This is a genomic window from Phenylobacterium sp. (assembly GCF_037189685.1).
GTDB lineage: Bacteria > Pseudomonadota > Alphaproteobacteria > Caulobacterales > Caulobacteraceae > Phenylobacterium.
On record NZ_JBBCIT010000013.1, the window covers coordinates 56179 to 227099 of the forward strand.

Annotated in this window: 180 protein-coding genes and 1 other RNA gene (1 of these 181 running past the window's edge); 88 read left to right on the forward strand and 93 right to left on the reverse strand. The window is 70.7% G+C overall.

Annotated features, from left to right (window positions below):
* The 6 genes in view from WG212_RS09165 to WG212_RS09190 are tightly spaced (at most 4 nt apart) and all read left to right on the forward strand, a layout consistent with a single transcriptional unit that may run on beyond the window.
* Positions 1–85, forward strand: the 3' portion of a protein-coding gene (locus WG212_RS09165) for a DUF4129 domain-containing protein (RefSeq protein ID WP_337186789.1). 548 nt of this gene lie to the left of the window's left edge; 85 of the gene's 633 nt are visible here — the last part of the coding sequence; its start codon lies off the left edge, out of view; its stop codon occupies positions 83–85.
* Positions 82–1302 carry a hypothetical protein gene (locus WG212_RS09170; protein ID WP_337186790.1) on the forward strand — a complete coding sequence of 407 codons (1221 nt, stop codon included), beginning with the start codon at positions 82–84 and terminating at the stop codon, positions 1300–1302. The genes WG212_RS09165 and WG212_RS09170 overlap by 4 nt, the downstream gene beginning before the upstream one ends.
* Positions 1289–2245, forward strand: a complete 957-nt coding sequence (locus WG212_RS09175) for a MoxR family ATPase (protein ID WP_337186791.1) — start codon at positions 1289–1291, stop codon at positions 2243–2245. The genes WG212_RS09170 and WG212_RS09175 overlap by 14 nt, the downstream gene beginning before the upstream one ends.
* Positions 2246–2249: 4 nt before the next feature.
* Entirely contained in the window at positions 2250–3563 is a 1314-nt protein-coding gene (locus WG212_RS09180) for a DUF58 domain-containing protein (protein ID WP_337186792.1), read from the forward strand.
* Positions 3563–4561 (forward strand): stage II sporulation protein M, encoded by a 999-nt coding sequence (locus WG212_RS09185; RefSeq protein WP_337186793.1) that lies wholly within the window; start codon positions 3563–3565, stop codon positions 4559–4561. Before WG212_RS09180 ends, WG212_RS09185 begins: the two co-directional genes overlap by 1 nt.
* Complete coding sequence (locus WG212_RS09190; RefSeq protein ID WP_337186794.1) at positions 4558–5475, forward strand: RDD family protein; 918 nt, start codon at positions 4558–4560, stop codon at positions 5473–5475. Before WG212_RS09185 ends, WG212_RS09190 begins: the two co-directional genes overlap by 4 nt.
* Here the strand turns inward: WG212_RS09190 and WG212_RS09195 are convergent.
* Positions 5468–6289: a YciC family protein gene (locus WG212_RS09195; RefSeq protein WP_337186795.1), complete on the reverse strand. Its 822-nt coding sequence runs from the start codon at positions 6287–6289 to the stop codon at positions 5468–5470. The genes WG212_RS09190 and WG212_RS09195 overlap by 8 nt on opposite strands.
* Positions 6290–6392: 103 nt before the next feature.
* Here WG212_RS09195 and dgcA point away from each other — a divergent pair, with 103 nt between their 5' ends.
* The gene (gene dgcA / locus WG212_RS09200; RefSeq protein ID WP_337186796.1) at positions 6393–7394 is read left to right on the forward strand and encodes an N-acetyl-D-Glu racemase DgcA; all 1002 of its coding nucleotides are present in this window, start codon (positions 6393–6395) and stop codon (positions 7392–7394) included.
* A gap of 8 nt (positions 7395–7402) precedes the next feature.
* Here the strand turns inward: dgcA and WG212_RS09205 are convergent, their stop codons facing one another.
* Positions 7403–8260, reverse strand: coding sequence for an enoyl-CoA hydratase-related protein (locus WG212_RS09205; RefSeq protein WP_337186797.1), 858 nt, complete (start codon positions 8258–8260; stop codon positions 7403–7405).
* A 91-nt stretch (positions 8261–8351) separates the two neighbouring features.
* Here WG212_RS09205 and WG212_RS09210 point away from each other — a divergent pair, with 91 nt between their 5' ends.
* Positions 8352–9743 (forward strand): anthranilate synthase component I family protein, encoded by a 1392-nt coding sequence (locus tag WG212_RS09210; RefSeq protein WP_337186798.1) that lies wholly within the window; start codon positions 8352–8354, stop codon positions 9741–9743.
* The gene (locus WG212_RS09215) at positions 9740–10519 is read left to right on the forward strand and encodes an aminotransferase class IV (RefSeq protein ID WP_337186799.1); all 780 of its coding nucleotides are present in this window, start codon (positions 9740–9742) and stop codon (positions 10517–10519) included. The genes WG212_RS09210 and WG212_RS09215 overlap by 4 nt, the downstream gene beginning before the upstream one ends.
* Here WG212_RS09215 and WG212_RS09220 read toward each other — a convergent pair.
* Positions 10500–11816 carry an aspartate aminotransferase family protein gene (locus WG212_RS09220; protein WP_337186800.1) on the reverse strand — a complete coding sequence of 439 codons (1317 nt, stop codon included), beginning with the start codon at positions 11814–11816 and terminating at the stop codon, positions 10500–10502. The two genes, WG212_RS09215 and WG212_RS09220, sit on opposite strands and share 20 nt — an antisense overlap.
* A 157-nt stretch (positions 11817–11973) precedes the next feature.
* On the opposite strand from WG212_RS09220, the gene WG212_RS09225 reads away from it, so the two are divergent.
* Positions 11974–13215 (forward strand): LLM class flavin-dependent oxidoreductase, encoded by a 1242-nt coding sequence (locus WG212_RS09225; protein ID WP_337186801.1) that lies wholly within the window; start codon positions 11974–11976, stop codon positions 13213–13215.
* Positions 13216–13241: 26 nt separating this feature from the next.
* On the opposite strand, the gene WG212_RS09230 is transcribed toward WG212_RS09225, so the two are convergent.
* Together WG212_RS09230 and WG212_RS09235 are read right to left on the reverse strand one after the other, a co-directional pair.
* The gene (locus WG212_RS09230; RefSeq protein ID WP_337186802.1) at positions 13242–13925 is read right to left on the reverse strand and encodes a Fe2+-dependent dioxygenase; all 684 of its coding nucleotides are present in this window, start codon (positions 13923–13925) and stop codon (positions 13242–13244) included.
* Positions 13926–14006: 81 nt separating this feature from the next.
* On the reverse strand, positions 14007–16394 hold the full coding sequence (locus tag WG212_RS09235) for a TonB-dependent siderophore receptor (protein ID WP_337186803.1): 2388 nt from the start codon (positions 16392–16394) through the stop codon (positions 14007–14009).
* Positions 16395–16605: 211 nt separating this feature from the next.
* On the opposite strand from WG212_RS09235, the gene WG212_RS09240 reads away from it, so the two are divergent.
* Positions 16606–16908, forward strand: a complete 303-nt coding sequence (locus tag WG212_RS09240; RefSeq protein WP_337186804.1) for a hypothetical protein — start codon at positions 16606–16608, stop codon at positions 16906–16908.
* A 157-nt stretch (positions 16909–17065) separates the two neighbouring features.
* Here the strand turns inward: WG212_RS09240 and cysQ are convergent, their stop codons facing one another.
* A complete protein-coding gene (gene cysQ, locus WG212_RS09245; RefSeq protein WP_337186805.1) occupies positions 17066–17833 on the reverse strand; it encodes a 3'(2'),5'-bisphosphate nucleotidase CysQ in 768 nt (255 codons plus the stop codon).
* A gap of 84 nt (positions 17834–17917) precedes the next feature.
* Here cysQ and WG212_RS09250 point away from each other — a divergent pair, with 84 nt between their 5' ends.
* The 3 genes from WG212_RS09250 to WG212_RS09260 all read left to right on the forward strand — a co-directional run bounded on the left by WG212_RS09250 (position 17918) and on the right by WG212_RS09260 (position 19846).
* Positions 17918–18571 (forward strand): histidine phosphotransferase family protein, encoded by a 654-nt coding sequence (locus WG212_RS09250; protein WP_337186806.1) that lies wholly within the window; start codon positions 17918–17920, stop codon positions 18569–18571.
* A 118-nt stretch (positions 18572–18689) separates the two neighbouring features.
* Entirely contained in the window at positions 18690–19058 is a 369-nt protein-coding gene (locus tag WG212_RS09255) for a response regulator (protein ID WP_337186807.1), read from the forward strand.
* Positions 19055–19846, forward strand: a complete 792-nt coding sequence (locus WG212_RS09260) for a protein-glutamate O-methyltransferase CheR (RefSeq protein ID WP_337186808.1) — start codon at positions 19055–19057, stop codon at positions 19844–19846. Before WG212_RS09255 ends, WG212_RS09260 begins: the two co-directional genes overlap by 4 nt.
* A gap of 79 nt (positions 19847–19925) precedes the next feature.
* Here WG212_RS09260 and WG212_RS09265 read toward each other — a convergent pair whose 3' ends face one another.
* Genes WG212_RS09265 through WG212_RS09280 form a run of 4 tightly spaced genes read right to left on the reverse strand, consistent with a single transcriptional unit; the run spans position 19926 to position 22628 of the window.
* The gene (locus WG212_RS09265) at positions 19926–20063 is read right to left on the reverse strand and encodes an entericidin A/B family lipoprotein (protein WP_293380611.1); all 138 of its coding nucleotides are present in this window, start codon (positions 20061–20063) and stop codon (positions 19926–19928) included.
* A 43-nt stretch (positions 20064–20106) separates the two neighbouring features.
* Entirely contained in the window at positions 20107–21822 is a 1716-nt protein-coding gene (locus tag WG212_RS09270; RefSeq protein WP_337186809.1) for a sensor histidine kinase, read from the reverse strand.
* A gap of 12 nt (positions 21823–21834) precedes the next feature.
* Positions 21835–22440 carry a sigma-70 family RNA polymerase sigma factor gene (locus WG212_RS09275; protein WP_337186810.1) on the reverse strand — a complete coding sequence of 202 codons (606 nt, stop codon included), beginning with the start codon at positions 22438–22440 and terminating at the stop codon, positions 21835–21837.
* On the reverse strand, positions 22440–22628 hold the full coding sequence (locus WG212_RS09280; protein WP_293380602.1) for a NepR family anti-sigma factor: 189 nt from the start codon (positions 22626–22628) through the stop codon (positions 22440–22442). Before WG212_RS09280 ends, WG212_RS09275 begins: the two co-directional genes overlap by 1 nt.
* Before the next feature lie 234 nt (positions 22629–22862).
* On the opposite strand from WG212_RS09280, the gene WG212_RS09285 reads away from it, so the two are divergent.
* Complete coding sequence (locus WG212_RS09285; protein WP_337186811.1) at positions 22863–23660, forward strand: response regulator; 798 nt, start codon at positions 22863–22865, stop codon at positions 23658–23660.
* Positions 23661–23805: 145 nt separating this feature from the next.
* On the opposite strand, the gene WG212_RS09290 is transcribed toward WG212_RS09285, so the two are convergent.
* The 3 genes from WG212_RS09290 to WG212_RS09300 all read right to left on the reverse strand — a co-directional run bounded on the left by WG212_RS09290 (position 23806) and on the right by WG212_RS09300 (position 25338).
* Positions 23806–24051, reverse strand: a complete 246-nt coding sequence (locus WG212_RS09290; protein ID WP_337186812.1) for a hypothetical protein — start codon at positions 24049–24051, stop codon at positions 23806–23808.
* Positions 24052–24465: 414 nt separating this feature from the next.
* On the reverse strand, positions 24466–24915 hold the full coding sequence (locus WG212_RS09295) for an OmpA family protein (RefSeq protein WP_337186813.1): 450 nt from the start codon (positions 24913–24915) through the stop codon (positions 24466–24468).
* A gap of 81 nt (positions 24916–24996) precedes the next feature.
* On the reverse strand, positions 24997–25338 hold the full coding sequence (locus WG212_RS09300; RefSeq protein ID WP_293380589.1) for a YMGG-like glycine zipper-containing protein: 342 nt from the start codon (positions 25336–25338) through the stop codon (positions 24997–24999).
* A gap of 147 nt (positions 25339–25485) precedes the next feature.
* On the opposite strand from WG212_RS09300, the gene WG212_RS09305 reads away from it, so the two are divergent.
* The 3 genes from WG212_RS09305 to WG212_RS09315 are packed head-to-tail and all read left to right on the forward strand — an operon-like array spanning position 25486 to position 27513.
* Positions 25486–25809: a hypothetical protein gene (locus WG212_RS09305; RefSeq protein ID WP_337186814.1), complete on the forward strand. Its 324-nt coding sequence runs from the start codon at positions 25486–25488 to the stop codon at positions 25807–25809.
* Positions 25810–25852: 43 nt separating this feature from the next.
* Entirely contained in the window at positions 25853–26698 is an 846-nt protein-coding gene (locus tag WG212_RS09310) for a diacylglycerol kinase family protein (protein WP_337186815.1), read from the forward strand.
* Positions 26695–27513: a metallophosphoesterase gene (locus tag WG212_RS09315; RefSeq protein WP_337186816.1), complete on the forward strand. Its 819-nt coding sequence runs from the start codon at positions 26695–26697 to the stop codon at positions 27511–27513. The genes WG212_RS09310 and WG212_RS09315 overlap by 4 nt, the downstream gene beginning before the upstream one ends.
* Here WG212_RS09315 and WG212_RS09320 read toward each other — a convergent pair.
* The 3 genes from WG212_RS09320 to WG212_RS09330 all read right to left on the reverse strand — a co-directional run bounded on the left by WG212_RS09320 (position 27499) and on the right by WG212_RS09330 (position 28478).
* Positions 27499–27684, reverse strand: a complete 186-nt coding sequence (locus tag WG212_RS09320; protein WP_293380577.1) for a DUF1328 domain-containing protein — start codon at positions 27682–27684, stop codon at positions 27499–27501. The two genes, WG212_RS09315 and WG212_RS09320, sit on opposite strands and share 15 nt — an antisense overlap.
* An 81-nt stretch (positions 27685–27765) precedes the next feature.
* On the reverse strand, positions 27766–28173 hold the full coding sequence (locus WG212_RS09325; RefSeq protein ID WP_337186817.1) for a hypothetical protein: 408 nt from the start codon (positions 28171–28173) through the stop codon (positions 27766–27768).
* On the reverse strand, positions 28170–28478 hold the full coding sequence (locus WG212_RS09330; protein WP_293380571.1) for a hypothetical protein: 309 nt from the start codon (positions 28476–28478) through the stop codon (positions 28170–28172). Before WG212_RS09330 ends, WG212_RS09325 begins: the two co-directional genes overlap by 4 nt.
* A gap of 154 nt (positions 28479–28632) precedes the next feature.
* Between WG212_RS09330 and WG212_RS09335 the strand changes: the two genes are divergently transcribed.
* A complete protein-coding gene (locus tag WG212_RS09335; protein WP_337186818.1) occupies positions 28633–30051 on the forward strand; it encodes an HWE histidine kinase domain-containing protein in 1419 nt (472 codons plus the stop codon).
* Between the two features lie 473 nt (positions 30052–30524).
* Here the strand turns inward: WG212_RS09335 and WG212_RS09340 are convergent, their stop codons facing one another.
* The 7 genes from WG212_RS09340 to moaA form a co-directional block, all read right to left on the reverse strand.
* Positions 30525–31760 (reverse strand): CoA transferase, encoded by a 1236-nt coding sequence (locus tag WG212_RS09340; protein WP_337186819.1) that lies wholly within the window; start codon positions 31758–31760, stop codon positions 30525–30527.
* A gap of 58 nt (positions 31761–31818) precedes the next feature.
* Positions 31819–32286: a cyclic pyranopterin monophosphate synthase MoaC gene (moaC, locus tag WG212_RS09345; protein WP_337186820.1), complete on the reverse strand. Its 468-nt coding sequence runs from the start codon at positions 32284–32286 to the stop codon at positions 31819–31821.
* Positions 32283–32846, reverse strand: coding sequence for a molybdenum cofactor biosynthesis protein B (moaB, locus tag WG212_RS09350; protein WP_337186821.1), 564 nt, complete (start codon positions 32844–32846; stop codon positions 32283–32285). The genes moaC and moaB overlap by 4 nt, the downstream gene beginning before the upstream one ends.
* Positions 32847–32953: 107 nt before the next feature.
* Positions 32954–33382 carry a hypothetical protein gene (locus WG212_RS09355; RefSeq protein WP_337186822.1) on the reverse strand — a complete coding sequence of 143 codons (429 nt, stop codon included), beginning with the start codon at positions 33380–33382 and terminating at the stop codon, positions 32954–32956.
* 1 nt (position 33383) lies between these two features.
* On the reverse strand, positions 33384–33830 hold the full coding sequence (locus tag WG212_RS09360; RefSeq protein WP_337186823.1) for a molybdenum cofactor biosynthesis protein MoaE: 447 nt from the start codon (positions 33828–33830) through the stop codon (positions 33384–33386).
* 7 nt (positions 33831–33837) lie between these two features.
* A complete protein-coding gene (locus WG212_RS09365) occupies positions 33838–34077 on the reverse strand; it encodes a MoaD/ThiS family protein (protein ID WP_337186824.1) in 240 nt (79 codons plus the stop codon).
* A gap of 3 nt (positions 34078–34080) precedes the next feature.
* Positions 34081–35160: a GTP 3',8-cyclase MoaA gene (gene moaA / locus WG212_RS09370; RefSeq protein WP_337186825.1), complete on the reverse strand. Its 1080-nt coding sequence runs from the start codon at positions 35158–35160 to the stop codon at positions 34081–34083.
* A 32-nt stretch (positions 35161–35192) separates the two neighbouring features.
* Here moaA and WG212_RS09375 point away from each other — a divergent pair, with 32 nt between their 5' ends.
* A complete protein-coding gene (locus WG212_RS09375; protein ID WP_337186826.1) occupies positions 35193–35822 on the forward strand; it encodes an NTP transferase domain-containing protein in 630 nt (209 codons plus the stop codon).
* On the opposite strand, the gene WG212_RS09380 is transcribed toward WG212_RS09375, so the two are convergent.
* Positions 35812–35985 carry a hypothetical protein gene (locus tag WG212_RS09380; RefSeq protein WP_337186827.1) on the reverse strand — a complete coding sequence of 58 codons (174 nt, stop codon included), beginning with the start codon at positions 35983–35985 and terminating at the stop codon, positions 35812–35814. The two genes, WG212_RS09375 and WG212_RS09380, sit on opposite strands and share 11 nt — an antisense overlap.
* A 134-nt stretch (positions 35986–36119) precedes the next feature.
* Between WG212_RS09380 and WG212_RS09385 the strand changes: the two genes are divergently transcribed.
* Positions 36120–36620 (forward strand): hypothetical protein, encoded by a 501-nt coding sequence (locus tag WG212_RS09385; RefSeq protein ID WP_337186828.1) that lies wholly within the window; start codon positions 36120–36122, stop codon positions 36618–36620.
* 80 nt (positions 36621–36700) lie between these two features.
* Here the strand turns inward: WG212_RS09385 and WG212_RS09390 are convergent, their stop codons facing one another.
* The 4 genes from WG212_RS09390 to WG212_RS09405 form a co-directional block, all read right to left on the reverse strand.
* Positions 36701–37051: a hypothetical protein gene (locus tag WG212_RS09390; protein WP_337186829.1), complete on the reverse strand. Its 351-nt coding sequence runs from the start codon at positions 37049–37051 to the stop codon at positions 36701–36703.
* 158 nt (positions 37052–37209) lie between these two features.
* Positions 37210–37860 (reverse strand): hypothetical protein, encoded by a 651-nt coding sequence (locus WG212_RS09395; RefSeq protein WP_337186830.1) that lies wholly within the window; start codon positions 37858–37860, stop codon positions 37210–37212.
* Positions 37857–38690 (reverse strand): enoyl-CoA hydratase-related protein, encoded by an 834-nt coding sequence (locus tag WG212_RS09400; protein ID WP_337186831.1) that lies wholly within the window; start codon positions 38688–38690, stop codon positions 37857–37859. Before WG212_RS09400 ends, WG212_RS09395 begins: the two co-directional genes overlap by 4 nt.
* 90 nt (positions 38691–38780) lie before the next feature.
* Complete coding sequence (locus WG212_RS09405) at positions 38781–39095, reverse strand: hypothetical protein (protein ID WP_337186832.1); 315 nt, start codon at positions 39093–39095, stop codon at positions 38781–38783.
* Positions 39096–39366: 271 nt separating this feature from the next.
* On the opposite strand from WG212_RS09405, the gene WG212_RS09410 reads away from it, so the two are divergent.
* The 3 genes from WG212_RS09410 to WG212_RS09420 all read left to right on the forward strand — a co-directional run bounded on the left by WG212_RS09410 (position 39367) and on the right by WG212_RS09420 (position 41459).
* Positions 39367–40689 (forward strand): MFS transporter, encoded by a 1323-nt coding sequence (locus WG212_RS09410; protein WP_337186833.1) that lies wholly within the window; start codon positions 39367–39369, stop codon positions 40687–40689.
* A 76-nt stretch (positions 40690–40765) separates the two neighbouring features.
* Complete coding sequence (locus WG212_RS09415; protein ID WP_337186834.1) at positions 40766–41107, forward strand: glycine zipper 2TM domain-containing protein; 342 nt, start codon at positions 40766–40768, stop codon at positions 41105–41107.
* Between the two features lie 91 nt (positions 41108–41198).
* The gene (locus WG212_RS09420; RefSeq protein ID WP_337186835.1) at positions 41199–41459 is read left to right on the forward strand and encodes a hypothetical protein; all 261 of its coding nucleotides are present in this window, start codon (positions 41199–41201) and stop codon (positions 41457–41459) included.
* A 31-nt stretch (positions 41460–41490) separates the two neighbouring features.
* Here the strand turns inward: WG212_RS09420 and WG212_RS09425 are convergent, their stop codons facing one another.
* Both WG212_RS09425 and hisI read right to left on the reverse strand, forming a co-directional pair.
* Entirely contained in the window at positions 41491–42129 is a 639-nt protein-coding gene (locus WG212_RS09425) for a LysE family translocator (RefSeq protein ID WP_337186836.1), read from the reverse strand.
* Complete coding sequence (gene hisI, locus WG212_RS09430; protein WP_337186837.1) at positions 42126–42512, reverse strand: phosphoribosyl-AMP cyclohydrolase; 387 nt, start codon at positions 42510–42512, stop codon at positions 42126–42128. The genes WG212_RS09425 and hisI overlap by 4 nt, the downstream gene beginning before the upstream one ends.
* A gap of 152 nt (positions 42513–42664) precedes the next feature.
* Here hisI and WG212_RS09435 point away from each other — a divergent pair, with 152 nt between their 5' ends.
* Positions 42665–43216, forward strand: a complete 552-nt coding sequence (locus tag WG212_RS09435) for a PadR family transcriptional regulator (protein WP_337186838.1) — start codon at positions 42665–42667, stop codon at positions 43214–43216.
* Between the two features lie 68 nt (positions 43217–43284).
* On the opposite strand, the gene WG212_RS09440 is transcribed toward WG212_RS09435, so the two are convergent.
* The gene (locus tag WG212_RS09440) at positions 43285–44412 is read right to left on the reverse strand and encodes a ferritin-like domain-containing protein (RefSeq protein WP_337186839.1); all 1128 of its coding nucleotides are present in this window, start codon (positions 44410–44412) and stop codon (positions 43285–43287) included.
* Positions 44413–44572: 160 nt separating this feature from the next.
* Between WG212_RS09440 and WG212_RS09445 the strand changes: the two genes are divergently transcribed.
* On the forward strand, positions 44573–45256 hold the full coding sequence (locus tag WG212_RS09445) for a sulfur transferase domain-containing protein (RefSeq protein WP_337186840.1): 684 nt from the start codon (positions 44573–44575) through the stop codon (positions 45254–45256).
* An 11-nt stretch (positions 45257–45267) separates the two neighbouring features.
* Here WG212_RS09445 and WG212_RS09450 read toward each other — a convergent pair whose 3' ends face one another.
* The 3 genes from WG212_RS09450 to WG212_RS09460 all read right to left on the reverse strand — a co-directional run bounded on the left by WG212_RS09450 (position 45268) and on the right by WG212_RS09460 (position 47708).
* On the reverse strand, positions 45268–45468 hold the full coding sequence (locus WG212_RS09450; protein ID WP_337186841.1) for a hypothetical protein: 201 nt from the start codon (positions 45466–45468) through the stop codon (positions 45268–45270).
* A gap of 108 nt (positions 45469–45576) precedes the next feature.
* Positions 45577–47133: a leucyl aminopeptidase gene (locus WG212_RS09455; RefSeq protein ID WP_337186842.1), complete on the reverse strand. Its 1557-nt coding sequence runs from the start codon at positions 47131–47133 to the stop codon at positions 45577–45579.
* Positions 47134–47255: 122 nt separating this feature from the next.
* Entirely contained in the window at positions 47256–47708 is a 453-nt protein-coding gene (locus WG212_RS09460) for an SRPBCC domain-containing protein (protein ID WP_337186843.1), read from the reverse strand.
* Positions 47709–47979: 271 nt separating this feature from the next.
* On the opposite strand from WG212_RS09460, the gene WG212_RS09465 reads away from it, so the two are divergent.
* Complete coding sequence (locus tag WG212_RS09465; protein WP_337186844.1) at positions 47980–50166, forward strand: TonB-dependent hemoglobin/transferrin/lactoferrin family receptor; 2187 nt, start codon at positions 47980–47982, stop codon at positions 50164–50166.
* A 14-nt stretch (positions 50167–50180) separates the two neighbouring features.
* Positions 50181–51173, forward strand: a complete 993-nt coding sequence (locus WG212_RS09470) for a DUF6607 family protein (protein WP_337186845.1) — start codon at positions 50181–50183, stop codon at positions 51171–51173.
* Positions 51174–51176: 3 nt separating this feature from the next.
* Here WG212_RS09470 and htpX read toward each other — a convergent pair whose 3' ends face one another.
* Complete coding sequence (gene htpX, locus WG212_RS09475; protein ID WP_337186846.1) at positions 51177–52154, reverse strand: zinc metalloprotease HtpX; 978 nt, start codon at positions 52152–52154, stop codon at positions 51177–51179.
* Between the two features lie 198 nt (positions 52155–52352).
* Between htpX and WG212_RS09480 the strand changes: the two genes are divergently transcribed.
* Both WG212_RS09480 and WG212_RS09485 read left to right on the forward strand, forming a co-directional pair.
* Positions 52353–53225: a diacylglycerol kinase family protein gene (locus WG212_RS09480; protein WP_337186847.1), complete on the forward strand. Its 873-nt coding sequence runs from the start codon at positions 52353–52355 to the stop codon at positions 53223–53225.
* Positions 53222–54103: an inositol monophosphatase gene (locus tag WG212_RS09485; RefSeq protein ID WP_337186848.1), complete on the forward strand. Its 882-nt coding sequence runs from the start codon at positions 53222–53224 to the stop codon at positions 54101–54103. Before WG212_RS09480 ends, WG212_RS09485 begins: the two co-directional genes overlap by 4 nt.
* Positions 54104–54112: 9 nt before the next feature.
* Here WG212_RS09485 and WG212_RS09490 read toward each other — a convergent pair whose 3' ends face one another.
* Positions 54113–54340: a ribbon-helix-helix domain-containing protein gene (locus WG212_RS09490; RefSeq protein WP_337186849.1), complete on the reverse strand. Its 228-nt coding sequence runs from the start codon at positions 54338–54340 to the stop codon at positions 54113–54115.
* Between the two features lie 107 nt (positions 54341–54447).
* Between WG212_RS09490 and WG212_RS09495 the strand changes: the two genes are divergently transcribed.
* Positions 54448–55215: a Coq4 family protein gene (locus WG212_RS09495; protein WP_337186850.1), complete on the forward strand. Its 768-nt coding sequence runs from the start codon at positions 54448–54450 to the stop codon at positions 55213–55215.
* A 22-nt stretch (positions 55216–55237) separates the two neighbouring features.
* On the opposite strand, the gene WG212_RS09500 is transcribed toward WG212_RS09495, so the two are convergent.
* Positions 55238–55414: a DUF4169 family protein gene (locus WG212_RS09500; protein WP_337186851.1), complete on the reverse strand. Its 177-nt coding sequence runs from the start codon at positions 55412–55414 to the stop codon at positions 55238–55240.
* A gap of 61 nt (positions 55415–55475) precedes the next feature.
* On the opposite strand from WG212_RS09500, the gene WG212_RS09505 reads away from it, so the two are divergent.
* Positions 55476–55712, forward strand: coding sequence for a DUF2171 domain-containing protein (locus WG212_RS09505; RefSeq protein WP_337186852.1), 237 nt, complete (start codon positions 55476–55478; stop codon positions 55710–55712).
* A gap of 87 nt (positions 55713–55799) precedes the next feature.
* Here the strand turns inward: WG212_RS09505 and WG212_RS09510 are convergent, their stop codons facing one another.
* Together WG212_RS09510 and WG212_RS09515 are read right to left on the reverse strand one after the other, a co-directional pair.
* Positions 55800–57002, reverse strand: coding sequence for a pyridoxal phosphate-dependent aminotransferase (locus WG212_RS09510; RefSeq protein WP_337186853.1), 1203 nt, complete (start codon positions 57000–57002; stop codon positions 55800–55802).
* A gap of 183 nt (positions 57003–57185) precedes the next feature.
* Positions 57186–58118 (reverse strand): hypothetical protein, encoded by a 933-nt coding sequence (locus tag WG212_RS09515; protein ID WP_337186854.1) that lies wholly within the window; start codon positions 58116–58118, stop codon positions 57186–57188.
* A 136-nt stretch (positions 58119–58254) separates the two neighbouring features.
* Between WG212_RS09515 and WG212_RS09520 the strand changes: the two genes are divergently transcribed.
* The 4 genes from WG212_RS09520 (at position 58255) to WG212_RS09535 (ending at position 62909) form a co-directional block, all read left to right on the forward strand.
* Positions 58255–58956 carry a TVP38/TMEM64 family protein gene (locus WG212_RS09520; protein WP_337186855.1) on the forward strand — a complete coding sequence of 234 codons (702 nt, stop codon included), beginning with the start codon at positions 58255–58257 and terminating at the stop codon, positions 58954–58956.
* Between the two features lie 248 nt (positions 58957–59204).
* A complete protein-coding gene (locus WG212_RS09525) occupies positions 59205–60809 on the forward strand; it encodes a 2-isopropylmalate synthase (RefSeq protein WP_337186856.1) in 1605 nt (534 codons plus the stop codon).
* Between the two features lie 155 nt (positions 60810–60964).
* Positions 60965–61846, forward strand: coding sequence for a DMT family transporter (locus tag WG212_RS09530; protein ID WP_337186857.1), 882 nt, complete (start codon positions 60965–60967; stop codon positions 61844–61846).
* Positions 61847–61898: 52 nt separating this feature from the next.
* Entirely contained in the window at positions 61899–62909 is a 1011-nt protein-coding gene (locus WG212_RS09535) for a kelch repeat-containing protein (RefSeq protein ID WP_337186858.1), read from the forward strand.
* A gap of 9 nt (positions 62910–62918) precedes the next feature.
* Here the strand turns inward: WG212_RS09535 and WG212_RS09540 are convergent, their stop codons facing one another.
* From WG212_RS09540 to WG212_RS09560, 5 genes are all read right to left on the reverse strand, one after another.
* Positions 62919–63125: an alkylphosphonate utilization protein gene (locus tag WG212_RS09540; protein ID WP_337186960.1), complete on the reverse strand. Its 207-nt coding sequence runs from the start codon at positions 63123–63125 to the stop codon at positions 62919–62921.
* Positions 63126–63328: 203 nt separating this feature from the next.
* Positions 63329–64360, reverse strand: a complete 1032-nt coding sequence (locus tag WG212_RS09545; RefSeq protein WP_337186859.1) for a cytochrome c peroxidase — start codon at positions 64358–64360, stop codon at positions 63329–63331.
* 13 nt (positions 64361–64373) lie between these two features.
* Complete coding sequence (locus WG212_RS09550; RefSeq protein WP_337186860.1) at positions 64374–64922, reverse strand: homogentisate 1,2-dioxygenase; 549 nt, start codon at positions 64920–64922, stop codon at positions 64374–64376.
* A 51-nt stretch (positions 64923–64973) separates the two neighbouring features.
* Positions 64974–65765: a TOBE domain-containing protein gene (locus tag WG212_RS09555; RefSeq protein ID WP_337186861.1), complete on the reverse strand. Its 792-nt coding sequence runs from the start codon at positions 65763–65765 to the stop codon at positions 64974–64976.
* Between the two features lie 11 nt (positions 65766–65776).
* Complete coding sequence (locus WG212_RS09560; protein WP_337186862.1) at positions 65777–67888, reverse strand: TonB-dependent receptor; 2112 nt, start codon at positions 67886–67888, stop codon at positions 65777–65779.
* Positions 67889–67946: 58 nt separating this feature from the next.
* Here WG212_RS09560 and modA point away from each other — a divergent pair, with 58 nt between their 5' ends.
* The 9 genes from modA to WG212_RS09605 all read left to right on the forward strand — a co-directional run bounded on the left by modA (position 67947) and on the right by WG212_RS09605 (position 76282).
* Positions 67947–68738: a molybdate ABC transporter substrate-binding protein gene (modA, locus tag WG212_RS09565; RefSeq protein ID WP_337186863.1), complete on the forward strand. Its 792-nt coding sequence runs from the start codon at positions 67947–67949 to the stop codon at positions 68736–68738.
* On the forward strand, positions 68735–69418 hold the full coding sequence (modB, locus tag WG212_RS09570; protein WP_337186864.1) for a molybdate ABC transporter permease subunit: 684 nt from the start codon (positions 68735–68737) through the stop codon (positions 69416–69418). Before modA ends, modB begins: the two co-directional genes overlap by 4 nt.
* A 250-nt stretch (positions 69419–69668) precedes the next feature.
* A complete protein-coding gene (locus WG212_RS09575; protein WP_012522835.1) occupies positions 69669–70712 on the forward strand; it encodes a rod shape-determining protein in 1044 nt (347 codons plus the stop codon).
* Positions 70713–70747: 35 nt separating this feature from the next.
* Positions 70748–71803 carry a rod shape-determining protein MreC gene (gene mreC / locus WG212_RS09580; RefSeq protein WP_337186865.1) on the forward strand — a complete coding sequence of 352 codons (1056 nt, stop codon included), beginning with the start codon at positions 70748–70750 and terminating at the stop codon, positions 71801–71803.
* A 13-nt stretch (positions 71804–71816) separates the two neighbouring features.
* Positions 71817–72332, forward strand: coding sequence for a hypothetical protein (locus WG212_RS09585; RefSeq protein ID WP_337186866.1), 516 nt, complete (start codon positions 71817–71819; stop codon positions 72330–72332).
* Positions 72333–72418: 86 nt separating this feature from the next.
* Positions 72419–74431, forward strand: a complete 2013-nt coding sequence (gene mrdA, locus WG212_RS09590) for a penicillin-binding protein 2 (protein WP_337186867.1) — start codon at positions 72419–72421, stop codon at positions 74429–74431.
* Positions 74428–75582 (forward strand): rod shape-determining protein RodA, encoded by a 1155-nt coding sequence (gene rodA, locus WG212_RS09595; RefSeq protein ID WP_337186868.1) that lies wholly within the window; start codon positions 74428–74430, stop codon positions 75580–75582. The genes mrdA and rodA overlap by 4 nt, the downstream gene beginning before the upstream one ends.
* Positions 75583–75630: 48 nt before the next feature.
* The gene (locus tag WG212_RS09600) at positions 75631–75861 is read left to right on the forward strand and encodes a CopG family transcriptional regulator (RefSeq protein ID WP_337186869.1); all 231 of its coding nucleotides are present in this window, start codon (positions 75631–75633) and stop codon (positions 75859–75861) included.
* 124 nt (positions 75862–75985) lie between these two features.
* Positions 75986–76282 (forward strand): hypothetical protein, encoded by a 297-nt coding sequence (locus WG212_RS09605; protein WP_337186870.1) that lies wholly within the window; start codon positions 75986–75988, stop codon positions 76280–76282.
* Between the two features lie 153 nt (positions 76283–76435).
* Here WG212_RS09605 and pip read toward each other — a convergent pair whose 3' ends face one another.
* Both pip and WG212_RS09615 read right to left on the reverse strand, forming a co-directional pair.
* Entirely contained in the window at positions 76436–77428 is a 993-nt protein-coding gene (pip, locus tag WG212_RS09610; RefSeq protein ID WP_337186871.1) for a prolyl aminopeptidase, read from the reverse strand.
* 9 nt (positions 77429–77437) lie between these two features.
* The gene (locus WG212_RS09615) at positions 77438–78430 is read right to left on the reverse strand and encodes an alpha/beta hydrolase (RefSeq protein WP_337186872.1); all 993 of its coding nucleotides are present in this window, start codon (positions 78428–78430) and stop codon (positions 77438–77440) included.
* A 115-nt stretch (positions 78431–78545) separates the two neighbouring features.
* Here WG212_RS09615 and WG212_RS09620 point away from each other — a divergent pair, with 115 nt between their 5' ends.
* Positions 78546–79706, forward strand: a complete 1161-nt coding sequence (locus WG212_RS09620; protein WP_337186873.1) for a multidrug effflux MFS transporter — start codon at positions 78546–78548, stop codon at positions 79704–79706.
* On the opposite strand, the gene WG212_RS09625 is transcribed toward WG212_RS09620, so the two are convergent.
* The 3 genes from WG212_RS09625 to WG212_RS09635 are packed head-to-tail and all read right to left on the reverse strand — an operon-like array spanning position 79697 to position 82799.
* The gene (locus WG212_RS09625) at positions 79697–80077 is read right to left on the reverse strand and encodes a DUF423 domain-containing protein (protein ID WP_337186874.1); all 381 of its coding nucleotides are present in this window, start codon (positions 80075–80077) and stop codon (positions 79697–79699) included. The genes WG212_RS09620 and WG212_RS09625 overlap by 10 nt on opposite strands.
* Positions 80078–80097: 20 nt before the next feature.
* Positions 80098–81522: an amidase family protein gene (locus WG212_RS09630; RefSeq protein ID WP_337186875.1), complete on the reverse strand. Its 1425-nt coding sequence runs from the start codon at positions 81520–81522 to the stop codon at positions 80098–80100.
* Positions 81522–82799, reverse strand: coding sequence for an aminotransferase class III-fold pyridoxal phosphate-dependent enzyme (locus tag WG212_RS09635; RefSeq protein WP_337186876.1), 1278 nt, complete (start codon positions 82797–82799; stop codon positions 81522–81524). Before WG212_RS09635 ends, WG212_RS09630 begins: the two co-directional genes overlap by 1 nt.
* A 117-nt stretch (positions 82800–82916) precedes the next feature.
* On the opposite strand from WG212_RS09635, the gene WG212_RS09640 reads away from it, so the two are divergent.
* From WG212_RS09640 to WG212_RS09650, 3 genes are all read left to right on the forward strand, one after another.
* On the forward strand, positions 82917–84080 hold the full coding sequence (locus WG212_RS09640; RefSeq protein ID WP_337186877.1) for an MFS transporter: 1164 nt from the start codon (positions 82917–82919) through the stop codon (positions 84078–84080).
* Between the two features lie 9 nt (positions 84081–84089).
* Positions 84090–84848, forward strand: coding sequence for an N-acyl homoserine lactonase family protein (locus WG212_RS09645; RefSeq protein ID WP_337186878.1), 759 nt, complete (start codon positions 84090–84092; stop codon positions 84846–84848).
* Positions 84849–84972: 124 nt separating this feature from the next.
* On the forward strand, positions 84973–85992 hold the full coding sequence (locus WG212_RS09650; protein WP_337186879.1) for an NAD(P)-dependent alcohol dehydrogenase: 1020 nt from the start codon (positions 84973–84975) through the stop codon (positions 85990–85992).
* A gap of 45 nt (positions 85993–86037) precedes the next feature.
* Here WG212_RS09650 and WG212_RS09655 read toward each other — a convergent pair whose 3' ends face one another.
* The 11 genes from WG212_RS09655 to WG212_RS09705 form a co-directional block, all read right to left on the reverse strand.
* Positions 86038–86391, reverse strand: a complete 354-nt coding sequence (locus WG212_RS09655; protein ID WP_337186880.1) for a DUF4282 domain-containing protein — start codon at positions 86389–86391, stop codon at positions 86038–86040.
* A gap of 77 nt (positions 86392–86468) precedes the next feature.
* Complete coding sequence (locus WG212_RS09660) at positions 86469–86825, reverse strand: hypothetical protein (RefSeq protein WP_337186881.1); 357 nt, start codon at positions 86823–86825, stop codon at positions 86469–86471.
* A 1-nt stretch (position 86826) separates the two neighbouring features.
* The gene (locus WG212_RS09665) at positions 86827–87492 is read right to left on the reverse strand and encodes an SRPBCC domain-containing protein (RefSeq protein WP_337186882.1); all 666 of its coding nucleotides are present in this window, start codon (positions 87490–87492) and stop codon (positions 86827–86829) included.
* Positions 87489–88121, reverse strand: coding sequence for a TetR/AcrR family transcriptional regulator (locus tag WG212_RS09670; protein WP_337186883.1), 633 nt, complete (start codon positions 88119–88121; stop codon positions 87489–87491). The genes WG212_RS09665 and WG212_RS09670 overlap by 4 nt, the downstream gene beginning before the upstream one ends.
* Before the next feature lie 91 nt (positions 88122–88212).
* Complete coding sequence (gene flhA / locus WG212_RS09675) at positions 88213–90306, reverse strand: flagellar biosynthesis protein FlhA (RefSeq protein ID WP_337186884.1); 2094 nt, start codon at positions 90304–90306, stop codon at positions 88213–88215.
* A gap of 333 nt (positions 90307–90639) precedes the next feature.
* Positions 90640–92010, reverse strand: a complete 1371-nt coding sequence (locus WG212_RS09680) for a sigma-54 dependent transcriptional regulator (RefSeq protein WP_337186885.1) — start codon at positions 92008–92010, stop codon at positions 90640–90642.
* A 28-nt stretch (positions 92011–92038) separates the two neighbouring features.
* On the reverse strand, positions 92039–92371 hold the full coding sequence (fliN, locus tag WG212_RS09685) for a flagellar motor switch protein FliN (protein ID WP_337186886.1): 333 nt from the start codon (positions 92369–92371) through the stop codon (positions 92039–92041).
* 4 nt (positions 92372–92375) lie between these two features.
* Complete coding sequence (locus tag WG212_RS09690) at positions 92376–93023, reverse strand: flagellar assembly protein FliH (RefSeq protein ID WP_337186887.1); 648 nt, start codon at positions 93021–93023, stop codon at positions 92376–92378.
* Entirely contained in the window at positions 93023–94060 is a 1038-nt protein-coding gene (gene fliG / locus WG212_RS09695; RefSeq protein ID WP_337186888.1) for a flagellar motor switch protein FliG, read from the reverse strand. Before fliG ends, WG212_RS09690 begins: the two co-directional genes overlap by 1 nt.
* On the reverse strand, positions 94060–95682 hold the full coding sequence (gene fliF, locus WG212_RS09700) for a flagellar basal-body MS-ring/collar protein FliF (protein WP_337186961.1): 1623 nt from the start codon (positions 95680–95682) through the stop codon (positions 94060–94062). Before fliF ends, fliG begins: the two co-directional genes overlap by 1 nt.
* 198 nt (positions 95683–95880) lie before the next feature.
* Positions 95881–98004: a serine hydrolase domain-containing protein gene (locus WG212_RS09705; RefSeq protein ID WP_337186889.1), complete on the reverse strand. Its 2124-nt coding sequence runs from the start codon at positions 98002–98004 to the stop codon at positions 95881–95883.
* 151 nt (positions 98005–98155) lie between these two features.
* Here WG212_RS09705 and WG212_RS09710 point away from each other — a divergent pair, with 151 nt between their 5' ends.
* Complete coding sequence (locus tag WG212_RS09710; protein ID WP_337186890.1) at positions 98156–98818, forward strand: PEPxxWA-CTERM sorting domain-containing protein; 663 nt, start codon at positions 98156–98158, stop codon at positions 98816–98818.
* On the opposite strand, the gene WG212_RS09715 is transcribed toward WG212_RS09710, so the two are convergent.
* The 8 genes from WG212_RS09715 to WG212_RS09750 form a co-directional block, all read right to left on the reverse strand.
* Positions 98805–99590, reverse strand: a complete 786-nt coding sequence (locus WG212_RS09715) for a C13 family peptidase (RefSeq protein WP_337186891.1) — start codon at positions 99588–99590, stop codon at positions 98805–98807. The two genes, WG212_RS09710 and WG212_RS09715, sit on opposite strands and share 14 nt — an antisense overlap.
* 11 nt (positions 99591–99601) lie before the next feature.
* The gene (locus WG212_RS09720; protein WP_337186892.1) at positions 99602–100072 is read right to left on the reverse strand and encodes a PaaI family thioesterase; all 471 of its coding nucleotides are present in this window, start codon (positions 100070–100072) and stop codon (positions 99602–99604) included.
* A gap of 4 nt (positions 100073–100076) precedes the next feature.
* The gene (locus tag WG212_RS09725) at positions 100077–100571 is read right to left on the reverse strand and encodes a ClpXP protease specificity-enhancing factor SspB (RefSeq protein ID WP_337186893.1); all 495 of its coding nucleotides are present in this window, start codon (positions 100569–100571) and stop codon (positions 100077–100079) included.
* A gap of 110 nt (positions 100572–100681) precedes the next feature.
* Positions 100682–101701 (reverse strand): NAD(P)-dependent alcohol dehydrogenase, encoded by a 1020-nt coding sequence (locus tag WG212_RS09730; protein ID WP_337186894.1) that lies wholly within the window; start codon positions 101699–101701, stop codon positions 100682–100684.
* A 168-nt stretch (positions 101702–101869) separates the two neighbouring features.
* Positions 101870–102228: a transfer-messenger RNA gene (gene ssrA, locus WG212_RS09735) on the reverse strand.
* Entirely contained in the window at positions 102206–103171 is a 966-nt protein-coding gene (locus WG212_RS09740; RefSeq protein ID WP_337186895.1) for a hypothetical protein, read from the reverse strand. Before WG212_RS09740 ends, ssrA begins: the two co-directional genes overlap by 23 nt.
* Positions 103172–103376: 205 nt before the next feature.
* Entirely contained in the window at positions 103377–103937 is a 561-nt protein-coding gene (ilvN, locus tag WG212_RS09745) for an acetolactate synthase small subunit (RefSeq protein ID WP_337186896.1), read from the reverse strand.
* 32 nt (positions 103938–103969) lie between these two features.
* Positions 103970–104977 (reverse strand): DUF4262 domain-containing protein, encoded by a 1008-nt coding sequence (locus tag WG212_RS09750; RefSeq protein WP_337186897.1) that lies wholly within the window; start codon positions 104975–104977, stop codon positions 103970–103972.
* Between the two features lie 105 nt (positions 104978–105082).
* On the opposite strand from WG212_RS09750, the gene WG212_RS09755 reads away from it, so the two are divergent.
* Positions 105083–105862 (forward strand): SDR family oxidoreductase, encoded by a 780-nt coding sequence (locus tag WG212_RS09755; protein WP_337186898.1) that lies wholly within the window; start codon positions 105083–105085, stop codon positions 105860–105862.
* 76 nt (positions 105863–105938) lie between these two features.
* On the opposite strand, the gene WG212_RS09760 is transcribed toward WG212_RS09755, so the two are convergent.
* Together WG212_RS09760 and WG212_RS09765 are read right to left on the reverse strand one after the other, a co-directional pair.
* Positions 105939–106763, reverse strand: coding sequence for a hypothetical protein (locus WG212_RS09760; RefSeq protein ID WP_337186899.1), 825 nt, complete (start codon positions 106761–106763; stop codon positions 105939–105941).
* A gap of 440 nt (positions 106764–107203) precedes the next feature.
* Positions 107204–107602, reverse strand: coding sequence for a hypothetical protein (locus WG212_RS09765; RefSeq protein WP_337186900.1), 399 nt, complete (start codon positions 107600–107602; stop codon positions 107204–107206).
* Between the two features lie 149 nt (positions 107603–107751).
* Here WG212_RS09765 and WG212_RS09770 point away from each other — a divergent pair, with 149 nt between their 5' ends.
* The 8 genes from WG212_RS09770 to WG212_RS09805 all read left to right on the forward strand — a co-directional run bounded on the left by WG212_RS09770 (position 107752) and on the right by WG212_RS09805 (position 114233).
* Complete coding sequence (locus WG212_RS09770) at positions 107752–108360, forward strand: hypothetical protein (protein WP_337186901.1); 609 nt, start codon at positions 107752–107754, stop codon at positions 108358–108360.
* 330 nt (positions 108361–108690) lie between these two features.
* Positions 108691–109908 (forward strand): RtcB family protein, encoded by a 1218-nt coding sequence (locus WG212_RS09775; protein WP_337186902.1) that lies wholly within the window; start codon positions 108691–108693, stop codon positions 109906–109908.
* A gap of 785 nt (positions 109909–110693) precedes the next feature.
* Positions 110694–112004, forward strand: coding sequence for a TROVE domain-containing protein (locus WG212_RS09780; RefSeq protein WP_337186903.1), 1311 nt, complete (start codon positions 110694–110696; stop codon positions 112002–112004).
* Complete coding sequence (locus tag WG212_RS09785; protein WP_337186904.1) at positions 112001–112237, forward strand: helix-turn-helix domain-containing protein; 237 nt, start codon at positions 112001–112003, stop codon at positions 112235–112237. The genes WG212_RS09780 and WG212_RS09785 overlap by 4 nt, the downstream gene beginning before the upstream one ends.
* A 79-nt stretch (positions 112238–112316) precedes the next feature.
* Positions 112317–112673 (forward strand): nuclear transport factor 2 family protein, encoded by a 357-nt coding sequence (locus tag WG212_RS09790; protein WP_337186905.1) that lies wholly within the window; start codon positions 112317–112319, stop codon positions 112671–112673.
* A gap of 76 nt (positions 112674–112749) precedes the next feature.
* On the forward strand, positions 112750–113100 hold the full coding sequence (locus WG212_RS09795) for a DUF6665 family protein (protein WP_337186906.1): 351 nt from the start codon (positions 112750–112752) through the stop codon (positions 113098–113100).
* 148 nt (positions 113101–113248) lie between these two features.
* Positions 113249–113770 (forward strand): DUF1993 domain-containing protein, encoded by a 522-nt coding sequence (locus WG212_RS09800; RefSeq protein WP_293378581.1) that lies wholly within the window; start codon positions 113249–113251, stop codon positions 113768–113770.
* A 109-nt stretch (positions 113771–113879) separates the two neighbouring features.
* Positions 113880–114233, forward strand: a complete 354-nt coding sequence (locus WG212_RS09805) for a hypothetical protein (protein ID WP_337186907.1) — start codon at positions 113880–113882, stop codon at positions 114231–114233.
* On the opposite strand, the gene ybaK is transcribed toward WG212_RS09805, so the two are convergent.
* Positions 114226–114696: a Cys-tRNA(Pro) deacylase gene (gene ybaK / locus WG212_RS09810; protein WP_337186908.1), complete on the reverse strand. Its 471-nt coding sequence runs from the start codon at positions 114694–114696 to the stop codon at positions 114226–114228. The two genes, WG212_RS09805 and ybaK, sit on opposite strands and share 8 nt — an antisense overlap.
* 196 nt (positions 114697–114892) lie before the next feature.
* Here ybaK and WG212_RS09815 point away from each other — a divergent pair, with 196 nt between their 5' ends.
* The 3 genes from WG212_RS09815 to WG212_RS09825 all read left to right on the forward strand — a co-directional run bounded on the left by WG212_RS09815 (position 114893) and on the right by WG212_RS09825 (position 118415).
* The gene (locus tag WG212_RS09815) at positions 114893–115456 is read left to right on the forward strand and encodes a biliverdin-producing heme oxygenase (RefSeq protein ID WP_337186909.1); all 564 of its coding nucleotides are present in this window, start codon (positions 114893–114895) and stop codon (positions 115454–115456) included.
* The gene (locus WG212_RS09820) at positions 115449–117629 is read left to right on the forward strand and encodes a histidine kinase dimerization/phosphoacceptor domain -containing protein (RefSeq protein ID WP_337186910.1); all 2181 of its coding nucleotides are present in this window, start codon (positions 115449–115451) and stop codon (positions 117627–117629) included. Before WG212_RS09815 ends, WG212_RS09820 begins: the two co-directional genes overlap by 8 nt.
* A gap of 75 nt (positions 117630–117704) precedes the next feature.
* Positions 117705–118415, forward strand: a complete 711-nt coding sequence (locus tag WG212_RS09825) for a VOC family protein (RefSeq protein WP_337186911.1) — start codon at positions 117705–117707, stop codon at positions 118413–118415.
* Between the two features lie 53 nt (positions 118416–118468).
* Here WG212_RS09825 and WG212_RS09830 read toward each other — a convergent pair whose 3' ends face one another.
* The 3 genes from WG212_RS09830 to miaA all read right to left on the reverse strand — a co-directional run bounded on the left by WG212_RS09830 (position 118469) and on the right by miaA (position 121776).
* Positions 118469–118879 (reverse strand): GFA family protein, encoded by a 411-nt coding sequence (locus WG212_RS09830; protein WP_337186912.1) that lies wholly within the window; start codon positions 118877–118879, stop codon positions 118469–118471.
* Entirely contained in the window at positions 118879–120669 is a 1791-nt protein-coding gene (locus WG212_RS09835) for an acetolactate synthase 3 large subunit (RefSeq protein ID WP_337186913.1), read from the reverse strand. The genes WG212_RS09830 and WG212_RS09835 overlap by 1 nt, the downstream gene beginning before the upstream one ends.
* Positions 120670–120846: 177 nt before the next feature.
* Positions 120847–121776, reverse strand: coding sequence for a tRNA (adenosine(37)-N6)-dimethylallyltransferase MiaA (gene miaA, locus WG212_RS09840; RefSeq protein WP_337186914.1), 930 nt, complete (start codon positions 121774–121776; stop codon positions 120847–120849).
* Between miaA and serB the strand changes: the two genes are divergently transcribed.
* Positions 121775–122665, forward strand: coding sequence for a phosphoserine phosphatase SerB (gene serB, locus WG212_RS09845; protein ID WP_337186915.1), 891 nt, complete (start codon positions 121775–121777; stop codon positions 122663–122665). The genes miaA and serB overlap by 2 nt on opposite strands.
* A gap of 14 nt (positions 122666–122679) precedes the next feature.
* Here serB and mmcB read toward each other — a convergent pair whose 3' ends face one another.
* Complete coding sequence (gene mmcB / locus WG212_RS09850) at positions 122680–123129, reverse strand: DNA repair putative endonuclease MmcB (RefSeq protein WP_337186916.1); 450 nt, start codon at positions 123127–123129, stop codon at positions 122680–122682.
* A gap of 59 nt (positions 123130–123188) precedes the next feature.
* Positions 123189–123746 carry a lipocalin family protein gene (locus WG212_RS09855; RefSeq protein WP_337186917.1) on the reverse strand — a complete coding sequence of 186 codons (558 nt, stop codon included), beginning with the start codon at positions 123744–123746 and terminating at the stop codon, positions 123189–123191.
* Between the two features lie 197 nt (positions 123747–123943).
* Here WG212_RS09855 and WG212_RS09860 point away from each other — a divergent pair, with 197 nt between their 5' ends.
* Together WG212_RS09860 and WG212_RS09865 are read left to right on the forward strand one after the other, a co-directional pair.
* A complete protein-coding gene (locus WG212_RS09860; RefSeq protein ID WP_337186918.1) occupies positions 123944–124825 on the forward strand; it encodes a DUF817 domain-containing protein in 882 nt (293 codons plus the stop codon).
* 36 nt (positions 124826–124861) lie between these two features.
* The gene (locus WG212_RS09865; protein ID WP_337186919.1) at positions 124862–125236 is read left to right on the forward strand and encodes a hypothetical protein; all 375 of its coding nucleotides are present in this window, start codon (positions 124862–124864) and stop codon (positions 125234–125236) included.
* A 3-nt stretch (positions 125237–125239) separates the two neighbouring features.
* On the opposite strand, the gene folE is transcribed toward WG212_RS09865, so the two are convergent.
* Entirely contained in the window at positions 125240–125869 is a 630-nt protein-coding gene (gene folE, locus WG212_RS09870; RefSeq protein ID WP_337186920.1) for a GTP cyclohydrolase I FolE, read from the reverse strand.
* Between the two features lie 169 nt (positions 125870–126038).
* Between folE and cysS the strand changes: the two genes are divergently transcribed.
* From cysS to WG212_RS09915, 9 genes are all read left to right on the forward strand, one after another.
* Entirely contained in the window at positions 126039–127466 is a 1428-nt protein-coding gene (gene cysS, locus WG212_RS09875) for a cysteine--tRNA ligase (RefSeq protein WP_337186921.1), read from the forward strand.
* Positions 127466–128032, forward strand: coding sequence for an SRPBCC domain-containing protein (locus tag WG212_RS09880; protein ID WP_337186922.1), 567 nt, complete (start codon positions 127466–127468; stop codon positions 128030–128032). The genes cysS and WG212_RS09880 overlap by 1 nt, the downstream gene beginning before the upstream one ends.
* 134 nt (positions 128033–128166) lie before the next feature.
* Positions 128167–130413: an arylsulfatase gene (locus WG212_RS09885; RefSeq protein ID WP_337186923.1), complete on the forward strand. Its 2247-nt coding sequence runs from the start codon at positions 128167–128169 to the stop codon at positions 130411–130413.
* Between the two features lie 279 nt (positions 130414–130692).
* The gene (locus tag WG212_RS09890) at positions 130693–131925 is read left to right on the forward strand and encodes a cytochrome P450 (RefSeq protein ID WP_337186924.1); all 1233 of its coding nucleotides are present in this window, start codon (positions 130693–130695) and stop codon (positions 131923–131925) included.
* A gap of 238 nt (positions 131926–132163) precedes the next feature.
* Positions 132164–132610: an iron-sulfur cluster assembly scaffold protein gene (locus WG212_RS09895; RefSeq protein ID WP_337186925.1), complete on the forward strand. Its 447-nt coding sequence runs from the start codon at positions 132164–132166 to the stop codon at positions 132608–132610.
* 11 nt (positions 132611–132621) lie between these two features.
* Positions 132622–132912, forward strand: a complete 291-nt coding sequence (locus WG212_RS09900; RefSeq protein ID WP_337186926.1) for a hypothetical protein — start codon at positions 132622–132624, stop codon at positions 132910–132912.
* 208 nt (positions 132913–133120) lie between these two features.
* Entirely contained in the window at positions 133121–133405 is a 285-nt protein-coding gene (yidD, locus tag WG212_RS09905) for a membrane protein insertion efficiency factor YidD (protein ID WP_337186927.1), read from the forward strand.
* A complete protein-coding gene (gene thrS / locus WG212_RS09910) occupies positions 133402–135342 on the forward strand; it encodes a threonine--tRNA ligase (protein ID WP_337186928.1) in 1941 nt (646 codons plus the stop codon). The genes yidD and thrS overlap by 4 nt, the downstream gene beginning before the upstream one ends.
* Positions 135342–136280 carry a glycosyltransferase family 2 protein gene (locus WG212_RS09915; RefSeq protein ID WP_337186929.1) on the forward strand — a complete coding sequence of 313 codons (939 nt, stop codon included), beginning with the start codon at positions 135342–135344 and terminating at the stop codon, positions 136278–136280. The genes thrS and WG212_RS09915 overlap by 1 nt, the downstream gene beginning before the upstream one ends.
* A 260-nt stretch (positions 136281–136540) precedes the next feature.
* Here the strand turns inward: WG212_RS09915 and WG212_RS09920 are convergent, their stop codons facing one another.
* On the reverse strand, positions 136541–137449 hold the full coding sequence (locus tag WG212_RS09920) for a hydroxymethylglutaryl-CoA lyase (protein WP_337186930.1): 909 nt from the start codon (positions 137447–137449) through the stop codon (positions 136541–136543).
* Positions 137446–139218: a glycosyltransferase family 39 protein gene (locus tag WG212_RS09925; RefSeq protein ID WP_337186931.1), complete on the reverse strand. Its 1773-nt coding sequence runs from the start codon at positions 139216–139218 to the stop codon at positions 137446–137448. Before WG212_RS09925 ends, WG212_RS09920 begins: the two co-directional genes overlap by 4 nt.
* Before the next feature lie 241 nt (positions 139219–139459).
* Here WG212_RS09925 and WG212_RS09930 point away from each other — a divergent pair, with 241 nt between their 5' ends.
* From WG212_RS09930 to WG212_RS09945, 4 genes are all read left to right on the forward strand, one after another.
* A complete protein-coding gene (locus tag WG212_RS09930; protein WP_337186932.1) occupies positions 139460–140197 on the forward strand; it encodes a glycosyltransferase family 2 protein in 738 nt (245 codons plus the stop codon).
* 52 nt (positions 140198–140249) lie between these two features.
* The gene (locus WG212_RS09935; RefSeq protein ID WP_337186933.1) at positions 140250–140669 is read left to right on the forward strand and encodes a nuclear transport factor 2 family protein; all 420 of its coding nucleotides are present in this window, start codon (positions 140250–140252) and stop codon (positions 140667–140669) included.
* Positions 140670–140826: 157 nt separating this feature from the next.
* Positions 140827–141192, forward strand: a complete 366-nt coding sequence (locus tag WG212_RS09940) for a DNA-binding protein (protein ID WP_337186934.1) — start codon at positions 140827–140829, stop codon at positions 141190–141192.
* Between the two features lie 211 nt (positions 141193–141403).
* The gene (locus WG212_RS09945) at positions 141404–142114 is read left to right on the forward strand and encodes a response regulator (RefSeq protein WP_337186935.1); all 711 of its coding nucleotides are present in this window, start codon (positions 141404–141406) and stop codon (positions 142112–142114) included.
* A gap of 57 nt (positions 142115–142171) precedes the next feature.
* Here WG212_RS09945 and WG212_RS09950 read toward each other — a convergent pair whose 3' ends face one another.
* Together WG212_RS09950 and phaR are read right to left on the reverse strand one after the other, a co-directional pair.
* Positions 142172–142498: a hypothetical protein gene (locus WG212_RS09950; RefSeq protein ID WP_337186936.1), complete on the reverse strand. Its 327-nt coding sequence runs from the start codon at positions 142496–142498 to the stop codon at positions 142172–142174.
* Between the two features lie 37 nt (positions 142499–142535).
* Positions 142536–143237 carry a polyhydroxyalkanoate synthesis repressor PhaR gene (gene phaR / locus WG212_RS09955; protein WP_337186937.1) on the reverse strand — a complete coding sequence of 234 codons (702 nt, stop codon included), beginning with the start codon at positions 143235–143237 and terminating at the stop codon, positions 142536–142538.
* Between the two features lie 229 nt (positions 143238–143466).
* Between phaR and WG212_RS09960 the strand changes: the two genes are divergently transcribed.
* From WG212_RS09960 to WG212_RS09970, 3 genes are all read left to right on the forward strand, one after another.
* Complete coding sequence (locus tag WG212_RS09960) at positions 143467–144642, forward strand: acetyl-CoA C-acetyltransferase (protein ID WP_337186938.1); 1176 nt, start codon at positions 143467–143469, stop codon at positions 144640–144642.
* A gap of 58 nt (positions 144643–144700) precedes the next feature.
* Positions 144701–145426 (forward strand): beta-ketoacyl-ACP reductase, encoded by a 726-nt coding sequence (locus tag WG212_RS09965; protein WP_337186939.1) that lies wholly within the window; start codon positions 144701–144703, stop codon positions 145424–145426.
* Between the two features lie 82 nt (positions 145427–145508).
* Positions 145509–146279 (forward strand): DUF4908 domain-containing protein, encoded by a 771-nt coding sequence (locus WG212_RS09970; RefSeq protein ID WP_337186940.1) that lies wholly within the window; start codon positions 145509–145511, stop codon positions 146277–146279.
* 32 nt (positions 146280–146311) lie between these two features.
* Here WG212_RS09970 and gloB read toward each other — a convergent pair whose 3' ends face one another.
* Entirely contained in the window at positions 146312–147073 is a 762-nt protein-coding gene (gloB, locus tag WG212_RS09975) for a hydroxyacylglutathione hydrolase (protein WP_337186941.1), read from the reverse strand.
* 124 nt (positions 147074–147197) lie between these two features.
* On the opposite strand from gloB, the gene WG212_RS09980 reads away from it, so the two are divergent.
* Genes WG212_RS09980 through WG212_RS09990 form a run of 3 tightly spaced genes read left to right on the forward strand, consistent with a single transcriptional unit; the run spans position 147198 to position 149137 of the window.
* Positions 147198–147989 (forward strand): class I SAM-dependent methyltransferase, encoded by a 792-nt coding sequence (locus WG212_RS09980; RefSeq protein ID WP_337186942.1) that lies wholly within the window; start codon positions 147198–147200, stop codon positions 147987–147989.
* Positions 147990–148029: 40 nt separating this feature from the next.
* Positions 148030–148374, forward strand: a complete 345-nt coding sequence (locus tag WG212_RS09985; RefSeq protein ID WP_293378471.1) for a P-II family nitrogen regulator — start codon at positions 148030–148032, stop codon at positions 148372–148374.
* Positions 148375–148384: 10 nt separating this feature from the next.
* Positions 148385–149137, forward strand: a complete 753-nt coding sequence (locus tag WG212_RS09990) for a hypothetical protein (protein ID WP_337186943.1) — start codon at positions 148385–148387, stop codon at positions 149135–149137.
* A 16-nt stretch (positions 149138–149153) separates the two neighbouring features.
* Here the strand turns inward: WG212_RS09990 and WG212_RS09995 are convergent, their stop codons facing one another.
* Entirely contained in the window at positions 149154–149531 is a 378-nt protein-coding gene (locus WG212_RS09995) for a hypothetical protein (RefSeq protein ID WP_337186944.1), read from the reverse strand.
* 189 nt (positions 149532–149720) lie between these two features.
* Here WG212_RS09995 and WG212_RS10000 point away from each other — a divergent pair, with 189 nt between their 5' ends.
* Entirely contained in the window at positions 149721–152441 is a 2721-nt protein-coding gene (locus WG212_RS10000) for an adenylate/guanylate cyclase domain-containing protein (RefSeq protein WP_337186945.1), read from the forward strand.
* A gap of 4 nt (positions 152442–152445) precedes the next feature.
* On the opposite strand, the gene WG212_RS10005 is transcribed toward WG212_RS10000, so the two are convergent.
* On the reverse strand, positions 152446–152838 hold the full coding sequence (locus WG212_RS10005; RefSeq protein WP_337186946.1) for a type II toxin-antitoxin system VapC family toxin: 393 nt from the start codon (positions 152836–152838) through the stop codon (positions 152446–152448).
* On the reverse strand, positions 152835–153056 hold the full coding sequence (locus WG212_RS10010) for a hypothetical protein (RefSeq protein ID WP_293378455.1): 222 nt from the start codon (positions 153054–153056) through the stop codon (positions 152835–152837). The genes WG212_RS10005 and WG212_RS10010 overlap by 4 nt, the downstream gene beginning before the upstream one ends.
* Positions 153057–153187: 131 nt before the next feature.
* Between WG212_RS10010 and WG212_RS10015 the strand changes: the two genes are divergently transcribed.
* Complete coding sequence (locus tag WG212_RS10015; protein WP_337186947.1) at positions 153188–156022, forward strand: ATP-dependent DNA helicase; 2835 nt, start codon at positions 153188–153190, stop codon at positions 156020–156022.
* A 126-nt stretch (positions 156023–156148) separates the two neighbouring features.
* Complete coding sequence (locus WG212_RS10020) at positions 156149–157777, forward strand: serine protease (protein ID WP_337186948.1); 1629 nt, start codon at positions 156149–156151, stop codon at positions 157775–157777.
* Positions 157778–157780: 3 nt separating this feature from the next.
* Here WG212_RS10020 and WG212_RS10025 read toward each other — a convergent pair whose 3' ends face one another.
* The 7 genes from WG212_RS10025 to WG212_RS10055 form a co-directional block, all read right to left on the reverse strand.
* A complete protein-coding gene (locus WG212_RS10025; RefSeq protein WP_337186949.1) occupies positions 157781–158038 on the reverse strand; it encodes an EF-hand domain-containing protein in 258 nt (85 codons plus the stop codon).
* 71 nt (positions 158039–158109) lie between these two features.
* Positions 158110–159045 (reverse strand): prephenate/arogenate dehydrogenase family protein, encoded by a 936-nt coding sequence (locus WG212_RS10030; protein WP_337186950.1) that lies wholly within the window; start codon positions 159043–159045, stop codon positions 158110–158112.
* A 4-nt stretch (positions 159046–159049) separates the two neighbouring features.
* The gene (locus WG212_RS10035; RefSeq protein WP_337186962.1) at positions 159050–160171 is read right to left on the reverse strand and encodes a histidinol-phosphate transaminase; all 1122 of its coding nucleotides are present in this window, start codon (positions 160169–160171) and stop codon (positions 159050–159052) included.
* Positions 160172–160215: 44 nt separating this feature from the next.
* The gene (locus tag WG212_RS10040; protein ID WP_337186951.1) at positions 160216–161019 is read right to left on the reverse strand and encodes a chorismate mutase; all 804 of its coding nucleotides are present in this window, start codon (positions 161017–161019) and stop codon (positions 160216–160218) included.
* 97 nt (positions 161020–161116) lie between these two features.
* The gene (locus tag WG212_RS10045; RefSeq protein WP_337186952.1) at positions 161117–162232 is read right to left on the reverse strand and encodes a response regulator; all 1116 of its coding nucleotides are present in this window, start codon (positions 162230–162232) and stop codon (positions 161117–161119) included.
* 218 nt (positions 162233–162450) lie between these two features.
* On the reverse strand, positions 162451–164916 hold the full coding sequence (locus WG212_RS10050; RefSeq protein WP_337186953.1) for a TonB-dependent receptor: 2466 nt from the start codon (positions 164914–164916) through the stop codon (positions 162451–162453).
* A 352-nt stretch (positions 164917–165268) separates the two neighbouring features.
* Positions 165269–166033: a response regulator transcription factor gene (locus WG212_RS10055; RefSeq protein ID WP_337186954.1), complete on the reverse strand. Its 765-nt coding sequence runs from the start codon at positions 166031–166033 to the stop codon at positions 165269–165271.
* Positions 166034–166175: 142 nt separating this feature from the next.
* Between WG212_RS10055 and WG212_RS10060 the strand changes: the two genes are divergently transcribed.
* Entirely contained in the window at positions 166176–168347 is a 2172-nt protein-coding gene (locus WG212_RS10060) for an ATP-binding protein (protein WP_337186955.1), read from the forward strand.
* Between the two features lie 117 nt (positions 168348–168464).
* Here the strand turns inward: WG212_RS10060 and WG212_RS10065 are convergent.
* Positions 168465–170921: TonB-dependent receptor (locus WG212_RS10065; protein WP_337186956.1), on the reverse strand; the 2457-nt coding region annotated here is incomplete at its 5' end.

Here is a 170921-nt window from a genome sequence, read left to right on the forward strand (position 1 = left end):
CGGTGGCCGGCCCGCGGGGGCCGACGCGTTCCGCGAGGCGCGCGCGGACTACGAGGCGTTCGCCTTCGCGGAGGGGTGGCGATGAGCGAGGCGACCCCGTCCGTCGCGCCCGCGTTCCGGCCGCGGACGATCCTGACGCTGATCGGCGTCGGCGTCGTGGCGTTTGCGGCGATGGCCGTCCTGGCGGCCTATGCGCCCGATCTGCGCGGCGGGAACGACGGGCGGGCGCACGCGATGTCGCGATCCGCGGTCGGCTTCGCCGCGGCCCCGATCCTCGCCCGGAAACTGGGCGAGGCGGCCAGCGTGAGCCGTAGTCCGCCGCGCGACCTGGCCGAGGCCGCGGTCGTCGTCACGCCGGAAGGCCATGAGCGGGGCCAGGCGTTCGACCCCTTCGCCGACGCCGCGGTCACCCTCATCGTGATGCCGAAATGGCTGGTTTCGCCCGACCCGTTGCGCCGGGGCGCGGTGCGCAAGGTCGACGTCCGGCCGGCCCGCGACGTCGACCGGATGCTGTCGCGATACGCCAAGGCCACGCGGCTGTCCCCCGGTTCGGCTGTGACCCGCCCGACGCTGCGCGGCGCCGGGGGGCCGTTCGATCCCGGCACGGTGCTGCCGCTGGGGCCGGTCGACCGGCTCCAGACCGTGACCGGCGACGGCTGGGCGCCCGCCCTGGTGACCGGGGACGGCGAGATCGTGCTGGCCTACGCCATCAAGAATCCCAAGGTCCTGCTGCTGGCCGACCCGGACCTCCTGAACAACCAGGGCCTGGCCGAGCTGGCCAACGCGCGGGCCGGCGCGGCGATCCTTTCGGCCGCCAGCGCCGGCGGCGAGCGGCCCATCCTGTTCGACGTGACGCTGAACGGCCTGGCCCGCGGCCGGGGCCTGGGCCGGCTGATGCTGGAGCCCCCGTGGCTGGCGGCCACCCTGATCGGCCTGGCGGCGACGGTGCTGATGGCGCTGCACGCCCTGGCGCGGTTCGGCCAGCCGCGCCGCGCCGGCCGCGCCTTCGCGCTGGGCGCCGGCGCCCTGGTGGACAATTCGGCCGACCTGATCCGGGTGGCGCGCAAGGAAGCGGAGTTTGCCCCCGCCTACGCCGCCGTGGTCCGCCGGCTGGTGACGCGCGCCGGCGGCGGGCACGCCGCCCAGGAGCATTGGCTGGACGATCTGGCCCGGCGGCGGGGCCTGGCCTCGCCCGACGAGATGGCCGCCGAGGCGCAGGGCGCGAAAAGCCGCGACGACCTGCTGGCGGTCGCCCGCAAGCTCTACGACTGGAAGGGAGAACTCACGCGTGACCGTCGATGAGGTGAAGGCCCTGGCCGCGGGCGTCCGCGCCGAGGTCGCCAAGGCCGTGGTGGGGCAGGAGGACACCGTCGACCTCCTGCTGACCGCGCTGTTCGCGCGCGGCCACGTGCTGCTGGAGGGGCCGCCGGGCGTGGCCAAGACGTTCCTGGCCCAGTGCTTCGCGCGCACCCTGGGCCTGGACTTCGGGCGCATCCAGTTCACGCCCGACCTGATGCCGGCCGACATCATCGGTTCCAACGTGTTCAACTTCCAGACCTCGACCTTCTCGCTGACCGAGGGGCCGCTGTTCTGCGAACTGCTGCTGGCCGACGAGGTGAACCGCACGCCGCCCAAGACCCAGGCGGCGTTGCTGGAGGCGATGCAGGAACGGCGCGTGACCATCGACGGCAAGACCCGGCCGCTCTCGCCACGCTTCATGGTGGTGGCCACCCAGAACCCCCTGGAACAACAGGGCACCTATCCGCTGCCCGAGGCCCAGCTCGACCGCTTCCTGTTCAAGCAGACGCTGGGCTATCCCAGCCGCGAGGAGGAGCGGCGGATCGTGGCCGAGTACGGGGTCCAGGCGGGCCACGTCGATCCCGCCGCCCGCGGCGTCTCCCGCGCGGTCACGGCCAAGCAGCTCGACGAGGCGCACAAGGCGGTGGCCGCCGTCCGCCTGACCGACGAGATCGTCGGCTACGTGCTGGACCTCGTGCGGTCCACGCGCGAGACGCCCGATCTGGCCAGCGGGGCGTCGCCCCGCGCGGCCGCCCAGCTTGCCCTGGCCGCCCGGTCGCGCGCGGCGCTGGACGGGCGCGACTACGCCATTCCCGACGACGTGAAGGCGCTGGCCCTGCCGGTGCTGCGCCACCGGGTGATCCTGTCGCCCGCCGCCGAGATCGACGGCCGCCGCCCCGACCAGATCCTGCAGGGTCTGGTCGACCTGGCCGCCGCGCCGCGCTGACCCTGTGGGCCTCTATCCCACCGCCCGCGCGATCGGCCTGATGGCCGCCGGCGCCGCGCCCGCGCTGGCGGTGGCCGTGGCCGCGCCCCAGCTCTGGACGCTGGCGGCGGCGTGGATCGTGCTCGCCGTGGGCCTGATGCTGGCGGACGTGATGCTGGCGGCCTCGCCGCGCGCGCTGACGCTGTCGGCCGCCGCGCCGGCGCTGATCGGGGTGGGGCGGCCCGAAACCCTGCGGGTCACCGCCGCCTTCGAACGCGCCGCGCCGTCGCAGGTGGAGGTGGCGGCGGGCGTGGGGCCGCGGCTGACGGTGACGCCGGACCGGCGGCTGCTGGCCACGCGCGAGGGCCGGGCCGAGGCCGAGCTGACCCTGGAGGCCCTGCGCCGGGGCGAGGGGCGGATCGAGGGGCTGTGGGCCCGCTGGCGAGGGCCGCTGGGACTGGTGTGGCTGCAACGCGAGGTGTCGCCCGGACGCACCGTTCCGATCCTCCCCGACATCGCGGGCGTGAAGGAGCAGGCGCTGCGCCTGTTCGCGCGCGACGCGCCGCTGGGCGCCAAGCCGCTGATCGACACGGGCGAGGGCGCCGAGTTCCACGCGCTGAAGGAATTCCAGACCGGCATGGACCTGGGCGACATCGACTGGAAGCAGAGCGCCCGCCACGTCCGCCTGATCGGCCGGGAATACCGCACCGAGCGGAACCACCAGGTGATGCTGGCGCTGGACTGCGGCCGGCTGATGAGCGCGCCGGTGGCGGGCCTCCCGCGCCTGGACCGGGCGATCAACGCCGCGCTGCTGCTGGCCTTCGTTTCGCTCCGGATGGGCGACCGCGTCGGGGTTTTCGCCTTCGATTCCCGGCCGCGCGTGGCCAGCGGCGCCGCCTCGGGTCCATCGGCCTTTCCCCTCGTCCAGCGGGTCTGCGCGGGGATCGACTATTCCTCGGAAGAGACCAACTTCACCCTGGGCCTCACCGCGCTGTCGGGGCGGCTGGACCGCCGGGCGACGGTGGTGGTCTTCACCGACTTCGCCGACGCCACCTCGGCTGAGCTGATGGTGGAGAACGTCGCGCGGCTGCTGCGCACGCACGTGGTCCTGTTCGTGGTGTTCCGCGACGAGGAGATGGAGCGGCTGGTCGCCGCCGAGCCGGTCACGCCCGAGGACGTCACCCGCGCGGTCATCGCCGAGCGCCTCCTGCGGCAGCGCGAGGCCGTGACCGCCCGCCTGCGGCGGCTGGGCGCCCAGATCGTGGACGCGCCCGTGGACGCCCTGGCCTCGGCGTTGCTCAACGAATACCTCGACGTGAAGCGGCGGGGGCTGGTCTGATGTCCGAGCTGCACCTCAAGAGCTGGCGGTTCCGGGCCGAGCGCGAGGCCGACTGGCGGCGCCTCGAGCGGTTGCTGGACAAGGCGGAGGCGGGCGGCGCGTCCCGCCTTTCGCCCGACGAACTGCTGGAGATGCCGGTGCTCTACCGCCAGGCGCTGTCGTCGCTGTCGGTGGCGCGCTCGATCTCGCTGGACCAGAGCCTGACCGGCTACCTGGAGAGCCTCTGCACGCGGGCCTATTTCTTCGTCTACGGCGCGCGCACCCGCCTGCCCGAGCGGCTGGCCCGCTTTTTCCGCCATGACTGGCCGAACGCGGTGCGGGCCCTGTGGCGCGAGACCCTGGCGTCGTTCGCGATCTCGGGGATCGCCGCGCTCGTGGCCTTCCTGCTGGTGAACGGCGATCCCGACTGGTTCCACAGCTTCGTCAACCCGGGGCTGGCGGGCGGTCGGGATCCGTCGGCCTCAACGGAGTTCCTGCGGGAGACGCTCTACGACCACGACGCCAGCATGGGCGACGGCCTGGCGGTGTTCGCGGCCTTCCTCTTCACCCACAACGCCCAGGTGGCCCTGTTCGCCTTCGCCCTGGGCTTCCTGCTGTGCGCGCCCACGGCGGCTCTGATGGTGCTGAACGGGGGCATGGTCGGCGCCTTCCTGGCCCTGTTCGCCTCGCGCAACCTGGGCTTCGAGGCCGGCGGCTGGCTGATGATCCACGGCGCCACCGAGCTGTTCGCGGTGATCCTGGCCGGCGCGGCGGGCTTCTCCATCGGTTGGTCGGTGATCTTCCCGGGCGTGCAGACGCGACTGGACGCCGCCGCCGCCGCGGGCCGACGCGCCGCCACGGCCATGGCGGGCGTGGTCTGCATGCTGATGGTCGCCGGTCTGCTGGAGGGACTGGGCCGCCAGCTCATCACCCACGACCTCGTCCGGTATGCGATCGCGGCCACGACGCTGGCGGGCTGGCTGGCCTATTTCTACTGGCCCCGGAAGGCGGCGCCATGACCGCGTCCGCGCCTGGGGACGGAACGCGGCGCTCGGTGTGGGGCCGCGGGGTCGGGGCGCGGCGGCGCTTCGACGGCTATCGCGAACTGGTGACTCCCGAGGGCGTGGACCTTCGGCTCCGGATCGGCAGCTACGGCGAGCGGCTGGGCGCCATGATCCTCGACCTGATGATACTGGGCGCCGGTCTCCTGGTGTTCGGCCTGCTGGTGGCGCTGGCCGTCTGGTCGACGGGCGCGACGTGGCTGAGCCAGGGCGCGATGATCGTCGCCCTCCTGGCCCTGTTCCTGGGCCGGAATTTCTACTTCTTCTGGTTCGAGGCGCGGTCGCGGGCCGCGACGCCGGGCAAGCGGATGATGGGCCTCAGGGTCGCGTCGGCCGACGGCGGGCGCCTGACCGCAGACGCCGTCTTCGCGCGCAACGCCATGCGCGAGGTCGAGGTGTTCCTGCCCGCCACCTTCTTCCTGATGCGCGGCGAGGGGGTGGACGCGGCGCTCATCGGCCTGGGCGCGATCTGGAGCCTGGTGCTGGTCCTGTTCCCATTGTTCAACGCCGATCGCCGGCGGCTGGGCGATCTGGTGGCCGGGACCATCGTGGTGAAGGCGCCCAAGCGCGTCCTGCAGATCGACCTCGCAGACGCCGATCGCCGGATATCCAGCGGCCTGGCGTTCTCGCCTGGCCAGCTCGACGCGTACGGCATCCGCGAACTGCACGTGCTGGAGGACGTGATCAGGGCCGGAGACCGCAAGGCGATGGCGGCGGTGGCCGGACGCATCCGGGACAAGATCGGCTGGGACGGGCCGGCCGACACGGCCGACGCCACCTTCCTCAACGCCTACTATGCCGCGCTCCGGGGGCGGCTGGAGAGCCGCCTGCTGTTCGGCCGTCGCCGCCGGGACAAGTTCGACGTCAGCTGAAGATGTCGGCCAGGTCCTTCGCGCCCAGCCCCTCCTTGGCCTGGCGCAGCTCGACGTAGAGCACCGAGATCAGCGCCGCGCCGATGACGGCGGACAGGGTCTGCTGGACGACGTTGAGGGCGATCATCAGCGGGTTCATCGCCAGGGCCGCCGGGTCTTGCAGGGCGCCGGGATTCGTCAGGGCCAGGGCGCCGGCGACGACGGCGACCACCGCCCCCACGACCATCAGGAGGACGACGAGCACGATGAACAGCGCGAAGATGCGCCAGCGGTTGCCGCGGGTGAGGGCGCGCGAGCGGGTGAACGCTCCGAAGACCCCCGACCGGTCCGCCACCACGGCGGGCGCGCAGACGCAGAGGGCGATGGCGATCATGATCCCCGGCACGATGAGCAGGATGAAGCCCAAGGCCATGGCCAGGGTGTAGAGGAGGCTCACGGCGATCAGCGGGAGGAAGGCGCGCAGCCCGGTGGCCAGGGCCTCGCCGATGGAGGCGCGGGCGCCGCTGAAGTCCTGGACGACGGCGTGGATGAGCGCGCCCTGAAGGATGGCGGTGGTGATCATGAGGACCACCGTGCTCAGGCCGACATTGGTGAAGTAGGCGCCGGTCGCGGCGATGTCGCCTGTCTGCATCGCGGCGAGCTGTTCGGTCATCGCCTGGGTCTGGAGAACGTACATCAGCCCGGTCGGCAGGCCGGCCAGGATCAGGCCCAGGACCGCGAAGGTCACGAAGTTCCGGCCGATGACCGAGAACGTCCCGCCGATCACGCGGCCGATGTCGAGCTTGCGCGTTTCCGCGCCGGTGGTGTCCGTCATGTCGCTCCCCCCGATCGCCCCCGGGGAGCGATGTCCGGCCCGAGAGTAATCACGGGTTGCGCGGCCTGTCGACGCCGCCGCGAGGATGGGCGAGAACGCCGTCGTGGCCGAGCTTCTGACCGCACGCGCCGAGCGCCTGCCGCTGAAGGCGCCCTTCCGCATTTCGCGCGGGGTGAAGACCCATGCCGAGGTGGTGGTGGCGGAGATTCGCGACGGCGATCTCTTCGGCCTGGGCGAGTGCGCGCCTTACGCCCGCTATGGCGAGACGCCGGACTCGGTGCTCTCCGTCCTGGCCGGGGCGGCGCAGGGGATCGCGCGCGGCGAATCCGCCCGCGCCGTGGCCCAGGCCCTGCCCGCGGGTGCGGCGCGCAACGCGCTCGACTGCGCGCTCTGGGACCTGGAGGCGCGGCGCTCGGGCCAGGCCGTCGCGGCGCGGCTCGGCCATCCGGCGCCCGGCCCGATGGCGACCGCGGTGACGATCAGCCTGGATGCGCCGGACGCGATGGCGGCGGCCGCCGCCGCTTCGGCCGACGCGCCGCGGCTGAAGGTGAAGCTGGGCGCCGACGACCCTGGGGCGCGCCTGTCCGCGGTGGCGCGGGCCGCGCCCGGCGCCCGCCTGATCGTGGATCCGAACGAAGGTTGGACCGTGGATGTGCTGACGGGCCTGGCGGACCTGATTGCCCGGCTGCCGGTGGTGATGGTGGAACAGCCGCTGCCGGCCGACGCCGACGCCGCCCTGGCCGGCCTGGGCTATCCCGCGCCGCTCTGCGCGGACGAGTCGGCCCACACGGCCGCAGACGTGGGCCGGATCGCCGATCGCTACCAGGTGGTCAACGTCAAGCTGGACAAGGCCGGAGGGCTCACCGAGGCGCTGGCGATGGCGGCCGAGGCGCGCCGCCTGGGCCTGGGCCTCATGGCCGGCTGCATGGTCTCGAGCTCGCTGGCCATCGCGCCGGCGCTCTGGATCGGGGCCGGCGCCGACGCCGTCGACCTGGACGGCCCCTGGTGGCTGACCCGGGACCGGCCGGGCGGCTGCCGCGTCGTGCGCGGGGTGTTGCATCCGCCGCAGCCGGGTTTCTGGGGCGATCCCGGCTCGAGGCCCTGAGCCGGGTCTCAGGCCTTTCCCCACCACGGATAGGCGGAGGGCATGTCGGTGGAGACCTTGCCGGGGAAGCGGGGCCGGCGCTTCTCCAGGAACGCGCCGACGCCTTCGCGGACGTCCGGACCGGCGCCCAGTTCGACGCTGAGCGGGCCGTCGATCTTCAGGAGGTCCCACGGATCGTCCGCGCCCGAGAACCGCCACAGCATCTGGCGGGCGAGCGCGATCGACACCGGGGCGGTGTTCTCGGCGATCTCCAGCGCCAGCGTACGGGCGCGGGCCATCAGCTCGTCCAGCGGCGTCACCTCGGCCACGAGACCGGCGGCGTGGGCCTCTGCGGGACCGACCATCGCGCCGGTCAGGCACCAGCGCAGCGCCTGGGGCAGGCCCACCAGCCGTGGCAGGAACCAGGCGCTGCCGGCCTCGGGAACAAGGCCGCGGCGGGCGAAGACGAAGCCGATCTTCGCGGTCTCGGCCGCCAGCCGGATGTCCATGGGCAGGGTCAGGGTCGCGCCCACGCCCACCGCCGCGCCGTTGATGGCCGCGATGGACGGCTTGCGGCAGTTGAAGATGGCTTCCACGAAGCCGCCGCCCGCCTGCCGCGCGCGGCCCGGCGCGGCGAAGGCCACCGAGCCCTCGGCCCCCGAGTCGAAGGCGCCCGCGCCGCCCGAGATGTCGGCGCCGGCGCAGAAGCCGCGGCCCGCGCCGGTGACGATCACCACGCGCACGTCGTCGTCCGCGTCGGCGCGCTGGAAGGCGTCGGCCAGCTCGGCGCCCATGACGGCGGTGTAGGCGTTCAGCTTCTCGGGCCGGTTCAGCGTGACCGTCAGCACCGGGCCGTCGATCTCGTAGAGGATGGTTTCGTAGGCCAACGTCGTCCTCCCGTGTCTCGTCGCTTCCGGCATGAGGCGCGGTTGACGACGCGGCAGGTCAACCGGCCCGCGATGCGCTATAGGCGGCGGCGTGCCGAGCCCCGTCCCAAGCCCGCCGCCGACCGCCGCGCTGAACCCGCTGGCGTGCGTGACCGTGCGCGCGACCGCCTGGGCCGACCCTGTGGCCGTCGGTGCGGCCTTCGCGGACGAGGCCTACGGCTGTGTGCTTCTGTCGGCCGAGGGCTGGTCGTACGTCCTGCGCCGCCCTGACGCGAGGACGGAGGACAGCCTGGACCTGGGTCGGTTGCTGGGGCCGTCGGCGCCGCGTCCCCCGGGGTCCGTGGCCGACGGCCCTCCGTTCCAGGGCGGGGTGGTGGGGCTGGCCGGCTACGAGTTGGGCGCGCGGCTCGAACCCACGGCGCCCCAGGCGCGCGGGGGCGGATGGCCCGACCTGACGCTCCTGCGCTACCCGGCGCTGCTGGCCTTCCACGCCGACCGCCGCCGGGCGATGGCCATCGGTCGCGGGCCCGATCCGCGCGCGGCGGCGGCCGCCGCCCCCTTCGCGCGGAGTTGGCGGGACGCACCGCGGCCGCCGCCGCGCCGGAACGTGCTGGCGACCGCGATCGAGCTCTCGGTGACGGACGACGCCCATGCCGCCGCCGTCGCGCAGACGGTGGAGCGGATCGCCGCCGGCGAAATCTTTCAGGCCAACCTCGCGCGCGGCTGGTGCGGGCGGCTCGAGGCGGGCGTCGGACCCTACGACCTCTTCCGCCGGCTCGCGGCGACCAGTGTGGCGGGCTATGCCGCCTGGCTGCGGTTGCCGGGGCGGGCGCTGGTGTCGAACTCGCCCGAGCGCTTCCTGTCGGTGCGGTGCGGCGAGGGCGGGCTGTGGGCCGAGACCTGGCCCATCAAGGGCACCCGGCCGCGCGGCGCCGATCCGGCCTCGGACGCCGCGCTGGCGGCGGAACTGGCGGCCAGCGAAAAGGATCGGGCCGAGAACCTGATGATCGTGGACCTGATGCGAAACGACCTTGCGCGGGTGGCTGCGACGGGCACGGTGACGGTTCCCGAGTTCGCAGCGCTCCGCACCTACGCCAACGTCCACCACCTCGTTTCCACGGTCCGCGCGCGGCTGGCGGCGGGGCGGGACGCCTGGGACGCCTTCCTGGCGGCCTTCCCGCCGGGCTCGGTGACGGGCGCGCCAAAACTGCAGGCCATGCGGGTGATCGCCCATCATGAGCCGCCGCGCGGCCCCTACTGCGGCAGCCTGTTCTGGGCGGGGACGGACGGGGCGCTCGAGGCCTCGGTGCTGATCCGGACTGTGACTTTGACCGAAAATCCGGCGGGCTGGGCGTTCGAAGCACGCGCGGGGGGCGGCGTCGTCGCCGACAGCGATCCCATCGCCGAGACGGAAGAGACCACGGCCAAGATCGGCGCCATCCTGAAGGCGCTGACCGAACCCGCTGCGGACGCCTGCCGATGAGCGACATCTCCCTCGACGACCGCGGATTCACCCTGGGCCAAGGCCTGTTCGAGACGGTGCTGTGGGCGGGCGGGGTCCTCGAATACTGGGACGACCACGTCGAGCGGATGGAACGCGGATGCCGCGCGCTGGGCCTGCCCCTGCCGCCCCGCGCCGACGTGGCGGCCGCCGGCGAGGCCGCCCTGGCCGCCGCCGGACGGCCCGCGCGGGCGGCCGTGCGGCTGAACTGGAGCGCCGGGTCGGGCGACCGGGGGCTGGACCCGCCAGAGGCCTACGCGCCGCGCCTGACCGCCGTCGCCTCGGCGATCGCGGCGCCGGCCGGCCCCGTCCGTTTGGCCACGGCGCGCACCCGCCGCAACGACCGTTCGCCCGCCAGCCGGCTGAAGACGCTCTCCTACCTCGACAACGTCCTGGCGCGGGCCGAGGCGCGGGCGGCGGGCGCCGACGAAGCCCTGATGCTCAACACCGCCGGCGAGATCGCCTGCGCGGCGGCCGCCAACGTCTTCTGGGCCCGCCACGACGAGGTGTTCACGCCCTCGCTGGACTGCGGCGTCCTGGACGGAGTCCTCCGCCGGCAGGTGATCGCCGCCTGTCACGCCCTGGGTGTGCCCGTGCAGGAAGTCTACGCCAATCCAGGCCGTGTCGCAGGCGCGCCGATGTTCGTCACCAACAGCCTGATGGGCGTGCGGCCCGTGGCCAGCCTGGACGGCCGCGACCTGCCGGCGTCGACGCTGGTGGCGGCCATCGCGAAGGCGGTCAGTCGAGCGCCGAAATGACCCCGCGCACGATCTCGACCAGGCGCTCGATCTCGGCGGGCTGCACGACCAGCGGCGGCGCCAGCGCGAGGGTGTCGCCCGTGGCGCGGATCATCGCCCCCGCCTCGAAGGCGGCGACCATGGCTGCGTAGCCCCGCGCGCCGGGCGCGCCCTCGCGCGGCGCCAGGTCGATCCCGGCCATGAGGCCGATGTTGCGGATGTCGGTGACGAAGGGGCCGCCCCGCAGGCCGTGGACGGCGTCGGCCCAGAGGTCGGCAAGATCGGCGACGCGGGTCAGAAGGCCCTCGCGCCGGTAGATGTCGAGCACGGCCAGGCCCGCCGCGCAGGCCCCGCGATGGCCCGCGTAGGGGTAGCCGGGGAAGAACTCCATCGGGGCTTCGGCCGCGCCCAGGATCGTGTCGTGCAGGTCGCGCCGCACGAAGACCGCGCCCATCGGCAGGACGCCGTTGGTGATGCCCTTGGCGGTGGTCATCAGGTCGGGCGTGACGCCGAAGTAATGGCCGGCGAACGGCGCGCCCAGCCGGCCGAAGCCGGTGATGACCTCGTCGAAGATCAGCAGGATGCCGTGACGGTCGCAGATCTCGCGCAGGCGCTGCAGGTAGCCCACGGGCGGCGGCAGGACGCCGGCCGAGCCGGCCACCGGCTCCACGATCACCGCGGCCAGCGTGTCGCCGTGCAGGGCCACGAGCTGCTCCAGGTCGTCGGCGCGTTCGACGCCGTGGGGCGGCAGTCCGCGGGCGAAGGCGTTGCGGGCGGGATCGTGGGTATGGCGGATATGGTCGGCGGCCAGCAGCGGGAAGACCTTGCGGTTGGCGACCAGGCCGCCGGCCGAGATGCCGCCGAAGCCCACGCCGTGATAGCCGCGCTCGCGCCCCACGATGCGGGTCCGGTGACCTTGGCCGCGGGCGCGATGATACGCGAAGGCGATCTTCAGCGCGGTGTCGACAGATTCCGAGCCCGAGTTGGTGAAGAAGATGCGGTCCAGGCCCTCGGGTGCGATCCCGGCCAGCGCCTGGGCGAAGTCGAAGGCGATGGGGTGGCCCATCTGGAACGACGGCGCGTAGTCCAGGCTCAGGAGCTGGTTGTTCACCGCCGCGGCGATCTCGGGGCGCCCGTGGCCCGCGTTGACGCACCAGAGGCCGGACTGGCCATCCAGGATCTCGCGCCCGTCCTCGGTGCGGTAGTGGACGCCCTGCGCCGCCACCACGAGGCGCGGGTCGGCCTTGAACTGGCGGTTGGCCGTGAACGGCATCCAGTAGTTCGAGAGATCCGGGCGGTTGTCGCGATCGTAGGCCATGACGGCGCTCTCCAGGCTGCGGCCGTCACGAAATCAGGTTCCGCAGAGCGCCGCCAGCCTCTTGCCGTGCGGGCGATGGCTCTTGCCATTTCCAGTCTCCAGGCGGGATGCTGTCGAACCAGACGGGCCTCGGAGAAGGCTGGCGGGAGGACACGGCATGCGCTTCGGCATCTTCTACGAGCATCAGCTTCCGCGGCCCTGGAACGAGGGCGACGAGGCGCGGCTGTTCCAGGACGCCCTGGAGCAGGTGAAGCTGGCCGACCGGCTGGGCTACGACTACGCCTGGGAGGTTGAGCACCACTTCCTGGAGGAATATTCGCACTCCTCGGCGCCAGAGGTGTTCCTGGCCGCCTGCGCGGCGCTGACCACCAACATCCGGCTGGGCCACGGCATCCGCCAGGTGATCCCGCAGTACAACCACCCCGCCCGCGTGGCCGAGGCGCTGGCGACGCTGGACATCGTCTCGCGCGGCCGGCTGGACTTCGGCATCGGCGAGGGGGCGACGCGGCTGGAGCTGGGCGGCTTCGGCATCCCGGCGCGGGAGAAGCGGGCGCTGGCGCTGGAGGCGGCCGAGCAGATCGCCAACATGATGACGATGGATCCCTACCCCGGCTACGAGGGCCGCGCCTTCTCCATGCCCTGCCGCAACGTGGTGCCCAAGCCGGTGCAGAAGCCGCACCCGCCGATGTGGATGGCCTGCACGAACCGCGACACCATCAAGGTGGCGGCGCAGAGCGGCGTGGGCGCCCTGGCCTTCTCGTTCCTCGACCCGGAGGAGGCGAAGACCTGGGCCGACATCTACTACGGCATCATCCGCTCGGACGACTGCCGACCCATCGGCCACGGCGTGAACGCGCAGCTCGCCATGGTGTCGAACTTTTCGGTGCACCCCGACCGGGACGAGGCGATCCGGCGCGGGCAGGAGGGGTTCGAGTTCTTTTCCTACGCCATCAACGCGCTGGTGGCGCACGACGCGGTCCCCGGGCGCTCGACCCTGTTCGCCGACTTCCAGAAGAGCCGCGCGGCCAGCGACGAGGAGATCATCCGCGCCCGCAAGGCCGCCAAGGTGAACGCCAACGGCATCGGCACGCCCGACGACATCCGCGAGCATATCCGGGGCTTCCAGGCGGCCGGCGTGGACCAGGTGATCTTCCTCCAGCAGGCCGGCCGCAACCGGCACGATCACATCTGCGAGTCGCTGGAGCTGTTCGCCGCCGAGGTGATGCCCGCGTTCAAGGCCGAGGCGACAGAGCGCGAGGCCAGGAAGGCTGCCGAGCTCGCGCCGTTCATCGAAGCGGCGCTGGCGCGGAAGGAGCGGATGCCCGCCCTGGCCGACCATGAGATTCCAGTGGTCCCGGCCTCGCGGCCCAAGGCTCAGGTGAACGAGACGACGCGGTAGGCCGAGGGCGGACGTCGCGGTGCGGCCTACAGCTCGGCCCACATGCGCAGGAGGTTCTGGTAGGCCCCGGTCAGGGCGACGATGGGCGGAGCGTCCTGGCCCGTGGCCCGCGCGAGTTGCTGGATCGAGATGTCCATGTCGAACAGGAGCGCGCGCCGGGCGTCGTCGCGCACCAGGCTCTGGACCCAGAAGAAGCTGGCCACCCGCTCGCCGCGGGTGACGGGCTCCACCCGGTGCAGGCTGGAGGCGGGATAGAGGATCAGGTCGCCGGCCGGCAGTTTCACGGCGTGGACGCCGTAGGTATCCTCGACCACCAGCTCGCCGCCGTCGTAGTCGTCGGGATCGCACAGGAAGAGGGTGGCCGAGAGGTCGGTGCGCAGGCGCACGCCCTGGTCGCGCTGGAAGCGCATGGCGTTGTCCACGTGATCGCCGAAGGTCTGACCCGGGCCATAGCGGTTGAAGAGAGGCGGATAGACCGTGTGGGGCAAGGCGGCCGACATGAAGAGGGGGTTTCGCGTCAGGGCCTCGCGCACCTGGCCGCCCGCCGCGCGCGCCGCTTCGGACGCCTCCGGGAGCTGGAGGTTGTGCTTGGTGAGCGCCGACTGCGGGCCGGCGGTGGCGTTCCCGTCCTCCCACGCGGCGGCGTCGATCCGCGCGCGGAGGTCGGCGACCTGGTCGGGCGACAGCACGCCCGGAACATGCAGCATCATGGGAAGAGCCTAGAAGAACAGCGCCCCGCCGACGAGAGATGTCGGCGGGGCGCGAGGCCGGTTCCGAAGAAGGGGAGGGATTCAGAACCGGTAGTTGAGGGTGAGCGTCGCGTTCCGACGGTCGCCGGGCGTCGCCCAACCGGCGAGGGCTGTCCGGACCCGGGTGTAGTATTCCTTGTCGAACAGGTTGCTGACGTTCAGCCGCACCTCCAGGCCGTCGCTCGGGAACCAGGCCACGGTCGCGCGATGGACCCAGTAGTCCTCGGCCTTCACGCGCGGGATGGTGGTGCGGGCCGGCGGGTTGGAGTTGGTGATCTGGCCGTGCTGGCTCAGGTAGTACTCGCCCTGGTAGGTGACCCCGTAACCCACCTGCACGTTCCACTGGCGAAGGTCGTAGGTGGTGAAGAGGCTGAAGGCATGGTCGGGCACGCCGATCAGGTCGTCGCCCTTCGTGAAGTCGCGGCCCAGCGCCGCGGCGACGTCGTCCACGCCCTGAAGCACCTTCGACTTGAGGTAGGTGTAGTTGGCGAACAGGGCCCAGTCCGGCGTGATCTGGCCGGAGACGCCCAGCGAGACACCGTCGACGCGGGCGCTGCCGTCGAGCTGCTGGACCGGGATGGTCGGGTCGTTCGAGGCCACGCGGTAGTTGGTGCGGTCGTTGCGGAACAGGGCTGCGGTCAGCGACAGTCCGGTCGGCAGATCCCACTTGCCGCCGATCTCGAAGTTCTCGGCCTTCTCGGGATCGACGGTGCAGTTGACGGCGCTGCATGCGCCGCTGCCGTTCACCGTGGCCTGCGACGGCGTCTGCGAGTTGCCGTAGGCGAGATAGAGGCTCGCGTTCGGGATCGGCTTGTAGACCACGCCGAGCCGCCAGGTGAGCAGGTTCTCGTCCGACTCGAACGTCGGGCCGGGCGTAATGGCGCCCAGGGTCGCGCCCACGGTGGTGTTGTAGGTGTCGGTGCGGTTCGAGCCTTCGTTATGCTCCCAGCGGACGCCGCCGTTGATCGACCACTGGTCGTTGAGGACGATGTTGTCGAACAGGTAGACCGACTGGTTGCGCCGCTCGCCGTCCTGGGCTCCCGCCTGGATGAAGTTGATGGACCCGACGTAGGTGTTGTTGGGGTTGGCGATGCTCATCGGGGGGAGCGTCACGGTGGCGCCGTTGGCCTCGCGCTGGACGTTGCCGTTGTCGAGCCGGTAGTCCTCGGCCAGGAACGCGGCGCCGACCACCAGCGTATGGCGCACGCCGCCCAGCTCGCCTTCCCAGGTGAGGTCGGTCTGGTTGTAGAGCAGGGTGTTCTCGGAGAATCGCGCCGTGCCGCGGGGGCCGCTGGGCTGGTAGAAGCCGGGCGCCGGATCGGTTCCCGCACAGGCCTGGTAGCCCGTGGTGTTCGTGACGGTGGTGGACTGGCTCCAGGCGACGGGGCGCTGGCCGTTGGCGAGGCACAGAGTCCCCTGCGGCGGGTTCACCACCAGGTCCTGCTTCACCTTCTGATAGCGGGACAGGTTGCGGATCCGCAGACCTTCGCCGAAGTCGTGCTCGACGATGCCGGTCAGGACATCGACGTTGGTGTCCTGGCGATCGACGTTGGCGTAGCCGTAGTAGTTCCCGGGATCGATCCCCGGAACCGCGCGCCCGTTGTAGAAGGGGACCCCGTAGGATGGCGTATTGCGGTCTTCCTGGTGGAAGTAGAGCGCGGTGAACTGGGTCGGCCCGTTCAGGCCCACGGTGATCGCCGGCGCGATCCCCCACCGCTTCAGCTCCTCCACATCGCGTCCGGGAACGTCGTTGCGGTGCGCCATGGCGTTGAGGCGCACCGCCACATTGTCGCCGATGACGTGGTTGGCGTCGATCGTGCCGCGCCAGTAGTTCTCGGTCCCGACACCGCCGGTGACGACGGTCGAGTTGCGGCCGCTCGGACGCTTGGAGACGATGTTGATGGTGCCGCCCACCGAGCCGGCGCCCGAATAGACGGAGTTGGCGCCGTTGGTGACCTCGATCTGCTCGAGGTTGAAGGGGTCGGAGCGGCTGTACTGGGCGCTGTCGCGCACCCCGTCGACGGTGATGTCGTTGTTGGCGGAATAGCCGCGCAGGTTGATCGAGTCGCCGAAGCCGCCGCCGCCCTCGCCGGCGCCGAAGGTGATGCCGGGCACGGTCGACAGGACGTCGCGCAGGCTCAGCAGGTTCTGCGCCGCGATGGTCCCCTTCGAGATGATGGTGACCGTCTGCGGATTGTTCAGCGGGTCGGCCGTGACCTTGGGGTTGTTCTGCTTCATCAGCCGGCCTTCGACCTCGACGCCGCTGACGGCCGTGCCGCGGTCCTGATCGGCGGTGGCGACCGCGACGTCTTCGGCGACAGCCCCGGCCTCGGCGGCCTGCGCGCCCGCGCCGATTGAAAGGCCGGCCAGCCCGGCCACTGCACAGGTGAGCGCGTGCTTCTTCCGCGCCGAAACGCCCGTCCTCGACATTTGAACCCCCGATTCGCTTTGTTGCGAACTGTTGCTAGTGAGAATGCGAGGCGCTCTTAGATCGCGCAGAAACAATTCGCAATGATAATCATTCGCAATATTAGGCGCAGACGCGGATCGCGCCCTGCCGCTGCAACCGGCGCGTCCTGCGGCCCGTAACTTGCAGCGAGAGGGCGCCGCCGCCGTGGCGGCGCCGAAGAGGACAAGGCCGTTGGCCGCGCTCGCTTCCTTATCGCCGCCGATCGTCCGGCGACTGAACCTGCAACCGAACCGGACGGCGTCCGTTGACGTTTCGGCAACCGACGCACCGAAAGCTCAGGTCCGCACGATGGACATCCTCAAGCCCTACCTGCTGCTCGCCAGCGTGGCCTTCACCTTGGGCTTCACGGGCTATTGGGCGTTCGGGCAGGTCGCCGGCGCGCTGACACCAGCGCCCGAGACGGTCGTCCGGCAGGCTCCGGCGTCCGTCGAGACGCCGCTGGAGCTTCCTCTGGATTCGATTCGGCGCACCTGATCCGTCCGGCAGGCGCCGAGGGCGCGGAAGGGCTCCGCCAAACGCGGTCGGCCGGGCCTTCCTCGAATTTTCCGCGCCCTCAGCCCCTGTCGGGCGTCCGGTCATCGCTGCCGGGAAAAGCCAGGCCGCCCTGGCCCCGGGGCGGGACCGCGAAAGATCAGGCGCCTCGGGCCACGAACCAGCCGTTGCGGAAGCCGTCGTCGGCCTTGCCGTAGGAGAAGGTCTGCCCGTCCGGCGTCAGGACGCTGCCGCCTGCCGCCTCGAGCACCGCATGCGCCGCGGCGATGTCCCATTCCATGGTCGGGCCGTGGCGGGGATAGACGTCGGCTGATCCCTCGGCGATGCGGCAGAGCTTTATCGAGGAGTCCATCGGCTCGCGCAGGTCGAAGCCGTATTCCTGCGCCAGCTTCACCGCGGTCTCTTCCTTCATGGTGTGGGAAACCAGCGCCACGGCCGCGCCCTTCGGCCACGGGCGCACACGTACGGGGACAGCCGGCCCTCCGTTCACGCGCTTCATCGCGCCCTCGGCGCCGGTGAACCAGGTCTCGCCGGTCGGGGGTGCGCACACCGCGCCGGCCACGGGGCGGCCGTTGTCGATCAGGCCGATATTGACGGTGAAGTTCGGGTCGCCCCGGACGAACGCCTTGGTGCCGTCCAGCGGATCGACCAGGAAGAAGCGCGGGCCGATGCGATCCGGCGTCCCGAACTCGCTGGAATGCTCCTCCGAGACCACCGGAATGTCGGGGAAGCGCTGCGCCAGGCGTTCCAGGATCAGGGCCTCGCCCCGCCGATCGGCCTCGGTGACCGGGCTTTCGTCCGCTTTTGTGAGGACCTCGACGCCCGATTTCCAGAGCGGCAGGATCAGGGCGGCGGCGGCTTCACAGATGTCGGCCAGCGTCGGGCCCACGGCGGCATTGTCGGTCAAGGCGTCCTCGGCGTCTTCGATCGGCGCCTGTCTTAGAGAGGCGTGGCCGTTTCCCCAAGGCGCAAATCGCGCCTATTTTCCCGCATGACCGAAACCGCCGCCGCCACCGCCCTCCGCCCCGCGGAGATCGCCGCTTACCTGGCGGCCCGGATGTGCCACGACTTCATCAGTCCGGCTTCGGCGATCACGTCCGGCCTCGATCTGCTCGAGGACCCGTCCGCCCAGGACATGCGCGAGGAGGCGATGGGCCTCATCGTCACCTCCGCGCGCAAGCTTACCGACCTGCTGTCGTTCTGCCGCGTGGCGTTCGGCGCTTCGGCCTCGGCCGAGACCTTCGACGTCAGAGACCTGGAGAAGCTGGCGGCCGGCGTCTTCGCGCACATGCGCGCCGAGCTGGCGTGGAGCGTCGATACGCCCGCGGTTGACAAGCCGGTGGCCCGGACGCTGCTCAACCTGACCCAGATGGCGGGGGCGGCCCTGCCGACCGGCGGCGTGGCGAAGGTGCGCGCGGTGCAGGAGGGCGCCTCGGTGGCCATCGCGATCGAAGCGACGGGCCCGCGGGCGCGCCTGCGGCCCGAGGTGCTGGCGGGCCTCCAGGGCCAGCCGCTGGGCGAAGGTCTGCACGGCCACTGGGTCCAGGCCTACTATGTCCACCTGTTCGTCACCGATGCTGGCGGGCGGGTGTTCACCGACGTCTCGGAAGAGAAGGTCGTGTTCGCCGCGACCCTGCCGGCATAGACTTGGGCGTTCCGCTCGCCGCCGGCATGGCGGGGGCAGCCTGATTCGCGCAGCGTCAGCCCGCCGTTAACCAGCGGTGCGCGACAACGGGCCCTCTCGCTGGGAGCGCGCCCTCGCCTTGAAGACCTGCCTCGTCGTCGACGACAGCCGCGTGATCCGCAAGGTCTCGCGTCGCATCCTCGAAGACCTCGGTTTCGAGGTGGCGGAGGCGGCCGACGGCGTGGAGGCCATGGCCTGGTGCAGCGCCGTGACGCCCGACCTGATCCTGCTGGACTGGGAAATGCCGGCCATGGACGGCCTCACGTTCCTGCGCCGCCTGCGCGCAGAGCCGCGCGGCGACCAGCCGAAGGTGGTGTTCTGCACGGCCGTGAACGAGATCGGGCGCATCCGGGAGGCTCTGGATGCGGGCGCCGACGAATACATCATGAAGCCGTTCGACGGCTCCATCGTGGCCGGCAAGCTGGACTACCTGGGGCTGGTCGCATGATACCGCCCGAGGACTGCGCCTACCTCGCTGCGCTCTGCCAGGCGCGGGCGGGCCTGAAGATCGACACCGGCAAGACGTACCTGATCGAGAGCCGGCTGGGCCCCGTCGCACGGCGCGAAGGCTACGCCACGCCCGAGGTGTTCATCGAAGCGCTGCGGGAAGGGGCGGGCGATCGGGCCGCCTGGGCGGCGGTCGAGGCCATGATCGTGCCCGAAGGCGAATTCTTCCGCGACCGCGCCGTGTTCCAGCGCCTCGTCGACGAGGTGATCCCCGACCTGGCGCGCCGCCGCGCGGGCCAGCCGGTGCGGATCTGGAGCGCCGCCTGTGGGACAGGTCAGGAGGTGTATTCGCTGGCCATGATGCTGGCCGACCGCCCGGATCTGGCGAAGGTGTGCGAACTCTACGCCTCGGACCTGTCGGAGCGCAGCCTGGAGAAGGCGCAATCAGGCCTCTACTCGCAGTTCGAGGTGCAGCGCGGCCTGCCTGCGCGGATGCTGGTGCGGTTCTTCGAGCGCCGAGGCGAGTTCTTCGGGCTCTCGCCCCGCATCCGCCAGATGGTGCGTTGGCGGCGGGTGAACCTCATGGACGACCTGAGCCGGGTGGGGCCCTTTGACCTCGTGCTCTGCCGCAACATGTTCCCCCAGTTCGCGCCCGAAGCCCTGGGGCGGGTGCGCGATCACCTGCGGGTGGTCCTGGCGCCCGGGGGCCGGCTTCTGCTCGGCTTGGGGGAGGCGCAAGCCGGGGACCTCGCGCCCGTGGTCCCGGACATCGGCCTCTACGCCGCCTGACGCGCGGGCTGATACAGGCGGGCCGATACAGAAAAGGCCCGGCTTGCGCCGGGCCCTTCCGATCATCGTGACGCCGACGTCAGTTCTTGGCGTCTTCGGCCGTGGTGGTCACGGCCTCACCGGCGGACTTGATGTCCTGGCCGGCGCCGGACACGGTGTTGCAGGCCGAAACCGCCAGGCCGGCGGCGAGGACGGCCATCAGAAAGACCTTACGCATCGGGTTCATCTCCGGGGTTGGAATATCGCCCCGCCGCAACGCGTCATGCCGCGGCCTGGTTCCCCCGCGCGGCGGCCGGGCGATCGGCCGTGGGGGTGGGAAAGATCAGCCGTGCGGTGACCCCGCCCTCGCTGTTGCGCACAAGCTCGGCGCGGCCGCGGAGCTGGCGGGCGAAGGCGGTCATCAGGGTGCGGCCCACGCCTGACGCCACGAGGGCGTCGTCGGGCGCCTCGCCGTCGTCACAGATCTCGAGGATCGCCTCGTCCCCGCGGACGAAGAACTCCAGCTTCAGGGTGCCGCCCCGCTGGGCGAAGGCGTGCTTCTGGGCGTTGGTGATGGCCTCGACGGCGAACAGGGCCAGAGGCGCCAGGCGGTCGGGGTCGATGACCAACGGCTCGACGCGGAGTTCGGTGCGCACCGCCAGCCCGTGGGCCAGTTCGCCATTGACGAGCTGGGCCGTCAGCTCCTCCAGGAAGGGCCGCAGGTCCACACGCTTCAGGTCGGGGCCCTGATAGAGGGCGCGGTAGATGAGGGCGAGCGCGGTGATGCGTTGGCGGGTGTCGCTCATGGCCGAGCGGGCCGCGGGATCGGTCAGCGCCCGCTGCTGCATGCTGAGCAGGCTGGATATGACCTGGAGGTTGTTCTTCACCCGGTGGTGGATCTCGCGCATCAGCGCGTCCTTCTGGGCCAGGCTGTCGCGCAACGAGGCGTCGCGCGCCACGATGGCGTCGGCCATGTCCTCGAGGGTCTCGGCCAGTTCGCGGATCTCGGGCGGCATCTGCTCGGCCTGAACGGGGCGGACGCTGAGCCGCCCCCGCGCATAGAGCGCCGCGATGCGCTGGAGGTAGGCGATCCACCGCACGACCACCCGATCGGTCACCAGCGATACGGCGACCAGGGCGAGGACGAAGGTCAGCAACGGGAAGAAGATGCTGGTGAGGGGGTTGATCCGCGCCCATGACAGGAGGCCAGGCGACTGGGCCGACAGCACCACATAGACCTCGTCACCGATGACCGGCGCCGCGGAGTAGACCCGCCGGCGATCGCGGCCGTCGCGGCCGTACCACACCAGGGCGCCGGCGGCGTCGACCTTGGCCCGCCAGTCGGCCGGCAACCGCGGGAAGGCGTGGACGTCGGTGGTGGAGATGTAGCGACCGGTCTTCTCCACCAGCCCGACCTCGGCGCCCCGGGGCAGCGACGGATCGGTGACCTGCGGTTGGAGGCTGGAAAGCGCGACCACGGCGGCGAAGGCGCCGTCGAACGCCCCATCATACCGGGTGGCGCGCGCGGCCGTGAGCACCGCCGGCTCGTCGGCATAGCTGGAGCCCGGATCGCGCGTGATCACGAACTCGCGTCCGCTGACCAGTTCCCGGAACCACGACCGGGCTTCGCGCTGGGGATCGGCGGGCACCCCGCCCGCGGCGCAGACCACCCGGCCCAGGCGATCGAAGCGCACGAGGTTCAGATAGCCCGGAATCCGTTCCTTCACGTCGGCGAGCCGCTGGGCGCACTGGAACCCCACCGCCCCGGGCGCGAGCGTCTGGAGGAGAACGTCAGCGGATTCCATGCGCGCCCGCGCCGTGGCGGCGCTGCGCTCGGCCGCGAAGCCCAGATTCTGGCGGAGGGCCTGTCCCTCGCGCTGGAATCCGATCGCCGATTGCAAGGCGCCCAGGATGAGCACGGGCAGCAGGGCGGCCGCGAGCGCCGCGATCAGGCGGACCCGGATCGTGCTCAGCGACAGGCGGTCCAAACCGTACACCCACGCGCCTCCCTATCGCGAGGCGCTGAGGCGCTCCGCGTGGGCCAGGATCGAGCTCATCGCCTCGCCGGCGGCGGCGCCATCGCGATCATAGGCGCCCGCCTCCAGGATGGCCTGAAGGGCGCGGCGCGCCCGGCTGACCCGGCTCTTCACCGTGCCGACCGCGCATCCGCAGATCTCGGCGGCCTCCTCATAGGCGAAGCCGCCCGCGCCGACCAGGATGAGCGCTTCGCGCTGTTCGGCCGGCAGCATGGCGAGGCCCAGGCGAAGCTCGTCGAGGGCGACCGGAGCTTCCGGGTCGTCGACCGCCACCAGCGTGCGTTCGGCGGCCTCCTGGTCGAGCTGGCTCTGACGCCAGGAGCGGCGCTTCTCGGAGTAGAACTGATTGCGCAGGATCATGAAGGTCCACGCCTTCATGTTCGTGCCCATCTGGAAGCTGGCGCGCGCATCCCACGCCTTCATCATCGCATCCTGGGCAAGGTCGTCGGCGGCCGTGGCGTCGCCGCACAGTGTGCGGGCGAAGGCCCGGAGATGCGGGATCAGCTGGACCAGCTCGCCCTTGAACGCGGCGTCCTCCGCGGCGGTGCGTTGAGGGCGGACTTTCTCGGAGGCGCCCATCAGGCCTTCTCCGAGCCGCGGCTGTCTGCGCGCCGCAGGATCTCGAGGAACTCGTCAGGGACCTGTTCGTTCACGACCTCGTCGAACAGCTCGCGCAGGCGCACGCCGATGGCCTGCTGCCGCAGGCGGGCTTCATCGACAGCGGCGGACGCCCTGCGACGCTCAGGGGAAGGTCGTTGCTCGATCATGTCTTCGGCTGTCCGCTGTCGCGGAGATCGCCCCCTCTCGTGGTCTTCTTCGCCGCTCAACGCATGTCCCCCCGGTCGGGTTCCCCATCATCGCGCCGGAGGATGATGAAAACTTGGCCATAAGGGAACCGGTTCCCTGAGGCCGCGTTTTCGGAGCATCATAGTCCCGCTCGGCGGGACGCATCGTCCTGCGCCGGCGCAGGCCGGACCGAAGCAATCATGGAGGGGGAACCCTTGAGCCTTCTAGCCCGACTGGCGCCTCACCTGCCCTACGTGCGCCGCTATGCGCGCGCGCTGACCGGGGACCAGTCCACAGGCGATCACTATGTCCGCGTGGCCCTCGAGGCGCTGGCGGCGGGCGAACAGACGCTCTCCGATGCGATGACGCCGCGTGTCGCCCTCTATCACGTGTTCCACGCCATCTGGGGGACTTCGGGGGCCCAGCTCGAAGGGCCGACCGACGATGGCGGGGCCGACGACGCCACCCGGCGCCTGATGCGGATCGCGCCGCGGTCGCGGCAGGCGTTCCTCCTGACCGCGCTCGAGGGCTTCACGCCCAGCGAAACGGCGCAGATTCTGGGCGCGGACTTCCCGGAGGTCGAGCGGCTGATCGCCGAGGCCCAGGCCGAAATCGACGCCGAACTGGCCACGGACGTCCTGATCATCGAGGACGAGCCGGTGATTGCGGCCGATATCGAAGCGCTGGTGACCGAACTGGGCCATACCGTCGTCGACATCGCCGCGACCCGGACCGAGGCGGTCGATGCGGTCGCGCGGAAGTCCCCCGGCCTGGTGCTGGCCGACATCCAGCTCGCGGACGGCTCCTCGGGGATCGACGCGGTGAAGGACATCCTCCAACGTTTCGACGTGCCGGTGATCTTCATCACCGCCTTCCCCGAACGCCTGCTGACCGGGGAGCGGCCCGAGCCGACGTTCCTGATCACCAAGCCGTTCCAGCCCGAGACGGTGAAGGCCGCCATCGGCCAGGCGCTGTTCTTCCACCCGCGCAACACCAAGCAGAAGGCCGCCTGACGGCGGTCGGACGCCCGCTCGAGCAATCAGACAGGGTCCGGGCACGAAAGGGGCGCCTTCCGATGGGAGGCGCCCATTCTTCATGGCCTCGTCTCAGGTCCCACGACCTTTTCTCGGGGCGGCCTTGTATCCCGGCCAGGCCGGGTCAGTTGGGGTCCGGCGGCGGAGGCTGGGGCGCCTGGAAGGTGCTCGCGGCGGCCTTGCGCTCGGCCGCCGTCGGCTCGGTGGCCGCGAGATCGGGCGCCTTCCACGTCCAGGCGGCGAACAGCCCCAGGGCGGCCAGCAGGGTGCCGAACACCAGCACCCAGAAGACAGGTCGGCCCCAACGACCCTGGCGGGCGCGGGTGGCGTTGAGGATCGTGTGCTCCGGCTCTCGGGACGAGTAGGTCATCGGGCTCTCCTGCGACTGCGCGGTCTCGGCGAGGGAGAACGCGCCGCCGCCGCCGCCGTTCCTGTGGCGGGGCCGCCCAGTCCGTTTGCAGGAGGCGTCGCGAAAAAAGTCCGAAGGGAGCGGAACACGGAGGCGTTCCCCACGTTTCATTCCGTGCGGAGGCGGCGACGCCCCCCCCGACTTGAGGCCGGCGAGCACGCCGGTCTGCCGTCTCCGCACCCCCTTTTCTCGATGATGCACACCTGGGCGGGTCGAAAGACCCGCCCAATCTTTCTTCTTCCCCCGGCGGGCGGGTCGAAAGACCCGCCCAATCTTTCTGTCCTCACCGGGGGGCGGGTCGCAGGACCCCGCCCGATCCTTTGTCTTCACCCGAGGGCTGCAAGATTCATCCGGAACGCTCCGGACATCTCGCGCTCAGGGCGGGCTGACGCGCAGCGTGACGTCGGCGCGGCGGCGCAGGGGGCGCAACTGGCCGTCGGACGAGATCGAATCCGCCTGCCCGGCGGCGGCCATCTCGAATTCGGCGTCCGGCAGGCCGGCGGCCTTGATCGCCTCGGCCACCGAGGCTGCGCGGCGCTTGGAAAGCTCGAGGTTCGCGGCGGGATCCCCCACCGCATCGGCCAGCCCGACGACGCGGACCCCCTCGATCCGGCATCCCCGGACGGCCCGGGTCTCCGCCGCCAGCACGCCGCGCCCCTCGGGCGTCACCTCGGCCTCGTTGGGCTCGAAATAGATCGGGATGGTCACTTCCCGACAGGTCGCCGTCGGTGTCTCAATCGCCGCCCGCCCCGAAGGCCCGGTCGCGCAGGCCGCCAAGCCTGCGGTGGTCAGCACCGCCCCCATCAGCCCCACGATCCGCGCCATCGCCTGTCTCCTCGGTCAACGCATATGAAAAGGGCGGTCGGGACACGACCGCCCTCTTCCTAACCCGGCTTCGCCGCCGCGTCAGCGGGGCGCGCCGTTCTCCCAATAGTAACGGCCCGAGCCCGGATCGTAGTAGTAATACCGGCCGGCGCGCTCGTCGTAGTACTGGCGGCGGTTGGGCGAGGACGCGCCGCAGCCGCCGTCGTCGCGGCAACCTTTCACCGCGCCGGCGACCGCGCCCACGCCGGCGCCCACGGCGGCTCCGGTCCCGACGCCCACGTCGCCCGAAACCGCTCCGATCGCAGCCCCGGTCAGAGCGCCCAGGGCGGCGCCGCCCATGGCGCTCCGCTCGGTGTTCCCGGTGGTGGTGCAGGCGGCGGCGAGGACGCCGGCGCCCGCCATGGCGATAAGTGGCTTCAACATGCCAATGGCTCTCCTGTGGGTGTCCCCTGCGGCGAAGAACGCGTCGCGCAAAGCCCAGTTCCCCGCCAACGTCCCATCCGCAGCGGGCGGGCGGAACCAAGCCCCGCGGCCGCCGTTCCCTCGGTGACCGAACCCGAGGAGGTTGCCGTGACCGCCCTGACCGATCGCGACCCGGCGCGCAGCGAGTTGCGCGAAGCGTATGAAATGGGCCGCCGCGACGCCCACCGTGGCCGTCGCAGGCATCCGATCCTGATGACGCTGACGATCCTGGCCGCCGGGATCGGGCTCGCCGTCCTGGCCCTGGCCGCGGTGAACGGCTCCTTCGGCGGCGCCGGCGCCGTGGTGGATCAAAACCTTGCGGTCGCGGCCGACCGGGCCGAACCTGTGGTCCGCGGCGTCGCCGCCGACGCGGAAGACGCCTTCCGCGACGCCACCGCCAGGGACGGGACCCAAGCGCCTGCCACCAACTGACTCCGAGCAATCCGCCCCCCGCCGTTTCCGCAAGGTGGAGGTGGTGGCCAATGTCGCATCCGGAAGCGTCGGACCCGACGCCCCGGAACAGATTGCGCGCATGCTCGACGAGCATGGCGTCGACGCCAAGGTGCATGCGCCCGCGCCCGACGCGCTCATGGACCAGCTCAAGGCCAGCATAGACGCGGCGCCAGACCTCCTGATCACGCTCGCCGGGGACGGCACCGTGCGGGCGGCGGCAGAGCTGTGCGGCCCCGCCGGGCCGATCATCGCACCGCTTCCCGGCGGGACGATGAACATGTTGCCTCACGCGGTCTATGGCGCCGTCCCTTGGCCCGAGGCGCTCAGGGCGGCCTTGGAATCAGGGGAGGAACGTGACCTCGGCGGCGGCTGCATCGAGGGTCATCGCTTCCTTTGCGCGGCCATCCTCGGCTCCCCGGCCCGCTTCGCCGCCGCGCGGGAGGCGGTGCGTGAGCGCAAGCTGCTGCTCGCCTGGGCGCGGGCCAAGCGGGCCCTGCGCCGGGCCTTCACCGGACGCCTCCGCTACCGGTTCGACGATCGCCCTCCGGCCAAGGCCGAGGCGGTGCTGTTGATCTGCCCCATCGCGTCCAAGGTGATGCGCGCCGACGATCCGGCCCTGGAAGCGGCGGCGCTGGACGTCCGCGGCGCAGGCGAGGTCCTGCGGCTGGGATTCAACGCCCTCATCAGCGACTGGCGGGCCGATCCGGCGGTCGAGGGCCGGAGCTGCAAGGTGGCGCTGATCCGGTCCGCCCACCCCATCCCGGCCATCCTGGACGGCGAGACCGTGACCCTTCCCGCCGTGACCAAGGTCAGCTTCGACCCGCGTGTCTGCCGCGTGCTGGCGCCGCCTCCCAGGGATGAGCGGTGATCGTCCGGATCGCGCATCTGTCCGACATCCACTTCGGGGGTGAGAACGCGGCGGCGGTGGCGGCGGCGGGAGATCTCGTCCGGGCGGGGGGCTTCGATCTGACCGTGGTGTCCGGCGACCTGACCCGTTTCGCCGAGGTGTCCGAGTTCGAACTGGCCGACGCGTGGCTGGCGGCCCTGCCGGGACCGCGGATGGTGACGCCGGGCAATCATGACGCCCCCTATCTCGCCTGGGCCGAGCGGATTTTCGCGCCGTTCCGGCGGTTCGAGCGCTTTGTCGGCCCGGCGCGGCTCCAGACCTGGCGGGCCCGTGGCGTCGGCGTGGTGGGGGTCAATACCGCCCGGGGCGCCCAGCCGCGGCTGAACTGGTCCAAGGGCCAGATATCGGCCCGGCAGGCCGACGAAGCCGCGGGGTGGTTCCAGCCTGACGACCGCCTACGGATCGTGGTCGTCCATCACCCTCTGATCGAGATGATCGGCGGACCGATGACGGCGCGGGTCTGGGGCGGGGAGCAGGCGGCCGCCCGACTTGCGGAGGCAAGGGTCGACCTGGTGTTGTCGGGGCATATTCACGCGCCCTTCGTCTGGCCCTATCCGCATGGCGACGGCCGGACCTGGGCGGTCGGGGCGGGGACGCTTTCGGTGCGCGAGCGCGGTGTCCCGCCTGGCTTCAACACCATAGAGGTCGAGGACGGGACCGTGCGGGTCACCGCCCTCGCCTGGACGGGCTCGTCGTACGAGCCCTTTCGGACCTGGGCGCTGGAACGGCGCCCAGGTCGGTCTTCGCCTGAACGGGCGATGTCAGAGCGGGCCTGAGCCCAGCCCGCGGCCGCGCACGAGGTGCAGGACCAGCGAGACCACGAACAACACCAGGAAGACGAAGAACAGGATCTTCGCGATCCCCATCGCGGCCCCGGCCACCGAGGTGAAGCCGAGGAGGCCCGCGATCAGGGCGACCACGAGGAAGGTCAGGGCCCAGCCGAGCATGGCGTATCTCCGATCGCAGAGCGGACATGTCTGCGCGAAAGCAAACGCCGCCAGAGGCCACGGCGTTCCACGGCCGAGCCTTCAGCGCCGCTTCGGCGGGGAGGGTGGTTTCGCTCCGCCGCCGGCCAGGAAGGCGCTGACGAGGGCGGTGGTTATCGCGGGATTTCGCATCAGGACGATCCCGGCGAGCACCGCGGCTCCGGTGGCCAGGATCGGACGCTCGCGCGCGAGGCCCATGATCTTCTCGACAGGCGAGGGCGGCGGAGGCGGAACGCCCCGGCGAGGACGTATCTTGCCCACGGCCACGGCCGCCGAAAACAGCGCGATCAGGGCGAACACGCCGGCGACGAGAGCCGCCGCACCGACGGGACCGAGCCACTGCACGACCAGCGCGTAGAGCGCGAAGGCGGCCGCCACCAGGGACACGGACACCGCCGCAGCCACCGCGACGGCGGCCACGACGATGCTGAGGATGCGGTTGAGGCTCAACGCCGGGAGGCGAGCAGCATGCCGATCAGCACGCCCACGCCGAGGGCGGCGCCGGTGGCCGCCAGAGGACGGGCGCGGATCTGCTCGCTGGCCGCACGGGCCGCTTCATCGAACTGTTCCCCGGCCACGTCGGCGTACACCCGGCTCTGCGCGCGGATCTGCTCGAGGCTCTGCTGGACGGTGGCTTCGATCCGCTTGGCGGCTTCGGTGATCGCCTTCTGGGCGTCGGCGGCGATCTTCGCGGCGGTGTCGTTCGCGGCGGTCGCCACGTCTTCGGTCGTAACCGGGCCGGCCTTGGGGGGCATGTATCGTCTCCGAACATTCACGCTCCCGATGGGAGCTCTAGGATAGCGCAGTGCAACATAGGAGGTCTGCCGGCGTGGCGCAAAGGCCTCATGGACTAAGTCGGGAAGGCGACGATTAAGATGGACGAAGCGCAGGGAGCGCCTATCTATTGAAATGATGACGCGCGAGCTGGATCACAGCTCCGACCGCGACCGCCTGGAGCTCGCCCTCCAGATCGCCGGCCTGGGTGAATTCGACTGGGACATCGAGAACGATGTCGTCCGGGTCACCGAGCGGCTGTCCGCCATCATCGGCCTGCCGCCCGGCGAATATCCCGGCGAAGGGGGGGAGGGCCTGCGCCGCATCGTCCATCCCGACGACATGGCGGCGCTGCGCACGGACATCGCGCGCCTGCTCCGCGCGGCCGACGTGTACGAGCATCGCTACCGCATGATCCATCCCGAGACCGGCGCCCTGCACTGGATGCGCGCCGCCGGCCGGGTGATCCGCGACGGCGAGGGGCGCGCGCTGCGCATCTTGGGCATCATCGAGGACGTCACCGCCCAGCACCTGGAGGAGGACCAGCGCCAGCAGCTCATGGCCGAGCTGGACCATCGGGTGAAGAACGTCCTGGCCGCCGTGCAGGCGCTGGCCCAGCAGACGGCCAAGCGGACGACCTCGCTGGACGCGTTCCTGACGAACTTCAACGGGCGGCTGAAGGCGATGGCCTCGGCCAACGAACTGCTTACCGCGGCTCGTTGGCGGGGCGCCGCCATCGACCACCTGGCCTCGGCCGAGCTGGGCGCGCTGGCGCCGGGCCAGACGAGCTGGGAAGGTCCCGAGCTGTTCCTTACTCCACGCGCCGCCAACGCGCTGTCTCTCGCACTTCACGAACTGGCCACGAACGCGGTGAAGTTCGGGGCGCTTTCGGTGGAGACCGGCCACGTCGACCTGCGCTGGCGCACGCTGCGGGATGGAGGCTTCGAGCTGACCTGGACCGAGACGGGCGGGCCGCCGGTCGGCGCGCCGCCGCGCCGCGGCTTCGGTTCCACCCTGCTGGAGCAGGTGACCCCGCGCGAACTCAACGGCGCCGCTGAGGTGGAATACCGCCCCGCGGGCGTTCGCGTGCGGCTGCACGCCGGACCGCAGGCGATGGCCGACCGGCCCGAGGTGGTGCCCGATGTCCCGGCCGCGAACCGGGTGACCGAGACGGTGGCCACCGCCGCCGGCCCCGCCAGCCTGAAGGGCGCTCGGGTGCTGATCGTGGAGGACGCCGTCCTGCTGGCGCTGGAGCTGGAGACGGGACTGTCCGAGGCCGGGGCCGAAGTGGTCGGCCCGGCCTATGAGCTGGAGGAGGCGATGGCGCTGCTGGACCAGCCGATCGACGCCGCGGTCCTGGACGCCAACCTGAACGGCCGCTCGGTGACCCCGGTCGCCGAGGTGCTGCGCCAGCGCAAGATCCCCTTCGTGTTCGCCACGGGATACGGTGAGACGGGCGGCGCGCCGGGCGGGTTCGACGCTCCGATCATCCGCAAGCCCTATGACGTCACCCAGGTGGCCTCGGCGGTGGCCGAGATCCTGGCGTCCCGTTGATGGGGTTCACCATGTTCCGCGTCGCATCGCCGCGCGGCGAGATCGCGCTGGGACAAGGCGCCGCCTTCTGAAACGGCCGGGCGAGGCGTATCGCTGCTCCACGAAGGCCCGCGGGCGTAACTCGCGGGGGCCGGACCGGCGGCCAAGGGAGATCGCCCGGAATCAGGCGACCCGGACTTCCACGTTCGGCCCGCGGCAAAGGTCGCGGACCGGACGTATCCTATTTCAAGAAGACCACGAAAAACACGAAAGGACACGAAAGGGGCGGTGTCCTGTGAGGCCGCGAAGCGGCGACTTCCAAACTCAAGGAACCACGGAAAACACAGAAGAAAACGGAAAGGCGAAGCTGCGATTCCGTATCCTTCTGTGTTTTCCGTGGTTTGCAATGACGGCGCCTCCGCTTGTGCGGAGGCTGAGGGATGATCCACCCTTTCGTGTTTTTCGTGGTTCGGAGAAGAGCCACCGTGCGCCGGTCAGGCTGAGATGACGCCCGCCGCCCGCAGGCTGGCCAGGGCCTGGGCGTCGCAGCCGGCGCGGGCGACCAGGACCTCTTCGGTGTGCGCCCCCAGAGGTGGTCCCGGCCAGCGCACCCGGCCCGGCGTGCCCGAAAGCTTCGGGAAGGCGTTCTGCATGCGGATCGGGCCGAAGACATCGTGCTCCACGGTCACGATGGTGTCGCGGGCGGCGAACTGGGGGTCCTCCAGCATGTCGGGCGCGCGGTAGACGCGACTGGCCGGGATGCCCTTGTCCTCCAGCAGCTTCAACAGCTCGGGAAGGCTCCAGCCCGAGGTCCAGTCCGAGATGATCCCGTCCAGCTCGGCCTGGTTGGCGCCGCGGCTGGCGTGGTCGACGAACTTGGGATCGGTCTTCAGGTCGGGCCGTCCCATCGCCTCGGTCAGCCGGGCGTAGACGTTGTCGCCGTTCCCCCCGATCAGGATCATCTCGCCGTTCCTGCAGGGATAGGCGTTGGACGGCGCGATGCCGGGCAGGACCGAGCCCGATCGCTCGCGGGTGTAGCCCGTGAGGTCGTACTCGGTGATCAGGTTCTCCATCACCGCCAGGACGCTCTCGTAGAGGGCTGCGTCGATCACCTGGCCCTTGCCCGTGCGTTCGCGGGCGTGCAGCGCCATGGTGATCCCCATGACCGCGTGCATGGCCGCCAGGCTGTCGCCGATCGAGATGCCGGCCCGCGCCGGCGGCCGGTCGGGCTCGCCTGTCACATGGCGCAGGCCGCCCATGGCCTCGCCGATCAGGCCATAGCCGGCGCGCTGGGAGGAGGGGCCGGTCTGGCCGAACCCAGACACGCGCGCCATGATCAGGCGCGGATTCTCGGCGGCCAGGCTCTCGTAGGACAGGCCCCACTTCTCCATCGCGCCCGGCCGGAAGTTCTCGATCAGCACGTCGGCCTGCGTGATCAGCTTGCGGGCCAGAGCCTGCCCCTCGGGCTTGCGCAGGTCGATCCCCACAGACTTCTTGTTGCGACCGATCACGGGCCACCACGGCGACAGGCCCTTGGGCAGGCTGCGGCCCCACTGGCGCATCGGATCGCCGACGCGGGGGTCTTCGACCTTGATCACCTCGGCCCCGAAGTCGCCCAGGATCTGACCGCAGAACGGGCCCGCGATAAGGGTCCCGAGTTCGACGACGACGAGATCGGCCAGAGGCCCTTCGGGAGCGCCTTCGGGCGCGGCGTTGGCTTGAGCGGTCATGAGGAACGCCTTACCGATGGTAACGCTACGGCCGGAAGCCCCAACGTCGAGGTCGCCGTCAACGCGCCCAGTCGCCCGACTTGCCGCCGGTCTTCGAGACCAGCCGCACGGCCTCGATGACCATGCCCTTTTCCGCCGCCTTCAGCATGTCGTAGAGCGTCAGGCACGCGACCGAACAGGCCGTGAGCGCCTCCATCTCGACGCCGGTCCGCCCGGTGGTCTTCACGCGCGCCGTCACCGACAATCCGCCCTCGGCCGCCTCGACCCGCACCTCGGCCTTCGCGATGGGCAGGGGATGGCACATGGGGATCAGGTCGGCCGTCCGCTTGGCCGCCATGACGCCGGCGATCTCGGCCACGGCGCGGACATCGCCCTTCTTCCCCTCGCCCGAAAGCGCCAGCGCCAGGGTCCCGGGCGACATGCGCAGGAAACCCTCGGCCACGGCCTCGCGCGTGGTGACCGCCTTGTCCGAGACATCGACCATGCGTGCGCGGCCGGTCTCGTCGATGTGGGTGAGCCGGCTCACGACTCCATCAGCCGGGGCATCAGCTCGACCATGTTGCAGGGGCCGTGGCGGCTGTCGAGCTGGGCCGAGATCACCTTGTCCCACCCGTCCTTCACCGCGCCGTTCGAGCCGGGGAGGCAGAAGACGAAGCAACCCTTCACGATCCCCGCCAGCGCCCGCGACTGGAGCGTCGAGAGGCCCACCGACTGGTAGCTGACCAGATGGAAGATCACCGAAAAGCCGTCGATCTCCTTGTCGAACAGCGGCCGCACGGCCTCGGGGGTCACGTCACGGCCGGTGATGCCCGTGCCGCCGGTGGTGACGATGGCCTCCACGCCTTCGTCCACCCACGTCAGGACCCGGGCGCGGATCTCCGCGACGTCGTCCTTCACGATGCCGCGTGCAACCAGCTCGTGGCCGGCGCCCGCGACCCGGCTGGCCAGCAGGTCGCCGGAAGTGTCGCTCTCCTCGTCACGGGTGTCCGAGATGGTCAGGACGGCGACCCGGACGGGCTTCAGCGTCCTGGCGGTGTCGATCTTCCCGCCGGGGGCGAAGGCCGAGGGGGTGCTGGGGGCGTTCATGGCTTTGGTGCTCCTCCGATCCCTCATAACCCAGCGGCGCGGGGTGTCGCCACAGGGTGTCGTGGCGGGCGCGGTGATGGTGACGAGACCTTTTGCAGGATCGGAAGCTATTCGACCCGGGAAATTCGTCGGCTGAAGGGCGGCAGCCGGAGTCTTTGCGCCTCGGCTTCGAATTCGGATCGGGTCAGCGGGCCGACGACGTCACCCACGCCTACCGGCGGGTCTCCACGATGTCGCGTGACGTAGAAGTACTCGGTGACCGACCGATCGATCCCGCCGTATCCCGCAGGATATCCTGCGGGATGCCGGGCCATGACGAGGTAGCGATCGTCCGCGCCGGCGGCGAAGACGGTGGGACCGGGCAACCCGTCCCCGGAGCAATTCCCTCCGGTCAGGCTGCGACAGACCATGGCCTGCTCAAGCACATCCACCGCTACCAGCCTGTAGGCTTCATCGATCTTCTGGTCGTAGACGAAGCCGCATCCCCCGAGACAGGCCGACGCGACCAGGACCATCAGGAGCGTGCGCCGCCGCATCTCAGCCGCCCCACCGCTCGCGATCGGCGTGGTCCTGGGCCGTCGGTTCGATCCAGCGCTCGCCGGAGGGGCCGTGCTCCTTCTTCCAGAACGGCGCGCGGGACTTCAGGTAGTCCATCAGGAAGTCGCAGGCCTCGAAGGCGGCGCGGCGATGGCCCGCGGCGGTGGCCACGAAGACGATGGGTTCGCCCGGCGCGATCCGGCCCACCCGGTGGAGGATGGCAAGGTCGTGAAGGCCGAAGCGTTCGCAGGCCTGGTCGGCGATCCGGCCGATCTGCGCTTCGGTGAAGCCGGGGTAGGCTTCCAGTTCCAGAACCGTCGTGGCGCCGGCCTCCGCGCGGGCGAGGCCGGTGAAGGTGGCGACCGCGCCGGTCTCGATGCGGCCGCGGACGAAGTCCGAAAGCAGGACGCCGGGGTCGAAGGGCGCGTCGGTGAGGCGGATGCTCATCGGCGGCTCACCCCCCGCTCATCGGCGGCAGGAAGGCCACCTCGCTGGCGTCGGCCAGGGCGGCGTCGCCGCGCACGATCGCCTGGTCCACCGCCACCTGGACGCCCTTGCCGGCCAGCGCCTCGCCCAGCGCAGCGTCCTCCTGGCCGATGACGGCGCACAACGCGGACACGGACGCCGCTTCGATTCGCCGCTCGCGCCAGCCGGCGAGGTCTCTGAGGGGGCCGAACAGCAGGACGCGGGCCATGCCTCAGCCGCCCGTGGTGGACATGTGCCGGGCGACGGCGGGCGCGCGCCGGGCGATCTCGAAGTCGTGGCCCTTCGGCTTGGCGTCGATCCCCCCGCGGATGGCCGCGATCAGCTCGGCGTCGCCGCCGCCGGCCCTGAGCACCGCGCGCAGGTCGGTGGCGTCCTCCTGCCCCAGGCAGGTGTGCAGCGTCCCGGTGCACGTCAGGCGCACGCGGTTGCAGGTCTCGCAGAAATTGTGGCTGAGCGGCGTGATGAGGCCGAGGCGCCCGCCGGTTTCGGCGATGCGCACGTACCGCGCCGGCCCGCCGGTGGAGAGCGGGATGTCCTCCAGGGTCCAGAAGCTCTCCAGCCCGGCGCGGACGGTTGTCAGCGAAAGGTACTGGTCTGTGCGGTCGGCCTCGACCTCGCCCATCGGCATGGTCTCGATCAGGGTCATGTCGCAGCCGCGGCCGTGGGCCCAGGCGATCAGGTCGGGAAGCTCGGCCGCGTTGTCGTCCTTCAGCGCCACGGTGTTGATCTTGACCGCCAGGCCGGCCGCCTGAGCCGCCTCGATCCCGGCCAGCACCTTGGGAAGCTGGCCGCCGCGCGTCAGTGTCCGGAACAGGTCCGGCTTCAGGGTGTCGAGCGAGACGTTGATCCGCCGCACGCCGGCCGCCGCCAGTTCGCCCGCGAACTCGGCCAGCCGCGTGCCGTTGGTGGTGAGGGTGAGTTCGTCCAGCGCGCCGGTGCGCAGGTGTCGCGCGAGGTTGCGGACCAGGTCCATCATGCCCTTGCGGACCAGGGGCTCGCCGCCCGTCAGCCGCAGCTTGCGCGTTCCCAGGGACACGAACGCCGAGGCGATCCGGTCCAGTTCCTCCAGGGTCAGCACCTCGGCCTTCGGCAGGAAGGTCATGTGCTCGGCCATGCAGTAGACGCAACGCAGGTCGCAACGGTCGGTGACCGACAGCCGCAGATAGGTCACCGTGCGGCCGAAGCCGTCGGCCAGAGGCCCGTGGTTGCGTCGCGGCTGCGTGGCGCCGGCAGGAGATCCGGCGTCCGGCCGCACGCTGGCGGGCGCGGTGATGTCGTCGTAGGGCGTCATCCGGCTCGGAACATAGGAGGGAACGGCGCGCCGTGACAGAGGCGGTGAGCATCACGGGGACGGGCGGGCAGGCGCGGTTCGCGGCCGTCGTGCTGGCGGCGGGCGCGGGACGGCGGTTCGGCGGGGGCAAGCTGCTGGCCGCCTTCGAGGGCCGCCCCCTTCTGCATGGCGCGCTCGCCGCGGCGCGGGCGGCGCCCGTCAGCGAGGTCGTGGTGGTGACGGGCGCCGGCCGCGCGGCCGTCGAGGCCTGCGTCCGGGCGTTCGATCCGGCGATGCGCCTCGTCCACGCCGCCGACCACGCCGAGGGTATGGCGGCGTCGCTGCGCGCCGGCGTGGCGGCGCTGGGCTCCGAGGTGGAGGGGGTCTTCGTCTTCTTGGGCGACATGCCCCGCGCGCCGGTCGCGGTGCTGGAGGCGCTCGCGCGCGCCGTGGCCGCTGGCGCGCCCGCCGCGGCGCCCGAATTCGGCGGCCGGCGGGGCAACCCCGTCGTGCTCGGCCGCGGGTTGTTCGGAGCGGTCGCTGGCCTGACCGGCGACGCCGGGGCCCGTGCGATCCTGGGGGGGCTGGGAGACCGGCTGGCGCGAATACCTGCGCCCGACGACGGGGTGCTGTTCGATGTGGATCGGCCTGAGGATCTGGCTGAAGGCCTGACTAGACCCTGATGTCCAGCCGTGCGGCGCCCGCGGACGGCGAGATCCGCACCTGGTCCGCCAGGTTCAGGGTCTTCGCGGCGGCGGCGAGCGTCTGCGCCGCCTGAACCGTCACGGGCAGGGCGAGGGCCGTCCAGAGCCCCTGACCGGAATTTCTCAGCTGTACGCTGACCATAGCGCTGCCTCGATATTCTAAGTGCGACAATAGGGCGCAAGGGCTTAACCGGCGGTTAACTGTTGTCTCCCCAAGGTTGTGTCTTGTCTCGCTTTTTGCGTGTGTCGGGGTTGCGGGCGAGAGCTCGCCGGGCGATGCTCAGCGCGATGCTGGGGCCGCGCCGACACCTGACCTGCCTGGCCATCGGGCTTGCGCTCGCCGCCGTCGGCGCCCCTGCGGCGGCGCGGGACTATGTGGTGGTCGCTTCGTCGTCATCCGCGATCTCCCGCGGCCAGGGCTTCGAGGCCGGGGCCCGGGTGGCGCTCGCGCCGGGCGACACCCTGACCCTGATGCACGCGTCGGGTGATCTGGTCCGCTTCAAGGGCGCGCCCGGCGGTGTGGTGCTGCCCCGCCGCGCCGCCAGCCAGGGCGAGGCGGACCGACTGGCGATCCTCAAGGTGATCGTCGCCCCCGCGGCGAAGGAGACCGTGGGCGGCATGCGCGTCGCGCGTACGCGCTCGGGCGTCTGTCCCGAGCCGGCGGTGATCCGGACACTGGACGCGATCGTCCAGGCCCACCAGGGCGGCTGCCGCAGCCAGGCGGCCCAGGCGCTGGACGCCTGGATCGAGGCCCGCTCCCCGGCCGGAGACCTTTGACGGACCAGGCCCCGCTCCAGCTAAGCTGCTGGAAAAATTATCTTATAGCTCAGTCGAACCCTTCCTTCGCCCAAGCCTTCTTAGTGGCGCGGATCGTTGAACGCTTCGCGCCAAAGCCAAGGAAGGATCGTGTGATGGGCAACCAGAACAACATCGACCAGAACGACCAGACCCGCCGCCCGCAGCAGCAGGACAATCCGGGCCAGCAGCAGCAGCCCAACCAGCAGCAGCAGCAGACGGATCGTGAGCGCCAGAACCGCGATCAGGACAATCGGAATCCGGGCTCCCAGCAGGGCCAACAAGGCCAGCAAGACCAGGAAGGTCGCAACCCGCAGGCCGGGCGCTGAATTCGCCGTCGGCCTTGCCGGGCTCCCGTCCGGCGAGGCCGACGCTCGAATAGGATCAGAAACGAAAGCGGCCCCGGCGGCCATCTAAGGCGCCAGGGCCGCAACCCGTCGGCCGGCAGGGCAGGGGGAGATGCCCGCGGCCAGCGATCAGCCCCCATGTGGGGGCGCATTCACGACAATCAAGCCCGCCCAATCAAGCCAGCCCGCCGGTCAAGCCAGCCCTCCGGTGAAGCTGGAGCCCGTCAGCGGAGCCCCGCCAGCGCAACCGCTGCAGCGGCCTCCTCGAGGCGGGGGCGTTCCTGGCTCCAGACCGCGTCGGCGGCGGCGTGGCGCGCCTCCAGCGCTGCGATATTCCGGGTGAGCGTGAGCTGTTCCGCGGTCAGGGCCGCGCAGCCTTCATAGGCGGCCAGTCCGGAGGCGGCGGCGCATTGCGACGACGCGGCCTCGAGAGCGGCGGTCCGGGCCGAGGCGGCGGCGGCCAGGGCGGCATGCGCCGTGGCGAGAGCGGAGCGGGCCGCCTCGGCGTTGCGGCGGGCCGCGGCGATCCGTGGCTCGGCGTTCCCACCCTCCCGGGCCGCGCCCTGGGCGGCGGCGCTTGCCTGCCTGATCCTCTGTTCCTCGCGCGCGATGGCGGCCAGATCCGCCACCGTGCTGGCGTTGAAGGCCTGGGCCTCAGCCAGGGCGGCGTCGATGGCTTCTGCGCCTGCCGGCTTCGCGGGGGGTGTCGCCGCGAGGTCGGGCGTGGTCGGCGCCGCCACCGCGGCGGCGGGCGGCGGGGTGGATTCGGGCGCGGCCTTTTCGCCGGAGCAGGCCGTCAGCGCCCAGAGTGCGCCCAGGCAGACCGCCAGCAGACGGGCGGTGGAATCCGGTGCGCGACGCGACGGGCGCCTCATCGGCCGGAGAACTTCGGCGGCCGCTTCTCCATGAAGGCCTTCATCCCTTCCAGCGCGTCCTCGGTGCGCAGCAGGGGCAGAAGCTGGAGGAAGACGTGATGCACGTGCTCGTCGAAGCCTTCCGACAGACCCATCCGCATCAACCGCTTCGAGGCCTGGACGGCCAGGGGCGCGTTGGCCGCGATCTCGAGCGCCACGGCGCGCGCGGCGGCCCCCACCTCGGCGTCCGGGACGGCCCGGGAGGCCAGACCCATCTCCACGCACTCGGCCGCGGTCAGGGTCCGCCCCGTGAAGATGATCTCCGCCGCCCTGGACCAGCCGATCAGCCGGGGGAGCAACCAGGTGCCGCCGCTCTCGGGCACGATCCCCCGCTTGGTGAAGGCCGCCGCCAGCTTGGCGCCCTGGGCCATGATGCGGATGTCGCAGCCCAGGGCCGTGTCCATCCCATATCCCGCGGCCGACCCGTTGAGGGCGCAGATCGTGGGCGTGCCCAGGTTGAACAGCACCGTCGGCGGCGTGGACCGCAGGTCGATGTCGGTCGAGGTCGAGGCGCCCTCCAGCCCCGTGCTTCCCTGGGTGGCGCGGCTGAGATCGAGGCCGGCGCAGAACGCGCGGCCTGTGCCGGTCAGGATGATGCAGCGGACGTCGGGATCGCGATCGGCCTTCAGCAGGAGTTGCGCGAGCTGGCGCAGCATCGGCCCGGAGATGGTGTTCATCCGCTCGGGCCGGTTCAGGGTGATCGTCGCGACGTGCTCGCTGACATCGTAGAGCACCTCGTCGTCGGCCGACGAGTCGGCCTGTGGAGCGAGGACGGCGGCGCTGTCGGCCATGGCGGAGTCTCCCTGAGGGCGCGCATTCTGGAGCTTTTGCCCCAAGCTAAGACCCTGCCGCGGCGCAAGGGAACCGGATTCTGCGGGACGTCAGCCCAGCGCCACCTTCATGCGGCGCACCTTCACCGAGGCGGCGATGGCGTCGGCGCGGGCCTGATCGCCGGGGACGACCTCGCTCCAGACCTGGACGTTCCTGGGCCACTTGTCGTCGGTCTCGATGAGCCGGCTTCGGGGTATGGTCGGATCGGGCGCGTCGCCGGCGTAGATGCCGGCATAGACCCGTCCGTCGCATGCGACATAGAACGTCGCGTAGGTCGTTTGCTGCGCGCCGTCCTGCAGGACGCATCCCTCCGGCAGGTCGATGCGGAACGCGGCCCGCGCGCTCGAGACTTCCAGAAGGGGCATCGCTTGGCCCGCCGAGCCCCAGAGACACGCCATGGCCGCTGTGACGGCCCACGCCTTCATCCTTTTCACGTCGCCTCCCAAGGCCCTGTGACGCTTTCACCTTTGACGGTGTTCCGTCTTGCGGTCGGCGCGCGGTTGGCCCGCGTCGCAGCCGTTGGGTCATTCCAGACTCATCGCGCCCGGCTTCGCAACCCCTCTCACCCGTTCTGATCGCCGCACCCCCTCGACGCCGCCATTTCAGGCAGGCAGGCTGGGGCGAAGGGGGACGCCGGTGGTCACGAGCAGGGACGAGGCGGCGCAGGCCGTCCGGGCGGATGCGCCCATCATCGGGGAGGCCGCCATCGGGGCGCCTGGCGCGGACACCCGGTTTCCAGCGTACCTGTTCGCCCACGGCGCGTGGTTCCTGGCCTTCGGCCTGCAGATGGTGCTGTTTCCCTACCTGGTGCGGGTGGTGCTCCAGGAGAACGAGATCCGCTTCGGCCTGGCGCAGATGTCGCTCCAGGCGCCGACGACACTCCTCATCCTCCTCGGGGGTTTCCTCGCCGACCGCGCGGACACGCGGCGCATCGTCGTCGTCTGCGCCCTGGCGGCCGTGGTCACCTTCGCCGCCCTGGGCGGCCTGGTGGCCGGCGGGCGGCTCACCTATGGCCTGGTGATCGCCTACGCGCTGGTCGTCGGCGCGATCAGCGCCTTCTCCAATCCTGCGCGGGACTCCCTGCTCAGCCAGGTCGCGCCCGACCCCGGCAACGTGCAGAAGGCCGTGGCGGCCGCGTCGCTGGCGCAGTTCGCGGCCCAGATTCTCGGCATGGTGGCGGCGATGGTGGCGCCCCTGGTGGGCGTCGCCGCCTTGCTCTTCGGGCAGGCGGGCATGATGGCCGCGGCCTCCCTGGCGGCGCTGAAGATCCGGCCCCGGCCGATGGCGGCGCGACCAGCCGGCGTCGGACATCCGCTGGCGGTCGTCGGCGGGGATATCCGCGAAGGCTTCGCCGCCGTGGTCGCCTCGCCCGTCATCGGGCCCGTGATGCTGTGCAGCGTGGGCATGGGCGTCTGCTTCATGGGGGCCTTCGCCGTGCTGCTGCCGCTGATTGTCCAGAGCTATTTCCCCGTCGAGGCCGGTGGGCGCGCCAATGCCGCCATCGCCACCGCGCTCGGAGCCTTCAGCCTCTGTTTCTGGCTGGGCAGCATGGTCTCGGCCATGGTGATCATGCGCCGGCCTCCCCGGCGAAAGGGCCGGGCCTACCTCCTGGCCCTGGCGAGCGGGGGGCTGGTGCTGCTGGTCTGCGTGATCCCCATGCCGCTGTGGCTGCTCTGCGCGGCCAACCTCGTCTGGGGCCTGGGCGGGGGCGTGGCCATGACGCTGAGCCGCGGTCTCATCCAGGAACACGCGCCGGCCGACCGCCGCGCCCGGGTGCTGTCGATCTTCACTCTGGGGGTCATGGGCGGCGGACCGCTGGGCGCGGTGGCCTATGGCGTCCTGGCCCACCAGATCGGGCCCCGCCTGTCGCTGCTGGTCCCGTCGCTGCTGATGCTGGTGATCGTCGGAACCGTGGCGAGGCGTTCGCGGCTGCGCGTCCTCGGCCAGTCGGCGGCCTGATCGGGCGGCGGGCGGCCGGAACGCCCGCGGCGGCTGCGGCGTTCCCCAGGCTGCACTACGGGAAGCGGAGGACGTCATGCGCTACATCCCCCTCTGGGCCGGAGCCCTCGCCATCGGCGCGGCGCTCGGCGGCTGCGCCAGCACAGGCGGCGGATCCCGCTGGGCCGACGCCTGCCAGCGCGACTACGAACGCAACCGCGCGGCGGCCACGGCGGCCGGCGCCGTCATCGGGGGCGCCGCAGGCGCGGCCGTGGCCCGGGACGACGCCGTGGGCGCGGCTGTGGGCGCCGTCGCCGGCGGGGTGATCGCCAACCAGATGGCGCGCCGGGACGATCCGTGCGGCTATGGCTTCAGCGGCTATCCCCATAACGGCCGGTACGGCCGGTGGGACGAGCGTCAGGGGTACTGGCGTCGCTGACCGGTTCGCCGGCATGGGCTTGGAGAGGCCCGCATCCCCGGTCTAGGCTGTGGCCAAAGGCGGAACGGCCGAAGACTGGGGAGGACTATCCATGCTGGCAGGTCTGTTGCTGGCGGCGGCTCTGATGGCCGAGCCGGCGGTGAGCGCCGAGGCGAAGGCCGGCGGGACCGCTGCGGCGGCCAAGCCGGAAGAGCCGAAGAAGGTCTGCGTGCTCCAGGCCCAGACCGGCTCGCATTTCAAGAAGCGCATCTGCGCCACGGCCGAGGAGTGGGAGGAGCGCCGGCGTCGCGACGCCGAGGAAATCGCGAAGATGGGCGATCGCCAGGGCTTCTGCCGCAGCGACAACTGCTGATGCGGCTCGGGGGGCGCGCTCAGGGGTGCGTTCAGGGGCGGCCCAGGGCGAGCCGCAGGCCGAAGGCCAGGAACACCCCGCCGGTCAGCCGGTCCAGCCAGCTCACCACGGCCGGGCGGCGCAGCATGCGCGACAGCGGTCGGGTGGCGGCGATCAGGAGGGCGAACCAGGCCAGCCCCATGAGGCCGTGAAGGCCGGCGAGCAGGAAGACGAACGGGCCGGCTGGCGCGCCTTGCGGCAGGAATTGGGGGAGGAACGAGACGTAGAAGACGCCGACCTTCGGGTTCAGAAGATTGGTAAGGAGACCGCGCCGAAAGCAGGTGAGGAGGCCGCTCCCGGGAGTCGTCGCCGCGGCCGCGGCCGCCTCCGTCTCGAACGCGCGCCTCGGACGGAGGAGCAGGCCCAGCCCCAGCCAGACCAGATAGGCCGCGCCGGCCCATTTCAGCGCCGTGAAGGCCAATGCCGAGGCCGCAAGCAGCACGCCCAGCCCCAGGGCCGCGGCGGCGCCCCAGGCGAGGCAGCCCACGACCACGCCCAGTCCGGCCAGCGCCGCGCGCCTGGCGCCCTCGACGGTCGCCGTCCGCAGGACCAGGGCCGTGTCCAGCCCCGGCGTCAGGGTGAGCAGGGCGGCAGCGGCGGCGAACGCCAGCAGCGCCTGGGCGACGGTCATTCCCGCACCAGCCGGCCGCCCTCCACGACACGGTAGAAGCAGGATCGCGCGCCGGTGTGGCAGGCGCCGCCGTCGCCCTGGGGCCGCACCTTGATCCACACGGCGTCCTGGTCGCAGTCGATACGGACCTCGTCCACCACCTGAACCTGGCCGCTGGTGGCGCCCTTGCGCCAGAGTTCCCCGCGCGAGCGGCTGTAGTAGTGGGCCTCGCCCGTCCGGATCGTCGCCTCCAGCGCCTCGGCGTTCATCCAGGCCAGCATCAGGACCTCGCCCGTGTCGGCATGGGTGGCCACGGCCGCGATCAGGCCGGCGGCGTCGAAACGCGGGGCCAGCACCTCGCCGCGCTCCAGGGCGTCCTTGGACGGGACGGTCGGGAAACTCATGGGATGCGTCCTCGTAGGGCAGACGCGCCCCTCTAGCACCTATTCCGCGGCGCGGCCCGTCAAACGCGCCCAATTTCGACTGTATCGAATTTGCTTGCGCGCCGATACGATTCCGATATATCTGAAAATAAGACATATCGAAAGGATATCGAATGCACAGACACAAGCTCTTTCACGACCATCTCATCCGCCACGGCCGTCACGGCTGGGGCGGGCGCGGCGAGCGGCATGGCGAGCGGCGCGGACGCTTCGGGCGCTTCTTCGGCCACGGCGACCTGCGCACCGTCATCCTGGCGCTGCTGGAGGCCCAGCCGCGGCACGGATACGAGCTGATCAAGGAACTGGAGGACCGCACCGGCGGCGCCTATCGTCCTTCGCCGGGGGTGATCTATCCGACACTGGCGCTGCTGGAGGACGAGGGCCGCGTCCGCCAGGCTGGCGGCGAGACCGGCCGCAAGCTGTACGAGATCAGCGACGAAGGCCGCGCCGAGCTGGACCGGGACCGGACCGTCGTGGAGGCCCTCTTCGCGCGCATGGAGGACGCCGGCCGCCACGCCGGGCCGGGCCGCCCGCGGGTCGAACGCGCCCTGGCCAATCTCCAGATGGCGCTGAAGACCCGCATGGCTCGCCCGGTGTCGGCCGAGGAGCTGGACCGCATCGTCGGCATGATCGACGACACCGCCTCGTCGATCGAGCGGACCTGACCCGGCAGGCGCATACGAAAAGAGCCTCCGCGTGCGCGGAGGCCCCCACGTTCCGCCCGCCCGGCGGCCTATTCGGCGGCGATCAGGATCTGCTTGGCCTTGTCGGCGAAGTTGATCTCCTGGAGGTAGCGGATGCCCTCCTCGGCGATGTCGTCGCCCACCATCTTGTCGCCTTCGGACCGCAGTTCGTCGAGGTCGACGTACATGGCGTAGAAGGCCTTCGTGCGGTCGGTGATGATCCCGGCGTTCAGCAGCGTCTTCACCAGCACGCGGAAGATGTTGGTCTGCTCCTTCATCCCCTCGCGGCGATCGTCGTCGGTGATGATCTCGGCCAGTTCGGCGATCACGATGTCGGGGTCGAGGCCGAACTCCTCGTAGAGGCTCCGCTGCTGCGAGGGGCCCACCAGGTTGAACAGCAGGGTCTGGAAGCACTGGGCGGCCCAGAGCTCGATGATCTCGTGCTCCTTCTCCGACAGGTGCGGGATGGTGCGGTCGGCCCAGATCTTCCCGAACTTGTGGTGGAAGGCCTCGTCGGTCATCACGAGCTGCATCAGCTTGCGCGCCAGCGGATCGTTGCTGACCTTGAAGAAGGTGGCGAAGGCGCCCATCGCCAGCCCTTCGACCAGCATCTGCATGCCGACGATCTTCTTGTAGACCTCGGGGCTGCCGATGATCTCGACCAGCAGCGTCTTCAGCGTCGGGCCGCATTCCACCGGCCGGCCCCAGCGGGCCTTGATGTACTTGGCGAAAGCCGTGACGTGGCGAGCTTCCTCGCGGGTCTGGTTGGCGGCGTACTCCTGGGCGCCCTGGTCCTTCAGGACGTGGCACAGGCTGGCCGACAGGTTCAGCGCGCCCTGCTCGCCGTGCAGGATCGAGGAGAAGCTGCGCAGGGCGAACCCGTTGATGAACCGGATGCGGTCCTTCGGATCGGACAGGCGGTCGGAGACGTACTTGGTCTGCAGCGAGACGACCATGTCCTCGGGGAGGATCGACTCGTTCTCCATGTCGAACGGCTCGTCGAAGTCGATGTACTTCTTGTCCAGCGGGTCCCAGAAGTGGTCGTGGGTCGCCGAGATGATCTTGTCGAAGGCGGTCGAGCGGTTGTTGTAGCGGTCGAGCTCCAGCATCGACTCGAAGTCGTCGGGCGCGACGGCGTCGTAGATGATGTCCTTGGTGATGTTGCCGTCGGCGGCCATGGCTTGCTCCTCACCCTTGATCGTTGTGTCCGGCACCATGCGATCTGAACGGTGATCAGTCAAGGAAGATGACGGGGGCGTCACGATTGAGGGGCGTCACGATTGCCGGCCGGCGCTGAGCCGCCTTTCCCGCGGCGGCGGGCGCGCCTACTTAGGCGGCATGGACAGCGCCTCCCCGCCGGATCGCTTCGATCTCTCGAGCCCGCTCGGGCGCGCGGCGACCTATGCCGACTATCTGTGGAACGATCACGCCTATCTGCGGCTGGGGTTTTCCAACGCGCACTGGATCTCGGAGGAACTGGTCCGGGCCAACCAGCCGTGGCCGCATCAGATCGCGGCCTGGAAGGACCGGGGAATCCGCACCGTCGTGAACCTGCGCGGCGGCTTCGACGCCAGCTTCCACGCGCTGGAGAAGGACGCCTGCGAGCGGCTGGGGCTGAACTTCGTGAACTTCACCATCACCTCCCGCGAGGTCCCCTCGCGTGAGCGCGTGCTGGGGGCGAAGTCGTTGTTCGAGACCCTGGAGTATCCGGCGCTGATGCACTGCAAGTCGGGCGCGGACCGGGCCGGGATCATGAGCGCCTTCTACATGCACTTCCGCAAGGGCCAGCCGATCCGGCAGGCGATGGAGCAGCTCTCGTTCCGCTATCTCCATATCCGGCACGGGAAGACCGGGGTGCTGGACTATGTGTTCGCCCGCTACCTCACCGAAGGCGAGCCGCAAGGCATGAGCTTCATCGAATGGGTCGGGAGCCCGCTCTACGATCCCGCGGCCATGAAGGCGGAGTTCCGCACCAACATGTGGGGTAATGTGCTCACCGAAGGTGTGCTGCGGCGCGAATAGCCGCCGCCGGCTCAGCTTCGCCGCATCGAGGAGTCGCCCCGGCGCGACTGGGTGTTGAGCAGTCCCGCCAGGTGTCGGGCGTCGTCCTCGGAGAGGCCGGTCTGCGCGACCCCGCCCACGATCGCGGGTTCGGACGTCCAGATGGCATAGACGGTCCAGCCGGCGGGATCGCGCCGGAGGCCGTAGCGGTCGTTCTTGCGTTCGTCGGGCATCGAGTCGCCAGCTTGCCCGATCCCGGGCCCGTGGCCAACGGATCGGGGCCAACGGATCAGGGCCAACGGATCGGAGGCCGCGGCCTGGCGGCGGCCTCCGTGCGCCCGTCAGTCGGCGGCGCGGCCGGCGTCGAAGCTGCGGGCCAGCTCGTCCACCAGCATCACGCCGAAGCCCTGGCCGCCCCTCGGGGCCAGCGGCTTGTCGCCGTCGGCCCAGTCGACCGAGGCGATGTCGAGGTGCGCCCACGGCGTCGCCGGATCGGCGAAGAACCCGATCACATGCGCGCCGACGCCCGCGCCCGCGCTGGGCGACAGCGAGATGTCGCGGATGTCGGCGATCGGGGATTCGACGTCCTTCGCGTAGCTGGGATGCAGCGGCAGGCGCCACACGCTCTCGCCCGTCGTCTTCGCGGCCGCCTCGATCTGGGCGGCCAGGCCGTCGTGGCGGCTGAAGAGGCCCGCATACTCGTCGCCCAGCGCGGTGGCGACGGCGCCGGTCAGGGTGGCCAGGTTGACGATCGCCGCCGGCTTGAAGCGGCTCTGGGCGTAGGCGGTGGCGTCGGCCAGCACGATCCGGCCCTCGGCGTCGGTGTTCAGCCGTTCCAGGGTCTTGCCGTTGTGGGCGCGCACCACATCGCCCGGCCGGGCGGCCGAGCCCCCCGGCATGTTCTCGGCCATGGCGGCGACCGCCACCACGTGGACCGGCGCGTTCGACCTGGCCAGCGACAGCACCGCGCCCACGGCCGCGGCGGCGCCCGCCATGTCGCCCTTCATCTTCCACATGCCCGAGTTGGGCTTGATCGAGATGCCGCCGGAATCGAAGGTGATGCCCTTGCCGGTCACCACCAGCGGCTGCGCCGGGGCGCCGGGGCCCCTGTATTGCACGACCACCATGCGCGGCGGGCGGACCGAGCCCTGGCCGACGCTGAGGATCGCGCCCATGCCCAGCTTCTCCATCGCCGGGACGTCCAGCACCTCGACGGTCACGCCCGGGACGCCCCTGAAGGCCGCGCGCGTGCGCTCGGCGAAGGCTTCGGGATAAAGGACGTTCGGCGGCTCGGTGATCAGGTCGCGGGCGAAGCCCACGCCCTCGGCCAGGGCGCGGCCGCGCCGGGTCCAGGCGGCCTGGGCGGCGGCCGCCTCCGGCCCGGCGATGACGAAGGGCTGCGGCTGGGCCTTGGGCTTGTCGGCGGCGGGCGACTTGTAGAGGTCGAAGGCGTAGGCGCCCAGCGCGACGCCCACGGCGGCTTCGTGGGGGGCGGGGAGACCGGCCGAGGCCAGAGCGGCGGGCGACGACGCCTTGGCCGTCGTCCGGGCCGCAGCGACCCCGAGCTTGCGCAGTTCCAGAGCCGTGAGCTGGCCGGCCGCGGGCGCGGCGCCCAGGACCACGATCTCGTCGTAGCCCCCGAGGCTGCGGAAGCTGAGGCTGGAGCCGGCCTTGTAGTCGAACCTGGCCGCGGCCAGGCCGCGGGACACGGCCGCGCGGGTCGCCGCGTCCAGATCGGGCGCGCGCAGGGCCAGGTCCGCCTCGCCGGCGGCGGGGACCACGAGCACGCCGGACGTCGGGATATCGGCGGAGAAACGGATGGGCCGCGCCTGGGCCGTCGGGGGAAGGGCGGCGGTCGCGAAGAGGGCCGCGACCGCCGCGGCGGTCAGGAAACGCATGGAAGACTCCGTATGGCTGCGCCTTCGATTTGGCAGGCCACGGGGTCTCTGGCTAGGGCGGGGTCGGGAGGGCCGTCCGGCGAGGCGGATGCTGCGACGAACGGTCGCCGACCGGATGTGGGTCAGCGCAGACGGCGAATCTGGGCCGATTCCTCGGCCAGGCTCTTGATCTCGCGGATCGCCGCCTCGGCCGGCCGTTTCAGCGCGGCGGCCCCGATGTCGTCCAGCGGCCCGGTGATGAAGTCCAGGCGGGTTCGGTGGTCGACTTCCGAGATCTCGAAGGTCTCGCAGAACGAGCGGCCCTCGGGCGCGACCCGCCCCGCGTCGTATTCAAAGCTGAGGCGGCGGCCCGGCTCGAAGGCCGCCACGCGACCGGCGGCCCGGGTGGCCCCGTTCGGCTCCTTCCACGCGACCGCATCGCCTTCCCGCCAGGAGGTTCGGATCGACAGGCCGTCCGCGTAGGCCGAGGCCCATTCGCGGACCAGTTCGGGATTGGTCAGGACGCGCCACACCTCGGTGGCCGGAGCATCGATGTCGAGCGTGTGGTGGAAAGTCTGCATGGCGCGCGGGCTCACCGGTGACAGATCTCCATCGGAACAGGCCGATCCCGCGACCGCACGCACCCGTACTAATCGCGGAGGTTGTGTCGACTCGCGGCCAGGTAAGGAAATTCCGCGTACCGACGATCTCAGCTCTACTTGCAATAGTATTGATGCCACAAGCCGGCGAAATTGCGTCAAGGCCAAAGTGTCGCACGGGCGAAATATCCACAGGTCATGTTGAGATTGATTCTGCGAATAACTCGCAATAAGAGCGCGGGAGATTCAATCTCCGGAGAACCCCTCGATGCGTCTGGCCCTGTTCGGCATGGCTTCCGCCCTGGTCATGGCGACCGCCTCCCCCGTCGGCGCGGCGGAAGCGGCGGACGACGCGGGCGGCGTCACCGTCGATCCGGTCTCCGTCATCGGCTCGCGAACCGAAAAGCCCCAGAGCGAGTTGCCGGTCACCGTCAGCGTCATCACCGACGCCGAGATCGAGGACCGCCTGTCGTTCGACGTCAAGGACCTGGTGAAGTTCGAGCCTGGCGTATCCGTCCGCTCCAGCCCCACGCGCTTTGGCGCCGCGCTGGGGACCACGGGCCGCGATGGCAACGCCGCCTTCAATATCCGGGGCCTTGAGGGCAACCGGGTGCTGATCCAACTCGACGGCGTGCGGGTGCCCGACGGCTTCACCTTCGGCGCCCAGTCCGTCGGCCGCGGCGACTATCAGGACCTGGACCTGATGAAGTCGGTGGAGATCCTGCGCGGCCCGGCCTCGGCCCTCTACGGCTCCGACGGCGTCGCCGGCGCGGTCAGCTTCACCACCAAGGACCCCGAAGACTTCCTGAAGGGCCGCGATTTCGGCGGGCGGGTGCGCGGGGCCTACGGCTCGTCGGACGACAGCGTGGGCGGCACGCTTGTGGGCGCGGGCCGCCAGGGCCGGCTCTCGGGCATGATCGCCTACACCTACCGCGCCGGTCACGAACAGGAGACGCGCGGCTCGAACGACGCGGCCAACACCGACCGCACCACCGCCAACCCGCAGGACATCCTGACCCGGTCGGTCCTGGGCAAGCTGGTGTTCGACGCCTCGGACAACAACCGTATCCGCCTGACCGCCGAGCACTATCACCGCGACATCAAGACCACCGTCCTGTCCGGCATCGCCAAGCCCCCGCTCGCGGCGGCATCGGTGATCGGCCTGGGCGCCGCCGACGACATCGAGCGCGACCGCGTCATGCTGGACCAGCGGATCACCTTCGAGGGCGGTCCGGTCGAGCGGCTGGTCTGGGGCGCCTACTGGCAGGACAGCACCACCGTGGAGTTCACGGCCGAGGACCGTTTCACCTCTGCCGACCGGACCCGCCTCAACACCTTCGACAACCGCGTCTACGGCGCCTCGGCCCAGGCGGACAGCCGGTTCGGGATCCACCACCTCATCTTCGGCGCCGACGTCTCGCGCACGCGCCAGACGGGCCTGCGCGACGGGACCGTGCCGCCGGTCGGCGAGCCCTTCCCCCAGCGCGCCTTCCCCAACACCGACTACACCCTGGTCGGCGCCTTCGTGCAGGACGAGATCGCCTTCCTGGACGGCCGCCTGACGCTGTATCCCGCGCTCCGCTACGACTGGTACAAGCTGGACCCGAAGGCCGACGCCCTGCTCGTGGGCTTCACGCCCAGCAAGTCCGACGACGGCCGCCTCTCGCCCAAGCTGGGGGTGGTGTTCGAGCCGGCCGAGCCGGTGCGGCTGTTCTTCAACTACGCCCAGGGCTTCAAGGCGCCGTCGCCCAGCCAGGTGAACAACGCCTTCTCCAACCCGATCCAGAACTACCGCTCCGAGCCGAACCCGGACCTGAAGCCCGAGACCAGCGAGGCCTTCGAGGGCGGCGCGCGCTGGGTCACGCCCCTGTGGATCGCCGAGGTGACGGCCTTCTCCGCCGAATACCGCAACTTCATCGAGCAGGTGCAGGTGTCCGGCAGCTTCACCCCCACCGACCCCGGCGTCTTCCAGTTCGTGAACCGGGCCAAGGTGAAGATCCGCGGGATCGAGGGCCGCGCCAGGTTCCAGCTCGACCACGGCGTCGGCGTCTTCCTCGGCGCGGCCTACGCCAAGGGCGACAGCTACACGCCGGCCAAGGCGCCGCTGGACAGCATCGATCCGATCAAGGTGACCGCCGGGGTGAGCTGGCGCGATCCGGCCCGGCGGTTCGGCGGCGAGATCACCGTGGTCCGCTCCGAGCGCAAGTCGGCCAGCCGCGTGGCCCAGGCCTGCACGCCGACATGCTGGCGGCCGAACGCCTTCACCGTCGTCGACGTCACCGCCTTCTGGCGCGTGGCCGACGGCCTGACGCTGCGCGGCGGGGTCTTCAACGTCTCGGACGAGAAGTACGCCTGGTGGAACGACGTCCGCGGCCTCAGCTCCACGTCGGTGGCGCGCGACGCCTATACGCAGCCCGGCCGCAACGTCTCGCTTTCCCTCACCTACGACTTCTGACGATGATGGACGACATGACCGCCACCCGCCGCATCTGCCTCGCCCTAGCCTCCTTCTCGCTGGCCTTCGCGGCCAGCTTCGTCCTTCCCCCCGCCACGGCCCACGCCGCGGGCAAGCCGCCGGAACAGGACCGCCAGTCGATCCTGGGCATGGCCGGCGACTACCGCGTGCGCTTCGACATGCGCGAGACCACGCCCTTCGTGGACGACTACACGCCGCTCGATCCCAAGCGCAGCGGCGGCCACGAGTCGGTGCGCGTGATCGAGGACCGCGGCGACTTCATCAGCCTCCAGCACCTGCTGGTGGTCGAGGACGAGGACGAGAAGCCGGTGATCGTGAAGCACTGGCGCCAGGACTGGACGTGGCAGCCGGCCAAGGTGGTGGTCTATGAAAGCTCGGGCCGCTGGACGCTGAAGCCGGTGCCGGCGGCCGAGCGCAAGGGCGCGTGGTCGCAGACCGTGTGGCAGACCGACGACTCGCCCCGCTACGGCGGCGTGGGCCGCTGGACCTACGACCACGGCGTGGCCAAGTGGCAGAGCGGCCAGACCCTGCGGCCGCTGGCGCGTCGCGACGCCGTGCGCCATCCCGCCTACACCTGGTACGTCGGCGTGAACCGCCACGCGCTGACGCCCAAGGGCTGGGTGCACGAGCAGGACAACGCCAAGGTCGGCGTGCGCGAAGGCAAGCCGGTCACATACGTCCACGAGGTGGTGACCAACACCTACAACCGGTTCAGCGAATATCCCGTGGCTGCGGCCGACACCTACTGGGCCAGGACGAAGGACTATTGGGCCGAGGTGCGCCGCGCCTGGGACCAGGCGATCGCCAAGGACGGCGGCGTGCGTGTGACCGAGGAGGCGAACGCCGGCTCGGTGACGGGCCCCAAGCTGATGGGGCTCGCCGACGAGATCGCCGAGGGCAAGACCGAGACGGCCAAGGCGGTGGCCGAGGCGCGCGCCCTCATCGGCGGGTCCGAAAAGGCGCGGCCGCTCGCGACGCTGAAGTAGGCCTCACGACCAGGGGCCGGGGCGTCGCGCGCCGGTGACCGGCACAGCCGTGCCGCGGCCCGAATCGCGGCCCGTGCGGACCTGCGGAGCGCCGCCCCCCGGCCGCCGCGGGTCCGTCACGGGCCGTCCGGCCATCTCCATCAGGGCGCGCACGCGGTTCTGGGTGGCCGGGTGCGTCGAGAACAGGTTGTCGGCGCCGCCGCCTGCCAGCGGGTTGATGATGAACATGTGCGCCGTGGCCGGATTCCGCTCGGCGTCGGGGTTGTGGTAGCCGCCCTTGGCGTAGGCCTCGATCTTCTGGAGGGCCGAGGCCAGGGCCTGGGGATCGCCGCTGATCTCGGCGCCCTCGCGGTCGGCCTCGTACTCGCGCGAGCGGCTGATCGCCATCTGCACCAGTCCTGCGGCCATCGGGGCGATGATCATCATGGCCAGGCCGGCGATCATGTTGGCGGGACGTCCCTCGGCGTCGCGCCCGCCGAAGAAGAACGCGAAGTTGGCGAGCGCGCCCACGGCGCCGGCGATGGTGGCGGTGATCGTCATGGTCAGGGTGTCGCGGTTCTTCACGTGCGCCAGCTCGTGGGCCATCACGCCGCGGATCTCGCGCCGGTCCAGCAGGCCCAGCAGGCCGCGCGTGGCGGCGACGGCGGCGTGCTGCGGGTCGCGGCCGGTGGCGAAGGCGTTGGGCTGGTCCTGGTCGATCACATAGATCTTCGGCGCCGGCATGTTCGCGCGGGCGGCCAGCTCCAGCACGTCGTTCACATAGTTGCGGATCAGCGGCTCGGGATGCGCGGCGTCGACCTCGGTGGCGCGGTACATCCTGAGGACGATCTTGTCGGCGTTCCAGTAGCTGATCAGGTTCATCCCGCCGGCGAAGACCAGCGCGATCAGCATGCCGGTGGGCCCGCCCACGGCATAGCCCACGCCCACGAACAGGGCGGTCATGACGGCCAGCAGGGTGAAGGTGCGGAGGTGGTTGCGCATGGGCCTCTGTCTAGGTTGGAAACCGTGGCGGATATATGGGCGAAGTCATACGCGTATGAAAGATGCGCACGCGTATGAATTGCCGGGACCTGGAGGCGGGCGGGGCGCGCCTCTCCGGCTCGGGTGGGGTCGGTGCGGGAACGGGGCGGGCCTTCCGCGCTTTAGGATCGACGTCGTCTGTTTTCCCCTGAGAGGCCGATGCGCGCGCTCCTCGTACACAACGCCCGTTCGGGAACGCGGCCCGTTCCGCGCGAGGCTCTGGAAGCGGCGCTCGAAAGCGCGGGGTTCGATGTCGCCTACTGCTCGCATCGCGACGAGGATCTGGGCGCGGCCCTGGCCCGGGGTTTCGACCTCGTGGTGGCGGCTGGCGGCGACGGCACGGTGGCCGACGTGGTCTCGGGGCTGGAGGACGTGGAGATTCCCGTGGGCATCCTGCCGCTGGGCGGTTCGAACAACATCGCCCATGCCCTGGGCGTGGACGCCGACTGGCGCGGCCTTCCGGCGCGGTGGTCTCTGGACGCCTGGACCCGTCTGGACCGCGGTGAGGCGGTCGGCCCGTGGGGGCGGCGGCCGTTCGTGGAGGCGGTGGGATCGGGTGTCCTGACGGAGGCGGCGGAGAACGCCGAGGAAGAGCCCAGGACCGCCGTCGAGAAGCAGGCCAACGGGCGCGCCGCCTTCTGCGCCGCCCTGCGCCGGGCGGAGCCCTTTCCCTGCGCGATCGAGGCGGAGGGATGGTCGTGGGCGGGGCCGTGCCTGATGGTCGAGGTGATGAACATCCCGGTCGTCGGCTCGCGGCTCGGGCTGGCCGGCAACGGGTCGCCCGGGGACGGCCTGCTGGACGTGGTGATCGTGACCCCGGACGATCGCGATGCGCTGCTGTCCTGGGCCGAGCAGCCTGACAACGCGCACCCGCCCCTGGGCGCGCGGACGACGCGGGCGGCGCGGCTGACGATCCATGACCGGCCCTTCCGCCTGGACGATCGCTCGCCCGACGACAGCCTCGCGGGCGAGGTGGAGATCCGGCTCCGCTCCTCGTGGGTGAAGGTCCTGAAGCCGGGGCGGCGGCCATGACGGCCAGGCCACCCTTCCCGGACGAGCCCCTGCTGCGCGAGATCGAGGGCGTGGCGGTGGAACTGGCCCAACTGGGCGGCGCCGAGATCCGGGCGGCGCTGGGTGGTCTTCTGCGCGTCAAGTACAAGGGGGTGGAGGACGACCCGACGCATTTCCGCGATCCCGTCTCGGAAGTGGACGCGCGCGTGGAGGCCCTGATCCGCGACCGCCTGGCCGAACGGTTTCCACAGCACGACATCGTCGGCGAGGAGATCGACCATCGGCCGGGCCTGGGCCACGACTTCCTCTGGGCGGTCGACCCGATCGACGGGACGGCGAACTTCATCAACGGCTTCCCGCTGTTCGCCTCGTCGGTGGGCGTGCTGTACCGCGGCTGGCCGGTGGCGGGCGCGGTGTGGTGCAGCGCGAGCCATGCGCTGGAACCCGGCGTCTATCACGGGGCGACGGCGGGCGAGGGCGGGGTGCGGTTCAACGGCGCGCCGCTCGATGTCCGGCCCAATCCCGCGATCCGGCGGCGATTGGGCGGCGAGCCGCGGGCCTCCCCAGGGGCCTCCCCAGGGGGCTCCGTGGGAACCTCGGCGCAGGCGGCCCCGAGCTGGGACGGCCGCAAGACCGGCTCGGCGGCGATCGAGTGCGCCTTCGTGGCCGCGGGCCTGCTTCAGATGGCCTGGTTCGAGCGGCCCAACATCTGGGATGTGGCGGGCGGGACGGCCCTGGTGCTGGCCGGCGGCCTGCATGCGCTGGAGCGTCGCGGAGACGCCTGGACCGCCTTCGACGGCTTCTCGGCGGGAGAGATGGAGCCGGGCGCCTGGATCGCGCCCCTGGCGATCGGCGACGCCGCTGCGTTGGAGCGGTTTGCGGAGAGCGGAATGGGGTGACGCAAGCCGTCAGGGCTTGTCGGCGCCGTTCTCCTGCACGAACGCCAGGGCCGCCACGCGGCAGGCCGAGGCGAGGGGACGCTCGCCCCGGGCCCGGTCGATGGCGACGACCAGGGCGGCCAGACTCGAGCCGCGGGCTTCGGCCATGCGGTCCAGCACCGCCCAGAACTCGGGTTCCAGCGCGATGGAGGTCGCATGGCCCGAGAGCAGGAGCGAGCGTTTGCGAAGGGTCGCCATGCGCGGGATGTCTACGGCTTCCGTGACAGGATGGAAAACCCCTTGCAAAAAGATGACGCACGCGTCATCTTTTTGGGAACGCCGCTTAGTCCAGAGGTCCTCCCCCTATGGCCATGACCGCCGACGTCGCTGAGTTCCGCGCGCCTGCGCCGCGCCCCGTTTCCACGAAGATGGACTGGGGCCACGCGCTCCGGGCCCTGCAGAAGCTGCTCTCCGACAAGGAGGACACGCGGCAGGTGTTCGAGATCATGCGGGCGCTGAACGGACAGTCGACCGCCCGGGGCTATCTGCGCCTCCTGTCGACCGCGGAGGGCGGCCGGATCGCCTACGCGCGCGAGGAGTTCGCGCGCCGGCTGATGGACGACGCCTGGCTCGACAGCCTGCCAGAGGGCAGCGTCGGCGCCGCCTATCGGGAGTTCATCCGGTCCGAACAACTCTCGGCCGACGGCCTGGCCGATGTGAGCCGCGAGGGGATCGAGGACGTGGACAACGCCCATCCCTACGCCTGGTTCGGCCGCCGCACCCGAGATGTCCACGACATCTGGCACATCCTGTCGGGCTACGGCCGCGACGCGCTGGGCGAGGCCTCGCTGGTGGCCTTCTCCTACGCCCAGACCAAAGGCCTGGGGTGGGCGCTGATCGCGGTGGGCGCGGCGTCGCGGGCCCGCAAGGACCGTTCGCAGCCCTATGTGAAGGCGATCTGGCAGGGCTACCGGCGCGGCAAGGCGGCGAAGTGGCTGCTGGGCGAAGACTACGAGCGCCTGATGGCGGAGCCGCTGGAGTCGGCCCGCCGGCGCCTGGGGATCACCCCGCCCACCATCTACGACTCGATCCCCGAGGAGCTTCGCAACGGCGCCCTGCCGAAGGCGGCGTAGCCGCCCCGTCGCGGGAGAGCGCTCACTCCTCGCGTTTCTTGCCGTCGAGGTCGCGGCGTGCGCGCTCGGTTTCGAGCTTCGTCGCCGTCGTTTCACTTCTGGCGCGGCCGAACTTCACGCGGTTCTCGGCCGCCTGCGCCCGCGCGGCGGATTTCCCGCGGGCCTTGCGCGCCTTGTTGAGATTGATCAGCTCGGCCATTGAAACCCCGGCGCTGGCGATCCGTTACCTCGTCCCCTTAACCGAAGACGAGGAGACGATCATGATCGAAGCGTCCCAGATCCGCGAGCATATGGAAGTGATCGGTTCGGACGGCGGCCACGTCGGCCGGGTGGACCATGTGCAGGGCGGCGACATCGAACTGGCCAAGCTGGACCTCGGCGCGGGCCTCAAGCACCATCTGATCCCGCTGACCTGGGTCGAGACGGTGCGCGAAGACAAGGTCTGCCTCAACCTGACCAAGGACGCGGCCAAGGCCGCCTGGCGCGAGAAGCACTGACGCTCGAGAAGTCCTGGGGCGCGAGAAGTCCTGGGGCTTGGGCGGCGCGGCCGGGCCGCGCCGCCGCACGTTCTACTTCACGTTGGCCTATTTCACGTTGGCGCAGAAACGCTGGATGCGTTGGCACGCTTCTTCCAGCGCCGCGTTGGATGTCGCGTAGCTGATGCGGAAGTGGGGCGAGAGGCCGAAGGCCGCGCCGAACACCACCGCCACGCCTTCGGCCTCCAGCAGTTCCACGGCGAAGTCCGCGTCCGAGCCGATGACCTTGCCGGACGGCGCGGTCCGGCCGATCAGATCCTGGCACGACGGATAGACGTAGAACGCCCCTTCGGGCGTCGGGCAATGGATGCCGTTCGCCTGGTTGAGCATCGAGACCACCAGGTCGCGGCGCTGCTCGAACAGCCTGGCGTTCGGCTTGATGAAGTCCTGCGGGCCGTTCAGCGCCTCGACCGCGGCCCACTGCGAGATGGACGAGGGGTTGGAGGTGGTCTGGCTCATCACCTTGGCCATCGCCTTGATGAGCGGCTCGGGGCCGGCCGCATAGCCGATCCGCCAGCCGGTCATGGCGTAGGCCTTGGAGACGCCGTTCATCGTCAGGGTGCGGTCGTAGAGCGCCGGCTCCACCTGGGCGATGGTGGTGAACTCGAAGTCGCCGAACACCAGGTGCTCGTACATGTCGTCGGTCAGGATCCAGACGTGCGGATGCTTCAGCAGCACGTCGGCCAGCGCCCGCAGTTCCGCGCGCGTATAGGCCGCGCCCGACGGGTTGGACGGCGAGTTCAGGATGATCCACTTCGTCTTGGGCGTGATCGCCCGTTCCAGGTCGGCGGGGCGGACCTTGAAGCCAGTGTCGGCCGAGGTGGCGACCGCGACCGGCGCGCCGCCCGCCAGCAGGACGATGTCCCAGTAGCTGACCCAGTAGGGCGTGGGCACGATCACCTCGTCGCCGGGGTTCAGCGTGGCGAGCAGGGCGTTCCAGATCACCGGCTTGCCGCCGGGCGACACGTTCACCTGGCTGGGCTTGTAGGCGAGGCCGTTCTCACGCGCGAACTTGGCGCAGATCGCTTCCTTCAGCTCGGGAATGCCGTCCACGTTGGTGTACTTCGTCTTGCCGTCGCGGATGGCCTTGATGGCCGCTTCCTTGATGTTGTCGGGCGTGTCGAAGTCGGGCTCGCCGGCGGCCAGGCCGATCACGTCTTTCCCCTGGGCCCGGAGCTCGCGGGCTTTCGCGTCCGCCGCCAGGGTGGCGGACGGCTTCACGCGGGCCAGTGCGGCGGATTCCAGGGACATGGCGGATTTGGCTCCCGATCAGGGTTGGAAAGGACGGCGCCCGTGTAGCTCAAGCCGCGCCGCATTCCTACCCGCCGGGAGCCGCTCTTCAGGACCGGTTCGCAGGCCGTGGTCCGGAGGCCCGCGCCCGCCGCGATGGTGGCGGCGCGATCATCCGGCGCCGCCACCCGCGCGATCGCTTCGTCAGCCGAACGGATCGGGCGTGAAGAATGCGTAGCCGACGACGACGCCGTCCTCGACGATCTCGTTCGGCGCCGCGGGCCGCAGGTCGAACCCGCCGTCCGACTTCGGCTCGTAGATCAACGGGCGGGCCATGCCGGCCCACAGGTCGAAGCCGCCCGTCGCCTGTCCTCCGCTGTCGTCGCCCGGCCGCCGGCCCACCACGATGCCCCCCTCGATGATGTCGTCCGGCCGGGCGGGACGCATGACGATCCCCGCTTCGGTGAACTCGAAGACGAGAGGCTCCTCGCTCGGCAGGGGATCTTCCGGCTCGCCCTCGGCGTCCGGCGGGGCGCCGCCGCCGCCGTCCTGGCCGCCCTGGCCGGGGGTCCAGCCGCTTGAGCGGCCGTGGGTCTCCCACCAGTAGTTGGCGTAGTCCTCGACCGTCGTCCCGCCCACCCGGTCGACCCAGGCGGAGGAGTTGCGGTCGTTGTTCGGGCCGTGGAACTCGGTGAAGAACGCGCGGAAGACATCCGGCCTTTCGGTGAGGATCTGGCTGAGCAGATAGCCTTCGACGGTGGTGCGGCCTGTCTCCAGGATGCCCGGCGGCAGGACGAACCCGCCGTCCTCCAGCGGGGCGGCGGCCCCGCCGCTTCCGCCCTGGCCATAGCCTTCCCAGCGTCCGTACTGCTCGTACCAGTAGTTGGCGTAGTCCTCGACCGTCGTCCCGCCCACGCGCTGGATCCAGGCGCTGGAGTGGAGGTCGTTTCCGCCGCCGTGGAAGGTGTCGAAGGCGCGGAAGACGTCCGGGCGATCCCGCAGGATCTGCTCGATCGGGATTCCGTCGCGCGTTGTCCGGACCCCCGGCGCCGTTGCGGCGAGGGCCTCGGCGGGAGCGAGCAGACCGGACGCCGTGCCCTCGGCGTCCAGCAGCGCCCCGAAGAGCGTGTTCTTCAAGGTTCAGTCCCCAGTCCATGTCACGCCGGCAAGGATGCGGCGCGGGGCGGTGAGGACAACTGTAAGAACCTTATAAGGGAGAGCCCGGGGTCGGCGCGGGTTGACCCGGAGCGGCGAACACGCGACCCCATCGGCGATGCGCCGACTGCTGGCCTTCCTCTCGGACATGGACGCCAGGGCGTGGCGGACCCTTCTCGTGTCCTTCGTCCTGTTCGGTGGCGTGGGCGTCGTCTTCCTGTTCGGCGCGCCGCTGGTCGGCCTCGACGGCGAGCGGACGCTGGAGCACTGGCTGACCGCGGCGCGGGGGCCCTGGGCGCTCCCGGCGGCGGTGGGCGCTTTCGCCGCTCTCGCCTTCATCGGCACGCCCCAGATCGTGCTGATCGCCGCCGCCGTGGTGGCGTTCGGGCCGGTGGCGGGCGCGGCCTACAGCTGGATCGGCACGATGGTGTCGGCCCTGGTGGGCTTCTGGCTGGGCCGGGCGGCGGGGGCGAAGACGCTGGAGCGGTTCTCGGGCGACGGCGTGCGGCGCTTCATGCGGCTGGTAGGAGAGAACGGCTTCCTGGCCAGCCTGATCGTGCGCCTCGTGCCCTCGGCGCCCTTCATCGTGGTCAACATGGCGGCCGGCGTGACGCCGATGCGCACCCTGCACTTCGTGGCCGGGACCGGGCTGGGGATCGTGCCGAAGATCGTGCTCACCGCCTTCGCCGGCGCCTCCATCGTCCAGCTCATGCGCGGCGATGTCGGCCGCAACGCGCTGGTCATCGCCGCCGTGGTGGCGCTCTGGCTGGCCCTGGGTTGGTTCGCGCGGTCGTGGCTGCGGCGGCGAGGAGACGGTTGATCGCGTGATCGCGCAATGTTCTGCCCAAACCGCGCCCCTTCGTCACGTGCCGCGCAAGATGCTTGCCCTCCGGCGGGGCTTTCGGTAGATGCAGCGCCATGCGCACGCGGCTCGACAGCCTGCTTCTTCTCTCGCTGGGGCTTAGCCGCCCCTGGGCGCCTCTCTAGGCACGCGCACGTTCGCGGCCGGGCGTTCAGGGGATCTGCCTCCGCCCGCAGACTGAAATCCCGCGAAGAGACCTAGAGACAATGACCCAGACCGCAAACGACGCCGTTCCGGCCGAGTCCGCCGCCAATCCGCAGGCCGGACGCGACCGCGTCATCATCTTCGACACCACCATGCGCGACGGCGAGCAGTCGCCCGGCGCCTCCATGAGCCACGAGGAAAAGCTGGAGCTGGCGAAGATCCTCGAGGACATGAAGGTCGACGTGATCGAGGCCGGCTTCCCGATCGCCTCGAACGGAGACTTCGAGGCCGTCCGCGCCATCTCCCAGATCGTGACCGAGAGCGTGGTCTGCGGCCTGGCCCGCGCCGGCGCCGCTGACATCGAGCGCTGCGCCGAGGCGATCCGGCCCGCGAAACGCGGCCGCATCCACACCTTCCTGTCCACCAGCCCGGTCCACATGAAGTGGAAGCTGCAGATGGAGCCCGAGCAGGTCCTGGAGCTGGTGACCAAGTCGGTCGGCCACGCCCGGAACCTGACCGACGACGTGGAATGGTCGGCCGAGGACGCCACCCGCACCGAGCGCGATTTCCTGCTGCGCTGCGTGGAAGCGGCCATCAGGGCCGGCGCCACCACGATCAACCTGCCCGACACGGTAGGCTACACCTACCCCAGCGAGTACGCCGACCTGTTCCGCGACGTGATCGAGAACGTGCCGGGCGCGGACCGGGTGATCTTCTCCACCCACTGCCACAACGACCTGGGCCTCGCGGTCGCCAACTCCATCGCCGGCGTCCAGGGCGGCGCGCGCCAGATCGAGTGCGCCGTCAACGGCATCGGCGAGCGCGCGGGCAATGCGGCGCTGGAGGAGATCGTCATGGCGCTGAAGGTGCGCGGCGACCGGCTGCCCTACGCCACGGGGATCGAGAGCCAGCACATCACCCGCGCCAGCCGCTACGTTTCGGCCATCACCGGCTTCCCGGTGCAGTTCAACAAGGCGATCGTGGGCAAGAACGCCTTCGCCCACGAGAGCGGCATCCACCAGGACGGGATGCTGAAGAACGCCGAGACCTACGAGATCATGAGGCCCGAGGACGTCGGCCAGATCGAGTCGAACCTGGTCATGGGCAAGCACTCGGGCCGCCACGCCTTCCGCGAGAAGCTGAAGGACCTGGGCTACGAGCTGGGCCAGAACGCGCTGAACGAGGCGTTCCAGCGCTTCAAGGACCTGGCCGACAAGAAGAAGCACGTCTTCGACGACGACATCGTCGCCCTGGTGGACGACGCCCTGGCGTCCAGCGCCGACAAGGTCCAGGTCAAGCATCTGCGCGTCATCGCCGGGACCGAGGGGCCGCAGGAGGCCTTCCTGACCGTCACCATCGACGGCGACGAGAAGAGCGCCAACGCGACGGGCGACGGCCCCGTGGACGCGGTGTTCAACGCCATCCACGCCGTGGTGCCGCACGAGGCGATCCTGCGCCTCTTCCAGGTGCACGCGGTGACCGAGGGCACGGACGCCCAGGCCCAGGTCTCGGTCCGCCTCGAAGAGGACGGCCGGATCGCCACGGGCTCGGCGGCCGACACCGACACCCTGACCGCCTCGGCCAAGGCCTATGTGAACGCGCTCAACAACCTCTTCGCCCGCAAGGAGAAGAGCGCGCCGGCCGCCCGGGTGGCCAGCGGCTTCTGATCTCCCTCCCTTGACGGGGAGGGACAGCTCGCCGGAGGCGAGCCGGGCGGGGAGGAATCGATCCTCCACGACCTCGGCGCTCCGGCCCACACCTCCCCACCCTGGCCGCTTCGCGGCCTGTCCCTCCCCATTGAGGGGAGGGCGTGGAGCCCCTCATGCTCTGGATACTTCTCACCGCGGCCGCGGCGCCGTTGCAGGTGACGCGCAATGCGTTGCAGCGTGGGTTGGTGGGCGACGCCGGGCCATGGGGCGCGACCCTGGTCCGCTTCCTGTTCGGCCTGCCGTTCGCGATCGTGATGTTCGCCGTCGCCGTGGCGCTGACGCCGGAGGCCTCGCCCGAGGTCTCGTGGCGGTTCACCGTCGCGGTGGTGATCGGCGCCCTGGCCCAGATGGCCGCTACCGGCCTGCTGCTTCTGGCCATGCGCCGGTCGGGTTTCGCGGTGGCGACGGTGATGCAGCAGTCGTCGCTGCCGCTGGGCGCGCTCATGGGGCTGGCGGTCCTGGGCGACCGGCTGAGCGGCGCGGCCTGGATCGGCGTAGGGGTGGCGACGGCCGGTCTCTTCGTCCTGTCGTGGCCCCGCCGCGAGGATGTCCGCGGCGGGCTGGCGGGGGCGCTCCTGGGGCTGGCGTCCGGCGCGGCCTTCGGCGTGGCGCTGAACGGCTATCGTCAGGCCGGCCTGGCCCTGGACGCAGAGCATCCGATCTATTCGGCGATGGCGGCCCTGGTCTGCGCCCAGGCGTTCCAGTCGGCGCTCCTGACCACGATCCTGGCGCTGTACGACCGCCGGGCGCTGAGGGCGGTCGCGACGTCGTGGCGGCCGTCGCTGGGCGCGGGCTTCTTCGGCTCGGCGGCCTCGGCCTGCTGGTTCGGGGCGCTGGCGCTGGCGCCGGCAGGGCCCGTGCGGGCCGTGGGGGTGATCGAGGCGCCCATCGCCGCCGCCGTGGGGCGGCGGCTGTTCCGCGAGACGCCCAGTGCGCGGCAGTGGATCGGCGGGGTGCTGACCAGCGTCGGCGTGGTGCTGACAGCCCTCGGCTGACGTTGCAGACGCCCGCCTTGACCGGATCGCTCGCACGGGTTGGCATGTCGGAATGATCGACCGCCGCACCATGCTCGCCGCGATGGCCGCCGGCCTCGCTCCGGCCACCGCCAGCGCCGCTCCGGACGCTACCGCGCGCTGGCGGTCGTGCGCGCCTGTCCCCTGGACCGTTCAGGAGGTCTACGGGACGGTCTGGCGGGGCCAGGTGGTGATCGCCGGCGGCATGTCGCCGGGAATCCAGAAGAGCGCCGAGGGCGTGCGCGCGGGAATCAATCCCGAGGATCGCGTCGGGATCTACAGCCCGACGACGGACACCTGGCGCGAAGGGCCGAAGCTGCCGTTCCCGCGCCACCATCCGGTTCTGGCGACCGCGCGCGACCGCGTCCACGTCTTCGGCGGCTATGGAGTGGCGGAGGGGGGCTGGATGGCCGTTCCCGAGGCGCTGGTCCTGGAAGGGAAGGCCTGGCGGCCGCTGCCGCCGATGCCGAGGCTTCAGTGCGAGACCGTCGCGGTCGCCCTGGGCGAGCGCATCCACATCGCCAGCGGCCGCGCGCCGAAGGGCGAGCGGAACCTGGAATGGAACGACCAGGGCGACATCGACGCCCATCAGGTGTTCGACGCCCGCGCCGGCCGGTGGGAGACGGCGCGACCATGCCCCCTGGCCCGCAACAGCGCGGCCGGCGCCGGGATCGGCGGCCTGTTCTATCTCGTCGGCGGCCGGCGCGTGGGCGAGGGCAATTCTGCGCAGCTCGACGCCTACGACCCGAAGACCGACCGCTGGACCACCCTGCGCCCCATGCCGCGCGCGGCAGGCGGCCTGGCCGCGGCGGCGGCGGACGGGAAGCTCTACGTCTTCGGCGGCGAGGGCGGGCCGGGCGTGATCGCGAACACCTGGTCCTACGATCCCGAGACAGACCGATGGACGGCCGGCCCCGACATGGCCACGCCCCGCCACGGCCTGGCGGGCGTGGGGATCGGCGGTCGCGTCTACGCTGTCGGCGGTGGGGCCAAGGAGAGCGGCGGCCAGGTCACGGCGACGGTCGAGGCGTTGATGCTGCGCTGACGGGCGGCCTCAGACCTTCTTCACGAATTCCGCGCGCAGGACGAGGCCCTTGATGGTCTCGTGGCGGCCGTCGATCTCCTGGGGGTCGCCGGTCAGGCGGATCGAGCGGATCATCGTCCCGCGCTTCAGGGTCTGGCCGGCGCCCTTGACCTTGAGATCCTTGATCAGGGTGACGGCGTCGCCGTCGGCCAGCAGGTTGCCTACGGAATCCCGCACCTCGACGGCGGCCGGCCCCGTCCGGGTGGCGGCCTCGGCGGCGCTGACCCACTCGCCGCTGGCCTCGTCGTAGACGAATTCCTCGCTGTCGCTCATCTCGCTCCCTCGCCGTATGGGCGAGCGCATAGCGCCTCGGGGTGTCCCCGAGCAAGGCCGAGGGGGAGGCCGAGCGGCAAGACCGGACTTTCAGGCCAGGCGGGCGTTCAGAGCGGGCGGCCGCAGGCGGTGCGGGGCAGGGCGTGGCGCGGGTCGCGCAGGAAGCCCTCGTCGGTCAGGGCTTCCAGGAAGGCGCCGAGGCGCGCGGTGTCAGCAGGCGAGGGGGCGGCCCGGTCGCCGGGCGCGTAGTGGCGGGCGATGGCGTCCGGCAGCGTCGCGGCCGAGCCGTCGTGCAGGTAGGGAGCCGAGGCGGCGACGTTGCGCAGGCCGGGTGTGCGGAAGCGCCCCGTATCCGCGTCGCGGCCCGTGCTCTCCGCCAGCCCCCGGTCGGCCGACGCCGCGCCCGGCAGGCGATGGTAGGCGTCGTCCGATGTCGCGGCGTCGGTGAAATGCGGGCCGGCATGGCAGCCGGCGCAGCCCAGCCGGCGACTGCGGAACAGGCGCTCGCCGGCCCGGGCCTGGGCGCTCATCACGCCCCGGTCGTAGGGCGTGTCGAAGGCCAGCAGCGTGCGCTGGAAGGCGGCCAGCGCCTTGCTGACGGTCTCGACGTCGATACGGCCGTCTGCCTCCGGGAAAGCGTCGCGGAACATCTGGCGATAGCAGGCGTCCTGGCTCAGGCGACGGGCCAGTTCGGCCTCCTGGCCGGCCATGCCCATCTCGACGGGGGTCTGGCCGAAGAGCGGGACGCGGACCTGCCGCTCCAGTCCGGTCTCCCGCCGGTCGGCCCAGGTCAGGGTGCGGAAGTAGCCGACGCCGGCCAGGGTCATGATGTTGCGGCGACCAGGGTCGCCGTGGACGCCAGGCCGTGTGCGGTTGGAGTCGGTGAAGCCGCGCTTCTGCTCGTGGCAGGTGGCGCACGACATGGTCCCGTCGATCGACAGGTCGGCCTCGTAGAACAGCCGGCGGCCCAGCTCGACCTTGGCCGCGCTCATCGGGTTGTCGGCCGGGACGGGGGGCGGCGCGACGCCGGCCGGCAGGCGCCAGTCGAAGGCGCCGGACTCAAGGCCCTTCGGCGTCGTCGCGGCCACCGTGAACAGGGCGGCCGCGGCGAGGGCCAGGAACAGGACCGCGCGCTTCATGGTGGTCCGGTCGTCAGGGCCGCTCGGCCACCAGGATCGAGAGGTCGGGCGCGCCGTTCGCCGCGATCTGGATCACGTGGCGGCCCGGTTCCAGCGGGAAGGTCACCATCTTGCGGATTCCGGTGCAGGCGGGACCGCGGCCGTGCGCGGTCGATTCCACCGCCTTTCCGTCGCGTACGACGTCGATCCAGGCGCCGGTGGACAACGCCACGATGTAGGTTCCGGCCTTCGGGACGTCGAAGGCGAAGAGGCCGCCGTAGCTGACCGAGCCGCCGGGCTTCTCGGGGCGGAGGGCGTAGGTCACCTCGGGCGTGCGGGGCAGGGTGGCCGCCGCGGCATGGCCCAGGGTGAGCCGGGCGGCGTCGAGGTTCTCGGCCGCGCCGGCGGCCGCGAGCGGCATGGCGTGACCCCAGCCCGACAGCTCGGCCGGCGGGGCGGCGACGGCTGAGCAGGCCGTCTCCTCCCCAGGCGTCGTCGGTGTCTGGGCCAGCGCGCTCGGAGCGATCGGGAGGGACGCGGCGAACAGTGCTGTGAGCGCGGCAAGGGCTTGGGTCTGGCGCAAAGGTCCCTCCGGAGCGTTGTGTGGTAAAACTACATAACGCGAGGGGCGACGCTACTCCACCGCCAGGATCACGTGCGGCGCCTTGACGAGCGCGGTCACCGCGTCGCCGGACTTGAGGTCCAGGGCCTGGGCGCTCTCCAGGGTGACGGTCGCCACCAGGGTCTTGCCGCCGCCGATGTCGAGGCCGACCTCGGTATTGACGGCGCCGTCCTCGCGCCAGGCCACGGCGCCGGGGATCTGATTGCGGGCCGAGGTGCGAAGGCTCCCGCCGGTGGCGAGCACGATGAAGCTGGCCTTGATGAGGGCGATGGCCGGCTTTCCGACCGCCAGCTCCAGTTCCTCGATGCTGCGCCGGGTGAGGACCGCTGTGATGGCCACGCCATCGGCCAGGGTCAGGGTCACCTCGCCGCTGACGGCGCCGGGGGTGATCTCGCTGACGACGCCGCGGAGCGCGTTGCGGGCGCTGGTCTTCATGCCGAGGCTCCAGAACAGGTCGTGGGCGGGTTCGCCGCCCAGGGCAGAGTCCAGCTTGGCGAGCGCGGCGTCCAGTTCCGTCTGCACCCGCCGGAAGGCCGTGACGACCGCGCGGCCGCGGGGCGTGACCGTCGCCGCCCCGCCGCTGCGGCCCCCGGGCGCGGCCTCGATCAGGGGCGTGTCGAACAGGTTGTTCAGGGCCTGGACGACGTCCCACGCGCCCTTGTAGCTCAGGCCGAGCCGCTTCGCCGCGGCGCTAATCGAGCCCAGTTCGGCGACGGCCTCGACGAGGGCGACCCGCTCCAGGCCCACGCGCGCCAGCGCCCCCCGCCGAAGGGTCAGGGTCGCGCTCAGGCCGTCGTCCGGCATTGGGGCCTCCGTCAGAACCTCGCCCGGATGGTGGCATAGAACGAGCGGCCCGCCTCGGGGAACCCGTCCGTGAGCTGGTAGTCCTGGTCGCCCAGGTTCTGCACGGCCAGGGTCGCGGTCACATTGTCGGCGACCTCGACGTCGGCGGAGAGGTTCACCAGGAAATAGCTGCCGGTCTTGTACCACGCGACGGGGGCCTGGGTGGTCACCGTCCACCGCTGGCTGGCGTACTCGACGTTCGGCCGCAGGGTCAGCCGCGGGATCGGCCGCCAGTTCGCATAGAGGAACGCCTTCCAGTCGGGGACGCCCTGGGGCCGGAAGGCGGGGTTCGTGGGGTCGGTCAGCTTGCGGTGCAACCAGGTGACGTTGCCGCCGGCGTCGAGGGTGTCGGAGAGCTGCGCCGCCACGCTGGCCTCGGCGCCGTAGTATTCGCCGTCGGCGGCGTTCTTGGTCTGGTTGATGTTGCCGAAGCCCGGGACGTTGACCGGGATCTGGATCAGGGCGTCCTTGAGGTCGGAATAGAACACCGCCCCGGTCAGCCGCACGTCCGGCGCGGGCTCGAACTCGGCGCCCAGCTCGAAGCTGGTGGCGTGCTCCTCCTTCACGTCGGGGTTCGGGACGGCCGTGCCGAAGCGCGAGCTGAAGCGTTCGAACACCGTGGGAAAGCGGGCGCGGCTGGAGACGCTGGCGTGCAGGCGGGTGGTGTCGTCCAGCTTCCAGAGCAGGGCCGCCTGGGCGTTCAGCGCCTCGTTGTTCCGCTTGGGATAGGTCACGGGCAGGAAGCTGATGACGCTGTTCTGGATCGTCGTGCCCGTGACCTGGACGTTGACGTCGTTGGCGACCCGCAGGTCGGTCCAGTCGTACGAGGCGCCGACCACCAGCTCCAGGCCCTCGCTCAGGGCTGTCGTGTACTCGCCGGCCACAGAGTAGGTGTACTCGTCGTTGGTCTGGCGCGGCTCGACGTAGGGGGCGTTGGCGGACGGGCTTCCCGAGGGCGGGACGCGGGTGAAGCCCTCCTGCCGCTCGTGGTGGACGTCGCGGCGGGCGTAGAAGACGCCTTTGAGCTGGCTGGTGTCGCTGATCGCCCAGTCGAGCGCGATGTTCCCGCCGACCGCATTGTCCTTGTAGTAGGAATTGAAGGCGCGCGGCAGGCTCTGGGTGGCCTGGGTGGCGCTGTCGAAGGCCGACAGCAGGTTGTCGAAGGTGTTGCGGTAGAGCCGCGTACGCAGCGTGAGGTCGTCGGTCAGCCGGGTGCGGGTGAGCAGTGCGAGGCTGTCGGTGTTCCAGTAGGGCCAGCTCCAGAAGCGCGTGTTGGCGGCGTCGCTGACGCTGTAGGGGGCGTTCTTCTCGCCCTCGCTGCGCGTGTAGTTGATCGAATATTCGTCGGTCTCGTTGGGCCGCCAGCCCGCCTTCAGGTTGATCCGCCAGTCTTCCGAGCCTGAGTTGGCCCGCACGCCGCCGTCCTCGAGCGGGGTGGCGTCGAATTTCTTCGAGAGGGTGAAGTGATCGCGGTCGGACCAGGCGCCCGAGGCCTGCCAGTAGAAGTCTCCGCTGACGCCGCCGATGCGGCCGGAGAGCACCCCGGCCTCGCCGCTCAGCCGGCGGTTGGCGAAGACCGAGCCCTGGAGGTCGGCCTCGAAGGCGCGCGTCGGCTTCACCGTGACCAGGTTGATGGCTCCGCCCAGGCCGCCCGGCCCGTCGAGCACCGAGACATAGCCCTTGGAGATCTGCACCTGCGCCAGGTCAGCGGTGAGGAAGCGGGCGAAGTCGATCCGGTTGTCCGCCGGCAGGAAGACGCGGACGCCGTCGATCGAGAGCGTGGTCTGGAACCGGTCGAAGCCGCGGACGAAGATCACCCGCTCGTTGCGCGAGCCGCCGGTGTTGGAGGCGTTCGTTCCCGGCACGAGGGAGAGGGCTTGGTCGACCGAGAACTTGGCGTAGTTGCGCAAGGTCTCGCCCGAGATCACAGCGCCGCCGATGGCCTCGCCCGAACGACTCTGGGCGGTGACGACCAGCTCGCCCAGGTCGTAGACCTCGGTATCGGCCGCCCGGACTACGTCAGCCTGGGCCACGCCCGCGGCCAGGGCTAGGGTGGAGCCCAGCAGAAGGATTCTCAAAGTCATCGCCGCCCTCGTCGTCGTTATGTAGATTCGCTACATAACGAATGGAGACCCCGCCGTCATGCGACGCCGCGCATTGCTGCTTGCAATCATCACGGGCGTGATCCCGGCGGCGTCGGCGCACGCGGGCCAAGCTGTCGCGGCCCAGGCTGTCCCAGGCCAGGCTGCCGCAGGCCGGGCGATGGTGGCGGTGGCCGCCAACTTCACGGAGCCGGCGCGCGAGATCGCCACGCGGTTCAAGGCTCGAACCGGGCACGACGCGGTGCTGAGCTTCGGCTCGTCGGGTCAGTTCTACGCCCAGATCGCCAACGGGGCGCCGTTCGAGGTCTTCCTCTCGGCCGACCGCGAGCGGCCCGAGAAGGCCGAGGCCGAGGGGCTGGCCCAGCCGGGGAGCCGCTTCACCTACGCCGTCGGCCGGCTGGTGCTCTATTCGAAGACGTCGGGCCTGGTGGACGGGCGCGGCGCGGTGCTGCGGACGGGCCGCTTCCGCAAGCTGGCGATGGCCGACCCCAAGACCGCGCCCTATGGCCTGGCCGCCGTCGAGACCCTGGACCGGCTGGGGCTGCGCGCGCAGCTCGCGCCGAAACTGGTGCAGGGGACCTCCATCGCCCAGACCTATCAGTTCGTGGACACCGGCGCGGCCGAGCTGGGCTTCGTGGCGCTGTCTCAGGTCACGACGGCGAAGGGCGGGTCGCGTTGGGTCGTGCCCGCCGCCCTGCACACGCCGATCGACCAGCAGGCGGTGCTGCTGAAGCGCGGCGCGGGCAACTCGGCGGCCCAGGCCTTCATGACCTTCCTGAAGAGCGCCGAGGCCAAGGCGATCATCCGGCGCTACGGCTACGAGGTCCCGTGACGCCTTTCCTGGACGTTGTCCTGCTGACCTTGCGGCTGGCGGCCGTCACCACGGCCATCCTGCTGGCGCTGTCGACGCCGCTCGCCTGGTGGCTGGCGCGCCGGCGCGGGTGGTTCTCGGAGGTCGTGGGCGCCCTGGTCGCACTGCCGATCGTGCTGCCGCCGACGGTGCTGGGCTTCTACCTGCTGATCGCGCTGGGGCCGAACAGCCCCTTGATGGCGCCGCTCCAGGCGCTGGGCGTCCACACCCTGGCGTTCACCTTCGAGGGCCTGGTGATCGGTTCGATCTTCTATTCCCTGCCGTTCGCGGTGCAGCCGCTGCGCAACGCCTTCCAGGCCGTGGGCGACGAAAACCTGGACGCGGCCGCCACGCTCGGCGCTTCGCGCTGGGCCACCTTCGTCCGCGTCGCGCTGCCGCTCTCGGTTCCCGGCTATGTGGTGGCGGCCATCCTCACCTTCGCCCACACCATCGGCGAGTTCGGCGTCGTCCTGATGATCGGCGGCGGTATTCCGGGCGAGACGAACGTGCTGTCGATCGAGATCTTCAAGGCTGTGGAGTCCCTGGAATGGGACCGCGCCCACGCCATGGCGGCCCTGCTCGCGGCCTTCGGTTTCGCGGTCGTGCTCAGCTTCCTGCGCCTGGAGCGGAGGATCACCATTCCCCTGCTCAACGCGCGGTAGACCGGGTCATTCGCGGGCTGCGACGGAAATCGGGCGATTCCACGGCGAAACAAGGTTCTTCGGCTCGCGCGCGGCGCGAATCCTCATACCTCTCTTTAAGCCTTGAAATGCCCAATTCGTCAGGGCAGAGGGACGCTGAAAGCCCGCCAGACAAAGCGCACCGACTCGCCGCATCCTCGGCGGTCAGTCGCGCCGGCTTTGGCCACCTCTGTCGGTCCGCCCCCTTCGCCCCCTTGCTCCAGGGCCCTGCATGATCTCGTCTCTCTTCGGCGCCATCTCGAACGACATCGCCATCGACCTCGGCACCGCCAACACCCTGATCTACATGAAAGGCAAGGGCATCGTGCTGAACGAGCCCTCGGTCGTGGCGCTACGCAACGTCGGCGGCCGCAAGGTGGTCCACGCCGTGGGCATAGAGGCCAAGCAGATGCTGGGCCGCACGCCGGGCCACATGGAGGCCATCCGCCCCATGCGCGACGGGGTTATCGCCGACTTCGAAGTCGCCGAGGAGATGATCAAGTACTTCATCCGCAAGGTTCACAACCGCAAGGGCTTCGTGAACCCCAAGGTGATCGTGTGCGTGCCGTCGGGCGCCACCGCGGTGGAGCGCCGCGCCATCAACGATTCCTGCCTCAACGCCGGCGGCCGCCGCGTGGGCCTGATCGACGAGCCGATGGCCGCCGCCATAGGGGCGGGCCTGCCGATCCACGAGCCCACCGGCTCGATGGTGGTCGACATCGGCGGCGGCACCACCGAGGTGGCCGTCCTTTCGCTTTCGGGCATCGTCTATTCGCGCTCGGTCCGCGTGGGCGGCGACAAGATGGACGAGGCGATCATCAGCTACATGCGCCGCAACCATAACCTCCTGATCGGCGAGACCACGGCCGAGCGGATCAAGAAGGAGATCGGCACCGCCCGCGCCCCGGCCGACGGCGAAGGCCTCTCCATCGAGGTCAAGGGCCGCGACCTGATGCAGGGCGTGCCGCGCGAGGTGCGGATCAGCGAGAAGCAGGCGTCCGACGCCTTGTCCGAGCCGGTCGGCCAGATCGTCGACGCCGTGAAGATGGCGCTGGAGGCCACGCCGCCTGAGCTGGCCTCCGACATCGCCGACAAGGGCATCATGCTGACGGGCGGCGGCGCGCTGCTGCGCGGCCTGGACGCCGAGATCCGCGACCACACCGGCCTACCGGTGACCGTGGCCGACGACCCGCTCTCGTGCGTGGCCCTGGGCTGCGGCAAGGTGCTCGAGCATCCCAAGTGGATGAAGGGCGTGCTGGAATCCACCCTGGCGTAAGGGCCGCGCCGCAAGGGCGGTAGGGGCGAACCTGGATGCCCTTGAGGGACAACCCGCTCGGCGAACTGAAGGTCCCGCTGACCTGGACGGCGGGGATCGCCTTCATCGTGGTGCTGATCGTCGCCGTGGCGGCGCTTCTGTCGGATCGGCGCGAGGCGTTCGACACGGACGAGTACGGCAATCCCCGCACCTTGTCCGATCGCGTCCTGGCGCCCGTGGGCGAGATCGCCTCGGCGCCGGGGCGACTGACGGGCCAGGGTGTGGAAGGCGTGCGCGGCTACTTCTTCGCCGTCTCCGAGAACCGCCGGCTGCGCGAGGAACTGGAGAAGGCGCGCCGCTGGCAGGAGATCGCCGTCTCGCTCCAGGACACCAACGAACGCTATCGCGCCATCCTGGGCCTGAAGACCGATCCGCCGATCCCGATGGCGAGCGCGCGCGTGGTGACCGACAGCCGGGGGCCGTTCGCGCAGTCCCGCCTGGCCAACGCGGGGACCGAGCGGGGGATCAAGCCCGGGAATCCCGTGATGAGCGAGAACGGCCTGATCGGCCGGGTGGTGGGCGCCGGCCAGGGCGTCAGCCGCGTGCTGCTGCTGACCGATCCGGCGTCGCGCACGCCGGTGATGATCGACCGGACCAATTCCCGGGCCATCCTGACCGGCGACGGCGGCCCCAATCCGCGGCTCGAATACCTGCGCGGCTCGGCGGCGGTGCGCGAGGGCGACGTGATCCTCACCTCGGGCGACGGCGGCCTCCTGCCGCGCGGCCTGCCGGTGGGGGTGGCGGTTCGCGGGCTGGACGGTCGCTGGCGGGTGGCCCTGGCCGCGGACAAGGCGCCGGTCGACTATGTGCGCATCCTGCTGTTCGAAGACTTCACCCAGCTCGCGCGGACCCAGAACCTGACGCCGTCGGGCGCGCCGCCGCCCACGCCCGGCGCCGAGACCTTGCCGCCCCCGCCCAGGCTGGTCGCGCCGCCCCCGAAGGCCGCGACGCCTGCGCCCAAGGCCGGCGCTTCGGCCCCCGCCGCTCCGCCGGCGTCCAACGGGGCGACGCCTCCCGCCAAGGCCGCGCCGTCTCCCGGAGGCGGGCGATGACGGGGGGCGGGCGATGACCGGAAGCGCGGCCCGCGGCCTGCCGCCCTGGCGCTGGCTGGGCGTGCCGATGCTGCAGGTCATGGCGGTGACCTTCGTGTTCGCCCTGCCGCTGCGCTTCTGGGGCCTGTCGCTGCCCGAGCCGCTGTTCGCCATGCCGGTCGTGTTCGCCTGGGCGGTGATCCGGCCGGCCATGCTGGCCCCCCCCGCCGCGCTGCTGCTGGGCCTGTTCCTCGACATGCTGTGGGGGACGCCGGCGGGCTTCTGGGCGGTCTGCCTGCTGCTGCCCTACGGCCTGGTGCTGGGCGGCCGGGGCATGCTGGCGGGCCAGAGCCAGCTCATCATGTGGGCATGGTACGCCGCCGCCACGGGCATGGCCCTCGGGTCGGGCTATCTGATCACCATGCTGGAGACCCAGGTGGCGCCCGATCCCATAAGTGTGGGTTGGCAATTTCTCGCCACCGTCATTCTCTATCCGTTCGCGCACCGGTTGATCGACCGGTTCGAGGACGCCGACGTCCGGTTCCGGTGACAGGCTCATGACCCTACTTCGCCAAGGCTCCGCAGGCTTCATCCCCAGGTGCTCGTCCTCCGTAGCTCCGCGAGGAGCGTAGGAGGATGACCCAACCCGCCATCTTCTTCGAGGAGGTCAACGAACGGCAGGGCGTGTTCCATCGGCGCTCCATCCTGCTGGGGGCCTGCGCCGGGCTGGGGATCGGAGCGCTCACCGCGCGGCTGGCCTATCTCCAGCTCTACCAGACCGAACGGTTCGAGAAGCTGGCCACGTCGAACCAGTTCAACTTCAAACTCGCGCCGGCGCCGCGGGGGGTGATCGTGGACCGCAACGGCGCTGTCCTGGCGGCCAACCGTCCCAACTTCCGCCTGCTGGTGGCGCGTGACACGGGTCTCGACACCGAGGCCACCATCAAGACCCTGGCCGAGTTCGTGCCCCTGACCGACGCTCGCCAGCGCCGGCTGCTGCGCGACGTCAACAGCGCCCCCCGCCGCGCGCCGGTCTCGGTGATGGAGGACATGAGCTGGGAGCAGTTCTCCGCCATCAACATCCGCGCGCCCGAACTGCCGGGCGTGACCGCCGACATGGGCGAGGTGCGGGTCTATCCGCACGGCGGCGCTTTCGCCCACGTGATCGGCTACGTGGCCAAGGTGAACCGCGAGGACATCACCGCCACCGGCCCCAACGCCGACCCGATCATGATGCATCCCAGTTTCCGGATCGGGAAGCAGGGGGTGGAGAAGGCCTTCGACCTCGAGCTTCGGGGCCGGCCGGGCGCGCGCAAGGTCGAGGTGGACGCCAACGGCCGCGAGGTGGGCCACGATGACGGCGGCGACATCGCCGCCATCCCCGGCGAGGAGATCCAGCTCACCCTGGACGTCGATATCCAGAACCGCGCGCTGGAGGTGTTCGGCGAGGAGAGCGGCGGCGCGGTGATGATGGACTGCCGCACCGGCGACATTCTGTGCATGGCCTCGGCCCCGTCGTTCGACGCCAATCGTTTCGTCCGCGGCCTGACCGGGGGCGAGTATGGGGCGCTGGCGAACTACGAGCGACGCCCGCTGCTCGACAAATGCCTGTCGGGCCTCTACCCGCCGGGCTCCACCTTCAAGATGATGACGGCGCTGGCGATCCTGAACGCCGGGATCAGCCCAGAGGAGCGGGTGGGCTGCGGCGGCGGGATGAACTTCGGCGGCCGCTTCTTCCACTGCCACAAGCGCGGCGGGCACGGCTCGCAGAACCTGCACGACGCCATCAAGAACTCCTGCGACACCTATTTCTACGCCATGTCGCTGCGGGTCGGTCCCGACCGCATCGCGGAGGCGGCGCGCGCGTTCGGCCTGGGCCAGGTGTTCGACATCGGCATCCCCGGCCAGAAGAAGGGAACGGTCCCGGACCGGGCCTGGAAGAAGAGCTATTTCGCCAAGAATCCCGCGCAGTCCGAATGGTGGCCGGGCGAGAACCTCTCGTATGCGATCGGCCAGGGCTACCTGCAGGTGAACTGCCTGCAGCTCGCCGTCATGACCGCGCGGCTGGCCAATGCGCAGAAGGCCCTGAACCCCCGCCTCGTGCTGTCGGTGGGCGGCCGCGAACGGCCCCGCGGCTCGGACGTCGCCGACCTGCCGTTCGAAGCCGAGCACATCCAGTATGTCCGCCGGGGCATGGCCGCCGTAACCGATGTGGGCGGCACCGCCTGGCGCGCCAGCCAGCTCGGCCTCGGCGACATCACGATGGCCGGCAAGACGGGGACAGCCCAGGTACGCAACTACGACAAGGGCGGCCATCGCGGAAAGGGCGGTCCCTGGCGGCTGCGCGACCACGGCCTGTTCGTGGCGTTCGCGCCGATCGACGAGCCCCGCTATGCGCTCGCTGTCATCGTGCAGCACGGCATGGGCGGCTCCACCGCCGCCGCGCCCCGCGCGCGCGAGATCATGCGCACGGCCCTGCTGAAGGACCCCGAGATCCTGGCCCGCGTGCAGAAACCGCTGCCGATGCCCCAGATGACGCCCGATCCCGAGCTGGACATGCTGCCCGATCCGCCGACGCTGCTGACGCCCGACGGCGAGCCGATACCCACCTCCGCGCCGGCCCCTCCGTCGCAAGGGCGGCCCACATGACCGTCTCGGCCCTCACGCGGCCCGGCGAACGCGACCGCCTGGTCGTCAAGCTGTCCGAGATCGACTGGCTGTTCGTGCTGGTGCTCTGCCTGATCGCCGGCGCGGGTTCGCTGATGCTGTTCTCGATCGCGGGGTCGTCCTGGCAGCCTTGGGCCTGGAACCACGCCTCGCGCTTCGGGATCTGCCTTCTGATGATGCTGGCCCTGGCGATGATCGACATCCGCGTCTGGTTCGCCATCGCCTATCCGCTCTACGCCGTGGGCCTTCTGCTGCTGGTGGCGGTGGAGGTGGCCGGCGACGTGCGCCTGGGCGCGCAGCGATGGCTCTCCATCGGCGGGTTCAGCTTCCAGCCGTCCGAGGTGATGAAGCTGGGCATCGTGCTGGCGCTGGCGCGCCTCTATCACGGCGCTTCGGCCGAGAAGGCGCGGCTGTCGTGGTGGCTGCTGATCCCGGCGGGGATGATCGCCCTGCCGGTGCTGCTGGTGGCGCACCAGCCCGACCTGGGCACCGCCATGCTCATCCTCATGACCGGCGTGGCGATCGTGGTGCTGGCCGGCCTGTCGTGGAAGGTCATCGGGGCCGGGGTGGCCCTGTTCCTGGCGATCGTGCCGCCGTTCGTGATGGTCGTGATGCACGACTACCAGCGGCAGCGGGTGATGACCTTCCTCAACCCCGAGAGCGATCCCTCGGGCTCGGGCTACCACATCCTCCAGTCGATGATCGCCCTGGGGTCGGGCGGCGTGCTGGGCAAGGGGTATGGCCTGGGCTCGCAGAGCCAGCTCAACTTCCTGCCCGAGAAGCAGACCGATTTCATCTTCGCCGCCCTCGCCGAGGAGTTCGGGTTCGTGGGCTGCGTCTCGGTGCTCGTCCTCTACGCCGCGGCGATCTTCATGGCGTTGCGGACCGCCTATGTCAGCCACAGCCATTTCGGCCGGCTGGCGGCGGCTGGCGTCACCGCCACCTTCACCGTCTACATGCTGATCAACGGGGCGATGGTCATGGGGCTGGCGCCGGTCGTGGGCGTGCCCATGCCCATGTTGAGCTATGGCGGCACCGTCATGCTGACCGTGATGATCGGCTTCGGCCTGGTCCAGTCGGTGCGTGTTCACCGCTACGCCGAGGTGACCAGCGGCAAGGGCAGCTTCCTCTGAGCTCGAGGCGCCGCGCATCTGATGTATGATGCGCAATGGGGGCGGACCATGCGCACGACGCTGACGATCGACGACGATGTCCTGATGGCCGTCCGCCACATGGCGGATCTGCAGAAGCGCACCGTGGGCGAGGTCCTCTCCGACCTGGCGCGTCAGGCCCTTGCGCCCCGGCATGATCGACCCAGGGAGCGCAACGGAATCCTCCTTCTGCCCAACCGCGAGGATGCGGCGCCGGTTACCCTGGAACTGGTCAATCGCCTGCGCGACGAGGCGCCGTGACCTACCTGCTGGACGTGAATGTCCTGATCGGCTCCATCCGCCCCACGTCCACTACGAGGCCGCGCACGCTTGGTTCTCGCGTGAGGGCCAGGCTTTCGCGACCTGCCCCGTCACGGAGAATGGCGTGATCCGCATCCTGTCGGGGCCTCGCTATGCGCGGTCCACGGGATCACCGGCGGCGGTCTTGCCCTTCCTGCGAAAGCTGACGTCGCAGCCGGGCCATCGCTTTTGGGCCGACGACGTCTCGCTGCTCGACCCGGCCTGGTTCGTGGAGGCCGCGCTCCTGAATTCCGCCCAGCTCACGGACGTCTATCTGCTCGCGCTGGCGGTCAGGAATGGCGGCCGGCTCGCGACCTTCGACCGGAAGATCCGGCCCGAGGCGGCGGTCGGCGGCCAAGCGGCGCTGCATGTGATCGCCTAGCGCTCTCCGGAACGATGGCGGGGTTTCGACACGAAGACCGCCAAGGCGCGCAGCCCTGCGCGTGGCCCGCGAACGCATGTCCGCCCTTCGTGGTCTTCGTGTCCTTGGTGGTCTTCGTGTCGAAAGACCGCGCCTGCGGCGCGCTCCAGCCCGTCAGACCCGCAGCGCCTGGTCCGTCGCGCGGACCAGGGCGTCGACGACGCCGGGCTCGGTGGAGGCGTGGCCCGCGTCCCAGACCACCTCGAAGCGCGCTGTCGGCCACGCGTTCCGGAGCCGCCAGGCGCTCTCCAGCGGGGTCACCACGTCGAAGCGTCCCTGGACGATCCAGCCGGGAATGCCCTTCAGGACGTGGGCGTTCTCGATCAGCCAGTCGGGCGTCTCGAAGAAACCGCCGTTGACGAAGTAGTGGCACTCGATGCGGGCGAACGCGATGGCGAAGTCGATCTCGTTGAACTTGGACGGCCGCGCCTCGGGGCCGCGGATCGAGATCGTGTCCCCTTCCCACTGACTCCAGGCGGCCGCCGCCTCGGCCTGGACGCGCCGGTCGGGGTGGGTCAGCCGCCGGTGGTAGGCGGCCATCATGTCCCCGCGCTCCTCGGGAGGTATCGGGGCGCAGAAGCGGGCCCACGCGTCCGGGAACATCATCGAGGCGCCGTCCTGGTAGAACCAGCGCAGCTCGCGCGCCGTCACCAGGAACACGCCCCGCAGCACTAGGCTCTCGACCCGCTCGGGGTGCGTGATCGCGTAGGCCAGCGCCAGGGTCGAGCCCCACGAGCCCCCGAACACGCACCACTTTTCGATCCCGAGGTGGACGCGCAGGCGCTCGATGTCCTCGATCAGGGCCCAGGTGGTGTTGTCCTCCAGGCTGGCGTTGGGGCGGCTCCGGCCGCAGCCTCGCTGGTCGAACAGGACCATCCGCCACTTCGCCGGGTCGAAGAACCGCCGCATGGTGGGGTTGATCGCGCCGCCGGGGCCGCCGTGCAGGATCACGCAAGGCTTTCCGGCGGGGGCGCCGCATTCTTCATAGAAGATCTCATGCGGCCCCCTGGTCGGCAGCCAGCCGCTGGAGAACGGCTCGTTCTCGCGGAAAAGCCCTCGCCGATGGGCGGAGGTCGAGACGGTGAGCGCCGGGGCGGTGCGGTCCATGACCCCTTTCTACTTCGGGAACCGCCTGTCCAGCCAGTCCAGGATCAGCCGGTTGACCTCTTCGGGCTTCTCCTGCTGCGTCCAATGGCCGGAACCTGTCACCATGTGCGTTTCCAGGTCGCCGATGAACCCGGGCATCGGCTCGGCCGCCGACGGCGGCAGGACCGCATCCCGCTCGGCCGTGATCATCAGGCAGGGGACCCCGTCGATGCGCGTCGCCTGGCCTTCGGTCATCTCCCAGTTCCGGGTGAAGTTGCGGTACCAGCTCACCGGGCCGAAGAAGCCGCCCTCGCGGAACGCGTCGGCGAAGACGGCCAGTTCGTCGGGCGGCAGCAGCGGCTCGCCGCCGGTCTTGCCGTCCCAGGCCTTGAGCAGGTCCCGGAAGGCGAAGGTGGAGCCCGATGCGGCGGCCGCGGCCATGGCCGCAGCGGCCGCTTCCGGATCCATCGGCTTGCGCATGAAGAACGACAGGGTCCGTGTCGTGTCGGCGCCCAGCACCGCTTCCGGCTCGTCCGGCGTCTGGAACCAGACGATGTACATGTCCGGCCCGAAGCGCTTGCGCATGATGGCGATGGGATCGGCCGTCGCCCGCGGGGAGAACGGCGTGTTCAGGCCGATGACACCCGCCGTTCGGGACGGGTGCAGCAGGGGCATCTGCCACACGACGAAGCCGCCCCAGTCGTGGCCGCAGAAGATGGCCTTCTCCACGCCCAGATGGTCGAGCAGGCCCGAAAGGTCTCCGGTCAGCCGGTCGATGCCGTAATCCTGCACCCGGTCCGGCTTTGACGAGAGGCCGTACCCGCGCTGGTCGGGCGCGATCACCCAGCGGCCGGCGTCGGCCAGCGCCCGGATCTGATGACGCCATGAGAACGCCAGTTCGGGAAAGCCGTGGCTGAATATGACGGGGACGCCGTCCCGCGGCCCGGCTTCATAGTAGGCGAGGTCGATCCCGTTCACCGCCGCGCGCTTCACGGGGGGCATCATGGTCTCCAGCGCGGACATCCGTGGCTCTCCTGGCTTGTTGAATTCCCAGTGACCCAGTAGGGCAGGCGCCGTGACGTCCGCCAAAGAGTCTTCGCCTTCCGGTCCGCCCCCCGCCACGCCGTGGGGACTCGTCGTGCTGCTGGGGGCCATCACCGCGATGGGCCCGCTGGCCATCGACATGTACCTGCCCACGCTGCCGGCGATCGGCGCGGATCTAAACGCGAGCCCGGCGGCGACCCAGGCGACCGTCGCCGCCTTCCTGGCCGGCATGGCGATCGGCCAGGTGTTCTACGGCCCCTGGGCCGACCGTGTGGGCCGCCGCCCGCCCATCCTGATCGGGACGGCGATCTTCGCCGTGGCGTCGGTCGCCTGCGCGCTGGCGCCCACGATCGAGTTCCTGCTGGCCGGCCGATTCGTCCAGGCCCTCGGCGCCTGCGCCGGCGGCGTGGTGGCGCGCGCCGTGGTCCGAGACCTTTTCGACCATACAGAGACGGCGCGGATGCTCAGCCTGATGATGCTGATCATGGGGCTTGCGCCGATCCTGGCGCCTCTCCTGGGCAGCCTGCTGCTGGCGTTCGGCGGCTGGCCCAGCAGCTTCTGGTTCCAGGCGCTGTTCGGCGTGCTGATCACCGCCGCGGTGCTGACGCGGCTGCGGGAGTCGCGATCCGAGGCCGCGGCGATTCAGGCCGCCAGCGAGAATCCGCTGCAATCCTATCTGGCCCTGATCCGACGGCCGCGCCTGGTGGGCTACGCCCTGGCCGGCGCCCTGAACGGCGCCACGCTCTTCACCTACATCGCCTCGTCGCCGGGCCTGATGATGGGCGCGTACGGCCTTTCACCCGCCGTGTTTCCCTGGGTGTTCGGTCTGAACGCCGCCGCCGTGATCGGGTCGGGCCAGGTGAACCGGTGGATCCTGCGGCGCATGACGCCCGATCAGGTGCTGGCGCGGGTTAGCCTGATCTCCGTGGGCTTGGCGGTCCTGCTGGTCGTCGCCGCGGTCACGGGATGGGGCGAACGATGGAGCGTGCTGCCGCTTCTGTTCCTGCTGCTGGCCAGTTTCGGCTTCATGCAGGGCAACACGATGGCCGGCGCGCTCAGCGTGGACCCGCTGCGGGCCGGATCGACCTCGGCGCTCTCGGGGGCGGCGTCGTTCGCCGTGGGCGCCTTGGCGGCCAGCCTCGCCGGCGCGTTCCACGACGGCACGGCGCGACCGATGGCGGTCGTGATGCTGGTGTCCCTCGTCGGGTCGGCGCTCGCGCTCCACCGGCTGGCGCTGCCGAAGGCTCAACCCTGAGGATCGACCCCGCGGGCGGCCACGATCAGGATCGCCCAGCCGGCCAGGAACATCAGGCCACCCACCGGCGTCACCATGCCCAGCCAGCGCGGCGCGCCCATCGCCATGGCGTAGAGCGAGCCCGAGAACAGCACGACCCCGCCCAGGAAGAACGCCGGCGCCAGCCGCGCGCGGCGCGCGCCCACGTTCATGAAGGTGGCGCAGGCGAAGGTCGCCATGGTGTGCATGAAGCCGTACATGGCCCCGGTGCGCAGCCAATCCTGGGCCTTGGGGTCCTGGACCCCATGGGCGGCGAAGGCCCCCACCGCCACGGCCACGAAGCCGCCGACCGCGGCCAGCGTCATCCAGTTGCGACGCGTCCAGAACGTCATGAACCCCCCGTATCGTTCCTTTAGCCCCAGACCTGCGGCCGGCGGCCCTTCCAGGGCGCCTCCTTCTCCAACTGGGCGGCCAGTCGGAAGAGGGTGGCCTCGTCGGCGTACCGGCCGGTGAACATCATCCCGACCGGAAGACCGCGCGAGTCGGTCTCGATGGGAAGGCTCATCGACGGCTGGCCCGAGAAATTGAAGGGCGGAGTGTAGGGGAAGACCCGCGCCTGGCGGCGGTTCACCTCCTTGGGCTCCAGGTTCACCGGGTCGATGAAGCCGATCTCGGGCACGGGCGTCCCCAGCACCGGGGTCAGGTAGACGTCGACGTCCTCGAAGAAGGCCAACGTGCGCCGGTTGAGCATCCGCGTCTCCTGCAGCGAGCGCATCGCGTCGGCGCCGGTCTGGCGGCGGCCGGCCTTCAGCGTGGCCCAGGTCAGCGGCTCCAGCTCGTCCGGCTCGGGCTCGCGGCCGAGCTGCTCGATCAGGCGGTCCATGCCGGCGGCGAAGTTCGACGCCGCCGCCGCGCCGCGCGAGGCGAAGAGGGCGCGGTAGTCCACGCCCAGGCCCTTCTCGACCACCTCGTGGCCCAGGCCCGCCAGCAGCGCGGCGGTGCGTTCCAGCGCGGCCTGGATCTCGGGGTCGATCGGTCGGCCCGACGGCGTCTCGGACGACCAGGCGATGCGCAGGCGCCCGGGGCTCCGCCCGATCTCCTCCATGTACGGCCGGTCCTTGGGCGGCGCGGGGTAGGACGAGTACGGCTCGGGATAGCCGGTGGCGTCCAGCATGGCGGCGCTGTCGCGCACGGTCCGGGTGACCACGTGGTCCACCACATTGCCCAGGGCGTAGTCGAAGCCGTCGGGCAGGTTGGGGTTGCGGTCGCGGGTGACCTTCAGCCCCACCAGGCCGCAGCAGGCGGCGGGAATGCGGATCGAGCCCAGGCCGTCCGAGGCGTGCGCCAGGGGGACGATGCCCGCCGCCACGGCCGAGGCCGCGCCGCCCGACGAGCCGCCCGAGATGTGGGCCGGGTCCCAGGGGTTGCGGCAGGGGCCGAGAGCGGCGCTCTCGGTGGTGCCGGTGATGCCGTACTCGGGCGTGTTGGTCTTGCCCACCAGCACGACGCCGGCCTGGCGGTAGCGGGCGGTGAGGCCGCCGTCCTCGGTGTCGGTCAGGCCGCGGGCGAAGCGGCTGCCGCAGCTTCGCGGCCAGCCGGCGACGGGCATGCCCAGGTCCTTGATCAGGAAGGGCACGCCGCGGAACGGCCCCTCGGGCAGGTCGCCGGCGGCGGCGCGGCGGGCGTCGTCGTAGCCCTTGTAGACGACGGCGTTCAGGGTGGGGTTGTGCCGCTCGATGCGGGCGATGGCGGCCTCGGCCAGCTCGGCGGGCGAGACCCGCTTCGACCGGACCAGCTCGGCCAGCCCCAGGCCGTCGTATTCGGAATAGTCGTCCATCAGCGGGCTCCAGCGGAAAGGAAGGCGAGTTTCTCGACGGGCGCGAGGCCGGGCGCCTGGCGCTTCAGCGCATCGAAGGCGCCCTCGGCGGCGTCCAGCGCCTGGGCGATGTCAGCGCCGGTCATGGCGGCGCACAGGAACATGTTATGCCAGGGATGTACGTAGACGCCTCGCGCCAGCATCTCGGACGACCAGCAGAAACCCTTCCTGAGGTCCGGGTCCTCGTCGAACAGGAAGAGCGGCAGGGTCGAGGGCCCGGTCTGGCGGAGGCCGAAGCCGGCGGCCGCCGCGCGCTCGGCCAGGCCCGCGCGCAGGGTCTCGCCCAAGGTTGTGATGCGCTCCAGGTAGTCGGTCTCGCGGATCAGGCGCAGGGTCTCCAGCGCCGCGGCCATGGTGGCCGCCTGGTACCAGAACGAGCCGGTCACATAGATCGAGGCGGCCGCGGCGCGGGCCTTGTCCGAGCCCAGCATCACCGACAGCGGATGGCCGTTGGCCACGCACTTGCCCCAGGTGGAGAGGTCGGGCTGCACGCCGATCCGGCTCCAGGAGCAGTCGCGCGACAGGCGGAAGCCGGCGCGCACCTCGTCCACCACCAGCAGCGCGCCGGTGCGGTCGCACAGTTCGCGGGCCTTCCGCGCATAGGCGGGATCGGGCTCGGCCTGGTCCACGAAGGCGTCGTGGCGGAACGGGGCGGCGAAGACGGCGGCCAGGTCGTCGCCCGCCGCCTCGACCGCGGCCTCCAGGCTGGCGGCGTCGTTGTAGTCGCAGAAGACCTGGTGCGCCCGGTCGGTCTCGATGACGCCGGCGGGCCGGGGCGTGCACCAGGGCAGCGCGCCGTGATAGGCGCCGTTGGCCCGCACCACCGTGCGCCGCTTCGTGTGCGCCCGGGCGGTGGTCAGCGCCATGGTGGTGGCGTCGGTGCCGTTCTTGCAGAAGATCGCCCAGTCGGCGTGGGCGACCAGCGCCGTCAGCGCCTCGGCCAGCTCGACCATCAGGGCGGTGGGGCCGGTCAGCGTGTCGCCCTGACCGAGCTGGCGGACGAAGGCGGCGTCGATCTCGGGATGGGCGTAGCCGAACAGGTTCGGGCCATAGGCGCACATGAAGTCCAGGTAGCGCCGGCCATCGGCGTCCCAGATGTGGGCGCCTTCGCCGCGCTCGAAGAACTGGGGATAGTCGTCTGGGAGCAGGCCCACCGACTGGTGCCCGTACATGCCGCCGGGGATGACGGCCGCCGCCCGCTCCCGAAGCTGCCGATCCCGGCTGTTCGCTCCGGCCATGTCGCGTCTCCCTTATCGCTGTTCAGGAGACTTTAGACGCGACGGGCGCGCCGTCTATGGTCCGCACGCTGGAGGTGGGTTCACGGGTGCCCTCCGACTCCCGGTATGCCGGGGCTCATGTCGCTCCCTGTGCGTCTCGGCCTCTTCTATTCGGCGCTGTTCGTCGGGACGGGCGCGAGTTCGCCCTACATGCCCGTGTGGTTCGCGGAGCGGGGCCTGTCCGGGGCCCAGATCGGGCTGATCCTGTCGCTCCCGATGCTGGCGCGGGTGTTCACGGCGCCGCTGATCGCGGTCTGGGCCGACAGTTTCCGGCTGCGGCGCAGCGCGCTGATGGTCATGAGCCTGGGCGTGACCGCGGCCTATGCGGCGATGGCGCTGCCGCTGGGCTTCGCCGGCTGGACGGTCGTGTGGTTCGTGGCCTCGTCGGCGTTCGCCACCCTGTCGCCGCTGGCGGACGTGATCGTCCTGAACCGGGCGCGCACCGACGGCTTCAACTACGGCTGGCCGCGCGGGATCGGGTCGGTGGCCTTCATCGTGGCCAACATCATGGTGGGCGCGCTCCTGACCTGGGGCACGCCGGACCTGGTCCTGGTCTGGATCACCGCGGCCGTGGCCCTGAGTGCGTTGGCCGCGCGCTACCTGCTTCCTCCAGATCCCGTGCATGAGGACGGCCGGACCATCCGCGCCTCGGACCGGTTCGCCGGCCTGGGAGGGCTGTTGCGCGACCCCGCCTTCCTGACCGCCGCCGTGTCGGTCGGGCTGATCCAGTCGGCCCACGCCTTCTACTATGGCTTCTCGACGCTCGCCTGGAAGCAACAGGGAATCCCGGAGAGCCTGACGGGCGTGCTCTGGGGCGTAGGCGTGGCGGCCGAGGTGGCCTTCATGTGGTTCATGGAACCGTGGCGACGGCGGATCGGCCCGCGCAACCTGCTGGTGATCGGCGGCGTGGCGGCCGTCGTCCGCTGGACCGCCCTGGCGTTCTCGCCGCCGCTGTGGGCGCTGTTCCCCCTCCAGACCCTGCACGTGTTCAGCTACGCGGCGACCTTCCTGGCTTCGCTCCAGCTCGTGGAGCGCCTCTCCACCCCGCGCAACGCCTCGGCGGCCCAGACGATCAACTCGGCGCTGTCGGCCGGTGTGCTGATGGGGGTGGCGACCATGATCTCGGGGCCGCTGTTCGACCGCTTCGGCGCCCAGGGCTACCTGCTCATGTCGGCGATGGCGCTGGCCGGGCTGATGGGCGCGCTGCGGCTCTATGGTGTGCGTCGCCTGGATCCGGCGTAGGCTCCCGGTATGGGCCTGAACCTCTTCGGCTGCGTCTGCGGCCAGTTCCACAGTTCCGGCGAAGGCATGGGGATGGACGCCGAGCGGGTGTCGGTTCCGATCCCGTTCTATGTGCTGGAGCATCCCGACGGGGTCGCGCTGTTCGACTGCGGCCTGCCGGCGGCCATGTGCGACCCGCAGGAGAGCTACCTGCGGGCGCTGCGTCCCCTGGGCATGGACGTCAGCCTGACGCCGGCCGAGACCGTGACGCAGCGCCTCCACGCCCTGGACGTCGATCCGGCGCGGGTGCGCCATGTGGTGCTGTCCCATCTGCATTTCGATCACGCGGGGGGCCTGCGCGAGCTGCCGAACGCGACCCTCATGGTGCAGCGACGCGAATGGGAGGCGGGGTTCGAGCCCGAGCTCTCCCAGCGTTACGGGCTGCGCAAGCGCTACTTCGACCTTGGCCACGAGGTGCGGCTGATCGACGGCGAGCACGACCTGTTCGGCGACGGCTCGGCGGTTTGCGTCCCGAGTTTCGGCCACACGCCGGGGCACCAGTCTCTGCGGGTGCGAAGCGCGGCCGGCGACCACATACTGGTGGGCGACGCCTGCTATCACGCCGGCGCCCTCGAGAGCCGGCGGTTCCCGGCGATGTCGGACCATCCCGAAATGAACCGGTCCCTGGATGCTCTCGTGGACCTCCTCGAGCCTGAGACGGTGATGGTGTTCGGTCACGATCCGGACCAGTGGGGCGAACGGCCTGTGCTGCCGCTCTCGCGCGCCTGACGCCCGGGGCGTGCAGTCCCTGAGGCTGCGGGAGACCATCCTGACGCCCCCATCATGACGTGGGGACACGGTTGCCCGGGGCGCGCCCGTCTCGCCATCATGCGCCGTCAGTGGAGGACAGGACATGCGTGCGCTGAACGTCGCCGCCCCGTGGGGCCCGAACGCCATCAAGGTCGTGGACCTGCCCGATCCGAAACCCGGCCCCGGCCAGGTGCTGGTGCGGATGAGGGCGGTGTCGCTGAACTATCGCGACCTGCTGATGATCAACGGCATGTACGGCCGCGGGGCCGCCTCGACGACGGATGTCATCACCCCGTTCTCCGACGGCTGCGGCGTGGTGGAGGCCGTGGGCGAGGGCGTGACCCGCTTCGGCGTGGGCGACCGGGTCGCGACCCTCTTCTTCCAGAACTGGGTGTCGGGGCCGCCCACGGTGGAGAAGCTGATGTCCGCGCTGGGCTTCCCGATCCCCGGGGCGGGTTCGGAGCTCCAGGTGTTCAGCCAGGAGGGCCTGTCCAAGGTTCCCGCGTTCCTGACGGATCATCAGGTGGCGACGTTGCCCTGCGCGGCGCTGACCGCGTGGCGCGGCGTGTTCCACGACGCCCGGCTCGACCCTGGCGACACCGTGGTCCTCCAGGGCACGGGCGGAGTCTCGATCTTCGGCCTCCAGTTCGCCCATGCGGCGGGATACCGGACGATCGTCACCTCGTCGTCGGACGAAAAGCTGGGGCGGGCCCAGGCGCTCGGGGCCGATCATCTGGTGAACTACCGGACCACCCCGGCGTGGTCGGGGCCGGTCCGCGCCGCGACGGGCGGCCGGGGCGCGGACTTCATCATGGAGGTCGGCGGCGGCGGGACGATCCACGAGAGCATGAAGGCCGTCAGGGTGGGCGGGCACATCGCCGTCATCGGCGTGGTCGCCGGCGCCGGCGAGCCGTTCAATCCCGCGATGCTGATCGGCAACTCGGCGAAGCTTCAGGGCCTCTCGGTCGGTTCGCGCGACATGTTCGAGGCCATGTGCCGCGCGATCGAACTGCATCGGATCGAGCCCGTGGTGGACAAGGTGTTCCCGTTCACCGAGGCGCCTGCCGCCTTCGCCGCCATGGCCGGCGGCGAGCACTTCGGCAAGATCGTGCTCGAATTCTGAATCCGCCGCGGCGCGCCCGGGCGGGGGCCGGGCGGCGATTCGCGGCTACCGTCCGGCGCGCTCGCGCTCGACGTCCTGGCGCAGGACCGAGAGGTCCTCGCTGATCTTGAAGATCGTGACGTAGAATTCGCAGAAGGCCCGCCACAGCAGCACGGCCACGAACACGCCGAGAAGCCCGACCGCCAGCACGCCGAACGCCAGCAGAATGCCCCATCCGCCCTCGCGGATGGCCACGCCGATCGAGGCGCCCAGCACCCCGAACGCCATCACGCCGATGATGCCCAGTCCCGCCCAGTAGACGAGATGGACCAGGGCGCCCGTGATCAGCCGCTCGAAGGTCAGGAGGTCCCAGAAGAACCGTCCGCCCGAGCCCTGGGGTCGCTGAGTTGGTCGCCGCATCCGAAACCCGAGTCTCCAAGCCGAGGCCCGAACCGCTATCAGCCGGGACGTCCCGCTGCAACGCCGACGGACGGCCTCTAGCCCTTCGGCCGTGGCGCGGTGAGCCGTCCGGCCGCGCCGCCGATCAGGCCGGCGACCGCCGAACCGGCCGTCCCGAACGCCAGCAGGGAGCCGGGCACGTCGCCCAGGAACACCGAGACCCCGATGCCCAGGAAAGCGCAGGCGCCGCCGCTGAGCAGGCCGCCCACCAGGCTGTCCGCCCAGCCGCCCCGGCTGATCCGCGCGTAGAACACCCCCGCGAGGAACGAGATTCCCATGCCGCCCAGGGCGAACACGTTGTCGCGGATCGGCGCCGAATAGTGCCCGGCCACGACCATGCCCACCTGGGCGGCGGTGGCCGCCAGGGTGACGCGCCCGAAGGTTTTCAGGTTCATGTCAGTCCTCCCCCTTGTCTTTGTCCTGACCCGCGACCTTGGCGGCCGCGGCGCCCGCCTGCCGCTGGGCCTCGACCTGCTTCCAGTCGATCGGTCCCTTCATGAAGCTCTCCTTCAGCTTCATCAGCGAATAGGCGTTGCCCCAGGCGAAGTGCCTGTAGAGCGTGTCGAACGGCTCGCCGGGCGCGTAGCCGACGCCCGTCAGGGTCACCCGCGTCTGGCCGGCGCCGGCGTCCTCCAGCTCCACGATCGCGGCCGTCTCGCCGAACCGCTCGCGGCCGGGCAGGCCGGAGGGCGCCTGGATGTTGCGGAACACCAGCAGGCGCTCGGGCACATAGGCCGTGATCTGGTTCTTGATGTTCTCGGGGTTCCCGATCTGGGCGCGGGTGTCGTAGCTGGTCTCGATCACCCCGCCCACGCGCAGGTCCACCGCGGCCAGCGGCGTGGCCCACGCCCGCCAGCCCTCGGCCGTGGCGAAGGCCTGCCACACCTTCGCCCGCTCGGCCGGGATCACCGCCGAGAGACGCAGGACCCGCGACCCGTTGGGCTCGGCGAACGAGCTGTCGGTCACGTCGGGAAAGTCCTTCACCGACTGGGCGGCCGCCGGCCCCGCGAACAGCATCGTGAGCGCCGCGGCGGCGGCGAGCCTGCGTCTCGACAGCCTCATGTCCGAGCTCCCCCGGCCGCTCCCGTTGCGCGCCCGGCGGAGGCGGCCTGCTCCAGCCGGGCGATATAGTCGCGAAGCCCCGCCACCGAGGCGTCGAAGGCGGCGAGGCTGCGGTGGGTCCGCGCCTGCATGACGCCGCCCTCCATGACGTTCAGCACCAGGGTCGCCAGCACGTGGCGGTTCACGTCGGGCGGCAGCCGGTCGCCGGCCTCGACCAGGCAGCGCTCCACATGACCCACCCACTGGGTGAAGTTGACGCTCAGGAGCTCGCGCACCGGCGGGTCGGGCTCGTGCAGCTCCAGGGCGATCGAGCCGATGGGGCAGCCGTAGAGGCAGTCGGTGGCCTCCAGCATCCCGCGGTAGCGGGCCAGCAGGGCGAAGACCTTCTCGATGGGGTCGGCCACCCCGTCCCACGCCGGCGCCAGCAGCATGGGCTCGATCCCCTGGCGATAGAGGTCCAGCACCGCGACGAGGACGTCCTGCTTGGTGGGGAAGGCGTGATAGAGGCTGCCCGCATTGGCGCCCGCCTCGCGCAGGATGTCCTGCACCGACGTCGAGAGGTAGCCCTTCTCTCCGAAGAGCTTCATGGCCGCGAAGACCAGCCGGTCGCGTGTGGGCAGTTCGTCCATCGGGCCTTGGTTGAGCGTTCAACTCACACCTGGGCACGACTTGAGCGGACGTTCAACCCTACCTCCCCCATCGCGGCAGCGATGGGGGAGGTCAGATCGCGCCGACCGTCTTCAGCCGTGCGCGCGGGTGGACCTCGTTCTGGCTCATCACCGGGGTCTGGCCGCGGAAACGCTCGATGATCGAGCGCACGTAGGGCCGGATGTTCGGGCTGGTCAGCAGCACCGGCGTGTCGCCGGCCAGGGCGGCGCGCTCGAAGGTCTCGCGCACGCCCCGGATGAACTCCTGAAGCCGGGACGGCGCCAGCGCGAGCTGCTTCTCCTCGCCCGTCCCGACCAGGGCCTCGGAGAAGGCGTGCTCCCACTCGGCCGAGAGGGTGACGATCGGCAGCGCCCCGTCGTCGCCGCGGTAGGCGTAGCAGAGCTGGCGCGCCAGGCGGCCGCGCACCTGTTCGACCAGGTTGATGATCGAGGCCGTGTGCGGCGCCGCCTCGCCGACTCCTTCCAGGATGGCGCCCAGGTCGCGGATCGACACCCGCTCGCGCAGCAGCGCCTGGAGCACGCGCTGCACCGTGGTCGCCGAGACCACGCTGGGGATCAGGTCTTCGGACAGCTTCTTCTGCTCGGCCGGCAGGTCCTTCAGCAGCTTCTGGACCTCGGCGTAGGTGAGCAGGTCGGGCATGTTCTCCTTGAGGATCTCGGTCAGGTGCGTGGTCAGCACCGTGGCCGGGTCCACGATGGTGTAGCCGCGGAAGGTGGCTTCCTCGCGCAGGGCGTCGTCGATCCAGGTGGCCGGCAGCCCGAACGCCGGCTCCTTCACATGCTCGCCGGGCAGCTCCACCTGTGCGCCCCGCGGGTCCATCGCCATCAGCGAGCCGATCCGCACCTCGCCGGCGCCGGCCTCCATCTCCTTGATCCGGATGGCGTAGCCCATCGACGGCAGCCGCATGTTGTCCAGGATGCGCACCGAGGGCATCACGAAGCCGAAGTCGGCGGCCAGCGTGCGGCGCAGCGCCTTGATCTGGTCGGTGAGCCGCCGGCCTTCCAGGTCGTTGATGAGCGGCAGCAGGCCGTAGCCCAGCTCGATCTTAATCTCGTCGATCGCCAGGGTCTGGGCGATGGGCTCCTCTTCCGGTTCGGCGGCCACGGGTTCGATCTCGACCGCCTGGGGCTGCGCCGCCTGCTGCGATCGGCGCCAGGCCAGCGCGCCCGCGCCGACCGAGAGGGCCGCGAAGGGGATGAGCGGCATGCCGGGGATGATGGCCAGCACGCCCGCGGCGGCCGAGACCATGCCCAGGCTGACCGGGTTGGTGGCCATCTGGGTCACCAGCGCCTTGTCGGCCGAGCCTTCGACGCCCGCCTTCGAGACCAGGAAGCCGGCGGCGATCGAGATGATCAGCGCGGGGATCTGGCTGACCAGGCCGTCGCCGATCGACATGATGGTGTAGCTGGAGAACGCCTGGCCCAGCGGCACGTCGTGCTGGAGCACGCCGATCAGGATGCCGCCGATCACGTTGACGGCCAGGATCACCAGGCCAGCGATGGCGTCGCCGCGCACGAACTTCGACGCGCCGTCCATGGCGCCGAAGAAGGTGCTCTCCTGCTCCAGCTCCTTGCGGCGCTTCTTGGCCTCGTCCTGGTCGATCAGGCCGGCCGAGAGGTCGGCGTCGATGGCCATCTGCTTGCCGGGCAGGCTGTCCAGGGTGAAGCGGGCCGCCACCTCGGCGATCCGGCCCGAACCCTTGGTGATGACCACGAAGTTCACGATCACCAGGATGATGAAGACGATCACCCCGATGGCGAAGTTGCCGCCCATCATCAGGCGGCCGAAGGTGTCGATCACCGCGCCGGCGCCGTGCGAGCCCTCGTGCCCGTGGGTCAGGATCAGGCGGGTCGTGGCGATGTTCAGGGCCAGCCGGTACAGCGTCGCCACCAGCAGCACGGTGGGGAAGGCCGTGAACTCCAGCGGCTTCTTGATCAGGATGGACGTCATCAGGATCAGGATCGACATCGCGATCGAGATCGACAGCAGAACGTCCAGCAGGAACGCCGGGATGGGCAGGATCAGGAGGACGACGATGCCCACGATGCCCAGGGCCATCGCGACTTCGCCGCGCATGACCATGCCCCACAGGTCGCGGGCGGATGGTGCGGTGTCGTAGCGATAGGTGGGGCGGACGTCAGACATCCGGGCCTCCCCTGCGAAGCGGGCGAGTGGTCCCCCCCGTCCATGAATGGGAGCAAGTCAAAACGCCCCTCCCCCCTGCGGGGAGGGGTTGGGTTGGGGGTGTGGTCTCGACATCGGCGCAGGTCGCACGGGAGGCAGTCCGGCGGCGGCGAGCCACATCTATCCTGGACTTCTCATGAAGGATCACGTGGTGAACTCCCTCGCCGGATGCTCTACCGGACGTTCGACGCCGAGCCGACATCCCCACCCCAACCCCTCCCCGCAGGGGGGAGGGGCGCGCCGGGGAGCCAAACGCTTTTCGCAACGGTTTCATGAATAGGGGGAGGCCGCGGCTCACGCCGCACTGGCGGCCCCCATCTGCGGGGCGGGGACCGGGACGCCGGCCTCGGTGTATTCCTTCAGCTTGTTGCGCAGCGTCCGGATCGAGATGCCCAGGATGTTGGCCGCGTGCGTCCGGTTGCCGAAGCAGTGCTCCAGCGTCTCGATGATGAGCTGCTGCTCCATCTCGGCCACGGTCTGGCCGACGAACGCGCGCGCAGCCGTCTCGGCGGCGGCCGCGGCGGCCTGGGCCGTGCGGGCGTGGGCGTCGGCCGGGGCCAGGGGCTGGCCGTCCGGCAGGCGGATGGCGGTCTCGTCGATCTCGGGGCCGACGGCGAGCAGCACCGCGCGGTGCATGGCGTTCTCCAGCTCGCGCACGTTGCCGGGCCAGCGGTGGGCCGCCAGCCGCCGCCGGGCCTCGGGGCTCAGCGGCTTCTCGGCCATGCCGTTGGCGGCGGCGTACTTCTTCACGAAGAACTCGGCCATGGCGATGACGTCCCCGGGCCGCTCGCGCAGGGCCGGCAGGCGCAGGTTCACGACGTTCAGGCGATAGAGCAGGTCCTCGCGGAAGGTCCCTTCCTTCACGGCCTGCGCCAGGTCGCGGTTCGAGGTGGCCAGGATGCGGATGTCCACCTTGACGGGTTTGGAGCCGCCCACGCGGTCGATCTCGCGCTCCTGGATGGCGCGCAGCAGCTTGGCCTGGAGGCGCGCGTCCATCTCGCTGATCTCGTCCAGCAGCAGCGTGCCGCCGTTGGCCTCCTCGAACTTGCCGATCCGGCGGGCCAGCGCACCGGTAAAGGCGCCCTTCTCGTGGCCGAACAGCTCGCTCTCCAGCAGGTTCTCGGGGATGGCGGCGCAGTTGACCGAGATGAAGGTCTTGCCGGCCCGGCGCGACTTCTGGTGGACGTAGCGGGCGACGACCTCCTTGCCGACGCCGCTTTCCCCCGTGATCAGGATCGAGGCGTCCGAGGGCGCGACCTGGTCGGCGAGCTGGATCACCTGCTGCATGGCCGGGTCGCGCACCACCATCGGACGGTTGTCGTCGCTGACGGCGGACAGCACCGCGGCGATCAGTTCGGCCTCGGGGGGCAGGGGGATGAACTCCTTGGCCCCCGCGCGGATGGCGTCGGCCGCCCGCTTCGGGTCGGCCGCGATGCCGCAGGCCACCACCGGCGCCCGGATCCGCTCGGCCTCGTTGGCCGAGATCAGGCCCGCGATGTCCAGGTCGTAGTCGACCATCAGCAGGTCCGCGCCCTGGCCCGCGCGCAGCGCATGGGTGGCCGCCTCGATGGTCTCGACGTGGCTCACCTTGGCGCCCGCGCTCATCGCCATCTTCACGGCGGTGGAGAGCTGCCCGCTCAGTTTTCCGACGACCAGAAGCCGCATCCGTCTACTCCTCTGCCCACGCCGCCGTTCAGGCCTGCGTGTCGCCGTCCTTGATGATTTCGGTCATGGTCACGCCCAGGCGATCGTCGACGATGACGACCTCGCCGCGGGCCACCAGGCGGTTGTTCACATAGATGTCGATCGCCTCGCCGACCTTGCGGTCCAGCTCCAGCACCGAGCCCGAGCCGAGCTGGAGGAGCTGGGCCACCGACATCGACGATCGGCCCAGCACGGCCGAGATGGCCACGGGCACGTCGAACACGGTCGCCAGGTCGCCGGCGTTCTTGTCCTCGGCGAAGGTGTCGGCCAGCGCGCCGTCCTCCGGGGCGAATTCGTCCAGTTTCAGGTCGTCGTCGGACATGGGATCAGCTCTCCGAGCCGGGGATCAGGGGTTCGGCGTGCAGGCCTTCGGAGGCCAGCGCCGCGATCAGGGTCTGGGTCACGCGTTCGGCGGCCTGGGCGGGGTCGAAGGCCGCCTGGCCGTCGCCGAAGTCGAGGGTGAAGGCGCCCGGCCCATAGGCGCCGTCCGGCTTGATCACGATGGCGCCCTCGAAGCCCAGGTTGCGGGCGGTTTCGTCCAGGACGCCCTTCAGCGCCTCCGCCAGGCCGGGCTCGGCCGAGACCACCAGCCGCGGCTGGGCGTCGATCTCGCGGGCCAGGGATTCCAGCGCGGCCTGCACCGGGGCCTGGGGAAAGCGCTCGAGCGCGGCGTCGGCGATCGCGCGGGCGCAGGCCAGCGCCAGCCCGGCCGATCCCTGCCGGTGCTCGTGCGCCACCTCGGCCAGCCGGGGCAGCGCCTGGGCGCAGGCGGCGGCGATCTGGCTCAGGGCGTTGGCCTGCTGGGCCGCCACGCCGGCCAGGGCGGCGCGCTCGCCCTCGGCGCGGGCGGCCTCGCGGATCTGCTCCACCTCCTCGATCGGGAACAGGCGCTTGGGCCGCGGCGCCTGGAAGGCCACGCCGCCCTTGGCGTCGAACTCAGTGTCGAAGGCGAATCTGGCCAGGGCGTCGGACATCAGTAGATCAGCTCGTCGTCAGAGCCCGAGCCGGCCAGCATGATCTCGCCCTTGTTGGCGAGGTCCTTGGCCACCTGGACGATGTTCATCTGCGCCTGGTCCACGTCGCGCAGGCGGACGGGGCCCATGCTCTCCATGTCCTCGCGCATGATCTTCGCGGCCCGCTCCGACATGTTCGAGAAGAACATCTCGCGCAGGCTGTCGGACGCCCCCTTCATGGCCAGGCCGAGCTGGTCCTTCTCGACCGTGCGCAGCAGGGTCTGGACGCCGCCCGGATCCAGCTTCGACAGGTCCTCGAACACGAACATCAGGGCGCGGATGCGCTCGGCCGCCTCGCGGTTGCGCTCCTCCAGCGCGGTGATGAAGCGCGACTCGGTCTGCCGGTCGAAGGCGTTGAAGATGTCGGCCATCATCTCGTGGCTGTCGCGCTTCGACGTGCGCGCCAGGTTCGACATGAACTCGTTCCGCAGCGTCTGCTCGATCTTGTCCAGGATCTCGCGCTGCACGGGCTCCATGCGGAGCATCCGCATGACGCACTCCAGGGCGAAGTCCTCGGGCAATGCCGACAGCACCCGCGCGGCGTGCTCGGACTTGATCTTCGACAGCACCACCGCGACCGTCTGCGGGTATTCGTTCTTCAGGTAGTTGGCGAGCACGGCCTCGTTCACGTTGCCGAGCTTGTCCCACATGGTCCGGCCCGCCGGCCCGCGGATCTCCTCCATCAGCGCGTCCACCTTGTCGGCGGGCATGATGGATGTGAGCAGCTTCTGGGTCTGTTCGAACGACCCCATGATCGCGCCGGTGCCCGAAGCGCCCGAGACGAACTCCACCAGCAGGTCCTCGACCACGCCGGCGCTCACCGTGCCGAGGCTCGCCATGGCCTGGGAGATCTCCTTGATCTCCTCCTCGTCCAGCGACTGCCAGACGTGGGCGTGCTCTTCGCCGAGAGCCAGCAGGACGACGGCGCACTTCTCGGCGCCGTTCAGCCGGGACGGGTCGACGATGTTCTTGGAGCCGGAGCTGCGGGGTGCGGCCATCAGGTCGTCTCATGCAGCCAGGAGCGGAGGATCGCGACCGACTCGTCGGGATGGCGTTCCACGAATTCCGAGACCTTCTTGACCGCGCTGGCGCGGACCTGCCCATCCACGCGGGCCATGTCGATCCGGCTCTCGCCATCGGGACCGGGCAGGGCCAGTTGGCCCGAGCCGTCGGCGGCGAGCTGCATCGGCTGGCCGTCCGGGCTGACCATCACGCGCTGGGCCTGGGGACCCGCAGCGATGAGGCCGCCGCCCGGCGCGCCGCCCTTGCCCTTGCCGCCGCCCAGCAGCGGCCGGGCGACGAAGAAGATCATCAGGACGCCGACGATGCCGAGCACGGCCAGTTCGACGGCGCGCATGATGTCGTTCTTGTCGAAACCCATCAGGGGATTGGCCGCCTCCACCCCGCCGGTGACCTCGGGGGTCGGGAAGCGGACGTTGATGACGCTCACCTGGTCGCCGCGGTCCTGGTTGAAGCCCACCGCCGTGCGGACGAGCTGTTCGATGCGTTGCATCTCCTCGGCCGAACGGGGGGTGTAGGCGCCGGGCTTGCCGTCCGCGCCCGGGGCGGCCGTGGCCCCGTCGACGGCGACCGCCACCGACAGGCGCTTGATCTGGCCGGGCTCCTGCACCTCGGTGCGGACCGTCTTCGAGATCTCGTAGTTCGTCGTCGAGTCGGTGCGGCCGCTGGTGGACGAGTTGTTGGCCAGGTCCGAACCCGGCGCGCCGGGGATGTTGGCGGCGGCGCCCACCTGGCCCACGCCGTTGGCGTCGTTCTCGCGGGCGCTCTCCTCGCTGGTGCTTTCCGAACGGATGACCTGGCCGTCGGGGTCGAAGGTCTCCTGCTGCACGGTCACCCGCGCCAGCTCGACCTCGGCCGAGACGTTGACGCGGGCCTTGCCGGCGCCGACGACGCCCTCGACCAGGTTCTTCACCTGCTTGGCGATGCGCTGCTCGACCTCGGACTTGCGGCCGTCGGCCTCGGCGGCCATGCCCACGTCGCCGCCGCTCAGGGTCTTGGCGTGCTGGTCCACCACCGTCACCCGGTCGGGCTTCATGTTGGGCACGGCGCCCGCCACGAGGTTCTGGATCGCCCGCACCTGGTCGGCGCTGGGATCGCGGCCCCCGACGGTGATGTTCACCGAGGCGGAGGGCTGCTCGGCCTCGCTCTCGAAGAGTTGACGCCGGGGCAGGACGAGGTGGACGCGCGCGGCGCTGATACCTTCCAGGCCGCGGATGGTGCGGGCCAGTTCGCCTTCCAGGGCGCGCTGGCGGTTGAGCTGCTGGACGAAGTCGGTCTGGCCCAGCGCATTGGCCTGGTCGAAGATCTCGTAGCCCACCGAGCCCGCCGTCGGCAGGCCCTTGCCGGACAGCATCAGGCGGGTGGAGGCCACCTGGTCGCGGGGCACCATGATGGTGGAGCCGTCGCCCTTGACCTCGTACTTGACGCCGGCCTGGTCGAGGGCCGTCGTGATCGAGCCGGCTTCCTTCAGGTCCAGGTTGGAATAGAGCAGGGCCTTGGGCTGGCCCAGGTTCATGAAGATGGCCGCGCTGACCGCCGCGAGGCCCGCGGCGATGCCGAGGATCGCGGCCAGGCGGCCGACCCCGAAACGCTGCAGCATGGCCGTGAACTGATTCAACGCGGCTGGCCCCTTCCCCACACGCGAGAGGGGCGCGCAGGCGCGCTCGCCCCCTCAGGTAGGCAGGATTTACCCAGTCCTTGGTTAAAGCCCGGTTTAGACTTGACCGTAGTTGAGGGGCTTCTCGTCGCGACCAGGCGCCGCAGGTGGGCGCCCCAGAGAGGCGCCCCAGAGAGGCGCCTACCGGCTCCAGGGCTCCAGCGCCCCGTTCAGGGCCAGCAGGACCGAGAAGCCGGCGTAGATGAGCACGGTGAGGGTGAACGACAGCTTGCGACCGGCGCTCCAGCTGTCGACGCGCCGTCCGCCCTGCCAGACCGCCGGCAGGGCGGCGATGGTGATCAGCGTCAGGGCGGCCAGCACCAGCGCGCAGGCCGAGGCGGCGACGATCAGGGCGCCGGGCCAGCGGTAGAAGATGGCCTCCACGTCGTTCGCCCCGCCGGCCCATGTGGCGAAGAGCAGTATGGCCACGAGGCAGAGCCCCGCCTGCAACGCCTGGATCAGTCCGGCGCGGGCCTGGATCTGGTTCTGGCGCACCTCCCGGCGGCTGCGCCAGACGAGGCCGACCAGGGTGGCCGCCGAGGCGAAGGCGGCGAGGCCCGCGGCCAGCGCGAGGGTCGAAAGCCGTTCGGTGAAGCCGGCGCGCTGCTGGGTCGCGGCGTTGAACCCGTCGCGGAAGCTCACGGCGCGGCCGTCCGCCATGCGGAACCACAGCCGCCGGTCGCCGTCGGCAGAGACGAAGCGCCCCTCGCCCACAGGGCCGTCCGGGACCCACGCCTGCTGTTGGCCCATCCGCACGGTCAGCAGCCGCCCGTCGCCCGTGACGGCGACGTCCACGGCGCCGATGAACAGCCCGACGAAGCCTTCGAGGCCGCCGTTGGCCCGGCGGGTGGAGAGGTAGGCGCCCTCGAAGCGCTGCGCCGCCTTCGCGAGTTCGGGCGACCCCGGGCGCGGGAAAGCCGCGGGCGCGGCGTAGTAGCGGCGCACCAGCGCGCCCGGCAGGGCCCCGGCCACGTCGGCCCCGCCCGCGCTGTTCGTGCTGATGAAGACGCCCAGGTTCAGCGCCGGCGCGACCACCATGCTCGAATGGAAGGCGAGGGTCGCGCCGTCGTGCCCGTAGCCGCGGAAGCCGCCGGGAAGATGATAGGCGATGAAGCCGTGGGGCCAGCCGTTCATGCCCTCGGGCGTGCGCTGGAGGGGCGTGCGGAACGCCTGGGCGGCGCGGGGGCCATGGATCGTGACGCCGTTCCAGGTTCCGTCGCCCAGCAGCGCCAGCATGTACCGGGCCATGTCCCCGGCCGTCGACGAGACCGAGCCCGCGGGCGCGGCGTGTCCGACATATTCGTAGGCCAGGGCCTTGAACCCGCCGGCCTGCCAGCCGAATCCGTCGGTGACGTCGGACCGGAGCCGCGCGGGCATGGCGCCCGGCAGCCCGCGCCGTTCGGGGCGCGGCTCGCGGAAGGTGGTGTGGGTCATCCCCAGCGGGAGGAAGATCTCCTCCTCGGCCATCCGCTCGAAGGTCTCGTCCTTGCCGAACGTCACTGCCGCACCGGCCAGGGCGGTCCCGTAGTTGGAGTAGCTGGACAGGACCCCCGGCGCGAGGACCCGGTCCGGCCGCTCCTGGCGCAGGTAGAGCTCGAGCGGCCGTACGCGGCGGGCGTTGTTTTCGAACAGTTGGCCCAGGGCGCGGTCCTCGAGCCCTGGCGAATGGTCCAGCAGGTTGCGGACCGTCACCTCGCGCAGGCGGCCGGGCAAGCGCGCGCGCTCGGGCAGATAGAGGTTGATCGGGGCGTCCAGCCGGATGCGGCCGGCCTCCACCTCGTTCATCAGCAGGATCCAGGTGAAGGTCTTCGAGATCGAGCCGACGCGGAACAGGCTGCGGTCGGGGTCGACCGGTCGCCGCGGGTCCAGCTTAGCGAAGCCATAGCCCTTCTTCAGCACCACCTGGCCGTTCTGGACCACCGAGACGGTGGCGCCGGCCACGTGCTCGCGGGTCATGGCGTCGCTCATCCAGCCGTCGACGAACGCTTCCAGGTCGGCCGGATCGATCGGCTGGCCGGGCGCCAGGCGCGCCCCTGGCCGGATCTGCTCGCCGGGCGTCGCGGCCGCCGCCGGGGTGTTTGCGACCGGGGCGATCGCGGCGGGCGTGGCGCGAGCGGGCGCCTTGCGTGGGGCGACCTGACTGTAGGGGATCGGGGTGTCGGGCAGCGCCGGGTCCTGCGCGGCGGCCGGCGCAGCCGACAGGACCAGGGCCAGCAGGGCCAGCAGGGTCAGGGGGGAGAGGGGCGCGTTGCCGAGTCGCCGCATGGTCGGGTTCGCTCCGCTGCTGGTTGCGTCGAACATATCACCTCGGTTGAGTCGCGCGGCCGTCTCCCCCAAAGGGCGGAGAATCGGCATGGATAACAAGGGCGAACGCTGTATATCGTCGATCCGACACGCCTCGTCGCGGAGCGACCGCATGGCCTCGCGCCACCCGATTCCCGCCATGCTCGCCGCAGCTTTCGCCGCCGCCGCCGTCCTGGCGGCTCCGGCGCAGGCGGCCACGTTCACGAACGGCAGTTTCGAGGACATCGTCGCGGGCTGGACGGCCGATCCCAGCCTCGTCCAGACGTTCACCGAGTTCAACCACCGCAACGAGGCGGGCGAGGTCACCCACACCTACCTGCCGGTGGAGGGGTTGCTGCTGGGCGTCCTGACCGCCCCCTACGAAGCCGACACGCCGTTCGTGATCAGCCAGACCTTCACGACGGTGGGCGGCCTCTTCTCGGGGTGGGCCGCGTTCTCGGGCGGCGACGCCCTGCCGTGGAACGACACGGCGTTCGTGCGCCTCGTCGGCCCGGCCGGGACCATCAGCCTCTTCACGTCCGACATCGCCGGCGTCGGCGACTACGGGCATACGCCCTGGAACCTGTTCTCGGTCGTGCTGGGCGCGGGGACGTACACCTTCGAGGCCGGCGTCTCGAACGCTTCGGACCCGTTCGACCCCAGTTTCCTCATCCTGGACGGCATCACCCTGGCCGAAGTCCCAGAGCCGGGGACCTGGGCGCTGATGCTCACCGGCTTCCTCGGCCTGGGCGCGGCGCTGCGCCGCCGCCGCGCACGGGCGCTCAATCCGGCCTGAGCCCTTTCTCGAAGGCGTACAGCGGCAGCATCGGCCGCAACTGGGGACCGACCCAGATCTGCGGCTCGGACGGCGGGTTCATCTTCTCCGCGATCTCGCGCAGCCGAACGCATTCCTTCACGGCTCCCGCCAGCCCGCTGAAGTCCCGCGTGTTGGGCATGGACGACAGGAAGCAGTCGTCGAAGAAGGGATACTTATTGTCCTGGCCGCAGCCGAACGAGGTCCGGTCGGGCCGCGCCGCCGTCAGCACCATGCGGTTCGGCTTGGCCAGAGCCGGCACATAGACCCCCGAGAAGCATGCCGAGATCACCACCACGGTGGGGCGCTCGCCGCACGTCTGGTCCAGCATGCTGGCCAGCATGGCGGGACGCAGGATGCCCTGGTCCACCTGCGCCCCCTGCGGCAGGCCGTGCGAGGTGAGATAGAAGAGGCAGCCGCTGCGCGCGCGGCCGACGCCCTCGACCAGCGCGTTGTAGATGCCCCGCACGTCCGACTTCTCGGGCCGGGTGTCGCCGTAGCGTTCGGGCCGCACCGAGAACTGGCGGATGTTGCCGGCCTGGAACCCGGCGCGGCCCAGCGCCAGGGTCACGTCGCGGCGTGCGTTGTCGAAGCCTTCGGTGGGGCCGCCGTCGGCGGCGTGCCAGTCGCCGGCCACCACCACCGCGGCCCAGTCGGCGAAGGCCGACGCGGCGACGACGGGCGCGGCCAGGGCCGGCGCCCCGCCCGCCGCCGCCAGCCAGAGGCCTGCGAAGAGGGAGAGGAGCCGGGCCAAGGGGCAGGTCCTTACTTCTTGTACTTCTGGAACGGCGTGGGGATCGCGGTGCCCGTGGCCTTGGCCAGCAGCCGGCCCTCGGGGTCGTAGAGTTCGCCCTCGGTGAACGCCACCTGGCGGCCCCACTTCACCACCTTGCCGATCCCCTTGATCTTCCCGGGCTGTCCGGGGCGCAGGAAGCTGGTCTTCATCTCCAGCGTCGGCGCGACCGCGGTCATGCCCGAGGCCACCATGCAGGCCACGCTCATCGCCTCGTCCAGCATGGCGCAGAGATAGCCGCCCTGGATCTGCTTCATCGGGTTCAGCAGCAGTTCGGCCCTGGCGTCGAACTCCACCTCGACGGACCGGTCGGCCTGGCTCACCGACACCATGCGGAAGCCCAGGGTCTGAGATCCCGTCGGCTGGTTCTTCGTGCGGAGGAACCTCTGCAGGATGTCGTCGTCCGTGAGCGTTTCCGCCTCGGGGGTGGCGACGTCGGTCATGCGTTCACTTCTTCCGGAACTGGTCGAGGGAAACGACGGTGGCCTCGCCCTTGGGCGGCTCCTCCGTCTTGGATTCGGCCTTGGGGTCCGCCTTGGGTTCGGCGCGCGCCTCGGGCGGCGCCGCCGGCGGCGGCTCGAACTGCAGCAGGAACTGCACCGAGGGGTCGTAGAAGCGCGTGATCGCCGCATAGGGGATCGACAGCCGCTTGGGCTGGCCGCCGAACTGCAGCGTCACGGAGAAGAACGTCTCGCCCGGCGCCAGGTCCCAGTACTGGTGCTGGAGGACGATGGTCATCTCGTCCGGGTACTTCGACAGCAGGTCGACCGGCCCCGACACGCCCGCGGCGTCGGTCTTGAAGGTGATGTAGAAATGGTGCGAGCCTGGCAGGCCCTCGGGCGAGGCGGCGCGCTTCAGCGCGGCCTTGGCCACGCCCCGCAGGGCGTCCTGGGCCAGGGCCTCGTAGTGCATCAGGTCCTGGACCGGCGGCTCCTGGGCCACGCCTTCACTCCGAACGGGGGACAATGTCAGGAAGGTAACGCCTGCCGAAGCCCGCGCAAGGCTGCACGCGGAAAAGCCGCGCCGGAGCTGCCGGCGCGGCGCGCGGACGCTCAGTCGCCCACGCGCACGACGATCTTTCCGACATGCCGCGCCGCCTGGAGATGCGCGAACGCCTCGCGCGCCTCGTCGAAGCCGAACACCCGGTCGATGACCGGCGAGAGACCGGCCCCGCTCCAGGCGCGGACCAGATCCTCCAGCGCGGCCCGGTCGCCCACCCCGATGGAGCGGACGATCGCGTTGCTGCCCTTCAGGAGGAAATAGTCGATGCCGGGGTTGGCCTCGCTGAGGAAGCCGATCAGCACGACCTCGCCGCCGGGGCGCACCGCGCGCAGTGATTCGCCGACCGTCGCCGGGCCGCCCACCTCGACCACGCAGTCGACGCCCGCGCCGCCGGTCAGCGCCTTGCGGACGTGACGGCCCCACGCCGGGACCTCGACGTAGTTCACGACCTCGTCGGCGCCCAGCGCTCTCAGGCGCTCCGCCTTGGCCGGCCCGGACGTCGTGGAGATCACCCGCGCGCCCATCGCCTTGGCCAGTTGCAGGGCGAAGATGGAGACCCCGCCCGTGCCCAGGGTCAGCACCGTCGAGCCGGCGCGCACCGGCGTCTGGCCCGACAGCGCGGTCCAGGCGGTGGTGGCCGCGCACGGCAGGGTGGCGCCGTCCTCGAACGATATCCCGTCGGGCAGCGGGACCACCGCCTCCTGCGAGACGACCTTGTACTCGGCCAGCCAGCCGTCGGCGCCGCTGCCATAGGTCTGCATGGCCACGCCCTTCGGCGGCCGGCCGCCGAACCACCGGGGGTGGAAGATGCTGATGACCCGGTCGCCGGGCCGGAAGGCGGTCACGCCTTCGCCCACCGCCACGATCTCTCCGGCCGCGTCGCTGCATGGGATCAGCCCCGGTATGGCGTCCCACACATAGCGGCCCAGGATCACGGCGATGTCGCGGTAGTTCAGCGAGACGGCGCGGACGCGGACCAGGACTTCGCCCCGCTGGGGTTCGCCGACAGGCTCCTCGCGCGCCCGCAGGCTGTCGAGGCTGTCGGGCTGGTCGAAGCGATAGGCGCGCATGGCCGAGCCCTTCCGGAAGCGGTGAAGGCTTCCGTTGTCGGGCGCCCTTCGGCTTCTTGTCCAGAAGGAGAAGAACGCCTCGATGAGGCGGAAAGTGGAGGGCTTCTGTCGCCAGGCGCCCCCGGACTCTTGTCCAGAAGGAGGAGGGCGCCTCTCGATGAGGCGGAAAGTGGAGGGCTTCTGTTGCCAGGCGCCCTCCGGGCCCCGCCTAGGGATCTGAACCCCTAGGACTTGGTTCGGATGTTACCGGACCGCATTACGCAGCCAGGCGAACGTCCTCAGCGAAGTTATCGTTCGCATTTGGTTTAAGACCCGGAACGGTGGGTCAGGCCGAGAGAAAGCAACGCCTTTACACGTCTGTCGATGCTGATCGGCCCCGCACTGCCCGGCGACAACCCGGGGAAGATTGGTGGAGCCGCCGGGAATCGCACCCGGGTCCAGTCCGCTTATTATGCGCGCGTTTATCTCCATAGTCGGGCGAACCCGACGCTCCACATATAGGCCCTAAGGACCGGGAATTGAAGGCGCTGGAGTCGGGTGAACTCCCAAAGGCTCCGGCTGGGGTTCGGGCGCGCCCTCCCGCCCGGGGGGCGGGCGCGGCGCCTCTGGGCTGGGCTTCAGCCGTCCGCCGGCCGCCAGCAGCCGGGCGTGCGCCTGCCGCGCGGCCGAGAAGTCGGCCCCGCGCGGGAACACCGCGTCGAAGCGCCCGTCGTGGCCCAGGCCCGCGCCCAGCACCGCCTCCAGCACGTCGGCCGCCTCGCCCACCTCGGCCGGGTCGCAGGCGCGCCGCAGGGTGACGGTCCGCCCGCGGACCGCCAACACCAGGTCGTAGGCGGTCCCGTCCAGGCACACGGCGTCGGCCGCGCCCGGCTCCTCCACCCGCACGTCGCGCGGCGACGCCCACAAGGGCCTCTCCGCCAGCGCCCGGAACCGGCCGGCCGCGCCCTCGGGCAGCGCTGCGTCGAACCCCATCCGTCGCCCGATCAGCGCGTCGCAGCAGGCCAGGCCCGCACGCCCCTGGACGAACGCCCTGCCGTCGCCGCGGACCGTCACCCGGACCACGCCCTGCCGGACGCTGCCCGAGGGACGCGCCCACACCTCCAGCACCGCTTCGTCCCGCCGCAGGACCTGCCATTGCAGGGGCTTCAGCCCCCAGAGGCGATAGGTGGACGGATCGACGCCGCCGACGGGCTCCGGCAGGCGCTCGCCCCGCCGCAGGCGGCGCTCGCCCAATGGATCGGCCGCCTCGGGCGGAACCGGCCGCTTGTCCGTCCACCAGGTCTGCGGATCCGGGGCGGGGAACGGCCAGACCTCGGCCTCCGCCGGCGGCAGGTCCGGCGGCGGCGCGGCCCTGCGCGGGATCGGGACGATCAGCGGAATCTGCCCCTGCGCCGCCGCGCCGCCGGCCAGGCCGGCGGTCAGGCCCGTGGAAAGGGCGGCGGTCGCGAGGAAGACGGCGCGCAGGGACACGCCGTCGAAAGAGCCTCAGGTTTGCGCCGGTTCCGTGGCGCGCCTTGGCCCTGGAGGGATGGCGCGGGAAGAATGACCGCCAAGAGCGCCAAGGCGTCCTGAGCCGGCCCGCGGGCCTCTTTGGCGGTCTTGGCGGCTTGGCGGTTCAATCGGGCGGCTACGCCGCTTCGGCCTCGGCCAGGGGCGCAACGCCCTCGGGCGCGCCCTAGAAGACCTCCACGCCCCGCTGCAGCGACAGCACGCCGGTGCGCGACACCTCGACCAGCCCCAGCGGCCGCATCAGGCCCACGAACTTGTCGACCTTGGACGATGCGCCCGTGATCTCGAAGACGAAGCTCTCGTGCGTGGTGTCCACTACCTTGGCGCGGAAGATGTCGGCGACGCGCAGCGCCTCCACCCGCTCGGCGCCCGCGCCGCGCACCTTCACCAGGGCCAGTTCCCGCTCCAGGCCGTTGGGGTCGCGCGTCACGTCCTGGACGTGGCGGGTCGAGACCATCTTCTCGAGCTGGGCCTCGATCTGGGCCAGCACCTGCGGCGTGCCGCGGGTGACGATGGTGATCCGGCTGGTGTGCTGCGAACCGTCGGTCTCGGCCACCGTCAGGCTGTCGATGTTGTAGCCCCGCGCCGCGAACAGCCCGACCACCCGGTGCAGCACCCCCGGCTCGTTGTCCACCAGCACGGCGAAGGTGGCGCGGCTCTCCTCCTGGTCGGCGTGCGAGAGGTCGTAGACGGAAGCGGGTTGCGGGGCGGGCTGGGGGTCGGTCATGGCGCAGGTCCTTGGCGGTCGGCGCTCAGGTGTCACATGCGCATCAGGGCTGCAAGCGGTCCCCGCTTGAGCTGCGCCGGGTCGAAGGGCTCGAACAGGAGAGGCTGGCTCTCGCGGACTCTGCAGCCGGCGTCCCATGGATAGCGCCCCTCGTTGTCCGGCAGGAACAGCTGATAGGTCTCGATCGCCTCGCGCCGGCCTGTCCGATGCTCGTGCCGCAGCTTGGCCAGGAAGAACACGTTCAGCGCCGCGTGCTGGCTCTCGTGCACGCGGCGCCAGCAGCACTCGAATCCCGGCGCGTCCCAGCGCAAGCCGTCCTCGAGCACGAGATCGCGGCGCGCCAGATGCGCCTGCGCCTCATGGAGGAGATTGGCGGCGCCGTCGGCGGACGGCAGCATGGCGATCAGCTCGGGACGCCCTGCGGCCGACAGCCCGATCGTGTAGGCCCATTTCAGTTCCGGCCCGTCGATGAGCCGGATCGACCAGCTCCGCTCGTCCGCGATGCGAAGGGCCTCCCGGTCGCCGGGCGACAGGTGAACCTCGCCATAGTCCTCGGCGGGGATGTATAGCGCCGGCTGCCTGTGGCGCAGCCTTTCATCGTAGCCCGCATCCCACGGAAACTTCTGCGCGCCGTCCCGCACCACCAGTTGGAAGGCCCGGAGCCCGCCATCCTTCCCCTTTCGGGTCCGTCGCTCGAGGCCGGCGGCGAACCAGCCGTCCGCCGCATCCACCTGCGTGGGATGGACGTCCCGCCAGACGCCGATCACCTCGCCCTCCGGCGCCCAGGCCTCCCCGTCCACCATCCGGAGGTCGCCGCTCTCGACCGAGGTATAGATCCACCAGAGCAGCGAATGGGCGTCTTCCCGGGTGACGTCGAACACGATGACCTCGGGCCGCCCCAGCCGTTCTTCGAAGCCGATGCTGTAGGCCCAGGTCGGCGAGGTCCGGTAGTCGCCCACGTACATCGCCATCCAACCGTGACGACGGATGCGCGCGTCGATGTCGCGCATGTGCCAGTCGCGCCGCAGTTTTTCGAACATGCCCCCTCCTTGCCCGGAACAATTGAGGAACGAGTGGCCGATCTGTCAAGGCTTGAGCCGATCGCCCGGCCGGGGTCTTCTGCCCCTGTTCGAAGGGAGCATCGCATGGACCTGAATCTCGCGGGCCGGACGGTCCTCATCACCGGCGCGTCCAAGGGCATCGGCGCCGCCGCGGCCGCGGCGTTCGCCGAGGAGGGCTGTCACCTGATCCTCGCCGCCCGCGGCGCCGAGGCGCTCGACGCTCTCTGCGAGCGCCTGCGCGGGCAGCATCAGGTCCGGGCCCGCGCCGTCCCCACCGACCTGCGTGACCCGGCCCAGCTCGCCGCCCTGGCCGAGGCGGGCCGCGACGCCGACGTCCTGGTCAACAACGCCGGCGACATTCCCGGCGGCACGCTGGAGGATGTGGACGAGGCGCGCTGGCGCCACGCCTGGGAGCTGAAGGTCTTCGGCTACATCAACCTCACCCGCGCCATCTACGCCCACATGAAGGCCCGCGGCTCGGGCGTGATCGTCAACGACATCGGGGCGGCCGGCGAGCGGATGGACGCCGCCTACATCGCCGGTTCCACCGGCAACGCGGCCCTCTACGCCTTCACCCGCGCGCTCGGGGGCAGGTCGCTGCGCGACGGCGTCCGCGTGGTGGGTGTCAGCCCCGGCCCGGTCGAGACCGACCGCCTCGTCGCGCGGATGAAGGCGGCCGCCCAGAGGCGCTTCGGCGACGAGGCCCGCTTCCGCGAGCTGATGGCCGGCTATCCCCTCGGCCGGGCGGCCAAGCCGCGCGAGATCGCCGACCTGATGGTCTTCCTGGCCTCCGACCGCTCGGCCTACACCACCGGCGTGGTCTTCACCCTCGACGGCGGCCTCAGCGCCAGCCCGGGAGCCTGACGGCCCACCTTCCCGACGGCCCACGTCCTGCGCGGCCAGATCGCCGGGCAGGATCAGAACCGACAGGCGTGGCCGGTCAGTTCGGCGCCGCGTACGTCGGGTTCATCCGCTGCCAGCCGTCCGGGGGCGTGCCGCCGTCCGGAACCGCGACCACGTTGCCGCGCCCGTCCGTGTAGCCCGTCGAGCCATAGGGAACGCGGGTCTGCACGCCGCCGCCGTTCATCGTCGTGCCCTCGTAGACGTAGTCGTTGAACCGGCCGGTATTGCGTTCGGCCGACGCCTGACCGTTTGCCCAGGCCTGGTTCTGGGCGGCATAGCTCTCCTGCCGCGCCTGGTGCGCCGCCTGGCCGGCGGCGGCCTGCGCCCCGAGCCGCGCCATGTTGTTCGCGTGGTTGGCGTTCATCTGCGACCGCCAGGCGTCCATCTGCGCCGAGGCCTGCGCCCCCTGCTGCATCACCTGGGCGCTTTCGGCGTACGCGGTGAAGATCCGCTGCGACAGGTTGTTGTATGCCGCGCACGCCTCCTGGGCGCCCGCGCGGCATCCCTGAGCGGCCTGAGAGAGGTTCTGGCTGTGCTTGGGGAACTCGCCCAGGGTCTGGCACGCCAGCGAATTGCCGCTCTGGCACTGCTGTTGCCGGATGGCGTACAGCCCCCGCAAGGCCTGTTGCGCCTCGTTCTCCGGCGCCTGCGGGGGACCGCCCTGGGCGATCTGCTGCGGGCCGTTCGACGGACCGTACTGCGGGGCGCCCTGAGGGCCACCTTGCGGGCCACCAGGCGGGGCCTGCTGCGGCCCGCCCTGATAGACCGCCTGCGGCGCCCCCTGGACGTCAGCCTGGAAGGCCGCCTGCGGGTCCCGCTGCGCCGTCGCCTCGTCGCCGCCGCTGCAGGCGGCCAGAGCCACCAACAGACCTCCGAGCAAGAACGCCCTCATCCCAAAGCTCCCGTCGCCGCCATCCGGCGAAGCTAGCGGCGACATCGCCACCGAGTCCAGTCGCGGCCCACTAAAGCGCCCGAGCGCGGCGGGCTTAGCCTGACCGGCCGCCGACTGTCCGCAACATGGCGACGTGGGCCGGGGGATCGGCGCTCGCCGGAGACCTTTGCCAACCGAAAGGTGCAGACGCTCCTGGCGTCAGCGAGGGGTGGAAAGCGGAAGCTGGCCCCTCTCCCCGCTCTTCGCTGCGCTCGGGGGAGAGGAGACTGAGGCGCCGATGTCCACAACGGGGTCGTTCCGGCGCCTGGACGCGGCGCCCGGACACGGCGCATGGCGCAGACCTTGATCGATCCAGTCCAAGCAGACGCCGCAAGCGCCCGCGAGAGGGGGTTCGCGGACCTTTCGCCGCCCTATCGCACGGGCTTGCTCGGCTCGGGCGGCGGTTCGGCGTCGAGTTGCGCGGCGTGCTTCACGAGCGGCGCCGGCGAAAGCTGGGCCGGGGTCAGCGGTCGGGTCCACGGGCTCATTCCGATGCAGTGGCCGCTCAGGTTTCCGCACTGGCGAAGCTCTCCTGTTCGACTGTCGATGACGACGATCACATGGCTGTCGTCGTCGACGCGCGCCGCCGCGGCTTCGCGTGGGGCGGGGACCGACAATTGTCTCCACATCCGGTCGGCCTGATAGATGCCCACGCCGGTATAGCGTCCACCACCGTCTCCGGCTCCGCCACCTGTCGGTTCCGCATGCCGGTTGCATCCGGAAAGCGCGATCCCGGCCGTTGCGATGAACGCCAGCGCCCGATGGGTCATGTCTCGCCCCTCCGACTGATCGTGAAAGGATCTCACGAACGCGTGATCGCGGGAAGCCCCGTCCTCGGGTTCTGAACGGGGCGGCAGCCGCGTGCGGGCGCCGATGTCCCGTCTTGACGGCCGCGCCTTTTGTTCTATATTTGTTCTCAATGACCGACGCTTCGACCCAGCTCCTGGAATTGCGCGAATACGCCTATCGCCTGGGTCTGGTCTTCGGCGCCGAGGCCGAGCGCGCCGAGACGACGGCGCAGCGCGTGGCCGCCTACGAAATCTTCAATCGTTGCTTCTTCTCGGTCCGCGTGGCCATCGCGTTGGACCTCCGCCTGCGCCAGGAGGCCCGGCGCGTCGCGGCGCCCGCGGCCTCCGAGGGGGAGGCTCCGGAACAGGAAAGTCCCGAACAGGAAACCCCGGAACGCGAACCTCCGGAACAGGAGCGCTACGACGAGCGCGACCGGGAGGTCGAGCGGGCCAGCTTCCCCCTGCTCCTGCGCACGCTGGAAGGGGTCGCCGCCGACGCCGAGGCCCGCCTTCCCGGCCCGCCGCCGGCCGAACTTCCCGCCCTGCGCGAGCTTCTCGCCCGGGTGACAGCCGCCTCCCGGGACGGGCCTCCGCACCGGTCTCCCGCGCCGACCGCGCGCCGTAACCACCTCGGCGGTTCGGCGAGCTATGCGGCCTCGCCAGCGCCATCCGCCGCATCGGTCCCGACATCGCCGCCCAAGGGCCCCGCCCGGCGATGGCCTACCGACCCGCCCGGATGACCGTGGTTCTGAGGCCACAGCGCGTGGCCAAGGTTGGTTTCATCTGAAACAGGGCTTTTGACGGTGTCGGCGAACGTGGTATCGGCGCCGCCCTCAAGGATGAGAGCCATGTCGAAGATCGTCTTCTACAGCCTGCCCGCCCCCCAACTCGACCGCCAGGTCGAGCGGAATGGCGTGCGTGCGTGGGAGGACGCTTCGGTCTAGGTCTCAGCCATCCTTGAGATCGTCCGAAAGAACCCCTCCCGGCCCGGCCGCGGAGGGGTTCTTCGTTTCGGAAGGACGCTTTGCCGACGCTGGGCCGGGAGGGACGGCAGTTTAGGAGAGAGTCCGATGAGCGGATTTGAAGTGATCGAAAGCGAAGCCGGCCTGATCAAGGCGTGGACGCGCGGCGTCCAGGTCGAGGACAGCGCCAGGGCGCAGCTGCGCAACGTCGCGGGCCTGCCGTTCATCCACCGGCACGTGGCCGTGATGCCGGACGTGCACTGGGGCATGGGCGCGACCGTCGGCTCGGTGATCCCGACCGTGGGCGCCATCATCCCGGCGGCCGTCGGCGTGGACATCGGGTGCGGGATGATGGCGGTGAAGACTTCGGTCCGCGCCGAACACCTGCCGGACTCGCTCGCCGCCGTCCGGTCGGCCATCGAGGCGGCCATCCCGCATGGCCGGACCGACAACGGCGGCCGCAACGACGTCGGCGCCCACCAGGGCGACCCGCCGGCGCTCGCGGTCGAGAAGTGGGCGGCGCTCGCCGAGGGTTATGACGCCATCGTCGAGCGCGACCCGAAGGCGGCGCATGCGCGCGGCCTCGGCCACCTGGGCACGCTGGGCACGGGCAACCACTTCATCGAGCTCTGCCTCGACGAGGCCGGCTGCCTCTGGGTGATGCTGCACTCGGGGTCGCGGGGCGTGGGCAACCGCTTCGGGTCCTACTTCGTGGAACGCGCGAAGAAGGACATGGCGCGGTGGTTCATCCACCTGCCGGACAAGGACCTGGCCTACTTCCCGGAAGGGTCGGAGGGCTTCGTGTCCTACATCCGGGCGGTGAGCTGGGCGCAGAAGTACGCGCTGGCGAACCGCGAGGTGATGATGGCCGGCGTGCTGGCCGTGCTCCGGGATGCGTTCCCGGACCTGGCGACCACGGACGTGGCGGTGAACTGCCACCACAACTACGTCACCCAGGAGCGGCACTTCGGCAAGGACGTCTGGCTGACCCGGAAGGGCGCGGTGCGGGCGGGCCTCGGCGAGCTCGGGATCATCCCGGGGTCGATGGGGGCGCGGTCCTACATCGTGCGCGGCAAGGGAAACCCGGAGTCGTTCTGCACCTGCTCCCACGGGGCCGGGCGGGCGATGAGCCGGGCCGAAGCCAGGCGGCGCTTCACGCTGGACGACCACGTGGCCGCCACGGCGGGCGTCGAATGCCGGAAGGACGCGGACGTGATCGACGAAACGCCGATGGCCTACAAGGACATCGACGCGGTGATGGCGGCCCAGGCCGACCTGGTCGAGATCGTCCACACCCTGCGGCAGGTGGTGTGCGTGAAGGGGTAGGGGCGGGCGCGCTGAAGTTCGTTGTTGCGATATGAAACTTTTCGGACTATCAGCGCGTCCTCTCCGCCCCGGTGGAGAGGCGCCGGTGGCGTAGAGTGCGGTTCCTTCGTTTTGTCTACGAAGCCCAGCAATGGGCAGCACCGTCTCACCTGTTCCCCGGCGTTCGAGGTCAGTGGCGTAGAGAGCGGCTTCATCGCTCATAACGAGGTGGTCGCGGGTTCGAATCCCGCTCCGCGTCCCTCGGGGCGCGGGTAGCTCAGTGGATAGAGCACCGTCCGCTCTCGCCTGTTCCCTGACGCCTCCCTGTTCCCTGATGCTTCAGGGCGTTGGCCGCGCAGGATCGGCGTCCTGCATGGGCGCGCTCCACGCGCTGTCGGCGTTGGTGTGTCATCTTCGGTGGCGGCAGGTCTCGGATTCATCGCTCCCCGCAAAGGGGCGGCCAGGCCAGTCCCGATGGCGGCATGCAGGCGCCGCGGGAGGAAGCGAGGTCCACGGTCGCGAGCCGTTGGCGGAAGCGCCGCCCGAGCCGACGATTCCCCGGAGATGACACATTTAATGTTGCATTATACATCAAAAGAGCTAGAAGGGCCTCGCCGGCGGCGCTTCACGCGCCGACGGCCCGGATCGGTGGCGCAGAGGACGATTCCTTCGATGGCACGGCTGAAAAGCTCAGCGGGTTCGAGGCCCGCACCCTGACGAAAGCTCCTCGGGGCCGGAGGCAGGGCTAGGCGTCTTCGCCCGTTCCCCGATCCGGCCCACGAGTGACAGTCAGAGGAGGCCCCGCCATGCGCCTGAACATCTTCGCGCCGCGCCCGCGCACCACGCACGAGGGCGCCCCGGCCGTGGTCCTGACCGCCGAGCAGGCGCTTCGCCGCTCGGTGCTGTCGTGCCTGCTCTGGGAGACCGAATTCTACGAGGACGGCCAGACCATCGCCGACCGCGTCGCGGCGCTGTCGATGGAGGTCGCCCCGCAGGTCCTCGCCGATCTGGCGGTGGAGGCGCGCGAGCGCTTCAACCTGCGCCACGCGCCGCTGATGCTGCTCGTGGGGCTGGTCCGACAGGGCGGGCCGCTGGTCGCGCCGACCATCGCGCGCGTGATCCAGCGCGCCGACGATCTGACGGAACTCGTCGCCATCTACTGGCGCCACGGCAAGCGTCCGCTCAGCAAGCAGATGAAGCGGGGCCTCGCCGCCGCCTTCGCGAAGTTCGACGCCTATCAACTGGCGAAGTACGACCGCGACGGGCCGGTGAAGCTGCGCGACGTGCTGTTCCTCGTCCATGCCAGGCCGGCCGATGAGGCGCAGGCCGTGCTGTGGAAGCAGGTCGCCGAGCGTTCGCTGCCGTCGCCGGACACCTGGGAGGTCGCCCTTTCGGGCGGCGCCGACAGGAAGGCCACGTTCGAACGCCTGCTGGCCGAGCGGAAGCTGGGCTACCTGGCCCTGCTGCGGAACCTCCGCAACATGGATCAGGCCGGCGTCGACGAGGCGCTCGTCACCGAGGCCATCCTCGGGCGTCGGGGCGCACACCGCGTGCTCCCGTTCCGCTACGTGGCCGCCGCCCGCGCCGCGCCGCGGTTCGAGCGCTGGCTGGACGAGGCGCTGATGGAGGCCGTCCTGGAAGGCCCGGTGTTCGACGGCCGCACGATCGTGCTGGTCGACGTCTCCGGCTCGATGGACTGGCGTCTGTCGGCGAAGTCGGACCTCACCCGGCTGGATGCGGCGGCGACGCTGGCGTCCGTCATCCCGGGCGACGTGCGGGTCTTCACCTTCTCGGACGAGGTGGTGGAAGTCCCGGCGCGCCGGGGCATGGCCGGGGTCGACGCGGTCGTCCGGTCGCAGCCTCACGGCGGAACCCTGCTCGGCGCCGCCGTCGAGCATGTGAACCGCCTGCCGCACGACCGTCTGATCGTCATCACCGACGAGCAGTCGCACGACCGGGTTCCGGACCCGAAGGCGGCGAAGGCCTACATGGTCAACGTCGCCAGCGCCCGGAACGGTGTGGGGTACGGCCCGTGGACCCACATCGACGGCTTCTCCGAGGCCGTGCTGAGCTTCGTCCGCGAGTCCGAAGGACTCGGGGCGCAAGCCGCGGCATGACAGCGGAAGAGCTCCGTCGGGCGGCGATCCTTCTCTTCGGCGAGCGGGGCTGGATGTCCCGGCTCGCCGAAGCGTTGGACGTCGACCGCTCGACCGTCTCGCGCTGGTTCGGCGGGCTGCCGATCCCGGGGCCCGTCGCGGCGGCGATGCATGGCTGGCTCCTGCTCTACAAGATCACCGGACAGAAGCCGGATCACCTGAATGTCCTGGCGAGGCGACGGCCCGAACCCTGAGCCCCCGCCGCACTGCTGCCATGACGCTGTCAAGAGGCCTGGCCGACACTGGGTTTCAGAACAGCTTCAGGAGCCCCCGATGACCACCACCCAGGATGTCGCCAACGCCCTCGTGACGATGTGGAAGGCCGGCCAGTTCGACGAGTCCGGCGAGCGGTACTGGGCTGACGACGTCGTCAGCTACGAGAACATGCCGGGCGACGACATGGGCGAGATCCGCGGCAAGGCCGGGGTCCGCGCCAAGGGCGAGTGGTGGGGCGCCAACCACGAGGTCCACGGCGTCGAGATCCAGGGGCCATACCTCAACGGCGACCAGTTCGCCGTGCGCTTCCGCATGGACATCACGCCCAAGGGCGGCGCCCGCCACGTGCTGGACGAAGTGGGCGTCTACACGATCCGCGATGGCCGGATCGCCGAGGAGCGCTTCTACTACTGAGGCCATGCCCGCAGTGGGACTTGCCCCCCGGGGGACTTGCCCCGAGGGACTTGCCAGGGCGGCGGCGGCGACCAACATGGTCGCCATGTCGTCGCTCCGCATGCCCCCACTGGCGCCCCGGACCTTGGCGTTCCAGAGCCTCAGCCGCCGCCTGGGCGTCGAGACGGGGGAGGCCGTCCTCCGGTACGAACTGCTCGAGGAGCAGGCGGGCTCGCTGGGGCGGGCCGGCCGCAAGGTCGAGGCCGCGCTCGCCGCCCTGGCGGCCCATCCGGGCGGTGAGGGACGCGCCGCGGCGCTGAAGGCCGCCTGCGACGCCGTCTGGGGCTTCCTGGTCCAGCGCGAGGTGATGGGCCTGCGCGACCGCGCTGCGGTCATCGCCCACTACGCCATTCCGCGCGAGGTCCTCGCCCGCCTCGGCGCGCGCTGAAGCCCGACCTCGGCGTCTGGGCCTCATCCCTGGGCCTTATCCCTGGGGCGCCGTACCCCGGGACGCCGTGCCTCTGGGACGCCGTACCTCTGGGGCGCCGTAGCGGAGCCCTGCTACCACCCGCGGGAATCCAGATGAGGGGGAGATCATGGCCGTCACGCTCTACGACGCCACCGTCCGTTCGTACCTGCAGACGCTGGGCGGCGTCGCGGGCTATCTCGACAAGGCCCACGCCCATGTCACCGGCCAGGGCGGCGACCCGGAGTCGCTGCTGGAGGCCCGGCTGTATGACGACATGTGGCCGCTGCGCAGCCAGGTGATCGCCACGGTCCACCACGCCAGGGGGGCGATCGCCGGCGTACAGGCCGGCGCATTCCGCCCGCCGGCGTTCGATGCGGCCTTCGACTTCGCCGGCCTCCGCAAGCTGGTCGCCGACGCCGTCGCCGAACTGTCGGCGCTCACGCCCGAAGCGGTGAACGCCCTGGAGGACAAGGACCTGGTGTTCGAGCTGGGTCCGCGCCAGATGCCGTTCCGCGGCGCCGACTTCCTGCTGTCGTTCTCGCTGCCGAACTTCCACTTCCACGCCGCCACCGGCTACGACGTGCTGCGGGCGCAGGGGGTGCCGCTGGGCAAGCGCGACTACATGGGCCAGATCCGCTTCAAGGCCTGACGACCCATTCTCGCCCGGATGGGATTTTACGGCCTCTCCTGGGTCTGCTCGGCCGTCAACGGCCTCTCGAGGGCGTTGACGGCCTGGCGCCCAAGGCCAACGGTGGCGCATGGCGACGACATACGATTCCAACCAGCCGCCGCCCGAACATTGGGACGACGAGGTCGCAACCTCGCTCATCGGGAAGACCGTGCTGGTCGGTCTGACGTACTGCGGCCCGGACGATCAGGTTCTGCATCGTGAGCAGTTTCACGGGTTCGTCCGGTCGGCCGACCGTAGGGCGGGCATAGGGCTGGAGTTGGATGGAGACAGGATCGGCGAGCGCTACACGCTTCCGCCAATGACCCAGGTGTTTCAGCGCGCAAGCCTCGGCGAATACCGGTTGTCTGGCACTGGTGAGGTCGTTCACGATCCCGACTTCCTCGCCACCTACACGATCTACCGCTCGGAAACCGCTAGCTGATCGCCGCCACGACCGCCCCCAGCACCCGCACCAGGTCCACAGGTGCGAGGCGGACCTGGAGCCCGCGCTGGCCGCCGTTCACGAAGGCTTCGGGCAGGGCCGCGGCGTCGGCGTCGACGATGGTCGGGACCGGCTTCTTCTGGCCGAACGGGCTGACTCCGCCGACGCGGTAGCCCGTCATCCGCTCGGCGTCGGCGGGCTTCATCATCTCGGCCGCCTTGCCGCCCAGCGCCGCAGCCAGCCGCTTCATCGAGACCTCGCGGTCCGAGGCCAGCACCACGCAGGCGGGCTTGCCGTCCACCCTGACCATCAGGGTCTTGAGCACCTGGCCCGGCGGCGCGCCCAGCGCCTCGGCCGCCTGTAGGCCCACCCGCTCGGCCTTCGGGTCATAGGCGTAGGTCGCCAGCGCATAGGTCACGCCGACGGCGTCGAGGGCGCGCGTCGCGGGCGTGGCTCGGCTCATGGCCCGCGCTGATGACGCCCCGCCCGGCGCGGATCAAGCCTTCTTCGCCCGTCGAGGCCGCGCGTCGGTCCTATGGAACGAAATGGCCCTGTGGAACGAAATGGCGTTGAGTCGGATTTCCGACCGAACCCTGCGCGCGGGGACTCTATCCTGCCCCTTCCCGCCCTATTCAGACTGGGACCCCTCCAGAGCCGGTATGATCAGTGACGCCCACCGACGCCTGCGCGACGCCACGCGGGCCGATCACGACCGGCTCGAACGTCGGGTCGACATCCTGCGGCGCATCGCCCGTCCGGAGGCGCGCCGGGGGTTGATCGAAGGATTCTACGGCCTGCATCTCGACGCCGAGGCGGCTATGGCCCCCTGGCTGGCCGATCTGCCCGGCCTCGATTTCACCGCCCGCCGCCGAAGCGGGTTGCTGGCCCGCGACCTGGCCGCCGCGGGCGGATGCGCGCCGGTCCCCGAACCGTTCGAGGTGGCCGGGCGGCCCGAGGCCCTGGGTCTCATGTACGTCCTGGAAGGCTCCACGCTCGGCGGCCAGGTGATCCGCCGCGAAGCGGTCCGCGCCGGCGTGACCATGAGCGGCCTGGGCTTCCTCGACCCGTATGGCGCCGAGGTGGGACCGCGGTGGAAGGCTTTCCTGACGGTCGTCGACGCGCAGGCTGTAGGTGAAGACGATCTCTTGTCCCTGATCGCCGGCGCGCGCCGGGGCTTTGCCCTGGCCGAGGCGCGTCTCTGCGGGGTCCCGGCGGTTGGCTGACCCGATCCCGCTCATGGGCGACGCCGCCCGGAATGCTGACCCTGGGAACGACGACGCCTGCGCGCGCGAGCCCATCCATGTCCCCGGCGCGATCCAGCCGCACGGCGCCATGCTCGTGGCCGGGCGCACGACCCAGGAGATCACCCACGGCGCCGGCGACGTCCGCGGCCTGCTGGGCGTTCAGGCCTGGATCGGCCGCACGCTGGGCGAGGTCCTAGGCGACGGACTGGCCCAGCGCATCGCGCGCATCACCCAGTCCAGCGCCAGCGGTGGCTACGCGGGGCATGTCGGCATGGCGGGCGCACCGCTCGACATCTCGGCCCATGTCGATGGCGACCGGCTGATCGTCGAGATCGAGCCCGGCCTCGAGACGCCGCTGCCGGCCACCGCCATCCTGGGCCAGCTCGAGGCCGCCGGGGCCGCCTTCGAGCGCGCGGCGAGCCTCAAGGCGCTGTGCGACCGGGCGGTCGTGGAGTTCCGCCGCATCACCGGCTTCGACCGGGTGATGATCTACCGCTTCCTGGACGACAGCGCCGGCGCGGTGCTGGCCGAGGACGTGGCCGAGGGTATGCCCTCGTTCCTGAACCATCACTTCCCGGGCTCGGACATCCCGGCGCAGGCGCGCGCACTCTATGTCCGCAATCTCGTCCGGGTGATCCCCGACGTCGGCTACGCGCCCGCCGCGCTCGAACCGTCGTGGGCCGACGTCCCGCTGGACATGAGCGACTGCGTGCTGCGCTCGGTCTCGCCGGTCCACATGCAGTACCTGCGCAACATGGGGGTGGGGGCTTCGGCGTCGGTCTCGATCGTGATGGACGGCGTCCTGTGGGGCCTGATCGCCTGTCATCACCGCGAGCCGAAGCTGATGCCGTACGACGTGCGCGCCGCGGCGCGCACCCTTGCGGGCGGGTTCGCGCGGCAGGTGAAGGCGATGGAGGAGGCCGAGGGCTATCGCGAACGCCTGCGCCTGCGTGGCCTGGAGGACGAGGTCACGGCCCGCTTCGCCCGCGACGGCGGCCTGGACGGCAACCTGGCCGAGGCGGCGCCGACTCTGCGCCGCATGCTCGCCGCCGACGGCGTCGCCGCCTTCCGCGCCGGCGAACTCCACATGGACGGCGCCCATCCGCCCGAGAGCCAGGTGCTGGACCTGGTCCGGTGGGTCGAGGCCCAGGGGCCCCATCCCGTCGTCACCGACCGGCTTCCCGAGGCCTATCCCGCCGCGCGGGCGTTTCAGGCCCAGGCCAGCGGCCTCCTGGCGCTGGTGGTCGCGCCGGACGAGCCCTTCGTCATCCTCTGGTTCCGCGCCGAGGAGGTCCAGGTGGTCGAATGGGCCGGCAATCCCCACAAGGCGGTGGCCCTCGATCAGGACGAGGCCCTGACGCCGCGCGCCTCGTTCGAGGCCTGGCGGGAGACGGTTGAGGGCCGGTCGCGGCGCTGGAGCCTGGCTGAAGTCGACGCCGCGGCGCGCCTGCGCGACACGCTGCTCGAAGCCCGCAGCCACCGCCGTCTCCAGGAGCTGAACGTCCGCCTGAGCGATGCGGTGCGCGAGAAGGACGGGCTGCTCCAGCAGAAGGAACTGCTGATCAAGGAGGTCAACCACCGCATCCAGAACAGCCTCCAGCTCGTCTCCAGCTTCCTGGGGCTTCAGGCGCGTTCGCTCGCCGATCCCAGCATCCACGCGGCCTTCGACGAGGCTCGCCGCCGCCTGCAGGCCGTGGCCCTGGTTCACCGCCGCCTCTACCGGGCCGATCAGATCGAGACGATCGAACTGGGCCGCTACCTGGAAGAACTGGTGGCCGACATGAACGCGTCCCTGGGCCGCGAGTGGGAGGGGCTCGTGACCGTCGAGGCCAGCCCCATCCTGATTCCCACGGACCGCGCCGTGACCCTGGGCCTCGTGGTGACCGAACTCGTCATCAACGCCAACAAGTACGCCTATGGCGGCGCGCCCGGCCCGGTCCAGGTGACGCTGGAGGCCCAGCGGGCCAACCTGCGCGTGGTGGTGGCCGACCAGGGCCAGGGCAAGCACGCGCCCGGCGAAGGCTTCGGCAGCCGGATGATGACCGCCATGGTCCGCCAGCTTCAGGGCGAGCTCGTTTTCGCGGGCAACCGGCCCGGCCTGCGCGCCATCCTGACCTGCCCGGTGGCGGCGCCCATCCAGCCGGCGACATAGCGCCTCCCTTCAGGCCTGCGTTGCATCTGCGAGTCGTTCGCAGGCATAGTGCGGCGCGGCCCGTAGGGAGGCGACATGAGCTCGCGCCGGCTTTCTCACATCCTGATCCGCGTCGCCGACCTGCACGCGGCGGTGGCGACGTATCGCGCCCTGGGCTTCACCTGCGTCTGGGGCGCCGACCCGGACCGCGCCCACAATGCCCTGATCTATTTCGAGGAGGGTCCGTTCCTCGAGCTCTTCACCCCGCCGGCGCCGTCCAAGGCGCGCGACGGCGCGGTTTCGCTGGTGGCGGGCCCTCGCGCCGCCGCGCGGCTCCGTCGTTGGGCGACACCGGGTGAGGGGCCCATCGAATACGCCGTGGAGATTCCGGATTTCGAGCTGGGCGCAAGCCGGGCCGACCTGAGGAAGGCCGGGATTCGGATGTCGCGGCCGTTCCGGGGGCGGCGCCGGAGACCGGACGGGATCGAACTGGCCTGGTGGCTGTCGATGCCATCGGACCTGGAGCTGCCGTTCCTGATGGGGACGTATCGTCCCGCCGACGACCAGCCGCCTGAGGCGCGGCGCCACCTCAACGGCGCCCGGCGCGTGGCCGCGCTCGACCTGACCCACCCGGATCCCGCGGGCTATGCGACGCGCCTGGCGCTCTACCTGGCGGACGCCCCGGACGGGCAGGGGATAAGGATCTCCGAGGGTAAGGCCTATGGCGTCGTCGGCCTGCGGATCGAGGGGCTGGCGCACGATATCCCGCCTGAAGCCGCCCACGGCGCCCTGTTCAGTCGCGCCTGATCGGTCGCGCCTGATCGGTCGCGCCCGGGGGCGCAGGCTCAGCTTGGTGAGGCTCAGTCCGGCGCTTCCTCGGGCCAGGCGGGCAGTCCGTCCGGGATCGGCCACCAGGCGGCTTTCGACCCCGTCTGGATATGGAAGCCGTGCGTCAGGTCGGCGCCGTCCCCGTCCAGCGTGCCGACGCGCAGGCGCTTCGTTCCCGGCGTGTCGTCGCGCTGGCTGAAGATCGGGCTTCCGCAGGCGCCGCAGAACACCCGCCGCTTGCCGGGCGAGGCGCGGTGCTCGCGCAGCAGCGCCTCGCCCTGGAGCAGCCGGAACGCCGTGCTGGCCACCGGCATGTTGGCGGCGAAGGCCGAGCCCTGCGCCTTGCGGCACTGGCCGCAGTGGCAGAACTGGACGGGCGCCAGCGGCCCGTCCACCTCGTAGCGCACGCCCCCGCAGAGGCAGCCGCCGCCATGCGCGGCCATCACACCAGCCGCTTGCCGGCGTCGTCGATGATCGAGCCCAGGTCGCGGGTCTCCTCGGCCATGATCATCTCGTTGTGCGCCTTGCCCGACGGGATCATCGGGAAGCAGTTCTCCTCCTTCGTCACCCGGCAGTCGAAGAGGACGGGCTTCTTCACCGCGATCATCTCGCGGATCCTGTCGTCCAGTTCGTCGGGGGTCTCGGCGCGCAGGCCGACGCAGCCGAACGCCTCGGCCATCTTCACGAAGTCGGGGAGCGAGGCCGAGTACGAGTGGCTGTAGCGCTCGCCGTGCAGCAACTGCTGCCACTGGCGGACCATGCCCATCCACTCGTTGTTCAGGATGAAGATCTTGATCGGCAGGCCGTACTGGATGGCCGTCGACATCTCCTGCATCGTCATCTGGACGCTGGCGTCGCCCGCGATGTCGATGACCAGCGCGTCCGGATGGGCCATCTGCACGCCCACCGCCGCCGGCAGGCCGTAGCCCATCGTGCCCAGCCCGCCCGAGGTCATCCAGCGGTTCGGCTCGTCGAAATGGAAGTACTGGGCCGCCCACATCTGGTGCTGGCCGACCTCGGTGGTGATGTAGGTGTCGTGGCCCCGGGTCAGCTCGTAGAGGCGCTGGACCGCGTGCTGCGGCTTGATCAGCTTGGCGTCGGGCCGATAGCGGAAGCACTCGCGCGCCCGCCAGGCGTCGATCTGGGTCCACCAGTCCTTCAGGGCCGGCGCGTCGATCGACAGGTTGCGGCCCTTCCAGGCGGCGATCAGGTCCTCGAGGACGGCGGCCGCATCGCCGACGATGCCCACGTCGGCGCGCACGTTCTTGCCGATCGAGCTGGCGTCCACGTCGATGTGGATCTTGCGCGAGGTGGGGGCGAAGGCGTCCAGCCGGCCGGTCACCCGGTCGTCGAAGCGCGCGCCGATGGCCACCATGACGTCGCAGTCGTGCATGGCGTTGTTGGCTTCGAAGCTGCCGTGCATGCCCACCATGCCCAGCCACTGCGGGCTGGAGGCCGGGAAGGCGCCCAGGCCCATCAGGGTCGAGGTGACCGGCGCGCCGGTGAGGGCCGCCAGCTCGCGGACCAGGTCCGAGGCGCGCGGCCCCGAGTTGATGACGCCGCCCCCGGTGTAGAGGATCGGCTTCTTGGCCCGCGCCAGCAGGGCGACGGCCTCGGCGATCTTGCCGGCGTCGCCCTTCACCTTCGGCGCGTAGTTGTGGGCGTGCTTCACTTCGGCCGGGCCCTGATAGGCGCCCTTCGAGAACTGCACGTCCTTGGGGATGTCGATGACCACGGGGCCGGGTCGGCCCGAGGTGGCGATGTGGAACGCCTCGTGGATGATCCGCGGCAGGTCGGCCACGTCCTTCACCAGGTAGTTGTGCTTGGTGCAGGGCCGGGTGATGCCGATGGTGTCGCATTCCTGGAAGGCGTCGGTGCCGATCAGGTGGGTGGCGACCTGGCCGGTGATGACCACCATCGGGATGGAGTCCATCAGGGCGTCCACGATCCCGGTGACCGCATTGGTGGCGCCGGGGCCCGAGGTGACCAGCACCACGCCGCACTTGCCGGTGGAGCGGGCATAGCCCTCGGCCGCGTGGGTCGCGCCCTGCTCGTGGCGGACCAGCACGTGCTGGAGCCGGGGCTCGGCGAAGAGGGCGTCGTAGATCGGCAGCACCGCCCCGCCCGGATAGCCGAACAGCACCTCGACGCCCTGGTCGATGAGGGCGCGCACAACGATCTCGGCGCCCGAGAGCGTGGTCGTTTCGGCTTCGATCGTCTGATGGGCGGTCATGGGGTGAGCCTGAAGCAGAGGGTGGACAGGGTAATAAAAAAGGCCCGCGAGGGGCCTGGGACGTGCGACCGATCGGTCCTGACGGGAAGTCAGTCCGTTACGGTCGCCCAACGAGTACGAGGATAGTGCGCACGAGATTTCCCGCGGTTGATCGGAACGGGCTTTCGCATGCCCCGCTCAGGGCGTCAAGCCGGGGTGGAGCGCAAGAAACTGCCTCCAGTGGTCGCGGGGGTCCAGACCGGTCAGCCGCGGCCAGTCCGCCATGCGGCCCCGCATCCAGGTCGACTGGCGCTTGGCGTAGCGGCGGGTCTCCTGCTGCGCCGCCTCGAGCGCCGGGCCCAGCGTCGTCTCGCCCCTCAGATAGGCGGCGAACTCGCGCACGCCCACCGCTTTCATCGCGGGCAGGTCGGGGTCCAGGTTCCGCGCCATGAGCGCTCGCACCTCGTCCAGGGCGCCGGCGGCCGCCATCGCCTCGAGCCGTGCGTCGCAGCGGGCGTAGAGCGCCGCCCGCGGGGGGTCGATGGCGACGGCCCGCCAGCTTCCGGCGGGAAGCTGGCCCTCCGCCCGCCCCTGATGGTCGCTGAGCGGCGCGCCGGTGGCGGCGTAGACCTCCCACGCGCGCACCAGCCGCTGGCGGTCGCCGGGCGCGATCCGGCCCGCCGCCGCCGGATCGACGCCGGCCAGCCGCTCGCGGAAGGCGGCCTCGCCCATCGTATCGTAGTCCCCGGCCGCCGCCTGCCGCGCCGAGGCCGGCACGTCGGGAATCCCGGCCAGCCCCCGGGTGAGCGCGTGGAAGTAGAGGCCCGTGCCGCCCACCACCACCGCGTCGCATCCTCGCCCGGCGATCCCGTCCAGCGTCGTGCGGGCCGCCCGCAGCCAGCGTCCCACCGACCAGCCGTCGGCTGGATCGGCGACGCCGAACAGGTGATGCGGCGCCTTGGCCGTCTCGTCGGGCGAAGGCCCGGCGGTCAGCACGCGCAGGCCGGCGTAGAGCTGCATGGAGTCCGCGTTCACGATCTCGCCGCCGACGGCTTCCGCCAAGGTGAGGGCCAGGGCCGACTTGCCGCTTGCCGTGGGTCCGGCGATCAGCCAGATGCGGCCGGTCATGGAACTCGTCCTTACCCTCGTCAGTCCCGATGCCGCCACGGCGACCGCCGCCGCAGATCGCGCCAGAGCAGCGCTCGCAGGCGCGGGCATGGCCGTCAAGGCGCCCAGGCCGCTGGGCGAGGGGGCCTTCGACCTGCCCCTGATCGCGGATCGCGCGGCGGTCGAGGCCGTCGTCGCCACCGAGCTGGACGGCCTGCCGGTTGACGCCTGTGTCCAGCCCGCCGCCGGCCGTCGGAAGCGGCTGCTGATCGCCGACATGGATTCGACGATCATCAATGTGGAGTGCCTGGACGAGCTGGCCGACTTCGCCGGCCTCAAGGCCGAGATCAGCGCGATCACCGAGCGCGCCATGCGCGGCGAACTGGCCTTCGAAGGCGCGCTGCGCGAACGCGTAGGGATGCTGAAGGGGCTGGCCGCGACGGCCCTGCAACAGGCGTACGACGAACGCGTCCGCCTGAATCCCGGCGCCCGCACCCTGGTCCGCACCATGGCCGCGCATGGCGCCCGCTGCGCCCTGGTCTCGGGGGGCTTCACCTTCTTCACGTCGCGGGTGGCCGAGGCGGCGGGCTTCCATCTGAACCGGGCCAACACCCTGATCGAGGCCGACGGCCGCCTGACCGGCGAGGTGGGCGACCCGATCCTGGGCAAGGAGGCCAAGCTGGCCGCGCTGGAGGAGTTGACCGCGGAACTGGGCGTCCCGCTCTCGGCGGCGCTGGCCGTGGGCGACGGCGCCAACGACCTGGCGATGATCCAGGCGGCCGGCCTGGGCGTGGCCTACCGCGCCAAGCCGGTCGTGGCGGCCCAGGCCCACGCCAAGGTCGACCACGCCGACCTCACCGCGCTGCTCCACTTCCAGGGCTATGCCGCGGAGGCGTTCGTCTCGGACTGAAGACGCCTGCCAGCCTAGAGCGCGGTCGCCGCGACGCCGGCGGCGCGGAGGGCGGCGAGGCGCGCGAAGGCGAGGGTCAGGGCCTTGCGGCGGGCGCCGGCCAGCGGAATGGCGGGCGCCTCGCGCAGGACGGCGCCGCCGAACCCGTCGGCGACGATCAGGCCCGGCTCCTCGGGCAGGATGTCGCGCGGAAACTCCGGGGCGACGGCGAAGGCGAAGGCGTCGCAGTATGGCCGGTACTCGGGCCACTTCAGGTCGACCCGGAAGTCCTCCACGCCCGACTTCACCTCGACGATGAAGATCTCGCCCTTCGGGCCCAGGGCCATGAGGTCGGCGCGGCGGCCGTTCGGCAAGGTCACCTCGGTCAGCGGCGCATAGCCCAGGGCCGTCAGCAGGCGCGCGGCGCCGCGGGTGACCGAGGTTGTGGTCTCGGGCCGGGAGACGGTGACGATCGTGACGTCCATGCCGCCACCCTGTTCCGCCTTCGTTCCGAGTTCAAGGGGGCTGTGGCGCCGCGGGCGGCTCAGAAGCGGCCGGGGGAGGGGAATTCCAGCCGGCCGACGTCGAAGCCGAGCTGGCGGATGCGGGCGACCGCCTGGGATTTCACGCCCGACGGCAGGGTGGGGCGCTGCGACATCAGCCAGAGGTACTTGCCGTTGGCGGTGGCCAGCACCAGCCAGCCCTGTTCGCGCCGGTGTTCGACCACGACGTAGTCCTGGCTCACCACCCCGCCGAAGAAGCTCATCTTGATCTTCGCGTTGGTGCGCGGGTCGGCGACCGTGGCGCGCGCCTTCCAGACCGCGAGCTTCCCGTCCGGCCCGCCCTTGCGGCACGACTGGACCACGGCGAAGCCCTGGGGCTGGCCCTGGGGCTGGGGCGTCCAGTCCGAGGCGCCTGCGGTGCAGCCGTTCTGGAGCTGGTTGGGGACGCGGGCGACCTCGTACCAGCGGCCCATCATGTCCGACAGCTCGATGCGGCCCGTGGGCTCCACCGTCATCGCCTGCGCGGCGGCGGGCGTCGGCAGCGCGGGCGCAAGCAGGGTCGCGGCAGCGATCGCGGCGAGGGCGGGGCGCAGGATCATGTTGCGGTGCAATATACCAAGGCCGGGCGAATGGGAATGCGACGGGCCGCGCGCCGAATGGACGCATGGCCCGGATGACTGGCCCCTGAATGCGGCCGCGGGATGGCTGACCCGATCTTCGGAATCTTTGGCTGAGCCCCGACTGTTCTGCACCGGCCGTGCATCATCCCTGGCCGCGTCGGCGTCAGGGTGACGGCATGAGCGCCACACCGTCAGGGGCCGTGCAGGCCGTCGCCGCCTCCCGCCTGGCCGCCGCCGCCCGCGAGTTCGTGCTGTTCGGAATGAAGCAGGCCTGGGCCTGCCTGTTCGGCGGCCTGATGCTGGCCGCGCTGATCGCGACGCACCTCTGGTGGCCCGGCGGTGCGCCGCTCGCGCGCTACGACGCCCTGGTGATCTTCGCCGTGGCCGTGCAGGCGGGGCTGCTGGCGACGGGCCTGGAGACGCGGCGCGAGGCGCTGGTCATCCTGGTGTTCCACGTCGTGGGCACGGCGATGGAGGTGTTCAAGACCGCGCAGGGCTCGTGGATCTATCCCGAGGACAGCCTGCTGCGGATCGGCGGCGTCCCGCTGTTCTCGGGTTTCATGTATGCGGCCATCGGCTCGTACATCGCCCGCATCTGGCGGCTGATGGACTTCCGCTTCCCCGGCTATCCGCCGCTGTGGGCGCCCTGGCTGCTGGCGCTGGCCGCCTATGTGAACTTCTTCACCCACCACTACGTCGTCGACGTGCGGATCGCGCTGTTCGGGCTGTCGCTGATGATGTTCTCGCGGACCTGGGTGGTGTTCACGCCGGGCCGGAGGCCGCGACGGATGCCGCTGCTGCTGGGCTTCGTGCTGGTGGCCCTGTTCATCTGGATCGCCGAGAACGTCGGCACCTTCACCGCCGCCTGGACCTACCCCGACCAGGCCGGCGGCTGGCGCCCCGTGGGCCTGGGCAAGCTGGGGGCGTGGTATCTGCTGATGCTGCTCAGCTTCGTGCTGGTGAGTCTCCTGCATCGCCCGCGAGCGCCGGGCGACGAGGCCTGGACGACCAGCTATTCGAGGATACCGGACAGTGACGGCGTGGAACGCGCCTCGTGATAACGTGGCAGTGCGCTAGCCAGAGGACATGGCCGGATGAAGCTCCTTGCGATCTTGGCAACCGCCACCACGCTGATCCCATGGGGTGAGACGCAACCCTACGAGACCTACTATGCAACGCTGAAGGCGCAGTGCCCAATGAAGCGGCTGGAGTGGCTTGCTCCGTCGATTCTGCAGGAGGAACTGCTGCTCTACCCGATCAGCGGCGAGGCGCGGCGTCGCATGGAAACCGGGTGGCGAACCAGATGCCCGGAGCATGGCTTCGATTCCGGCTGCGGGAACGCGGTGGCGATGCATGTCCTGATCGAGGAAGGGCAGTTCTCTTCTTTCGTGAGCGGCCTGTGCCGGAGCTATCGGGCTTGTGCTGAAGTGGCCCTGTGCGAGCGCCGGAGCCCGGCGCCCGCACGGTGACCGCTACCGGTTCACGAAGTCCAGGAAGCGCTGGCGCAGCGTCGGATCGGTCTTGAAGACGCCCGTGAACTGGGTGGTGATCGTACTGACATGGCGGTGGTGCACGCCGCGGGTGGTCATGCACTGGTGCGCCGCGTCGATCAGGACGGCGACGCCGGCGGGGCGCAGGCTGTCGGTGATGGCGTCGGCGATCTGCTGGGTCATGGTCTCCTGGGTCTGGAGCCGGCGGGCGAAGATCTCGACCACCTTGGCCAGCTTGGAGATGCCCACCACCCGGTTCGTCGGCATGTAGGCGACGTAGGCCTTGCCCAGGAACGGGGCCATGTGGTGCTCGCAGTGGCTCTCGACCTCGATGTCGCGGAGCATGACGATGTCGTCGTAGCCCTGGACGTCCTCGAAGGTGCGCGACAGCTCCTTGGACGGGTCGAGCTTGTAGCCCTCGAACCACTCGGCGTAGGCGTCGACCACGCGCTTGGGGGTGTCGATCACGCCCTCGCGGCGCGGGTCGTCGCCGGCCCAGGCGATCAGGGTGCGCACCGCTTCCATCGCTTCTTCGCGGGAGGGGCGCTTGACGGGCTCAAGGGTTCCGTCCTCGGACCCGATCAGGGTTCGGTCGCGGGCTGGTGCATCCATGGGAGAGCGTGTTCTTTCCAGGGCTGAGTTGCGCCGGGACGACGGTCCCGGAAATGACGCGTGGCCACCCCTTACGTCGGATCCGAGGCGCCGTGGCTTCCGATCCGGACGGCCTGTATATGGGGCCGACCCCCAAGGGGGCAACCGTTCCGCAGCGTTACCGTGAGCCATGACCCTCAACCTCTATGACACCATGACCCGCGCCAAGCGGGCCTTCGTCCCCAAGGATCCCGGCCGGGTGACGATGTATGTGTGCGGGCCGACGGTCTACAACTACGCTCACATCGGCAACTTCCGGCCGGTGGTGGTGTTCGACCTGCTGTTCCGGGTGCTGCGCGACCTCCATGGCGAGGACGCCGTGCTCTATGCGGCCAACGTCACGGACGTGGACGACAAGATCAACCGGAAGGCCGCGGAGGAAGGCGTGGGGATCGACGTCATCACCAACCGCTACCTCGACGCCTACAACGCCGACGCCGGGGCGCTGGGCGCCCTGCGGCCCACGTTCCAGCCGAGGGTCACCGAAACGATGGACGCCATCGTGAAGATGATCGGCGACCTGGTGGGCCAGGGCGCCGCCTACGCCGCCGAGGGCCATGTGCTGTTCGACACCCAGGCGTTCCCCGACTACGGGAAGCTGTCGGGCCGGCCGATGGACGAGATGATCGCCGGCGCCCGCGTCGACGTGGCGCCCTACAAGCGCCACCCGGCCGACTTCGTGCTGTGGAAGCCGTCCAAGCCCGGCGAGCCCCAGTGGACGAGCCCCTGGGGCGCCGGCCGTCCCGGCTGGCACATCGAGTGCACCGCCATGATCGAGGCGGCGCTGGGCCTGCCGATCGACATCCACGGCGGCGGCATCGACCTGGTGTTCCCCCACCATGAGAACGAGCTGGCCCAGGGCGTATGCTCGGGGCACGGCCACGAATACGCCGGCTGGTGGCTCCACAACGGCTTCCTCAACATGGCCGAGGAGAAGATGAGCAAGAGCGTGGGCAACGTGGCCCTGGCGCACGACCTCTTGAAGACCTGGCCGGGCGAGGTGCTGCGCTGGGCGCTTCTTTCGGGCCACTACCGCCAGCCGCTGGAATGGAACGACACGCTGCTGGAACAGGCCAAGAGCGCGCTGGACCGCCTCTACCGCGTGCTGGACGACGCCGGGCGGTTCCTGGCCGGAACGCCCGCGCCGGATGGGGCGCAGTCCCCGGAGGGAGCGTCCGAACACGCCGACGTGGCGCGCGCGCTGCACGACGACCTGAACACGCCGGCCGCCTTCGCCGCCCTGTTCGCCCTGGCCGACAAGGTGCGGGCGGCGATCATGGCGAGGGATGCGGCGCGCGTCGCCGGCGGCCGCGGGCTGCTGCTGGACGCGGGCCGGCTCATGGGCTTCCTGGACGCCGATCCGCAGGGCTGGTTCCAGAGCGGCGCCGACGACGGCCTGAAGACCCGGGTCGAGGGGCTGATCGCCGAGCGGCAGGCCGCGCGGGCCGCCAGGAACTGGCCCGAAGCCGACCGTATACGGGGCGAACTGGCGGCGCTGAACGTCGAGGTGATGGACGGCCCGGCCGGCGCGACCTGGCGGATCAAGGAGCAGGCCTGATGGCGCTCAGGAACGCCCCCGACCTCATGTCCGGCCCGCTGGGCCGGCGCGGATCGATGGGGCCGAAGACGATGTCCCTGAAGACCGAGGGCAAGCCGCCGCCGCCCAAGGGCCCGTCCGGCGTGCGCGTGGAGCATCGGATCGGCGTCCAGGCGCCGGCCGAGGTGATCTGGGAGGTGGTCCACGACCTCGACCGCTGGGCGGAATGGAACCCGACCTATCCCAGCGCCTCGGGCGTGATCCGCATCGGCGAGACGCTGGACCTGACCCTGGCGCTGCCGGACCAGCCGCACCAGCCGCTGAAGCCGCGGGTGCTCGAATGGGTCCCGAACGAGCAGCTCCACTGGCGCCTGACCATGATGGGCGGGCTGATCCGCACGACGCGCTACATCGAGATCCAGGCGCTGCACGAAGCGGGCTGCATCGTGGACAACGGCGAGATCTTCGGCGGGCTCATGGGTCCCTCCCTCGGCCGGCGGGTGCGGGGGCTGGTGCGCCGGGGCTTCATGGCCATGAACGAGGCGCTGAAGGACCGCGCCGAGACGATCTGGCGCGCGCGGGGGTAGGACGGTCGCCCCCATCCTGGGCTCGTCATCCCCACGCTCGTCCGGGGATGACGTGGGATGGCCCCGCCCGCTTGGCCTTCGCGCCCCTCTCGGCCAAGGTGCGCCCTCACGAACGATGACAGGGGGAGGCGTCGATGGCGGCGAAGATCGGGCGGACGGTGGCGGAGTCGACGCCCTGGTGGCCCGAGCCCCCCAAGCCGCCCCAAGGGCCGACGGGGCGCGCGCCCAACGTCCTGGTGGTGCTGTTCGACGATGTGGGTTTCTCGGACTTCGGCTGCTTCGGCTCGGCCATCCGCACGCCGGTGATCGACCGGCTGGCCGGCCAGGGCGTGCGGATGGCGGGCTTCCACACCACGGCCATGTGCTCGACGACTCGCGCGGCCCTGCTGACCGGCCGGAACCACCATTCGGTGGGCGTCGGCTGCCTCGCCAACTTCGACAGCGGCTACCCCGGCTATCGCGGCAAGATCGCCAAGGAGGCCGGGACGCTGCCCGAGATGCTGCGGCCCCACGGCTACCGGAACTACATGCTGGGCAAGTGGCATGTGACGAACCTGACCGAGACCGGGCCGTCGGGGCCGTTCGACGGCTGGCCGCTGGGCCGTGGGTTCGACCGCTTCTACGGCTTCATGGACGCCGAGACCGACCAGTACGCGCCCGAGCTGGTGCGCGACAACACGCCGATCGCGCCGCCCGGGACCTACGAGACCGGCTACCACCTGACCGAGGACCTGGTGGACCAGTCGATCCGCTACCTGGCCGATCACATGGCCGATTCGCCCGACACGCCGTGGCTGCTGTGGCTCGCGCCCGGCGCCTGCCACGCGCCGCACCAGGCCCCCGGCGACCTGATCCGGAGCTACGACGAGGTGTTCGCCCACGGCTGGGACGTGGAGCGCGAACAGCGGCTGGAACGCCAGAAGGCCATGGGGATCGTCCCGGCGGACACGACGCTGCCGCCGCGCAACGACGGCGTGAAGGCCTGGGACGAGCACACCGAGGACGAGCGGCGGGTGTTCACCCGCCTCCAGAGCGCGTTCGCGGCCATGCTGGACCACACCGACCGGCACCTGGGCCGGCTGGTGGACTTCCTGGAGCGCGCGGGCGTGCGCGACGACACGCTGATCCTGGTGATGAGCGACAACGGCGCCAGCCAGGAGGGCGGCCCGATGGGCTTCGTCAACGCGATGGGGCCGTTCAACTTCCGCGGCGAGCCGATGGAGGAGAAGATCGCGCGGATCGACGACATCGGCGGCCCGGACACCCACTCGAACTTCCCCTGGGGCTGGGCGATGGCGTCGAACACGCCCCTGCGCCGCTACAAGCAGAACACCCACGGCGGCGGCATCCGCGACCCGCTGGTGGTGTCGTGGCCCAACGGGCTTCGGGCCCGGGGGGAGGTGCGTCGCCGTTTCGCCCACGCCTGCGACGTAGTCCCCACCCTGCTGGAGCTGATCGGGATCGAGCCGCCCGCCGAGGTGGCGGGGGTGAAACAGGCGCCGCTGGAGGGCGAGAGCTTCGCCGCGGTGCTGAAGGCCCCCGATGCGCCGGCGCGGGCGAAGGCGCAGTACTTCGAGATGTTCGGCCATCGCGGCCTCTGGAAGGACGGCTGGAAGGCCGTGGCGTTCCATCCGCCGGGAACGCCCTTCGAGGCCGACCGGTGGGAGCTGTTCCACCTGGACCGGGACGTGGCCGAGACCGACGACTTCGCCGGGCGCGAGCCCGGGAAGCTGCAGGCCATGATCGACGAATGGTGGGCCATCGCTGAGACCCACAAGGTGCTGCCGCTGGACGACCGGTTCGGGCCGCGGTTCGCCGAGAACTCGGCCCGGTTCCACGGCGCGCGGCGACGGTTCGTGTTCCACAAGGGCATGGGCCATATCCCGACCGACGTGGCGCCGGACGTGCGGGCGCGCACCTATCGCATCGAGGCCGAGGTGGTTCTGAGCGGCGGCGACCAGGGCGTGCTGCTGGCCCACGGCGACGCCACCAGCGGCTACAGCCTCTACCTCAAGGACGGGCGGCTGCATCACACCCTGAACATCGGCGGCCAGAAGGCGACGGTGAGCTCGGACCGGCCCGTGCCGGCGACGGCGCGGCGGTTGGGCGTGGTCTCGCGGCAGACCGGGGAAGGCCTGAACCGAACCTTCACCCTGATCATCGACGGCGAGCCGGCGGGGCAGGGCCTGGCGACGAACGGCTTCGTCACCCTGATCTCGTGGTCGGGCCTGGATATCGGCCTGGACCGCGGCAGCCCGGTAGCCGGCTACGACGCGCCGTTCGCCTTCACCGGCGAGCTGAAGCGGGTCACCGTGACCATGGACGACGACCAGGCGCTGGACGGCGAGGCGGTGGGCGAGGCCGAGATGGCGCGGCAGTAGAGCCAGCCCTGCACGCGCCGCAGGCGTTGTCATTCGGAACCACGAAAAACACGAAAGGACACGAAAAAGGGGCTTCCGGCGGGCCGAGGCGCTGGGAGAACTCCGTCGCTTTCGTGTCCTTTCGTGTTTTTCGTGGTCCGATCCTGCTGGCGCTGGCGCGCCCTCGGATGATGGGAACGTGACTCCGTCTCGCCCGAACGTCTCTTGCCGCGCCGGGTGTTCGGACGGAAACTGACGCCGGCGTCACCTTCCGGCTGGCGCCGCGCGAGGAGACCGGCCATGACCGAACGCCCCCTGCCGTCGATCTTCGAGCTGACGCCGCTGAACGAGACCTACCGGGTCGACCCGCACACGATGCTGGACGACCTGCGCGCCCGCTGTCCGGCGCATCGCGACCCGGTGTCGGGCAGCCTAGTGCTGACCCGATACGCCGACGTGCGGGCGGTGGTGAACGACCGCGGCCTCTGGCGCGACCCGATCCGCGCCGAGGAAGGCGCGGTGATGCAGCGGCGGTTCGTAACCGAGCTGGACACCTCCCTGCCCCGCACCAGCACCACCAGCATCCTGATGCTGGACGATCCGGACCACGGCCGCGTACGCCAGCCCCTGGCCCAGGCGCTGTATGCCCGGGTGGCCCGGTTCAAGCCCGAGGTCGAGCGGATCATCGCCGGAGCGCTGGACGCGGTGGCCGGTGAAGACGAGTTCGACCTGATGGCGCGGTTCTGCGTGCCGATCCCGATCGACGTGATCGCCTCGATCCTGGGCGTGGACCACGATCGGCTGGCGGACTTCCGCGAATGGTCGGAAGGCGTGATCCAGGGGTTGAACCCGTTCCGCACGCCCGAGCAGACCACGGCCATGATGGCGGCCAGCGAGGCGTTGAACGCCTATTTCACCCAGGCCATGAGCGAGCGGCGGGGCGCGCCCCGCGACGACCTGATCAGCGACATGGTGGAGCTCCAGGCCGGCGGCGCCGACCTGTCGGACGACGAGCTGCGCATCAACCTCCAGGCGTTGCTGGTGGGCGGCAACCTGACCACCACGGACCTGATCGGGAACGCCGTGCGCCTGCTGATCCAGAATCCCGGCGAGCTGGCCAAGCTCAAGGCCGATCCCGGAATCATCAATTCGGTGGTCGAGGAGGTGCTGCGCTACGACCCGCCGGTGGACATCACCGGCCGGATCGCCTCGGGCGACATGGAGGCGGGCGGCTGCCCGCTCCACGCGGGCCAGGCGATGACGGTGGTGCTGCGCGCGGCCAATCGCGACCCCGACGTCTTCGAGGACCCGCACCGCTTCGACGTGAGCCGCAAGCACAGGCCGCACGTAGCCTTCGGCGGGGGCGCGCACATCTGCATCGGCGCGCCCCTGGCCCGGCTGGAGGCCCAGGTGGCGCTGGTGAGGCTGTTCGAGCGGTTCCCCGACCTGAAGCTGGCCGAGCCGAACGCCACCCCGGAGTGGCGCAAGCTGCCGTTCTTCCGCGGGATGGAGCGGATGATGGTGAGGCCCTGAGGCGCGTCGGCGCCGATCTGATCAACCACGAAAAGCACGAAAGGACACGAAAGGCGTCGTGCGGCCGCCCGCCTTGCGGGCAATCCGGCGAGATCAGGATTCCAGACGCCGCTTCGCGGCCGGGCTGGCCACCTTTCGTGTCCTTTCGTGCTTTTCGTGGTTCCCCGATCCCTCGGAGAGGTCGTCCGCCCGAGGCTTGTCCATTTGACAACCCCGCCGCCGATGACGACCTAGGGGCATGATCGACGATCTCTATTCGGCGAAGGTGCTACGGCTGGCCGCCGAGCTGCCGAGGGCCGGACGGCTGGCCGCGCCGGACGCCACCTCGGAGAAAGTCTCGAAGCTGTGTGGCAGCCGGGTGGTGGTGGACGTGACGGTCGACGGCGACCGGGTGGCCGACTTCGCCCAGGACGTGAAGGCCTGCGCCCTCGGCCAGGCGGCGGCGTCGGTGCTGGGCGCGAACGTGATCGGCGCGAGCCTCGCGGAACTGGAAGCCGCGCGGGACGCTTTCCGGGCGATGCTGAAGTCCGGCGGGACGGCTCCCGAAGGCCGGTTCGGCGACCTGGCCCTGCTGGAGCCGGTGAAGGACTATCCAGCCCGCCACACCTCGACCCTGCTCGCCTTCGAGGCGGCGGCCGAGGCGGCGGCCAACGCCATGGCCCGCAAGGGCCTCCAGAGGACCTGAGGGAGGACCTGATGCCGGACTTCATCTTCCTGCACCACGACGACGCCTCGGGCGACGGCGGCCTGGACTGGGACCCCTACCTTTCGCGGTTGCGCGAAGCCGGGGTGTTCCAGGGCGGCAGCTCGATCGGCAGGGGCGAATGCGTGCGGAAGATGGGCCGCGCCCCCGAACCCATCGCGCACATCTCGGGTTTCATCCGGGTGACGGCCCGGGATCTGGCCGAGGCCCGGGCCCTGCTCACGGGCAACCCGGTTTTCGAGGCCGGCGGCACGGTGGAGATCCGCGAACTGCCGATGGGGTGAGGCCGGGCGGACGACGCGGAGGTTTCGCCCGTCGCCGCCCTGTGATACCTGACGCGCATGGTTCGCCTGACGGACATTTCCGACCGTTTCCGCCGGACGCGCGCGTCCGCGTCGGCGGCGCGTGCGCGAACTACGACCGCCGGCGCGGCTTGAACCTCTCGGAGTCCGGCCTTAAGGCACGGGCTCGACCCACCAACCGCTGGCCGGCATGAGCTTCTACGAGAGGTGCGTCAGGGGCGTCTTGCGCGCCTACAAGCTGACGCTTTCGCCGCTGATCGGGCCGTCGTGCCGGTTCTCTCCGACCTGCTCGGAGTACGCCGCCCAGGCCCTGATCGGACATGGTCCCGTCCGTGGCTCCTGGCTGACGGTGCGGCGGCTGTGTCGATGCCATCCCTGGGGCGGCGCGGGCTGGGACCCGCCGCCGCCGCCACGTGGGACAACGCCGCGCGACAAGGCCGGAGAGGCCTCGCGCAACTGGACGTGTGAAACATGATCGACCTGATTTTTCCCGACGGCTCCAAACGCGCGTACGAGCCCGGGACGACGGGCAAGCAGGTGGCGGCCTCGATCGCCCCCTCGCTGGCCAAGCGCGCCGTGCTGATCAAGCTGGACGGTGAATTGCTGGACGTGGACCGGCCGCTGGAGAAGGGCGGGCGGTTCGAGATCCTCGACCGCAACGCCCCCGACGCCCTGGAGACGATCCGCCACGACGTGAGCCACATCCTGGCCGAGGCGGTGCAGGAACTGTTCCCCGGCACCCAGGTCACGATCGGCCCGGCCATCGAGGACGGCTTCTACTACGACTTCGCCCGCGAGGAGCCGTTCAGCCTGGACGACCTGGCGAAGATCGAAGACCGCATGAAACAGATCGTCGACCGCGACGAACCGATCGTGCGCGAGGTCTGGGACCGCGACGAGGCCATCGCCCACTTCCGCGGGATCGGCGAGGAGTACAAGGCGCAGATCATCGAAGGCATCCCGGCCGGCGAGCCGGTCAGCGTCTATCGCCAAGGGGACTGGAAGGACCTGTGCCGCGGCCCGCATCTGCCCTCCACGAAGGCGGCGGGCAAGGCCTTCAAGCTGACGAAGCTGGCCGGCGCCTACTGGCGCGGCGACCACCGCAACCCGATGCTCCAGCGCATCTACGGCACGGCCTGGGCCTCGGAAGCCGATCTCGAGGCCTACATCCTGCGCCTGGAGGAGGCCGAGAAGCGCGACCACCGCAAGATCGGCCGGGCCATGGACCTCTTCCACATGCAGGAAGAGGCCAAGGGGATGATCTTCTGGCACCCCAAGGGCTGGACGCTCTACCGCTCGGTCGAAGACTACATGCGCCGCCGGCTGGACGACGACGGCTATGTGGAGGTGAAGGCGCCTCAGATCATGGACCGGGCGCTCTGGGAGAAGTCCGGGCACTGGCAGAAGTTCGGGAAGAACATGTTCACGTGCGAGACGGAGGAGGGCGAGGCCCTGGCCGTCAAGCCGATGAACTGCCCCGGCCATGTGCAGATCTTCAACCACGGCCAGAAAAGCTATCGCGACCTGCCGCTGCGCATGGCCGAGTTCGGCGCCTGCCACCGGTATGAGCCGTCAGGCGCCCTGCACGGCATCTTCCGGGTGCGGGCCTTCACGCAGGACGACGCCCACATCTTCTGCCGCGAAGACCAGATCGAGGAAGAGTCGACGAAGTTCATCCGCCTGCTGGAGAGCGTCTACCGCGACTGCGGGCTGGAGCTGCATGCGGTGAAGCTGGCGCTCCGTCCGGATGAGCGCTTCGGCACGGACGAGATTTGGGACGTGGCCGAGGGCAAGCTGGAGCGGGCTGCGCTCAACGCGGGGATCGAACAGGTCGAAATGCTGCCGGGCGAGGGCGCCTTCTACGGTCCCAAGCTGGAGTTCCACCTGAAGGACGCCATCGGCCGTACGTGGCAGTGCGGAACGCTGCAGCTCGACTATGTCCTGCCCGAGCGTCTCGACGCCGAGTATGTGGCCGAGGACGGCTCGAAGCAGCGGCCCGTGATGCTGCACCGGGCGATCTGCGGCTCGATGGAGCGGTTCATCGGCGTGATGATCGAGAACTACGCCGGCGCCTTCCCGCTCTGGCTGGCCCCGGCACAGGTGGTGGTGGCGACGATCACCTCCGACGCCGACGACTTCGCGCTGAAGGCGGCCGCGCAACTGCGCGCCGCGGGCCTGCGGGTGGAGACCGACCTGCGCAACGAGAAGATCAACTACAAGATCCGCGAGCACAGCCTGGCCAAGACGCCCGTGATCGCCGTGGTTGGCCGCCGTGAGGCCGAGGAGGGCAAGGTGGCCCTGCGGCGCCTCGGATCCGACGGCCAGCAGATCCTGACCCTGGACGAGGCGGCGAACGCGCTTGCCACCGAGGCCCAACCGCCGGACATTCGCCGGCGGGGGTCGGAGGCCTGATGAACCGTATCGCCGCGCCCATCGTCGCCGTGGACGCGGCGCCGGGCCGGGACGTCCACCGGGACGTCCTGAGGGCCCGCCGCGGCGTCTCGGTGGTGATGGTGGTCTACATGACCGGCGAGGCTCTGGGCCGGAGCCTGCCCTGCGTCCTGGCCGATCCGCTGGTGGACGAACTGGTGATCGTGGACAACGGCTCCACGCCCGCCCAGGCCGAGCGGCTGCGGGCGCTTTCCGGGCAGGACGCGCGCGTCACGCTGGTGAGCGGCCAGGGCAACGTGGGCTTCGCGCGGGGGGCGAACCTGGGGGCGCGGAGGGCCGGGGGCGACCACCTGGTGTTCCTGAATCCCGACGCCTTCCTCCAGCCGGGATGCGTGGCGGCCCTGGTGCGGGAGATCGCCGGCCAGCCCGTCCCCAGCCTGGTCGGCGGCCGCATCCTCAACCCCGACCGCACCGAACAGCGCGGCGCGCGGCGGGGCGACATCACCGCGGTCAGCGCCCTGCTCTCGATGAGCGGCCTGGCGAAGGCCCCGGCGCTCAGGCGTTTCGAGGTCCACTGGGAGGGCGAGGCTCTGCCCGAGACGGCGGTGGAGACGCCCACCATCTCGGGCGCCTGCTTCTGCATGCGGCGCGAGGACTTCAATTTTCTCCGAGGGTTCGACGAGGGCTACTTCCTGCACGTCGAGGACGTGGACCTGTGCTGGCGCGTGCGCGCCGCGGGCGGCCGGGTGCTGTTCCATCCCAGGGCCGAGGTGATCCATATCGGCGGGACCAGCCAGACCAGCCCGCTGAAGGTCGAGTTCCACAAGGGCGTGGGCCTGGCCCGCTACTTCCGCAAGCGCGCCGGGGGGCCGGGCCAGCGGCTGGGCGCCTGGCTCGCGGGCCCGCTGGTGGTCGCCGCGGCCGTGGCCCGGCCGCTGGTGCGGCGGCTGCTGGGTTAGCGGACCCGCGCCCCTTCGCCCGCGGACACGCGTCCGCGCCACTGAAATGGGCCACGAGGTGGCGGTCGCCGGCATCCGGTCCTGCGAAGCCGCGAAGCGGCGCCAAGGTCCACGGATTCACACGGAGACACACGGATGATGGCCGCCGCGCCATCCGTGTGTCTCCGTGTGAATCCGTGGACAAAAAGATGCTGGGGTTTCTGCATGCGCGGAGGCTCGGGTCTGCGGCGCGCGGAAGGCCGAAGATCGTATTTCCGCGCTCAGGCCGGTTGGGGCTGCGGAAACCCCCCGGCCCGGGCCACCGACGAGGCCACGCGCTTGCCCAGGAGGTCGGACGCCCAGTTCCCGATCTCGATGAGCTTTCCGAGGTCGTAGCCGGTCTCGAAGCCGGCGCGCTCCAGCATGTAGACGAGATCCTCGGTGCCGATGTTCCCGGTGGCGTTGGGGGCGAAAGGACAGCCGCCCAGGCCGCCCACGGAGGCGTCGAGGATGTCGATGCCCGCCTCGACGCCGGCGAAGGCGTTGGCCAGGCCGGTGTTGCGGGTGTCGTGGAAGTGGAGGCGCAGGGGGATGTGGCCGGCGGCCTTGCGCGCCGCTTCCACGCGCCGGCGGACCATCCAGGGGTCGGCGACGCCGATGGTGTCGGCGAGCGCGATCTCGGCCACCCGCAGGTCGGCGGCGGCGCGGACGATGTCGACCACCCGCGCCTCGGGCACCTCGCCCTCGAACGGGCAGCCGAAGGCGACCGACACGGTCACGGTTATCGGCGGCTCCTCCTTGCGGCGCACGGCCACGATGTCGGCCATCGCCTTCACCTGGTCGTCCACCGAGGCGCCCTGGTTGCGGATGCCGAAGCCGTCGCTGGCGCAGACCACGACGTTGGCCTCGTCGCACTTCGCCGCCACGCAGCGCTCCCAGCCGCGCAGGTTCAGCACCAGGCCGATGCGCGAACGCCCCGGCGTGTGCGGCAGGGCGGCCATGATCTCCTCGGCGCCGGCCATCTGGGGCACGCGCCTGGGATTGACGAACGACACCACCTCCATGCGCCGCGCGCCCGCGTCCTCGAGGCGGCGGATCATCTCCAGCTTCTGGTCGATGTCGAACAGGGTCTTCTCGTTCTGAAGGCCGTCTCTGGGCCCGACTTCGACGATCTCGATACGCCGGCTCATGGCCGCACCTCTTCCAGAACCTCGGGCGCCACATAGACCCGGAGGTCCACGTCGTCGCCCTTGGAGTAGTTGATCCCCCGGATGCGGGCGACCTCTACGGCCCGGACGCCGCGTGAGGCCAGGGCCTTGCGGAAGGCCTCGGCCTCGCGGCGCTCGACGATGGCCGGGCGTTCGCCGGCGATGGCGCGCGCGGCGTCCTCGGGACCGCCCAGGCCGGTGTCGGTGCCCAGGGCGAAGACCAGGCTGGGCTCGGCGTAGCCGGCCACCTCGACGGGCGCCTCGGCGATCCCCTGGCGGGGCAGCAGGCGCGCGCTGTCCAGGGCGGTCTCCAGGCGGGTCGAGACCCACAGCGGCTCCAGCCGTGGCGCGACGGCCGCCGCCAGGAGGCCGTGCCCCAGCGCGCCCAGGACCAGGGCGGCGGCCAGGGCCGAGACCGGCGCGCGCGCCACCAGCAGCCATCCGCCCACAACGCCTGCGGCGGCCAGGGCGGCGGCCGTCGCCGCGCCGGCCCAGAGGACCATCGGGGCGTCGGACGGGCCGCCGTAGAGCGAGAGCAGGTAGAAGACCCCGGCCGCCAGGGCGAAGCCGACCACGCCCGCAAGGACGGCCCCCAGCCAGCGAGCCGCGAGGCCGACCGTCTCCGCACCTCCGGCGGGAGCCACGATCGCCCGCGCCGCCAGCCAGGCCAGAGGCGCATAGGCCGGCAAGGTGTAGTGCGGCAGCTTGGTGGGCAGGATCTCGAACACCAGCCAGGTGGGGACGAGCCAGGCGACCGCGAACCGCACGCCGGGCTCGGCGCGATGACGCCACGCCGCCACGGCCGCCGCCGGCAGCAGGAGGGTGATCGGAAACGCCAGGATCGGCGCCAGCAGGGTATGGTAGCCGAACGGCCCCCCGTGGGTCTCGTGGCCTCCCGCCAGCTTGGGCGCCAGGTCCGCGCCCACGGCTTCGGTCCAGAATCCGCCGTCGGTGGCCACGGTGACCGCGCCGGCCCAAGGTCCCACGATGGCCAGGAGGACGATGAGGCCCCACCACCACTGCAACCCGGCCATCCAGCCGGCGCGCCGGTCCCAGGCGGCCAGGAACAGCATCGCCAGGCCGGCGACCATCGGGGTGATCGGTCCCTTCACCAGAATCCCCACCGCCACCGCGACCCAGAACGCCCATACCGTCAGCGGCGAGGTGGGGGGGCCGCCGTTCCGCGCCGCGTAGAGGCGCGCCAGCGCCGCGAGCGCCAGCGTGGTCATGCCCGCCAGCACGGCGTCCGTCTTGGCGATGAAGGCCTCGGTCGAGAGCAGGAACGTCGCGCCCAGCATCGCGCCGGCCAGAACGCCGGCCCGCGCGCCGAACAGGGCCCCGGCGCCCCAGGCGCAGGCGGCGGCGGCCAGCATCGCCCCGGCCAGGGAGGGGATGCGATAGGCCCAGATCTCGCGCGCTTCGGGGCGTGAGAGGGTGTGGACGCTGACCGCCTGCATCCAGTGGATGCCGACGGGCTTCTTGAAGCGCGGATCGTCCTGGAAGCGGATGACCACGAAGTCGTCGCGCTCCAGCATCTGGGCCGTGGCCTGGGCGAAACGCGATTCGTCGCGATCCAGGGGCGGCATGGCGACGAGGCCCGGCAGGCCGGCGAGGAAGGCGATCAGTGCGGCGAACGCCGGCCCTCGCCAGCCCCCGCTCCATCGTTCCAGCGTGCGCTCCAGACTCATGGCGCCCTGATAGCACGATCCGTCGACCCGCCGCGGCGCCCGCCGTGGTTCGGCTTTGACCATGAAAAGCACGAAAGCCGCTTCGGCCTGAAACGCCGCGAAGCGGCGCCTCTCGAATTTCAAGGAACCACGAAAAACGCGGAAGGGCGCGGAACCGCAGCTTCGCCGTCCGCGTCCTTCCGCGGTCCATGATGGCGCCTCCGCTTGCGCGGAGGCCGGGTGTGGCCGGCCCTTTCGTGTCCTTTCGTGCTTTTCGGAGTTCCAACCGGCCTGCCTTTCGCCCGAAAGCGCTCTATGACGGCGCATGGACGATGCGCCCGAGACGACTCCCGACATCTCGGTGGTGGTTCCCGTCTTCGACGAGGAGGGCGCCGCGCCGTCGCTGGCGCGCGAGATCGCCGCCGCCTTCGCGGGCCGGTCTTTCGAGATCGTCTTCGTGGACGACGCCAGCCGCGACGGCACGCGGGCGGCGCTGAAGGGTCTTGCGGCGGAGATCCCGCAGCTTCGGGTGGTGGCCCACCGGCGCAACGCCGGCCAGAGCCGCGCCCTGCGCACGGGGGTCCTTGCGGCCCGCGCGCCGTTGGTGGTCACCCTGGACGGGGACGGCCAGAACGACCCGGCCGACGCGCCGGCGCTGGTCGAGGCCCTGCTGGCCGGGCCGCCGGGCCTGGCGCTGGTAGGCGGCGAACGGGTGAAGCGCCAGGACAGCGCCGCCAAGAAGTGGGCCTCGAAGGTGGGCAACGGGGTGCGCCGCCGTCTGCTGAACGACACCGCCAACGATACCGGCTGCGGCCTCAAGGCGATGCGGCGCGAGGCGTTCCTGCGGCTTCCCTATTTCGACCACATCCACCGCTACCTGCCGGCGCTGATGCTGCGCGAGGGCTATGAGGTGGCCTTCCGGCCGGTGAACCACCGCCACCGCCGCACGGGGCGCTCGAAATACACCAACCTGGGGCGGCTTTGGGCCTCGGTCTCCGACCTCGCGGGCGTGATGTGGCTCAAGTCCCGCGCGCGGGACCCGGGGGGCGCGGACGAAGTCTGAACGGCAGGGCCAGGGCGCGGCCGCGCCGGGAGGACGGACGATGGAAGCGGACGTGAGAGCGTTCTTCGAACGGTACGAGAGGATCTTCAACCAGGCCCTCGGCGACGAGATAGGGATGGACGAGGTCGCCACGCTGTACGCGCCCGAGTTCATCGCCGCTTCGCCCGCGGGGGTCATGACGGGCCGTAACGACGACCAGCTCCGGCAGGCCATGGCGCAGGGCTACGCCCGCTACCGTGAGATCGGGACGAAGGCGATGCGGCTGCGCGACGTCCGCCTTTCCCCCATGGACGCGCTCCACGGCGTCGCCCACGTCGCCTGGACGGCGACCTATGCGCGCAAGGGCCGGCCGGACGTGGCGATCGATTTCGAGGTCCACTACCTCGTCCAGGCGTTGGACGGAGACCTCAAGGTCTTTGGCTGGGTTTCGGGCGACGAGCAGGCGCTGCTGAAGCAGCACGGCGTCGTCTGAGCGGCCCGCGGCGCGGCGGGGTCAGGTGAAGGCGCTGAGGATCAGGGCGACGACGGCGACGTCGAAGATGCGGGAGAGGAAGATCAGCATCGGCCGGTCCGTGGCGGGCGGGGTCGAACTTGGTTAAGCAAGTCCGGTGCCAGACCGGACGAAGCCCATGGCCCTCTTCTTCGACGCCCCCTGGTTCGACGGGAAACTGGCGGAACGCAGCCTTTCGCGGGCCGTGCTGGCCGCCGTCGCGGGGTTGAGCGAGGCCGATCTGGCGCTGGTCTTCAAGGATCAGAGGGAACTTTCCGCCGGGCAGGTGGCGGCCTTTGCCGAGTTGCTGGGCGTCTCCGCGGAGGAGGTGGCGGACCGCGCCGGCGTTTCCACGCCGACGCCGCCTCCGGATGCGGCGGGAGAGGGAGCGGCAGGCGAGAACGCATGCGAACCGGATGGAGACCGGCGGATCGCGGCGCTGGAGCGGCGCGTGGCTGCGCTCGAGGCCGAGCTGGTCCGGTTGCTGGCGCGCCAGGATCTCTGAGGCGGCCCGGCCGCGCCGCGCTTCAACATCGCGTGAGCCTTTCGCCCGCCCGCAGGGGCGGCTCGGTCGATCAAACTTATTGTGAAGCTGACGCCCTGGAACGGCCGCGATCAAATACGACTTGGTCAGTCGACATTCGCGTCCTCAGCGCGCCCGCGCTGCGACCGATGGCTTGGATGGCGCCTAGGCGTCGACAGAGGGAGAATCCCACATGCACATCCAGACCGGCCGCGCCGACGCCGTTCCCCTCTCCGTCCGCGTGGACGCCTTCCGCGACCTGTGCGCCAGCTACGACCCGCTGCTGAAGCCCGGCGCCGCGCCGATGGACGAGGAGGCCAGGGCCGCCCTGGAAACCTTCGCGCGGCTTTTCGACGTGCCGCTCGATCCCGCGGCCTCGGACGGCGACCTGTGGCGGCAGGTGCGCCCCCTGCTCGCGCAGCAGTTCGAGGCCGAGCGCGCCGGCGCGCCCGCTTCGGCGCCGACCGGCAAGGTGTTCCTGCCCTCGGACAAGGGCGCGGCGGACGAGAAGGGCCTTGCGGCGCCGGCGCCTCCGCTCGCCCTGCTGGTGGTCGAAGACGATCCGGATCTCTCGGCCTCGATCGTGGAGGCCCTCACTGACGCGGGCCATCTCGTCGTCGCGACCGCTTCGACGGCTGCGAGCGCGGCGGTGCTCGCCGGCCAGCATGCGGTCGACTTCGCCATCCTGGACGTGGAGCTGGAAGGGGCGGACGACGGTGTCGCCCTGGCGCGCGACCTGTATGCGCGCTGGAACCTCAAGGCGCTGTTCATATCGGGCGGACCCAACGCCCATCTGGTGGAGCTGGATGTGGCCCTCGGGTTCGTGGGCAAACCGTTCGCGGCGGCCGAACTGCTGGCCGCCGTCACCCTGGCTTCGGGGCTGATCAGCCGCCGGGCCGCCTGAAGCGGCCTGAAGAGGACAGGGGGCGTTCGGCGCGGCCCAAGGCCAGCCACCGACGGGTCAGATCTCGGTCTTGGCCTGCCGGCCCTTGCGTGCGCGGCGGTCGAAGCTGCCCGACCATTCCACGCGATTGTAGGCGGCGCGGGCGAAGTCGAGCAATGAGGCGCCGGCCCGGAGGCCACGACGCTGGCCGTCCTGGCCGATGAGCTGGGCGGCGAATCCGGACTCCGCGGCGCCGTCGCGGAACGAACGCGGCGGTTCGACCCTGCCCGCCGGCACGGGAAGGCCCGGCTCGGCGCGGGTCGCCGCGTCGGGGCCGTCAGCCTCGGCGCGGTAGGCCCTTCGCACCAGGGCCGCACGTCGGATGCGGTCAATGCGGGACATCATGTCGCACAACCTGCAATGCGTGGGCCACGTCGCGAACTCAACCTTTCGAGAGTTTGTCGAGCTGAGCCTGCATGTCGGCCATCTGCTTGCGCAAGGCCAGGAGCGCCTCGTCCGCGGCCGAAGCGCCGCCGGCCGGGGCGGTTCCGGGCGGGGCGGTTCCGGGCGAGGGCGGCGGCGCCTCGGCCCTGGGCGGCGCCGGCGGGTCCTCGGGCTTGGCCGGCGGCGCGTAGGCGAAGGGCGAGAACATCTTCATCGCCCGGTCGAAGAGTTGCAGGTTCTGGCGGATCTGCTCCTCGTAGGCCGCCATGCCCCCGGCCTGGCCGAAGGTGGAGAGCTGCTGGCGCAGACGCTCCTGCTGCTGGGTGAAGCTGGCCAGCGACATCTCGAGGTAGCTGGGCAGGAACGCCTGCATGGAGTTGCCGTAGAAGCTGATGAGCTGGCGGAGGAACTGGATCGGCAGCAGGCTCTGGCCCTGGCTCTTCTCCTCTTCCTCGAAGATGATCTGGGTGAGGACCGTCCGGGTGATGTCCTCATTGGTCTTCGCGTCGTAGACGACGAAGTCGACGCCCTGTTTCACCATCTCGGCGAGATGTTCCAGCGTGACGTAACTGGAGGAGGCCGTGTTGTAGAGACGCCGGTTGGCGTACTTCTTGATCACGACCCGCTCGCCCGTACCCCGCCCGCCCGTTGCTCCACCCGTCGCTCCAGGGGCGTCGCCGGCGCCTTCGGTGTCAGCCATCCCTAATCCTTTGCGCAGCAGGCCGATGACTCGGCCGCCCTTCTGCACCGCAGTATCGCGGATGCGAGCGCATAAGCAAATGACATCGGGCGATCAGGCGCTCGCCCTGTCCCGGCGCTCGCCCTGTGCTTGCGCTCGATCTCCCGTTGCTCATCTCCCCTTGCCCTGCGCAGGGCTGCCGTTGATAGATGCAGGCAGGGCCGTACGAGATCAGCCGCAGGAACCTGTCATGAGCGACATCGTCATCGTTTCCGCCGCACGCACGCCGGTGGGGTCATTCAACGGGGCGCTGTCCAGCCTGCCCGCTCACGAACTGGGCAAGGTGGCCATCCAGGCGGCCGTCGACCGCGCCGGGATCGCAGCCGACGACGTCGACGAGGTCATCATGGGCCAGGTTCTGCAGGCCGGCGCGGGCCAGGGACCCGCCCGCCAGGCGGCGGTGAACGCCGGCATTCCGGTGGAGAGCCCGGCCTGGAGCCTGAACCAGCTCTGTGGCTCCGGCCTGCGCGCCGTGGCGCTCGCGGCCCAGCAGATCCTGGACGGGTCGGCCGAGATCGTGATCGCGGGCGGGCAGGAGAGCATGAGCCAGTCGCCCCACGCCCAGCAACTCCGCGGTGGCCAGAAGATGGGCGACCTGGCCCTGGTCGACACCATGATCAAGGACGGCCTGTGGGACGCCTTCCACGGCTATCATATGGGCCAGACGGCCGAGAACATCGCCGCCCGCTGGCAGATCACCCGCGAGGACCAGGACAGGTTCGCCGTCGCCTCGCAGAATCGCGCCGAGGCGGCCCAGAAGGCGGGCAAGTTCAAGGACGAGATCGCGCCCGTGACCATCAAGGGCCGCAAGGGCGACACGGTGGTCGACCAGGATGAATACATCCGGCACGGGGCCACCATCGAGGCGATGGCGGGCCTGCGCCCGGCGTTCAGCAAGGAAGGCTCGGTGACGGCGGCCCACGCCTCGGGCCTCAACGACGGCGCCGTCGCCCTGGTGCTGATGAGCGCGGACGAGGCGAAGAAGCGTGGCCTGAAGCCCCTGGCGCGGATCGCCTCCTGGGCCCACGCCGGCGTCGAGCCCGAGATCATGGGCACCGGCCCGATCCCCGCCAGCCGCAAGGCGCTGGAGAAGGCGGGCTGGAAGGTCACGGACCTGGACCTGATCGAATCGAACGAGGCCTTCGCCGCCCAGGCGCTGTGCGTGGTGCGGGAACTGGGCCTCGATTCGGACAAGGTGAATGTGAATGGCGGCGCCATCGCGATCGGGCATCCGATCGGCGCTTCCGGCGCGCGCATCCTGACCACCCTGCTGCACGAGATGCAGCGTTCGGACGCCCGAAAGGGACTCGCCACCCTGTGCGTCGGCGGCGGCATGGGTGTCGCAATGTGCGTGGAAAAGGTCTGATAGCCACCGGACGCCCGATCAACGGGCGGCGGTCCGGGACTCGAGGGAGAACGACGAAATGGCCAGGGTTGCGTTGGTGACGGGCGGGACCCGTGGCATCGGTCGCGCCATCTGCGAGCGGCTGAAAGCCGACGGGATGCAGGTGGCGGCCGGCTATTCCGGCAATGATGCGGCCGCCGAGGCGTGCGCCAAGGAACTCGGCATCATGGTCGTGAAGGGCAACGTCGGGAACTTCGCCGACTGCAAGCACGCCGCCGAAGCCGTGGAAAAACAGCTCGGCCCCATCGACGTGCTGGTGAACAACGCCGGCATCACCCGCGACGGCGTGTTCCACAAGATGACCTCCGAGCAGTGGAGCGAGGTCATCCGGGTGAACATGGACAGCCTGTTCAACATGACCCGCCAGGTGATCGAGGGCATGCGCGACCGCGGCTGGGGCCGGGTCGTCAACATCAGCTCGATCAACGGCCAGAAAGGCCAGATGGGCCAGACGAACTATTCCGCCGCCAAGGCCGGAATGATCGGCTTCACCAAGGCCCTGGCCCTCGAGAATGCGCGCAAGGGCGTGACGGTGAACTGCATCGCTCCGGGCTACATCGACACCGAGATGGTGCAGGCCGTACCCGAGAAGGTGCTGGAGGGCATCATCGCCCAGATCCCGGTCGGCCGCCTGGGCAAGGGCGAGGAAATCGCCGACATGGTGGCCTTCCTTGCGGGCGAGCGCGCCGGCTATGTGACGGGCACGACACTCGCGCTTAACGGTGGCCAGTACATGGTCGGGTGACCGGCGGGCTGTTCCGCCGGCCAGAAGTCACCCGTCGGGCGTCCAAAAAGCGCCCCGATCCCGAGGCATCCCCTAGCTTGGCATGACAGGCGGACCCAAGGCGTCGAGGAGGGTGATCTGCGCGGCGCTGGCCGGCGCCGCCGGCCTGTCGGCCACCTTGTCCACGGGGGCCGGGGCGCTGGCCGGCCCCGCGGACAAGCTGCGGGACAGCCTCTACCGCGGCCGCTCGGCCGAGATTTCGGCGCCGCCGATCGCGCGTTTCGTCTCGCAGGACGGCCGGGTCTTCGTCCTGGACCGCACGCAGCCCGCGCCGATGCTGAAGTTCGAGGACAGTCCCGAGGTCTGGGTGCTGAGCCCCAGCCCTGCGCCGCGCGGCGACGTCATCTACAAGAACGACCTGGGCGAGCCCGTGCTGCGGGCGACCCGGCTGGGCGGCGTCATCCTCTTCAGCCGCCAGCGGCCCGCTGGCGAACCCGTGTCCCTTGCGGGCGGCGGTGTTCCGTTGCGCCTGGGCGGCCTCAGCCCCCAGGCGCTCAGCGAGCGGATGCTGCAGGCCAGCGTGCGTTCGGGGCGGGCGGCGCGGCGGCAGGTGGTGTTCGAGGCCGAGGCGACGCCGGCGTCGGCCGCGCTGATCGCCGATGCGGCGATGGTGGTCAGCCTGGCCTTCGTGCGCCTCGCCGGCCGCGATCGCGAAGCGCTGGGGCAGGTCGACAGCGTGCGTTTCTCCGAAGGGCGAAGGCCCTCCGCGTCGCTGGCGGAGGGCGTCCTGACGATCGTCGTGTCGCCGGGCCACGGCCTGGCCGGCCGTCCTTCTTCGGACCGGGTCGCGAAGGCGATCCGCACCGGCGACTGAATCCCCCTTTCCCACGCAGGGGGAAGGGAACGTCAGCCCTTGAAACTGTCCTTGGCGGCGCGGACCGCGGCGAAGGCCTGGGCGTCGGGCTGCCCGGCGGCGTTCACGCGATCCGCCAGCAGCGGCGCCCTCAGGAAGGGATTGGTGGCCTTCTCCAGTCCGATCGTGGTGGGCACGGTCCAGTCGCCGCGCTCGCGGGCGGCGAACACCTCTGCGGCGCGGGTCTTCAACGCCGGGCCGTCGTCCACCGAGAGGGCGAAGCGCGCGTTGGACGCGGTGTATTCGTGCGCGCAGTAGACGGTGGTGTCGTCCGGCAGGGCGGCCAGCCTCTGGAGGCTGTCCCACATCTGCTCGGCCGTGCCCTCGAACAGGCGCCCGCAGCCCAGGGCGAACAGGGTGTCGCCGACAAAGGCCACGCGGTCGGCGGGATCGTAGAACGCGACGTGGCCGAGGGTGTGGCCGCCGCTCTCGATCACCTCGAAGGTCGTCTCGCCCAGCGCCACCGTGTCGCCACCGCCGACTTCGCGGTCGAGAGGGGCGATGCGGGTGACCTCTGCGGGACCGACGATCGTGCAGCCGGTGACCGCCTTGATGTCGGCGTTGCCGCCGGCGTGGTCGGGGTGCCAGTGGGTGTTGAAGATGAAGTCCAGCTCCCAGCCCAGCGCCTCCAGCTCGCGCAGGACGGCGGCCGTCTCGGGCGTGTCGATGCAGGCGGTCCGGCCCGACGCCTCGTCGCGGACGAGGAAGCCGTAGTTGTCCGAAAGGCAGGGAAACTGGTGGACGGTCAGCGGCATGGCGGGTCTCCGGGGCGACGCCTCTCCGATTTAGGCCCCCTGCGTTTAGGCCCCCTGCGGCTCTGCGTCGACCCGATGCGGCGCGGCGCCTTTCACGGGACGACGATCGGCGCTAGCCAGGGGCATGCGGCGCGACGTGCTCGACCTTCGCCGGTTCTACGCCTCGGACCTGGGCCGGGCTGCGCGCGCCATGGTCTCGCGCAAGCTGGAGGAGGCGTGGGGGGACGCCGCCGGCCTCGACGTCCTGGCCGTGGGCTATGCGACGCCGTTCGTCGCGCCGCTGAGGGACCGCGCCCGCCGGGTGGTGGCGGCCATGCCGGCGCAGCAGGGCGTGGAGGTCTGGCCGGGCGGCGAAGCCCGCAACCTGGCCACCCTGACGCCCGAGGACGGCCTGCCGTTCCAGAACGCCCTGTTCGACCGGATCGTCGTGGTCCACAGCCTGGAGGAGAGCCAGGACCCGGTGGCCTTCCTGCGCGAGGTCTGGCGGGTTCTGGCGCCGACCGGCCGGGTGATCGTGACCGTGGCTTCGCGCAATGGACTCTGGGCCAACACCGAGAGAACGCCTTTTGGCCACGGCCGCCCGTACACGCGAAGCCAGCTCGCCGAACTGCTGCGAGAGGCCGAACTGGAGCCTGCGGGCTGGACCCGGGCGCTGTATGTCCCACCTGTCGGCTGGATGGCGGGATGGGCCGAGGGGTTCGAGCAGGCGGGCTCGCGGCTCTGGCCGGGCTTTGCGGGCCTGCTGCTCATGGAGGCGGTGAAACAGACCTTCGCCGTCAAGCCGAAGGGGACGCGGGCCCGGGTGCGCGCAGCCCGTCCCGCACTCGCGCCGTCGCCGGCTGCGGCGCCCGTTTCGAGGACACCCGATGCGCCGCCGCATCGAGAGCGCTTGGCGCCGTCGCGCCGAAGGTCTTAGCTGTGGTCCCGAGCGAGTTCGAGCAGGAGCCTCTGCGCGCATGAAAATGATCATCGCGGTCATCAAGCCCAGCCGCCTGGACGCGGTGCTCGACGCCGTCACGGAAGCTGGCGCGTCCGGCCTCACGGTCACAGAAGTGCGGGGGTACGGCCGACAGCGCGGCAAGACCGAGGTCTATCGCGGGGCGGAATACGAGGTGAAGCTGCTGCCCAAGGTGAAGCTGGAGATCGCCGTGCCGGCCGATATCGCCGAGGCGGTGGTCGAGGCGATCCAGGCGACGGCCAACACCAGCAAGATCGGCGACGGCAAGATCTTCGTCCTCGACCTGGAGCATGCGTTGCGTATCCGCACCGGCGAGCAGGGGGCCGCGGCCATCGCCGGCTGATACCCGGACCATGCGCCGCTTTCCGGCGATCGCGGCGGCGCTGGCTGTCCTTCTGGCGGGTGGAAGCGCCCGCGCCGAACTCTCGGACGCTCAGGTCGCCGAGGCCCTGAGGCGCCACGTCTGCTTCAGCCGGACGTGGTGGGGCGATCCCTACGCGCGGTTGGGACAGACGGCGACGTTCGACGTCCGCACCGACGGGCGGATGGCCTACGCCTGGAGCGAGGACCTGCGCTCGGTGCCCCGCGTCCTGCATTGGGCCGACGCCTACGCCATCGCCGAGCGCGGCGCCGGGCCCGTGGTGGTCCAGAGATCCGGCTACAACGCCGAGCGGCTGCGCGGCGAGCCCGGCTTCGAACGCGAGCGCCGGCGCGTCTACGGCGGGGCCTCCCGGCGGCTGCGTGTCGATCTGCCGACCGACTGCACGCCAGGGTTCGATCCCGAGACGCCGCTCAAGACCGAGATGCGGGCGGTCGTGGCGTCGAGCCTGTCGAACGCGGTGCGCACCTGGGGACGGCGGCCGGCGGCGGGGCGGGTGCGCGTCACCCTGGCCGACTTCGACGTGGACTATCCCGAGACCTTCGCCGTGCGCGAGGACACCGGCGAGGTGCTGCGTATCGGCCTGATCGGGGCGGACCGCACGAGCTACACGGGCGGGGCGGGCCGGCAGTATGTGGTCACGCCCGTTCCGGCCGGTCCCGTCTCGGTGCTGCTTCGCCGGCTGGTGCGGCGCCACGGGGCGCCTCTGACCCTTGTGGTGCGGTAGCCGTCCGCCCCGGGGTTCAGCGGAAGGACAGGCTGAGCTTGGCGCCCAGGAAGCGGCCGTGAGGATCGACGCCGCGCGCCGCGGCCGCCCCGCCCCGGTCGGCGCCGGACTGGAGACCGCAGAGGAAACCCAGCGATCCCGTCATGTCCTCGTCCCCCAGGCGGCGATCCACCGAGGTCTTCGCGAGTCCCGCGCGACGCAGGGCCAGAGCCTCGGTCGCTTCGGGGGAATACGAGATGCGGACCTCGGGCGCAGGCCGGGCGCGCACCGCCTGGGCCAGAACCTCGTGAACCACGGCTTGTTCGGCCGCCGGAGGCGGGGCCGCGTGTGCGCCCGTCGACGCCAGGGCCAGGACGGCGGCGAAGCCCGCGGCGGAGGTTCGGGATATCGGCATGGCGGGGACTCCGGCGCGGCGTCGTTTCGGTCGTTGTGTTCCCCGGAAGGACAATCAACCATGTCCTGGACGGGAAGGCGAGCGGCGGCTCTGTGCGGGGCGTCGAACGGGCGTTAGAATGGCGTTCGGGGAGCGTCGGTAGGGCTGGGTCATGGATCGTCGAACCGTCGCGCACAGCCGGGAGCGCGCGTGAGCACCCTGGCCTCGCACGTCCCACAAGTCGCCCCCGGAGCAGCGCCTGGAGCCGCAGCGCCGCCGGCTGTCGATTCCGGTCGGGCGCTGTTCTGGCGTCTCATCACCATCTACCTCCTGGCCACCGTCACGGCGGTCACCGTCTCGATGGGGCTGGGCCTGTTGGGGCTGGAGTTCACGCCGCGCCAGTGGCTGCTGTTCTGGGCCTGCGTGCCGGCGGCCACGGCCTTCTTCACCTCGATCGACGTCTGGGTGATCCGCAGCCACCTGAAGCCGCTCGCGCCGGTCCTGAGCGCGCTCGACCGCGGCGAGCGGCCGCCGGACGCCATCCTGGCCGAGGCGGCGGTCCGCGCGCTGAACCTGCCCCAGATGTCGGCGGTGCGCGTCACCCTGCTGCACGGGCCGATGGCGACGCTGTCGCTCTGTGCGGCGATCTACACCATCAACACCTACTTCCACGGCGGCATCGCCATGTGGCAGTTCGTCGGGCTGGCGGTGCTGATCCTGGTGTTCGCGTCGCCGGCGCACGCGATCTTCGAGTACTTCGCCGTCGGGCGCACCGTGGAGCCGGTGATCCAGCGATTGGCCCAGGCGCTGGGCGGGCCGATCCCCTCCGAGCAACAGGCCGACCTGATCGCCGTCCCGCTACGCAGCAAGCTGCTGTTCCTGGCCGTCTTCGTCTGCGCGCTGCCGCTGATCTTCAGCGCCGGATCGTTCCTCTACAAGTTCGACCGGATGATCTCCGGCTACGGCTTCGCGGTGCCCGAGGCCGACATCTTCGCGCTCAACCTGTGGAGCGCCGCGGTGGTGGCCGTCTGCATCCTGGGCGCGGTCTCGATGGCGATCCTGACCTCGACCGACGTCTCCCGCTCGGCCGGCCGGCTGGTCGACGCGATCCGCCAGGTGGAGCGCGGCCGTCTCGACGAGGCCAGGGTCGAGGTGCTGACCGCCGATGAATACGCCGAGATCAACCGCGGCTTCGCCCTGATGCTCGCCTCGCTGCGCGAGGAGCAGCAGATCCTGGAGGTGACCCAGGACCTGGCCGGCGAGCTGGTGCTGGAGGTGCTGATCGCGCGCATCATGCAGGCGACGACCGGCCTGCTCGCCGCCGAGCGCGCCAGCCTGTTCGTCTACGACGACAAGGCCGACGAGCTGTTCACCGTCTATGCCGACGGGGTCGAGACGCGGGGCATCCACGTGCCCACCGACCGCGGCATCGCCGGCGCCGTCTTCACCACCGGCCGCATCGAGAACATCCCGGACGCCTACGAGGACCCGCGCTTCAACCGCGAGGTGGACACGCGCACGGGCTTCCGCACCCGCTCGATCCTGTGCGTGCCCATCGCCAACAAGGCGGGCGCCCGCATCGGCGTGGTCCAGGCGCTGAACAAGAAGGAGGGCGTCTTCACCGCCCGCGACGAGTCGCGCCTGAAGGCCTTCGCGGCCCAGATCGCGGTCAGCCTGGAGAACGCCAAGCTCTTCGACGACGTGCTGTCGATGAAGAACTACAACGAGGCGATCCTGAAGAGCACGTCGAACGCCATCGTCACCCTGGACGCCGGGGGGCGGATCGTGACGGCGAACGACGCGGCGACGGCCCTGCTGGACCAGAACCGCGAGGCCCTGGTGGGCCGCGCCTCGGGCGAGCTGTTCGCGGCCAACCCCTGGGTGCTGGACGGCCTGGCGAAGACGCAGGCGACGGGCGAGACGGTGCTGGCGGTCGACGCCGAGCTGGCCCAGTGGTCGGGCGCCAAGGCCTCGGTGAACCTGACGGCGATGCCCCTGATCGACGCCACCGAGCAGCGGATCGGTTCGATGCTGGTGCTGGAGGACATCACCGAGGAGAAGCGCGTCCGCTCGACCATGAGCCGCTACATGTCGAAGGAGGTGGCCGACCAGCTCCTCTCCGCCGGCGAGGCCGAATTGGGCGGCAAGGAGCAGAAGGTGACGGTGATGTTCTCGGACGTCCGCCGCTTCACCGCCATCGCCGAGGCGCTCGGCCCGCGTGAGACCGTGCAACTCCTGAACGCCTATTTCACCGAGATGGTCGAGGTGATCTTCCAGCACGACGGCATCCTCGACAAATACATGGGCGACGGGATCATGGCCCTGTTCGGCTCGCCCTTCGTGGGGCCGAACGACGCCGACAATGCGCTGTCGACCGCCGACGACATGATGGCGCGGCTGGCGGTGCTGAACGCCCGGCGCGCCGGGCGGAACGAGGCGCCGCTGGACATCGGGATCGGCTTCTCGACCGGCCCCACCGTCATCGGCAACATCGGTTCGGAACGTCGGATGGAGTACACGGCCATCGGCGACACGGTGAACCTGGCCTCGCGGCTGGAGGGCGTCACCAAGCAGTATGGCGCCAAGGTGCTGCTCTCCGAGATGACCGTCCGCGACCTGAAGCGTCCGGCGACCCTTCGCGAGATCGACCTGATCCGGGTGAAGGGCAAGGACCGGCCGGTGGCGGTCTATGAATCCCTCGGCTACCGCGCCGGCGAGGCGGCCCTGCCGGCGCTGCTGAAGACGTTCGGCGAGGGGCTGACGGCGTACCGGGCGCGGGACTTCGAGGGCGCCGCGCGGGCGTTCGGCGCGGCCCTGGAGCTGGACCCGCAGGACCGGCCCTCGGCGATCTACCTCGAGCGCTGCCGCGTCCTGGCCGCCGCGTCGCCGGACGCGGGCTGGGACGGGGTGTGGACGCTGACCGAGAAGTAGGGGTTCAGATCACCTCTACGTTCACCCGGTGGCCGGGTGTCCGCGCCAGCTTGGCGTCCTTGGTGAGCAACACGGCGCCGAGCGCCTCCGCCAGGGCGATATAGGCGGCGTCATAGGCCGTCATCGTCGCCCTGAGCGACCACACGCGCGGCATGAGCGTTTCGTGCCCATGCCGGCGGACGGGGAACCCGCGCCAGACGTCGAGCGCTGCGGCGCCGGCCGACTCCGTCAACTGTCCGCTCAGCACCAGGCGTCGCAGCACCTGGGCGATCTCCAGATCGATGAGGTGCGGCGCATGCAAGGTCTCGCCCCGTGCGAACAGCCGCTGCACGAGGGTGTCTTCCGCGGGACCGCGCCGCAGGATCTCGAGCGCGGCCGACGCATCAAGGACGATCACCGCGAGTCGCGCTCGGCCCTCACCGCGGCGGCCGCGTCGAAATCGACGGGCGTGAGCTTCGCCAGACGCGCCCGCATTTCCTCGGGCGAGGGGCGCTCCGCGACGGCGGCGATCTCCCGCAGCAGCATGTCGGAGAGCGACAGGCCCGCCATCGCCGCCCGCGCCTTCAACCGGCGGTGAAGCGCCTCGGGGACATTGCGGATCTGGATCATGGACATGTAACTAGTCTAGTCACATGTGCAGCGCATGCAAGTGGCGACGACGACGGTCCTTCGGTCGGCTTTGGGGACTCATTCAGAAGCTTGCGGTTCCCCTTCCGTTCGCTGCCCGTCCGGCCTAACCTCCATGGGTGACTCTCCCGCCCACCGTCGCCCAGCTCCAGCTTGCGCCCGCGCTCGTGGTCCTGCCCGGGCCGCGGTGCGGGGTGTGTGCGCCGAACGGGGACGCGCAGCCGATCCGGCCGCCGGACGCGCGCGACCTGTTCGAAGGCGCGCCGGTGGTGGTGGCCCATGCGGCGATGACGGCGCGCCGGCTGGGGCTGCATGCGCCGCCGCGCGGGCCGCGCCTGTTCGACGTGCTGGAGCTGTTCGCCTTCGCACGCCCGGCGCGGTTCGCGGCGCCGTCGGCGGTGGGACTGGCGCAGGCGCTGGGGCTGCCGATCCCGCGCGCGCCGGCCGATCAGGCGGCCAGCCTGCATGAGGCGTCGCGTGTGCTGCTGGCCGAGCTGGCCGCCGCGCCGACGCCCGGCCGCGAGGAGGCCATCGCCCAGGCCGAGACCCTGGCGCGCGCCGGCTGGCCCTGGGGCGTCGCCGTTCTGGCGGCCCTGCGCTCGGCGCCGGCGGGCAACATGTTCCGCGGCTCGGGCCTGGACGTCTGGACGCGGCTGGCGGAATGGGAGGCCGAGGCGCCGCCCGGCGAGCCGGGGAGCAAGCCCGTCCCGCCCGACGACGCCCGCGGGCGGCTGGCCGGCCTGCTGGCCCAGGCGGGGTTGTCGGAGCCGCGGCCGGCCCAGGCCGACTACGCCGCCGAGACGGCCCACGTCTTCCAGCCCCGGATGCGCGAGGGCGAGCCCAACATGATGCTGGCCGAGGCGGGCACCGGCGTGGGCAAGACGCTGGGCTATCTCGCGCCCGCCTCGCTGTGGGCCGAGGCGAACGGACCGGCCGTCTGGGTTTCCACCTACACCCGCGCTCTCCAACGCCAGATCGAGCGCGAGAGCGCCGCCATCTGGCCCGACGAGAAGGCCCGCGCGAAGAAGGCCGTCGTGCGCAAGGGGCGCGAGAACTACCTGTGCCTGCTGAACTTCCAGGAGCAGGCGAACGCCGCCCAGCTCGGCGGGGCCGACCTCGTGGGCGTTGCGCTGGCGGCGCGCTGGGCGCGGGCCACCCGCGACGGCGACATGACGGGCGGCGACTTCCCCGCCTGGCTGCCCAGCCTGTTCGCCGTCTCGCCCGCCGCCCAGGCCAGCGCGGCGAACCTGGTGGACCGGCGGGGCGAGTGCGTCCACGCCGGATGCCAGCACTACCGCGCCTGTTTCGTGGAGAAGGCGATCCGCGGCAGCCGGCGGGCCGACATCGTGATCGCCAACCACGCCCTGGTGCTGAGCCAGGCGGCGTTCGACGGGGCGCGGGCGGCGCGCGGCAGCCCGGGCGACGCCGAGACGGCGCGGCTGAAGCGCATCGTCTTCGACGAGGGCCACCACCTGTTCGACGCCGCCGACGCGGCGTTCTCGGCGGCGCTGTCGGGGCAGGAGGCGGCCGAGCTGCGCCGCTGGATCCGCGGGCCCGAGGGACGCGGCCGGCGCGGGCGCGGTCTGGAGGCGCGGCTCTCCGACCTGCTGGGCGACCGCGAGGAGGCCCGGAGGGCGCTGCACACGGCGCTCGAAGCGGCCGCGGCCCTGCCGGGCGAAGGCTGGAGCGGGCGGATCGCGCCGCCCAATGGCGAGGTGCGCCCCAGTGGCCCGGTGGAGGCCTTCCTGGTGGCGGTGCTGGAGCAGCTCAAGGCCAGAAATCACAAGGGGGGGGCGGCCCCCAGCGAGGTCGGGATGGAGTGTGCCGCGCGTCCGGCCCTGGACCTCGTGCGCGAGACGGCGCGGTCTGCGGCGGCGGCGCTGGCGCGGCTGGAGCAGCCGCTGCTGGCGCTGGCGCGGGCGCTGGAGGACGTGATGGACGTCGAGGCCGAGCTGCTGTCGCCGTCCGAGCGGGCCCGGATCGAAGGCGCCCTGCGGGGTCTCGACCGCCGCGCGCGGATGCAGCTTCCCGCCTGGCGCTCGATGCTGTCGGCCATCGACGAGGACGCCGAGGACGACCCCGATTTCGTCGACTGGTTCGACGCCACGTTCATGTTCGGCCGGGTGGTGGACGCCGCCAGCCGCCGCCACTGGGTGGATCCCACCGAACCCTTGACCAACGCGGTCATCGCCCCGGCGCACGGGGTGCTGGTCACGTCCGCCACCCTCGCCGATCCGACGCTGGACGATCCCTTCGCGCTGGCCGAGATGCGCACCGGCGCCGCACGCCTGCCCGAGCGGCCGAAGACGATGAAGGCGGTCTCGCCGTTCGACTATGCCCGCCAGGCCCGCGCCCTGGTGGTGACCGACGTGGCCAAGGACGATCCGCGCCAGGTGGCCGCCGCCATGCGCGAGCTGTTCCTGGCCGCCGGCGGCGGGGGCCTGGGCCTCTTCACCGCCATCCGCCGCCTGCGCGCGGTGCATGAGCGGATCGCGGGGCCGCTGGCCGACCGGGGCCTGGCGCTCTACGCCCAGCATGTGGACCCGCTGGAGGTGGGCGCGCTGGTCGACATCTTCCGCGCCGAGGAGGACGCCTGCCTCCTGGGCACCGATGCGGTCAGGGACGGCGTGGACGTGCCGGGCCGCTCGCTGCGGCTCCTGGTCTTCGACCGCATTCCCTGGCCACGGCCCGACATCCTGCACAAGGCGCGGCGGGGGCGCTTCGGGAACAAGAGCTACGACGACGCCATAGCCCGCGCCCGCATCGCCCAGGCCTTCGGCCGCCTCATCCGCCGCGCCGACGACAAGGGCTGCTTCGTGTTGCTGGACGCCTCGTCCCCCACACGTCTGTTCGCGGGCCTGCCGCCGGGGGTGGAACTTCAGCGCGTGGGCCTGGTGGAAGCCATCGAGCAGGTGGCCGAATTCCTGGCGCAGACCGACGGCGAACCGGGTTGATGTTCCGCATATGTTCTTGACGATGGCGGACAGCCAGGGTTGAGTGTGGGGTAAGTACATCTTCACCGTTGAGACGCAACGTGTGCGCCGGAGGCTTTCGGGGGAATGCCGATGTTGCGGAGAGCTTTGGCCGTTGTTCTGGCGGTGATGGTGGCGGCATGCGCCGGCGCAGCGCAGGCGGCCGAGGAGATGGTTCTCGAACGGCAGGGTTACTGGTCCGTCGGCCGGGGCAAGGCCGACAGCAGACACTGCCTCGCGAGCGTGCCGACCCGTACGAAGGCGCTGTTCATGATCAACGCCTCCGGGGCGATGGTGGGGCTGTCGGTGATGACCGAGGGGCCGCAGCGTCGTGGCAAGAAAGGCGTGCTGGAGACCGACACCCACGTCTTCCAGTTCATCCCGGACTATAACGACAGCGGCGACTTCCTGATGCTCGAGCATACGGTGTCGGAACGGGTTCTGGCGGCGCTGCGGCTGGCCCGAGGCGTCAAGATCAAGGTCGACGGCCGCACCGTTTTGGACATTGGCCTCGAGGACACGGGCGCCGAGGCGGCGCTCGATGCGGTGCTGGCTTGCGGCAAGGGGCAGGCCGGCTGGTGGGGCGAGGGCGTCGATCAGGCCCTGCTTGCCGCCGACGACCCCCCGGGGGTGCTGAACGCCGAAGGATACTGGCGGCTGAGCGTGGACCACGAGGATGGACGGTGCGTGGCGATCTCCGTCCTCGGTGACGGCGGAGCGTTCATGTTGAGCGCGACAGGCGACGGTGTCTCGTTCGGCGCAGTCTCGTCCCGCGCGCTCAAACCCGGTCGGAAGGGCGCGTTCGAGACGGACGCGTGGAGCTTCGACTTCGAGCCCAGCTACGATGATGGCTATCTCTATCTGGACGACGTGTTGAACAACCGGGCGCTCGCAGCGCTTCGATTGGCGAGCCGGTTCCGGATCGCCGTGGATGGGCGAACCGTCCTGGCCATGAACCTGGAGGGCACCGGTGTTGACGGTGTGCTCGACGGGTTGGCGGACTGCGTCGCTGGCAAGTCCGGCTGGTGGGGCAAGGGACTCTCCGCGTCGGCCGCGCCGGCTTCCAGGCCCCGTTCGACGCCAGAAGGCCGGTCGCAGAATACGACGCCCGGCGGCTCAGGTCGCGGGGATGGCGGTGGCGGTTCGGGGTCGGCGTTCTTCATCACCGCGGATGGCTTTGCGGTCACGGCCGCCCATGTCGTCGCGCAGTGCCGGGAGGTGGAGTCGCCGCGCTGGGGCCGAGTCCGGTTGGTCGCCGTCGACCGGCCCGCGGACCTGGCGATCCTCAAGCTGGAGTCCGCGAGCGGCCAGTCGCTGGCGCTGCGGGGCCGCGGTCCGCGGCTGGGCGAGCCGCTGAGCGTCGGGGGCTTTCCGCTGGGCGGGTTGCTGGGCGGCGGCCTCAAGATCACCACCGGCGTCGTGGCCGGCCTGAGCGGCCCGCAGGGCGACCGCGGGCTGTTCCAGCTCTCGGCCCCGATCCAACCTGGGAACAGCGGTGGTCCGGTGGTCGACGCGACAGGCGCCCTCATCGGCGTGACCGCCGCCAAGCTGGACGAGGTCCGGCTGGTCAGCGAGACGGGGACGTTCCCGCAGAACGTGAACTTCGCCGCGCCCGTGACGATCCTCCAGGCGTTCCTGGACGAGAACGGGATCGCCTATCGCGTCGCGCCAACCGCAGCGTCGGCAGCGCCCGCCACCCTCGTGAACGTCACCTTCCCGGTCGTCTGCAAGCCGTAGGCCTCATCCCCCGCGCTGGCGTAGCGCGTTCATGGCGGCGTCGAGCTCGGCGGCGGTGACCTTGCCGTCCTTGTTGGCGTCGACGGCGTCGAAGCGCTCGGCGGGTCGGCCCGCGGCGACCCACTCGGCCTTGGAGATGGCGCCGTCGCCGTCCTTGTCCCAATTCTTCACGAGGTCGGCCGGCGTGGGCATCTGGGCAAGCGCGGCCATCGGGGCCGCGGCGAACGCGGCGGCCAGGATCGTCGGGGTGATCTTGCGCATCAGAAGGTCCTCCGGTTCGGCGGGACGGAAGCTCGTCCATGCTGCGCCGATATTATGCGATTGTGGCGGCTTCAGTGCTTTCCGCGATCGCGGCCGAAGTTCGGCTCGGCGCTCTCCTGGCCCAGGGCCACGATGCCGCGCCTTATCTCGCGCGTGCGGCTGAACAGCTCGAAGAGCTTGTCGCCCTCGCCCCAGCGGATGGCGCGGCTCAGCGCCTGGAGGTCCTCGCTGAAGCGGCCCAGCATCTCGAGCACCGCCTCCTTGTTGGTCAGGAAGACGTCGCGCCACATGGTGGGGTCGGAGGCGGCGATGCGGGTGAAGTCGCGGAAGCCGCCGGCGGAATATTTCATCACCTCGGCCTGGGTGACCGCCTCGAGGTCGGCGGTGGTGCCGACGATGTTGTAGGCGATCAGGTGCGGCAGATGGCTGGTGATGGCCAGCACCAGGTCGTGATGCTTGGCGTCCATCGTCTCGACGTTGGCCCCGAGGGTGGTCCAGAACGTGATCAGCCGCGCCACGGCTTCGGCATAGGCGGGATCGTCCCGCTCCTGCGGCGTCAGGATGGTCCAGCGGTTCTGGAACAGTTCGGCGAAACCGGCTTCCGGTCCCGAGCGCTCGGAGCCGGCGATCGGATGGCCGGGGATCACATGGACCGTCTCGGGGCACCCGGCCCTCAGCGCTTCGGCTACGTGCGCCTTGACCGAGCCCACGTCGGTGACCGTGGCGCCCGGCTTCAGGCCCGGCGCGGCGGCGCGGGCGGCGGCCTCCATCGACAGCACCGGAACGGCGAACAGCACCAGGTCGGCGTCGCGGACCGCTTCGGCAGGATCGGCCGTCAGCCGGTCGGCCAGTCCCAGCTCGGCGATCGTGGCGCGGGCGGCCTCGGACGACTCGGCGACCGCGATCTCGCCCACGGCGCCGGTCTCGCGCGCGGCGCGGATCACCGACGAGCCGATCAGGCCGCAGCCGATCACGGCCATCCGGGGATAGATCGGCGTCGTCGTCACGGGCTCAGGTCTTCATGAATTCGGCCAGCGCATCGACCGCGGCGCGGTTGTGCGCCTCCAGCCCGATGGTGATCCGCAGGTGGTCGGGCAGGCCATAGTTCAGCACCCGCCGCATGAGAAGGCCGCGGGCGCTCAGGAAGTCGTCCGCCTCGGCTGCCGTCCTGCCGGGTGTCTGAGGGAAGCCGACGAGGACGAAGTTGGTGGCGGATGGCCCCACCACCTCCAGGCCCAGGCCGCCGAGCTGTTGCGCCAGCCAGGCGCGCCACTGTTCGACGTGGGCGATGGAGCGGGCCTGGAAATCCTCGTCCGCCAGGGCGGCGACGGCGGCGTGCTGACCGGCGATCGAGGTGTTGAACGGGAGGCGGATGCGGTCCACGGCGGCGGCGATGTCGGCGGGGGCGTAGCCCCAGCCCACGCGCAGGGCGGCCAGGCCGTGCAGCTTCGAGAAGGTGTGCGTGACCACCACGTTCTCCGAGCCGCGGGCGAAGTCGAGGCCGTCCTGGAACGCCGGGTCGGTGGCGAACTCGGAGTAGGCCCCGTCCAGCACCAGCACCACGCTGGGCGGCAGGGCGGCGTGCAGGCGCAGGACCTCCGAGAAGGGGATCCAGGTGCCGGTCGGGTTGCCGGGGTTGGCCAGGAAGACCAGGCGCGTGCGGTCGTCGACTTCCTTCAGAAGCTCGTCCACGTCGATGCGGTATCCTGGCTCGCGGGCGTACTTCACTTGCGCCTGACAGGCGTGGGCGCCGATGGCGAAGGCGGCGAAGCCGTACTCGCCCTGCACGATGTTGTCGCCCGGCTCGAGGAAGGTCTGGTTCAGAAGGGCGAAGACCTCGTCCGAGCCGCAACCGAAGATGAGCCGCTCGGGCTCCAGCCGATACCGTTGGGCGATCGCCTGGCGCAGGATCGTGGTGCGGCTGTCGGGATAGACCTCGAGGTCGGTGGAATGGGCGCGGTAGGCTTCGCGGGCCGCCTCGCTGGAGCCCAGGATGTTCTCGTTCGCCGACAGCTTGACCGGATTGGCGACGCCCTCGGCCTGGGCCTTGCCGGGCACATAGGCGTGGATGTCCATGATCCCGGGCTTCGGGAGCGGGCGGGCGGCGCGGGCGCGGTCGGGAGCTTCGGTCATGTCGGTCACGTGAGTTCGTTGCAAATGAAACCAGTTCGGCTGGTTTACACGTCCAACGGCGCGGGTGCAGCCCCAATAATCCCGGACAGGCGGCCGGGCGCCCGTGCGAGGCGTGCGTCGTCGGCCTGATAATACCCCGCCAGCATGAACAGCTTCAGTCCGCCGGCCTCGGCCACGAGCTCGCCGGCCACGCCGTCGCGGCTCAGCGTCTCTTCCACGGCGGCGGCGGACCCCGGCGCATCGGTGACCCAGAAGGTGCGGTCGTCGCCGGTCGGCTCCACCTCCACGGCGGCGACGGCGAGGGCCGACATCGGACCCCAGGCGGCAAGGCAGGGCAGGGCGGCGAAGACCTTGAGCCGTGGCTCGGCGAGCAGGCGGGCCCACCAGGCGTTGTCCTGCGTAAGGGCGCAGACCGCCACGCCGCCGGGCTCCCGCGCCGCGGCGATCGTGTCCTCGGCCTTGGCGAACTGGCGCAGCGGCGGCGCGGCCCCGAAGCGATGGCGCGCCAGTTCCACGACGCGTCCGGGGTCACGCCCGCCCCAGACATTGATGTGGAACGGCCCCTGGACCGAAAGGCTGTCGCCGATCATCTCGCGCCACACCCGGACGACGAGGCCCGGACTCGCCGCCTGGCGGTCGTCGGACAGCAGACGGCGCAGGATCTCGGTTTCGCGGGCCGGGCGCAGCGCGAACCGATCGCCTTCCCCGCGGGCGTGCTTCGCCGCGGCCACGATCCGCGCCAGGCTTGCCCGTTCGTCCAGCAGGCGCAGGAGTTCGCCGTCCAGCGCATCGATGCGCTGGCGCACGCTCTCCAGGGACGGCGCGGCCTCGGACTTGGGCGCGGACATAAATCTCCCCCGAAACAGGAGCCCGGCCACTAAGGGATTGCGCAGGGGGGCGCAATAGGCCGCTCCCTCGCAAAAAAGTTGCAGGTGAAACGGTCGTTCAGGCGGCGGCGGCCGCGCCGCCCGGGTCCAGCGCCGCCTGGAGCGCCTGGAGCAGGTGTTCCGGCTTCATCGGCTTCTCCACCACCCCGTTCATGCCCGCGGCGAGATAGGCCTCGGCGTCCTCCGGGTCGGCGTTGGCCGTGAGCGCGATGATGGGCGTGGCGCCGATGCGGCCGGGCAGGGCGCGGATGGCGCGGGTGGCGGCCACGCCGTCCATGCGCGGCATGCGGATGTCCATGAGGATCAGGTCGAAGCGGCCGCTGCGCGCGGCCTCCACGGCTTCCTCGCCGTCCTCCGCGGCCTCGCTGGTGCAGTCGAACATCTCGACGAGCGATTGGGCGACCATCCGGTTGGTGGCGTTGTCGTCGACCACGAGGATGTGGGCCGCGCGCCCGGCGTCCTCGGCCAATTCGGCGGCGGCGGGCGCGCTTTCGGGTACGGCGTCGAGTCGCAGTGTGAAGGCGGCGGTATCGGAGGCGCCGGCATTGGCCTCGCGATGCAGCTCCCCGCCCATGTCGCCCAGGGCGCTCCGCGCGAGCAGCGCGCCCAAAGCCACTTCGAGGCCCAGCCGTTCATCGATGCTGCGGACCCGGGCCTCGACATCCTGGTCGTCCCACCCGGTGTCCCGTGGTCCGCGCACCCGGCCCTCGATCACGACCCCGTCCGGTCCGGCGAAGGCGCTGAGCCCGGCCTCGACGGCGCCGCGCCCCTGGGCGCCGACCGCTTCGCCGATGAAGCCGTCGAAAATCTGGATCAGGCGGCGGCGGTCGGCCAGCGCCGCCGCGTCGGGTTCGCCGCTGAACGAGACGAGGAGGGTGACGCCGGCCTCGGCGGCCCGCGGCTCCCAGCGCTGCTGCACCTCGTCCATCACCTCGCGCAGGACGACCGGCTCCGGCACGCTCCTCGGTCCCGGAGTGATGGTGGCCCTGAGGTCCGCGGCGGCGGTCATGATGCGAAGCAGGCCCTCGGCGGCCTCGGTCACACTGGCGACACAAGCCTCGCCATCCGGCGTCAGCCGCTGGCGGGCGAGTTGGCCGGTCAGGGCCAGGACGCCTTCCATCTGTTGCCGGACTTCGGCGGCGATGCGGTCGGAAATGAACTCTGGCAGGGACATGGGCCGTTGGTACTGGAGGAACCTCAGGTACCCATTTTGTGGTCTACGGCTTGCACAGAAGTTAAGTCCGGACGCTTTCCCGATAGAATTTGCAATTCTGGGATGTGCGCGGGCGCAGCCTGCCGCCTGTCGCGCCACTTCGGCGACGTCATGCAAAAACGGCGGCGGACCCTGGGGGCCGCCGCCGCGTAAGGCCGGCGCTCGGCAGGAACGGCGTCCTAGAAGCGGTACTGCAGTTCCACGCCGTAGGTCCGCGGCTGGATCAGGCCGCGGGTGATGGCGGTGCGCGTCTGGACGATCGACGCCACACCCGGGTTCGGGTTGTCGAAGATCGCCGTCGGGGTGGTGGACCCGTTGGAGGTGAAGCCCTTCTGGTCGAAGGCGTTCTTCACGAAGCCGATCACCGTGTAGCGGTCGGCGCCGTCGTTCCACAGGACGCGGAAGTCGGTGACGTCGTAGGCCTTGACCTTGTTCGCGTCGCTCTTGAACGGCTGATAGTAGGTCTCGTCGGTCCAGGTGTAGGTGGCCGACAGGATCAGCGAGCCCGCGTCGAAGTTGAACGTGTAGTTCGCGTTCCCGGCGAACTTGTGCTTCGGCGACTGGTAGATGCGCGAGCCTTCCAGCGTCTGGAACACCAGCAGCGTGCCGTTCGAAAGCACCGAGCCGCCGGACGGCGTGGCGCGCGGGTCCAGAGCGCCAGGATCCGCGGGGTCGTAGAAGCAGCAGCCCTTGGTGATCTCGGTGTGCAGGTAGCCGTAGCTGGCCGAGAGGTCGAGGGCGCGGATCGGACGCCAGATGGCCTCCAGCTCCAGGCCATAGGCCTCGGCGTTCACGTTGACGAAGTTGTTCGCCGCGGCGGTGCCGGCCGGGTTGAGCTGCGACAGGTTGAGCTGCAGATCCTTGTACTCGTTGTAGAAGGCCGCGGCGTTCAGCTGGAAGCGGCCGGCGAAGGTCTTCTTGAGGCCGATTTCGAACGCATCGACCTGCTCCTGGTCGGCCTCGGGCTGAGGCGACAGGGTGCCCAGCAGGAAGCCGCCCGACTTGTAGCCGCGGCTGTACTTCGCATAGGCCAGCGTATCGGCGTCGGGCGTCCAGTCGAGGTTCACGACGCCGGTGACGGCGTCCCAGCTGTTCTTGAGGTTGCGGAAGTTCTGCACGCCCGGCGTGAGCGGGTCCATGTCGGTGGAGACGTCGAACGCCGCCGCGCCGCCCGCGATGGCCGGCGACTGGATGATCAGCCGCTGGAACTCGGAGCCGCTCTTCTTGTCCTTGGTGTAGCGCAGGCCGGTGGTCAGGGCGAACTGCTCGTTGAATTCGTAGGTCGCCTGGCCGAACACGGCGAAGGCCTTCGAGTTCAGGGTCGCCTGGGTGTCGGCGAAGTTGCGGAGAGGATTCGGAGCGGCAGGCGCGCCGGTCAGGGTCAGCGGCGTGGCCAGGGAGGCCTGGTTCGGGTTCCCGAGCTGGATGCGCTGACGGTACTCTTCCTCATACTGGTAGACGCCGAGAATCCAGCGCAGCGGGCCGTCGCCGTTCGAGGTCAGGTTGATCTCGTTGGAGTAGTAGCGCTTCTTCTCGTTGAAGTCGGTGGTCTGGGTCGGGAAGTACGGCACGGCCAGGACGCCCAGGATCGGCTGGGTGCGGCTGGTGCCGTCGTAGTCGCCGCCGGTCTGGTAGTTGTACTGCTGGAAGCCGCCCGTGTACTTCAGGTCGGCGAAGCCCAGGTCATAGGTGATCGTCGTCGTCAGGACGTGATTGCCGCGGAGTTGGCCGTAGCCGTCCGTGTTGGTGTTCATCACATAGGGGTCTTCGACACCCGGGTTCGGGGTCGTGTAACCGAACTGGGGGTTCACCTGGAGCTGGCCGATCAGGCCGAACACGCGCGTGGTGTCATAGGGCGTGACCAGGTTCGACAGGCGGTCGCCCACGCCCATGGTGTCGTCCCAGGACGAGCGGTTGTAGCGGACGAAGATATCCAGCCGCTCGGTGGGCTCGGCCTCCATCTGGAACTCGAAGTAGGTGCGCTTGATGGTGGCGCCGTCGTTCGCAGTCCCGATGTTCTTGATGAAGCCGTCGCGCTGGTGGTCCTGGCTGCCGCCCACCTTGAAGCGCAGGTTGTCGGCCACCGGCAGGGAGACGACGGCTTCGATCCTGGTGCGGTCGTAGTTGCCGTAGCTGGCGCGGACCTCGCCGCCGAACTCGTGGCTCGGACGCTTCGAGATCTGGTTGATCGCGCCGCCGATGGCGTTGCGGCCGTACAGTGTGCCCTGCGGTCCCCGCAGAATCTCGGTCCGCTCGATGAACAGCGGGGTCTTGAACAGTTCGGATGACGAGGCCGAGTAGAAGCCGTCCGAGTAGGACGCCACCCCGGGGTCGTTGCCGATGTAGAAGGTGTTGCGGCCGGCGCCGCGGAGGCTGACGCGGTCGGTGCCGGAGTAGTTCATCCCGGGCGTGAAGTTCACGAAGTCCTGGATGCCGGTGATGCCGGCGATGTCGCGGCGCGCAGACGTGAAGGCCGACACGGCGACGGGGATGTCCTGGAGCGACTGCTCGCGCTTCTCCGCCGTCACGACCAGTTCTTCGAGGGTCGCTTCCTGGGCCAGCGCGGGCTGAGCGGCGGCGGCCAGGGCGGCGAACGACGCGCCGGCGACGAGGATCGCCCGAGCGGGCGGGATTCTACGAGACATATGGTCCTCCCAAGGCACGCGCGGTCGGACCGCGGGCCTCGTGTTCTGATCGAGTTTTCGGAACGGGCGCGGGGAGGCGCCCTGGGGGCCGGACCCTCAGTCCGCCTCGCCGCCAAGGTCAACTCATCAGTGATAACTTACAGCGTTCGCAAGACGGTTTTTTCCGACTGTGGCGAAAAGACCGCATTTTCGAAATGCCCGGACAAAATCGAACGACGGTCTTCGAACCCTTTTGCGCACAGGGATAGGCGAACGTGGAAATGTGAACCCTTACGTACCGGTCGATCAAAACTGGAGATGTTGTCATTCCGGAGGCCAGCTTCGGAGCGGTGTTCCGGGCGATCAGGAGGGCTCAGGTGAGGCCCCTCTGGGCTGCGGCCAGGACGGCCTCGGCGCGGCTGGTGACGTGGAGCTTCTGGTAGATCACCTTCACATATCCGGCGACCGTCTGGGGTTTCAGGCCGATGGCCCTGGCCGCTTCGGGACCGGACATGCCTCTGGCCAGCAGAGTCAGAACCTCGGTCTCGCGCGGGCTGAGCCTGGCCTCGTCCGCGGGCCGCGCGTCGGGCTTGATGTCCGGCCGGGGGCGGAAGCGCTCAAGGATCCGGCGCGCGATGGACGGCGACAGCGGCGGCTCGCCGCCGTCGATCCGCCGAAGGCAGGCGGCCACCTGGTCGGGATCGTCCTGCTTGAGGATGTAGCCCCGGGCGCCGGCGGCCAGCGAGTCGAAGAGGTGCAGGTCGTCGTCATAGATGGTCGCGACGACCGGCTGGGCTTCGGGAAAGCCTTCGGCGATCTCTCGCACCAGTTCCGTGCCCGACCCGTCGGGCAGTCCCAGATCGATGATGGCCAGGGTCAGGCGCCAACGGGGTGCGGTCCTGTGATCCTCGATCCGGCGCCGCGCCTCGCGCAGGCTGGCGGCCGTGACGACGGTCATGTCGGGGAAGGCCTGGGCGACAAGACCCGCCAGCCACTCGCGGGTATCGGCGCGGTCCTCGACGATCAGGCAGCCGCGCTCGGCGGGCGCCTCGGGACGCGCACCCCCATCCTGACCTGAACCGTCCTGGCCCAAGCCGCCCTGGCCCAAGCCGCCCTGGCCTTCGCCGCTCTGCACCATCGGGGAGTCGCCGCGCTCCACGTTTCTGACGTCGAAGTTAATATCGGATGGCGCCCAGGCCAATGATTCCCCTAAGAAAGTCCAGGGGGGCGTGGCCGAGGGAGTGGCCGGGGGCGTCGTCCGTCCCGGGGGTTTGGACAGGATGGACGCAAGCATTGCGACGCCCGGGGCGGGGCCTGTCGGCCGCGTGGCGGCGCCGCTGCGGCTGCTGGTCCTCGCCGTCGTGGCCGTGGCGGCGGTGATCGGCGGGGCGATCAGCTTCTCGGTCAGTCAGCCCTGGCTCGGCCTCGGCCTGGGCTGGGACGCCGGGGCGGGCGGCATGGTGGTGCGTTCGGCCGCAGGGCCGGCCTCGGACGTACCTGTCGGCGTGGTGATGACCCGCGTGCGCGCCGGGGGCGACGAACTGACCTTCGAGCGGCTCGACCTCACGGGCCAGGTCGATGGTGTCTTCGGCCCGTTCGCGGATTTCCAGCGGTTCATGTCGCGCCAGGGGCGGTTCGCCTCGATGCAGCGCCAGCCCGAGATCACCTTCACCGACACTTCCGGGCGCGACTGGACTCTCCGGCCTGCGCCGAGCCGGCCCGTCACCACTCTGGGCGCGGACTTCTGGATCGGAGCCGTGGTCGGCGCCGTCTCAGGGCTGGTCGCTGCCGCGATCTTCGTGTTCCGCCCCCGTGAGGCGGCGGCGCGCTATGTCCTGCTGAGCGGTTTCGGCATGCTCATCTGTGCGCCGATAGGCCCGATCTACACGAGCCGGGAACTCGGTCTCCCCGAGCTGTCCTTCTATCTCATCAATGGCCTGAACTTCCTGGGTGGCAGCCTGTTCGCCGCGGCCCTGTTCTCGCTCCTGCTCTACTATCCGCGCCAGCTCGCGCCGCGCTGGGTGGGCGTGGCGGTGGTCGGGGCCGTCCTGGCCTGGTACGCGGCCCAGGCGCTGGGCTGGTTCCCCGATCTGACCTTCGCGCGCCGGTTCCACGTGATGTGCGCGCTGGCGGGCACGTTCGTGCTGGCCGGGATCCACTGGCGCAAGACGCGGCGCGATCCGCTCGCGCGTGCGGCGCTGAGCTGGTTCCTGCTCTCATGGGTGGTGGTGGCGGCGGCCTTCTGCCTGACCATCCTCGCGCCGCAGATGTTCGACGTCGACACTTCGGCGGCCGAACCCTTCGGCTTCCTGTTGTTCATCCTGATCTACGCCGGCCTCGCGGTCGGGATCATGCGCTACCGGCTGTTCGAGCTGGGCGAGTGGTGGGTGCGCATCGTGGCCTGGACCCTGGGCCTCGTCCTGCTTGTGGCGCTGGACCTCCTGTTTCTTGCCGGCCTCCGTTTCTCCGCCGAGGTCAGCCTTTCGCTGGCGCTTCTGATCTGCGGTCTCATCTGGCTGCCGGCCAGGGGCTGGATCGCGGAGCGTATCCTGCGCCGCCGGCCTCGTGACGAACGGGCGCTGTTCGAGGGCGTGGTCCAGATCGGTCTGACCGCCTCGCCCGAAGAACAGGCGGCGCGCTGGGCCGCCGTGCTCAAGTCGCGTTTCGATCCCCTGAGCCTGGAGCCGGCCGCCCCGGTCGAGGCGCCCCGGCTGGAGGCCGACGGCCTCGCGCTCGTGACGCCGGCGATGGAAGGTTTGCCGTCGTTGCGGCTGGCCTACGCTCACGGCGGGCGTTCGCTGTTCTCGCCGGCCGACATCGCCCAGACGCAGGGCCTGGCCGACATGTTGCGGTTCGTGGTCGAGAGCCGTCGCGCCTACGAACGCGGGGTGATCGTCGAGCGCCAGCGGATCGCCGGGGACATCCACGACAACCTGGGGGCCACGCTGCTCAGCGCCCTGCACAGCCGTGACGGCGAGCGCAAGGACCGGTACATCCGCGAGACCCTGGCCGACCTGCGCAGCATCGTCACCGAGCCCGCCGGCGACGACGCGGGCCTGGCCGAGACCCTGGCCGGCAGCCGCAAGGAGATGGCCGAACGGCTGGGCGCGCGCGGGATCGAGCTGGATTGGCCGCCGGAGGCCACGCCGAGGGCCGAGTTGGACTCCAAGGTGGCCCAGTCCCTGCGGGCCATGCTGCGCGAGATCACGAACAACATCCTGAAGCACGCCGGCGCCTCGGTGGTGCGGGTGGCGCTGTCGGTGGCGGAGGGGCGGCTGACGGTGACGGTCGAGGACGACGGGGTGGGCTTCGATCCGGCGTCCGTGGCGCGGGGCGCCGGCCTGGGCGGGCTGAGCGACCGGGCCGCCCGGCATGGGGGCGAGGTTCGCTGGGCGTCTGGGCTCGGCGGACGCGGGGCGCGCGCCGAGATCCGGCTGCCGACGGCCGGTTGACGCTGCGCCAGACGAAAGGGCCGGCAGATCGCTCCGCCGGCCCTTCGTGTGTCGGCCGTCTTCTTGCGCCGGTTGGCCCGGCAGCCCCGAACGACGGGCCTGCCGGGCTTGCGCCGGTCAGAAGCGGTACTGGAGCTCCACGCCGTAGGTGCGCGGCGGAGTGAGTTCGTACACCTGGGCCCCGTTGGGGAAGCGGTCGGACGGCACCGTGGCGCTGTTGTTCCGCTGCGAGGCCTGGATGGCGGCGGCGTAGCCGTCGTCGTCCAGAACGTTCTTCACGTAGGCGATGACCGTGTACTTGCCGCCGGTGGGCGCCCAGATGGCCCGCAGGTCCACCTGATCCCACGACGGGGCCGAGTTGTAGTCGCGTTCGAAGACGTTGGCGTAGGACTTCGACCGGTAGAGGTAGGTGGCGCCCAGGGTCAGGCTCCCCGGTTCCATATCGAAGGTGTAGAGGCCGTTCAGCGCCAGCTTGTGCTTGGGCGCCTGGGGCAGGGAGTTGCCCACGACGCTGACCGCGCCCGTGGTGATGTTGTCGTTCACGTCGACCAGCAGCGGGCTCTTCTTGATCTTGCTGGGATTGTACCCGTAGTCGAGAGAGAGGCGCAGCGGCCGGACCGGCTGCCAGATCGTGCTGAACTCGACGCCCTTGGACACGGATTTGTCGATGTTCACGAACTGGGTGACGTTGGTGGCGCCGACGCGCACGGCGACAGGCGCCTGCAGGTCGCGGTAGTCGAGGTAGAAGAGCGCCAGGTTGAACTGGAGGTTGGAGCCGAAGTTCTTCTTCAGGCCCAGCTCGTACGAGTTGACGATCTCTTCGTCCGCCTTGGGCGCCGCGAGGAAGCCGCCGGCCGAGAAGCCGAAGGCCTTGTAGCCGCGGCTGTAGCGGGCATAGGCCATGGTGTCCGGATCCGGCTCCCACTGGAGGCCCGCCGTGCCGGTGATGGCGTCCGAGGTGTCGTCGAGCTGCCGGCTGGCGACGCCGGTCGCCGGGTTGATCACATACTGGCGGCAGACGCCGGCGGTGCAGACCGAGGGGGTGGCGACCCCTTCGATCAGCCCGTCGGTGCTCTTGGGCGCCAGGGCGTCGGTGAGGTCCATGGCCCCGTTGCCCAGGCCGTTGAGGCCGGCCAGCGCCGGGATGCCCAGCACGGGGGCGAGCTGCGCCAGGGCGTTCAGGTTGCCCAGCAGGCTGCCCCAGTTGTTCGCCGTGCCGGGGCCGAAGCCGCTCAGGCCCAGGGCGGGATAGAGGCTCGGATAGCAGGCGTCGGAGTTGCAGACGACGCGGCGGAACTCCTGGCCGAACTTCCGATCCTTGGTGTAGCGGAGGCCGGCCGTGACCTTCAGGGTCTCGGTGGCCTGCCAGTCCACTTGGCCGAAGAGGGCCTTGCTCCGGGTGGTCAGGGCGTAGTTGCCGGTCGACCATGTGCCGCCGGGGTTGGGCGCGGCGCCGAGGATGGGGGTCTGGAGGCTGGAGGGGCCGACCAGGAAGAAGTCGGCGGTGCTGCCGGTGCCGGTGTACTTCTCGTTGAAGTAGAAGGCGCCGACGATCCACTGGACCGGGCCGTCATGGGTGGACGAGATGTTCAGCTCGTGGCTGTACCACTTGGGGTACTCGAAATAGTGGTAGCCGTTGTTGGCGTTGACGGTCAGCGGCTGGCAGTTGACCGGCGAGACGCCGGCGGCGAACAGGCCCCCGATGGTGCCGCAGATCGAGCCGGGCGCCAGGGGGATCTGGAACGAGCGGACGCTGGTGGCGTCGGTGTCGCCATAGAGGTCGTACTTGTACTCCTGGAAGCCGCCCACGTACCGGATGTCCACCGTGGGGGCGTGGTAGACGAAGTTGGCCGTCAGCGAGTTGACGTCGCGCAGGCGCACCCGCTGGGGGATGTTGCTGTTGAACGTGCGGTTGTCGTTCAGCGCGGGGTTCGACGTGGTCGTCGAGCCGTTGAACTGGAGCAGGCTGCCGGGGACGATGCCGTTGACGCCGGTCTCGGTCGTGTAGCCGTGGGCCGAGTTGAAGACGATCGAGAAGTTGGGGTCGAGCCGGCCGGTCTCGTAGGGGCCGTTCAGGTAGCCGGCGCGGGCGCCGGGGCCGCCGCGGTTGTGCCAGACCAGGGTCTTGTACGAGACCCACAGGTCGGCGTTCTCGCCCAGGTCGGCCTCGATCTGGGCCTGGACCTGGTACTCGTCGCGCTTGCTGCCTTCCGAAGGTTGGCCGTCGTTGACGTTCTTGTAGTAGCCCTTCCGCTGGTCGAGCTTGTAGCCCGAGATGCGGGCGCGGAGGTTTTCGGTGATGGGGCCGGAGACGGCCGCCTGGAAGTTGGTGAAGCTGTAGTTCTCGGCGATGGCCCGGACCTCGGCGTAGAAGTCGTCGGTGGGCCGGACCGAGATCACGTTGACGGTGCCGCCGATGGCGTTGCGGCCATAGAGCGTGCCCTGGGGCCCGCGCAGGATCTCGACCCGCTCCACGTCCAGCGGCGGGCCGCCGGCCAGCACCGTCGAGGTCGTGAACAGGCCGTCGATGTAGATCGACACCGCCCCGTCCACCGCGTGCACGTTGGTCAGGCG

What these genes read in the sequence shown, in the direction of transcription:
- WG212_RS09170 (WP_337186790.1), top strand. Translation starts at nt 82, where the DNA reads ATGAGCGAGGCGACCCCGTCCGTCGCGCCCGCGTTCCGGCCGCGGACG.
- WG212_RS09185 (WP_337186793.1), top strand. Translation starts at nt 3,563, where the DNA reads ATGTCCGAGCTGCACCTCAAGAGCTGGCGGTTCCGGGCCGAGCGCGAG.
- WG212_RS09190 (WP_337186794.1), top strand. Translation starts at nt 4,558, where the DNA reads ATGACCGCGTCCGCGCCTGGGGACGGAACGCGGCGCTCGGTGTGGGGC.
- WG212_RS09195 (WP_337186795.1), bottom strand. Translation starts at nt 6,289, where the DNA reads ATGACGGACACCACCGGCGCGGAAACGCGCAAGCTCGACATCGGCCGC.
- WG212_RS09215 (WP_337186799.1), top strand. Translation starts at nt 9,740, where the DNA reads ATGAGCGACATCTCCCTCGACGACCGCGGATTCACCCTGGGCCAAGGC.
- WG212_RS09220 (WP_337186800.1), bottom strand. Translation starts at nt 11,816, where the DNA reads ATGGCCTACGATCGCGACAACCGCCCGGATCTCTCGAACTACTGGATG.
- WG212_RS09225 (WP_337186801.1), top strand. Translation starts at nt 11,974, where the DNA reads ATGCGCTTCGGCATCTTCTACGAGCATCAGCTTCCGCGGCCCTGGAAC.
- WG212_RS09230 (WP_337186802.1), bottom strand. Translation starts at nt 13,925, where the DNA reads ATGATGCTGCATGTTCCGGGCGTGCTGTCGCCCGACCAGGTCGCCGAC.
- WG212_RS09235 (WP_337186803.1), bottom strand. Translation starts at nt 16,394, where the DNA reads ATGTCGAGGACGGGCGTTTCGGCGCGGAAGAAGCACGCGCTCACCTGT.
- WG212_RS09250 (WP_337186806.1), top strand. Translation starts at nt 17,918, where the DNA reads ATGACCGAAACCGCCGCCGCCACCGCCCTCCGCCCCGCGGAGATCGCC.
- WG212_RS09260 (WP_337186808.1), top strand. Translation starts at nt 19,055, where the DNA reads ATGATACCGCCCGAGGACTGCGCCTACCTCGCTGCGCTCTGCCAGGCG.
- WG212_RS09265 (WP_293380611.1), bottom strand. Translation starts at nt 20,063, where the DNA reads ATGCGTAAGGTCTTTCTGATGGCCGTCCTCGCCGCCGGCCTGGCGGTT.
- WG212_RS09275 (WP_337186810.1), bottom strand. Translation starts at nt 22,440, where the DNA reads ATGGGCGCCTCCGAGAAAGTCCGCCCTCAACGCACCGCCGCGGAGGAC.
- WG212_RS09280 (WP_293380602.1), bottom strand. Translation starts at nt 22,628, where the DNA reads ATGATCGAGCAACGACCTTCCCCTGAGCGTCGCAGGGCGTCCGCCGCT.
- WG212_RS09290 (WP_337186812.1), bottom strand. Translation starts at nt 24,051, where the DNA reads ATGACCTACTCGTCCCGAGAGCCGGAGCACACGATCCTCAACGCCACC.
- WG212_RS09295 (WP_337186813.1), bottom strand. Translation starts at nt 24,915, where the DNA reads ATGGCGCGGATCGTGGGGCTGATGGGGGCGGTGCTGACCACCGCAGGC.
- WG212_RS09300 (WP_293380589.1), bottom strand. Translation starts at nt 25,338, where the DNA reads ATGTTGAAGCCACTTATCGCCATGGCGGGCGCCGGCGTCCTCGCCGCC.
- WG212_RS09320 (WP_293380577.1), bottom strand. Translation starts at nt 27,684, where the DNA reads ATGCTCGGCTGGGCCCTGACCTTCCTCGTGGTCGCCCTGATCGCGGGC.
- WG212_RS09330 (WP_293380571.1), bottom strand. Translation starts at nt 28,478, where the DNA reads ATGCCCCCCAAGGCCGGCCCGGTTACGACCGAAGACGTGGCGACCGCC.
- WG212_RS09335 (WP_337186818.1), top strand. Translation starts at nt 28,633, where the DNA reads ATGATGACGCGCGAGCTGGATCACAGCTCCGACCGCGACCGCCTGGAG.
- WG212_RS09340 (WP_337186819.1), bottom strand. Translation starts at nt 31,760, where the DNA reads ATGACCGCTCAAGCCAACGCCGCGCCCGAAGGCGCTCCCGAAGGGCCT.
- moaB (WP_337186821.1), bottom strand. Translation starts at nt 32,846, where the DNA reads ATGAACGCCCCCAGCACCCCCTCGGCCTTCGCCCCCGGCGGGAAGATC.
- WG212_RS09355 (WP_337186822.1), bottom strand. Translation starts at nt 33,382, where the DNA reads ATGCGGCGGCGCACGCTCCTGATGGTCCTGGTCGCGTCGGCCTGTCTC.
- WG212_RS09360 (WP_337186823.1), bottom strand. Translation starts at nt 33,830, where the DNA reads ATGAGCATCCGCCTCACCGACGCGCCCTTCGACCCCGGCGTCCTGCTT.
- WG212_RS09365 (WP_337186824.1), bottom strand. Translation starts at nt 34,077, where the DNA reads ATGGCCCGCGTCCTGCTGTTCGGCCCCCTCAGAGACCTCGCCGGCTGG.
- moaA (WP_337186825.1), bottom strand. Translation starts at nt 35,160, where the DNA reads ATGACGCCCTACGACGACATCACCGCGCCCGCCAGCGTGCGGCCGGAC.
- WG212_RS09380 (WP_337186827.1), bottom strand. Translation starts at nt 35,985, where the DNA reads ATGGTCAGCGTACAGCTGAGAAATTCCGGTCAGGGGCTCTGGACGGCC.
- WG212_RS09385 (WP_337186828.1), top strand. Translation starts at nt 36,120, where the DNA reads ATGCTCAGCGCGATGCTGGGGCCGCGCCGACACCTGACCTGCCTGGCC.
- WG212_RS09390 (WP_337186829.1), bottom strand. Translation starts at nt 37,051, where the DNA reads ATGGCCGCCGGGGCCGCTTTCGTTTCTGATCCTATTCGAGCGTCGGCC.
- WG212_RS09395 (WP_337186830.1), bottom strand. Translation starts at nt 37,860, where the DNA reads ATGAGGCGCCCGTCGCGTCGCGCACCGGATTCCACCGCCCGTCTGCTG.
- WG212_RS09400 (WP_337186831.1), bottom strand. Translation starts at nt 38,690, where the DNA reads ATGGCCGACAGCGCCGCCGTCCTCGCTCCACAGGCCGACTCGTCGGCC.
- WG212_RS09405 (WP_337186832.1), bottom strand. Translation starts at nt 39,095, where the DNA reads ATGCCCCTTCTGGAAGTCTCGAGCGCGCGGGCCGCGTTCCGCATCGAC.
- WG212_RS09415 (WP_337186834.1), top strand. Translation starts at nt 40,766, where the DNA reads ATGCGCTACATCCCCCTCTGGGCCGGAGCCCTCGCCATCGGCGCGGCG.
- WG212_RS09420 (WP_337186835.1), top strand. Translation starts at nt 41,199, where the DNA reads ATGCTGGCAGGTCTGTTGCTGGCGGCGGCTCTGATGGCCGAGCCGGCG.
- WG212_RS09425 (WP_337186836.1), bottom strand. Translation starts at nt 42,129, where the DNA reads ATGACCGTCGCCCAGGCGCTGCTGGCGTTCGCCGCCGCTGCCGCCCTG.
- hisI (WP_337186837.1), bottom strand. Translation starts at nt 42,512, where the DNA reads ATGAGTTTCCCGACCGTCCCGTCCAAGGACGCCCTGGAGCGCGGCGAG.
- WG212_RS09435 (WP_337186838.1), top strand. Translation starts at nt 42,665, where the DNA reads ATGCACAGACACAAGCTCTTTCACGACCATCTCATCCGCCACGGCCGT.
- WG212_RS09440 (WP_337186839.1), bottom strand. Translation starts at nt 44,412, where the DNA reads ATGGCCGCCGACGGCAACATCACCAAGGACATCATCTACGACGCCGTC.
- WG212_RS09445 (WP_337186840.1), top strand. Translation starts at nt 44,573, where the DNA reads ATGGACAGCGCCTCCCCGCCGGATCGCTTCGATCTCTCGAGCCCGCTC.
- WG212_RS09450 (WP_337186841.1), bottom strand. Translation starts at nt 45,468, where the DNA reads ATGCCCGACGAACGCAAGAACGACCGCTACGGCCTCCGGCGCGATCCC.
- WG212_RS09455 (WP_337186842.1), bottom strand. Translation starts at nt 47,133, where the DNA reads ATGCGTTTCCTGACCGCCGCGGCGGTCGCGGCCCTCTTCGCGACCGCC.
- WG212_RS09465 (WP_337186844.1), top strand. Translation starts at nt 47,980, where the DNA reads ATGCGTCTGGCCCTGTTCGGCATGGCTTCCGCCCTGGTCATGGCGACC.
- WG212_RS09470 (WP_337186845.1), top strand. Translation starts at nt 50,181, where the DNA reads ATGACCGCCACCCGCCGCATCTGCCTCGCCCTAGCCTCCTTCTCGCTG.
- htpX (WP_337186846.1), bottom strand. Translation starts at nt 52,154, where the DNA reads ATGCGCAACCACCTCCGCACCTTCACCCTGCTGGCCGTCATGACCGCC.
- WG212_RS09480 (WP_337186847.1), top strand. Translation starts at nt 52,353, where the DNA reads ATGCGCGCGCTCCTCGTACACAACGCCCGTTCGGGAACGCGGCCCGTT.
- WG212_RS09485 (WP_337186848.1), top strand. Translation starts at nt 53,222, where the DNA reads ATGACGGCCAGGCCACCCTTCCCGGACGAGCCCCTGCTGCGCGAGATC.
- WG212_RS09490 (WP_337186849.1), bottom strand. Translation starts at nt 54,340, where the DNA reads ATGGCGACCCTTCGCAAACGCTCGCTCCTGCTCTCGGGCCATGCGACC.
- WG212_RS09495 (WP_337186850.1), top strand. Translation starts at nt 54,448, where the DNA reads ATGGCCATGACCGCCGACGTCGCTGAGTTCCGCGCGCCTGCGCCGCGC.
- WG212_RS09500 (WP_337186851.1), bottom strand. Translation starts at nt 55,414, where the DNA reads ATGGCCGAGCTGATCAATCTCAACAAGGCGCGCAAGGCCCGCGGGAAA.
- WG212_RS09505 (WP_337186852.1), top strand. Translation starts at nt 55,476, where the DNA reads ATGATCGAAGCGTCCCAGATCCGCGAGCATATGGAAGTGATCGGTTCG.
- WG212_RS09510 (WP_337186853.1), bottom strand. Translation starts at nt 57,002, where the DNA reads ATGTCCCTGGAATCCGCCGCACTGGCCCGCGTGAAGCCGTCCGCCACC.
- WG212_RS09520 (WP_337186855.1), top strand. Translation starts at nt 58,255, where the DNA reads ATGCGCCGACTGCTGGCCTTCCTCTCGGACATGGACGCCAGGGCGTGG.
- WG212_RS09525 (WP_337186856.1), top strand. Translation starts at nt 59,205, where the DNA reads ATGACCCAGACCGCAAACGACGCCGTTCCGGCCGAGTCCGCCGCCAAT.
- WG212_RS09530 (WP_337186857.1), top strand. Translation starts at nt 60,965, where the DNA reads ATGCTCTGGATACTTCTCACCGCGGCCGCGGCGCCGTTGCAGGTGACG.
- WG212_RS09535 (WP_337186858.1), top strand. Translation starts at nt 61,899, where the DNA reads ATGATCGACCGCCGCACCATGCTCGCCGCGATGGCCGCCGGCCTCGCT.
- WG212_RS09545 (WP_337186859.1), bottom strand. Translation starts at nt 64,360, where the DNA reads ATGAAGCGCGCGGTCCTGTTCCTGGCCCTCGCCGCGGCCGCCCTGTTC.
- WG212_RS09555 (WP_337186861.1), bottom strand. Translation starts at nt 65,765, where the DNA reads ATGCCGGACGACGGCCTGAGCGCGACCCTGACCCTTCGGCGGGGGGCG.
- WG212_RS09560 (WP_337186862.1), bottom strand. Translation starts at nt 67,888, where the DNA reads ATGACTTTGAGAATCCTTCTGCTGGGCTCCACCCTAGCCCTGGCCGCG.
- modA (WP_337186863.1), top strand. Translation starts at nt 67,947, where the DNA reads ATGCGACGCCGCGCATTGCTGCTTGCAATCATCACGGGCGTGATCCCG.
- WG212_RS09575 (WP_012522835.1), top strand. Translation starts at nt 69,669, where the DNA reads ATGATCTCGTCTCTCTTCGGCGCCATCTCGAACGACATCGCCATCGAC.
- mreC (WP_337186865.1), top strand. Translation starts at nt 70,748, where the DNA reads ATGCCCTTGAGGGACAACCCGCTCGGCGAACTGAAGGTCCCGCTGACC.
- WG212_RS09585 (WP_337186866.1), top strand. Translation starts at nt 71,817, where the DNA reads ATGACCGGAAGCGCGGCCCGCGGCCTGCCGCCCTGGCGCTGGCTGGGC.
- mrdA (WP_337186867.1), top strand. Translation starts at nt 72,419, where the DNA reads ATGACCCAACCCGCCATCTTCTTCGAGGAGGTCAACGAACGGCAGGGC.
- rodA (WP_337186868.1), top strand. Translation starts at nt 74,428, where the DNA reads ATGACCGTCTCGGCCCTCACGCGGCCCGGCGAACGCGACCGCCTGGTC.
- WG212_RS09600 (WP_337186869.1), top strand. Translation starts at nt 75,631, where the DNA reads ATGCGCACGACGCTGACGATCGACGACGATGTCCTGATGGCCGTCCGC.
- pip (WP_337186871.1), bottom strand. Translation starts at nt 77,428, where the DNA reads ATGGACCGCACCGCCCCGGCGCTCACCGTCTCGACCTCCGCCCATCGG.
- WG212_RS09615 (WP_337186872.1), bottom strand. Translation starts at nt 78,430, where the DNA reads ATGTCCGCGCTGGAGACCATGATGCCCCCCGTGAAGCGCGCGGCGGTG.
- WG212_RS09625 (WP_337186874.1), bottom strand. Translation starts at nt 80,077, where the DNA reads ATGACGTTCTGGACGCGTCGCAACTGGATGACGCTGGCCGCGGTCGGC.
- WG212_RS09630 (WP_337186875.1), bottom strand. Translation starts at nt 81,522, where the DNA reads ATGGACGACTATTCCGAATACGACGGCCTGGGGCTGGCCGAGCTGGTC.
- WG212_RS09635 (WP_337186876.1), bottom strand. Translation starts at nt 82,799, where the DNA reads ATGGCCGGAGCGAACAGCCGGGATCGGCAGCTTCGGGAGCGGGCGGCG.
- WG212_RS09640 (WP_337186877.1), top strand. Translation starts at nt 82,917, where the DNA reads ATGTCGCTCCCTGTGCGTCTCGGCCTCTTCTATTCGGCGCTGTTCGTC.
- WG212_RS09645 (WP_337186878.1), top strand. Translation starts at nt 84,090, where the DNA reads ATGGGCCTGAACCTCTTCGGCTGCGTCTGCGGCCAGTTCCACAGTTCC.
- WG212_RS09650 (WP_337186879.1), top strand. Translation starts at nt 84,973, where the DNA reads ATGCGTGCGCTGAACGTCGCCGCCCCGTGGGGCCCGAACGCCATCAAG.
- WG212_RS09655 (WP_337186880.1), bottom strand. Translation starts at nt 86,391, where the DNA reads ATGCGGCGACCAACTCAGCGACCCCAGGGCTCGGGCGGACGGTTCTTC.
- WG212_RS09660 (WP_337186881.1), bottom strand. Translation starts at nt 86,825, where the DNA reads ATGAACCTGAAAACCTTCGGGCGCGTCACCCTGGCGGCCACCGCCGCC.
- WG212_RS09665 (WP_337186882.1), bottom strand. Translation starts at nt 87,492, where the DNA reads ATGAGGCTGTCGAGACGCAGGCTCGCCGCCGCCGCGGCGCTCACGATG.
- WG212_RS09670 (WP_337186883.1), bottom strand. Translation starts at nt 88,121, where the DNA reads ATGGACGAACTGCCCACACGCGACCGGCTGGTCTTCGCGGCCATGAAG.
- flhA (WP_337186884.1), bottom strand. Translation starts at nt 90,306, where the DNA reads ATGTCTGACGTCCGCCCCACCTATCGCTACGACACCGCACCATCCGCC.
- WG212_RS09680 (WP_337186885.1), bottom strand. Translation starts at nt 92,010, where the DNA reads ATGCGGCTTCTGGTCGTCGGAAAACTGAGCGGGCAGCTCTCCACCGCC.
- fliN (WP_337186886.1), bottom strand. Translation starts at nt 92,371, where the DNA reads ATGTCCGACGACGACCTGAAACTGGACGAATTCGCCCCGGAGGACGGC.
- WG212_RS09690 (WP_337186887.1), bottom strand. Translation starts at nt 93,023, where the DNA reads ATGTCCGACGCCCTGGCCAGATTCGCCTTCGACACTGAGTTCGACGCC.
- fliG (WP_337186888.1), bottom strand. Translation starts at nt 94,060, where the DNA reads ATGGCCGCACCCCGCAGCTCCGGCTCCAAGAACATCGTCGACCCGTCC.
- fliF (WP_337186961.1), bottom strand. Translation starts at nt 95,682, where the DNA reads ATGCTGCAGCGTTTCGGGGTCGGCCGCCTGGCCGCGATCCTCGGCATC.
- WG212_RS09705 (WP_337186889.1), bottom strand. Translation starts at nt 98,004, where the DNA reads ATGCGGCGACTCGGCAACGCGCCCCTCTCCCCCCTGACCCTGCTGGCC.
- WG212_RS09710 (WP_337186890.1), top strand. Translation starts at nt 98,156, where the DNA reads ATGGCCTCGCGCCACCCGATTCCCGCCATGCTCGCCGCAGCTTTCGCC.
- WG212_RS09720 (WP_337186892.1), bottom strand. Translation starts at nt 100,072, where the DNA reads ATGACCGACGTCGCCACCCCCGAGGCGGAAACGCTCACGGACGACGAC.
- WG212_RS09730 (WP_337186894.1), bottom strand. Translation starts at nt 101,701, where the DNA reads ATGCGCGCCTATCGCTTCGACCAGCCCGACAGCCTCGACAGCCTGCGG.
- ilvN (WP_337186896.1), bottom strand. Translation starts at nt 103,937, where the DNA reads ATGACCGACCCCCAGCCCGCCCCGCAACCCGCTTCCGTCTACGACCTC.
- WG212_RS09750 (WP_337186897.1), bottom strand. Translation starts at nt 104,977, where the DNA reads ATGTTCGAAAAACTGCGGCGCGACTGGCACATGCGCGACATCGACGCG.
- WG212_RS09755 (WP_337186898.1), top strand. Translation starts at nt 105,083, where the DNA reads ATGGACCTGAATCTCGCGGGCCGGACGGTCCTCATCACCGGCGCGTCC.
- WG212_RS09765 (WP_337186900.1), bottom strand. Translation starts at nt 107,602, where the DNA reads ATGACCCATCGGGCGCTGGCGTTCATCGCAACGGCCGGGATCGCGCTT.
- WG212_RS09770 (WP_337186901.1), top strand. Translation starts at nt 107,752, where the DNA reads ATGACCGACGCTTCGACCCAGCTCCTGGAATTGCGCGAATACGCCTAT.
- WG212_RS09775 (WP_337186902.1), top strand. Translation starts at nt 108,691, where the DNA reads ATGAGCGGATTTGAAGTGATCGAAAGCGAAGCCGGCCTGATCAAGGCG.
- WG212_RS09780 (WP_337186903.1), top strand. Translation starts at nt 110,694, where the DNA reads ATGCGCCTGAACATCTTCGCGCCGCGCCCGCGCACCACGCACGAGGGC.
- WG212_RS09785 (WP_337186904.1), top strand. Translation starts at nt 112,001, where the DNA reads ATGACAGCGGAAGAGCTCCGTCGGGCGGCGATCCTTCTCTTCGGCGAG.
- WG212_RS09790 (WP_337186905.1), top strand. Translation starts at nt 112,317, where the DNA reads ATGACCACCACCCAGGATGTCGCCAACGCCCTCGTGACGATGTGGAAG.
- WG212_RS09795 (WP_337186906.1), top strand. Translation starts at nt 112,750, where the DNA reads ATGGTCGCCATGTCGTCGCTCCGCATGCCCCCACTGGCGCCCCGGACC.
- WG212_RS09800 (WP_293378581.1), top strand. Translation starts at nt 113,249, where the DNA reads ATGGCCGTCACGCTCTACGACGCCACCGTCCGTTCGTACCTGCAGACG.
- WG212_RS09805 (WP_337186907.1), top strand. Translation starts at nt 113,880, where the DNA reads ATGGCGACGACATACGATTCCAACCAGCCGCCGCCCGAACATTGGGAC.
- ybaK (WP_337186908.1), bottom strand. Translation starts at nt 114,696, where the DNA reads ATGAGCCGAGCCACGCCCGCGACGCGCGCCCTCGACGCCGTCGGCGTG.
- WG212_RS09815 (WP_337186909.1), top strand. Translation starts at nt 114,893, where the DNA reads ATGATCAGTGACGCCCACCGACGCCTGCGCGACGCCACGCGGGCCGAT.
- WG212_RS09825 (WP_337186911.1), top strand. Translation starts at nt 117,705, where the DNA reads ATGAGCTCGCGCCGGCTTTCTCACATCCTGATCCGCGTCGCCGACCTG.
- WG212_RS09830 (WP_337186912.1), bottom strand. Translation starts at nt 118,879, where the DNA reads ATGGCCGCGCATGGCGGCGGCTGCCTCTGCGGGGGCGTGCGCTACGAG.
- WG212_RS09835 (WP_337186913.1), bottom strand. Translation starts at nt 120,669, where the DNA reads ATGACCGCCCATCAGACGATCGAAGCCGAAACGACCACGCTCTCGGGC.
- serB (WP_337186915.1), top strand. Translation starts at nt 121,775, where the DNA reads ATGGAACTCGTCCTTACCCTCGTCAGTCCCGATGCCGCCACGGCGACC.
- miaA (WP_337186914.1), bottom strand. Translation starts at nt 121,776, where the DNA reads ATGACCGGCCGCATCTGGCTGATCGCCGGACCCACGGCAAGCGGCAAG.
- mmcB (WP_337186916.1), bottom strand. Translation starts at nt 123,129, where the DNA reads ATGGACGTCACGATCGTCACCGTCTCCCGGCCCGAGACCACAACCTCG.
- WG212_RS09855 (WP_337186917.1), bottom strand. Translation starts at nt 123,746, where the DNA reads ATGATCCTGCGCCCCGCCCTCGCCGCGATCGCTGCCGCGACCCTGCTT.
- WG212_RS09860 (WP_337186918.1), top strand. Translation starts at nt 123,944, where the DNA reads ATGAGCGCCACACCGTCAGGGGCCGTGCAGGCCGTCGCCGCCTCCCGC.
- WG212_RS09865 (WP_337186919.1), top strand. Translation starts at nt 124,862, where the DNA reads ATGAAGCTCCTTGCGATCTTGGCAACCGCCACCACGCTGATCCCATGG.
- folE (WP_337186920.1), bottom strand. Translation starts at nt 125,869, where the DNA reads ATGGATGCACCAGCCCGCGACCGAACCCTGATCGGGTCCGAGGACGGA.
- cysS (WP_337186921.1), top strand. Translation starts at nt 126,039, where the DNA reads ATGACCCTCAACCTCTATGACACCATGACCCGCGCCAAGCGGGCCTTC.
- WG212_RS09880 (WP_337186922.1), top strand. Translation starts at nt 127,466, where the DNA reads ATGGCGCTCAGGAACGCCCCCGACCTCATGTCCGGCCCGCTGGGCCGG.
- WG212_RS09885 (WP_337186923.1), top strand. Translation starts at nt 128,167, where the DNA reads ATGGCGGCGAAGATCGGGCGGACGGTGGCGGAGTCGACGCCCTGGTGG.
- WG212_RS09890 (WP_337186924.1), top strand. Translation starts at nt 130,693, where the DNA reads ATGACCGAACGCCCCCTGCCGTCGATCTTCGAGCTGACGCCGCTGAAC.
- WG212_RS09895 (WP_337186925.1), top strand. Translation starts at nt 132,164, where the DNA reads ATGATCGACGATCTCTATTCGGCGAAGGTGCTACGGCTGGCCGCCGAG.
- WG212_RS09900 (WP_337186926.1), top strand. Translation starts at nt 132,622, where the DNA reads ATGCCGGACTTCATCTTCCTGCACCACGACGACGCCTCGGGCGACGGC.
- yidD (WP_337186927.1), top strand. Translation starts at nt 133,121, where the DNA reads ATGAGCTTCTACGAGAGGTGCGTCAGGGGCGTCTTGCGCGCCTACAAG.
- thrS (WP_337186928.1), top strand. Translation starts at nt 133,402, where the DNA reads ATGATCGACCTGATTTTTCCCGACGGCTCCAAACGCGCGTACGAGCCC.
- WG212_RS09915 (WP_337186929.1), top strand. Translation starts at nt 135,342, where the DNA reads ATGAACCGTATCGCCGCGCCCATCGTCGCCGTGGACGCGGCGCCGGGC.
- WG212_RS09920 (WP_337186930.1), bottom strand. Translation starts at nt 137,449, where the DNA reads ATGAGCCGGCGTATCGAGATCGTCGAAGTCGGGCCCAGAGACGGCCTT.
- WG212_RS09925 (WP_337186931.1), bottom strand. Translation starts at nt 139,218, where the DNA reads ATGGTCAAAGCCGAACCACGGCGGGCGCCGCGGCGGGTCGACGGATCG.
- WG212_RS09930 (WP_337186932.1), top strand. Translation starts at nt 139,460, where the DNA reads ATGGACGATGCGCCCGAGACGACTCCCGACATCTCGGTGGTGGTTCCC.
- WG212_RS09940 (WP_337186934.1), top strand. Translation starts at nt 140,827, where the DNA reads ATGGCCCTCTTCTTCGACGCCCCCTGGTTCGACGGGAAACTGGCGGAA.
- WG212_RS09945 (WP_337186935.1), top strand. Translation starts at nt 141,404, where the DNA reads ATGCACATCCAGACCGGCCGCGCCGACGCCGTTCCCCTCTCCGTCCGC.
- WG212_RS09950 (WP_337186936.1), bottom strand. Translation starts at nt 142,498, where the DNA reads ATGATGTCCCGCATTGACCGCATCCGACGTGCGGCCCTGGTGCGAAGG.
- phaR (WP_337186937.1), bottom strand. Translation starts at nt 143,237, where the DNA reads ATGGCTGACACCGAAGGCGCCGGCGACGCCCCTGGAGCGACGGGTGGA.
- WG212_RS09960 (WP_337186938.1), top strand. Translation starts at nt 143,467, where the DNA reads ATGAGCGACATCGTCATCGTTTCCGCCGCACGCACGCCGGTGGGGTCA.
- WG212_RS09965 (WP_337186939.1), top strand. Translation starts at nt 144,701, where the DNA reads ATGGCCAGGGTTGCGTTGGTGACGGGCGGGACCCGTGGCATCGGTCGC.
- WG212_RS09970 (WP_337186940.1), top strand. Translation starts at nt 145,509, where the DNA reads ATGACAGGCGGACCCAAGGCGTCGAGGAGGGTGATCTGCGCGGCGCTG.
- gloB (WP_337186941.1), bottom strand. Translation starts at nt 147,073, where the DNA reads ATGCCGCTGACCGTCCACCAGTTTCCCTGCCTTTCGGACAACTACGGC.
- WG212_RS09980 (WP_337186942.1), top strand. Translation starts at nt 147,198, where the DNA reads ATGCGGCGCGACGTGCTCGACCTTCGCCGGTTCTACGCCTCGGACCTG.
- WG212_RS09985 (WP_293378471.1), top strand. Translation starts at nt 148,030, where the DNA reads ATGAAAATGATCATCGCGGTCATCAAGCCCAGCCGCCTGGACGCGGTG.
- WG212_RS09990 (WP_337186943.1), top strand. Translation starts at nt 148,385, where the DNA reads ATGCGCCGCTTTCCGGCGATCGCGGCGGCGCTGGCTGTCCTTCTGGCG.
- WG212_RS09995 (WP_337186944.1), bottom strand. Translation starts at nt 149,531, where the DNA reads ATGCCGATATCCCGAACCTCCGCCGCGGGCTTCGCCGCCGTCCTGGCC.
- WG212_RS10010 (WP_293378455.1), bottom strand. Translation starts at nt 153,056, where the DNA reads ATGTCCATGATCCAGATCCGCAATGTCCCCGAGGCGCTTCACCGCCGG.
- WG212_RS10025 (WP_337186949.1), bottom strand. Translation starts at nt 158,038, where the DNA reads ATGCGCAAGATCACCCCGACGATCCTGGCCGCCGCGTTCGCCGCGGCC.
- WG212_RS10035 (WP_337186962.1), bottom strand. Translation starts at nt 160,171, where the DNA reads ATGACCGAAGCTCCCGACCGCGCCCGCGCCGCCCGCCCGCTCCCGAAG.
- WG212_RS10040 (WP_337186951.1), bottom strand. Translation starts at nt 161,019, where the DNA reads ATGTCCGCGCCCAAGTCCGAGGCCGCGCCGTCCCTGGAGAGCGTGCGC.
- WG212_RS10045 (WP_337186952.1), bottom strand. Translation starts at nt 162,232, where the DNA reads ATGTCCCTGCCAGAGTTCATTTCCGACCGCATCGCCGCCGAAGTCCGG.
- WG212_RS10050 (WP_337186953.1), bottom strand. Translation starts at nt 164,916, where the DNA reads ATGTCTCGTAGAATCCCGCCCGCTCGGGCGATCCTCGTCGCCGGCGCG.
- WG212_RS10055 (WP_337186954.1), bottom strand. Translation starts at nt 166,033, where the DNA reads ATGGTGCAGAGCGGCGAAGGCCAGGGCGGCTTGGGCCAGGGCGGCTTG.
- WG212_RS10060 (WP_337186955.1), top strand. Translation starts at nt 166,176, where the DNA reads ATGGACGCAAGCATTGCGACGCCCGGGGCGGGGCCTGTCGGCCGCGTG.